Source organism: Sphingopyxis selenitireducens, assembly GCF_051550705.1.
Lineage (GTDB): Bacteria > Pseudomonadota > Alphaproteobacteria > Sphingomonadales > Sphingomonadaceae > Sphingopyxis.
Genome location: NZ_JBPULG010000004.1, coordinates 281343 through 507380, shown reverse-complemented (window position 1 = coordinate 507380; position 226038 = coordinate 281343). Strand labels below are relative to the sequence as shown.

Genomic DNA, 226038 nt, shown 5'->3' with positions numbered 1-226038 from the left:
CGAGACCGCGCGCGAAATGGCCGATGAGGTGGAGCAGGGCCTGCCGGTCGATGCCGCGATCATGGTCGCGGCCGTCGCCGACTGGCGCGCTGCCGACACAGCGGTGCAGAAGATCAAGAAGGACGGGTCGGGCGCCGTTCCGCCGCTGGCGCTCGCCGAAAATCCCGACATTCTGGCAGGTCTCGCCAAAAGCCCGAAGCGGCCGCCGCTGCTGATCGGCTTTGCCGCCGAGACCAACGATGTTCTCGTCCATGCGCAGGCCAAGCTCGCGCGCAAAGGCTGCGACTGGATCGTCGCCAATGACGTCGCCTCCGACCCGATGGGCGGCGAATTGAACCGCGTACATATTGTCACCCCCGACGGCGTCGACAGCTGGGACCGGCTGCCGAAAGACGCCGTCGCCCGTAAATTGATGGAAAAAATTGCCGATGACCTCGATAGCCGCACACCCCTTTCCCGCGATTGAAATCGCCATCCAGCGCCTGCCCAACGGCGGCGGCCTGCCCCTGCCCGCCTATGCGTCGGATGGCGCAGCGGGAATGGACGTCGTTGCGGCCGAGACGCTGACGATCCGCCCCGGCACGCGCCACGCGGTCGCAACCGGCTTCGCAATGGCGATCCCGGCGGGTTACGAGGTGCAGGTTCGCCCGCGCTCCGGCCTCGCGCTCAAACATGGCATCACCTGCCTCAACACCCCCGGCACGATCGACAGCGATTATCGGGGCGAAGTGAAGGTGATCCTCGCCAATCTGGGTGACGAGAATTTCGACATCAAGCGCGGCGACCGGATCGCGCAGCTCGTCCCCGCACCCGTCCAGCGCGCGACCTTCGCCGAAGTGGCGACACTCGACGAAACGATGCGCGGTGCCGGCGGCTTCGGATCGACCGGCGTAGCAAGCGAGAGCCCCGACAAGAATGCCGAGCCTGCGGGGCTTGCTTCGCTGGCTGCCATAAGCATGCGGCGATCGGGCGAATAGGCGTTGCTGAGCGACGCCGAACTCGACCGTTACGCCCGCCAGATCATCCTGCCGGCCTTTGGTGGTGCCGGACAGGCCAAGTTGAAGTCTAGCCATGTCGCGGTGATCGGCGCGGGCGGGATCGGCTGTCCGGCGATCACCTATCTCGCCGCCGCCGGAGTAGGAAAGCTGACGATCATCGACGACGACCAGGTCGAGCTTTCGAACCTTCACCGCCAGCCGCTGTTCACCGACGCCGACATTGGCGCACCCAAGGCCGAGATCGCGGCGGCGGCGGCGCAGCGGATAAACCCGCATGTCGAGGCGATCGCGATTGTCAGCCGGCTCGACCAGGCCAATGCCGAAACGCTGCTGGCCGGGGCGAGCCTGATCCTCGATGGTTGCGACAATTTCGCCACGCGGCTGACGGTTAATCGCGCCTCGGTCGCGCAGCATATCCCGCTGCTCAGCGCCGCAATCGGCGCGTTCGATGGACAGGTCGCGCTCTATGAAGGCTGGCGCACGGACCGTCCCTGCTATGCCTGCCTTGTCGGCAGCGATCCCGACCGCGAGGGCATCAACTGCGCCGAAGCAGGCGTCATGGGCGCGCTCGCCGGGATGATCGGGACGATGGCCGCACTTGAGACAGTCCGCGCGCTGTCCGGCTGGGGCCAGTCGCTTTCCGGCCGCCTTGCGATCATCGACATGCTCGAGCGGCGCTGGCGCGAAATGGGCGTCGCCAAGGATCCGGGGTGCGCGATATGCCGGGGCTGAGCATCATTGTTGCAGGCGCAGAGGGTGGGCGGCTTTACGCCGCGCTGGAGGCGGCGATGGCGGCGACGGCCCTCGGTCGCCCGGCACGCATCTTTCTGCAGGGCGAAGCGGCGGAGCTGCTGCGCGATCCCGTCGGCTTCGCCGGGGACGCGGTGCGGCGCGCAGTGGGGCAGCCCGACCTTGCCGGGCTGGTCGCGGAGGCCATTACGATGGAGGTACGCCTGTTCGTGTGCCAGTCGGGGATGGCGCTGGCCGGCATCGACGCGGCGGAACTGGTGTCGCAGGTCCGCGCCGGAGGGCTGGTGAGTTTCATGGCCGAGATAGGGCCAGAAGACCGATTGCTGGTTTATTGAATCCCGTCGCCCCCGCGAAAGCGGGGGCCGCTGTCGGTTTACGCAACGCCGCCGAGCAAGGCAGCTAGCGGCCCCCGCCTTCGCGGGGGCGACGTGTTTCTACGGATTGTCGCACACCGTAATCTCTTCGGGGGCAGGCCGTTTCCCGGTCGGCACGAAACGGGCAAGATAGCCGCCAGCATGCTGCTTGTCGTCATAGGACACGAGTTTGTAGCCGACCGCCTGAAATTCGCAGACGAGCAGCCGGAAGGGCGTGCCATGCTCGGCAATCGGCCGGTCGCCGTCGACGACAATCACCTGCCCGCCCTTGCGGAGCGCCGGGCGGAGGCGCCACAGGAAAGCGTAAGGTTCGCCAATCTCGTGATACATATGGACCATGAAGACGCGGTCGAAGCTGGCCGCAGGCAGACGCGGATCATCGACCGCGCCGAGCTTGAGCGAGACATTGTCGAGCCGTTCGCGCGCGACGCGATCGGCCAGCCGTTCGATCACCTCGGGCATGATGTCCTGTGCCAGGACGCGGCCGCGCGCGCCGACGCGCGGCGCGAGGCGGATGGTGTAATAGCCGTCGCCCGCGCCCAGATCGGCGACGGTCATGCCGGGACGGACATCGGCCGAGTCCATGACGTCTTCGGCCTCGTTGACCCGGTCACGCGCTTCTTCGGTCGACCATTTGGTCGAGACGGTCGGTGCGACCGGACGGTCGGCGGGCGGGAACTCACGCGCGGTTTCGAGGCGGTCGCTGCTATCGTCCCACGGCGCATCGCAGCCGCCGAGCAGCAGCAACGACGCGAGGACGACCGCGCGCTTCATCAGTCGATATCTTCCACTTCGACCTTTTCGCCGGTGACCTTCTGCGACAATGCCGCCGCCATGAAGGGATCGAGCGCGCCATCGAGCACGTCGCCCGGCGCCGTCGACGTGACGCCGGTGCGCAGGTCCTTCACCAACTGATAGGGCTGAAGGACATAAGAACGGATCTGATGGCCCCAGCCGATTTCGGTCTTGGCCTGATATTCACCCGACGCCGCGGCTTCGCGCTTCTGAAGCTCGGCCTCGTACATCCGCGCTTTCAGCATCCCCATCGCGGTCGCGCGGTTCTTGTGCTGCGACCGGTCGTTCTGGGACGCGACGACGATGCCGGTCGGAATATGCGTGATACGCACGGCCGAATCGGTCGTGTTGACGTGCTGACCGCCCGCGCCCGAGGCACGATAGGTATCGATCTTGAGGTCGCCTTCGTTGATCTCGATGTCGATATTATCGTCGATCACCGGATAGACCCACACGCTTGAGAAGCTGGTGTGGCGCCGCGCCGAGCTGTCATAGGGCGAGATGCGGACGAGGCGATGGACGCCGCTTTCGGTCTTCGCATAGCCATAGGCGTTCTCGCCCTTCACCAGCATCGTCGCCGATTTGATGCCCGCCTGTTCGCCCGCCTGATATTCGACCAGTTCGACCTTGAACCCGCGCTTTTCGGCCCAGCGGCTGTACATGCGCTGCAGCATCTCGGCCCAGTCCTGGCTTTCGGTGCCGCCGGCGCCCGCATGGACTTCTATATAGGCGTCGTTCGCATCGGCCTCACCCGCGAGCAGCGCCTTGATCTTGTCCTCTTCCGCGCGTGCCGCGAGAACGCCCAGCGAAGCCACGGCTTCGTTCGCCAGCGCCTCGTCGCCTTCCATCTCGGCCAGCTCGATCAGTTCGGCGGTGTCGGCGCATTCCTTTTCAATCGCGCGTGTCGCGTTGATCGCTTCGTCGAGCCGACGGCGTTCGCGCATGACTTCCTGCGCCGCCCGGGGATCGTTCCACAGCGTCGGGTCCTCGACCTTTGCGTTCAGTTCGTCGAGCCGCCGCACCGCACGGTCCCAGTCGAGAAAGCGGCGCAGCAGCGCCAGCGCGGCACCGATCTTGTCGATATGATCCTGCGCTTCGGCGCGCATGTCTTTGCTCCTGAAAAAATGTTGGTCATGCCCTTAGGGCTTGTCGGCCCCCAAGGAAAGAAATGTGGAAAGAAGAATGCGCCGGCGGGTCAGATGATACCGCCACGATCCTCCAGAAATTCACTGTCCGTGCGCCGCGCGGGGCCCTGCTGAACCGGTCCGTCCTGCCGCCTGGTCGGCTTGATCGGCTTGATTTCCTCTTCGCGGATCGTCCGGCGCGGCTCGCTTTCGGGCTTGAAAGCCTCCCAGATGATCGACGCTTTCGGATCGCTGCCCGGCCAGCTGCCATAGACGCGGCGGCCCGACTGGCGATCGATCCGCACCATCCGCACACCCTTGGGCGCGACGAAGGGAACCGGCTGGCTGTCGGCGAGCGCTTCTTCGAAGAATTGCTTGAAGATCGGCGCAGCCATGCTGCCGCCCTGCGCATAGCCGCCCATGTTCCGCGGCTGGTCGAAGCCGACATAGACGCCGGCGACGACATTGGGGGTCCCGCCAACGAACCAGACATCGTTCGGGCCCGTCGTCGTACCGGTCTTGCCGAACAGCGGCACCCCAAGGTCGCGCAGGCGCACCGCGGTGCCGCGCTGGACGACGCCTTCGAGCATATGGACGACCTGATAGGCGGTCATCGGGTCCATCAGCTGTTTGCCCGACTTGGCGAAGCGCGGCATCGGCCGGCCGTCCCAATCCTTTTTGTTGCAGCCGTCGCAGGGCTTCCAATTCTTTGGAAAGATCACTTTGCCGCGGCGGTCCTGCGCATAATCGATCACGCGCGGTTTCAGTTCGCGGCCGTGGTTGGCGAGCATCGCATAGGCATTGGTGATTTTCTCGACCGTCGTCGATCCAGCCCCGAGCGCGGTCGAAAGATAAGGTTCGTGTTTGCCCATTCCCATGGCCTGGATCGTTTCCACGACCGGTTCCATGCCGATCTGGCTTGCGGTCTTGACCGTCATCAGGTTGCGCGACTGTTCGAGGCCCCAGCGCATCGTATGTTCGCCCGCCCCACCCGCGCCGCCGAAGTTGCGGAAGCATTTGTTGCCGAGGTTGGCGCCCTGATAGACGCAGAAGGGCCCGTCGACGATCAGGGTCGCGGGGGTCATGCCATTGTCGAGCGCGGTCGCATAGACGAAGGGCTTGATCGTCGAGCCCGGTTGCCGTTCGGCCTGCGTCGCGCGGTTGAAGGGCGAGAGGCGAACGTCGAAGCCGCCCTGCATCGCGAAGATGCGGCCCGAATGCGGGCTTTCGGCCATGAAGCCGCCCGATACTTCGGGAATATTCCGGAGCGCATAGGAATTGCCGCCGGTCGCCTTCACCGCGATCAGGTCGCCCGGGCGCATCGCCGAAAAGGCGGTCCCGCCGGTCTTGCGATAGGCGAGCGTCGCGGCACCTGAAGGCAGCGTACCGGTCGTGCCGTCGGCAAAGCCGATCTGCGCCGCGCCGGCCGATTTGGAAACGACAGCAGCGATTCGCCAGCCGTCATAGTCGATCCCGATGAAGCTGGAGGCGAGGCGGCTCGCCCATTTATCGTCGGCCTCGATCGTCGCGATCGGCCCCGACCAGCCCTTGCCCGTATCATAGCGGATCAGGCCGCGGCGCAGCGCGTTGGTCGCCGCCGCCTGCATCTTGCCGTCATAAGGGGTCCGCACCCAAAGGCCGCCGGCATAGACGCTGAGCGGCCCATCCTCGGCCGTTTCGCCGAATTGGGCGATCAGCTGGCGCCGCACCTCTTCCATATAATAGCCGCCGACCTGCGCGACCGCGCGGTTGCCGCTGTCGGTGAGCCCGAGCGGCATCGCCCGCGCCGCGTCGCGCTGCGCCGTGGTGATCGCGCCGTTGGTGGCCATCGAACCGAGAACGAAGTTGCGCCGCGCCACCGCCTCGCGCTCGAAACGCGAACGGCCATATTTTTCCGGCGCCTTGGGCAGGATGGCGAGGAAGGCCATTTCGTGCAGCGCAAGCTGATCGACATCCTTGTCGAAATAGGCGCGCGCCGCCGCCTGCACACCGAAGCTGCGGCGGCCGAGCGGAATTTCGTTGAGATAGAGTTCGAGAATCTGTTCCTTGGTCAGCGCATCCTCGATACGCATCGCCAGGATCGCCTCGCGCACCTTGCGGCGATAGCTGAGTTCGTTGGTAAGCAGCAGGTTTTTCGCCACCTGCTGGGTGATCGTCGAGGCGCCGATCGGCCGGCCGCTGCTCGTCAAATTGGTGATGATCGCGCTCGCGATACCGGGATAGTCGATCCCGCCATGGCTGAAGAAGGTCTTGTCCTCTGCCGCGAGGAAGGCGTTGACGAGCGTTTTGGGATATTCGTTATAGTCGAGCTGAACGCGGCGTTCGCGGGCATAGGCGTGCACCGGCTTGCCCTCCGCATCGCGGACCATCGTCGGCAACGGCGGTTCATAATCGCGCAGCTGATCGACCGACGGCAGGTCGCGCGCGAAAATCACCCAGATCAGGAAAAGGCCGATCAGCCCCGAAAGCGCCAGATAGCCGAGCCATCGAAACCAGCGCCGGTTCCACATATCGCGGAACCAGCCAAGAACGGCATTGCTGTCGCGGCGCAGGCGCAAGCGGAAATCGGGCGGACTGTCGGCGACCATAAGCCCATGCCTCTATCGTCTGTATCGCCGAAAGGGAAGATGGTTGCGGCAGGCGGCGGATCCCCCCTTGCCCAAGCGGTCAGCGCGAACGGCCGCGCGCACCGACCGGCCAGATCGCGACCAGCGTGTCATCCGCAACGACATGATAATGATCGTAGAGATTCACCGTCGGGTCGCAGTGCGGCACGGTCAGGCTGACCGGATCGCCGGGTTGCATCCGGGTGCCGATGTCGGGCGCGATCAGCGCGGCATGTTCGTCGCCCATGAAGGCGAAAAAGGCGGTTTCCGGGGCTCCGTGCCGAACCACCGCCACCCCGCCGTCGGTCGACAGCGACTTGAAACCGGCGTCGATGGTGACGAGCCCCGAATGATTGGCGCTGACGACGCGCGCATCGACCGCGAGCGACACTTCGAACGGCGGATCGCCGCCGCCGGTCAGGTCGCAGTCGAGATATTGCTTGTCCATAAACACGTAGGAACCCGCCTGAAGTTCGGTGAAAGTTCCGAGTTCGAGGTCGATATGATGCGTTCCGGTGCCCGATCCGGTGACGATCGACGGCGCGAAACCGGCGTCGGCGAGCGCCGCGATCACCTCGTTCAAATAGGCGGTGCGTTCGACGATCGCGGCGCGGCGTTCGGCATAATCCTCGATATGCTGCTGCGACCCGCAGTAAAACTGAACGCCCTGATAGCGAAGACGCGGCGCGGCCGCGATCGCCCGCGCGAGCGCGACCGCAGCCTCGGCCGAGGCGACCCCGGTGCGCGCAATGCCGGGATCGATGTCGATGATGACGTCGAGCCGGGCGTCGGCCGCCGCGAGTTCCGCATCGATTCGCGCCGCGACCCCGGGATGATCGACCACCGCCATCAGCCCGCGCGCGCTCTGTGCCAGCAGGACGAGCCGTTCGATCGCGCGCGGCGCGGCGACGGGCGAGGTAATCAATATCCCCGCGATCCCGCCATCGGCCAGCACCTCTGCCTCGCCGATCTTGGCGCAGCAGACGCCGATCGCGCCCGCCGCGACCTGACGGACCGCGATATCGACGCTTTTGTGCGTCTTCGCATGCGGGCGCAGCCGGACGCCGCGCGCCGCCACAAGCCCCGCCATGCAGGCGATATTGCGGTCGAGCGCGTCGATATCGAGAATCAGCGCCGGGGTATTGAGGTCGGCGCGGCTTCCCTGTCGTCCGACAAGATGGTTATGCAACGTCAGGTCATCGCTCATGAAAACAGCGCCTCGAGATGGGGATTGAGAAATTTGCCGGCCGGGTCGGCGGCGCGGCGGACCGCGCGATAGCGTTCGGCCATCGGATAAAGGCTGTCGACGTCGGTGCGGGTCAGCGTGTGGCGCTTGGCCCAATGGGGGCGCCCGCCATGGGCGCGGAAAATCACCTCTGCATCGGCGAACAGCCCGGCCCACGGCATCTTGTTATACTGGTGCATCGAAATGGAGGCGACCGGCCCCGCGTTCATCGGGCTCATCCAGATATCGTCCGCCGCGACGGTGCGATATTCGAAGGGAAAGGTCACCGGCAATCGCCCGCGCCGTATCCAGCCTATCACCTCGTCGAGCGCCGCGAGCCCGGCGGCGCGCGGCACTTCATATTCCATCTCCTCGAATCGCGCGGTGCGTTCGGAGGGAAAGACATTATGTGCGGGGCCGCGCCGTTCACCCTCTATCCGGGTGCGCATCATGGCACGCTGGAGCCAGGGCGTGAGCGCGGGCGCCTTTGCCGCAATATCGAGCACGCGGCGAAACGCCGTTTCCTCGATATCGGTCGTCGTCGGCGGCGGATCGCAGGGGTCGGTCGGCGTGAGCGTCTTTAAAATCACCTGATCGCTGTGCGGAAAAAACCAGAATTCGATATGCCGTTGCCCGTCGGCGAGTTCGTCATAGGATTCGCGAATTTCGGCCCATGCGCGCCTTTCGAGCCGTTCGGCCAGATAATAGGCGGGGACGACCGTGATCTCGATCTCGGTCGCGATGCCGAACAGGCCGAGCGAGAGGCGCTGGGCCTCGAACAAATCGGGGTGGGTCCGGGCATCGCACCAGCGCGCCTCGCCATCGGCGCCGATCAACCTGTACCCCCGGGCAAATGTGGCGAGCGACCCGAGCGCCGCCCCCGTGCCATGGGTACCGGTCGCCATGGCGCCGGCCAGCGACTGCGGATTGACGTCGCCCTGATTGGCGAGCGCCAGCCCCTCCTCCCATAAGGCCGCGGTCAGCCGCTTGATGCTCCAGCCGGCTGGAACGCGCGCGGTGCAGCGGTCGGCAGCGATGGTCAAAACGCCGGGAAGATCGTCGAGACTGACGATGGTATCGTCCGATTCGCACAACGGCATGAAACTATGTCCTGCCCCGGTCGCGCGCACCTTTTGCGCGCCGCGGATCAGCCCCGCCAATTCCTCTTCACTTTGCGGACGGGCGACACGTGCTGTGGTCTCGACACTGCCCGACCAGTTGCTCCAACGCATATAATTCACTCTCCTTCATCGCCCACCGGATGACGCGTGGGTGGATGTGGAAAGATAGTCAAGACTATATAATGTCAGACCGTCGCAAACCATGAGCGACTGAACCATGTCGGCAGGGGAGCGACGCCCCGAAGCCCGCCGTTTCCCGGCAGAATTGCGGGGGTGGGCTAAGGCGCGGCGATCCGCTTTGCAAAATGGACTTGTACCGCTTCGCGCACCCCGCGCGCCACCTTTTTCTGCCCTTCTTGCGACGCCAGAAATTCGCCATCATCCTTGTTCGAAATAAAGCCGGTTTCGAAGAGGATAGACGGGGTGTCGGGCGCCTTGAGCACGACGAACGAGGCGAAGCGATGCGCGGTGGTGCGAAATTTGACCGCGTCCGCTGACTCGCGCTGAAGCAGCCGGGCGAAGTCGGCAGCCCGATTCATCGTCTCGCGCTGGGTCAGGTCGAGGAGGATCGACGACACGTCGCGGTTGTGGCCGCCAAGGTCGACGCCGTTGATGATATTGGCCCTGTTTTCACGCGCCGCGAGCCGCGCCGCTTCGCGGTCGGAAGCGGTTTCGGACAGGGTATAGATGGATGCGCCGCGCGCCTGTTCATTTTCCGCCGCGTCAGCATGCACCGAAATGAACAGATCGGCCTGGAGCCGCCGGGCGATGCCCGAGCGCTCCTCCAGCAACAGATAGCGGTCATCCGAACGGGTGAGCGCGACGCGGATGCGGCCCGATGCGATCAGATCGTCGCGAATCGCGCGGGCAAGCGCCAGCGTAATATCCTTTTCGCGCTTGCCGCTGTGCGGCGACAATGCGCCCGGGTCGTGCCCGCCATGGCCGGCATCGATCACCACCAGCGGCAGTCGCGCGTCATCCGGCCCCTCGATCGGTGGCAGCGGCAGCGCGGGCTTTGCCCGGCCGATCGGGACGCTGACGCTATAGCGTTTTTCGGGCGGCTTGGCGCGAAACCGGGCAGATGGTGCCGATTCGACGTGCGGGATGCGCGCGATCGCCGTCATCCCGGCAGAGCCGCCCGGGGGCGCTGCGGGGTTGAGGATCATCGCCATCAGGACAGGCAGCACGCTCATCGCGCCTCTATGCCGCCGCCGCCGCGCGATGGTCCAGCGCATAATCGAAACGGGGGCCCGGCGACGGCGGAAGGACAGGAAGGCGATGCCCGCCCTTGCGCGTAAAAACCGCAGAAACAGCGAAGAAATGCGGACGACGGAACGGGTCCGGCGGTGCGCGCTTCTTGCAACACTTATGTCACAACCCATCTTTGTACGGTGGTTGTGGTTGCCGTCGGGACATGCCGATGCTAGCACGGCCTCCACTGACGGTGTCGTTCCCGGCGCCGTCCGGCCTTTTGAGGGGAAGGCCTGACCCGCGAATCTGCGGATCATGGCTGCCCTGGTGCCGGACACGCGGGGAATGGCGATGTGCCGCCAGTCCACCCGGTTGACCGGACAGTCGGGGCGTTCGCCTTACGCCCGCCCTGCCCGCCCGCTCATCCCGTAACAGGTTGATGCCGCATGTGGCTTGCCATGCTCTCTTCACTCCGCGACGCGGGCGCTTTCGCCTCGGCCGTCGCTGGACGTGAAGACCGTATGCGCGGACCGGACCATCACGCAGATTTGCGTGGCCGGACGCAGCCAATGCGCGGCAATAACGTCTTTTTTCGTTTCACCCTTTTCCGCCGCGACCGCCGTTCAAAGGCGATTGCGGGACTTTTAACTGGCGCGCCACTGCGCGCCTGGAGTGTTTACAATGACCACGCGCATGTTGATCGACGCGCGGCACCGGGAAGAAACCCGGGTCGCCGTCACCAAGGGAAACCGCATCGAGGAGTTTGATTTCGAGTCCGCCGAGCATAAGCAGCTCAAGGGCAATATCTATCTGGCCAAGGTTACCCGCGTCGAACCGTCTTTGCAGGCGGCGTTCGTCGAATATGGCGGCAATCGCCACGGTTTCCTCGCGTTCAGCGAAATCCATCCCGATTATTACCAGATTCCGAAGGAAGACCGCGAAGCGTTGCTGCGCGAAGAGGCCGAGCATGCCGCCGCCGCCGCGCAGCGCGCCGAGGAAGACCTCGACGAGCTGGAAGGCGATGTCGCCGACGTCGAATATCATGACGAAGACGACAATGGCGACGCGCGCGCCGATCGCGATGACGATCATGACGACCAGCATGACGGCGACGATCATGATTCCGAAAATGGCGATGCCGAAGAGGGCGCCGAAGGATCCGAAGAAGGCCGCGAAGGCAATGGCGGCGACCGCCGGGGCCGGGGCCGTGGGCGCGGCAACAACCGCAAGGGCGGACGCGGGCGCGGGCGCCGCGACGATGATGACGGCGAAAACCGCATGTCGCTCCGCCGCCGCTACAAGATTCAGGACGTTATCCGTCGCCGTCAGGTGATGCTGGTCCAGGTCGTCAAGGAAGAGCGCGGCAACAAGGGCGCGGCGCTCACCACCTATTTGTCGCTCGCCGGCCGCTATTGCGTGCTGATGCCGAACACGATGCATGGCGGCGGCATCAGCCGCAAGATTTCAAACGGCGCCGACCGCCGCAAGCTGAAGGCGATGGTCGACGAACTCAACCTGCCGCCGACGATGGGCTGCATCGTCCGCACCGCGGGCATGGCGCGCACCAAGGTCGAGATCAAACGCGACTTCGACTATCTCGCCCGCGTCTGGGACGAGATTCGCGAAAAGACGCTCGAATCGAGCGCCCCGGCGCTGATCCACTCGGACAGCGATCTAGTGAAGCGCGCGATCCGCGATATTTATCACAAGGATATCGAGGAAGTTCTCGTCGAGGGCGACGAGGGTTACAAGGCGGCGAAGCAGTTCATGAAATTGCTGATGCCCAGCCATGCCCGGCGGGTGAAGCAATATGCCGACCCGGTCTCGCTCTATCAGCGATATGGCGTCGAGGATCAGCTGGCGGGGATGCTCAATCCGGTCGTCCAGCTGAAATCGGGCGGCTATCTGGTGATCAATCCGACCGAGGCTTTGGTGTCGATCGACATCAACTCGGGCCGGTCGACCCGCGAACATAATATCGAGCAGACCGCAGTCAGCACCAATCTGGAAGCGGCGCATGAAATCGCCCGCCAGCTGCGCCTGCGCGACATGGCCGGGCTGGTCGTGATCGACTTCATCGACATGGATCATGGTTCGAACGTCCGTAAGGTCGAACGCGCGATGAAGGATGCGCTGAAGAACGACCGCGCGCGCATCCAGGTCGGCCGCATTTCGGGCTTTGGCCTGATGGAAATGAGCCGCCAGCGTCTGCGTACCGGCGTACTCGAAGCCTCGACGCGCCCGTGCCCGCATTGCGAAGGCACCGGGCTGGTCCGCACCGCCTCGTCGGCGGGGCTCAGCGCGCTGCGCCTGATCGAAGAAGAAGCCGCACGCGGCAAGGGCAGCCGGATCACGCTGCGCGCGAGCCAGGAAGCGACCTTCTACCTCCTCAACGAAAAGCGCCGCGAACTGCGTGAGATCGAAGAGCTTTACGGCGTCACCGTCGAAATCCTGCCGGACGGCGAGACCGAGGGTGCGCGCATGGCGGTCGAGGTCAGCGGCCCGCCGCCGGTCGCGCGCCGCAGCTTCGCCCCGATCGCTCCCATCGAGGATGATGAGGACGAGGAGTATTTCGACGAGGAAGAAGAAACCGAAGCCGAAGCCGAAGAAGCGGCCGAACGCCCCGCGCGCCAGCCGCGCGAGGAAAGCGATGCCGATGGTGAAGGCCGCAAGCGCCGCCGCCGTCGCCGCCGTGGCCGCCGCGGCCGCCGCGACGAGGATGGCAATGAAATCGCCGAAGGCAGCGATGCCGAAGGTGAAGGCGACGCCGAAACCGGTGGTGAGAGCGAAGCCGAGGCCGAAACCGCAGAGGCTGCACCGGCCGAGGGCGACGCCGAAGTGGTGGAGGCTGAGGTCGAAGCGGAAGCCAAGCCGCGCCGCCGCCGTGGCGGTCGTGGCCGCAAGCCGAAGGCCGAAGCCGGTGAAGCCGGTGAAGCCGAGGCCGTCGAGGCCGAAGCCGAAGCTCCGGTAGAGGTGGCTCCGGTCGAGGTCGAAGCCGCCGAGCCGGTCGCCGAGGAAGCGCCTGCCGAAAAGCCGAAGCGCAAGCGCGCACCGCGCAAGACCAAGGCCGACGTGGCGAAGGCCGAAGCGGAAGCGGTCGCAGAGGAAGCGCCCGTCGCGACCGAAGCGGTTGCCGTCGAAGCGGCGCCCGAAGCTGTCGAAGCCGCACCCGAAGAGGCCCCCGCCAAGCCCGCGCCCAAAAAGCGTGCGAGCCGCGCCAAAAAGGCCGTAGCCGCCGAAGCGGCGCCCGAAGCCGCCGTCGAGCGCGAAGCCGAGCCGGCAACCCCCGAAACGGTCAGCGCCGAGGGTGAAGGCGAAGGCGAAGGCGTCGGCCCCGACGGCGAGCCGCGCCGCGGCTGGTGGCAGCGTACTTTCGGAAATTAAGCCAAAACTTGCTTCCGCGCGTTCTGGACCCCACAAAGCCCCTATGGCTTCAGTCGGGGTTCAGGCGCGCGGCGCAAGACAGCGGGAGATGAATTCTCTCCCAAGACATATGGCGCCCCGGGCGAATAGCCTGGGCCCACTTTTCCGTATCGTCCTGACTTTGCTGGCGATGTTCGCGGTCGCGATGCGCCCCGCGCTGGCGCAATCGATCCTGCGCGACGCCGAAACCGAAGTCCTGCTCCAGAATATGATGGACCCGCTGACCGAGGCGGCGGGGCTCCAGCGCGGCCAGGTTCGCGTCCACCTGCTCGGCGACCGCAGCATCAATGCCTTTGTCGCCGGCAGTCAGGATATCTATGTTTTCAGCGGGCTGATCGAAGCCGCCGACAGCGCCGAAGAGGTGCAGGGCGTGCTCGCGCACGAACTGGGCCATGTGATGGGCGGCCACGCAATTCGCGTCAACGAAGGCGCCAAGGCCGCAACCGGCATCTCGCTGCTCAGCCTGTTGCTCGGCGCCGCAGCGATCGCGGCGGGCGCGGGCGAAGCCGGCATGGGCGTGATGATGGCGGGGCAGCAAGCCGCGCTCGGCAAATTTCTGGCCTTTACGCGCGTGCAGGAATCGACCGCCGACGCGGCAGGCGCGCAATATCTGTCGACAGCCGGAATCAGCGGCCGCGGCAGCCTGGCCTTTTTCAAGAAGCTGCAGAATCTCGAGTTCCGCTATGGGGTCAAGCAGGACGACGATCAGGCCTATGGCCGCACCCACCCGATGTCGGGCGACCGCATTCAGGCGCTGCGCGAGGTCTATGTGATCGATCCGGCGTGGACCAAGCCCGCCGACCCCGACATCGAAAAGCGGTTCCAGCGCGTGAAGGCCAAACTCAGCGGCTTTATTGCCGAACCCGAACGCACGCTGCGCAAATTCCCCGAGAGCAACAACAGCATCCCGGCGCGCTATGCCCGCGCCTATGCCTGGCACAAAAGCGCCTATCCGCAAAAGGCGCTGACCGAGGTCGAGGGCCTGATTCAGGCCGATCCGAATGATCCCTATTTCCTGGAGCTTGAGGGGCAGATCCTGCTCGAATCAGGGCGCCCGAAGGAGGCGATCCCGGCGCTACGCAAGGCGGTCACGATTTCGCGGTCGCAGCCGCTGATCAGCGCGACGCTGGGCCATGCGCTGATCGCGACCGAAGACCCCGCCAACTATGCCGAGGCCGAAGAGGTGCTGAAAACCGCCGTCGCGCTCGACAACCAGAACCCCTTTGCCTGGTATCAGCTGGGCATCGTCTATGCGAACAAGGGCGATCAGGCGCGCGCCGCCCTCGCCTCGGCCGAACGCTATCAACTCATGGGTGGACAGGCATCGCTGGCGCTGCGTAATGCCGACACTGCGATGCAGGGCCTGCCTCAGGGATCGCCCGACTGGATTCGTGCACAGGATATTTCGCTGGTCGCTCGCGCCGAAGTGGAACGCGAGCGCAAACGGCGTTAGATTCAAGCGGAATACGAAACAGGCATCGCAAATCCAAGATGCGCAAGGGCGACAAGTGAACAACAACAAAGACGACGAATATTACCAGCCATGGCTGCGCGAGGAGCCGGCGGAAACGCCGCTGCCGCGCGACGCGCAGCGTCCAATGGCCACCGAAGGCCTCGCCAAACCGAAGGACGCGCCGCCGGTCGGTATCGATCTGACGCGCTATCCCGCGCGCGATGAAGCCCCGCGTCCGCCGCTGGTGAAACCCGAAGCGTTGAAGGCGGGCGCCGCGAACATCTGGCAGGCCGTCCGCACCGGCAGCGCCGCCTTTGCCGACTGGACGATCCGCGTCGGCGAGCGCGCCGACATCCCCGCACGCGTCGAAGCGATGGAAATTCCGCGCCGGTCGCGCGAGCTGGCGCAGCGCAGCGGCATCCTTGCCGCACGCACCGCCCGCACGATCGGCAGCAATTCGGCCCGCGCCGGGCGCGCCGCCGCCGCCGCGAGCGGTGAGGCGTGGGAGAAAATGGCGCTGGGCGACAAGGTCGCCAAAATATCGAGCGAGGCCGGCCGCGGGCTGGGCGAAGTCGCCGGAAAGACCAAGGCCGGGATCGGTCAGGCCGCACGCGCGGGCACCGAAACCCTGCGCGACAGCATCGGCGACGCCGCGACCAAATTGCTGCCGACCCCGCAAGAGGATTTGCCGCCGCCCCCGTCGGGGCTCGAACAATTGCTGGCGCGCGAGGAAGCCGCGGCACAGGCCGCCGAACGCTCGGTCGCGCCCGACCTGCCGCTGTTCGCGGGTGAGCCGCCCATGGCGGCACCGCCGCCGCCCCGCGCGGGGATCGAAAGCGACGACCGGACGCCGCATGTGCCGCCGGCCGCAACCAGAAAGCCGACAAGTGCGAAGGCGATGGCCGCCCCGCGCCTGCCGCAGATCAAGGGAACAGGAATGGACGGCGGAGCTTCGCGAACATGGCTGGTCGGGATCGCCGGCCTGGCCCTGCTCGGCATGGTCTTCTGGCTCGGCGGGCGCCTTGGCGGCGGAATGAGCAAGAGCGAGGTCGAGACCGTCGTCGCCGACTATATCCGCGCCAATCCCCAGATCATTCCCGAGGCACTGGAAGCCCAGCGCGATAAGGAAATGGCAAAGGCGATCGACGCAATTCGCCCGGCGCTGGAAAAACCCTATGCCGGGGCGTGGGCAGGCAATGCCGACGGCGATGTGACCTTGGTCGTCTTCACCGATTACGCCTGCGGCTTCTGCCGCGCCAGCGTTCCCGACGTCGACCGGCTGATCCGTGAGGACAAGCGCGTCAAGGTGGTGTTCCGCGAACTTCCGATCATCGCCCCGCAAAGCCGCGACGCCGCGCTGATGGCCCTCGCTGCCGCGCGTCAGGGCAAATATGACGCCTTTCACCACGCGATGTTCGCCGCGGGTTCGCTCGACAAGGCGGCGATCGCCGCCGCCGCGGAAAAAGTCGGCGTCGTCACCGACGGCAGCGCCGATGCGACCGCGAACGAGGCCCTGTTCCAGCGCGAACTCGACAGCAACCTTGCCATCGCCACCCAGTTGCAGCTGAACGCGACCCCAACCTGGATCATCGGCGATCAGTTGATGCAGGGGCAGATCGGCTATGCCGGGCTGCGCGAAGCGGTCGCCAAGGCGCGGGCGGCAAAGAGCTGAACCCCCGCACATGGCGACCGTCACCCATGATGAAGCGATCGCCAATGCCCGCCGCCTGCTGACGGGCGAACCCGGCGCCGCGTTGGCGCAGGCGCGCGCGATCTTGGAGGCAGTCCCGACATCGGCGGCGGCGCACCGCATCGCCGCCCATGCGCTGCGCGCGCTGGGCCGTGAGGAGGAAGCGCAGGCGGCCTCGCTCGCTGCGGTCGGCGCGACGATCCATGATGCGGCGATGGTCGACGCGGCGCTCGCGCTGGCCGACGACCGCCTGCCCGACGCCGAAGCCGCGCTGCGCGCGCGGCTGAAAGAGGATGCGACCGATGTTGCGGCGATCCGCATGCTGGCCGAGGTCGCAGGCCGCATCGGCCGTTATGGCGACGCCGAAAAATTGCTGACCCGCGCGCTCGAGCTTGCGCCGGGTTTCGGGGCGGCACGCGCCAACCTTGCGACCGTCTATTACAAGCAGAACCGCTTTCCCGAGGCGGTGGAAACACTCGACGCCGTGCTGGCCGCCGACCCCGCCAACCCCGCCCACGCCAATCTGAAAGCCGCCGCGCTCGGCCGTGTCGGCGGCTATGACGAGGCCATTGCCCTTTATGAAGAACTGACCGCGCGCTTCCCCGACCATGCCAAGCTGTGGATGAGCTATGGCCATATATTGAAGACCGTGGGCCGGCAGGACGACAGTATCGCCGCCTATCGCGCCGCGCTCGCCGCCGATCCCGGGCTGGGCGAAACATGGTGGAGCCTCGCCAATCTGAAGACGATCCGCTTCGATACCGCCGATCATGACGCGATGGAGGCCGCGCTCGAGGGCATAGGCGTTGGGGCCGACTCCGCAGACGACGCGCGCGCCGACGACCGGCTGCACCTGCATTTCGCACTCGGCAAAGCCTATGACGATGCCGGCGCGCATGCCGATGCCTTTCGGCACTACGTGGCGGGCAATGCGATCCGCGCCGGCCAGCTCGATTACCGTGCCGAAGAAACGCGCGCGGCGGTCGATGCGGTGATCGCCGCCTGTCCCGCCGACCTGTTCGCAGCGCGCGCCGGTGCGGGCGATTCCGCCCCCGATCCGGTCTTCATCCTGGGCATGCCCCGCGCCGGATCGACGCTGATCGAGCAAATCCTCGCGAGCCATTCGGCGATCGAGGGAACGATGGAATTGCCCGATATCCCGGCGCTCGCGCTGGGCCTTGGCCGCGACGACAAGGGCGATGCCCGGCGCTGGGCCGAAGCGCTGATCGAAGCGCCGCCCGAACGGCTCGCCGAGCTGGGCGCCGATTATCTGCGGCGGACCGCGGTGCAGCGCAAGACGGGCAAGCCATTTTATATCGACAAACTGCCGAACAACTGGCTGTACGCGCCCTTCATCCGCCTGATCCTGCCGAATGCGAAGATCATCGACGCGCGTCGTCATCCGCTCGATTGCTGTTTTTCCAACTATCGCCAGCATTATGCGAAGGGTCAGGCGTTCAGCTATGGCCTCGCCGATATCGGCGCCTATTACCGCGATTATGTGCGGTTGATGGCGCATATCGACGCCGTCCAGCCGGGGCGGATCCACCGCGTGATCCACGAGGCGCTCCTCGACGATCCCGAGCGGGAAATTCGCGCCATGCTGGACTATCTGGGTCTGCCGTTCGAGCCAGGCTGCATGGCGTTTCACGCCAATGCGCGCGCGGTGCGCACCGCGTCGAGCGAACAGGTGCGCCGCCCGATCAACCGCGACGGGGTCGGCCAATGGCAACCCTATGACGCATGGCTGGCGCCGCTCAGGGACGCGCTCGGTCCCGTGCTCGATGCCTATCCGGGGGTCCCTGCTTCCCTCGCCTGATTCGTTGCCTTTGGGCAACAGCACCCGACAATTTCGACCAACCGCCGACGCGCGCGCACGACAGGACTTGCGCTTGCTCTGCCGCGCGTCATGCTCTGTCACATAGCTGTCATTTGAGAAGGGGGTCTCATGCGCAAGGTCGGCTTTTACGCGGTACGCGGCGGTGCATTGCTGTTGGGCGGTACCATTTTATCGACATCGGGAACGGCTCTTGCCCAGCAATCGGGCATCAACGACGACCGCGACATCGTCGTCACCGCGTCGAAGCGCGAAGAAAATCTGCAAGACGTGCCGATGGCGATCACGGCGATCGGGACCGAACGGCTTGACGAATTGCAGGTCAAGGAATTTCAGGACGTCGTCAAATTCCTGCCATCGGTGACGATCCAGACGCTCGCGCCCGGGTTCAGCCAGGTCTATTTCCGCGGCGTCGCCTCGGGCGAAAATGCCAATCACTCGACCTCGCTACCGACCGTCGGCACCTATCTCGACGAAATGCCGATCACGACGATTCAGGGCGCGCTCGACATTCATGCCTATGATCTCGCGCGGGTCGAGGCGCTCGCCGGGCCGCAGGGCACATTATATGGCGCCAGCTCGATGGCGGGCACGATCCGCATGATCACCAACAAGCCCGACACCAGCGGCACCTATGGGTCGATGGGGCTGGAACTCAACAGCGTCGCCCACGGCGACGTCGGCGGGGTCGCCGAAGGTTTCGTCAACGTCGCGCTGAGCGAACGCGCCGCGCTGCGCCTCGTCGGCTGGTATCGCCACGACGCGGGCTATATCGACAATATCGCGGGCAGCCGCTCCTATCCCACCAGCGGCATCACCCAGACCAACGACGATCTCGTCGAGAAAAATTATAATGACGTCGACACCTATGGTGCGCGCCTCGCGCTTGGAATCGAACTCGACGACAATTGGACGGTGCGGCCGACGGTCATGGGCCAGATCCAGAAAGCGCACGGCAGCTTTGCGCAGGAGCGGTCAAAGGCGGTGACCGGCGATTTGCAAACGGTGCAATATAATCCCGAACGCAGCGACGATAAATGGATCCAGGCCGCGCTGACGATCGAGGGCAAGATCGGCAATTGGGATTTGACCGTCACCGGCGGGCATTTGCGCCGCAAGACACTGACCGACAGCGATTATTCGGACTATGCCTATTTCTATGATGCGCTCTATGGTTCCGGCGCGGCGCTCAAAGACAATGATGGCAACCTCATCAGCCCGAACCAGTATATTCAGGGCATCGACCGCTATAAGCGCAGCTTTGGCGAAATCCGCGTCGCATCGCCCGCCGATGCCCGTATCCGCTTTATCGGGGGGCTGTTCTGGCAGCGCCAGTCGCACAATATCGAACAAAATTACCGCATCGACGATCTTGCCGACAATCTGCAGGTGCCTGGCACCACCGACAACATCTGGTTCACCAAGCAGCTGCGTGTCGACCGCGACTATGCCGCCTTCGGCGAGGTCAGTTTCGATATCACCGACAGGCTGACGCTGACCGGCGGCGGCCGCGTGTACAAGTTCGACAACAGTCTGGTCGGCTTTTTTGGCTACAGCAATCCCGGCTACAGCGACAATCCGATTTATCTGTGCCAGGGTCCTGCCATCGTCGCGGGGTCGCCATGCACCAATCTCGACAAGCGGACGAAGAAAACCGACTTCATCCACAAGCTCAACCTGACCTATAAATTCACCGACGATGTCATGGTCTATGCGACCTGGTCGCGCGGATTCCGTCCTGGCGGGATCAACCGTCGCGGGTCCTTGCCGCCCTATGGCCCCGACCGGCTCGACAATTATGAGCTGGGGTGGAAAAGCAGCTTTGGTCCGGTGCGCTTCAACGGCGCGGTCTATCAGGAGGATTGGAACAATATCCAGCTGTCCTTCCTCGGCGACAACGGGCTGACCGAGGTTCGCAACGCCGGCATCGCGCGCATCCGCGGGGTCGAGGCCGATTTGAGCTATCGGTCGGGCGGTTTTTCGCTGACTCTGGGCGGCGCCTATAATGATGCGAAGATCCGGCGCGATTTCTGCGCCATCGCCAATGACGCCTTCGATTGCACGACCCCCGGGAACGAAGAGCTGGCGCCCGCAGGATCGCGCCTGCCCGTCACCTCGAAGTTCAAAGGCAATGCCGTCGCGCGTTATGATTTTCCGGTCAGCGGGCTCGACGGCCATGTCCAGTTCGCGGTCAATCATATCGGCAAGCGGCGATCCGACCTCCGGCCATTCCAGAACGGCATCGTCGGCAATTTCGGCGCCTATACGACCGCCGATTTCAGCATCGGGGTGAAGAGCGAAGACTGGAGCGCCGAATTGTTCGCGACCAACCTGTTCGACAGCCGCGGGGTGATCAACAGCGCGGTGCAGTGCGACGAGGCGGTCTGCGGCGATGCCGATAACGGTACGCCGAATGGCGGTATCTTTTACGACAATGTCATCCGGCCGCGGCTGATCGGCATCAAGGTCAGCAAGGATTTCTGACCGGGTGACGTCCGCGGCGACGCGCGAAGCCGGATCGGGCCAGAAACTCGGCCTGTTGATGTGCGTCGCGCTGGGCATGGGCAATATGATCGGGTCGGGGGTGTTCCTGCTCCCGCGCGATCTTGCCCCGCTCGGCTGGAATGCGGTGATCGGCTGGGGCGTGTCGATCACCGGGACGCTGTGCTTGGCGGCGGTGCTGGCGCGGCTCGCCCGAAAGCTGCCCGGCGGCAGCGCGACCTTTACCTATGCCGCCGCGGCCTTTGGACCGGGCGCCGGGTTCATCGTTGCATGGAGTTACTGGATCAGTTGCTGGACCGTCGTCGCGACGCTCGCGGTCGCGGCCATCTCCAATTTGTCGATCCTCTTTCCGGCGCTCGGCGCGGGCGGCGCGGGACCCGCGCTGATCGCGATCGGGTGCATCTGGTTCTTCACCCTCGTCAATCTGCTCGGCGTCCGGCGCGCGGGCAGCGCGCAGTTGCTGACGCTGGGGCTCAAGCTGATCCCGGTCGTCGGCGCAGTGATCGTCGCACTGTGGCTGTGGGGAGCCGGCGACGCGCCGGCGGCGTCGATGGCGGGAACGCAGCCGGTCAGCCTGTCGGGCATCGGCAGCGCGGCGACGCTGACCCTGTTCGCGCTGCTGGGGTTCGAGAGCAGCTGCGTCGTCGGCGACCGGGTGCGCGATCCCGAAACGACGATCCCGCGCGCAACGATGATTGCGGCGGCAGCGACCGGGCTGCTCTATCTGCTGTCGTGCACCACGGTGACCTTGCTGCTGCCGCTCGACACGCTCGAACATTCGAACGCATCCTATGCGACCTATTTTTCCACGCTGGTCAGCCCGTCGGCGGGGCAAGGCGTCGCGCTGTTCGCCGCGATCGCCGCGCTGGGTGCGCTCAACGGCTTTGTCCTGTTGCAGGGCGAAATCCCGCGCGACCTTGCGCACCGCCGCCTGCTGCCCCCGATATTCGCGCGCGACAATCGTTTCGCTTCTCCCTGGGTGACCCAGATCGTATCGAGCGGGCTTGCGAGCATCATCGTCTATGCCAATTATGCGCGCGGGCTGGCCGAGCTTTTCAGCTTCATGGTGCTGATCACCACATCGACCGCGATCATTTTCTATATCGCGGGCGCGCTCGCGGCGCTGAAACTTGAATATGACGGCGCACTCAAGACGTCGTCGGCCTTCATCGCGCTGACGCTGGTCGCCTTCGCCTATAGCTGCTGGGCCTTTTACGGCGCGGGGTGGGAGGCGAGCCTGTGGAGCGTCGCGATGACCGCCGCGGGCCTGCCCATCTATCTGATAATGCGGCGCCGGATGGCAATCCTGTCCTGATCCCCCGCGACAGCGCGGCCCGAAATGCTTTCGCTTTCGGGACGGCACGATTGGCTATTGCCATTCCGAAGATCGGGTTTCAGACTTGCCCATGTTCGATCAATGCAGGGGCAAAATTATGGAATGGATGTTGATGCCGTTGAAGCGCTACGCCGATTTCACCGGGCGGTCGCGGCGCAAGGAATATTGGATGTTCGCGCTGTTCCAGCTGATCGTCGCGTTGGTTCCGATGTTCCTTATTATCTCGATCAGCGATTTGACCGCCGGCGTTCCGGTCCTGCTTTGGGTCTTCCTGCTCGCCTACCTTGCGGTCTTCCTGATCCCCACCATCGCGGTGACGGTCCGCCGTTTCCACGATCAGGACAAGAGCGGCTGGTTCTATCTGCTGAGCTTCATCCCCTATGTCGGCGGCATCGCGGTGTTCGTTTTCATGTGCCTTGAAGGCACCAGCGGCGCGAACCGCTTTGGCGACGATCCGAAGGGCCGCGGCGCGCAGGACGTCTTCGGCTGATCAGGCCTCGCGCCACCGGGGTGCGAAAAAGCCTCGGTCGCGCAGGATGATCTGCGCGGCATTATGCCCCGGCGCGCCGGTAACGCCGCCGCCGGGGTGGGTGCCCGCACCGCACATGTAGAGGCCCTTGAGCGGCCCGCGATAGGCGCCATTGCCCAGCACCGGGCGCGCCGACCAGAGCTGGTCGAGGCTCATATTGCCGTGCATGATGTCGCCGCCGACGAGGCCGAATTTGCGCTCTAACCCCTTGGGGCTGAGAATCTGACGGCCGAGGATCGATGCGCGGAAACCCGGCGCATGCGCCTCGACGGTGTCGATGATGCAGTCGGCCGCGGCGCCTTCTTCGGCATCCCAATCCCTGCCATCGGGAAGCTCTGGGGCGAATTGCTGGCAGAAGAGGCTGGCGACGTGCTGGCCGGGAGGCGCGAGGCTGTCGTCGACGGTCGAGGGGATGAGCATTTCGACGATCGGCTTTTTCGACCAGCCGAACTGCTTCGCATCGAGGAAGGCGCGGTCCATATAATCGAGGGTCGGGGCGAGGATGATCCCCGACTGGTGATGTTCGCCGGGTTCTGGAAGGCAGGTGAAGCGCGGCAGCTCCGACAGCGCGACATTCATGCGGAAGGTACCGCTGCCCGCCTTGAACGCCTTGATCCGGCGCCGGAATTCGGGGGCAATATCGCCTTCGTCCATCAGACGTTCGTAGAGAAGCTTCGGCCCGACGTTGGCGATGACGCGGGTCGCGGCGATCTCCTCACCGCTGACCAGCTTGACCCCGACCGCCTTGCCGCCGTCGACCAGCACGCGCGAAACGGGGGCTTCGAGGCTGATTTCGACACCGAGCTGGGTGCAGACCTTCGCCATCATCTGGGTGATCGCGCCCATGCCGCCGACGCTGTGGCCCCATGCACCCTTTTTGCCATTCACTTCGCCGAAGACGTGGTGAAGGAGGACGTATGCGCTGCCCGGAGTATCGGGGCTGGCATAATTGCCGACCACCGCATCGAAGCCGAAGGCGGCCTTGACGGCTTCGCTTTCGAACCAGCTGTCGAGGAAGGTGCGCGCCGATTTGGTGAAGAGTTCGAGCACATCGCGCTGCTGCGACAGGCTGAGCCTGGTGAGCCCCCGCCCCTGCCGCGCGGCGTCGATCAGCGTCTTGAAGCCGTCGCCGACATTGGGCGGCGATTTGAGCGCGAGGTCGCGCAGCACATCGGCGACGCCTTCGAGCATGTCATAATATTCGGGAAGGCGCGCGGCATCGTGGGCGGAGAAACGCGCAAATTCCTTTTGCGTGCGTTCAAGCCCGCCGCCGAGCTTGAGGTAACTGCCATCCTCCTGCGGGAGAAAATTGCTGATCGGGCGTTCGATCACGCGATAGCCATGATCGGCGAGCTTCATGTCCGCGATCACCTTGGGCTGGAGCAGGCTGACGGTGTAGCTGGCGACCGAATTCTTGAATCCCGGGTGAAATTCCTCGGTCACCGCGGCGCCGCCGACGACATCGCGCGCTTCGACGATCCGAACCTTGAGGCCCGCCCGCGCGAGATAGAAAGCGCAGACGAGGCCGTTATGGCCGGCGCCGATGATGAGGGCGTCATAGGCTTTGGTCATGGAAATTCTTTCGCAAGCGGGGATGTGACATGTTGGCGGCCGAAGCCGAGGCCGAGAATGCGGCCGGGGATGCGGCGAAGCAGCGGGAAGCGGTCGAGCAGGCGGACGGCGAACGGCACGCGCGTGATTTCGCCGCGCAGCATGGGTTCGATGACCTTATGGTGTGCGAAACGCTGGATCGCCTGCATCCGCACCGTCGGTTTCCAGCGCCGTCGCTGCACGCTGGCAAGCAGCGGATCGGGATCGGCGCGTGCGGCAAGCGGGGCAGCGAGAATATTGGCGGCGGCGACGGCATCCTGCACGGCAAGGTTGATGCCGACCCCGCCCACCGGCGACATCGCATGCGCGGCGTCGCCGATCGCGAGCAGTCCGGGCCGCGACCAGCGCGTCAGCCGGTCGAGCGCGACCGTGAGCAGTTTCACATCATCAAAGCTGGCGATCGCATCGATCCCGGCGGCAAGACCCGGGGCGATCGCGACGACATCCTGACGAAAGGCCGCAATGCCGCGGGCTTCGATCGCGGGGAACATCCCCTTTTCGATGATCCGCGCGCACTGCCAATAATCGCCGCGCGGGATGGCGACGACCATGCCGCCCCGGTCGATCGTGCCGAGCGCAACCTCCGACGCGGTCATGCCCGTGGGAACGGGGATGCGAAACCACAGCACATCCATCGGCGCGCCAAGGTCTTCGAGCGGCAGTTCGGCAGCGTCGCGCAAGATCGAGCGCCGCCCGTCGGCGGCGATGACGAGCCGCGCGGACAGCGTCGCACCGCCCGCCAGCGTCACGCCGCTGACGCGGCCTGCGGCGTCATAGGTCAGGTCGGTCGCCTCGGTCGACATACGAAGGTCGAAGGTCGGATATTTCCTGCCCTGCCCCGCGATGAAATCGAGCAGATCCCATTGCGGCATCATCGCGACGAAAGGCGCGGCGACGGGCAGATGCTTCATCGTCGCGATCGTATAGGGCGCGCCGAGCAGATTGAGGGTCATCGTGTCGATCGCCGCATGCGGTTCCCTGAGCAATTCTTCGAGCAGGCCGATCTCGTGGAACAGTTCGAGCGTTGAAGGGTGCACCGTGTCGCCGCGAAAATCGCGGAGGAAATCGGCGTGCTTTTCAAGGATGGTGACGGGCACCCCGGCGCGCGCGAAGAGCAGGCCCGCGACCATCCCGGCGGGGCCGCCGCCGACGATGAGGACAGGCAGAGTGTCAGCCACAACGGCCTTCGCTCGATGCGAATGGGGTTTTCTGGATCATTTGCGGCTCCACCCCGGCGGCGGGGCATGTTCCAGCCGCGCTTCGGGGATGATGTCGCGCATCCGCGAGCAGAAATGATTGAGGCAGACTTCCTTGTCGCTGAGCGGCCCCATGGTGAAGCTTTGTGACGCCATCCCCTGCTGGACGCGGTTGATCAGCGCGGTGTCCTCGGCATTGACCTGACGGTTGATGCGCCAGTTGAGATAGCGCGCCGCCTTCATTTCGCGGCGCTCATCGGGGAGGACATAGGATATTTCGCGGATCAGGCAGCGGGTCGGGCTGACCGGAAGCCATTGCATGAAATCGACCTGATCGGGATAAATGTCGAAGGCGACATTGGGCCAAAGCTTGAAATAGAGCCAGTGGCGCTGGTTTTGCTCAGGCAGATGCGGGACCGGCGGCAACAGTTTCTGATACATGCGTTCGGACCAGTTGACCGACGGCCGGTCGATCAGGTCGCCCCACATGCGGTCGACATTATCCTCTGCCTCAACGCCATAGCTTTTGCCGAACAGGCGTGTCAGCCCGGGGTGCGCGACGGGGATGTGGAGGCCGTCCGAATAATTATCGCCGACATTCTTCCAGTTGACGTCGCGCGGGCGGAGCGTGACGCGGCCGAGCGCGCCAAGCTCTTCGAAGCGATAGGGAGCGATCTGCGCTTCATAGGGCGCCATCATGGCGGCGACCGAGGGCCCGCCATCGTCGGCGAGGCGGACGAACCAGAAGCCGCGCCAGCTTTCGATATCGACCGGCACCAGCCCTGCCTTGCCCCTGTCGAGCGTCGGATAGCTTGCCGAATCGGGAACGCCGGTCAGCCGGCCGTCGAGGTCATAGGTCCAGGCGTGATAGGGGCAGACGAGCTTTTTGGCACAGCCCGTCGCGCCATCGACCAACCGCGATCCGCGATGACGGCAGACATTGGTGAAGGCGCGCACGACGCGGTCAGCGCCGCGCACGACGATGACGCTTTCGCCGATATAGTCGATGCTGTGCCAGTCGCCCGGATTCGGAATGTCGCTGTCGTGGCAGACGACCTGCCAGCTCGGGCGAAAGATGCGTTCGATTTCAACGTCATGAAATTCGGGGTCGCTATAGGTCCATGCGGGCAGCGACCAGCCGCTTTGCGGGTCGATGTCGGGTGTGAGAATCGGTGCGGTTGCCATATGCCTGTCCTTGTTGTACACATGTATAACAATATGCAGCCCGCTCGCCAAGCCTTTACGCGCGAAAGCGCCGACGCCCGCCGCGCCGACCTGATCGAGGCGACCGCAGCATGTCTTGCCGAGCATGGACTTGCGGGGACGAACGTCCGCGCGATCTGTGCCAAGGCGGGCGTTTCGCCGGGACTGCTGCGCCATTATTTCGGCGGCATCGACGATCTGGTGGCGGCAACTTATGGCGCGACGAGCGACCGGATGGACGCGATTTTCGCCGATGCGGTCGCGAGAGCCGGCAGCGATCCGCGGGCGCGGCTGAACGCTTATCTCACGGCAAGCTTTCGCCCGCCGGTGACCGATCCCGAGTTGCTGGGCGCATGGACCGCTTTCTGGGCGCTCGCGCGGAGCGATGCGCAGATGGCGGCCATCCACGCGACAAGCTATGCCGGCTATCGCGAACGGCTGGGCGAATTGCTGGCCGCCTGTGACGCGGCAGACGCCGGGCGGCTGGCGATCATGCTGACCGCGATGGTCGACGGGCTGTGGCTGGAGCTGTCACTCGATGCGGAAAGCTTTGGCGCCGAGGCGGCGGTGGCGATGATCGAGCAGGCAGTTGGGGCGCTGCTTCCCGCCTAGAGCGGCCGGTGTTCGGTGGTGTCGCCGGGCGTCATGAACAGGAGTTCGCCGGGCGTATTGATGACCATGCGGTGCCACACGCCCTGCGGTATGAGCGCGCTCTTCCCCGGCGTGAGCGCGACGATGGTTTCAACCCCGTTCTCGTCCAATATGATATCGCACTGCCCCGACAGCAGAGTCAGCACCTCATCGCCCGCCGGATGCATTTCCCAGCCCGTGCTTTCCCGCATCGCGATGCCGCCGATATAGATGCCGCGATACAGCCCGAAGCTATGGAACAGTGGCTGGCCGGGCATCCCGCCGCGGCCCAGCAGCTTGCGCACGAGACGGGTCAGTGCGGTCACGACAAACACGGCGGTGCGGCGCAGGTACACGGGCATGGCGTTTCTCCCCATGCCCGCATATCAAATTGCGAACGATTCTCAAAAAGAATCGAGAAGCCGGCGCAGTCCTATTTCGACAGATCGCGCAGCAAGCTGTCCCAATGCGCGAGCGCGCCCGGAATCGCATCGACCGGGGCGCGTTCGTTGAGGCCGTGGGCGAAGCTGTCGCTCGCCTTGCTGAACAGTCCGGCGACGCCATAGCTGGGGACGCCGACGGCGCGGAAATAGAGGCTGTCGGTCGCGCCCGCGCTCATCGACGGGATGATCGGCAGGCCGGGGAAGCGCGCGTGGACCGCCCTGGTCACTGCCGCCACGACGTCGGGACGCAGCGGCGAGGCGTCGCTGGCGGTGGCGTCGGGGTCAGTGTTCACCTTGATCGCGGGATCGGCGATGAGCTTTTCGAGTTCGGCGCGCACCGCCTCGATCCCGACGCCGGGGAAGATGCGGCAATTGATGTTCGCGGTGGCGCGCTGGGGCAACGCATTTTCGGCGTGACCACCCTTGACCAGCGTGGGAACGCAAGTGGTGCCGATCTGGCCGACATATTCGGGGTCGGCGCGGATTTTCGCGACCGCCGCCGCGTCGTCCGGATTGGCGGCAAAGGCTTTGAGCGCCGCGCCGATGTCGCCGCCGACCTGATCGGCGACGATCGGCATCCCGACTTTGGTCAGCTCATTCTGCTGCGGCGCGAAGCGATAGGCGCCGACCTTTGCGAGTGCGTCGGAAAGCTGGGCGATCGCATTGACTGCGCCGGGACGCGAGCTGTGGCCGCCGGGGTTGGTCACCTCGAGGACATAGTCGGCGTAGGTTTTCTCGCCCGCCTGCAGACCATAATATTTGGCCTTGCCGTCCTCGCCGATCGTCCCGCCGCCCCCGTCGCCGTTGAGCGCCATTTCGGCGCCCTTATAGGTCTGCGCGAGCGCGCGGGTCGTCAGCATCTCGGTCTCTTCGTCGCCCGATAGCGCGAGGATGATCGAGCGTTTGGGCTTGAAGCCGTCTTTCTTGAGCTGGGCCATGGTCGCGACCATCATCGCGACGTCAAACTTGTTATCCTCTGACCCGCGGCCGAAAATATAGCCATTTTCCTCCACGGGCACGAAGGGATCGCGCGTCCAGTCCTTTGCATCGGCTTCGACCACATCCATATGGCCGAGCAGGACGATCGGCTTGCCCTTCCCCGTTCCGGCGAGCGTGACGGCCAGCGTTGCGGTCTCGCCCAGCGGGGTGATGACGATATCGCTGTCGGCATAGCCCGCCGCCTTCAGCACCCCGGCATAATAGGCGGCGAGCTGGGGCACCTTGCCGCGCCCCGCGACGGTCGGGATCGCGATGCTGTCCTTGAGGATCGTCTTTGCCGCATCGGTGTCGGCGGGCCTGGCATGAACCGGCGCGGCGGCGAGCAGGGCAGCGGAAGCAAGAAAAGCGGAAACAAGGCGCATATCGTCGACCCCTTTTATGGAAGGGTCCGTTCAATCGGTTCGCGGTGCGCTTGTCGAGCGGAATTTCAGGCCGCGGCCCTCTTCGCTTTCGGCATCGGCGTCTTCGGCTTGTACCGGCACAGATCCTCGACCGGGCAGCGCCAGCATTCGGGGGTGCGCGCCTTGCAGATATAGCGGCCGTGGAGGATCAGCCAGTGGTGCGCGCCGACGCGGAACGGCGCCGGGGTGTTTTTCTCCATCGCCTTTTCGACCGCGAGCACCGTCTTGCCCGGCGCGAGACCCGTGCGGTTGCCAACGCGGAAGATATGGGTGTCGACGGCAAAGGTTTCGGCGCCGAAAGCGCAGTTCATCACGACATTGGCGGTCTTGCGCCCGACGCCCGGCAGTTCGACGAGCGCGTCGCGGTCGGCGGGGACTTCGCCGTCATAGTCGCGGACGAGGATTTCGGAGAGCGCGATGACATTCTTCGCCTTGGCGTTGAACAGCCCGATTGTCTTGATATGCTCTTTCAATCCCGCTTCGCCGAGATCGACCATCTGCTGCGGGGTCGTCACCTCCTGGAACAGCCGCCGCGTCGCCTTGTTCACCCCGACGTCGGTCGCCTGCGCCGAAAGCACGACCGCGACGAGCAGCTGATAATGATTGCCGAACTCCAGCTCGGTCTCCGGATCGGGGTTCAGCTCGGCAAGCCGCCGGTAAAATTCAAAGATATCCGCTTTCTTCATGGCTTCGGCGTCGGCGTCCCGCCGTCATGCTTGGCCTTCCAGTCCATCGCGGCGCGGACGCGGCGTTCGACCGAGGGGTGCGAATAGAAGATGAACTCCTCGACCGCGCCCGGGCGCGGATTGCGATATTCGGCGGTCTTGACGAGCGCGCTCGCCAGCGCGTCGGGCAGTCCTGCGTTGCGCAGCGAATAGGCGTCGGCCTCGCTCTCACCCGTCCGCACGAGGAAATTCTGAACCGGCAGCGCGACAAGCACGAACAGCGACAGAATGAACATCATCACCGGCAGGCCGCGCGGATCGGCGAGGTTCGCGCTGCTCCCGAACAGCCGCGCGACACGCGGGAACAGGCGATCGGCGAGGAAGAAGAGCAGGATGGCGAGAAGCGAGAAGGTAACGACCATGCGCCAGATATGACCGAGGACATAATGGCCGATCTCATGCCCGGTGACCGCCTTGACCTCGTCGAGCGAGGCCCCCTTCATCGCGACATCCGAAATGGCGATGCGCGCGGAGGAGCCGAGACCCGAGACATTGGCGGTAAAATTGTTCGACTGACGCGATCCGTCGAACAGGAAGATGCGGTCGGGTGCGATGCCCGCTTCCCGGGCCTGAACGGTCAAGGCGTCGCGAACCGCCCCCTCGGGCACCGGCTTATATTCGTTGAACAAGGGCTCGATCAGGATCGGAGAAACGAGCAGCACTGCCGTAATCGCAGCGGCAGCCAGCCCGCCCGACCATATCCACCAGCGCTTCCCCGCACGGCGGATCAGCGCATAGACGGCGAGGAAAAACAGGCCGCCGAATAACGTCATGATGGGCAGCCCGATCACCGACTGGCCGAGATAGTCGCCCAGCGGCTGGCTGCTGTGGCCATAGGCCACCTCGCGCCACCAGCCGGAATAGAGATCCCATGGCAATGTCATCAGCGCCGACACCAGCATGAAAACCGCGCAAAGCAGGAAGGTACGCAGCGCCCAGCCGCGCCGCGCCAGCCGCGCGTCGAGCCGATCGAGGATGCCCAGCTTTACGAACAGCAAGGTCACGACCGCCGACACGAGGAGCCCCCACAAAAGGAGCCAGTGGTTGCCGGTCGTATAGGCGGCGGCTGTCGCCAGCGCCTCCGCGCCAAGGCCATCGATATAGCGCGCGGTTGCCGCAGCGGGATCGAAACTCATGCTATTCCCCCGTATATTCTGTCCGTCCAGCAAGGGCGGATCCCGATGGACAAATCGGTCCTAGAGCCCCAGCACCTGCGGCATCGTGTAGCGTCCCGGCTTTTGGTGAACCAGCCACAGCGCCGCGCGGACCGCTCCGCGCGCGAAGATCATGCGGTTTTCGGCGCGGTGCGACAGGGTGATCATTTCTTCGGGCCCGGCAAAGATGACGTCATGGTCGCCCGCGACGGTGCCGCCGCGCAGGCTCGCGAATCCGATCGTACCATGGCCCCGCGCGCCGGTGACGCCGTCGCGGCCGCGTTCGGAGGAAGTGTTCAGATCGATTGCGCGTCCCTCTGCAGCCGCCTCTCCGAGGAGGAGCGCGGTGCCGCTCGGCGCGTCGACCTTGTGGCGGTGGTGCATTTCCAGCACTTCAATATCCCAGTCGGCGTCGAGCCGCGACGCGGCCTCGCGCACCAGATGCGCGAGCAGGGTGACGCCGAGCGAGGTGTTGCCCGTCTGGAGCACCGCAATGTCGCGCGCGGCATCGTCGATCAGATAATGATGCCGTTCCTCCAGCCCGGTCGTGCCGATGACGATCGGGGTTTTTGCGGCGATGCAGGCGTCGAGCGTCGCTTCGAGCGCGGCGGGCGAGGAAAAATCGACGATTGCGGCGGCGTCGGCCGCGAGCCCGGCGACATTGCCGCCCTTGTCGATGCCGATGCTTTGCTGCCCTGCCTCGGCAATGGCCGCAGCGAGTGCGACGCCCATCCGTCCTTCGCTGCCGATAATACCGATGCTCGTCATAATGCGTCCCCTATATGCTGGGCCTCCCTTAGCCGTTTGCATCGAGCGAAGTCGAGATGCCCATCGGCCGTTCACATCCTCGCGGTGTCTCGACTTCGCTCGACACGAACGGATAAGAGGGCGCATGTCAAAGATTCAGAATATCGTCATCCTGACCGGCGCGGGGGTTTCGGCCGAAAGCGGCATCGACACGTTTCGCGACGGCGGGGGATTGTGGGAACAGCATCGCGTCGAGGATGTCGCGACGCCCGAAGCCTTCGCGCGCGATCCCGACCTGGTGCTGCGCTTTTACGACATGCGGCGCGAGGCGATCCAGACCAAGGCGCCGAATGCGGCGCATGAGGCGCTGGCGCGGCTCGACGCCGAGTGGACGGGCGAATTGCTGATCGTCACCCAGAATATCGACGATCTGCACGAACGCGCGGGGGCGAAGCGGCTGATCCATATGCATGGCGAGCATCTGAACGCCTGGTGCACCGCATGCGACACGCGCAGCCTGTGGGCCGGATCGCTGATCGACCGCCCCGCCTGCCCCGCATGCGGCATGGTGGGGTATCTGCGTCCCGACATCGTGTGGTTCGGCGAGATGCCGTACCAGATGGACGCGATTTATCATGCGCTGAACCGCGCCGACCTGTTCGTGTCGGTCGGCACATCGGGCGCGGTCTATCCCGCCGCTGGCTTCGTCCGCGAGGCGCGCGCGAGCGGTGCGCGGACGCTGGAGCTGAATATGGAGCCGAGCCAGGGGAGCCACTGGTTCGACGAAGCGCGGCAAGGGCCGGCGACTAGGCTGGTCCCGGCGTGGGTCGAGGAAATGCTGGGTTGAACCCCGATCGTCGCCCCCGCAAAGGCGGGGGCCGTTATCGGCGTGGCGTAAGGTTGCCAGCGGCCCCCGCCTTTGCGGGGGCGACGATATATTGCTGCCGATGCCTTTCTAACGCCGCGTCGCGAAGAAATCCTTGAGCAGCGCCGCCGCCTCGCCCGCGCCGATATCGTCGTAGATTTCGGGCCGGTGGTGGATCGTCGGCTGGGTGAAGGTGCGCGGGCCATGGACGACCGCACCGCCCTTGGGATCGTCGGCGCCATAATAGAGCCGCGCGATTCGGGCGTGGGCGATCGCGCCCGCGCACATCGCGCAGGGTTCGAGGGTCACATAGAGATCGCAGCCGTCCAGCCGTTCATTGCCGAGCGCAGCCGCCGCAGCGCGAATCGCAACGACCTCGGCATGCGCGGTCGGGTCGTGCGATTCGCGCGGACGATTATGTCCTTCGCCGATTATCTGTCCGTCCTTGACGACGACCGCGCCAACGGGCACTTCGCCCCGCTCCGCCGCGGTTTTGGCGAGGTTGAGCGCGCGGCGCATCGGGTCGGGCAGGGGAAATTGCGACATGGCTTTTCCCGCTAGTCCCTTGACGAATCTGCGGCAAGCCGATAAGCGCGCGCCTTTCCCGGCTCATCCGGTCCCGCCATGTCCCGTTTCACGGGAAGCGCCCGGACGCCGACCCGAAATTTTTTTGACCCAGTTTTTTAGACGAGGACGAAGACCATGTCGCGCATCTGCGAACTGACCGGCAAGGGCCGCCAGGTTGGCCACAATGTGAGCCACGCCAACAACAAGACCAAGCGCACCTTCCTGCCGAACCTGCAGAATGTGACGTTGCTGTCGGACGCGCTCGGCAAGGGCGTCAAGATGCGCGTGTCGACCCACGGCCTGCGCACCGTTGAACATAATGGCGGTCTCGACAACTGGCTGCTGAAGGCCGGCGACGACAAGCTGTCGGCATCGGCGCGCAAGGTGAAGAAGGAAGTGGTGAAGAAGCTGGCCGAAAAGGCCGCTTAATCCCCTTCACATTCGAATCGCATCAAGGCGGGCCGGAAACGGCACCGCCTTTTTGCTGTGCGCGGCGCGGCGGCAGATCGACCAGTTCGAACTGCAACAACAGGCTGCGCTGCCAGACGTTGAAATTATTGTCCGAGACGAGCCACAGGAAGGTGCGCGCACCCTCGACCGAGACCGCCGCGCCTTCATAATTGTCGGCAAGGGCGCGCGGCACGCGGCCGATCGGCTGCGAGCGCACCACGCCGTCCGGGCCGATGTCGGCCGGATCGAGAATCGCGATGATCGTCGTAAAGACGGGATCGAAGCCGAGCCGGCGGTGGACAAGCAACACGCGGCCGTCGGGCAGTGGCGCGGCGTCGCTGACCAGGCCCTTGCCCGCCGAATCATAGAAGAAGCGCAGCGGCGGCTGGCCCGGAACCGCCGGATCGTCGGCATAGACCAACGCCTCACGCCCCCGCGGATCGCCATCGGCATCTTCGGAGAAAATGATCGTTCGGCCGTCGGCGAGCCGTACCATCCCCTCTGGCCCGCGATTCGCAGGCCAGCGCGGGGCGGGCAGGCGGCGGCGCGTTTCGATATGGCGAAGATCGGCGTCGAGCCGCCAGACCTGATTGAGCCCTTCGAGCGCGATCCAGCTTTTGCCGCTGGCGGGATCGACGAACATCGCCTCCATATCGGCCATCGATTTGCGGCGCGGCTGCCCCTTTGGCACCGGTATCGCGAGGATGCGGACATCGCGCACGCCCTTGGCAGGATTCAATGTCAGACGCGCGCCATAGCCATTGTCCCCGACAAGCTGAAAGCGATCGGGCCCGATCAGGGCGAGCGCGGAAAAGCCGCCGAATTTGCTGTGCGGGCTTTCAAGTTGCCAGCCGCGGACGAAGCGCATCATGCCCCCATCGGACGCGGAAAGCCGCAGCGGCCGCGCCGATATGCTCTGGGTCAGATCGTCAACGGGCACGCGCTGATGCGTGCCGGCGACCGGCCCCAGCGCGAGGAAAATCAGGGCGGCGAGGAGGGGACGGCGCATCGGCGCGGGGATAGGCCCGCCACAGGGGAGCGTGCAAGCGCGAACCGCCTTGCTGCACCCGGCACGCGCAAGCGGAAGGCAGACGAAGCTGAACCCCAGCCAACAAGCATGTTCAGACTTGGGTCAAACCGAATCGGGCAAAACCGCTTTATCGACCCCCCGCCCCGCCCAAGGGCAGTCCGACGAAATAGGAGACAGACGATGAAAAAAATGACGACCCTCTCCATCGCCGCCCTGATGTCCGCAGCGACGCTGGGCCTGGCAACCCCGGCCGCGGCACAGAATGGCTATTATGACCGCGACGGATATTCGAGTTATTACAGCGGCTATGACCGCGACGACCGCCGCTATGACCGTCGTTCGGATCGCCGCTATGACCGCAACGACCGTCGTTACGACCGTCGCAACGACCAGCGCCGTTACAATCAGCGCTATCGCGGCAACCGCTGCGACAATGGCACCGGCGGCACCGTAATCGGTGCGATCGCGGGCGGCCTGGCCGGCCATGAAATCGCTGGCCGCGGCGACCGCACGGTCGGCACGATCCTCGGCGGCGCCGTCGGCGCGATCGCCGGCCGCGCAATCGACAAGGGGAATGACGGCTGCCGTTAAGAGGCAGTCCCGACCCCCAATAACTCCCCTCTCCCCTTCACCCCGTCCGGCTTTCCGCCGGGCGGGGTTTTCTTTGCCGCCCGGCGCCCCGGTGGCGGCCCGGCGATGCGCCTTGCCATCGCGGGCAGCCAAGCCTAAGTTCCTGCCCAAGTGCACGCTCGCGGTCTTGTGAGCGCGTGAATTGAACAGGTTATAATAGCCATGCGCCAAATGGCAGCGCCTTCAGGGCGGACGCCGCGGCCCGGGCCGGCGGTGAAAGGACGAAACAGGGCGGGCGACGATCCCCGCCCGATGTTCGCAGCGCGGCCGCGTAGCTATGCCGCGATCGACCTCGGCACCAACAATTGCCGCTTGCTGATCGCGCGTCCGCAGGACGGCGAACTGGTCGTCATCGACGCATTTTCACGCATCGTCCGGCTGGGCGAAGGGTTGCACGGCAGCGGAAAGATCAGCCAGGCCGCGATGGACCGCACCGTCGCCGCGCTGGCGATCTGCGCCGACAAGCTGCGGCGACGCCATGTCACCCTGTCGCGCGCGGTCGCGACCGAGGCGTGCCGTCGCGCCGCCAATGGCGGCGAACTCGCCGCACGGGTCCGGCAGGAAACCGGGATCGTGCTCGACATCATTTCCGCCGCCGAAGAAGCGCGGCTGGCTGTATTGGGATGCCATAATCTGATGGAACCGGGTGACGGACCCGCGCTGATTTTCGATATCGGCGGCGGATCGACCGAATTAATGCATGTCGATGTGTCTAACCATGACGTCACCATCCACGACTGGATCAGCGTGCCATGGGGGGTCGTTTCGCTGACCGAACATTCCCCGCTGCCCGAAGACAGTCTGGCCGGGCGGCAGGCAAGCTATGCCCATATGCGCGAGGTGACGCGCACCGCCTTTGCCGAATTCGCGGCGCGTGCAACCCGCTTCGCCGGTCAGAAACTGCGCCTGCTTGGCACCAGCGGCACGGTCACGACGCTCGCCAGCGTCTTCCTCGACCTGCCCCGTTACGACCGGCGCGCGGTCGACGGGCTGGTCGTCCCCGCCGACGCGATGCGCGACATCAGCCGCCGTCTCGCCAACGCGAGCCTGGCCGATCGCGCCGAAATCGCGTGCATCGGGCGCGAGCGTGCCGATCTGGTCGTTGCAGGCTGCGCGATCCTTGAAAGCATTATCGACCTGTGGCCCGCAGCGCGGGTCGGGGTCGCCGATCGCGGTATCCGGGAGGGGATATTGCGGTCCTTGGCGATGCAGGGCCGCGATGTCCCCGTCACCCGCCGGGAGCATCGCAAATGAGCAGCACGAAGAGCGGCGGCGGCAGCAAGGGCGGCAGTGGCCGGGGCGGATTGCATGTCCGCGTGAAGACCGCGAAAAAGCGGAGCGTTTCGTCGACCCGCTGGCTGCAGCGCCAGTTGAACGACCCCTATGTTCGCCGCGCGCAGGCCGAAGGATATCGATCGCGCGCCGCGTACAAGCTGATCGAGCTCGACGAAAAATTCGCCTTCCTGAAAAAGGCGCGCGCGGTCGTCGATCTCGGAATCACGCCGGGCGGCTGGTCGCAGGTCACGCGCAAGGTCAATCCGCGCGCGCGCGTCGTCGGGATCGACCTGCTGGCGTGCGAGCCGATCGAAGGCGTCGAGATCCTCGAGATGGACTTCATGGACGATGCCGCCCCCGATGCGCTGATCGAGGCGCTGGGCAGCGCGCCCGATCTGGTGATTTCGGACATGGCGGCGAACACCGTCGGCCACCCGCAGACCGACCATTTGCGCACGATCGGGCTCGCCGAGACCGCCGCCGATTTCGCCATCCAGACGCTGGTACCCGGCGGCGCCTTTATCGCCAAAGTGTTCGCGGGCGGCGCCGATCGCGAATTATTAACCATGCTTAAACATAACTTTACTACGGTGAAGCACGCCAAACCGCCCGCGAGCCGCAAAGGATCGCCCGAGCTATATGTCATCGCGCAGGGCTTTAAGGGGCGCCGCAGGACGGAAGAGGCCGAAGAGGAATAATCATCGTCCGGGGGGCTCCGGTCGAAGGGGGAGGACAGGAATGAGGGATATCAAGCGGAGATCGGTCGCCTCGATAACATTGGCGGCGCTGACGCTGGCATCGTGCGGCAGCGAAGGTCAAAATATCAGCACCGCTCCGGTCACCGTCACCCCGACCCCCACGCCGACATCGGGATGCGGCCTGCCCGAGCGCAAGGCCTTTGCCAAAGCGGTGATCGACGAATGGTATCTCTTCCCCAATGACGTCGCGAGCGGGGTCAATCCGGCCAGCCACGCGACCGTCGACGACTATATCGATGCGCTGGTCGCCCCCGCACGCGCACTCGGCAAGGATCGCTATTTCACCTATCGAACCTCGATCGCCGAGGAAAAAGCCTTTTACGCCAGCGGATCGAGCGCAGGTTTTGGCATGCTGATGGCCTATGACGCCGCCGCGCAGCAGATCGTCATCACCGAAGCCTATGAAGGCGCGCCGGCGCTGACGGCGGGCATCGACCGCGGGACGCGGATATCGGCGATCGGCACCAACAGCGGCAATGTGCGCACCATCGGGGCGATCGTCGCGGCCGAAGGTCTGGGCGGCGTCAGCAATGCACTGGGTCCGAGCGATCCGGGCGTCACCCGCATATTGCGGATCAGCGATGCTGCGGGAACGCGCGACGTCACCGTCGCCAAGGCCAATTACGCGCTCGATCCGATTTCCGATCGCTATGGCGCAAAGATCATCAGCGAGGGCGGCCGCAATTACGGCTATCTGAATCTGCGCAGCTTCATCTCGTCAGCCGATTCGCAGCTCCGCACCGCCTTTGCCAATTTCCGCGCCCAAGGCGTCACCGACGTCGTCATCGATTTCCGCTATAATGGCGGCGGGCTGGTTTCGACCGCCGAATTGATGGGCGATCTGCTGGGGCGGAATCGCAGCACATCCGAAATTTTTTCGCGGACCAATTTCCGGCCGTCGAAATCGGTCGAGAATGAGGAGCGCCTTTTCGCCGCTGAACCCGAATCGATCGCGCCGACGCGCATCGCGTTCATCGGCACCGATTCCACCGCTTCGGCGAGCGAGCTCGTGATCAATTCGATGCTGCCCTATCTGGGTACCAACATGACGCTGGTCGGCAGCAACACCTATGGCAAGCCGGTCGGCCAGATCGGGGTCGACAAGGTGGCATGCGACGAGCGCATACGCGTCGTCGCCTTTGCCACCGCCAACGCCAGCGGCCAGGCCGATTATTATTCCGGGCTTGCATCCCGGATTACGAATAGCTGCGCGGCAAGCGACGATTTGACGATGCCGCTGGGCGACCCGCGCGAGGCGTCGGTGCGCGCCGCGATCGATTTTCTTGCTGGCCGCGCGTGCACGACGCGTATCGGCGCGGCTACGATTGGCGCGACGGCGAGCCGCGGTGCCACGGGCGCACCCGTCGCGCCGGACATGCTGATGTCCGGGCGACCGAGCGCCGCGCAGCGCGAACTGCCGGGCTTGTTCTGAATTTCATTCCGAACGAGCGGGAATCGCGAACAAACTTCCAGCGGCAGCGCGCACGCGGGCCGGAAACGGGAAGCCCGCGTTCCGGCCTTTGCGCGCGTCACCTTCTAAAAATAGGGATAGTTCAGGCCATAATAGCCATAGACGCTGCGCCCATATTCATCGGTATAATCGGGCGCCTTGTCGGTGCCATACCGCGGCGCATCAACGAGCTGTTCCTTGGCGATATTGACGACATAGCCGCCCTTTTCGGGATCATAGTTCAGCATGTCCCAAGGGAGCGGATATTGGTCGCTGCCCAATCCGAATAGTCCGCCGAACTCCAGCACGGCATATTCGCTTTTGCCCGATTTCTTGTCGATCATGACATTGGCTATCGACCCAAGCTTTTCGCCTTCAGTGTTGTAGACCCGGGTCCCTTCGACCTTGTCCGAAGCGATAAGATGATGTGCTTCCGGTCTTTGGAGCGTGTCGGCCATGATGGTCTCTCCTTGATTCATTGATGTTGCGCGAACGGCCGACGGGGTTGGACCTGTCGGCCTTCCCTCCCCATTCCCTATCAACCGGGAGCAAGCCGGTATGTTCCGCCATTGGCCGCAAATCGCCCACGCTCTTTCGCAGGCGCGCCATCCTCCTCAGATCGACGGAAGCGTCTGCCGCGCAAAGCCCCACCCTTTGAGTTCAGGGCTGGCGGCGCGTTCGAGCAGCTCGTCGCTATCCTCGATCGTCCACTGGCCGGCTTTGGCGACATCGGCGAGCGCATCCCAGCCGATCGGGACCGCGACCGGCGCCTGTTCGCGCGCTCGCGCCGAATAGGGCAGGATCGCGGTGCTACCGCGCTGGTTGCGGAGGTAATCGATGAAGATCTTGCCCTTGCGCTTTGCCTTGCTCATCGTCGCGACGAAGCGGTCGGGCTCGGCGAGGCTCAGCGCCTCGGCAAAGCGTTTCGAGAAATCCTTGTGCTGGTCCCAGCTGTGCCCCGGGTCGAGCGGGACGACCACATGCACGCCCTTGCCGCCCGACAGCATGGCGAAGCTGACGAGGCCGATGTCGGCGAGCTGGCGGCGGATGTCGAACGCGGCTTTTTTGACATCGCCGAAATCGAGCCCCTCGTCGGGGTCGAGGTCGAACACCATGCGGTCGGGCTGTTCGAGCGCGTCCACATGGCTGCCCCAGCCGTGGAATTCGATCGTCCCCATCTGGACGCAGGCGAGCAGGCCGTCGGCGTCCTCGACATAGAGATAATCCTCATGCCCGCCGTCCTTTTCCTTGATGGGCACGTGGAGGACATGGTCGCCGAAGCTGCCCGAATCATGTTTCTGGAAGAAGCATTTCTTGCCGCGCCCCTGCGGACAGCGGACGAGGCTGATCGGGCGGCGCGCCGTGTGGGGGAGCATGATGGGGGCGATCGCGGCGTAATAGTCGGCGAGGTCGCCTTTCGTCGCCTTGGCCTCGGGGAAGATCACGCGGTCGCGGCTGCTGATCGTCACGTCGCTTGTCCGCGCGGGGGTGGGCTGTTTATTTTCGGGGGTCACGTCCTTGGCCTCCTTGTCGTGGCGCAGCCCGAGAAAGCTCGCGTGGCGCACCGATCCGCCAGCGGTGAATTCGGCGAAGGCGATCTCGGCGACGAGATCGGGTTTGAGCCAATGGACCTTGCGCGCCGATGCGGCATCAACGTCTAGCGGGGCGGTCTTCCGTTCGAGCCGCGCAAATGTCTTCGCGAGGTCGGCCATCGTGTTGGTATCGAAGCCGGTGCCAACATTGCCTTTGTAGACGAGCTTATCGCCCTCGCGCTGCGCGAGGAGCAAAGAGGCGAAGGGGCGGGCCTTGGTTGCTGACGGGTTCCAGCCGACGACGATGAACTCCTGACGACGGGTGCATTTGACCTTCACCCAGCTTTTCGAGCGGCGGCCCGAATAAGCGGCGTCGGCGCGTTTCGAGATGATGCCTTCCTGCCCGGCGTTGCACATGGCGGCATAGAGTTTTTCGCCTGCGCCGATGACATGGTCGGCGACCGCGATCGGCGCCTTGGCATCGCGGAGCAGCGCTTCGAGGCGTTCCTTGCGTTCGAGATTGCCGAGCTTGGCGAGCGATTTTCCGTCCGCTTCGAGGAGGTCGAAGGCGAAGAAATGGAGCGTGGTTTCCTCATCCTGCGCACCATGTCCGCGTTTGAGCACCGCTTGAAGCGACGAGAAGTCGGGGTTGCCGTCCTTGCCGTAGGCGATAATCTCGCCATCGATCAGGCAGGACGGCAGATCGAGCGCGGCGATGTGGCGGACCAGCGGCGCGAACTTGTCGGTCCAGTCGAGGCCATTGCGCGTGTAGACGCGGACGTCGGATCCTGCGGCGGCGATTTCGGCGCGGTAGCCGTCATATTTAATCTCGTGAAACCAGCCGTTGCCGCCGGGCACCGCATCGACGAGCGTTGCGAGCTGGAGCGGGCGGAATTTGGGCAGCTTGCCCTTTGCGACCGGCCTGGCGATCTTTTTGTTGTGCGCGGCGGCGTCGGCCATCTTTTTGGTAAAGGCTGCGCCCTTGGCGCCCTTCAGCGACTGTTCGCCGCCCTCATCGCCCGCGATTTCGGACATGGTGCGGCCAGTCAGGACGCTGGTGAGCTGGCGCCCGACCAGATCGTCAGTGCCTCCCGCAAAGGCATCGTCGATCTTGCGCAGCAGCCAATTCTCGCGCTTCTCGCCCGGGCGCGGCTTCATGCGGACGAGCAGCCATTCGCCCTTCATCCGCTCGCCATCGAGCGTGAAATGGAGATGGCCCTTGTCGATATCTTTCGCGCTCTTGCCTGCAATCGGCGCCCATGTGCCGCGGTCCCACAACATCACGGTGCCGCCGCCATATTCGCCCTTGGGGATGCCGCCCTCGAAATCGGCGTAGCTCATCGGATGGTCTTCGGTCCGGACCGCGAGGCGCTTGTCGGCGGGATCGGCGCTCGGGCCTTTGGTCACCGCCCAGCTTTTGAGCACACCGTCGACCTCAAGGCGGAAGTCGTAGTGGAGGCGGGTGGCGTCGTGTTTCTGGACGATGAAGCGGTTGCCGGCCCCCTTCTCCACCTTGCCCGCGGGTTCGGGGGTCAGCGCGAAGTCGCGCTTGGCGTTATATTGCGCGAGCGGGTCGGCGCGCCTGGCCATGTCAGGCGCGCTTGCGTGCCGGGGGCTTTTTGGCGGGAGCCTTCTTTGCCGCCGCCGCCTTCGCAGGCGCGGTCTTCTTACCGTCGACCGAGGCCTTGAGCGCGGCCATCAGGTCGATGACGTTCGAGCCGCGGCCGGTGCTGGCGGGCTCCTCGACATCTTCCAACACGCGCTTGCCCTTGGCTTTCGCCTTCTTGGCGATCACGCGCTTCAGCGCATCGATATAATGGTTGTGATAGTCGCTCGCGTCGAACTCTCCGCTCTTCTTGGCGATCAGCGTTTCGGCGAGATCGAGCAGGTCGGTGTCGGGTTTCGCATTGCCCACGTCGCGGAAATAATTGGCCGCCTTGTTCACCTCATCGGCATAGCGCAGCACTTCGAGGACAAGCCCGCGTCCGCACGGGCGCAGCGCGACAAGCTGTTCCTGACCGCGCAACGAAAGCTGGCCAAGCCCGACCTTCTTCGTGCGCCTGAGCGCCTCGCGCAGCACGACATAGGCCTCTTCGGCAAGCTCGTCGGCGGGGACGACATAATAGGGTTTGGTGTAATAGAGGACGTCGATCGCGTCGGTGTCGACGAACTGGACGAGTTCGAGCGTGCGCTTGCTCTCCAGCTTGACCGCCTCGATTTCCTCTTCGTCGAGCAGGACATAATTGCCCTTCGACAGTTCGAAGCCTTTGACGATGTCGTCATGGTCGATCGCGCCAATGCCGGGCACGATTTTTTCATATTTGACCGGCTTGCCGCTCGGTTCGTGGATCTGGCGAAAGGTGACCGCGGCGCCCGATTTGGTCGCCGAATAGATTTCGACCGGGATCGACACCAGCGCGAGCCGGATCTGACCTTTCCAATAGGCGCGTGCCGCCATCAAAAATCCTTTCCTGTCCGAAGGCCAAAGAGCCGGAAATCCTAGACCAAAGAGTCCTCGGCATCATGCTGGGGCGACGCGCCCGCTTCCTTCTTGATAAAGCTGATCTTGCCCTGCGGCTCGAGGATGGCCCAGGCGACGCTCGACAATCGGCCGATTCCCGCGAGCCGCATCTCCGACAATATCTCGTCGCGGGTCAGCCGGTCGCGTCGCAGCGCCGAGGTGACAATCTCTCCGTCGCGCACGATCACCCGCGCCGCGCCATCGAGCAAGTCCTTGGCGCGCGGAAACAGATAGACGGTCCAGCTGAGAACGAGCGCCCAGAAAGCGAAAGTGCAGATCGCAAGCATCGCCCCGGTCAGGCTGAAGTCATTGTGCGTCACACCCTGTTGAATGAGATCGCCCATCACCACGAGCAGGACGAGTTCGAACGGCGTCATCTGGCCAAGCTCGCGCTTTCCGAGCAGCCGGATCAGCAGATAGAGCATGGCGAACATTACCGAGGCGCGCAGCACGATATCCATCAGGGCAACACCTTGATCCGGAGCGGTTGCCGTCCGACGAGCCGCTTGCCGTCATAGAGCGAAATTTCGCCTTGGGTTCCGGCGAACAGCGGCGGATTGATTTGACCATCGACCTTGATCCGCAAGGCCTGTCCCGCCTCCAGCGGCCCGTAAGCGAAACGATAACTCCCCTCCTCGAACCTCTCTTCGCCCGCGGCGGGGATCATCGTATTGACCGTCATGTCGCGCCAGAGATCGGCGCTGATCGCAACCGTGGCGTCGCCGAGCGCGGCCACGGACGATATCTCGATTTCGGTTTCGAAAAACTCGCCGTTGCGGATGACGAGGGGGGTTTTGACCGTGAGGGTGGCGCGCCCGAAATCGGCGACCGTCTTCGGGCTCGGCTGCCCGCCCGTGAAACCGGCGAAGGCGCACGCCAATATTCCACCCAGAAGGACGATCGATACAGGGCTGGCGTGGCGATTCCAGAGGCTGTTTCCGGCCGGTTGTTCCGATATCCCGTCGGGCGCTGCCATATTCAACCTCCCTCAACGAACTCTCCCAACAGAGGCTCAGGACTCCGAAATCGTCTCATCCTCAATCGCGGCGAGAATCATGCGGTCCCAGATCGCCCCGTCACCCACCGCCAGCATCCGGCCGCTGGGTTCGCGCAGGGTTTTCAAAGCGGCGAGCGCCGCACTGGTGTATTCGGGCCACAGAGCATCGACCGCAGCGCCCGCAGATTCCAGATCGCCCTCGGCATTTTTGCTGAGAGAATGACCGGCGAGCGCCCGCGCCACCCGTTCGACCGGCGATGTGACGGCGCGGTCGAACTCACTTGTCATTGAAGTCACTGGCCATCAGCCAAGCTTTCGGGCGGCGGACGCACCGAGGATGAGGAACAGCACCACCAGCGCGAGGCCGATGAAGAAGAGGATTTTGGCGATGCCAGCTGCCGCTCCGGCGACGCCGCCGAAACCGAGGACAGCGGCGACCAACGCGATGACCGCAAAAATGAGCGCCCATTTGAACATATTCATTCTCCTGTTCGCCGTGCCGCGCCGGACAAGCGTCAGCCTCGCGCGAATCGCGCGGCGAACACTCACTTGTCGGAACCGGAAGGTCCGGCCGAACGTCCGGCGACGACACGGCAATCGGTTGCACATGGGTGCGGCAGACTGAAAATCTCCGCGTGGCCCGTGCATCCATTCAACGTCGGCGCCGGATTAAAGTTCCCGCGTGCGGCGACCTCCGGTTTGTGGGGAGGCGATCCCCGCATCCCCAAATCTCAGGATAGGGATTGCTCACCTGCGAGCGTGTCACGGAACCGGGCGAGCCTTTCCACCGCTTCGCCAAGGATCGCCGGATCCTTTGCGAAACAGAGGCGGACGATGTGCCTTGGCCCTTCGCCATCGAACAGCGCCGAGACGGGAATGGAAGCCACGCCGGCCTCGCGCACCGCGCATTCGCTGAACTGGCGGTCGTCAATTCCGATTCCCGAAGCAGCCAGATCGATGCACAGGAACCAGGTCGCGGCGCCCGGCAGGACGACAAATCCGGCGCGTTCGAGATCCGCCGCGAGCCGCGCGCGCGATGCCGCCCATCGCTCGTTTCGGGAAGCGAACCAGCTGTCGGGCCGGTCCAGCCCCTCGGCGACCGCCCATTGCAAGGCGGGCGGCGTGGTGAAGGTCAGAAACTGATGCGCCCGGCCGAGCGCGGCGGCGGTGTCAGGCGCCGCGCACAGCCAGCCGACCTTCCATCCGGTCAGCCCGAAAATCTTGCCGGCAGAGCCGATCTTCACCGCCCGGTCCTCCATGCCGGGGAAAGACAGGAGCGAGCGGTGCGGAATGGCGTCGAAGCGCACATCCTCCCAGACCTCGTCGCAAATGGCGATCAGGTCGTGGCGAACGCATGCCGCGGCGATCATCGCAAGCTCGTCCGCGCTGGCCACCTTGCCGGCCGGGTTGAGCGGGTCGTTGAACATCATGACGCGCGTGCGCGGCGTGATCGCCCCCGCAAGCGCCGAGGCGTCGTAGCGCCACTGCGGGGGCGCGAGAGGGACCGAGACCGGAACGCCGCCAGCGCGCCATATCATCGGGGCATAGGCATCATAGGCCGGCTGGAACAGGATCACCTCGTCGCCCGGCCGGACAAGCGCCAGCAGCGCCGCGGCGAGCGCTTCGGTGGCGCCCGACGTCACGATCACCTGATCGCGCACAAGCGAAAGCCCCTGCCGCCGCCGGTAAAAGTCGCAAATGGCGTCGCGTAGTTCGGGCAGGCCGAACGCCGGGGGATATTGGTTCGACCTTTCGGCGAGCGCCCGTGCCGCCGCCTCGATCATTTCGGGACGCGCCGGCTCGTCGGGAAAACCCTGCCCGAGATTGATCGCACCATGCGCGATCGCCAATCGGGACATATGTTCGAAGATGGTGGGTTCCATCGCGGCGTAAAGGGGATGTATCCGGCTCATCCTTCCACCTTATCGCATCCCTGCGAGCCCGCCAACGCTGGCCCCTGAACGCGCGGCCTGAAAGCCCGGCCTAAAAGCCCGGAAACGACGGCACCGGATCGAACATCAGCGCCAGAAGGCCATAGCCGCTTGCGACGAGCAGGAGCGCACCGGCAGCCGTGACGATCAGTTCGGCGCGCAGTCGGCGCACCAGCCACGCCCCGATCGGAGCGCCGATGACGCCGCCGATCAGCAAACCCACCGCGACAACACCGAAGGTCTGCCAGCCCAAAGCGCCGATGAAGCCCGCCGCGATGGTAACCGTGACGAAAAACTCTGCCGCATTGACCGTCCCGATGACACGCCGGGGCTCGCCCCCCTGCGCGAGCAGATTGGCGGTGACGACAGGCCCCCATCCCCCGCCGCCCGATCCGTCGAGAACGCCGCCGACGAGACCGAGGGTGCCGACGAATTTGAGATCGCGATAGGCCTGCGGTCGCCGCGCGCCGCGCCAGAGAAGATAGATGCCCACCGCGCCGAGATAGGTCAGCACCACGGGCCGGGCGACGGCGTCGGTCAGATTGGCGAGGATGAACACGCCGATCGCGCCCCCGACGATGCCGGGAATGACAAGGCGGCGAAACAACCGCCAGTCCACATTGCGTTGCAGCGCATGGCTGACCCCCGACACCCCGCTGGTAAAGCTTTCCGCCGCGTGGATCGCCGCCGACGCCGATGCCGGCGGCAACCCGAGCAGGAGGAGCAAGGCCGTCCCGACGACGCCGAAGGCCATACCCAGCGCGCTATCGATCAACTGGGCCGTGAAGCCGATGAGGATGAAGGGAAGCAGGGTCCAGAGCGAAAGTTCGGCCCAAGGAATCATTGCCCCCTCTCCGCGGGGCGCACCCGTGTCTTCTTTCGGTGCGTCAGGAGGAAGACGGCCGGGAAACAGAGTGCGATCAACGACAGCGCACCGGCGAACACGGGCTCGGCTCCCGCCAGCCACGGCAGAACGGCAGCCCAGATCGAAACCGCAAGCAGCGTCAGCAATGCCTGTTCCTGTTCGATGTCCGCGCCGAGCGTCAGCGGCATCCCGCGTGCATCGGCACGCAGCTGTTCGAGGTGATTTGCGACGAGACTATGCCTCTCGACGCGATTCGAGGGAGCGAGCGAGGTAAATATCGACGCCATCCCGGCTCCGATCAGCCGCACGCCGACCGCCCGTGCGAACAGGCGCCGTTCGCGCACGCGATCGCTGACCGCGCGCAGGCGCAGGCGCCCGCCGAAAACCAGATCGATCAGCGCATCGCCCGTCACCGCCTTGATCGGCCGATCCCGGGTTTCGCGGCTTGCTTCGATCCAGTCGAAGATCGCGTTGGGGACATCAATTCCGCAGGCGCGCTCCAGTCCCTGGAAGCCGGGCGCCGAATTGGCTTCGCAGATGCGGTAGCCATCCTCGTCGAACAAGATATCGATTCCGGCTATCTCCAGCCCCAGCGCATCGGCGGCCCGGGCGGCCAGTTCGGCCATTTCTCCGGTGGGCGTATGCGCAACACCGACACCGCCCAGCGACACATTGGATTTGAAATGCCCCGGTGGCGCGCGGCGCTCCATCGCCGCGACCACGCGCCCGCCGATCACAAGCACCCGCACATCCCGTCCATGACTGGATCGCACATAATGCTGAAACAGGAAGTCGGCTTTGGCTTCCGCGCTTTCGAGCAGGCCGGCCAGATCCTCGAACTGATTGCGGTCCTCGCACTTGAGCACCCCGGTGCCGCGCGTCCCGCGCAGCGTTTTCACGATCACCGGAAAGCCAAGCTCTTCCTCGATGATGTCGGCGTCGATCGGGAATTTTCCCAGCATCGTTGCGGGAATAGCGAGGCCGGCACGCGCCAGCCGCTGCATCGTGTGGAGTTTGTCGGCGACGAGGTCGATCGTCTCCGGACCATTGATCAGACGGACGCCGCGGCGCTCGAAATGGCGGAGAACCGCGAGGGTGAAATAGTCCGTCTCCGCACCCGTGCGGCACAAAATATAGTCCGGACGCTCCAGCGAATGACCTTCATAATGGACCGCCCATTCCTCGAGCGGCGCCGCGACGATGTCGAAATTGTGCGGATTGAGGATGAGAAGCTCAAGGCCGCGCTCGGCCGCCGCTTCCTGAAAGCGCAGGATTTCGGGTACTTCGGGCAATGCCGGATCGAGGTCTCGATGGAAGAATATCCAGCCGCGCAAAACAAATCTCCGTCAACAGGGGGCTCTATTGCATCCGGGAACGTGCGGGTCGAGCCATCGTTCAACGGATCGGGACAGTTGGATGTATGGACTGGATGTATCGACGAGGCGCGTCGGCCGGATCGTGCGTCGCGCTTTCCCATGAAAGAAAGCGCCCTGCCGTGGCATGTTGGAGGCGCCGGGCGCGATCCACAAATGCAAAAGGGCCGCGCTAGCGGCCCCATCACAAGTCTCTCAACTATTTTGAAAAACTGGAGCGGGCGAAGGGATTCGAACCCTCGACCCCAACCTTGGCAAAATATTACTATAGGTACGCCACAGCTTCTTTCTATACGCCAAAGTACGATAAATCAATCATTTATTGACTTCTCCCTACGCCATAATATCCTCGACCTACCCTGCGAAACGGTCGATTTCTATTACGCCATTATTACTTTTTGTTCCGGCCACCCTCGCGTAATATGATGGAGGAACTTGTGGCGCTTGCAAAGCTCAACAAGCGAACGGTCGATGCACTGGCTGCGCCAGCTACTGGCCAGGAATTTCTTTGGGACACTGAGATCAAGGGTTTCGGTGTCCGCGTTGGCGCAACTGGGATCAAGACGTTCGTCATCCAATATATGAATGAGGAAGGCCGGGTTCGACGGGTGAAGATCGGACGCTTCGGAGTTATGACTGTCGAGCAAGCCCGAGAGCTCGCTAAGATTCAGATGGGAAAAGTGGCCTCAGGCGAAGACCCGGCAGAGGAGTCGCGCCGGGTCCGAAAGGAACTCAATGTAGCCGAAATGTGCGAATGGTATCTGGTCGAGGCACGGGCGGGTCGCATCCTCGGTCGCAAGAACCGCCCGATCAAGGAATCCTCGCTCGACATGGACGAGAGCCGCATCCGGACGCATGTCATCCCGCTCGTCGGCAAACGCCTCGTTCGGAAGCTGACGATCGCGGACGTCGAGGCGATGCAAAATGATATCGCCACCGGTCAGACCCGAAAGCCGCCGTCGGGCGGGCGCGGTGGTCGACCAACGGGCGGCATCGGCGTCGCCGGAAGGAGCCTCGGCACCCTCCAAGCCATTCTCGGCCATGCAAAGCATAAGGGATTGATTGCGGAGCATCCGACGAAGGGCGCGAAGAAGCTCGCGACCAAGAAGAAAACCCGCCGCCTCAGCATTGCAGAGATCGAACTTCTTGGTCGCGCAATTGGCCGGGCTGAACTGGGTTCCGAGAACCCTGTTGCGCTCGCAATCGTCAGAACGCTTCTTCTGACCGGCTATCGGCGGGAAGAAGCACAGGCGATGCAGCGGCAATGGGTCAACCCGATGGGCGGCTATGTCGCTTTCCCCGACACGAAGAGTGACGCGCAATATCGCGCGATCGGACCCGAGGCGATCAAGATCGTCGTCGCGCAACCCGAAATTGCGGGCTGTCCTTTCGTCTTCCCCGCATCGAACGGCGAAGGCCCATTCACGGCTGTCAGCGACTGCTTGTCCCGCCTATGCCGCTCGGCAGGCATCGTGGGCGTAACTCCGCATACTTTGCGCCACACCTTCGGGAGCATGGCGGGCGAACTCGGCTTCTCCGAGCTCACGATCCGCGCGATGCTCGGCCATGCGTCGCAGAATGTGACCCAGGATTATGTCCATATCGACGAAGCCGTGAAGCTGGCGGTCAGCCGAACCTCGGACGAGATTGCGAAACATATCGAGACCGGCGTGCGGAAGGCGGCGCAGATGAAGTTCGCTGCGTGATCAGGGCAGCGAAGCATCGCGCGTTTCCATTGCCTCCAAAATCTGCACGCCGATGATTTCCAGGCTGGAGTTGTCAATGTCGGCGACTTTGCGGATCGAAAGGTCATGCTTCAGGATGGCGAGGTCCTTCATGAGTTCCAGCTCGCCGCTCTCCTTCACATGGCTGGGCACCAGAATATAGGAGCCGCCCGCTGGATAATTCTCGAGAAAGAAACGCAGGTTGGTGTCGACCGCCGGCTCAAGCAATTTGAGGCGGCTGGGCATGCTCATCAGCGTGCCTTCCTCCGGCTCCACGCCCGGCATCAGCAGCACGGCATAGTGGGACGGAGGCCGTCCGGGCAGTTCGCGCAGGATCGCGACATGTATCGCCCCCTCCGCGTCACGCGCGCCAAATCGTTCGCGCCACCGCTCGAAAATCTCGCGGCCCACCTCGCGGTTTTCGAAGTGCAGGCCGATGATCGGGAGGTCGTACTCCAGCCCGAGCATCACGCCGATCCACCCCGCGCGCTCCCATTGCGGAATGTCCAATATCGACCGGACTTCCACGCTGCGATGGTCGCCCGCCGCGTATCGCACGCTCACCTTTTCCTCTTCGGGGTCGCTATCGGGGACGCGCACGATCACGGGCCGTTCGGGTTTCGGGGGAAAACGCTCGAGCGAAAGCGCCTCCCACTCCGCCAAGCGAGACGCTTGACTGTTCATCGCGCGGATACGGCTGTTGGAGCTCGCCACTGCGGCGCTGACCCGCTCCAACAAGGACTCTTGGCGGAATAGCTTCTCGAGCGAAATCTTCTGCCCGTCGGCGGTCGAGGTTGCGACGAGCATCAATGTCGACAGCAGCAGAAACTGACTGTGGGTGCCATTTTCGCCCAGATGGTCGGCGGGCGTCGATCCGGACGGCCAGTGCAGCTTGGCCCGCATCCTCTTTTGATCAAAATCGACGCTCGGTGCCGTGACGTCCGTGCTCTCGACCAGATCGATATCGAAGCGCTCGACAAATGCTCCGATCCGTCGGCCGATTGTCGTCGCGAACAGAGTATCGATCACGGCGAGGAGCGTCTGACCGGCGAGGATCGAACTGTCGCTGCCCGGCACATGTACGACCACGCGCATGCCGATGACACGGGTTTCGATGCTATGCGGCTCCAGAGAACCAGTGAGCAGCGGCCGCCCTCGCAGGTCGCCAGCCGGCTGGTTGGCTACCCGCGCGAACATCTCTTCCAGCCCGCCTTCCGGTTCCTCCTCCGTCTGCCGCTCGCCAAGCCGCTCCACATAGCCAAGGACATACAGAAGCGCGCCGCAGCACATGGGCAGACCCAGCTGCTCCAGGACCGAAGGTAATGCCGCCATTACGTCGAGGTCTTCAGTCGAGCTATTCAAGAATTGGCTGGCGAGGACCCCATCCATCTGTTTGAGCCGGTCGTCCACGCGCGCTTTCGACTCATCATCGAGCGGCAGCACTTTCCGGCAGCCGTTGATCATCCGGATCGCATCGAGCGTTTCCGGAATTAGCCGCAGCTCAATATCGATCCAGGTCAGCAGCATGAAGGCGGGAACCAAGGTAACCGACGGATGGGTATCGTGTTCCGAATCTGCGATGATTGACGCGACCGCGAACAGAGCAGCGGCGCGGGCAGCCCAGAGCATCCCGATCCCCTGATAGGCGACGGCGAGCATGTAGCTCGCCTCGATCAGCTCTTCGGCATATTCGCGCTTGGTCAGCTGGTGCGTTGCCCGCCCGAGCAGGCGGATACGTTCGAGGCGATCGGCACTCGCATCGAGGCGGCTTGCCCGCCGGAGCAGGATCCGGCCGCTCTCGCCTTCGCCCACTCGCTTACCCATGAATTCGGCGAGTTGGTCGACGAGTTCTCCATAGGCCGGGTCCTTCGCGCCCAGCGGTCCGACGCCGTCGACCAATTGCGACAGCCGGTCCGCGTCATATTCGGCGAGGCCAGCAGCGGCTTCGAGAATTGATCCCGCTTCCTGCCAAAGGGGCGCCCGATCTTCACTGCGGTCGAAAGCGGTCGTTGTGACATCGAGCATCAGCAACGTTGTGCGCGCTTCGAGAGCATTGTTCGGCCGGTCCTTCTCCCCTGCAAAGAATTCGAGCCGGTCGACAAGCGGTCCCCGCCGTTCATCAAGGCGCACGACCTTGGCCCGCCGATAGCCCTGCGCGACGGCACTGATCAGGCACTGCAGGAGGTTTGCGACACGTTCCGCGTGACGCGCCGCCGGCGAACCGAGAGCGAGCTCTGCAAACGCATCGAACTCCCGCTCGAGAAGATCGAAATCATCGAACCAGTAGAAGCCGGTCCAGAGCCGCTGATAGCGTGCTTCGATACGCTGGCTGAGCGATCCCGACTGATCGGCAAGACGGATGGCCCGGTCAAGCCGTCCGTCGGTCTCGAACCGCGGCCGCTCCAATTCCTTTGAAAGCGTCGCAGCGAGCAGCGCGTCGGTCGCGCGCTGGGCCTCGACGCCCTCATAAGCGGCGGGGTCCTGAATCGCCTTCTCAAGATCCTCGAGCTGCTGCGATCGCGCATAGTCTGCCGGACCGACCCGCGCCTTCTCGTTGCGCTTTCCGACACCGAGGTAATCGACCGCCAGATCCTGATGCCCCTCGTTCAACAGCCGATCAATGATCCAGCTTCGATCCAATATCTCGACGCGAAAGCCGAATTTCTCGGACAGCTCATCCTGAATTTTGGCGACGTCTTTGGAGCGGCCGTAACGCGAGGTGACGACGAACACCTTCGTATAGGGACGCCCCGTCCCGGCGATGCCCTCGATGTCCGAGCGCGCCTTTTGCTGCCACTGCTTCTTGGCACTGAAAGCAAAGGCCCAGCGCTCGCTTCCCGAATTTGCCTCGCCTACATAGTGCAGCGTTGCGATCTCATCGGCGACGGCGAAGGTCTCGCTGTCGGCCTTGCTGTCACCGCCACCTTCGGGGCCGGTGGCCAGCTTCAGATTGGGGCAGATGATCCGCTCGCAGAGTTTGCGGCAGAAGATCTCGAAATCATGGGTCTCATTGCGCGCCGTGACATATTCGAGGCGCTGCTCCAGCTCATAGGCTTCGAGGATGAAGGCCGGTTCGGACCCGCTATCGGAAAACTCGTCGGGTCTCAGCTGGCGCATGAATTCCGAAGGAAGAATAGCGCCCATGGCCTCGGGCAGCTCGGCCGAATCGTCGGGATGGTCCATAGAACAAGTCTAGAACATCGTAATTTCACACGCGAGCGGGAATTGCCTCCGACATGCTCCGCTACGCTTTCGGAAGAAGGGCCAGCGCCACCCTCAAATCAGCATCGGTCTCGCACGCCTCGATCGGGCGGCGACCGGCAAGCTTGGGATGCGCGCTGTTGAGGAAGAGGTGCGCGCGGTCGGGATCGCGGAAGGCCTTGTTGGAGGCGGTCGTGAGCCGCTTGCGCAGTTCCTCAGCCGCTTCCGCCGCCAAAACCCGGCGCTTCCTCACGTCCTCGGCGCGCTCGATATGGCTGAAGGCTCGCCAATAGAGATCATCGCTTCCGCACGCCCACTCGGTGATCGGCACTCCGTCGACCACCGTCGATGCGAGCCAGGTCTCGGCCTCGTCCTTGAGCGCGTTTTTCGCGGCAATGGCAAAGTTCCGCCGCCGGCTCTCCTTGGCGTCTTCGATCCGCTTGCGCTCGGCGGCTTCCTTCGCCTCGCGCTTCTGCCGGATAGCGTCGCGCCACTCCTGAAAGGGCAATCCGCAAAGATCGTCGACGATCGGAAGGTCGCGATAGCTGCGCGACATGTCGAAGATCGCCCTGACCCGCTCGTCCAGCGCGTGAAAATCATCGCCGCCTTCCGCCGCCACCTTCCAAGGATTTCGGCCGTCGACATTATATCGCCGCATCCAGCGCCGGCTGAAACCATCGGGATCGGGATGGCCGGCATCCTTGGCGATGCAGGCAACGGTGCGCTCAAGGTCGTAGCGATTGTGAACGCGGGCATGAAGATCGGGGTCGACATAGAAGCGCTGCTCGTCACGCTCCCACACCACAGCCTGCCGATCGGTGAAGAGATTGAAGAGATATTCGGTCACGGCCTGGCTGGGCGACCCGAAACTCTCCCGCGAGTAGCCGGCCGCCGCGAGTGCCTTCGGTTTGTAATTGCTGAGGTCAGTGCGCAGCATCCATGTAGGCAGCACGCTCTCGAGATTCGCCTCGTTCGGCCACTCGCCATGGATATGGATGTGCGATCCCGCCGAGTATTTGATGCTCGGCGTGTAGATCAGGGCATGCACGAGCGCCGCCTGCCAAAGCTGCGGCCTTACCGTGAACCAATGGCCCATCCGGCTCTTGGCCCCGAGCAGATAGTCCAGTTCGGCATATTGCAGGTCGGCCATGATCTCCGCGACCCATTCGGTATCAACGGGAGGCTTCTGCGGCCGGTCCCGGATATGCCATCGGAGCGCCTCGCCCTTGCGCGTCGCTTCCGCCGTGACCCGCTCGGACAGGCGCTGCGCGGAACGCTCGCGATCCGGATGATGGATCCAGTGCCGCGGTGCGTCGTGCAAAATCTGCTCGTCGAGCTCGGCGCCATCAAGCTGGCGCCAACGCACTCCGGAAAGATCGATCTCGATCATCGGGCAGCCTGCGCGCGCCACCTTCTGCTGCTTCTCCTCATCGACCGCGTGCGACACTTTGAATTCCACCGCGCGGCGATCGGACCCGATCCACACCATGGCATCGGGCTGGAAATCGCCCTCCGATGTCTCCAGCCTCACCTCGTCGAGCGCAAATTGCCCGCCTTCGAAAACCACCTCCTCCAATCGCTCCTCGCGCAGGACAAGGCTCGGCAGGGTGACCTGTCGGACAGCAGCCAGCAGCAGCTTGGCGTAGAGATGCAGGGCCGTCTCGCCTGAGCATCGGCTGTCGGACTGGTGCGCGAAATGTTTCCGCATCTTCTTCGGGAGCCGAAGGGTCAGTCGTTCCTTGCATCCAAGGCAGGTAAAGGGGCCGTCGCGGTGCGATACGATCTGTTCGACGTGCCGAACCACGCCATCGCCGCATGCAGCGAAAGGCACCCGCAAGCCCGAGGGATCGGGCTTCGTTGTGCAAGGCCGCGGAGGTTGGGTCGGCCGCTCAGGAGCAAAATGCTCGTCCACCGGGCGATCATAATCGACCCTGTGTGCGCATACAAAATACTCTTTACCGCCTAACGCCGCGCCTTCGCAAAACCGCGATCGGTCGCGACGAACCGTTCCAGCATCGGCGGTATGAGCCGTTCGATCGACAACGGTTCCGACAGGCCATTTTCCTTCGCATGTGCCGCGGCATAGTCGGCGAGATCGCGCGCAAGCTTGCCCGTGAGTTCGACAGTAGCCTTGACCAGCTTCTCCTCGACGATCGGCCCAAGGCGCAGCCGACTCATCTCCAATCCGCCTGCGGCTCGAGAATAAGGTCGCGGGTGACGATTACGCGGAGCGCGAAACCCGGTCGGATGGTGAGCGTCGGACGCACCGCCAGTTCGCGCTCGACGATGCGGCGCCCGGCCTGGCTCGTGCTGTCCTGCATCCCGTAGCGGAGCGCCCGGGCGAGTTCGTCGTCGCCGCCGACGCTGAGCTCGCCCCCGACCCCGAGCAGGGTCGAGACGAGCGCGGCGCGGACCATCCGGCCCCAATGATTGTTCACCCGATCCTCCAGCCCCGACATGCCTGCGGCGTCGGAACCGGGCTGCCGTTCGAGGCGGATCGATCGTCCGCCGGGCAAGATGAGGCGATCCCATGCGAGGAGCACCCGGCTCTGTCCCGCCGCGATCTCGCTGTCATATTCGCCGATCAACCGCGAGCCTTGCGGGATGAGCAGGATACGCCCGGTCGGACTGTCATAGATATTCTGCGTCACCTGCGCGCTGATCTGGCCCGGCAGGTCGGAGCGAATGCCTGTGATGAGCGCTGCCGGAATGACAGTCCCGGCCTGGACGATCATCGCGGAACTCGGGGCGATCAGCCGCTCGCCACTTTCGAGAGGCCTTTTCGAACCCGACGCCAGAAACTGACGCCGCCCCTCATTGGCCGTGCGAGGCTCCGCCGCCTGTTCGGGCGCGGCCGCCTCGGCGGACACAATGTCTGTTGCTGCGGAACTTGCGGTTCCGCCCCCCAGAAAGAGCCGGCTCGTCTGGGCGCTCTCGCGCTCCTGCAGTGCCCGCTGCCGCGCCTGTTCGGCGGCCGCCTCGCGCGGATCGGGAGGATTGCCCCCTTCCGCGCCGATCGGCGGGACGGGGATTGCTTCGCCGCTGCCCTGCGCCGCAACGATCGGCCGGCCGAGGTCGCCGGGGAGCGGCGGACCGAGCTTCGGCACAGCGCCATAATCGGCGGGGGCTCCGGTGACCGCGTCGGGCCTCGCACTGTTGCTCGCTTCATAGAGTTCCTGCCGCTCGGACGGGGCCGGCGTGCGCAGCGCCCACATGAGCGATGCCGCGATCGCGAGACCGCCGGCCCCGCCGATGACCGCGAGTGTTTTCCGCGACAGACGCATGACCCGCGGCGTCTCACCCGCAAGGCGGAACGCATCGGGACTCGCAGGCGCGATCGGCGTCACCTCTGGCTCGGCGGGCACGGCTTCGGCGCCCGGCTGTTCGGCCGCCGTCACGACCGGCCTCGCGGGCGCGGCGTTTCGCGTTCGATGCGCACGGCCTTGGCACCGCGCCCGCTCCCGAGGCGAAGTTCGGCGCGATCGAAGAGACGGTCGACGATCATGTAACGGCCGTCGACGCGGTAGTTGAGAAGCTCCGCCGCACCTTTCTCCCCGATCGCGAAGAGCGGGGGCATGTCCGCGGTTGCGATCGCAGCGCCGAACTCGACGAAGAGCTGGCGCCCATCGTCAAAAACGCGCACCGGCCGCCAGGGCACCTTCGCGCCAGAGATGCGATAGGCAAAGCTCAAGGCGGCAAAATCGATGCCACCCGCAACCGGGGCAAGCCGCGCCTGTTCGGTTTCGGCGGCGCGAAGCGCGATCAGCTCGTCCTGCGGATAGGACCAGGAAACCGCCGCCATATAGGTCGCAGGCGTCGCGCGCAGTTCGATGTGGTAGGTCCGATGGCTGGTGTTGATGACCAGATTCGTCATGATGTCGGGGCGCGTGGGCTTCACCAAAATATGCACGCGGCGCGACGCGCCCGTGCCGCTCAGCGTGTCGCCGATGACCCAGCGCACCGTGTCGCCGGCCGCGACAGGCCCCGGACCGACAAGCTCCTCCCCTTCCTGCAATGCGATGTCGGTGACCTGTCCGGGGGCGGTGTAGACCTGGAAAAGCGCGCCATCGGCCCAGGCATATTTCTGGATAGCGTTGAGGAAGGTCGCGCGCTCGGGCTGGACACGCGCCGCGTCGTTCGCACGGCCGACCTGCGCGCGCGGATCGGCGGGTGCCGCCTGCGCCGACAGCGCGAGCATGGAAGCGCCGAGAAGAAGGGTAAGACGGATCATTGGCTGAGCTCCTTCGACCAAGAAATAGCAGTGACAAAAACGCCGAGCGGGTTCCGTCGCAGGGCGTCCGGCGTGCGGGGCGGCTGGATCGAGGTGGTCAGGATCGCCGACCAGCGCGACGTCTCGACGAGGCTGCCGTCTTGATAGCGGCGCTCGGTCCAGGCGATGCGGAAGCTGTCGCGCGAGGCGCGGATCACGCTCGACACGTCGACGGCGACCTGCATCTTGCCGACCTCGGCAAAGGGATCATTTGCGCGGGCGTGATCGCTCAGTGCCTGTGCGCCCTTGGGGGTGGTGAAGTCATAGGCGCTGAGCCAGTCCTTGCGCAGCACCACCGGATCGGCCGGGATCGAGCGGACATGCTCGATGAAGCGGGCGAGGTGGAATGCGATCTGCGGGTCCGTCGGCGAATAGTCGGCATCGGCGGGCGCCACCGACCTCGCTTCGCCAAGCTTGTCGACCTCGACCACCCAAGGCGTGATCGTGCCGCGGAGCGACTGCCACACGAGCGCCGAGGCAAGTCCGCCCGAAAGTGCGAGGCAGCCGAAGAAGGCGAGACGCCAGCTCCTCGCCTGGACGCGGGCCGAACCGATGCGGTCGTCCCAGACCTGCGCCGCGCGCTGGTAGGGCGTAACCGGGACCGGGGACTTGCCATAATGTTGGGACGGGCGTCGAAACATGGGTTCAATCCTTCTGGCTGATGTCGGGAGCGGAGCCGGCGCCGTGGCTGTCGCCGGCCTTGAGGGTCTGCGAGGCGATAGTGGCGCCGGAGGTGACGGCCTGCCGCCGTTTCATGGCTGCCGCCCAGGTTGGGGGCGACGCCGCGCCGTCGCTGGCGGTGGCAGCGCCGCCCGCGGACTTGCCCGCCTGCCCCGAGGCATAGCTTTGACGCAGACGTTCGGCCGCGGCGCGGAGCGGCGAACCCGCCCCGCGGGTCGCGTCGCGCGCCACATTGGCGAGCCCCGCACCGAACGCCCGCATCCCGCTCTTCCCGGCCGCGCCGCGGGCATAGGATGCCGAAGCGCTGCCGGACGCGCGCGAGGCTCCGAGCGCGGTTCGACCGACGGCGCTGCTCGCGGCACCGGCCGCCAGCGTCGCGCCAGCCGCCCCGGCGGCGATCGTCGCACCGGCCGCAAGCGTGGTGCCGGCCGCCGCGCCAGCGCCGAGCTGCGGGCCGCCCGCCACGATGCCGTTGGCGACGCTCGGACCGAAGATGCCGAGACCGAGCAGGGTCAAGGCGCCAAGCGCGATTGCCATCACCTCGCGGATGTCGGGCTCAGTCCCGAGCCCCGCGTCCATGAAGCGCTGGAAGAGGGTCGTGCCGATGCCCGTGATGACCGCGAGCACGAGCAGCTTAATGCCTGAGGAGATGATATGGCCGAGGACGCGCTCGGCCATGAAGGCGGTGCGTCCGAAGAAGGCGAAGGGCAGCAGGACGAAGCCCGCGAGCGTCACCAATTTAAACTCGAGGATCGTGACGAAGACCTGCACCGCAAGAATGAAGAAGGCGATCACGACGATGACCCAGGCGATCAGCAGGATCAGGATCTGGACGAAGTTAGTGAAGAGCCCGACCGGGCCGACAAGGTCGGCGGTCGCATCGAGCAACGGCTCTGCGGCGTCGAGCCCCGTGGAAGCGATCATGCCGGGGCGCATGAAATCGCCGATCGCCATCGCGCTTCCCGCCGCTTTCAGACCCAGACCGGCGAAGCTCTCCAGCAATATCGTGGCCAGCGTCTGGAAATTGCCGATGATGAAGGCGAAGACGCCGATATAGAGCGTCTTCTTCACCAGCCGCTGCAATACATCCTCGTCGGTGCCCCACGCCCAGAAGAGCGCCGCGATCGTCACGTCGATCACGATCAGCGTCGAGGACAGGAAGCCGACCTCGCCGCCAAGCAATCCGAATCCGCTGTCGATATAGGTCGAGAAGACCGACAGGAAATTGTCGATAACGCCGGTGTCGTTCATGGCTTGCTCTTTTCGGTCCGGAAGAAATGGCGCCGCTTCGCCTCCCAGGCCGCCTCGCATTCGGGATCGGCCTCGGTGGCGGTTCGGCAGCGACGAAGCGTGTCGCCATAATCGGGGGGTGCGTCCGCCCCGGAGATCGCGGGGGCGGACGCACGGGGCGCGGGCGGATCGAGCGCCGCGACAAGGGCAAGGGTCAGCGCAAGACCCAGGACGATTGCCCCCATCACCAGCCCGCCCACCCGGCCCATCTCAATTGCCCTTGCGGAAGCGGCGGAAGCGCTCGCGGCCTTCGGCCTCGGCGGCCGCCGCGCGCGCGGCATCGAGCATCTCGGCGCGGCCCTGCGCACTCATGACCGCGGCGAGATCGGCGATCTGCTGCGACTGGATGGCGAGCAGCTGGTTGCCCGCCTGCGCGGCCTGAAGCGCGCCGGTCGCCGACTGGCTGGCGCCGACGATCGTCGAGATCGACCTCCGCGTTCCGCCCATATTCGTGACGATGCCGGCCTGCACCTTCATCGCATCCTCGAAGGCGCCGACGCTGTCCTTCCAGCGCGCTTCGGCATTGGCGACCATCTCGGCAGCCGACCCCGTCAGCGCTCCGCCCTTGTAGCGTGCCTCGAACCCCTTCTGAATGTCCGACACGTTGAACGCGATACCCTCGGCCTGCGCGAGGAGCTGGCGCGTCTGGTCGACCTGCGCCTCCAGCGTGCCCAGCGTCGATGTCGGCAGGCTGTTGAGGTTCTTCGCCTCGTTCATCAGCGAGGTTGCCTGATTCTGCAGCTGCTTGATCTGGTTGTTGATCTGCTCGAGCGTGCGCGCGGCAGTCAGGATATTCTGCGAATAGTTGCGCGGATCGTGGACGATGCCGCCGAGCTGCGCGCTCGCCGGGACCGCCAGCATTGGACCCGACACGGTCAGGGACACAAGCACCGCGGGAGCGACGGCGCGGACGATATTCTTCTTCATCGGGGGAACTCCTCATTGGGGACGGCGATGGTGGGGAGCAGCTCGGCCGCCCATTCGAGCTTGCGGTGAGAGAGCCAGGCGGCCGCGAACCCTTCGCGGCCGTGCGCTGCGAACAGCTCGGCGATGCGCGTCTGATCGGTCTTCGAGGATGCCGCGGTGAAGGCGAGCGCGACCTCGCCGAGGCCGAGGTCAAAGAGGCGATTGCCGCGCCGCGACTGGCAATAATAATCGCGCTTCGGCGTCGCCCGGCTCAATATCTCGACCTGCCGGTCGTTGAGGCCGAAGCGCTCGTAGATGCAGGCAATCTGCGGCTCGAGCGCGCGCTCGTTCGGCAGAAACATGCGGGTGGGGCAGCTCTCGATGATCGCGGGCGCGATACTCGACGTTTCGATGTCGGCAAGGCTCTGCGTCGCGAAGACCACGCTCGCATTTTTCTTGCGCAGCGTCTTCAGCCATTCGCGGAGCTGCGCCGCGAACGCCGGGCTGTCGAGCACGAGCCAGCCTTCGTCGATGATGATGAGCGTAGGCGAGCCGTCGAGACGTCCGGCGATCCGGTGAAACAGATAGGACAGGACGGGTCCCGCCGACGCGGCGCCGACAAGTCCCTCGGTCTCGAAGGCCTGCACGCGGGCGGCTCCGATCCGCTCCTCGTCTGCATCGAGCAGCCGCCCCCAGGGCCCGCCGACCAAATAGGGCGCGAGCGCCTGCTTGAGCTCGCGCGACTGGAGGAGCACGGCGAGTCCCGTCAGCGTTCGTTCGGCCGCCGGGGCCGTCGCGAGCGAGGTGAGCGCCGACCAGAGATGCTCCTTCGCCGCCGGGTCGATCGTTATTCCTTCGCCTGCGAACAGCGCGGCGAGCCATTCGGCCGCCCAGCTCCGCTCGGCCGCCTCGTCGATCCGGGCGAGCGGCTGCAACGCCACCCCGTCTTCGCCGTCGTGAAGCGCCCCGCCAAGATCCTGCCAGTCGCCGCCCATCGCGAGCGCCGCGGCGCGGATCGAGCCGCCGAAATCGAACGCGAAGAGTTGCGAGCCCGGATAGCGGCGAAACTGCATGGCCATCGTCGCAAGCAGCACCGACTTGCCCGCCCCCGTCGGACCGACGACGAGGCAATGACCGACGTCGCCGACATGGAGGGAAAGGCGGAACGGGGTCGAGCCTTCGGTCTTGCCGTAAAGCAAGGGGGCGTCACCGAAATGCTCGTCCCGTTCCGCTCCCGCCCACACGGCGGACAGGGGGATCATGTGGGCGAGGTTGAGGGTGGAGATCGGCGGCTGGCGGACATTGGCGTAAGCGTGACCGGGCAAGCTCCCGAGCCAGGCCTCGATCGCGTTCATGCCCTCGATCGTGCAGGTGAAGTCGCGGCCCTGGATGACCTTCTCGACCAGCCGTAGCTTCTCCGAGGCGAGCGCCGCGTCGGTGTCCCACACGGTGACGGTCGCGGTCACATACGCGATGCCGGCATGGTCGGCGCCAAGCTCCTGCAAGGCCATGTCGGCATCGGCGGCCTTGTTCGACGCATCGCTGTCGACAAGCGCCGATTGTTCGTTGGTCATCACCTCCTTGAGGATCGCCGCGATCGACTTGCGCTTGGCGAACCATTGCCGCCGGATTTTCGTCAGCAGTTTTGTCGCGTCGGTCTTGTCGAGCATGATCGCGCGGGTCGACCAGCGATAGGCGAAGGCCAGCCGGTTGAGATCGTCGAGCAGGCCGGGCCAGGTCGCGGTCGGAAAGCCCGTGATCGTCAGGGTCCGCAGATGCTGCTCGCCGAGCCGCGGCTCAAGCCCGCCGATGAGCGGCTGGTCCGTCAGCAGCGCGTCGAGATAGACGGGCGTTTCGGGGACCCGGACACGCTGACGCTTGGTCGATACGGTCGAATGCAAATAGGTCAGCGTTTCGCCGTCATCGAGCCATTCGGCCTCGGGCATGAAGCCTTCGACGAGATGGAGGATGCGGTTCGACCGGTCGATGAAGCTCGCGAGATGCTCCTTCGGATCGACCCTCGAGCGCTCCATGCCCTCATAAAGCCAGCCTTCCGCCCGCGAGGCATCCTCTGCCGGCGGCATCCACAGGAGGGTCAGATAATAGCGGCTCTCGAAATGCGCCCCTTCCTCCCGGAACTGCTCGCGGCGCTCCATGTCAACGAGAGCGGAAGCCGGATCGGGAAAATGCGATTCGGGATAATCGCTCGACGGCATCCGCTGCGCCTCCACGAATAGCGCCCAGCCGGAGCCTAGGCGCCGGATCGCGTTGTTGAGCCGAGCCGTGACCGCGACGAGTTCGGCGGGGGTGGCGCTGTCGAGATCGGGACCGCGGAAGGAGGCGGTTCGCTGGAACGAGCCATCCTTGTTCAGCACGGCGCCCTCATCGGCGAGCGCAACCCAGGGAAGATAGTCGGCCAGGCATGCCGACTTCGAGCGATATTCGGCGAGGTTCATCATGGCCGCATCCAGACAGGATATTTGAGGTGACGTTTGGCGACATCGACAAACTGCGGGTCGCGGCGCGCGGCCCAGACCGAGAGCGCATGGCCCACGATCCAGAGGACGAGCCCCGCGATCCAGAGGCGGAGGCCGAGGCCGATGCCGGCGGCGAGCGTGCCATTGGCGATCGCGAGGGCCCGCGGCGCGCCGCCGAGCAGGATCGGCTCGGCGAGCGCACGGTGCACGGGCGCGAAAAAGCCGGTGACTTCGCCCTGCGCCTCCATCAGACGACTGCTCCGCCGCCGAAAGAGAAGAAGGTCAGGAAGAAGCTCGACGCTGCGAAGGCAATCGACAGTCCGAACACGATCTGCACCATGCGGCGGAAGCCGCCCGACGTGTCGCCGAACGAGATGGTCAGCCCGGTGATGATGATGATGATCAGCGAGATCACTTTCGCGACCGGCCCCTCGACGCTTTCGAGGATCGACTGCAGCGGTGCTTCCCACGGCATCGACGAGCCACCCGCACGAGCGGGCAAGGCGGTGACGAGCGCGACATAGAGGGCGGTCGAGGCGAGCAGGAAGCGCGGCGCTTCCCGCCGGGCGGCGTGGGTCATGGTCAGTCTCCTTCGGGGTTGAGGGGGGTGATGCGATAGTCGCCCGTCGATGCATCGAGACCGTCGACGCGGGCCAGTTCGGCAAGGCGCCGCCCGGCGCCGACGCGCACGAGGACCGCAACGAGATCGATCGTCTCCGCGAGAAGGGCCCGCGGGACCGTGATCACGGCTTCCTGGATGAGCTGCTCCATGCGGCGGAGCGCGCCGATTGCGCTGCCTGCGTGGATCGTGCCGATTCCACCGGGATGTCCGGTGCCCCAGGCCTTCAGGAGATCGAGCGCCTCGGCTCCGCGAACCTCCCCGATCGGGATGCGGTCCGGCCGAAGGCGAAGCGAGGAGCGGACGAGATCGGACAGCGACGCGACCCCATCCTTGGTGCGCATCGCGACGAGATTCGGAGCGGCGCATTGCAGTTCGCGGGTGTCTTCGATCAGGACGACACGCTCGCTCGTCTTGGCGACCTCGGCGAGCAGGGCATTGGTGAGGGTGGTCTTGCCGGTCCCGGTGCCGCCGGCGACGAGAATGTTGAGGCGCTCGGCAACCCCGGAGCGTAGCGCTTCAGCCGCCGGCGCTGACATGATGCCGGCTGCGACATAATCGCCGAGCGAGAAGACCGCGACTGCGGGCTTGCGGATCGCGAAGGTCGGCGCCGCGACCACCGGCGGCAGCAGACCCTCGAAGCGCTCGCCGCTTTCGGGAAGCTCAGCCGAAACGCGCGGCGACCCGGCATGGACCTCGGCGCCGACATGATGCGCCACGAGGCGGATGATGCGTTCGCCATCGCTGGCCGCGAGCAGGATACCGCTATCGGTGATCCCTGCTTCGAGGCGATCGACCCAGAGTCGACCGTCAGGATTGAGCATGATTTCGATGACCGCGGGGTCGGCAAGCCACTCGGCGATCGCGCCGCCAAGCGCTGTCCGCAGCATGCGCGCACCACGTCCTTGTGCCTCGAAACGGACCGCTTCTGCGCCCATGATATTCCCCGTTGGATGGTCCGGGCAAAAGCGCCCGGCTCGACGGGGACAAGTAAGAGACGCAGAAAATCTCTACTTTCAACAGAGATTTGCGCGCGTCGTACTGTGGGTAAGAAAGACAGGGAATGGCGTAGGCTGCGATGCGATCAATTCCATTTCAGCAACGATTAAATGAAGTCCGGCGGGTTGTGCTGCGCGCGATTTTGACAACAGTGTCAGCATGAGTGATTCGGGGTTGCAGCATTCGGACGAGTTCTCGAGGTGGACGCGCTTGACAGAAAAGCAGCGGGCCTGTCTCGATTTGCTGCTCGAGCGGAAAACCTCAAAGCAGATCGCCCGCGACCTCGACATATCGAAGCAGGCGGTGGATTTGCGGCTCACCACTGCGCGCGACACGCTGGGCGCGGCCAACCGCGACGAGACCGCGATCATTTATGCGCGGCTTCGGCAGACCTATGATCGGATACCATGTGATCCGGTCATACTACCGGCAACTCCCGAACTGGTGCCATCCAACTTTCCAGACGGAGGTCCGCCCAATCTAATGGAATTGCACGACAGTTCCCAAGCCTTGGGTCGGCCATCGGGCAACCGCTCTCCGTTCGGGGATTTGTTGAGGCACGATTATAGTTCGGCAGTACGCGTCTGGATTACGCTGGCAGTCGTTGGCACCATCGTCCTGATCGGAATTGGCGGGCTGTCCATCGGGCAGACGCTCACCGCGTTACTTACTCGCTGACCCCCTTCCTTTGTCGCCAACCATAGCCGGAGCGGACGCCGCCTCCGGAACAGGAGAAGTCATGTCCAATGAAATCGCACCAACCGCCGCACGCCTTCAGCACGACGTCACGGCAGCCGAAACGAGCGTGGACGATACACTCATCACAATTTCTACTCTCATGAGCAGCGTCGTTGCGGCTCGGCGCGACACGTCGGGCGTTCCCGTGGTCAAGGGGCATGCAACCATCCGCCGGCTCGCCACAGCGCAACTCGCGCTCGTCGACGTCAGCGGCGACATCCACCGCGTGCATGGCGATCTCGTCGAAATTGGCCGAGAGACCGCTGGATATGATCTGCACCAGGAATGCCCGAAGGCATCCGCCTCGAATGTGGTGCCGCTGACGGCAGCAGCCTGAGCCGATTTGACCGGGAGCCATGAGCATGAAAAGAAAGGAGGATGCGCGTAGCGGTCTTCCTCCTGATCATGCTCGTGGCCATCGGTTACGCTCTTCGCAAGGGGGGCGGTCCGGAGCGGGCGATGGCGGCGATAGCGGCCGTTATGATCGCGTCGGATCAGGCCTTGCACCTTTTGATCGCACCGGAATATGCGGCCCTCGACGTCGGCCATCTGACGATCGACATTTTCGGTGCGAGTGCGACGATGTTTCTGGCGATGATAGCCTATCGCTTCTGGCCGATGATTGCGGCAGCGCTCCACATTTTGCCGTTACTCGCGCATCTCAGCCGATACTTCGATATCTCTCTGCACCCGGCTGCCTACATGATTATGCAGGTAGCCTCATCCTGGCCGGTGGCCCCACTCCTCATCGTTGCAACCTGGCGCCACCAGCGACGGGTGAAGCAGCACGGCAGCGAGCCATCCTGGCGAGGCTCATCGCCGCTGTCGAACCCGCCAACAGCGAACTGATTGCCAACAAACTTCTCGACGAATTTCGGAGCATCGGCAGAATTTGGGCCGCATCGCCCGAAGCAATCTACCGCATTTTGGGCCGCGGTTCCCCTGTGCCTTCGCTCATAATTGGAGCGCGCGAAGCGGCCTTGGAGTCGATGGCAGGCGATCTGCGTGGGATCGCTATCGATCCGTTCAGTCCCGCGCTGCGTCGGTATCTGATCGCATCGATGGGATCTCTCAGCGAGGAAGTGCTGCGCGTCCTATTTCTCGACCAGTCTCGGCGGCTGATAGCAGACGAGCAGCTTCAGCACGGGACACTGGCGCAGATGGCGGTTTACCCACGGACTATCTTTCGCCGCGCCCTCGAGCACAATGCAGCCGGGATCATTCTAGTCCACAACCACCCCAGCGGCGACCCGACGCCGAGCGACGAGGATATCGAGGCTACCCGGCGCCTGGATCAGATCGGGAGGTCGCTCGATATCGAGGTCATCGACCATGTCGTCGTGACTTCGGCCTACGCGCATCACATCGTAAATCGCGATGCGATCGCGGGAGCACCGCCCGAAACCTCATCCTATGTCTTCCGGAGTAGGCCTTCTGCTTCGCCCGACGCGCCAGTCGATATGGCTTATCAAAACGCCAAAACAGCGATGCGGCGCCGGCTTCTCCGACAACAGCTACTTGGTGTGCCTGAACTGTTCGGCGATCCCGCTTGGGAAATGCTGGTCGATCTCTTCGTTCACGAATGCGAGCGCAAGCGCCTGTCCATCAGCGCGCTTTGCGTCACATCCTCAATTCCGATGAGCAGCGCGCTACGGCTGGCGCAGCGCCTCTGCGATGCCGGCATCACCCGCCGCGTGCCCGATCCGATCGACGGGCGCCGGACCTTCATCCGGCTCGATACCGTCATCGCTCACCGGATGCGCGCCTATTTCGAAGCCGGTGCCGAATGAGCGATGCCGAACCCGCTTCAATGTTCGCGCGCGCTGCCCGAATGTTCGGCGGCAGCGCGCACCATCTGCGCCCAGCTCCCGATATAGCCAGCACGGTTCTTATACTCATCCCCGGACTCGGCGGTCATCAACGCCACGCTGCCCAGCGTTTCGGCAAATTCGGTGGTCGTGCAGACGCCCTTCCGTTCGAGCAGGCCGCCGATCGCCGCCAGGACTGTTCCAACCGCGAACAAAGCGTCTTCGTCCATTTTTCTCTCCTAATGTGCTTCAAGAACGGGGATATACGCAGCGCCTTAGTGATGCATCGTCGTGTAGCCGAAATTCTGCGCATAATTGTCGGCGAAGCCATAGGCCTCGAAAAGATTGGCGTCAGTGACGAGCCTGCCGCCGTCTCCTGAGGCAGACGCGGGCTTTAGCGTCCACCTCTCAAAAGCAGCCGATTCCAGTTTCGGAAACGCGAAGCAAAAATGATCTTCGCGCCTCCCCAACAGGCCGGCCGGCCCACAGTATTAAAATGAAACCACCGCAGCGCACGGGGAGAGCGCGGCGGCGGCCATGCTTTGCCGGGGGATAGATCAGCGCAGCAATTTTCCGTCCGAGTTGATCACGCGCACCTCGCCGAGGTTCAGCGCACGGATCGAGACTTCGATCCGCGAAAGATCGCCCGCGACGATCCAAGTGAACGGCTTGCCCGCCAATATCTCCGCGCCTCCAGCATTCGCTGAATCTAGCGTCACCGCCGCAACTGCCTGCGGGTAGATCGCATAATAATCTTCTGGCAGCTCGTAGGAAATCTGATCTATTACCGCGGCGGCAATGCCATCCGTCTTCGACCAGTCGCTCGATAGCCCAAGCGACATCTTGCCCTTCGCATCGGCAAGCTCGGCAGCCGTTAGCTTGCTGTCCGTGGTCGCGCCATTAAGCAGATTTGCGATCTCGGTCATCGACTCCGACGTCTTGTCGGCTTGGACCGAAGCCCGGGCGGTGTAGATGCGGCTGCCGCGGCCGCCCGTGATGCCCGCACTCGCGCCATAGGCCCAGCCTTTCTCCTCGCGCAGTTTCATGTTAATCCGCGAGGTGAAGCCACCCCCGATCGCCGAGATAAATGCACCGCGCGAGGCATTGTCTCCCTCGACACGCCGCGGCGCAATGACGCTCGCGGTGATGACCGACTGCGGTGCCCCCGGTTTGTCGAGCAGATAGACGACCGGCTTCGCGGCCGGCGGCGTCAGCGGCACGATGCGCTCGGGCAACGGACCGCGCGCCCAGTTGCCAAATACCGCCTCGACCAGCGGGCGCATTTCGGCGAGCGAGGTATCACCCGAGACGACCAGCGTCGCATTGTTCGGCTTGAACCAGCGATAATGAAACGCGCCGAGCTTCGCAGGATCGATCGCCTGGATATCGACCTCGGCCTCGAGCACAGCGTAAGGCGAAGTCGGACCATAGATCAACGACGGAGCGAGACGGGCGGCAGCCTTGGCACCATCCTGCCTCGCCGCTTCCAATCCGGCTAGCGCGCTCGACTTGGCCCGCTCGACATCTGCATCGCGATAGGCCGGATTGAGGACGACATCGGCATAGATGTCCAGGGCGCGCGCGAGCGTCGGCTTCACCGCCGACAGCGACACGACTGAATTCTCCCCGCCGCCGTCGGATAAGACGCTGGCCCCGAGCGCGCCGAGCTGATCGGAGAGCTGCGCGCCAGTCCGCGTTGTTGTGCCTTCGTCCATCAGCCGCGCTGCAAAAGCACCGGTGCCAGGCGTCTCACTTATCCAGTCGGCTGCGATACCCGAATTCACGAGCAGCGACATGTCGACCACCGGAACACCTGTCCGCCGCGCGACGACGAGCTTCAGCCCGTTCGGCAGCTCCGCACGCTCGATCGACGGGAACACCGCCGGGACTGCAGCGGCTGGCTCGGGCATCTTCGAACGATCCGCCCCGACAGGCGCCGGCGACAACTGTCCGAAGGGCAGCATATGTAAGATGTAATCTCCATCGGTCAGCCAGCGCTTGGCCGCGCCCTGCAAATCGGCAGGTGTCGCGGCACGGAAGCGATCCCAGGCCTGCTTCCAACCGTCAGGCGATCGAAGGTAAGTCTCGCTCTCCGCAAGAAGCCCTGCTTTTTCAGCGATGCCCTCATAGCTACGTACGAAACCGACGATGTTCTGCGTACGAACCTTCGCCATCTCCGACGTACTCGGCCCCGACGCGATAACCTTCTTCAATTCCTCGTCGACGATCAACTCAATCCGCGCAAGATCGACGCCGGGTTTGGCCACCACCTCGATCGAAAACTGCCCCCCGATCTCGCGATTATCGACCGATGCCTCGGCCGAAGTCGCAATCTCCTCGTCAATCACGAGACGCTTCATCAACGGACTGGTACGGCTGCCGGCGATGGTCTGCGCGAGAAACTGAAGATAATCGGTGTCCACCGAAGCATGGTCCGAGATATTCCAGACGCGCAGAAACACCGGCAGCGCTGCGCGGACGTAGGCGGTCTCGCGGATCGTCCCGCTCTTTTTCACGACCCAGCTCTGCGGCTGCGACACAGGTGAGCCCGGAGCGATATCCCCGAAATATTTCTCGGCTTTAGCCAGCGCCTCCTCAGACGAAATGTCGCCTGCAAGCACCAGAACCGCATTCGACGGGCCATAATAGTCACGAAACCATTGTTTCACGTCGTCCAACGACGCTGCGTCGAGATCGTCCATAGAGCCGATTACCGAATGACCATAAGGATGATCGGGCGATGCAGTCGCTGCAATCACCAGATCCTGGGCGGCCGAGTAAGGATTATTCTGCCCCTGGCGCTTTTCGTTTTTCACCACCGCGCGCTGCTCGTCGAGCTTCGCTTGGTTGATAGCGCCCAGCAGATGACCCATGCGATCCGATTCAAGCCACAGGATCGAGTCCAGCGCGCCCTTCGGCACCGTCTGATAATAATTGGTACGATCAACGTTTGTCGAGCCATTCTGGTCGGAGGCCCCCAGCTTCTGCGTGGCCTTGAAAAAGTCATCGTTGAAATGCTCGGAGCCGTTGAACATAAGGTGTTCGAACAGATGCGCAAAACCCGACTTACCCCGCGGTTCATTCTTTGAACCCACATGGTACCAGATGTTCACCGCAACGAGCGGAGCCGACTTGTCCTCATGAACGATCAGCGTCAGCCCGTTCTTCAGCACGAACTTCTTGGCTGGCACATCGAAATTCAGCTCAAGAAGCGGATCGGCAGACGCAGCGGCGGCCGGCTTTGACATCGCGGGAAGCGCAAAAACAGACGCCGAGGACAGTAGCCCGACGGCAAACATTTTATAGAACTTCATTTGTGCCCTCCCTGAATTATTCGGTCAAAGACTTGGACGCGCGTGGCCGCCAGATCAGGAACCGATTTCCCAGCGCCTCGACGAGCGGTCGACAAGACACGACGAACGGTCACTAGGCGGCTTGGACAAATTCCGACGCGCTATTGGAGCGGCAACATCGAGTCTGGATAAGAGCGCATCATCCCACTCCAATGCATGGATTATTTCAGGGGGAGATAGAGATCGGTGTTCCGCTGCTGGCCGCATACTTTCGCTCTGGCCGATAATGCGCAGCGTTGCGAGCCGGCGTGCCGAAACCTGGCCCGCTTCGATACCCTCGTCTGCGGGTGCTTTGGCACGATTGGTGGCGGCAGCGAGATCGATCGGGTAGCCTTCGGCCGCAACGCTATCGGGATCGGTGGAGAAGACCGGACAATTCACGTTGGCTGCGACACGTACCCCGCTCGCCTTTCGCCAAGCAAGGAATTGACGGCTTCAACGGCATCAGCAGCAATTTGCGGCAATCACGTTGTTGGGCGTAGCAAAGCGTCGCTCATTCTCCAGCAACGTTTTTTGCCGAAAGCTCATCGACCGTAGCTTTGTACGCGCAAGCGCTTGCTCCGCTCTTGCCTTCGGCAATTCTCTTTGCGCGGTCCGCATGAGCAAAAAACTGGAACAGCTCCTTGCGCTCGGCATCAAGCATCTGTTTCAGCGCCTCACTTTGTTCAAAATCAGCGGATGCGATAAGCCACGATGGCGGCGCGGCGAGATGGAACTTCGCAAAGGCAAGAGCGCGCCGCTGAAGAGCGGATGGCAACGGAAAGGTTACGAGTGGGCCATCCGCACCATAATAGGCACGGAACCCGCCGATCACGGCGATCGGATGCCGCAGCAAATCGCCCCAATGCCGGATTGCGGCGGCGCGCAGGGCTTTTCGCTCCTCGCCGCTCAGCTCGACCGTGAGGTTTTCAGCCAATTCTACAGCGCGCTGCAAATTTTTGAGGCCGAGGAGTGAGGCAGACACCGGATCGTCAGTTCCGATGTTCTCCCACTGCGCCTGTGGCATGACCGGGCTCAACACTGCCGGCGAATAGCGCAGCCAAGGGGAAGTCTTGAGCGCCCGCGCGATGTCAGCGTCGTCCATGCCGCGGCCATAGGCCCAACGGATTTGAAAATAGTCGCTCGGCCCGATAGCCGGAAGCAGCTGCACGGCCTGCACCCGGTCCCTCGGTTGCGCGATATAATTGGCACGGTTGTAGTTCATGATGCTGGGCGAGAAGCCGAACCGATCGAGCCAAAGCTTTGAACGCATGCGCGCGAATGGGTAGTCGATCTTCCCGTAGTTGCCATCGCGAAGGCCGAGCAGATGGCCCATTTCATGCGATGCTAGGACCCGGAACAAATCCTTCTCAATCTCGCGCCGTCCCGCGACGGTGAGTGCGCGGGTATCGTTCGCAGCTGTATAGAGAAAATAATCATACCATTGTGCGCCGTTGGGACCAATGACCACGGCCGCTCTGACGATCTCACCAGATCGCGGATCGACCACCATTTGCCGGACATTACCCGCAGCCCTTGGCCACCACTGAATCGAGCTGTGGGTTTGCGAAAACACCAACCAGTCGACGCCCACCGGCGGATCTGAAACCTCGATCGGTGAGCCTGCACCCGCAGCTTTTAGAGGCCCATTCCAAGCAAGTGTGCCTTCGCGAACCGCCGCCTTGAACGCGGCCGGAATGGCGGGGTCGAGATACAACTTTATCGGCTTGGGTGCCGGCATCGCTCCCGATTGCCCTCCCCGATCCACGTTCCAGATGGTCACCGGTCCCGCATCGGGAAAATCATAGGTGGTGCTCAGCATAGCGGTCTTGAAATAGCCGAAGCGCGGATCGAACGGGTGCGCGCGCATCGGGTCAGCCGGCAGCACTGTGATGAAGACCGGCTCCGCATCTGCGGCCCCGTCGAAGTTGACGGGGACCATGACCGAACGGTCTCCGGACTGCTGAAGCGCCGGTGTCCTCCAATCAGATGAGACCGGCGTGCGGTGACGCGCTGGCGGCACGCTGCGTAGAAGATCGGTGGCGTCGAACCAGCGAGCGGCTGGACCGGGCTTTTCAGCGATGTTGCCGATATAGCCCTCTTGTACCGCCGAAAGCTCGCGCCGATCGCTTCCGATAGCATTTCCAGGATCCAGCCGGCTCGCGAAGAGCCTCCCCTTGTCCGTCGACAATGCAAAATAGGATGTTTCGAAAGCTCCCTCTCGCATGACAGCGATGGCAAGCGGCTCACGTCCCGTAGCGAGCCAGGCTTTCCCCTCGGCTGAAACGCCAATGCAAAGCTGCTGCCCTATGCAGGAAACGCCGGTTGCCCCGCCCGTCTGCGCGCCGGCAGGTACCCCCGCGAGTCCGAGAACAACCATGACCGCCGCCAGCCACTCCGACACGCGGGCGAAGCCTCCGCCGTAACGCCACGCCAGAGCGCCGAGATCGCCGACCCCGGAGCTCTTCCTCAATCTGTTCATGTCAGAAGGAGACCGATGCACCGACGCTGATCATGCGCCCGCCGTAGAAATTCCCGCCGCCGCCATAGACTTTTACGCCGCTTCCACTGCCGAAGGATTGCTCGACGTCGGGCGAACGCTTGCCCTTCAGAAGATCCGATCCCTCGAGCCAAACGCGCGCGGTCCCGCCGGCAATGTCGAATTGATATTGAGCCCGGAAGTCCAAGGTGCTGTCCGCTTCGTCATAGCGGCTCAAATCGAAGGCCGACGTTTGGTTGAGTCGACGCCCCTGCTGCGTAAACGCGAGCGTCGCATCGACCCCATGCTTCGTGTAAGTGAGCGCCGCCGTGCCTGAGTGGCGCGGGTCTCCCGAGAAGGATATGCCGCGAAGGGGAGTGTTGATCCTCTCACCTGTGACGGGATCGAAGTAGTAAAAGCCTGAGATGGTCCGCGAGCTATTGGTGTAGGTGTAGTTGGCATAGACGCCGAGGCCCGATAGCAATCCCGGCAGAAAGCCGAGCTTCTTTTCAAACGCAACTTCGACCCCGTATATTTTGGCCGTTTCATCCGAATTGGAGGGCTGGGTCAGCTCAATATAGGTATTGCCCGGAAGCGGATTGAGGCGTGGGTCGTCCGGCAGGTTCAATTGGTCGGCGTCGGCGATCGACACGATCGTGACCGCAGAATCAGGCGGATTGTTGATATCCTTGTAAAAGCCGGAGACCTTGAATTGCCCGACGTCTTCGAAATACCATTCGGCACCAACATCGAAGGCCCGCGTAAATGACGACTTGAGCGCTGGATTGCCGAGATAGACCGAGACCGTGGGCTGGTTTTGCAGAGGCCCTCCGGTAGGCGCCAGAAATATGTTCAAGATCTGTTGCGACGACAGATTGGCGATCACCGGACGCGCAACGGCCGTTGTGTAGGCTGCACGGAAGAGGAGGTTTTCCTTCGCGCGGTAGGTCAGCGCGAGGCGCGGCAGAAATTTGCTCTGCGTAGCGCCATCGTCATAAAGCGTGCTGAACCGCTCGCCGATATCGGTGATGAAGTTCCCGTCCTCATCGAAGACCTGCGGCGTGTAGAGGTTGCGGGACCCGAGTTTGACCCGGTCGAAACGGACGCCGGCCACTGCAGTCAGTTTTCCGATTTCGAAATTTGCCTGCACATACGCCGCCAAATTCTCTTCCGTCGTAAAGGTCTGCTGGAGCCGAGGATCCTGTGCGCCAAACTTACGAAGGCTCAGACCATTGGGATTGAGGCCTTCCATAAGCGACGGGATGGAAGCCAGGAATGCGCGGGCACTTGCGCTGTCTATCGTGTTGAAGCCTTTCGCAATGCCGAGCGGCGCCAATGCGTTATCGGCGAAATTCAACCCAAGGTCAGCGAGATTGGCGCCGGTGCCCAAGACTTCATATCGATCTGGAGTAACGGATGGCCGCGACTGAAACTTTGCGCGCTCGAAGAAGACGCCTGCGCTGACCGATCGAAGCGGCCCAGTGGAAAATTCATAAGTTGCGTCGAACTTACCGGAATATCGCCGGTTCATCCCTGAATCGCCCGCAAGTGCATAAACATTGAGATAGGGATAGTTCGCAAGATTATTAAAATAGGCAAAGCCTGCATCGTTGAGGAGCGGCAGAGGAAGTCCGCGCCCCTTCATCGGCGCGTAGAGATGAACGACGCGTCCATCGCTTGTCACATTCACCAGCGCTTCCGGAGACAACATTGAGCGAGGCAAACCGTTGAAGTATTCTGTGTCAAGATTCATCGAGCTCGTGAACGGGCTGCGCAGTGAACCGGTCGACATGCCTGCCGAATAGTCGAGTGAAAGGCCGCCAAACTTCGAAGTCCCGCGAAAAGAATATGATGTCGTGAGTTCCTCGACGTCGTCTGCGAAATTGTAAGTTTGCCTTGCAGCCAGAATCGAGCCGGGCGCGAAGTCGGCCAGCAAGTCCTCGGACACCAGCGCGTAGCGCAGTTCGCCGCCGAACTCGTCGATCGGCATCAACTCATAACTGGCCCATGTAGAGGTCGACAGAAAGCTGGAAAACACGTCCCGCTTGTCCGATGCGCGGATGTAATCGAACTTCAGATCCGTATGATCGCCGAGCTTCGCCTGCGCCGACAGGGTGATCGTCAGATTACGGGTCTTGGCTCCATTGTAGGAAGTGGAAACGCTGCCTGGATAAATATCGGATGCCTCCGGTTCGAACGGGAACATCGTCGTTGGCGGAATGAAGGATGTGCGGGGGATTGGTTGGCCGTTAGCATCCAGGGGGAGATATTGGGTCAAATAATCCGCATTCGCCGTATAGCTGAAGCGTTCGATGTCTTGCTTGCGGTATTGTACCGAAGCACTGAGGCCGAATTGCTCGGATGCGCCGAACTTCGCAGAGGCGGTTCCCGACAGAAGGACGCCATCGCGGAAGTCGTTGGCCAAAGCTTCCTTCTGAACCGTGACATTGAAATATCTGCGCGGCCGATCCAGCGGGCCCTTCGTTTCAATCTCTACAAGGCCTCCCGTCCCGGTGCTGTCCTGGCTAGCGAGCAGCGTCTTGTTAATCGTGATCTTCGAGATCGAGTCCGTCAGGATATTTCCGAGACTTGCCGAACGCCCGGTACCCGAGCCTTCCGGTAGCCTCAGGCCGTTAATGGTGACCGTATTGAGATCCGGCGCCATGCCGCGCACGATCACGTTGGCACCATTGCCGGTTATCGGATCCTGGGTGAAGGCGACGCCGGGCGCGCGGCGAAGCGATTCCGAAACGGTGGTGCCGTTAAACTGGCCGAGCAAGTCGGCAGAGAGGACTGTCCGCGTATTGTCAGCAGCGCGTTCTTGATTGAGCGATTGGGCGCGAGCCGAGGTTTGCCCATAAACGACAATCTCGGTAGTCGCACCGCCGCCGAGATAGATATCAGCCGCGTTTGTAACGCCGCTCACAATGGCCACTGTCTCGGACTGTTCCGGAAAACCCAGGTAAGAAATGCGCAGCATCACAACCCCCGCGGGTACGCGCGAAAACCGAAAGTCGCCCAGATCGCCTGTCGAGGTTTTCTCACCGGTCTCGACGATCTCTACAAGGGCCCCTTTCAGCGCGCTTCCGGTGCCATGATCGCGAACGGCGCCGACGAGGATGCCGTTACCCACCGCCTCGGCCGCCTTTGCTCCGCCGTTTCCCGCCTGCACTACAAGACCGCCGCCCGAGCCGCGCGCCATCTTCAAGCCAGAATCCCGAAGCATCTGCTCCAGAGCCTCATCCGCACGCAACCGCCCGCGAACCGCAGCACTGCGTTTGCCCTTCACAAGCGAACCGTTAAATACGATATTCTGCTTGGTCGCCTTCCCCAGTGCCAGCAGTGCATTGCCCATCGATTGCGCCGGGATATCGATCTGAAACTTCGCTTCTTGCGCATAGGCGGCGGTCGGGGCGGCAGTCGCCACCATCGCCACGCTTGCCGTCGCCAGAAGCATTGCCCGCATCAAACTGGTATCCATGCCAACCCCCTTTATGGTGCAAGGCCGATTGTTGACCTTCCAACCTTCCGACGCAGCAGGGGATGGTTTCAGGAGTTGGCGAACGAAAAAATTACCGTTTCGTTACGAACACCACCTCATCGCCGCGCCGCACGGTGCGAAGCGGGAAAATATTGGTCACGTCGGTCACGAAACCTTCGACATTGTCCGAGTTGAAGACTCCGCTGATCTCGACACGGCCAGCTGTGGCATCGCCGATCGCGAACTTGGTTTGCGAATACCGATTCATCCGCTCGACCGCCTGCGCCAGCGGTTCATCGGCGAAGCTGAGCTGCCCCGACTCCCAGCTCCTCGCCGCGGCGGGATCAATTGCCTCAAGCTTGCCAATCCCGTTCGCCGGCAGCGACAGTTCCTGGCCAGGCCGCAAAAGCTGGTCGGCGGCATCAAGCTTCCCGTTCGCGGGTATCACGGCGGGCTTTCGCGTGGCACGGTTGAGGACCGCGACATGCCCTTCGAACAAGGTGACGTTGATCTCGCCATTGAGGATTTCGACGCTGAACGATGTGCCCGTAGCGACGATGAGCTTATCCCGCGCCGCCACGGTGAAGGGCTTCAGCGGATCCTTGGCGACATCGAATTTGGCGCGGCCGGATTTGAGCTCGAGTTCGCGCCGGTCCTTCGAATAGGCGACCGACACCTCAGAAGCCGCATCCATCGACAGCCGCGACCCGTCGTCGAGCATGACGACACGCCGCTCGCCGAGCGCGGTTGCATAAACGACCGCCTGCGCCTGCTGCGCCGGCTGGAAAAAAGCGAAGGTGAAGGCCACGATGATCGAGGCCGCCAGCGCGCCCATTGCGGTTCGTAGCACAAACGGCCGCTGCCACCAAGACAGCACCGGCGCGTCATCCTGACCCGAGAGCGCCGACAGCGCATCCATCCGCATCGCGACCAACTCGGGCGGAGCCGCGCGCCCGTCGAGCGCCCGCCAAATGAAGGTGGCGCGCTCGAAGGCCGCGCGATGCTCGGCATCGGCATCCATCCACCTCTCGAACGCGTCCGCTTCGGCGGGCGACAAGGCGCGCTCGGCGATGATCCGGCACCATTCGCCAGCCTCCTCCGCGATCGGCGAACAGATTTGATCCAGTTCGTTCACGACCGCGTCCCCAGCCGCTCAACCAAAAAGCCCATCGCGCGCCTGACATGCTTCTCGATGGCATTCTCGGAGATACCAAGTCCGACGGCAATCGTCTTCTTCTCCACATTTTCGATGCGATAAAGGATGAAGATGCGACGCGTACGTTCGGGTAGCTCGGCGAGCGCGGCATATAGCTCGCGCAGCATGTCATGCCCTTCGGCCACACGGTGTGGATCGAGAAATTCGATACCAAGCCCTGGCTGCTGCGCGTATTCGATCTTGATGTTCGTCTGCACACGGTGGCGCCGCGACCGATCCCGGAGCAGGTTGGTGGCGACGGAAAAAAGATAGGCTTCGGGCCGCTCGATTTTTTTGAGATCGGCGTCGGCGAGACGCATAAAAACCTCCTGCGTCAAATCTTCCGCTTCGACAGTCGAGTGAACACGGCGCACGAAGAAGGCCACCAACGCCGGCCGGTAAGCCGTGTTGAAAGCATCCAGATCTGTGCGGTTTGCACTCACCGTCTTCGCTTGAACCCCCTCTTCCTGAATTAATAGACGCAGCACCTCCGAGATACAGGAGTGAAGCCGCGAATAAATATTCTGTCCGATCCGGATTTATCCGCGAACAATTTGTCCAAGGAGGACGTGCCCCATGAAAATGATCTGACAAGCGACGGAGCTTCGCGCCGAACGCACACCCTAGTCTAGCCGTTGATTGCCTCCGGCACGACTGCTTTAAAAGCTGTTGCGACCGGTCCCTATTGTCAATTTGCACGGTCTCCGACGGAACCGGGTACGAGCCGTGGCCCCACCGAAAACTAGAGGCGAAGCCCCTAACATCTCAAACCTGCGAAGCGACCTTGGTCACGCAATTGCCAAATAGCTCGGCGATCCTACCACCGCCGAGGTCCGACGCGGTCAGCCCGATCGAGCATAGTCGACGATGAAGGAAGACGGGGAGCTGCAGCCTGAGATGTATTTACCAGACAGCGGGCGGCGAATTCGAGAGCGGTATTGCTGAGTTCCATATGATAGGAAAATCTCGTACTTCTCGAAGTTCAATCGCGATCGTTGGAGGTTCGAGCAGAACCGGATCGAGCTGGCCCGGACTCCTTGCGCAAAATGTCTGGCTCTCGCGCTCCTGCTGCTCGCAGCCGCCCTTTACCATGTACCGTCCAAGGCCTTAAGTGCACTCCCAAACCAGCGTCTTGGGTGAGCCAACTAGGTGTGTCTATCAAGGTCGCTGACGTCGCGCATAAGCTCCGCCGCTAGCTTGGGGCCGCCCTCCATCCGGCGTGACAGAGCATCGACGAAGGCCTCCCATCGCCGCTTCCCGCTGGCCTGCGCGGCCGGCAACGCATCATCAGGCAAGGGCGCTGTGCTCGTGAGCCAGTGCCGGACGAACAGGGCCAGCGCTTCGCCCGACATTTCGCCATGCCATTCGATGCGGTCGAGCTGGCGGCCGATGCGGTCGAGGCGCCGGGTCAGAAGGGCTTCGATCCTTTCCTCCTGATCGGGCGAGAGAAATGAGCGTAATGCAGCCTCCAGCACTTCGGTCCGCGTCAGGCCGCGTCGACGGGCCAAGTCCGTCAGGTCGCGCGAGAGGCCGGCTTCGATCCTGAATGTCTGTTTGACATGCGATCGGATCATAGCTGGATCCCGTCATCGGGATCAAGAGCTGCAGCCCGGGCACCACGCGCCATCCGCCGATCGGCCGCAGCACGGAGCCGGGCTGCATCGGCCTGTGCTCCATCATCGCTGAAATCAAACTCGCCGTTGACGCTGCGCTGCGGCGGCGGCGCGATATCCTCATGGACGGGAAGTTCGGGTTCCTGCCGAATGCCGCCATTGGCCGCGTCATCGCCCTCCGCCGCCTTCGCCTTCGCCTCCACCGGTTGCTGGACCCGGTCGGCCATCCAGTCGTGGGCGGCGGGAAGACCGCGACCGGGTGCGGGCGGCGGAATGACGCGGTCGGCCATGCGCCGGTCGCTATAGTAGCGCGCCTTCTTGGCCCTGATCGGCGCGAGGCCGGCGGCCATGACGATCTCGTCGTCCGGTGGGAACTGCATCACTTCCCCGGGGGTGAGGAGCGGCCGGGCGGTTTCGGTGCGCGACACCATCAAATGGCCGAGCCAGGGAGAAAGCCGATGGCCGGCATAATTCTTCATCGCACGCTGTTCGGTTGCCGTACCGAGCGCATCGGAAATCCGTTTGGCGGTTCGCTCATCGTTCGTCGCGAAACTGACCCGGACGTGGCAATTGTCGAGGATCGCATTGCTCTGGCCATAGGCCTTCTCGATCTGGTTGAGCGACTGGGCGATCAGGAAAGCCTTGATGCCATAGCCCGCCATAAAGGCGAGCGCGCTTTCGAAGAAATCGAGGCGTCCGAGCGCGGGAAATTCGTCGAGCATGAACAGCAGCCGTTGCGATCGCGCCTTGGGATTTAGCTCCTCGGTCAGGCGCCGCCCGATCTGGTTGAGGATCAGGCGCATGAGCGGCTTGGTCCGGCTGATATCGCCGGGCGGCACGACGAGGTATAGCGAGACCGGGCGCTCGCTCCCGATCAGGTCGGCGATGCGCCACTCGGAATGTCCCGTGACCTTGGCAATCACGGGATCGCGGTAGAGACCTAGAAAGGACATGGCGGTCGACAGTACGCCCGACCGCTCATTCTCGCTCTTGTTGAGCAGCTCCTGCGCCGCCGCTGCGACCACCGGGTGAACGCGGTCTCCCAAATGGAGCGTGGTCTTCATCCGGTGCAGCGTGGCCTCGATCTTGCGCTCGGGGTTGGACAGGAAGGCCGCAACGCCGGCGAGGCTCTTTTCCTCCTCGGCGTAGAGGACATGAAGAATGGCACCCACGAGCAGCGCGTGGCTGGTCTTTTCCCAGTGGTTTCGACGCTCGAGGCTTCCTTCGGGATCGACCAGCACGTCGGCGACATTCTGCACGTCGCGCACCTCCCATGCGCCGCGCCGGACTTCGAGGAGCGGATTATAGGCGGCCGATGCGGGATTCGTCGGATCGAAAAGCAGCACCCGGCCATGTAGCGCGCGAAAGCCCGCGGTGAGATGCCAGTTCTCGCCCTTGATGTCGTGAACGATGCAGCTCCCCGGCCAGGTCAGCAGGGTCGGCACCACGAGGCCGACGCCCTTTCCTGATCGGGTCGGCGCGAAGCAGAGGACATGCTCGGCGCCATCGTGGCGCAGATAGGTTCCGGCCATGCGCCCGAGAATGACGCCATCAGGCCCGAGCATGTTCGCGGCCCGTATCTCTCGCTCTTGCGCCCAGCGCGCCGATCCGTAGGTCTCGGCCCGTTGGCGCTCGCGCGCACGCCACACCGACATGCTGATCGCGACGACAACCGACAGCAGCCCGCCCGACGCGGCGATCGCGGCACCACGGTAGAAGATCGGCGGCGCATAGGCGTCGAAGGCAAACCACCACCAGAAGAAGGCGGGCGGCGGATAGACGGGATAATCACCGATGCGGAACCAGGGGGCGCCGAGCGCCGCCTGAAATCCGAGCGCTTCCGCAGTCGATTGAGTCGCGGTCCAGACTGCCGCGAGGACGATCAGCAGCACCGCGAAGATCTGACCCCATAATATCCTGTCGCTCATCGTTCATCCTTTCTCAGATTGCGATCCCGCGATTTCGGCCAAGGCTCCAGTCGATGCCGCCCGCGGTGGCGGTGCCGGTGACATGCTGCCCGAGGTGTCGGTCGAGCGCCGGGCGCCAGGGCACGAGCTGAAAGCCTAGCCCGTCGTCGATCATCGCAAAGCGCCCAGAGGCGAGCGGCACGCGCTCGCGGTAGGTCCCGCTCACCGCGTCGCCGCTGGCCGGCGGGCGATGCGCGAGCCCGGTGCGTGCCGCGATGGCTTCGCAAGCCGCCTCGAGGTCGCGCCGCTTCAGCGTTTCGATGAGATCGGGCGCCAGTACGAGCTTGCCGTTCTGACGGCTCGCGAGGCCTTCGCTGGCGAGAAACTCGGCGCGCGCGGCCATGGCGCGGCGAACATCGATCCCGAAGCCAGTAGTTGCTGCCGTGGGCCTCGCCGCGACCAGTTCGCGGTCGAGCCAGGTTGCACCGCGCGCGGATATCTGGTCGGCGACCCCAAGGTCCGATCGCAGGGCGAGCGAGAGATGCTCGCCGCCGTCGCGTCCTTCCCAGCGGCGCAGCTCAACGATCGCGCCCGGCTTCGCGTCCCCGGTCCATTGGAGATCGGAGAATTTGATGCGATGGGTCCGTCCATCAGTCCCGTCGACAATGGCGAAGGCCGAGCCAGCAAGCTCGTCGTCGAGGCCGCGTGCGACCAGCCGCCCGACGAGGCCCGATCGCTCCCCCTCGCCGTGAAGGGCGAGCGTGGAGACGTCGAAGGACAGGCCCTGCATGCGCATGGCGCGGTGGACGCCCTTGATGATGTCGCCGCGTTCGCCGAGGTCGCGCAATATGGTTTCGGCGCGCGGATCGAGTTCGAATATGCCGGGTCCAAGGCGCGTCGCGAGCCCAAGCGCCTCAAGCTTCGCCGCACGTCCGATAAGATGCCGGTCGCGGCCGGACGGCGCGTTCGGGTCTGGGCGAAGATCGACGATCCCGGTTTCGCCGCCACGTTCGCGCAGCCGCTTGTCGAGCCCGGTCCAACGCTCCGCGCCCGCCTCCCGCGCCAAACTGGCGTCGATCTCCCGTTCGTTTCGCGGACCGAGTTCGAGAGTGGCGATCTCCGACGCCCGTCCGCGCACGCCTTCCGACATATAGGCGCGGTCGACGACCAGGTCGCTTCCGTCCTCGGCGACGCCGCGCACGAGTATATGGATATGCGGATTGTCGGTGTTCCAGTGATCGACGGCCACCCAGTCGAGCCGGGTCTCGAGATCCTTCTCCATCTGGCTCATGAGATCGCGGGTGAAGGTACGAAGATCCTGTAGCTGCTCGGCGTCCTCGGGGCTGACGATGAAGCGGAAATGATGGCGGTCGTCGGCGCAGCGATCGGCGAAGGCCTCGCGGTCGGCGGCGTCTCCAGACGCATCGAACATCATGGCATCGCGTCCATTGCGGGTGACGCCGTCGCGTTCGAGATAAGCGATATGCCGTGCGAGAGGAGCGGAGCGAAACTGCGCGCCCTTGTGCCGGACGATGCGCGCCATGACCGTCACGCGGCGCTGCGCGGGACCCCGCCGCATCGTCGCAAGCGCGGCACGGCCGCGGCCATGCCGACCGGTCCCGCTGCGACCGCCGCCGCCCCGACGGGAGCGGGTGTAACCCGAGCGAGCGGCTGCCTTGCGCACCTGCGCCGCGAGCCTCTTCCCGCGCCGCGCCGATCCCGAACCAGCGTCGCGTCCTCTTCCCGGCCGCGCCCGAAAATCATGCTCGTCGCCGCTCACGGCGCCGGTGCCATATCGTAAGCGCTTGTTCTGCCTCGGAAATCCCGAGATCGATATGGCAGCCGGAGGGGGGTGCCATACGCATAAAGCGCTGTAATCCAACCACAATCTTCCAGCGAGCTGGCAGGTCTTTTATCTTGCCGTCCTATTTGGCTCCCGTTTTCTGCAAGATTTCGCCATTTCCATCTCTCCTTCATAGCAAGTAATCGGGCACTATTCGACGCGGGCTTTCGAACGTCTGCGAAGTGGTTGAGGTTTGATACGCCGTGCAGTCCTCCGGGCTCATCGACGGCGTGTTCGATCCGCATCTGAGCGGCGCGCGAACCGTCGCGGCACATGTCGCTATCGGATTTACGGGGCAACTTCACAGGCAATCGCGCGTGGTCCGCTGTGCGCGGCCACAGGCAAGATATCGTGCTTCCCGTTTCCTTGGTCTGTATCATTCCTCTGCCGCTCGCGCGGACCTCCTTGAGCTCGTGAGCCGTCAACCGGCTGTCGATATGGCCGTGTTTGTCATGAGTTCGCGCGACTTAGCCGCCGCCGTTTCGCCGCATTCATGGTATCGATATCGTCCGCCGACGCGTTCGGATCGCCGACATAGAAGGTGCCGTCGCGCCACATCGCGTGCATGACGACGGCGAGCTTGCGGGCAACGGCGACACGCGCTTTCGCGTGACACTTCGTCTTCGCGAGCTTCAGACCCCAGGTCTTGATCATGTCGCTGCCCTTGAACCGGGTGAGCATCGCCGACGCCGCCTCGTAGAGCGCGCGGCGCACATCGGGATCGCCCGCCTTGCTGATGCGACCGTGCACATCGATCGACGTGCCCGACTGCCACCGCTTTGCCGTCAACCCGAAGTAGGCCGCGACATTGCGCGATCGACGGAAGCGATGCGGGTCGTCGATCGCACTGCTGAAGCTCAGCGCCGTCACCGGACCGACGCCGGGGATCGCCATGAAGCGCCGGCAAAGCTCGTCGCGCATGGCGAGCTGCACGACGAGCTTGTGCAGCGTCAGATACTCAGCCCACAGCGCAGCGCGCGCCCGAAGCATGCAGTCCATCAGCCCAGCGGTCATCGCGTCGTCCGCGACGGCCTGGCGCACGGCCTTCTCCATGGCGCCGCGACCGACCTTGCCGAGCCGGATCCCGAACACCTTCAGCGAGTGGCGGATCGCATTTTCGAGGTCGAGGAACTTGCGTTTGAGATTCCGCCGCTGAACAAGCAGCAGCCTGATCCGGTAGCAGCCATCCGTCTTGATATGCGCCTGACGGAACCAGCCGGTCCGCATGATATGAGCGATGCCGAGTGCATCATTCGCGTCGGTCTTGTTGCGCTGCGCCGCCAGCGCCGCGCGTACATGACGCGTTTCGAGGCAGACCGCTGGAACACCTTCCGCCAGTAGCTCGGTGTGCAGCCACGGCGACAGCGATCCCGCCTCATGGCCGACGCGGCGCATGCGATCCGCATAGGGTCGCAGCGCCTCAGCGATCGCAGCCGGATCGGTTTCCACAGCGGTTTCGAACGCGACTTTCCCGTCGTCGCCGACAACGCAGATTGCCGTTTCGTCGACCGAGACATCAAGGCCGGTAAAATATTCCATCACACGACTCCTTCGCTTCCGTTTGACCGGAGCGAGGGTCGCGCCGCTGGCGTCCGCAGCGCAAGGTTTCTCATCGGGCGCAGCCGCCGTGCTGATCGGAAGCAACGCCAAGTCCTCGCCAAATACGGCGGCAATCCCCCCGAACCCCTTCTGAACGCCAAGCAGTGCCTATCCATGGACCCGCGCACTCCAGCAAATATCGCGAGGACGACCATCACCGATTGTCCCCGGAAAGCGGGACGAAGAGGGGCGAGGGAGCAGGCGCGGAATGCGACGGCCCAGCAGCCGCGGCGTCGCCGCGCTGCACCGAAGTTGCAGCCGGCGTGTCCGTTCGCTGCTCGGCGAAGAGCGACGCGCTGCGCCAGCTCGGCGGTTCGGCCGTCCGCGCCATCGCAGCTGACGGAGCAGCCGGCGCACCGAGCGCGGGCGCGATGGCTGCCACATAGGCGACCGTCTCGGCGGGCAAGCCGCGCCGCCCCGCTGCATAGGCGTCGGCGCGGCCGGGGCCCGCATTGTAAGCAGCCAACATGAGGCGAACGTCGCGATATCGGTCCCACATCGCGCGCAGATAGGCCGCGCCCGCGAGGATGTTGGCGCGCACGTCGAAGGGGTCGGACCCGAGACGGTGCTGCGCCGTCAGCATCGCCCAGGTTGCGGGCATGATCTGCATCAGCCCCATTGCACCGGCATGCGAGAGCGCCCGCGGCTTGCCGCGGCTCTCGACATGCATCACGCGCCATATCCAGACCTCCGGAACGCCGAAGCGTTGCGACGCCTCCGCCACATGGGCGGCATAGGGGTGGGCCGCGGCCGTCGGCGCTTCCGCCGGTGCCGCGCCCCATGCCCGGTCCGGGGCGGCGCTCGCCGAGCAGAGCAGCAGCAAGGCGAGGCGCACGGCGCGGACGCGCGCCGAGCGAGCCGGATGCATGATGCTCACGCTTGTTCGCGTGGGACGGGACGCGTCCAGAGGAGATGATATTCATCCTCGTTCTGCGTCGACCGGAGCAGATTGGCGCGCAGCGGAACCGCGAGCGCCGGATCGTCTATCTGCAGGGCGATATAAGATCCGGCGCGCTCGCTGCGGCGTTCCCATCCGGCGCCGATCTCGACGCCGGTGTCGGCTTCAACGAGCAGGACGCGCCAGGCCGGTGCATTTTCCGCGTCGTTCGGCTTCGCCGGAACGATCGCGATCATCGCATCGAGGAGCAGCGTCCGGATCTGTCCGGCATAGCCGTCGCCAGCGGTTTGAAAGCTTCCGATAATCATGAGGACATATCCTTTCCTTCGGGGGTTAATGCGGAGCGATCGGCGTCACGGCGCCAGCGCAGCGGCGCGCCGGGCGCATCGCGCACGAGCAGCGGGTGCGCGACGCCGACGACGCCGGTGTCGGGGAGCGGTCCGAAATATCGGCCGTCGAGACTGTCGGGCGCGGGGTTGAGGAGGAACAGTTCGCCGACGCGCAGGCGGTAGCAGCCGAACCAGCGCGGCAGCGGCCGCCCGAAGCGGTCGGCGTCCCGCGCGCGTGCTGCCGGCGCGCCGTCGATCGTCACGAAGGTGCCGCTGCGGCAGACGAGCGCGCCTTCGCCGGCAGCGACATGCTTCAGGAGCGGCACGCCGCGCGGCACATAGCCGCGCACCGCGAGACGCGCCGCGACCGCCTCGGGCGGGTGGAAGAGGATGAGGTCGCCGACTGCGGGCTCGGCGCCGACATCGACGCGGTAGAAGCCGATCGGGACGCTCGGGCTCGCGTTCCAGATGAGGCGCGGTTGCGGCGCGAGCGCTGCCGCCGCGACGAACAGCGCCGCGAAGAGCGTAGCGCTCGCCGCGGTCGCGCGCAGCCAGCGGCGGTTCATGGCGCGATCGCCTTGCGCTGGAGCCAGGCCCGGTGCCGCTCCGGACCATAGGGCCGGAACGGCAGGCCGGCAGCGATATGGCTGCCGATGTGGCGCCAATGATCCGGCGCCGTCTCGCACGGATCGAGCCCCGCGGCCTCGATCGCATCGATCGCCGAGAGCACCTGCTGAACCCTCGGCCAACCGTCGACGCGGAGCAGGATGTCGCCGCCGGGGCGCACGTAAGGATGCGTCGCGAAGGGGGCGCGCGCCGCGGGCGCCGCGATGACCGAGATGCTTGAGAAGATGGTGCCGAAGTCGTTCGCGCTCCAGCGGACGAAGCCGAAGACGGCCTCGGGCCGGAAGGAGACGATCCGCGTCCGGCGGCTGACGATGCGCTCGGCGGCGACGCGGCCGAAGCGCAGCCAATGCTCGAGCCGCTGCTCGATCCAGGTCAGTTCAAGGTCGGTGAGACCGCTCGCGGTCGCCGCGACCGGCTGCACGCCGAGAGCGGGCGGGATGCTGGGGGCGGGGCGCATCAGCGGCGGACCGGGCGCGCGGGATGGACGACGCCCTTGCCGGGATCGGACGTCGACTTCTTGCGGCCGATCTCGGCCCAGGCGTCGAGATCAGCGATCGCGTAGACGATCCGCCCGCCGAGCTTGCGGTATTCGGGACCCGTTCCGAAGCAGCGATGTTTTTCGAGCGTCCGGCTCGACAGGCCGAGGTGCAGCGCAGCGTCGGGCGTCTTGAGGTAGCGCGGCGAAATGGGGGTATGCATGTCGCTCAAAAGGGGCCTCCGTTCGCAGCGCCGGGTCCCGTGGCGGGCTCCGGCGGAGAGGCGGCGACATTCGGAAATCGGGATGCGGTTTAGGAACGGACAAAGTGACGACGCGCGGAATGTCCCGATCAGGCGGAGCCGAGCAGCTGCTGATAGCCGCCGTCGCGCATCGCGACCGCGGCGCGGTGCCAGCGCGCGATGCGACGGCGCTCGCTCGATCCGTCCCAGTCGGCGGCCGAGAAATCCTGGGCGTCGTCGAGGATGAGGGCGGCGGCGATGTCACGCGCCGAACGCCCCTCGGCGGAGGCGTCGAGGAGCCGCAGCCACTGGATGAGACGCCAGCGCTCGGATGGTCCGGGGGCGCCTCCCCGCAGGAAGCGGTGCGTCGTGACGCCCGCCGAGAAGCGGCGCTGTACGGCGAGGCTCACGGCCATCCGCAGCTCGCTGTGCGGGTCGGCCGGGTTTACATAGGCGAGCCGTTCATCGGCGAGGAAGCGGCGAAGCCAGAGGCGGAAGCGCCGTCCGTCGGCCACGAACACGAGATGCCACTCGCCTGGCAGGATGATCTCGGAGGCGATTTCCGCAGAGGCGATGAGCTCGGCGAGCCGCGGCGCGGCAAAGCCGTCGGGAGCCGGTTCGGCGATGGCGACATGCGCGCAGGCCTCGGGCTGCCAGAGCGCGGGGGATTCAGTGACGGATCGGTCAGGGTCCAGGGCGAAAGACCAACCCCCATCGTCGTGCGAGCCCAGCGAGGCGCGCGGTGCGCCGCCGCGTCGGCGCCAACGCCGCCGAACGATAGGCGCGGCGATAGGCCGGGCTTCGGCGCAGGAACTCCTGCGCGAAATCGGCGCGATCATATGTTTCGAATATTCTCGGAAAATATGGCGATTGCCAATCGACGACCTGATCCATTCGCACCTCCGGCTGATCTTCAGGAATGAAAGCAAAGCCTATCAGCAGCTTGCCCGCATCTGCTGGAACATGGTTAGCGGCATGCAAAGGATCATCGTAACGCATTGCGGCGGAGAATCCCCGCGTGAAAAGCCTCAAAATGAGAGTATCGCCGCCCGGCTTGCGGCCGGGCGGCGTGCTCGATCAGTCCCGCCGCTGGGGACGGGTCCAGACGAGGTCATAGTCGCCGTCGCTTCCTTCGAAGAGCTGCGCGAAGAAGGGCGCGGTGAAGCTCGGGTCGTCGAACTTGGTCGAGAGATAGGTGCGGTCGTCCTGGCTGGTCTTCTCCCAGGCTGCGCCCACCTCGACGTCGCCGACATAGATGCGGTGGGTCGGAGCACTGGGTTTGGGATTGTCCTCGGGGACGATGCGAACCGCGTCGACCGAGAGGGCGAGGCTCGCGATTGCGCCCCGATATTCGCCCTTCGCTTTCTTGAAGGTTCCGATCTTGGCCATCTTGAAGTCCTTTCCTTGCTTTCGAGCCGCAGGATCGCGGTCTCGATGCGCATCGGTGGCCGGAAAGGAGGCCGCGCCGCAGCCGCAGGCCCGGAGCGCATGCGGAGGACGGCAGCGCAGCGATTTTCTTGGTCCGCGAGGAACGGCGGCACGCCGGGGGAAGAAAATCAGGGAGCGCCGTTGCGGCCAGCGGGCTCAGCGCAGCGGCTTGCCGGCAGATCGCGCAGGGAAGAGACCGTGTTCCTGCGGCGGGAGCGAGGGACTCAGAGGCGGTCGGAAGCGGGCGAAGCGGAGGCCGGGATCGCGGGTGCGCGATCGTCGCATTCCCGGTCACCGACGCCGATTGCATCCACCGAAGATCCATCAAGTCCCCGGACCGCCGCCAGGGCGGCGGCGACGGCAGCGAGCACAGGCAGGATCGCCACCAGCATGCCCTCCGTAGCAAAGAGCCGCACGATCCCCGTCATGCCGTAATAGCCTGCCACCCCCGCCGGGAGGAGGAAGACCATTGCGATACAGGCTCGCAGCAATGTCGATCCACCGTGGGCATAGAGGTGCCGTCCAGCAAGATGGAGCAGGAGCCCCGCCAAAAATGCCATCGCAAGGGCAGCGCCAATGCCATAGCCGCGGTCCTGAAGTTCGAAGGCGAGAGCGATGCCGGTGCCAAGCGGCAGCGCGAGGGCCGCCAGCCGGAACAGAAGCCAGATGAGATAGAGGCCTGCGGCAGCGCCGAGGATAAGCATGAAAGTCACGAGCGTCCTCCTTGGGGACGCGCTCTCCACCACCACCACAGCGCGGTCTGCACTATCAATCTAGCAGACGGCCGCCCGCGACGGAACCGGAACTGGAACCATCGCGGGGCAAATTTTGCGGGCTCAGCGGTTGAACGGGTCATATTCGCACACGATGTGTTCGGGGTCGCCGTCGAACTCTTCGATGGGCATCACCGCATAGCCTTTTGTCGTTTCGATAAGGACGATGATCGTCATCATCGTGCGGGCGAGGCTCCAGCCGAGCGATTGAGCGGTGGAAAGCGGCATGGGTTCGGCTCCTGTCCTTTCGGAGCGGGACCGTTCCCGCTCGACAGTCGCCCCGCCGGCCGGGGGCGGGCCGCAATCACCGCAGCAAGGCTGCGGCCGCACGCGAAGCGTAGCGGACCCTTCACGGGTTGATTGAAGGAGGCCCGGCTCCGCGCCCAGGGATCAGCGGCTATCGAGAGCGGGTACGGTTTCGCGGGGGACGAGAGGCCCTTACGCCTTCCGCCCGGACCACAATCGGTGTGCCCCGTCGTCCCGGCGTGCGCAAAGAACAGGGAGAATGACGTAATGGCGGGTCAGCACAGCGAGTTCGGATACTATCCGCGGCCGCTCGATATGACGGTCGGACCGGTGTCGATTGCGACCCGCGACGGACTCGAAGAGCGGATGAAGGATGTCGGGGAGGACGATTGGCGCGACGGTAGATGGATTTATGCGCCGCTTCAGCCTGTGGATCATCTCGGCGGTGGGACCAGCATCCGTCCCTATCCCGCGCGCGTCTTCGGCCTGCCGAAAACGCACGACATCGTCCATGCCACCGCGCCGGATCTCGATCCGGTCAACTTCCATGTATGGAGTCTGTCCTTCTTCAGCGGGATGCGGTTCACGATCACCGAGGCAGGATTTCTCGATTCGACCCCCATCGAGCCCGGCGTCCTCGTCGATTTTGTTCTGCTGGGCGGCAGCCTGCCAAAATCGATCGAACTCGCCGAGGCCTTCTGGATCGACAACCTGGCCTTCCCCGAGAGAGCGCGCATTTGGGCCGCGGCCGTCCATGCCCTCTTCCTGAGCCAAAATCCGCGCCATCTTCAGCATGAGCGCTTCCTGCTTCTCTATACCGCTCTCGACGCCTGCTTCGCCCTCGCCAAATCGCTGAACCCGCCAGCCAGAAACCTCACGCATTCGCAGCGCATCGCTTGGATGTGCGACTGGCTCGGCATGCCGATTCCGGCGTGGGCCGATCCAGGAGCCGGGGGCGGCGCACCGGTAGCGGCGATGCGCAATCCCGCGATCCATGAGGCTCTTTTCATGGGCGAGCCGCTCGGCTTCGCGCTTCACGGGGTCGGGGAACGGGGAAACCTGACGCTTGAGATGAGCGGGCTGGTGTCGCGGCTTCTCGTCGCCCTCCTCGGCGCGCGAAACAATCGCTATATAAATAGCTCCACCGGCACCCGCCAACGACAGGGACTCGACCTTGGCTAAACCCGCAAAGACAAAAGCGCCTGCCTATGAGCAGCGGCTGATCCTGTTCCTCGACTTCCTCGCCTTCAAGGAGGTTGTGGCCGAGACCGAGCGCGACGCGGTGGCGCTCGAACGCCTCGTCGCGGCGCTCGACGAGGTGGGCCAGACGGTCGAGCCAGGGCTTTCAAAGAGCGAGCGCGTTACGCAATTCTCGGACTCGCTCGTGCTGTCCTATAAGGTCGAAGAGACCTCGGCCGTGTTCTGGATGATCGATGCGATCGCCCGCACCGTCGTGCTGCTCGCCGATCGGGGATTTCTCCTGCGCGGCGCCGTGACCGTGGGGAAATTGCTTCACGACAAGGGACACATCGTCGGACCGGCAATGGTCAAGGCCTACGAGCTGGAATCGCGCACCGCGTGCTTTCCCCGCGTGATCGTTGATCGTGAGGTGCTGAAGATGGCTCGGACTTACCGCCAGCCGGGACATACAGGCCCGCAGGAAGAGAATTATGTCCGGGCCTTCCTCGACGAGGACAAGGACGGCTGGCTGTTCATCGACTATCTGTCTTTTGACCAGGTGGTTGTAGCAATGGGCTGTGAACAGGACGCTTATCCCGACTATCTCGCCCGGATCGCGCGGCTGATCCGGAAAGGCCTCAAACATGCCGATCCACGCGTGGCGCGCAAATATCTTTGGCTACGCAAGCGTTATCTGAAGGCCGCGAAGCCATATCGCAGCCCTGCGCCCGACAAGGTGGTGAACGATCCGGACTTTTGTGGGGCGATCGCGGCGCTTCCGCTGATGCGCAAGGGCGCCCGCAAGGCGCGCAAGCGCGTAAAGGCTTTCGACGCAAAGGCAGCTGCGTGATGGCGCCACGGGGTGTCGCGGGAAGCGACGACAAGGCGGCGGCGCCAGTCGCCAAGGCGGCACCGGCGGTCCCCGAACGCCAGCATCCGTCAATCTTCCGCTATCCGATCGACGCCTGCGACGTCAGCGAGAAGCCCTCGCTCGAAGCGTTTCGTGAGAAACTCCAGCACTGGTCCGAGCTGTTCGAGCGCGATCCCGACGCATCCCTCGCCGGGCAGTTCGCCGACATGATGTGGTTCGACATAGCTTGGCGCACGGCGAACGAGGCACGGCAATTCGCCGATGACGACGGCACCCGCGGCTCGACCGCGCCGCTCATCGCGATGATGCTGGACCGCGGCTATCTTGCCGGACAGGTGATCGCCATCACGCGGCTGCTTGAGAAAGCGCCGGCGAACCAGCCGAAGAAGGCCGTGATCTCACTCCCACGGATGGTCGACGAGATGCGCGCTGCGCGTGACCTCATCACGCGCGAGAATTTCGTGTGCCGCGATGCGCTGCCCTATGATTATGCGGCCTTGCAGGCGGCCGAGCTCGCGCGGCTGGCCGCCGAAATGGCGGCCAATCCGGGCAAGGCACGGCGCGCGAGCCTCAGCCTGTCGGGACCCGAAGGGTTCGACCAGGCGCGGATGGAACATGAGTTGTTCGACCAATTGTCGGGGGTTGCCCCCGAGAACCGGGCGCGCGGCGATCTGATTGGCGAGGCCTTTTTCGATAGCCTCGACGAGCTGATGGCAAGGCCGCCGCTTCCCGACATCAAGGCGCTGCGCAACAAGAGCATCGCGCATGCCGCCGATGCCTTTTCGCGCGCGCAAGCGGCCAGGCTTCGGTCGGGTCTCACCATCCACGATCTCGACCGTGCCCACTTCCTGCTGTTTGCGGTGTTCCAGACGCTGTCGGTCGTGCTGTTCGGCGTCTGGCGCGCATCGCCCGTACCCGTTCCCCAGCACAATATGTTCGAACATCTCACCGAGCCCTATCTCGCCGAGAAGCGGCTCAAGGCGATGCGCGCCTTCTGGGACAAGCATATCGGTGAGCGCGAGGGCTGGATGACCGATGCCTTCCACGAGGTCTTGCCCGACAAGAAAGCGGCGAAAAAGGCCCCGCCCGAAGGCGGGGCCTGATCGATCCGTCAGCTCGGCGGGTTCCAGATAAGCACCTTCTTCATCGGATCGTCGCCGGGCGCGTTCGCGATGTTCGCGTAGATCGTGCCGAATTCGGGGGCCGAGAGGGTGACCGAGACATATTCGGTGCCGTTCGACTGCGAGGTGCGGGTCCAGCCGGCGCCGACCTCATAACCATTCTTGCGCGCGATCACGCGGAAGTCGGGCTCATTGTCCTTCACTTTGCGGCCGTTCGGGACGATCGCGATCGGCGCGGTGACCAGAAGGGTCGTCAGCGTGCCTTCGAAGCTGCCGTCGGCCTTGACGGTGAGATTTGTGATGGTGGCCATGTCGTGTCTCCTTGGGTTGCTCGGGACCATCCCCGATGGCGCCAACCGAAGGGCCCGCGAGCCGCCGTCACCGAGCGGTACGCGAGGGCGAACCCCCGCAGGGGGTTGACGGCATGAGGCGAGCCGAGGCCCGCAGTCAGGCAGCCAAGGAGGGAGTGGTCCTGCAACCGGAGCATTTGGCCACCATCAGTGAAAGTCATGGCTCCGGACGCGCAGCGCGGGCTCGCGCGAGTCCGGCCCCCCTCCGTTTCGCGCCCCGTCGCCGCGCCCGGGCGCTATGGAAAGGTCGCTCCGTCCGACCGTCCGCAACATCGCATCATGATCGATGACCCGGTCGCAGATGATATGGATCACCTCGCCTTCCTTCTGGAGCCGGCCTCGCAGCGCGATCATCGACGCCGACATGACGGCTCGCCGGTAGATATCGAAGCGGTCGGGCCAGAGGATGCCGTTGGCGATGCCCGTTTCGTCCTCGATCGTCACGAACAGCACGCCCTTCGCGGAGCCCGGCCGCTGCCGGACCAGGATCACCCCGGCGACCTCGATGTTGCGGCCGTCGCGAATATGCGGAAGATCGGCGCAGCGGACGATCCCCATCGCGTCGAGCTCGTCGCGCAAGAAACGCAACGGATGTGCGCGCAGCGATAGCTGCAGCGTGCGATAATCCTCGACCACTTCGCGGCCCTCGGTCATCGGCCGAAGCGCGGTCACGGGCTCGAGCCCTTCGGGCGAGAAGCTGATATCCCGCGCGTCCGCCGCCGCGAACAGCGGCAGCGGCGCTTCCCCCAGCCCTCGCACCTTCCAAAGCCCCTGCCGCCTATCCTCCGACAGGCAGGCAAAGCCATCGGCCTCGGCAATCCGCTCGATCGCGGCGCGCGGCACGCCCGCGCGCCGCCACACATCCTCCACACAGTCATAGGGCAAGTCGCCGCGCGCGCCGACGATCGCGGCGCCATGGACATTCGCAAGCGAACGCACCTGGCGAAATCCAAGGCGCACCGCGAAATAGCGCCCGCCGCTCGCCTCCAGCGTACAATCCCAATGGCTCTCATTGATCGAGACGGGCCGCACTTCGACGCCATGGTTCCGCGCATCGCGCACGATCTGCGCGGGCGCATAAAAGCCCATCGGCTGCGCGTTGAGCAAAGCCGCGCAAAAGACGTCGGGATGATGATGCTTCATCCAGCAGGAGGCATAGGCGATCTTGGCGAAGGACGCGGCATGACTTTCGGGAAAGCCGTAGCTCCCGAATCCCTCGATCTGCTTGAAGGTCCGCTCGGCGAAATCTTTCGGATAACCGCGCTCGACCATTCCGCCGACGAGCTTGTCGTAGAAATGCGACACGCCGCCCGTCAGCTTGAAGGTCGCCATCGCCCGGCGAAGCTGGTCGGCCTCGGCCGGCGTGAAGCCCGCGCCGACGATCGCGACCTTCATCGCCTGCTCCTGAAACAGCGGGACGCCCAAGGTCTTCTCGAGGACAGCGCGCAGTTCAGGCCTCGGATATTCGGGTTTCTCCTTGCCCTCGCGGCGGCGAAGATAGGGATGCACCATGTCGCCCTGGATCGGGCCAGGGCGCACGATCGCGACCTCGATCACAAGATCGTAGAAGCATTTGGGCTTGATGCGCGGCAGCATCGACATTTGCGCCCGGCTCTCGATCTGAAAGACGCCGAGCGTGTCGGCCTTCTGGATCATGCCATAGACCGCGGGATCGTCATCCTGCAGGTCGGCCATGCCGACATCGACGCCCTTATGCTCGCGGAGCAGGTTGAACGCCCGGTTCATGCACCCGAGCATGCCGAGCCCGAGGACATCGACCTTCATGAACTTGAGGACGTCGATATCGTCCTTGTCCCATTCGATGATCTGCCGGTCTTCCATGCGCGCGGGTTCGATCGGCACGAGATCGTCCAACCTTTCCTCGGTCAGCACGAAGCCGCCGGGATGCTGCGAGAGATGGCGCGGCGTACCGATCAGCTGGCGCGCGAGGTCGAGCGTCAACCGCAGCCGGTGATCGTCGGCGTTAAGGTTGAGTTCGGCGATCCGTTCTTCGGGGATGCCGTCCATCGACCAGCCCCAGACGAGGCCGGTCAGCATCTTGGTCAAATCGCGCGGCAGGCCGAGCGCCTTGCCGACCTCGGCGACCGCGCCGCGGGTGCGGTAGCGCGTGACCACGGCGGTCAGCGCCGAGCGATGGCGCCCATAGGTCTCGTAGATCCACTGGATGATTTCCTCGCGCCGCTCATGCTCGAAGTCGACATCGATATCGGGCGGCTCCTTGCGCTCGCCCGAGACGAAACGCTCGAAGAGCAGCTCATGCTTGATCGGGTCGATCGACGTGACGCCGAGCAGGAAGCAGACGCAGCTGTTCGCCGCCGAGCCGCGGCCTTGGCACAGGATGCCGCGACGCCGGCTTTCGGCGACGATGGAGTTCACGGTCAGAAAATAGGGCGCATAGCCGAGCTGGCCGATCAGGCGCAGCTCATGATCGATCTGTTTGCGATAGGCAGGCGGCACGCCGTCCGGGAACATGCGCGCGGCGCCCTCTTCGGTCAGTGCAGCCAAGGCCTCCTGTGCGGTGCGGCCGGCCATGACTTCCTCATAGGGATATTGATATTTGATCTCGGCGAGATCGAAGCGGCACGCCGCCGCGATGTCGGCGGTCGCCGCGATCGCGTCGGGAAAGAGCGCGAAGCGCCTTTCCATTTCCACGGGCGAGAGCAAGGCGCGGTCCATGAAGCGCTCACGCTTGAAGCCGAGCGCATCGATCGTGGTCTTCTCGCGGATGGCGGTCAGCACGTCCTGCAGCGGGCGGCGCTCGGGTGCATGATAGAGGATGTCGCCGCATGCGACACTGCGCACGCCGACGCCCCGCGCCAAGGCATCGAGCGCGCGCAGCCGCGCAAAGTCGCCGGGGCGGCGCCGCAGCGACAATGCCAGATGGGCGTCTTGGCCGAAGGCCTCCCGCAGTTCGCCCAGATCGAGGCGCGTCCGCTCGTCGGCTTCGCCCGGGACCAATATGGCCACCAGCCCCTCGGCCCATGCCGCAAGGTCGGGCCAGTCGAGCCAGCATTGGCCCTTGCCGCCGCGCGCCTTGCCGAGGGAGAGCAAGCGCGTCATCCGCGACCAGGCCGCGCGGTCCTTCGGATAGAGCAAGAGCGACCGGCCATCGCGCAGATCGACGCGCGATCCCGCGATCATCCGGACCCCGGTCGCCTCCTGTCCCGAGAGGCCGCGCACCATGCCGGCGACGCTGCCGCGATCGCAGAGCCCGAGGGCCGAATGGCCGAGGAGCGAAGCGGCCGCGAACAGTTCTTCGGGCGAAGACGCCCCCCGCAGAAAGGAGAAATGGCTCGTGACCTGCAGTTCGACATAGGTTGCCCGCGGAGCCGTCATCCAAAGACGCCGTGCATATACCAGCTGAGGTCGCCAGTATTCTGCTCTTGCGCGTCGCCGCGGCGGAACAGCCAGAAGCGCTCGCCGCCTTCCGCCTCGACCCGGAAATAGTCGCGCACCGCCCACATCTCGCCGACGCGCCGCCACCATTCGCCATGGATACGTTCGGGCCCGTCACCCGCGACGACACGATAGATCCGCCCGCGCCATGCGAAGCGGCGCGGCGGATGATCGGGGAGCAGGGCGACGACGCCCGACAGGGCTTCGGGCCGCGCCAGCATCCGAACGGGCCGCGCCCAGATCGGCCATCCGGCGGGCTTCGCCAAGGGGTCGGCGCGGCCAATCGCGCGTTCCGGAACATCGCTTTCGATGGCCGACAGGCGGAACAGGGCCGCTTCGCCGGCCCGGCCCGCCAGCGCATCGACGAGCGGCGCGAGGTCGGGCGCTTGGCGTGCGGTGTCGAATCCCGTGCCGATCGTTTCGGGCGCGAGCGCCTCAACCTGCGGCGCCGCAAGCGCCATCGCTTCGATCCCGAGCCCGGGTTCGATCCGGTCGATCCGGAGCTTGAAGAGGCGAAGCAGATGCTTCGCATCGCGCGTCGCCCGCGCGGTCCCTATGGTGATGAGCTGCTGCGCCATGTCGACGCGGTCGCAGCGCAGAACGAGGCTCCGGATGCCAAGGCTGCGCCCGCGGAGCTGAGGCACGAGATCGCCGAGAAGATCGGAGATCACCTGTTCGATCGCCTCGGCCGTCCCGATCGGCTCGAGGAGCGAGCGCCGCGCCTCGGGCATTTCGAACGGGACGACCGGCACGATGGGCTCGGGTACATGCCCGCGTGCCTGGTCGAGCCGCTCGACCGCAGCACGCCCGAGGCGCCGCGCGAGCGGCGCGCGGGGCATCGGATAAAGGTCGGCGACCCGCTCGATCCCGAACCGCGCCGCGGCGGCGAGCGCGTCCGGCGTCAGCCGGAGCGCCGCGAGCGGCAATGGCGCGAGCGCCTCGCCCTCGCCCCCTTCCGGCAAGATCCGCACGCCCGCGCCGCCATAGCGCGCGAGCGCGTGCGCGGCGCCCGGCGTGCCGGCGATCGCGACACGCGCGGTGAAACCGAGGCGCCGCAGAAAGCCGAGCAGCCGCGCTGCAAACCGTTCTTCGCCGCCAAACAGATGCGTGGTGCCGGAAAGGTCGAGCCAGAGGCCGTCGCTGCCCGATACCGCAGCGCTCGGCGTCCAGTAACGGGCAGCGTGAAGGGCGAGACGATCGAGCCAGGCGCGATCCGCCTCGGAGTTCGCGTCGCAAATCTCGAGGTCGGAAACGAGCGCCCGCGCATGCGCCGCCGCCATCCCGGGCGAAAGACCGAGGTCGAGCGCGGCTGGACAGGCGGCAGCGACGAGGTCGCGCTGCCCGGTCCGCACGACCAGAATCGTGGGGCGCGGTCCCCAGAGCACCGGCCGCAGCGGAATCGCGGCGCCGGTGGCGGCCCCGTCATCGCTCCGCAGGGTGCGGAAAACCGGCGCCGCCGCTTCGCTGCGCCGCCCAAGCTCACGCATTGCCGGCTGCCGGTGCGCGGGCAGCGCTGACGTTTCCTGCGCCCAGCGGGCGCCCGGTCGCCAGCCGCCGCCGCGCGGCACCGAGCAGGCACCGGGGTTGTCGTCAACGGGTTCCGGGAAACGCGGACCGGCCCGCGCGACGTCAGGCGGCGTATTGGACCGCTCTGCCCGTCGCAACCGCTCGATCGGCAGTTGCGGAAGGTAGAGCGAGGCGACCCTGGTCATCGCACGCCTCCAGTTCGAGGGAGAAAGGCGGCCCGCCGCGCTGGCGAACGAGCTCGACCGACCAGCGCCCGCGCCCCACACCCGGCGCATCGAGACGCGACGACGACAGCGCACCGATACGCCAGCGCGTGCAGGCGAGCGAAAGGTCGACGAGCGGGCATTGGCCGTAGCGGCGGTAGCGGCGGTACAGCAGCATCGGGGTCTTGCCTTCCGTCGCCGCGAGTTGCAGCCGCCGTGTCGCGGTCTGGTCCGCCGCCTTCACCTCGGCGACGACGCACGCCAGCGAGCCGTCGCGCAGCGCGTCCTCGCACATGGCGAGCAACTCCTTATCGGTCTTGCCTTGCGCATAGAGGATATGCCCGGGGCCCAGACCCGCCTGCTCCAGCCCCGGGGCGTAAAGATCGAAGCGCGTCAGCGCCCAGAGTGCCGAAACGCCGGGCGCCGCCGCGAAGCGCGCGGCGATCCCGGCGGCGAACAATGTTGCCGCGGCATCGTCGCTCCAGTTCGCCGACGCGCCCGCGACCTCGTGCAGGCCGGCCCCGTCGAGCCCGCCGCCGGCGAGGAGATGATCGAGCGGACCGACCCCGAACGGCAGCACCGGCCCGCGCGCCGACTGGGCGCGCGTCACCGCATCGCGAAGCGCGGCAAGTTCCTCGGCACATGGCCGGGACGAAGAAAAAGGCGGTGCGGTCATAGGGTTCATCGACTCAAATGTTCCCTATATGTTCCACCCTGCGGCAACGCGCGTCAAGCGACCTGCGGCGGGCCGCTGTGGATCATTCAGCACCGCGACACCTTCCCCCCTGTAATGCGGGACCTATTTTATGCCGATGACCACCAACCTTCCCTGGAACGAGCTTGCGATTTATGCCGTCGGCGCGGCTTTGATCCTGATCATCCTGTTCAAGATTCCCTATGTCGGCCGAGCCCTTCGCGCGCTCTTCTCCTTCGCGCTGCTCGCCTTCGGCATCTTCCTCGTCCTTCAGCAAGCGCCCTTCGATCCCAATCTTTCGCGCATCACCGCGAGCCTCGGTCTCGACAAACAGGAGGTCGTCGGCGGCGAAGTGCGCATTCCGATGAGTCGCGACGGGCATTTCTGGGCCGAGGTTGAACTGAACGGAACGAAGCGCCGCATGCTCGTCGACAGCGGCGCGACCATCACCGCGCTCTCGCAGGGCACGGCCCAAGCCGCGGGCGTCGAAGCAGACGCGACGCTCTTACCCTTGTTGATGAAGACGGCGAACGGCACCGTGCGTGCCGATGCCGGCACGGTCGAGCGCCTGGCGATCGGCGCCATCGAGGCGCGAAAGCTCAAGGTCGTGATCTCGCCGGGACTTGGCGATACCGACGTGCTCGGCATGAATTTCCTGTCGGCGCTTCAATCGTGGCGTGTCGAAGATCGCACGCTCATTCTCACACCGGAAGCGTTACCTAAGACCCGCTGAAGAGGCTTGCGGTTGGTATCGAAGAGAACGCTTTCGTGCGCCGCGGAAAGGAGCCTGAAGGGCGCCCCGCGGCGGCACGATAGACATTACACATGGCAGCGGCAGACCGAAGATCTCAGCATGTCCCGTGCGTGCGAGAAACCCCGTTAAATCGCAAAAGTTGCGCGGCTTAGCGGAGATAAATTAGCGGCCCAATGCGCAACCTCGGTGCCGCTCGTCCGTTTCTCCAGCATCAAGAGATGGAGATGAAAATGAGCGTCAAGGGACAGATCAAGGAAGCTGCCGGTTATGTGAAGGAAGAAGCCTTCGAGAATGGCGACAGCCCCGAATCCAAGCGCAAGGCGCAGGAAGGCCGCGACCTTCGCAACGAAGGCCGTATCGAAGACGGCAAGCCGCCGAAGACGGGTACTCCCGGCACCGAAAACTAACCCACCCCTCGCCAGATACCTGGCAGACTGGACCCGCTTCGGCGGGTCCTTTTATTTGGCATGATCCGCCAACATATCGAGCGTCCGGGCATCGCGTTCACCGCCAAACCAGCGCAAGATCGCCGCCGCGAAGAGCGGCCGGTTGCTCACCGCTTCAAAAAGCGTCAGCGAAGACCGCAGCTTTGCCGCATCGACCTCACCGAAAACTGCGACCGGATCGCTGGACGCAAGGTCCTGCAGGGCTTCGACGCATTCGACATAGCGACCACCGAGACGCGAGTGAGCCAGATAGGCCCGCGCCTCTTCGGGTCCAGCTATCCCGTAGAGCTGCGCCGTCGGGCTTCGGCCAAGGCCTGTGAGCTGCGGGAATATGAACCACATCCAGTGCGAAGATTTCTTGCCACGGCGGATCTCGCCGAGCGCGCGGGCGTACACCTGCTGCTGCGCCGTCACGAACAGATCGAGCCCCTCTTGGTTCGTCATAAGGCGAGCGCTCCTTGCGCGGGCGGCTTGCCATACACCTGCGTCACCTCGAGGCTGCCCTCGGGAAGCGATTTCAAGACTTCCTCGGCCGGAACGCGCGGATCGAGCCAGGCAGCCCATCGATCGCGTGGCAGCGGAATGATCTGGCGGTGGTGATAGGGGGCGATGTCGGGACCAGCGTCCATCGTCAGAAGACTGAATGCCTCGCCGACATGGCTGTCGCGCCAGACGCTAGCCATGCAGAACCAGCGATGGTCCTTCATCGTGAAGAGCCACTTGTCGAGGCGCTTCTGCGCCGTGTCGGTGGGATCGGTGAATTCGTAGAAGCCGTCGCACAGGACAAGGCAGCGCTGCATTCCGAGATCGCGGCGTTCCGAGCGCACATTATAGACCGGCTTGCCGGCTTGACCTGGCCAGCTCCAGCGCCGGTTGACGAGCGAACCGGTTGCGGCTCCGTCGCTGCTCTTCACGATCGGCGCGGTATCGGTGATCCGGACATCTTCGCGCGCCGGCACGTTCGGCGCGCCTTCGGGCATATCGATCTTGATCTGGAGGTTCTCGAAGTCTTCGGCGATCGACGCGATGTCGACTTCGAGCCGATAATCATTGCACATCCGCGGCTGTCCCCTGGCCCTTGCGACTCATCCTCGTTCCCATTATGTTCCATATATGGGAATCGCGCCAACCCCTTTCGATCCCGACGCCCCGAGCGGAGGCGTTCAGGCGCTCGTGCGGCGCAATCCCGACAATATGGCCGAGATCGAAATGGTCAAAGCGGTTTGGGGTTCCGACCCGCGGTTCAGCGACGGAATCAACTACCGCTTCGTGCGCGCCGAGGGCCGCGCCTTCCCGGCACGGCGTTGTTTGATCCCGGCCTCCGAATTTCGCATGGGCACCGGCGACCATCGCTACCGGGTGACGCTCGACAGCAGCAATTTCTTCTATCTCGCCGCGGTATGGGACCCGCCGCTCGCCGACTGGCCGCTGTCCTACCGCATCCTCACCATCCCGGCAGGCGCCGACGTCATTTCCTATCAGTCGCGCCACGGCGTGATCATCCAGCGCCGCGATGCGAACCATTGGCTCGACGGCAGTCTGCCGAACGAAGTGCTGTTCGAAGAACCGCCACGTCACACGCTGTTCGTTGAGCCATTGCGCAAACAGGCGGAGCTTCCTCTCTAGATCATATGTCGCTGGCCCGCAGGGCCCGCACAGCCGCACTCTTGGCGAGCCCGCAGCGGGGCGGCGTGCGATGCGCGTCCGTGCCTAGCCGCCGCCCCGCCAGGATAGCGAGCCGAGTGTGCCGCGCGGCCAAAACAAAAGTGCGACCCCGGGCCGAGCCTGCGAGGCCCGAGCGCGCTCATCAGATGCCGCGCTCCGCTCGCCGCCTCGCGGCTGTCCCGCCGGCGGCGCCGGCGGGACACACCGGCTCAGCCGTTCAGGCGATCCTTGACCGCCTTGGCCGCACCGAAGGTCAGCTTTTTCGAGGCAGCGATCTGGATCGTCGCGCCGGTCGAGGGGTTACGACCTTCGCGCGCGGCCGATTCCTTGACCTTGAACTTGCCGAAGCCGTTCACCGAGACTTCGTCGCCCTTGGCGGCGGCGTCGGTGATCGCGGCGAAAACGGCATCGACAGCCATCTTCGCGTCCGCCTTGCTCAGACCAAGTGCGGTTGCGACGCTGTCCGACAGTTCGGCGTGGTTCATAAATCATCTCCTTGAGCGGCCGGAAGGATGCCGGCCGGGCGGGCGATATAACGCCGGTTACGGCATGACGCCATCCGCGCGGCCCCATAGGCGAGAGTGAGTTGAACTTGGCTTCGGCGTGCGGCACTAGCGAGCCATGCTTCCCAACCGCCTCATCGCATCCGCGCTTCTTCTTCTCGCTACAGCCTGTTCGACCGCAAGCATCGCTCCCGCGAACACGCTCGCGCCGTCGGGCTCCCTGAAGATTGCGAGCTGGAACCTCGAATTTTTGGCTGAGCGGAACGGCATCGGCTGCAACCCCAGGGACGAAAGCGACTATGCGGCGATGCGCCGCATAGTCGATGACCTCGACGCCGATGTGATCGCCTTTCAGGAAGCCGAGAATGAAGCGGCCGCGGCGCGGGTCTTCGACCCCGCCAAATATGTCGTGATCATGGAAGCGCGGAAGGGCTCGCCGGGCGGCACCTGCGGCGGCAAGGCCACGGCACAAACGGTAATCCGCCAGGCGGTCGGTTTCGCTATCCGCAAGGACATAGCCTTCGATCGCCATGTGGATGTAACCTCGCTGATGCGCGGGAACGAGCAGCTTCGCTCGGGCGTCGACATCACGCTTCGGCCCAGAAATCGGGCGCCCATCCGCCTTCTCGGCATTCACCTGAAGTCAGGTTGCTTTGCCGGGAAAGAAGCCAAGGCCTGCCCGATATTCCAGGATCAGATTCCGGCGCTCGAAGCCTGGATCGACGCCGCCGCCGCCGGGCCCGACCGCTTCGCGGTGCTGGGCGACTGGAATCGCCGGCTCGCGCTTCCCGGCGACGCGATCTGGACCGAAATCGACGACAGCGATCCGGCCAACGCCGATCTGACGCTCGCCGATGCCGGAGAGCCGCCGGCCTGCGATCCACGCTATGACAGTTTCATCGATCATATCGTGCTCGACCGGCGCGCCGCAGCCGACCGGACGGGATTCAGCGAAACGCTCTATGCCCCCGGTGAGAAGCATTATTCGGACCATTGTCCGATCGCGGTCAGGCTGCGGCGATAGAAAAATTCCGGGCATCGAAGAAGGCCACGGAACCAGCGCGCTACCGGCACGTTTCGCTTACCTGTCCAGACGAAAGAATGGCAGAATTTGATCGCATCTTCGGATGCAATCGAAGGAAGCCCCGCTGCAGAGATGTAGCGGGGCTTACCATTTGCGCTCCATAGATCAGAACAGCGCGATGCCCCGCCACGCGGCCCGCCAATCATTCCGCTTCGGGTACGTCCTCGACGCTCTCACGACCGTTGTCATCTGGAAGGGGGACCTGCTCTGGAATTTGCTCTAGGCCGGTCGGCAGAGAATCGGGATGGAAATCGGGCGCCGCGCTTGCCGAGGTGCTTCCCTTGTAATCGGTGTCATCAAAGGCACCGGGCCGCACAACTTTCGGCTCCGCCGGTTACCTCTTCCCGACAATATTCAGGGAAACCCCATTATTTGCTGCACAGCAAATTTGATCGAGTGGGAGTAGCGAGCCCCAATTTTCGACAGGACGCCCGCGTTTGCTCGCACCACTTTTTCGGCTGCTTTCAGCCGTCACTCGATTTGGGGATGCACGCGCTTCATAAACTGATCGAACAGGGGCACGGTAAAACACACTAAACCCGGAGACTGCGCGAAGATCATCGTCTTCTTGATTAGCTGCGCGCGGGCCGGGGAGATCTGATCTACGGTCTTACCGAGGACCTGTGCGACGTCGGCGCTGCGCTTATGTCCCGGACCGAGTTCTGCGAGCGCTCGCATATAGATTTTTTCGTTGGTCGAGCAGCGCGCATAGCGCACACGAAAAAAGCTTCTATCCAGCGCCGCAGTCGAATCCGGCGTTGCGTCGATCACATCGCGCCAGGTGATTTCTTCGCCTTCGGCAATGTTCCAAGCGTCATGGGCCCACTGCTGAAGATAGTATGGATAGCGTTCTGTGACCCGTAGGATCTCGGAGATCGCCTCGGGCTCGAACTTTACTCCCTCGGCCAACGCGGGATTGACGATCGCATCGACGGCATCCTCTTCGCTGAGCGCATCGATCGGGGAGAAATTGAAAAGCCGCTCGGAATAGGATTTGGCATTTCCCGCTAACGCGAGCACCTGCGGAAGTCCGGCACCAATGAACAGGATCGGCAGCTGGCGCTGGTTAACCTTGTGAACCGCCATGATCAGCGCGCTGAATTCGTCCTGCTTCAACGATTGCAGTTCGTCGATAAAGATCGCAACGGGGCGCTTCGCGGCGGCCGCAGCGGCGCCGAGTTCCTCGAAGAGAGCGGGAAGATCTGCCTTCAGCTGGCCCGAGTCCGCAACACCGACGGTAGGGTCGAAGGTGATCGTGAAGTCGCCGAGCGCGAGACCCAACCCTCCGAGAAACGCTTTGAGGACTCCAAGACCCCGTTTCGCGGTATCTTTCGCCGATTCAACAAGGCTGAGTTTCAAAAATATTTCCCGCAGCTTCGGTGCGAGAAGCTTGGGAAGCGATTGTTCGTCGCACGCCTCCATTTCTGCGACCAGAAACCCCTGTTCGGCAGCCATTTCCTGCATGCGGTTAAGCAAGACTGTCTTGCCGACGCCGCGAAGGCCAACCAGGATCGGTGGCCGCGCAGTCTTTCCCGCTTCGATACGCAGCAAAGCGGTATAGGTCTCGGTTATGAGATCGTCGCGGCCGGCGAGTTCAGGCGGCCGCGTCCCGGCTCCTGGCACAAATGGATTTCTGACCTCGTCCAAGCGCTCCCCCTCCGCCTCGCCGGTTATTAGGCTCTCAACAGGCCTTCAACTTTCTCGCTCAAATAATCGAGTGCGGTATCCCCAGATCGGCCTTCAAGGATTGCCAGAAGCTCGGGTAAACCGGCGATGGCGTAACCGTTGGCGATCCGAAGCATCTCTCCGGGGCGGTTGACGATAGTAGCATCGTCCGCATCGGCTATCGCCAGAAGAGTCAATGAGGTCGGCCTCCATGGATCGGAGCTCAGCACGACCCCTTCGGCCGCCTTGTAGGCTTTTGCGGAGCTGGAGGCGGGTTTGAGCCCTTTTCTCACCGCCAGACAGATCGCCGCAAACCACATATCGATGTTGCGCGCGAACGGCTGGTGGACGGGACGAGCCCCCTTTCCTTCGCGCCGCTGAACATAAGTGTCGAAATGCTCCCGATAATCTTCAGGGACCATGATATCCAGACCGGCAAAGGGATTAGTCGCCATTATACAGCCTCTTCGCTGTTGCCAGAGGTCTCGGACGCCTTGCGCTCGCAAATCTCACAGGAGCCGCGATGATCGCAGGCACACAGGATAACCTTAGCCTCCTTTGTACCCGGATCATTCTTCAAAATCTTTGGATAGTGGGCGGGGTTCGTCATCGTGACGATGATCCCGGCCTTCTCGTCCAAGATCGCTTCGCAACCTCTTATCTCGTCGTGCGTCAGGAAAAGAATAAGTTGTGAGCTGGCTTCGGCCGCGACGCGGACTACCTGCGTCTTCACATATCCGCTCATCATTCCAAGTGGCGTATCAATGACATTTGGAGCATCGACGCCGCTGATCTCTGTCAGCGCGAGAATAAAGGCAATAGTGAGGGCCCTGCGCGACGCGCCATTCAAATCTTGCGACGGATCTAGAACGTGATCGTTGCGGCCGAGCACGATTATCCGGAAGTCCGAAGTGATCGTCGCGTTGCGAATCAGCGCCGTCGATGAATCGGCACCGATCATTTCGAGAAAATAATCGTTCATACGCCGTGAAACCGCCTCGACTTCACGGGTCTTCATAATCTGAAGCGTCTGTTCGACAACGCTGCGCAAGTCCTGTGCAGCGCGCAGTTCGGCGGCAAAGCGGCGCCCTTTTTCGCCGCGAGCCATGAGCGTCGTGACCTTTTTCTCTAGCTCGTTGCGCTGATCACGCCGGTTACGCAGGGACACATCGAGCCGCGTGGCGTAATCGCGTTTCTCTCCCAGCTGCTGCAGATAGGTGTCGCGCATCTCGCGCGCCTGCTGGACATCGTCGTCGCGCACCTTGGCAAGTTTTGCATCAAGTTCTGCCGCAGCGCTACCGAGCTTCTCAAACAAGGTCTTCTCGTTCGACCGGGCCATGAAGGCAGCCGCATATTTGTCGGCCCAGACCGGGTCTCGCGCATCGAATAGCTCGCGACCCTCAAAATAAAGGTCCGATATCTTGGATTTGAGTGCGTCCGTCTCGCGGCTTCGTTCGATCAGATCGGTGATCGCTTCACGGCGGCGGGCACCATCGCCGCTTTCGGGGTCCAGTGACTCGCCGCAAATGCAGTCGCTGTGGGTCAACCGATCCTCGAGGACAGGGATCGTTGCGTTCGGTATTTCGCCCTTAACGCGCAATTCGTCGAGCATGGCGCCAGCCTTGCGCAATTTGGACGCCATCATTTCGCGCGCAAAATCCTTGCCAGCCAGAAGACCCGCTTGGACAAAGTCCGCTGCACGCATCCGTTTCTCCGATGCGTCTTGCTGCTCTTGGATGCTCTTGAGTTCCTTGCCAATCTCTTCGCGATTGCCGCGCTTCAGCGCCTCTTGAAGCTCGCGGTCCGCCTTAGCGAAGAGATCGCTGAGGTTGGCAATCTCGTCGTTGGTAGTCGCGAGCTTTTCTTCAAGCTCCGGCATCGACGAATCGAGCGCTTCGAGGGCGACCCGCGCTTCGCTAAGCTCTTCGTTCCCCGCGGCGGCATCTGCCTTCGTCCGCACTTCCTTTTCAGACTGGCGGACATGATCGACGGCGACCTCTAGCAGCGGCAAGCCCATCATCTGTTCGATGGCGCGCTTGACCCGCTTCTGCTGTTCGGCGGTTCGGCCCTCGATAAAACTGAGCGCCCGGTCTCCGTCGGTGAAGAACACTTCGCGAAGTTCGGGCGGGATATGGATCGCAAGATGCGCAGCGACATTCGGAATTTCAACCGATCCGCGCGGCGTAACCTCGTACAGCTCCGCTGTGGATTTGGCTCTGACCGGAGCTCCAGTCCGATCGACCAGCGAACGGATCAGGCGAAAACGCTGCGTCCCGTTCTTTCCGGGCACTTCATATGTGATTTCTGCGGACGTCTCTGCGATCGTTCCGCTCGGGAGGTCCATGTTGAAAGTCGTGTAGCCACTAGGCAGAACCTCGTCGCCAAACAGGCCCCATTGCAATGCGGTCAGGAGCGTCGTCTTTCCACTTTCGTTTGCGGCGCGCACCACGGTGATATTTTTCGATGGGTCGAGTGAAAACTCGAATTCGATGTCATCGAGAAGACGAAAGCCGTCGAAGCGTGCCTTTACGAGACGCACCGGTCAGGCCTTGTCGCCGGTGTGGCTGTAGAGGAATGTGCCGACTCGCCCGACAATATCTCCGACTTTCACCGCTATGTTTGTGCGCGAAAATTTATGCTGGCGCTCTTCAGCCATGATGTCGCCGATCGCCTCGGCAAGCTCTTCGCGATAACCGGGGCAGCGATCCTCGATGGTCTCGACTTGTTCGAGCAAGATGCCGATGACCTTCTCGTCCTTGTACGGCACCTAATCTCGCCCCCTCAACATCGCCCGAAGTTCTTCGACTCTCGCGAAGGGGCCATCTTTACGCGCAGAATTTCGGCTAAGTCGAGCAAATTCCCAGACTCGGTCAAGCTCAGCACTCACGATCTTCTTCGCATCCGGATCAAGATCACCGCCTTCATAAGCTGCAGGAGGCAGGGCTACGAGATCGTGAATCACGGCATGCGTCTTGCCGATCTCCTTGCAAATGCGGAGCAGCCGCCCTCGCCGCTGCACCCATTGACGACGAACGGTCGTGCTGGCGAGCAGATAGGCGCGCTCGATCTCCGGGATGTTCACGCCTTCGTCGAGCACCCGCTTTGCGGTCAGCACTTGCAGATCCCCCGCCTTGAAGCGGGCGAGGATGCGCTCTGCAAGACCGGTATCGCCGGTTTCTTCGGCGGTGAGCTGATGAAAAAGAATGTGACGTTCGTTCAAAAGTCTGTTGACGTCGTCGATCTGCTCAGGATCCTTGTCGGTGGCATAAATGAGTGTATGCCGCAGTGATCGGGGGCCTGCGTCGTCGATCAGGGCTTCGAGCTTCACAATTTTTGAGGCCGCCGTTTCGAGAACGCGTCGGCGCTTGAGCAGTAGGCTGTTTAGATAGTCGTCGGCATGGCCAGCCTCGATCTTCCACGCTAGCCGCGCAATCTTGTCGCTGAGCTCGCGCCACTCGGCCATTTCATCCGCTGACAGCGGCACGAAATGCGCAAAATAATCGTATGGCGTCAGACAGCGTCCGATTGCATCCTCAAGGCGAAAGCTGAAGCAAACCGCGCCGAAATAGCGGACGAGCCCCGCGCTCCCCTCGGCATCATATTGGCGCATCGGTGTCGCGGAGAGACCGAGCCGGCTATCGAAACACTCCGGCGGATCATTGATGAACGCGGCCGAGCCGAGATTGTGGCATTCGTCCGCAATCAGTAGCTTGAGACAGTCGAACCTTCGGATCTGCTCGATGAACTCGGGCGTCGTCAGCGTATCCATCGAGACGACGAGTATTTCGACCGGCGTCACCTTCATTCGCAGCCGCCGCCGCGCATCGGCGATCGCCCGCTCACGACCCGCAGGTCCGCCCTCGATCGAGAGATTGACTGGCTCGATGCCAAAAAGGCGAACCTCGTTGCACCACTGCTGGAGCAACACCTTGTAGGGCGCAGTTAGAACGATAAGATAAGAGCCAATCTCCTGATAAAGGCGCTGCGCCGCGATCAGCGCAGTCAGCGTCTTGCCGGAGCCCGTACACATTTCGAGAATGCCGCAGCGACCTGCCGCCTCCCACGCATCAATCGCGGCACCCTGATGCGCATAGTCGCCCGACCGATAGTCGAGCCATTCAGGGATAGCGAATATAGGCTTGGTGCCGGCAGCGAGCGTCTCGGCGACCGGAAGCCCCTGCGCCTTGCGCCAGAGTTTCCTGAAGTCATCCTCGGTCGGCATATGGTCGGACTTGTAATCGCTTACTATGCGTTCGCGAATTGCGCGCGGCAGATCTACTACCAGACAATGCTCGTCGCCGCCGCTCCACAGTAGAGCGAACTCGTCCTGGAGTCTGCGACAGATGCGCCTGGCGTCGGCGCCGCCCCAGCTCCGTGACAGGCTCAGCTGCTCACGGTTTCGCGCGAGCCCTGCACCCGTCATATTCGCAGAGCCATGAAGCACGGCGCTGTCCTTCCCGTCCTCGAAGAGCCAAGCCTTGGGATGGAAGAGGCCTTCGCGCGTCAGCGCAATCTTCAGTTCGAGACGCCCCGCCGAAATAAGCCAAGCAAGACATTCGAGCGAGTGCCGCGCGAGATCATCGGCGTTGGGAAGCCCGTCGACAAAGCGCGCGACCGCCATGTCTTCGCTGACACCGAGGCCGCTCCTAAGCGCCTCTTGATCCTCGGCAGACAGATAGGGGCTGACGATAAGGCGAAACGGACTTCGCGACGAACGAAGATAGCGTGCAAGGCCAGGCGCGATCTCTGCGAGGGCGTGGCTGTTAAAATAGCCGATCATGACATCAGCCCGTTCGCACGACTGAAGCGCTGGAGAGATCACGGTTTCGGCGACATCATCTTTGGGCAGAAGATAGAAAGGTTCGGCCGCGGCAAGGCTGTCGACGAGAGATGGCGGGGCCGGGGACGCCTCGTCTCCGGGCAGCGTTCCCGTCATTTGTGGCAGACGACGCAGCTGCTTGAGGCTTCGTCGATTCCGTAGATGTCGTCGATGCTTTCTGGAACCCTAGCGGACAAAGGATTGACCCTGCGATTACGAAACAGGCGTTCGCGCCGTTTTTCATAATCGCTCTTGATCTGAGCGACGCGGTCGGGCTCGATCAGCTCGGTCAGGCTCTCGCCCTGGCTCCAGGTGAAGGGCGAGCCGCCGTCGAGCGCAGTCTTTTCATAGGCGACGGCCTCTTCGAAGCGCTTGGGATGGTTCTCGGCGAGACGAACCCACTCGATCTTCTGCTGGAAAAAGCAGAAGGTGCAACCCGAGCGCGAGCGCCATTTATAATAGGCCGGTTCGCCGACATCGGCGCGCTGCAAGAGTTCGATAACCCCCGCGCGGTCGATACCAGCGGTGCGCAGGGGCAAATGGACGCGCATATTCGTGTGGGTTGCCTGATAGCCCTCCCGGGTTGGTTCGTCTGCACGGATGGCGACATAGGAATGGATCACCGCTCCTTCGTCAAGATCAGCGCGAAGCCATTGCTCTAGCGGCCTCAGCTTGAGCTGCCGTGTACACCAGCGCGTGCGCGGCGAGGGAAGGAAATTGCCATATTCCTCGAGCCAGAAATCGAAACCGCGATCGGGATTGAGGCGCAGGATCGGACGTCCTAGGAAGCCTTCGAGCTTGTCGAGGAAGGTGTAAACCTCAGGCAATTCCTTGCCTGTGTCGGTAAAGAAATATTCGAGCGGGAGTTCGGGATGATGCTGGCGCATATAGACTGCGAGCGCTGCGCTGTCGCGCCCCCCCGAGAGCCCAAGAATATGCCGCTCACGGCTCATGCCACGTTCCTTTCCCTTTCGGCCCCGTCCGCGGCGAGGCTGGCGACTGCGCGCGCGAGCGCCGCGAGACGCAAATGCCCCATGTCGGCATCGCCGCCAAGCACCTCTAGAACGCGATCAGCCAAGGCGGCAGCCGCGACCTTCTCTTGTTCGGTCAGAACGAAGCTCTGTAGCAGAGGCGGTATCGACGGATCGACGCCAACGACGAGGGCAAGCGCTTCGGTCTGCGATCTCCGGTCGCGGACCACCGCCAGAGCTTCTAGTTCGCGGAATCGTCGGCCGAATTGGGCGAGATCGCTTAGCGCTTGTTCGCGGTCGCGATCGGACCAGGCGGTGGCCGGCTTGTGAACAAGCAGACTGATAAGCCCCTCAACGTCGCCCCCGCCATTTTCGAATGCCGCTGCGCGCATCGCGAAGGCTTCCAGATTATAATCATTCGTGAGATCGCGGATCGACGCGGCGCGTTCGGCGACACCGCTGAATGTAATCGCATCAACGCCGAGAGCGCGAGCCAGTGACAGCCGCATCCGCTCGAGCAGCGAGGGATAACTCGCTTCGGCCTCCTGGAGGCCCGCGAAGACGAGCTCGGCCGAAAGCCGATCGCCAAAGGCGTCGGGCAAATCGTCAAACAACAGGCGCTCGGGATCGGATGCCCTGAGCACCACCGACCGCAAAGACAACGCATCCTCGCCGAGCGTCTGGGTGCGCTGCGCATAGTCGGTCAGCCGTTCGAAGCGCTGGAAGAGCGCCTGCGCGACGGGCATCGATCCGCCGACGTCCGCCACTTCGAAGAGCCTCGCGAGGCCGCTTAAGAAAGCGGTCTCGCGCACAGACCGGTCGATGTGACGCAATCGGAAGAGGTCCGGCTTCTGAAGCAGCTTATCGACCAAAAAATCGTCGAGCGAGGTCTGGAAGACGTCGTCGATATAGACGGCGACGCGGTCCCGGTTTGCCATCAGATAGGAGAGAATCAGCGCTGGCATGACGCCGCTCTTGATCCCGAACGGCGGCGAGGCCCAGCGCGCATAGATCGCGTCCAGCGCGAGGTCGCCGTCCGTTTCAAGCGTGACCCAAGCGGGCAGCAGCGACCGACCGGCTTCGCTGTCGTCTGGGGCGAAAAAGTCGAACGAGCCGTCCGCCGTCGGGCGGTGGAGACCGAAGGGTTTGAGCACCGTCAGATAGAGGCCCAGTTCGGCCGGAAAGCCGGACATGCCCAGATCCGCTTCGCCGGGACGGCGCACCATCGCGTGACACAGATCGCGAAGCGCTGCGTTGGCATTAGACGAAGGCCGGTCGCGTTGCAGCAGCTCGCTCTTGAGGATCGGCGCCTTCGGAAATCCCTCGTCGGCGAGCGCGCTGGCAACGACCGCAAGCGGCTCGATGATATGTCGCGACGGCTCGGGCGCCAGAAACCAGCGCGCGCTGTCGAGTGTTTGCTCCAGAGTACGGTGGAGTTGATCGATGCACGCCGATTGCCGGGCGGCGATCTCGCGCCGCGCGATCCGGTCGCCTTCGAGCTGGGGATGGTCGCGAAGGACACGCTCGACCGCGAGCAGTTCGGCGGTGATCGAGCGAAGCGCGAAACTGTCGCCGCTACCGGCGATCGCCGCGATGACTTCGGCGCGGTTGAGGGCCTTTGCCACGGATTTGGCGAGGGCGTCGACCGCCTTGCGGTCGACGTGCCCATCGCCGAGAAGCAGCACGAGCTGGCCGCTGCCCTTGATCTGACGGGCGGCAATGCGGGCGGCTATGCCGCCGGCGTCGTCGTCGGGGCCGACGAGCTGGAGCACGACATCGAAGGTGCGCAGAGCGCCGGTGCTGAAATAATGGCGCTTGGCAGTCGCGAACCCGAAGCCGGCCCTCTGCGGAATGGTCGCGACCGACGCCGCATCGACAGGCGCTGTTGCACGTCCAATCGCGTCTTCGAGATCGAAATCGCTTCCCGCGAATAAGGCATACCCGCCTAGCCGTGGCTGCCGGATCAGGACCGCCCATTCGAGCAGGTCGCCGATTGCCTTGCGGATAGCTGCGGAATCCGCATCGGGTACCGCTTCCTCGATAAAGTCGTCGGCGACGGCCAGACCCGAGCCGTTCCGGAAGAATTCGATGACCGCCGCGGCCTTGGTGATCGCCACATGGACGGGCCCGCCCTTTGCGCCTGCGCGCTCAATCGCCTCGAAAGCCAGGCTGAAACGGCTGCCGTCGGCGCCCGCAGCGAGCGCCATCCCGAAATTGGATGCGAGATAGTCCCAGAGCCGGGCGGGGTCATAAGTCGCGCCCAGTTCGTTCGATGATAAGAACTCTTGGAACCCCGAGGGCTCTGCCGAGCTCAGAAAGCCGAAGACGCTTCGTTCGTTCTGGGCAAAACGTTGGCGCGAGACTGGGCCGAGGAGCAGCGCGGTGACCGGGTTGAGCGGCCAGGCATCGGCGAGCGCCTGAGCAAGGAGCGCGGTCTCTGTGGGACGCCGACGTGCGACGGCTTCGGCTACTGCGGCAGCCCGCACATGCGCAGAAGGCGGCAGAAAGTCGGTTGCAACCGCCCGCCCGAGCAACGCGACCGTTTCATCGGCGCCGCTCAGAAACGCGATGTCCTGAAACCGCCCCTGGACTTTCGCCCATTCCTGACGTGCATCGCGGGCAGCACGCGCAGCATATTGATCGAAAGACTGGTGAAGGATGCCAACGACGACGAGCCGGCCGTCGCTGCGCGAGGCACGCTCGGCCAGATCCTGCAGCAGATGGACATCCCCACCCTCGAGCGCCTCATGTTCGAGCATCTTACCGAGTTCGTCGAGGATTAGGAAAACACCGCTTTTCGCCGCGGCCGCGCCCAGCAACGCCGTGATGAGCATTTCGTCCGCAGCCTTGGCGGCCTCGATTGCCCCGTCACTCCAACCAAATGCTGCCGCAGCCGCATCGGCAAGCGCGTCGCGCAGGCGCACCCGGCTACCCGTGACCGCCACGATTCCCCAGCCGCCGCGCGTTTCCGGGAACGCTTCAGCAAACAGGCCGGTCAGCGCCTCGCCGGCAATGTCGCGCGCTATTCTCCGGTTCACCTTGCCGCCGGCGACAAGATTGGCGACGAGCAGAGCAGCCGAGGATTTCCCACCGCCATAGGGGCCAGTCCAAGTGAACGCGCCCTGCCGACTGTCGATTTGGCTCGACGCCATTGTCTCAAGAGACTTTGCTACGCTTGCCTGCAACACGTAGCCAACTAGCGGCGGGGTGCCTTTTAGATCGGCATCGATACGCGCCGACCGCGCAAAGCGCCGGTTAATTTCGACGATGTCGGAGAGCCGCGTCATACGGCCTCCGCCACGACCGGCTTGCGACCAAAGGCGGTAGGCAGAAGTGTCGTCGCATCAAAGTCGCGGCGGCGCTGGATCTGGCGCAGGCCGGCGGTGTCATTCCATGTCCACGCATCACCCGTTAGCGCGTCCAGCGCCATGAGCCGCGTAATGATGCTATCCTCGTCAAGCTTGAATACGCGTCCGGGCGAGCCAGGCGCGTAACAAATCTGCTCAACCGCAAGCGCCGTCGAACTTCGCTGCGCATCCCAAAAACATCCAAGCGCGTAGGCAAATACCTCGTTCGGCAAGCTCGGCTTCGGGCCGCGCACGAACTCGTACCAGCCGCCGAGGCGGGCCTCGCGTATCAGACCAAGTTCGGCAAGTAGCGGCTCTGCCGCATCCTCACTCTGTCCATCATTCCGGCGCACATAACCGCGCAAAAAAACCTCGACATCGCGCTTCAAGGTCCCGCGAGTGGCGCGCCATCCATTTGTCTCAACCGCCCGCATCAGCTCATCGACCAAAAGCGCGGGGTCGAACTCCAGACCCGACAGCCCGTTGAAAGCATAATAGGCGGTCGTTGTCATGTCCTGACTAGCCGCAACATGCCAATGGACCAGCCAAACCGTAGCGGCGCGCTCCAGATAAGGATCGGCGCCATCGTCAGGCAGTATCATATTTCCCAGGAAGGTCGGCCGGATGACCCTGTCCTGTTCGGCAAAGAAGCCGGACGCCAGTGCCCAATAGCGGATGGATGCCGCCATATTGCGTCCGACGCCGAAACGCGCAATCGCAGCCTGTTCTTGAAATGTTCCAGATGATGTGCCATCGCGCACCGCATTATAAGCCTTTTTGAGCCATAAGAGGCGGAGCGGAAACGTCTCGTGTCCCGCGAATTGAACTTTTGAGCTGTCGAATATCCCGCGCGTCATGCGAAGTGTCTACTGGCGAACGTCGCCAGCTGCAAGATGAGACCGGGCAAGCGCTGCTGAAATCGCATCTGCCGCACGGGTCATGGCATTGCCGTCGAGATAGCGATGACAGAAAATACGCACGACCTGCCGAGCGTCGTCCAAAGAATATCCCATAGATTCAAGTACATGGGAAATTTTTATCTGCCCAGAACTGCACGCCGACCCCGTCGAGATCTGCACGGAAGTGCCGAGCACGGTGCATAGCGCGTCAGCATCGACGCCTTCAATTAAGATCGCAAGGCTCCCGGGAACGACCGAGTGGGCATTTGTTATGTTTCGGAGGCGCACCTGACGCGCCGCCAGCTCGTTGTTCAATTGTTCCGCGAGCGCTCGCGCATGAGCAGCATCGGCATCGAGCCGTGAAACCGCCAGCGCAGCGGCGGCGCCAAAACCAGCGAGGAGCGCGACGGGCTCGGTTCCTGGACGTAGCCCGCCTTGCTGGCCTCCGCCAGCCACGAGTGGCTGGGGCCGCGTCGTCCCTGCCGCCAGGTAAAGCGCGCCGACACCCATGGGGCCATAGCATTTATGGGCCGAAAGGCTGAGATAATCGACGTCGAGATCGACCACATCGATCGCTATTTTCCCGAGCGCCTGCGCCGCGTCGGAATGGACAAGCGCGCCCGCCGCTCGCGCTATCCGGGCGACCTCGGCCACAGGCTGTATGACGCCTGTCTCATTGTTCACGAGCATCACCGACACAAGAAGGGTTTCGGCATCGACGAGATTGCGCAGCGCCGGGAGATCGACAGCGCCGAAACGGTCGACAGGCGCGCGAACGCATTCGAAGCCTTCGGCTTCGAGCAATAAAGCGGGCTCCAGCACAGCCTTGTGCTCGACCGCGGATATGACGATACGGCGGCGCCTGACCCCGGCAGAAGCCGCCGCGCGCGCGACACCGACGATCGCAAGATTGTCGGCTTCGGTTGCCCCCGATGTGAAGATGATTTCGCCCGGCGCCGCCCCGATCGCATCGGCAACCGCTCGCCGGGCTTTCGCGATGAGAGCCGCCGCCCGCTCGCCCGCAGCATGTGGCGAGGCGGCGTTCCCTGGAATGCCCCAGGCATCGAGCATCGCATCGCGCGCTTCGGGCGCGAGAGGTAGCGAAGCGAAACCGTCGAGGTAAATCGGAGCTGGAGCGCGAGACATTGGCTCTTCATACATGATTTCGATAATCGCGCCGCGCCAATTTTCCGCCGCGCGCAGCGGCGAGTTGAACAGATTTCAAAATAATTCGAAGGCTTGTGCGGTGATTAAGATGCGCAAACGACCATAAATCTTGAACGAACTGAAAGCGCCGCGCACAATATCCCGATGGGGCACAAAAAACGTATATTGGAGCATCTGGGCTGATACCCCGGCCTTGACGACGGCGAGATTGCGCGCGCTCTCGGCATCAGCCCGCGACAGACCGTCAACAATGTTTGCAGAGCGCTGGTGGAGATCGGCGGGCTCCGGCGTCATCGCCGAGCCGATGGAAAGATGGGCAATTTTCCTCTGCCTAACGAAGCAGAACCGGAAGCAGACGGAATCCCCCGGAGGGCATCGAAACCCAATGCCACTGTTCCCACGGACTGGTTTTGGGAGGGTCATGTCGTCGCCACGCTTGTCGCCTTTCTTGTCGGCGATGGTTGGACCATCATTCGCTGCGCTGACACGGCGTCACGCGAACGGGGGCCGGATATTCACGCCGAGCGATCGGGCGAGACATTGTTCGTGGAAGTCAAAGGCTACCCCTCGAAGCATTATCGGGATGCGAAACGCGCAGGGGAAAAGAAGCGAACGAGCCCGTCGTTGCAAGCGCAACATTGGTTTTCGCACGCCATCCTCAAAGGAATGAGATTGCAGAATGAATTCCCTTACGCAACCGTGGCGCTAGGCTTTCCAAATTTCCCGAGATACGAAGGCTTAGCCCAGGAAATCGGCGACAGCTTAGCGAAGCTCGGGCTGAAGATACTATTCGTGAACGAAGCAGGCGCGATATCTCGGCTCCGTGACGAAGAGAAATAGCCATGCCAACATCTTGTAACCACAGGCCGATATCGGTAGCCGACCTTAAAAAAAACCGCGAACTGACGAGGAGCTTGTGGCTTAGCAGGAGCCGCTTGATCTGAAGACGCGGATGCGCGAACGAGAAGGTCCATGCGATTATCGTCGAGCCGCAGATTTTGTCGGCGCAAACCTACGCCAAGGAGAATGAAATGGGCCTTCCTCCTCTTGATGAGCGCGCGCTCGCGGTGCTAAAGGAAGAGCTCGAGCGGCTTGAGGCGACTTATCAGAAATGCGCCGAAATCTTCGGACCGAATCCAAGCGGCGACGCGGCCGAAGCGCTTCAGCGCATCAATGATGCCAGGGAAGCCATTGGCAAGGAAGTTGCGGCGCGTTCGGGCGGCTGAAGCTTCGCAGTGCTCCGTCGGTCCCGACCGGCACCAGGCGAAAGAGTCGGCGGCTCGGCACGAAATAAGCGGATGGAGCCTGCAGCTCCAGCCAATGACAGCGCCAAGGGCTACCGCGCTCCGGCAGAAAACTTGCCATTCCGGCGATTTGCGACTATTTAAGGGTTGTGCCCCACAAGGAGGGCAGTCAGTTTTGGCGTTATCCTAATTCGAGCTTCAACCTCCATAAGGCAGAAAGCTCACTGATCTCCGGTCGAAACCGGAGATCATGTTGTCGGGGAGCCTTTGCTCCGTGGAAACCGGGTAGCTGCAGCTTCGAGCTGCGGGACTTTGGGGACCGTGCAGTTGGGAAACCAACGGGTCGATGGAAAATGAAGGTAACGTGTCCATGTATTGGGCGGGTCCGAAAGGCCCGCCCCTTACTATTTTGGGCCCAGCATTTCAGGGAATGACATCGCCGGGATAGATGTTGGCGTGCGTACCGCTCACGGTCACCGCGCCCCTGATCGTGCAATCGAACGGCTCATCCTTGAGCGGCCGATCCTTCTCATATTGGGCATCGTGCTGGAAACCCGCAGGCCGGAGCGGCGTTCCGAAACGGTAGCGGCTCTCGAGAATGCGCTGCAGGATGGCCTCGGTCAGCCGCACGTCGGCGTTGACCTGCCGATGATCGCCATGCTGCCCTCGCTCACTCTTCGCGAAGACGATATCGCGGCGATCGAGAGCGAAGCTTTTGTTGCGGCCACCGACGCGCGCGTAGAAGCCTTGGAGCCGCTCATAGGGGAAGCGTTCGATGCGGATCCCCTGACCGATTTCATCGGCGCCGATCTGCCCCGCGACGAAGGCGCGAAAGCGGCTGATGAGACGCCCGCCATCATCGAGATGGAAATTTCGCCCAGGTAGAAGTAGGACCTCTTCCGGCCGTCGGGCCTCAATCCGGATTTGCAGGTCGCTGGCCGGCCCGGTTTCCATGCTGGCCATCGCGCGCCTGAGCAGTAGGTTTACCGTTTCGATATGGTGCCGCCAATGCCGCCCCTTGGGAAAGTTCCAGTCGGGGTGCGCGATGGGAAGCGGCCAGACCGCGTGGCCAAACACGTCCCACAGTCGCTCGTCGTCCTGCTGCGGGATATAAGCGAGCGCAATCCGGCTCGGCGCCGGAATCCCCTCACCATCTGTCTTGTCCTTGACCGCAAAGCCGCAGGCGCGTTCGCCAAGCCGCCGGATCGCCTCGATATCGGCATAGATCCGGTCGTCTGAGTCCCGGAACTGTGTCGCCACAGCCCGCCAGCGCGAGTGCGGAGCATTATTGATGGTCGCGGCGGCCACCAGCGCGGTCTCTTTCGGAAATCCGGCGATAACGAGCAATGGTGAGGGGCCGGGCGGCCCGCGCCGCTCGGGCCGCGACAGTTCGGCGACCGACTTCTTCTTCGCCACGCGGCTCAGGCGTGCTTGAGCAAAATCGCCGCGATATCGGCGGGAATAATCAGTCGATTGACGATCTCTGCGGGCTGCGCGGAAATGAGCCGCCCTAGTGCTGTCGTCGCTTCGCCCTGCTGGAACTGGGCGGGATCAGCCTCGATATTTTCGCACCATGCCAGGAAAAGATGCCAGAGCTTCTCCCGGTCCTGCACCGAGGCCGAGCGAAGCGCGAGACCGGGGCGGCGATATTCATCGGGGAGGAGCCGCTGGGTGGGGCGAAGCAGATCGGGGGTCGTGACCTTGGAAAAGCGGAACGGGCGGACCATCTCCACCGCGATTGTTTGCCCCGCCTCGATGCGCGCGACCAAGGCGATGCGCAGCGCATAGGGCAAATTGTCGAATGACCCCGCCGCCTGGCGCTGGGCGGCGGTTTCGCGCTCGAGCTTTTGCCCGACGTCAACAGCAACGTCTGTCGGGGCGACCGCCTCCTGCCCGGCGGTCAGGTCGACGAAGCGAAGCCGGTCCTCGCCCGCCGCCTTGATCGCGGCCTTGAGCGAGCCAAAGGCCTGCTTGACTTGCCCCAGGAGGTTCTTGTGCTTCTGCCCGAAATAGGAAAGCAGCAGCGGCGGCGGATCGGGCTGGTCGTAATGCGCGCGGATCGTTGCCACGAGATTGTCCAAAATTTCGTCTGACACCCGCTGTTCTCCGCATCCAACGCCCCGCCGTGTCCGGTAAGGGCATTGCTTCTATTCTTCTGGTCAACCCATCTCGCGAACCGGCGATGGGCGCAATCGCTATCTCAGCAATGGCAGCAAGTCCGTGATCGGCAGCAGCCTGTCCCCCGCGACCTTCAATATCTAATCCCGCCGCCCCGGGCGCGAGCGATGCCAAGGATATTTCAGACCCCCTCCAAGGCACTGTCCGAGACATTTAGCCTCAATCTGGTTCTATCTGCCGGCATGCCCCTGCATCGACCTGATTGTCGGTGCTAGGATCGTTCATCGGAGGTAGTGATGATCGATTTCAAGATGCTGGCGATCGCCAGCTTGGCGACGCTGACAGCATGTTCCCAGCCCGAGACGCGCAGTGTCCAATATTTCGAGGCCAATCTCGATGAGGCACGCGACGTCGTCCGAAGCTGCACGGCGGGCGATATGCGCGGCGATGAATGCAGCAATGCCAATGTCGCGGTCAAGACTGCCGAGGGCAAGGCTCGCTTCGAGCGCTTTCGCGGAAATAAGTAGCGGGCCTTACCCCGCCTGACGTGCCGTCGCCTCAAGTTCAGCGATGCGGTCACGGCAGATAATCTCGACGATCTCCGCGAGGCGCTGGACCCGCGCGCCGAGCCAATCCAGCTCCTCCGCGGTAATGGCGTAATGCTTCGAGTAGCGCGCCTTGATGTACGCTTCCTTCAACTTTTCGAACCGCGACCGATCGGCCTTCACCTCGCGCGGCCATGCCTCGAAAAGTCGCTGCTCGATCCGCTCCGCCTGTGTTCGCAGAAAGGCAAGATTATGAATGTGCGGAGTGTGGAATGTGCAGACGAGCAATATGCAATGATAATAGCTCTCGACCGATTGGTGGAGCAGAAAGGCAGCCTTCTTACTCCAACCACGCTGCCGCGCGAACTTTGCCGTCTCAAAAAATTCTGACGCTCCGGCCGACCACTCCTCGAAATATTCCCGCGCCATCTCGAGCGCCGCATGCGGGGTCATCGGCTTGGGCTCCGCAAGCTCCCGGCCATCGGCCTCGTATAGCGCGATCCCGTCACGCGCGACGTCGATGAAGAAATAGCGACCCTGCGTCAGTCCGGCATTCACTTCGTCGAGGCTGTGAACGATGAAGTTCACCGGCGTGCGGAGCCGCTTTGTCACCGACAGTTCGCGAATGAGCCGATCGTCGAGCTTCGACCAATAGTCCGCCCGATCGGTCAGCCTTTTGTCGTTGACGATGATCAGCAGGTCATAATCCGACTGATAGCCCTTTGCCGTGTGCGGCTCGTCGACCCAGCCGCCCCGCGCATAGCTCCCATAGAGGATGATCTTGGAAATCCGGCCCTTGCGCTTCCAGTCCTGCGTCGCGAGCGCCAGCGCATCCTCGAATTCCTCGAAGATGATCTCGACGACGCGCTCGATCTCGCGTTGCTTGTGCGGGGGAAGATGTTCGAGGCTGCTCTGCATTGGGGTCACCCTAACAAGGTGGCGGCACCCTTGCACCCGGAAGATTGTTCCGATGCGCAAGGATGCCGCGAGATGAATGCCTTTCAGTCCGCGGGTGTCCAGATGATCGCGAAGACATCGTCGCGATCCTGTCCTGCAGCGCGGCCAAGATTGGCGTAGATGCGCCGCGGCCCAAACTCGGGCGTCGCGAGCGAGAGCGAGACATAGGGCCGCCCCGATTGCTCGGCAACGCGGATCCAGCCGGCTCCGATCTCGACGCCATCGGACCAAACGCGATAGTCGGGCTGCACGTCGCTCGCTTTGCTGCGGTTGGGTCGTATCTCGATCGGTGCCTTGATGGACAGGGTGATGAGCTGGCCCACAAAGCCCTTCTCGATGCTGCCGCTGACGATGCCGATACTCGCCATGTCGATACTCCTGCTGATTTGCCCGGGACCATCCCGGGCGTGCAGCCGGGCAGGTCGGCGGCCCGAGGCGGGCGCGCACCCGCATGGCCGAAGCGAAGCAGAGGAGTGAGGCTTCGCCTCGCTTGCGCGGGCGCCGCCGCCGACCAGATTGGCGGAGCGCTCTTGGGTGGGACCGGACGAATATCGAGAACGGAAGATCGATTGCGAGAGATCGTAGCGGCAATCTGACAAAGCGAAGAGCGGAGCTGCGTCGCCGCGGTTCTTCCCGGTCTCATCGCGGCAAGGGTGTGAAATAGCGCCACGTTCGTATGAATTAGACTCGATCTGAACCTATCTCCGCACTGCCAGCTTGCAAGCAACATAGGCAAAGCTATGCTTGGCCTCGCATCGGGCAAGGCGCACGGTGCCAGGCGTGAGAACCTGCCTAGCTTAGTTTTCTATTCCATCCTGCCGGGTGGCCGCTGCGCATGTCCAAGCCCTCGGGCCAAAGGCGGCGGCGCTTGTTCGCTAAGCAAGTTCTCAACGCCCGGCTTGCCGCCTTCGTCCCGAATGGGAAGGCGGCAGGTATGGACTTCGAGGACAAGGACAGCGAGCGACCGGGTGTTTCCGGCGGCGATCCCTTGCCGCCAGAGGATTGGGAGCGGGTCGGGCGCTCGGCGCGCATCGAGGCGATCTACTCCGAACACCGGCCGCAAATCACCCGCTTTTTCCGCAGCCGGGCCCCGAACCAGGATGTCGGCGACCTTGTGCAGGAAGTCTTCAGCCGCTTTGCGAGCGCGCGCGGCGGCCTCGCGGCGCTGGTCGACGGCCCGGGCGCTTATCTGAAGAAGAGCGCGCGGATGCTGCTCGCCGAATATGCCCGCGCCGACGGGCGGCGGCATCGCTCGCAGCACGACAGTTTCGGCGACGAGCATGAGGGCGCCAGCGATCCGCATGACGCGCTTGAAGCGCGCGATGTTCTGCGCCGGGCAGAAAGAGCCATTTCGAGGCTATCTCCGCTCACGCGGGAGATTTTCCTGATGCATCGCTTCGAAGGACTGCGCTATCCCGAGATCGCTCGAATCAAGGGAATTAGCGTGAAGACGGTCGAAAGCCACATGACCAAAGCCCTTGCCGCCATCAAGCGTGCGCGGGGTAAGCAGTGAGCCGCGCCGATAGCGAAGCCACCGCCTGGCTCGACAAGATGATGGGGCCCGATGCCGATATGCACCGGGAAGCGTTCGACGAGTGGCTGGCCAAGCCGGGCCATGCCAAGGCCTATGACGAAGCGCGCGACAATTGGAACTGGGCTGGCGACATGTCGACCGCGCGGATCGCGGCCGATGTGCGGGCCGATGCTCCGGAGCGTGAACTCGGCGGGCGGCGATGGGCTTTCGCCACGATACTCGCTGCGGTGATGGCAGTCGGATTCGCCTGGTATCTGGTCGGTCGCGACAACGACCAGCCGATTGTCGCCACCAATTCGGCGCAAGGCGAGAACAGGCTTGCCGACGGTACGCGCGTGACGCTGATGGACGGCGCCCGCATCGAGACACGCTTCACGGACGGCGAACGCCGCGTCATTCTGCATGACGGCCGCGCCAGGTTCGAGGTCGCACACGACGCCTCGCGTCCCTTTTTCGTCGAGGCCGGAGATTCCGTCACCCGCGCACTCGGCACCATCTTCGAGGTCGATCTGCGTGCGGATGTACCGCGCATCGCACTGGTCGAAGGTTCAGTCGAGGTGCGGCGCCTCGAGGGCGGTAAGACGCTTCGCCTCCGTCCTGGCGAACGCGCCGAGGTCAGGTCGACCGGCCCGGAGCCGATAACCAACGAGGAAGCGAAGGCCCCTGCAAAGTCACTGTGGGCCGACAATCTCCCGCTTGGTGCGATCCTCGACCGCGCGGGCCGCGACAATGGCGTCAAGATCAGCTTGGCTGATCCAGCGCTGGCGTCACTTCGGGTGACGGGACGTTTCGACATGACCGATGCCCGGAAACTTGCACTGAAGCTCGGCGCAGCGCTCGATCTCAAGGTCGAGTTCGGTGCGAACGGACCAATTCTCGGCACGAAATCTCAGTAGGACGACCAAGAAAAACCCATAGGGTGTTCGGAGTACCCGTCATTTTTTCCCTGCAGACGGCCAAAATCGGCCGCACGGGAGGGATGAATGACGATGAAATTTTTCGCGGCTGTTCTGGCTTCGGGCGTATCGGCGGCTGCACTCTATGCACCCAGCGCGTGCGCGCAGACGGGCGAACAGGCGTACAATATCGAGGCCCAGCGTCTTAGCGACGCGCTTCGCAAATATTCCCACATATCCGGCCGCGAGGTCATCGCGGCCTCGAGCTTGTTGGAAAGTCGGCGCAGCACCCGAGTTCGCGGACGCCTCTCCCCCGACGCCGCCCTCGCGCGCCTCCTTTCCGGGACTGGTTTGACGATCGAGCTCATCGAAGGCGCGTGGGTGCTTCGATCGGGAAACGGAGATGCGGAGGAGTCCAGCTCGACTGAGGCCTCTTCGAGCGAAGCAATCATCGTAACCGGCTCGCGCATCCGGGGGAGCGGGCCTGCCGGATCGCCGCTCATCGCGGTCGACCGCGACGCGCTCGATCGCAGCGGCCGGACGACGCTTGCCGACTTCATCCAGACGATTCCACAGAATTTCTCGGGCGGTCCGGCCGAAGCGAATGTCGGGACCTCGGCGCGTGGCAACGCCGCGAGCAATATCGGCTATGGCACCGGCATCAATCTTCGCGGTCTCGGGACTGGATCGACGCTGACCCTGATCGACGGCGCGCGTCCCGCGCTCGGCGGCGCGTCGGGCGCGTTCGCCGATATCTCGATGCTGCCCTCGCTTGCGGTCGACCGTCTCGAAATCCTCACCGACGGCGCCTCGGCAATCTACGGGTCGGACGCCGTCGCCGGCGTCGTCAATGTCCGCCTTCGTGGCCGCTTCGACGGGGCCGAGACCCGGCTTCGTGTGGGCACCGCCGATGGCGAATTTGGGGAGTATCAGCTCGGACAGATCGTCGGCACCGGCTGGGCGACGGGTCACCTCGTTATCGCTGGCGAATATTATCGGCGAGGCCACCTCGGATCGGAAGAGCGGGCCTTCGCAACCGAGGATCTGCGGCCCTTCGGCGGCCCCGACCTCCGATCCAATTTCAGCAACCCCGGCACGATCGTCGCGGCAAACGGCCAACGCTTCCTGATTCCGCGTGGTCAGGACGGCACCGCGCTCACGCCCGCGCAGCTAACCCCGAGCAGCGATTTCCGGCGCGGCGATGCACGGCGCAACGTCGACATCCTTCCGAAACAGGAAAGCATCAGCTTCTACGCGAGCGGTGAGCAGCAACTCGGCGATCATGTCAGCCTGTTCGCGCGTGGCCTCTATGCCAAGCGCGACTTTGAAGCACGGCGGCGAGTGATCGGCCTATCGCAGCAGTTCGTGACGCCCGACAATCCTTATTACGTCGACCCGATCGGCACCGGCGAGGAGATCATGGTCTATTATGATCCGACCGCAGACTTCGGTCCGGAAGGTGTCCGGGGCACTGTCAAGGCGCTCAACACCAGCTTCGGAGCGCGCGCCGATATCGGCAGCTGGAATGTCGAGCTCTCCGGCGGCTACGGGCAGCAACGCGAGGGCTATGACGGGGTCAATATCGTCCACCTGCTCCGTCTCGCCCGCGCGGTCGCCGCAAGCGATCCGGCACAGGCGATCAACCTGTTCGGTGACGGCGCAGTCAACGACCCGGCGCTGATAGACGGTCTGCGCGGCAGCATCACGGTCCGCACGCGCTACAAGAACTGGAACGCGGCCGTGCGCGCCGACGGCGTGCTCTTCGCGATGCCTGCTGGGGATGTTAAACTGGCGATCGGCGCCGAATATCGCCGCGACAGCCTCGACTATCTGCAAAGCTTCGACCTCGTCACCGACGGGCCCCTCCGCTTCGGCATCGACGGTCTGCCCGACAAGCGAATCGTGAAGGCCATCTATGGCGAACTTGCTATCCCGGTCTTCGGTGCGGGCGACAGCTTCCCGGGCTCGCTCAACATCTCGGCGGCCGGCCGATATGAGGATTATTCGGACGTCGGCGACACCGCCAATCCGAAGTTCGGCGCGCGCTGGGAGCCGCTACCGGGTCTCGCGCTTCGCGCCTCCTACGGACGATCGTTCCGAGCCCCCTTCTTCGACGAGCTCGTCGGGACCGCGAACGCGCTCTATCAGACGTTCCGGCTGAACGATCCATCCTCGCCGACTGGCCAGACAGCGGTTCTCCTGCTCCTCGGATATCGCCCCGACCTCGGGCCCGAGAAAGCGACGAGCTGGACGGCGGGCGTCGATTTCGAACCGCGATTCCTGCCTGGCGTGAAGGTCAATCTCACCTGGTTCGATATCCGCTATCGCGACCGCATCGCCACGGCGACCAGCTTCCTCCAACAATTCCTCGTCCGCCGCGATATCTATGGCGGACTGATCGACGACACTCCGGATCCGGCGGTCGTCGCGTCATACTTCGCCGACCCGAGCTTCTCCAACCCGATCGGGATCGGCCAAGGCGAAGTGATGGCGATCGTGGACGCGCGAACGCGGAACCTTTCGCGCTCGACGGTACAGGGGCTTGATTTCGATCTGGCCTATGCGAAGCCACTCGCAGACGGCAGCATCAACCTGTCGATCGGAGGCACGCGTCTATTTACGATCGACAACCGGATTACCGACACGGCACCACGTAACAATGTCGCGGGCACGCTCGGCGCGCCGGTCAAGCTTCGCCTGCGCGGTCGCGCAGGGCTGATACTCGGCGATTTCGACGGCGGAGTCGCGGTCAATCACGTCGCGAGCTATCACAATCTCGGGGTGACGCCCGCCGAACGCGTCAAGAGCTGGACGACGGTCGACCTGCAGCTTGGCGTCCGTATTGGAGATCCGTCGGCGGCGAAGGACGGACGATCGTTCCGCCTCTCCTTCAGCGTGAACAATCTGTTCGACAAGGATCCGCCCTACGCGCAGTTCCGCTCGACAGGCGTCACCATCGGCTACGACCCTGAGCAGGCCAGCGCGATCGGGCGCAGCTTCGCGCTCCAGGCGATCATCGGATGGTGATGCTCGCATCGCTGCTCGTGTCGGCAGTGCCTGCGGCGGGGGCGCGGGATCAAATCCGCGCCCCCATCACTGCCCGCGACCTCGCCGAAGTCGCCGACATCATGGGCCCGGCCCTGTCGCCCGATGGCGAGCGCGTGGTTTTCCGCGTGTCGCGCCCTTCGGTTAGCGCCAACGATACGCGCCTCGACTGGTATGTGGCCGAGGTCGGAGGCGGGACGCCGGTTCATGCGGGGAGCGCCGGCGCTGTCCGGCATGACGGCGCGGGATCGGTCGCCGAGCAGACGCCGGTCTGGGACCCAGATTCCCGTGGCTTTCGCTTCCTCGCGCTCGCCGAGGGCGCAGTCGCGATCTGGCACTGGCGCGCGGACACCGGCCTCCAACGCGAGATCGTCGATCCCGCCGACATCATAGACTTTGGTCTATCACCTGGCGGAAGGACGCTGCGGTACACGACGGGGGCTTCCCGCGCCGAGGTCGCGGCCGCGGAGGAGAACGCCTATGAGGAAGGCGTTCTCGTCGACGACGGCGTGGATCTCGGCCAGGCAGTTGCCGGCGGCAAGATCGAAGACGGTCGCCGCATATCGCAGCGATGGAACCGCAATTGGTTCGACCGGGCACGCATCCTTTGGGATGCGCCAAAAAAGGAGACCGTCGTCGACCTTGGTGGCGTCGGAGCAGCGGCCGCTCCTGAAGTGCCTGTTCCGGCCCGTGCCGGGCAAGACCAGACGATAAGCCTCGAAGACGGCGGGACGGCATCGATCGTTGCGAATGACGGCGCGCGCCACCTGACGGTTACGCGCGCCGATGGCAGTCAGATTCAATGCCAGGCAGCGGTTTGCCGGTCGCCGAACCTCGCGGCGATCGCCGCGCGCCCGGGCCACGACATGCTCATCCTGTTCGAGAGCGAGGCCGGCGCGCGCGAGAAAATATGGCTGTGGCGCATCGGCGATCGTGCCGCACGATTCCTCACGACGACCGATGGCGCCGAACGCACGCCGATCTGGCAACCACGCTGTGCCATCGCGCGCGCTGCGCTTATTTGTGCCGAATCCGATCCCATCGCACCGCCCCGTCTCGTCCATATCGCCTTCTCCGAAGGACGGCGCCAGACCATCGCCGATCCCAATGCAGACCTCAGGGCACGCATTGAGGCAGTCGCGATCCCGATGCGCTGGAAGAATGGGCATGACGGGGTTTTGCTTCGACCGGCCAAGGCCAAAGGCCCCTCGCCGCTCGTGATCCAATATTATCGCTGCGCCGGATTCCTCAAAGGCGGGGTCGGCGACGAGATTCCGATGCTCCCGCTCGTCGAGCAAGGGATTGCGGTGCTGTGCATCAATGCCAGACAGCCGCCCGAAGGCGCGCCGATGGAAGCCGGATATGAGCTGGCGCTGAAAGCAATCGAAGAGGCTATCGACGACCTTGCGGCCCGCCAGCATATCGATCGCGCGAAGGTCGGGATCGGCGGGCTCAGCTTCGGATCGAGCGTGGCGCTTTGGGCCATCCGCAAGAGCAAGCGCTTCGCGGCCGCGACGATCTCGTCGGGGCAAGTCGGGGCACATTATTATTGGTCGAACGCCCTCCCCGGCCGCGGTTTCGAGGAGACGTTCCGGCAATTCTGGCAGGCTGGCGATCCCGACATCGACGCCAAACGCTGGCGCATCCTGTCGCCGGCCGCAGATACCAAGGCGATCGACACACCGCTCCTGATGCAGGCGCCCGAGTCCGAGGTTCGAAACCTCGTCGAGCTCAACACGAAGCTGAGGCTCGCGGGCAAACCCGCCGAACTGTTCGCCTTCGCCGACGAGATTCACATCAAATATCAGCCGGTCCACAAGCGCGCCGTCTATGAACGCAACCTCGATTGGTATCGATACTGGCTGAAGGGTGACGTGGATCCCGATCCGGCCAAGCGGGCACAATATGTCCGCTGGCAACGACTTCGCGCGGGGCAGTCCTTGCAAGCTCCGGCGCGCTAGGTTCGTGCCGGGCGCCGTTCCCCGGCGCGCGCCCGGCACGGCCTTTGGCCGATCGCCGTCCTCATGGTGACGTGGACGATCACCCCGCGAACCTTCCTTCGCCAGCAACCGATCTGGCCCACACCTCGATGTCCGCAAATTGTAGGATGCGTAGCATATCCGTCGTGTCGGCCCGCTCGCGTCCAGACAATTTTGCTCCGATCGCATCGACATCGAGCAGCCCTGCGCCCGCCAGCCAGCCATCGAGCAGATGACCGGCCAATCGGCTCCGGTTCTGCTCGAAGGCGGGCAGGAACATCGACAGGATCCGGCCCTTGCTTCGTCTGTTCAAAACAATCTCGGGCAGTTCGGCTCGAAACGCCTCGCGCGCGAGGGACCGATTGACGCCCCCCTCGCCCCACTGCCAGCTCGGCACGCCAAGGCCATATTCGATAAGCGGCTGCGCGAGCAGCGGGGCGATCTTCGGCAGATGCTGCGATCGGCGATATCCGTCGAGGAATGGCTGGATCGGCAATATTCCGAGGCCATAGCGCCGGATGCCCGGCGGAAAACGCTTGGCATCGTCGAACCAGGGATGGCCGGGCCTCGTCGAAGCGTGGCGCCGCGACAGTAAATGCTCATCGACCGGCCAAAGCCGGATTCCGCGAATATATCCGCGTAGTCCGTGGCGAAGTGCACTCCAGATATTGTCATCCATGATGCGCGCCTGGTCGCGCGCAGCGCCATAGGCGGCCCGCAGGCCCCGATAATGAAAGGCATCGAGCGCCGGCGCGATCGAGGTCTGGTAGCCGAAGGCTCCATCGCCTGCCGTCCCGGAGAATATGGCCTCGGCGCCGAATTCGCGCGCCGAGGCGAGAAGAGCGAGATCGGTCGGAGCGATGAGCCCAAAGCCGCCCGGCCGCACGCGCGGCGCAGCGGCCGCAGGGATCGGATCCGCCGGCTCTGGCGATAGCATCAGCTCGGCTAGCGGCGCCCCTATCCGATCGGTTACAGCTCGGGCGTAAGGCCGCTCGTCGCCATCAGGTTCAGCGGTGACCATCGTGATCGCCCGCCAGGGGTCCGCGCGATCGGCTAAGCAGGCAGCGACGATGCTGCTGTCGATCCCGCCGGAGAGTTCGAGCTGGACGCGTGCAAAGCGACCGCTCCATGCCCGAACGCAATTCCGGACGATGCCGGCGAGTTCGGCGGAATCGGCGCGGACCGGGGGCTCGGTCGCATAGTCCCAGGGAAGCCAGCTCTGAGGCCGGCGACCCGGATGATCGAGCCTCGATATTTCTCCGGGCAGGATTTCGATCACGCCTTCGATGCCGGCGCGCGGTGCGCGAAGCAGCGGGTAACGCAGATAGGCGTCGATCGCTCCGGCATCGGGGCGGTCAAGCGCAAAACCGAGAGCGCGGGCCAAGCCAAGGTTCGTAAAGGCGCAATGCGCTGTGCCGGGAGCGACAGCGCTCACCTTGCTTGCGCAGAAAATGGCCGGCCCCGTGAGCGGGGCGCGAAGGATAAACACCTGCTGTTCGGCATTGACCCACGCCAGGACATAGTTGCCCCACAGGTTCCGGATCGCCCATCCGCCTTCGCTTTCGACGATCTTCCGGGCCGCTTCGGCGTCAAGAACGGAGCATGGTGCAAATGTCTCGCGGCGAAACGCATAGCCGACGAGTATCGCGCGGCCCGAGTTCGACAGGATCGTGGTCTGCTTGCCGAAGACCCGTGCTGGCCCGATCCGCGCAAGTTCCACGATGCCGCCGGGAAGAGGCGGCGTCGGACCATCGAACTGAAGGAAGGCGACGGCGAGGGTCACAGACGGAACACCGGCGTATATTCGCCGACCGTGTTGAGCGTGTCGGACAGAAGCATGTCGCCGCGCTGCACCCAGGCATGCGCAAGGAAGGGCGCGAGCCGGACCCCGAAATAGACATCGGCATCGATTCCGCGGCGCCAAAGAATGCAAGCCAGTGTAAGGCTGTCGGGTACGCACAAAGTCTTGGCCGGCAGGAGGAGTCGAGCGTCGGCGAAGCCCTGCGCGATTTGCATCGCAGCGAGCTCGACATCTTGCGGAGGCTTCCGGCTCCGATAGCGCAGGCGCAGCCGCTGCCACCTCGCCAGCGTCCTTCGCAGCCTGAGAAAGCGCAAGCTGAGACTCGCTTGCGCACGAATAAGGGCGATTTCAGGCAAAGCGATCCGGCGGCTAGTTGCTTCCATCTCGATCGCGGATCGAGTGAGTGGCTCGGCGACGACCGGCGCGATTGCAGGCCCCGCGCCCGTGCCGACCAAGCAGCGTCGCACCAATGCGTTGATGCCCGCCCCGTTGATCGGTCCCCCGGCCGCGTTACCGGCTGTGCGCAGAGCCGAGGCCTCCACCGCGGCAATCAGGAAATAGCGATCATTGCGGAGATCGAGCGCAACGGCGCGATCGTCCACAAACCCGAAGCTGACATGAGGCAGGAGATGATAGTCCATCGGCAAAAGAGGGCGCGGCGCTGGCGCGGCGCGCCCTCCGGTCCGTCATTCGGCGGAGATGCCGCCGCCCAGTCCGAACTGGACGCCATCGGCTTCCGGCCGACGGGGGATCTGGCCGAGCGTTTCGACGCTCGCGACGCCCAGTTCTTCGATGCCGTCTTCGACGATGTCATTGCGGTCCATGGGACCCTCCTTGGTTGATGCCGCGAAATTGCGGCTCCTTCGAAGCTAGGGAGGCCCCGCCGTATAGGAATTTAATACGACTCATATTCTCCGAATATTATCCAGTGGCTCGGACCGCCGCCGGATCTCGGCCGCGACGCGGCCGGCATAGGAGGCGCGGCGACGATGGAAGCGCGTGATTTTGCTGCGCAATGCGCTCCACCGACCGAAGCGGTAATCGTCCGCCATCGCCGTGAGCGCGTCGCCCACAGACCCGTCGACCCGAGCCTCCAACGTGCGGATTGTCATGCTTCGCTCCACACAATTGATGATGGAAGCACGAAGTTCGCCATTGATGCTGCCGATTGCGATGGTCCGGAACAGGGAGTCGACGCCGTCAGGGTAGGCCTGGTGATTCGCGAGCGAGATCAGACCGCCCGCCAAATCGGGCCTCGGCGTCCTCCCTTTCAGCGCCAGGGAAAGGAGAGCCCCGGTCCACCAATAAAGCTCGACCAAATCCGCCTCATTGAGGAGAGGTTGCCGAAACCCCTCCTGATGCCAGCTCTCGATAATCCGCTCCCCCGACAGCCGATACAGGGCATCGCGAACGGGCGTCGCGCTGGCCGCCAGCGACTTTGCGAGTTGCGCGGCCTCGAGGCGCGTACCGGGCGGGTAGGTGCCCGAGAGGATACGCGCCTTGAGGTCGAGATAGACCCGCTCCATCGTGGTGCCCGGGCTCATGCCGCGAGCGTCCCGTCTCCGCCCGCCGATCGTTGGTCGCCGATATAGTCGGCAAGAAGCGCCTGCTGGTCAGGCCGGAGCGCGTCCACGGCGGCGATCGGGTCGGGGGGATAACCGCGGAACAGGATCGAAGGACACTGACCCTCGAAGTTGCCGAGGTTGGGGCGATGCTGGACATAGCCGGTCAAGGCCGCGAGCTCGGGCGGAAAATCCTTCGCGACCTCAGGCGGATAGGCGAGCCACTGATTCTCATAAGGTTTCAGCCAGCCGAGGCAGTAGCTGATGATGATTCCGCGCCGCACCGACGGGCTATAATTGCCGCCGGCGCCGTGGAGAGTCGAACCCAGGAAGACGATAGCATCGCCCGGCACTGTCTCGGCAATGATGGGCTCTTCCGCCGGCTCCTCGACGAGCGCTTCGAGCCCATGGCTTTTCGGCCAAATGATCGTGGCCCCATTCTCCGCAGTGAAGGGCGTCAGCGGCCACATAACATTCACGAGATATTCGACCTCGCCAAGCGTGCCCTGCCACATATCCTGATCGCGGTGCGGGAACTGGGGAAGGGCTCCTGGATGCAGCTCGATCGCCTGGGCGAGATTGAGCTGGATGCGCTCGCACCAGTCGCCGAGCGCCGCCTCGGCAAGAGCGAGGATTGCCGGGTTCATGACCAGCGCGCCGACGTGCGGCGAGCGGATGAGCAGGCGGCCGAAGCGCTTGGTGCGCTCGCCGTAGAAGCCGCCCTCGCAAAAGGGCGTCGCGGCGTAACGCGGTTCGAGGTCATGATCGATCGCCGCGATCAGTTCGGCGGGCGCCGCTGCGCGGACGATTGCATAACCGTCTTCCTTGAGCGCGTGCATCGTAGCGGAGGATGGCTGATGGCTATCTGCCATAGCGATATTGGTGATCATGGCTCGCTCCTTTCACGCTGCATCGGCCGCGAACGCTGTCGCAGCATGGCCTGAAACAATCCCCGCCGCTTTGAGCCTTGCGGGGGTATCGGCGTCGATCTCGATCCGCAGCGAGGTCAGCGCGCGGCCGTCGTAAATGCCGGGTTCGCCGAGCGCCTTGCAGTCCCAGCCGAAGGTCCGGATCTGAGCGAACCAGTCGAGCTCGGCGACGCCGGTGTAGGAGCGGATGCCGTTGGCGAGCGCATAGTCGACGAGCCCGACAAGAAGCGTGTCGCGCGCGGTGCGGCGCTGGCGCGCACCGATCCCCGGCGACAGACAAAAGCGGGTAATCTCGTAGATGTCAGGAGCGGACGGTGGCATGCCGTCGACGAGGCCGGGGAAGAGACCATCGAGAAGCGCCGGGCGCGTGGTGGGGAGGAGGCGCGCCGAAGCGAGATGCCCACCGTCCTGATCGCCGACGATCAGATAGGTCGCATGGGGGTCGTCGAAATGATCGATCTCGAACCGGTCGGCGAGCACCGGCAGGTCCCATTTCAGAAGATCGATGAAGACGCGCTTGCGCGCCTCGAACATCGCGCGAAGCAATTGATGCTCGTGCGCGCGGTTGGAATGGTCGATTACGGAAAGCATGGATGTGTCTCCTTTGAAAAGAGACCGTCCAATTGAACCGCTTTCGGGATCCGCACCATAGCATGATCGGGGGGTGTCGGACAAAAAAGCTCAGCGCTCGGTGATATCCTCGTAGCTGAGGTCGCCAGCATAAAGTGCTCGCACTGTCAGCGTGATACCGCCATTCGCGTCGTAACGCTGCCGCGCGTTGCGAAGGTGCTCGCGAACCGTGTCCGGACTGAGATCGAGGATACGTCCGACCTTCGGCGCGCTGTTGCCCTTGGCCGACAAGATCAGGCATTCGCGCTGGCGGTCGGTCAGTCGCGGCCCGACCTGCGCGAGTTCGGGATTGGCGAGCAGGCGGGCGGCCTCGAAGGCGGGGCCGCCGATCATGCGGGCGAAGAGCAGCGCCCGGTCGTTCGCGGATATGCCCGGCCTCCAGGCGAAAGATACCGAACCATGGGCCTCGCCCGGGATATGTGCCGGGATGGTGAGGCCGTCCCCTATGCCGTGGCGCTGCGCCTCGCTGAGGATCAGATCGTCCCCGGGCCGTTCGCCGGCGAGCGGCTTCATGTTGCGCCAGAGGAAGCCTTCCAGGCTGCGATGGCTCGCGCGGTGCACAGGGTCGGTCAGGCCAAGGCGGCGGCCATCGAACCAGCGCGCCCAATCCTCGGGATAATTATGGACCCGCACGCCGCGGTCGGGCGCGGCAAGGAAATCCACATGGTGACTCAGCGCGAACCAGGAACAGCCCATGCGCGCACAGGCTTCCGCCAGCAGATCGGCCAGACCCGCCGCATCCTTCACCCGCGTGATGTCGAGCGCGAAAGCATGCGCAGCATCCATCGTCGGCATTGCGACCCTTGGCAGCCGACGGCAGTCGTCGCCAAGTCGGCCGACCGTCGCTGCTCCTCGTCATGGCCTGCGAGCTATGCCCTCTCAATGGGCCGTCCCGCCGGCGACGGGTGATCGCCGCTGGTCATAGCGATCTACAAGGATCCAAATTTGCGGATGTTACGAATATATTTCAAACATATTCGGGAGATAGAACCAGATTGAGGCCATTTTTTGCCGACAACCTCAGGAAGCGGCGGGCACCTCATCGTCTGCGCCCGCGGAAATCCCAGACAGGCAGGCCCATTTTCGCGGCCTTGTCGGCGAGATTGTCCTGGATGCCGGTGCCGGGGAAGATAATGACCCCGACCGGCAGCGCTTCGAGCATCCGGTCGTTGCGCTTGAAAGGCGCGGACTTGCCGTGGCGGTTCCAGTCGGGACGAAAGGCCACCTGGGTCACGCTGCGGGTTTCAGCCCAGCAGGCGGCGATGCGCTCGGCCCCCGTCGGCGTCGCGCCATGGAGCAGAATCATGTCGGGATGGCGGTCGCGCGTGCGATCGAGCGCGTCCCAGATCGCCCGGTGATCATCGACGTCGGCGCCGCCGGTGAACAATATGCGCGTACCCTCGGGAAGAAGTGCGGCCGCTTTCTGGCGCAGCCGCGCGTCGAGGAAGTCGCGGCTATCGATCATCGCCGCGGTCATCGACCGGTGATGCGCGCGCGATCCGGTGCGCGGTGACCAGGCCTTGCGGCAATGGACCCGGAATTGTTCGGCGGCGCTTTCGCGGAAGAATTCCATGGCGTCGCGGCGTTCGATCAGGCTGATGCCCTGTTGCACAAGACGTTCAAGCTCGACCGACCGGATCTCGCTCCCGTCCTGTTCGCGCTGCGCCCGGCGCTGCGCCTGTTCATTGTCGTCGAGGCTGCGTTCGACCCGTTCTCCTGCGCGGTGGAACAGGTTGACGACATTCCAGAGGAGGTCTTCGAGGTCGGGTTCGATCCGCGTGTCGTCGAGACAGCTGGCAAGAGCATCGAAGATGTCAGCGACAGCGCCTGCCGCGATGCGGGCGTCGGGCAGCGGGCGCGGGTCGGGTTCGTCTTCGAAGGGGCGATGTCCGAAGAGCTGCATCTCCTGAAGGAGAAGATGGGTGGCGCCGGCTTCGGCAGGATCTTCGGCGGGTTCAGTGAGGCTCGACATGATCGTCTCCAGTCGGTTTGTGCCGCGCTCGCGCGGCCTTCGCGGCGACCCCTCGCGGCGCGCCGTACCGAACTGCACCGCGGCCTTGGCCGCGGCCGAAGCCGAAGGCGGAGGATAGCGGGCGAAGGCTATTTTGTTTCGCGATGCAAAGGGGCGCCGCGCGCCCCGGCGGAAAATAGTCGCCCGCCCGCCATTGCGGGCCCGGTGCGGTTCGCCGCAGTCGCCCTCCTGCGAAGGCCGGAGCGCGGCCACCCGGTGGTACTTGCATCAGCGCCAGTCCCCTCCCTCGCCCGCCTTCCTTCCGGCCGATGCAGAGCCGTCAGAGCAGGAGTGATAGATCCGCAGACCGTAGCTGGGATCGAAGCGAGCCGACCATCCTCTGCCGACCGAGCGTCATGAGATCGGCGTTGAAGTCGCCCAGATCCGCCTCGAGCCCGATGACCTCGATGCCGACCGGATGACCACGTTCGCAAAGCGTTGCGAAGGCGGCTGCACCCGCCGGATCGTCGTCGCGCGCGACATACAGGCGTTTCAGGTTGGCGGGAAAAGCGAGCGCTCCCAGATGCGCGGCCGATAGGGCGGCGATCATCGGCAAGGCCGGCGTGATCTGCCGCAAAGACAGGATGGTTTCGATGCCTTCGCCCGCCGCCATGATTGGAGCCGCCGCGCCGAACCGGACGCCATGGCCGAGCAGCTGGCCCATGGCGCGCCGCGGATAAGCGACCGGTGCCTTGTCGCAAGCGGCCGCGTCGAGCCAGGTGCGATGGACCCCGGTGACATTCCCCAAAATGTCGGTGACCGCCGCGATCAGGGCGGGCCATGACCGGCGGACATTGAGGGCGTCGTCCTCGGACGGGTGATAGAAGCAACGAGGATGGAAGCGGAGCCAGTCGGCATCGCGAAGGTCGCCGATTGCGCGGGCAGCGAGATAGGCGCGGGCGAGGGTGCCGGTGAGCGGCTTCGATCCCGCCCATAGCCTGCGGGCCGCTTCGGGGGTTCCACGCGGCGCTTTGCGCGGAGCGGGGTTTCGCTCGCCGGGCATGACCGCAGGCAGGCTCAGAAAGCGGCGCGCCTCGTCGAGCGTTTCGCGAAAGGATGTGTGGCCGCAGCTCGCGGCGATGATGTCGAGGAGATCGCCATGATCGCCGCTGGCGGCATCGGTCCACTTGCCAGCCGGCCGAAGGCCGTCGGCAGTGCCAGCGAGGCGAACATAGAGGCTGCGGCCCGGCGAATTCCGGACGTCGCCGACCATCCAATAATGGCCTTCGCGGCGTCCATGGGAGAGATATCGGCGGCAGACCGCCTCGGCATCGTCGGCAAGGCGGCGCGCAACTTCTGCTGCAGGACTCGACATGAGGGGGCTCCTTCCAAGACAGGCAGCGCGCGTTCCCGCCCGGTCGAGCGGTTCAGGAAGGCACGCGTCGGTCTGGCAGCCCCTGCCGGACACTCCCGATGTTCGCGCGGAGCGTCCTGATTTCAAGGGCCAGCGAAAAAATGGGGAGTCCGGCTCGGCGCCGAACTCCCCACATGGTGGCTGGTGACGCTATTCGGCGGCGATCGCGGCGATGTCGTCGTCGCCCAGCTCGTCATGGCCCGCTTCGATTGCAGGGCCATCGTCATTGGCCGCAGCCAGGTCGCCCTCGCCGTCGGGCTCATCGATGACCGGCGTCCGCAAGGGATGCGCGAGCCAATCGGTCCCCTTGAGCAGTTCCTCGGCCGCACTCGCCATCTCGGGTTTCTTGAGCCCAGCGAGACGCCCCGCCGCTTCGGCCCCGCACGCCTCTCCGACGGCATCGAGAATGGCCGGCTTCGTCACCCGGCCGAGGTAATTGGCCGTGGTGGCAACCCAGCCCGCCCGGACCATGTCGAGGCCCGACGCCCGCGCGAGGATGTGCGAATGCTCGATCCGGCTCGCCACCGCGCGGGCCGACACCCGTCCTTCATTATAGCGGGTGGCCGGCTCCCACACCGCATTGACGCCGAAGGAGACGCAATGCGCGAACAGTGCCGCCTGGTCGTCGGCGTCGAGACCGGCAAGCATGTCCCACAGATCGCCGGTCGCATCGGGAAGGCGCGCCGACCAGCCCTCGTGCCGCTCGCGAATGGCCCGCGCGGACGCTGTGTCATTGAGCGCCGCGTCATAGCCGACCATCGAATGATTGCGCACCGCGATGCCGACGCAGCTGGCCGAGGAGGCGTAAGTGTAGAAGCATTCGAGGACGATCGCGTGGAGCATCGCCGCGAACGCCACCAGCGGGCTTGAGGCCAGCGCGTCGCGCAGCGCGAGGGTGCGGTGCGCGGTGAGGTCGGTCACGAGTTTGTCGGGAAGCGGGCGGACAAGATCGTCCGGATCTTCTTCCTCGCCGGTACCGGTTTCCTCCGCCGTCTCGCCGGCCCCATCTTCCTGCATTTCGCCGCTGATCGCATCTCCGGCAGCACCCGCGCCGTCCGTGGCTTCCTCGTCGGCGGGCGCTTGCGGCTCGTCCTCGGGACGAACGAAGCCGCGTTCGATATGCAGCGACCCGTCGACATCGATGCTGACGAAGGTACCGGCAATCGCCATTTCCTCCGGATCATAGATCAGCGGCTTCGAGACGAGCGGCGCGATCTCCTCGTCGATCGCTTCGATCCGGGCACTGATCTCATCGGGGATGTCCCCGGCGCCCGCCCATTCGTCTTCGAGCCGGTCGGCTTCCTCGCGCAGTGCTTCGATCCGTGCCTCATCCTCGGCGCTCGTCGCGGCCGCCACGCCAGCGAGAGGGCGGTGACCGAAGGTGTGGCCATAAGGAAAGTCGACCGCGGTATCGACCCACTTCCAGCCTTCCGCCGCGATGCGGGCCACCTCGGCTTCGAGCTTCTCGGCCTGCAGCCGATCGAGCAGCGCGACGTCCTCGAGCCAGCCGCCGTCATCGCTTTCGAAGAGATCGCGAAGAATATGACCGCCGGCGTCACGATAGGCGTCGAGCGTGACGAACAGGACGCGCTTGTCCGACGCCCGCACCTTGTCCTCGGTCAGGCGCGCGCGGATATACCAGGGCTGCTGTGTGTGGCTCGAGGCGAGCATGTCCCAGACCTGTTCCTGCCGTGCGTGATCGCTCGAGACCGAAAAGGCCATCAATTGTTCGAGCGTCATGCCATCCTCGGCGTAGATGTCGTGCAGCCTGGGCGAAACCTCGGCGAGCTTGAGGCGCTGTTTCACGACCGCCGGCGTGACCATGAAAGTGGCCGCGATCGTTTCGACGTCGCTGCCCTGTTCGACGAGCTTCTGCATCGACCGGAACTGGTCGAGCGGATGCAGCGGCTCGCGGTGGACATTCTCGGCGAGCGAATCCTCTTCGGCCGACACGGCATCATCTTCGCGGACGATGCAGGGGACGGGTTCGCTCTTCGCCAGACGCCGCTGCTTCACGAGCATCTGGAGCGCGCGGAAGCGGCGGCCGCCCGCCGGGACTTCGAAGCGCCCGGTTTCCTGGCCCTCCTCGTCACGCTGCGCGCGAACGGTCAGGCTCTGGAGGAGGCCGCGCCGGGCGATGTCCGCCGCGAGACTGTCGATCGACACCCCGGCTTTGACGCGCCGCACATTGGCCTGGCTCAGCACGAGCGCGCTGAAGGGGATTTCCCTCGCGCCGCTGAGGGTGATTTTTGCCTGTTTCGTCATGATGCTTCTCCTTGACAGGCCGCCGCGAGACTCTCTCCCGGCTCCCAGCCCGTCATGGCTCCGGCGCAGCCCTCTCCCTCTGCAGGGAAAGGACCGCGCCGGCGGCGAACGCGAGGGGAGATCAGTGCACCGAGGCCAGAAGCCTGGCGCCCTTGGCTTCCAGCTCGAGCCGTCCGTCCTGATGCGGCCGCTCGCGGGCCAGTGCGGTGATCCCCTGCACGAAGTCGAAGATCGATGCGGGCGGGTGCCCTTCTTCCTGCAAAACACTGCGAATGATCCGCTCGCTGTCGCCCTTCGAGAAGCCACGTCTGCGCAGGAAGGTCTGCCGGTCGTCGTCATCGCGCGCGACGATCGCCGCGCGAGCGGCCTTGATCCCCTTCATGAAGGAGCCCGGCGACGACGATGCGAAGCGTTCGAGCGCGGGCGCCGCTTCCTGCGCGAAGCGACCGGCCGCGAACTTGCTGTGGCGGATGCTGATTTCTTCGAAGCCCTTGGCGCCCCAGATGTTGCGGTTCATGCAGACGGCGCGAAGATAGAAGGTCGCCATGCCGAGGGCTTTCGAGCCGACCTCGCTGTTCCAGCAGTAGAAGCCGCGAAAGAAGAGATCGGGATCACCATTGGGCAGGCGGCCGGCTTCGATCGGGTTTGCGTCGTCGACCAAGAAGAGGAAGATGTCGCGGTCGCTGGCGTAGAGCGTCGTCGTATCCTTCGTAACCTCGACGAAGGGATTGTGGACCATCGTCGACCAGTCGAGGAGGCCAGGCACCTTCCACCGCGTGTCGCCGGTGCCATTGCCCGCAATCTTCATGACCGCAGCGACAAGCTCATGATCCCAGATCCGGCCATAGTCGGAACCCGTCACGGCGCGCAGCTCGGTGCGCCCGTCTCCGGTCTCGAGCGTCTTCACCAGTTCCCCGCGATGGGCGAGCAGCCCGTGCTGCATGTTGATTCCCGCAAGCGCGGCGGGAAGCTGACGCAGATAGCCGGAGGGCGCCCCGACAAGGCTGCAGATTTGCCCGAACGACCAGTGCGTGGGCGCGACCGGCGCCTCGCGATCGGGCAGGAGCAAGCTCAGCCGCTCGGGTTCATCGGCCGCGGCGACGACGCGAATGGCGCGGGTCTCGACGGTGCGCGCGGTCGCGGTCTCGGTCCGCGCGCGGACCGCATCATAGAGCTCGGAAAGGGAAAGATAGCGCTCGTCGTCGGGTCGCGAAAACCATTCGGACGAGACGCGGCCGATGCGCTGGCCGCGTGAAATGTCGACCTTGTAGCCCGGGGACGAATCGCGGGCGAGAGTGGTGGGTAGAAGGGTCATGGCAAGTCTCCGCGACGGGTCCGGGAGACTCTCTCCCGGTTTCAACCCGCCACCTTGCCACTCCCTCCTCTCCCTCTGCGGCCACCAAGGGTGGTCGCGCTGCTCTTGACGATCGTCGCGATGTTCAGCCTCAAGGGCGGCGAGATCGTCACCATTCCGGGCGATGTCGTCCGGATCGCTATTCCGCTCACCAACTGGTCCGCCAGGTTCAAATCAGCGCAGCAGGCCGATCAGCGGCGCTTCGATCAGCGGCTCCCACAATAGCGCGATCACCGTCAGCAAGGTCGAATTGCCGAGCAGGATGAGGGTCAACGGGGCGGCTTTTCGCCCGGTTGTGCTCGACTGCCGCCAAATCATGAACCACGCTGCCGCGACGATAATCACCGAGAGCGCCCGTAACCATGGCGCGGCGCCTTCAAGCCAACTGAGCGTTGCTCCCGCGCCCGCGAGCGCTGCCGCAGGCAAGGCCAGGGGAAGCACGCAACATGCAGCGCAGCTCAGCACCGCCGCCGTAGAGGTCATTGTCGCGGCGACGCCAGCGCCCGTTTCGGCCGCGCCGCCATGCTCCGGCGTTTCCATGCGCGTCGCCATCAATAGGATCCTTCCGGCTTGCAGCCGCACGACCCGTCGATGTTGCAGGCCGTCATCAACGCCCGCCGGCGGCGACGCTGCACGAGATAGGCAGCGGCGGTCGCCGCAAGCAAGAGACCGCCGATCAGCATGGCCGTGCCGTTACCGCTCGCAACGCCGAGTGCACCCAAAGCGCCCGCACCGAACAGGAGCGGGAAGGCGCAGCACGCCGCGCAGGCGACACCCAATCCCAGGGCCATTTTCCATTTCATCACATTTTCCTTCCCAGATATCCGGCTCAGGATTATGCCTATGCGGCCTCAAGTAACTTGAGGTGCAAGCGCTAAATGAATGGCCTCTTCGATGACGATTGAAATGATGATCGGCGATGCGGCGAAGGCGGCAGGCTGTTCGGTTCCGACAATCCGCTACTATGAAAGTGTGGGCTTGCTTGCCGAAGCCGCCCGTACCGCCGGGGGGCATCGCTCCTACCGGCGACAGGATGTCGAACGCCTCACCCTAATTCGTCGCTGCCGCGACTTCGGCATGTCGATCAATCAGGTCAAGGCGCTGATCGCGATCCGGGAGAGCCCGTCGTCGTGCGACAATGCGCTTGAAGCGGTGACCCATCACCGCGCGCAGCTGAACGCCAGGATCGCCGAACTCAAAGCCCTCGACCGTGCGCTCGCCCTGATCGTCGCGCGCTGCGAGACCGACTGTGCGGGCGGCGCGTCATCCTGCTGCACGATCTACGACGACCTCACGGAACATTAGGTCCAGTCTAGTCGATCGGACCGGTCGGACGTCCTGTGCATTTGGAAAACAGCTCGATGGCCTTGTCGCAAACAGCGCAATGTCCTTCGCAGCAATCACGCATCAGGAAGGCGACGAGGTCAGAGAGCGCCGGAAAGATAGCACTATAGATGATCGATCGACCCTCGCGTCGGCTCACAATCAGCCCGGACCGCTCTAGCTGTCCGAGATGAAAGGATAGTCGCGAGGCTGGCGCGCCGCCCAAGGCTTCTCCGATAGCTCCAGCCGAACGGCCGTCAGCGCCTGCGACGACCAGCATCCGCACGATCCTGAGCCGTGTCTGATTTGAGATGGCGGCGAACGCAACCAGAGCTTGATCTTCTTGCATAATGATTCAATAGTTCAACATAATTTGAAATATCGCCGTTTTCGGGAAACGGCCTAACAGGGCGAGCGTATGACCCATAACCGGATCGCCACGCAGGGGCCAGCGATTGGCGCTTCGTGGCAGAGCATGACAAAATTCGCGAACCAATCGCTATTGCGCCGCAGTCGCGAAACTTTTCGGGTCATTCTTGGTCCGATTTCGCCGCTTCTGGTTCTGGCAGCTCTCATCGTGGCCGCTCCCGCGTCCGCCCAAACCGTCCCAGCCCAGACGATTTGGCGCCTTCTCGACTATATTGCGGTCGACTATCGCGAGGCGGTCGCGAATGGGACCATCATCAACCAGACCGAATATGGCGAGATGCAGGAATTTTCGGCGACGGCAAACAGGCTGATACGCGAACTGCCCGCCTCATCGGCAAAGGCCGGGCTCGCAAAGCGAGCGGGTGACCTTGAACGGATCATTGCCGCAAAGGCGCCTGCGCCTGCCATCGCGGCGGCGGCGCGCGGACTCGCTGCGGATCTCATCAAAGCTTACCCGGTCCCGCTTGCGCCGACCGCGGCCCCTGACCTGAAGCGCGGTGAGGCTCTCTACCTCCAGCAATGCTCCAGTTGCCACGGTGTAACGGGGAATGGCGATGGCCCTCAGGCGGTTGGCCTTGATCCGCCACCTATCGCCTTTACCGACCGGACAAGGGCACGCGAACGCAGCATCTTCGCGCTTTATCAGGTGATCGAACAGGGTCTCGACGGCACGAGCATGATGAGCTTCGCCGACTTGCCGCCGCAAGACCGATGGGCGCTCGCATTCTACGCCGGTTCGCTCGCCTTCCCTGAGGAGGAGGCGGCGCGCGGGAAAGCGCTGTGGGCCAGGGAATCGACGTTTCGCGAGCGCGTAAATCTGGAGAAGCTGGTCGGCGTAACGCCCGCCGCTCTTGGCGCCGAAGTCGGCACGGACAAGGCGGATGCGCTGTCGGCTTATCTCCGCCGACATCCTGAAGCTACGGCGGCGGCGGCGGCGGCCGGCACGCTGACATTCGCGCGGACGCGGCTCGACGAGGCGTTGACAGCCTATGCCCGCGGCGACGCCAAGCAGGCGACCGATCTCGCTCTGTCGGCCTATCTGGACGGATTTGAGCCCGTGGAGGCGGTTTTGTCCGTGCGGGACAATGGGCTGATGATCCGCATCGAAGGTGCAATGGCGGACCTTCGTGGCGGCATCGCCAGAAAGGAGGCAACGGATGTCGTGAGCGCACGCGTCGCAGCGCTCGACGGACTATTTGCCGAGGCGGAAGCCGTGCTCGCACCCGGTCAGGATTCGGCGACGTCGAGTTTTGTGGCTGCCTTCACGATCCTCCTGCGCGAAGGACTGGAAGCGATTTTGATCGTGATCGCGATGATCACCTTCCTCGGCAAAGCGAACCGGCGCGACGTGCTGCCATATGTGCATGGCGGTTGGATAGCGGCGCTCGTCGCTGGAGCCGCAACCTGGGCCGCAGCTACCTGGCTCATCACGATCGGCGGCGCGAGCCGCGAACTCACCGAAGGCTTTGGCGGCGTGTTTGCGGCACTTGTCCTCCTGTGGGTCGGCATATGGATGCATAACAAGAGCCAAGCCGATGCATGGCAGCGTTATATCCGCGACAAACTGGGAGCAGCGCTCAACCGCCGTTCAGCCTGGTTCCTGTTCGCGCTCGCGTTTGTCGTCGTCTATCGCGAAGTGTTTGAGACGATCCTCTTCTACGCTGCGATTTGGGGGCAGGGGAACGGCAATGCGGTGATCGCCGGCGCTGCGTCGGCAGCGGCGGCCCTCACCCTGATTGCGGTTGCCATGATGCGCTACAGCCGCACGCTCCCGATCGGCAAATTCTTCGCATATAGTTCGGCGTTGATCGCAGTTCTCGCGGTCGTGTTGATCGGCAAAGGCAGCGCAGCCCTCCAGGAAGCAGGATATCTTCCGGTTACGCCATGGCCGGGTTTCCCGCGAAGCGAGTTTCTGGGGATTTACCCGACGCTGCAGACCATCATCGCACAAATTGCAATGATGGTCCTGCTCCTGCTCGGCTTCTGGTGGAACGCGCGTGCCGCATCACGAGGCGTCGCGGCATGACGCAAGACGAGATACGCAATCTCCTCGAAATGCGGCAGATCGCGATTTATTTCGGAGCTGTCGTGATCGGGGGGATCGCAGGCATCGGTATCCCAGGTGCCCACATGCTCGAACCCGCGATCAACCCGGCGCTCGCGTTCATGCTGTTCGTGACATTTCTGCAAGTGCCGATCGCGGCGCTCGGGCAAGCTCTTCGCGATCTTCGCTTCCTCGCGGCGCTGCTCGGCGTCAATTTCATCGTCGTGCCGTTGCTGGTCGCGGGATTGATACAATTTGCGCCCGCCGATCCGCTCATCCGGCTCGGCGTCCTCATCGTTCTTCTGTGCCCCTGCATCGATTATGTCGTGACCTTCGCGCATCTCGGCCGCGCCGACGCACGGCTCCTCCTCGCCTCGACGCCGGCTCTTTTGATCGTCCAGATGCTGTTGCTGCCCTTCTACCTTGCCGCGTTCCTCGGCGATGAAGCTGCCGGGCTCGTCCAGGCCGGGCCGTTCGTCCACGCATTTCTGTGGCTGATCGCGCTGCCGCTGGTCCTGGCGATGCTATGTCAGCTGTGGGCCGGGCGGAGCCCGGCGGGCGAGCGCATGACCGCGACGCTCGCCCTCCTTCCCGTTCCGGCGACCGCGCTGGTGCTCTTCATCGTGATTGCCGCCGTCGTGCCGCAACTGGGTGCAGCGATCCCCGCCGCGCTTAGCGTCCTGCCGCTCTATATCGCCTTCGCCGTGATCGCGCCGATCGCGGGTTGGCTGGTAGCGCGCGGCGCGGGGCTCGGCGCGCCCGGCGGGCGGGCGGTGGCGTTTAGCGCGGCCACACGCAATTCCCTGGTTGTGCTGCCACTCGCTTTGGCCGTTCCCGGCGCGATACCGGTGTTGCCCGCCATTGTCGTGACCCAGACGCTTGTCGAACTCGTGTTCGAGCTTGTGTACGTCCGCACGATTGCGCGGTGGGGACACCGAGCAAAGTGACGTCAGCGAGACAATAGCGGACGGCGCCGGGACACGCGCTCCTGGGCCCGAGCCGCAGCGAGTCGCCGACCAGATGCGCGCACCGCGCCGTCACGGCTTGGATAAGATGGAAGCGCGCGCCTTGCGAGCCAAGGCCGTGCAATATGCGTTTCGGGCGTTGGGGTCTCGCCGGTTTGGTCACGCGGGATTGCAATGGCGGGAGCTTTGGGGGTGCAGGACAGCGTCTTCATTGCCTTGGGCCAGCGCCACGATCCTTGCCGAAAGCCAGCGGCGCTGTCGGATCGATGCCACCGAGGCCGGACTTCGCTCTTTCGGCATCCCGACGGGGCGGCGCGCCGAAAAGACGCTTATATTCGCGGCTAAACTGCGACGCGCTTTCGTAACCCACCGCGAACGCAACCTCGGCTGCCCCTGCCTGGTTTGCGATCATGCGACGGCGGGCCTCGTGGAGCCGGATATATTTCTGATACTGAAGCGGGCTCACGGCAGCCACGGCTTTGAAGCGATCGTAGAAGACCGACACGCTCATACCCGCCAAGCCAGCGACCGTCTTGAAGTTGAGGCGTTCGGTATAATGATCGCGGATCCAGGCCATGGCCCTTCTGATATGCATCAGCCGCGATCCAGACCCTGCAATCTGCCGGAGCAGGCCGCCATGTGGTCCCATCAGCAGCCGGAACATGAGCTCATGTTCCAAGGGCCGAGCGACCAATGGGATCTCGGCGGGACGATCGAGCAACTCCAATAGCCTCCGCCAAGCACCGAGAAGCGACGTGCTTGCGATACTTATTCCGTATCCCGACTCAATCGGTAACTCCGGTATCGCCGCCATTTCGAGGACGAGGTCCGACAGCAGGGCCGGGTCGATATACAGGCCGATCGCGAGAAATGGCTCATCCTGTGATGCCTCGCAGATCTGGCCCAACGCGGCGATCTCGGCCGCTGCGATCATGCTCTGGCCAGGGCCAAATTCGAACATCCGGTCACCGATAAACATGCGTTGCGTGCCCTGGATCACCAACGATACGGCCGGATCGTAAATCAACGGGTCCACCTCGGTGGTATGGTCGAGGGTGTAGGTGAACAGTCTTGGCAATTGGGGGTTCGGTTGCCCGGCATGCCGCATCGCCATCTCGCGGATTTCATCAAGTTCACCCATCGAGCCAGCTAATCTCTATTGCTCACTCTTATCAAGCCTTTCGGAAGATCAGGCAATTATCGCGGAACATCCTGCATCGTGGCGACCCGCAGAAATCCCTAAGTTGGACTCGACACGGAGGCCATTGTGGTCCTTCCGCATCAGCCAAGAGGATATACAATGCCCACCCCTATCGAAACTGTTTCGGCCTTTTGCGCCGCGATGTCCGAGGACGGCGGCAGACCGGCGGTCCGTCGCTGGTTCACTCCCGATACGCGCTGGGTCAACGAAGGCGTTGCCGCTACCACCGGGGTCGAAGAGGCCATTGCCCTGATCGATGGACTGGAAGAGTCGATGGGCATTGCGACAGTTCATATCGACATGCTCACAATCGCCGCCGACGGACCTCGCGTCCTCACCGAGCGGCTTGACCGGTTCGAGCGTGCGGACGGGACGGAGATCGGACGCGTGATGATCATGGGCATCTTCGAGCTCGAAGGCGACAAGATCGTCAATTGGCGGGATTATTTCGACGTCAATGCCATGCAGAATTTTGCTGCCAGCTGAAGCCTCGACCTGGAACCAAGCCGGACGCGGAGGCTCTCGTCGCCGCGTCCATCGGCCAGCGGCTTAGATGTACGCTGTGGCACGGAGCAAGCGCGCGTCGCAGCCTCGTCTAAGCCAGCGCCGCGGCCCCAATCACCTGTCGGATCTGGCGGACGTCGCGCGCCGGCGGAGCGCCGAACTGCCGGAGATATTCGCGGCTGAACTGCGAGGCGCTTTCGTAGCCAACCGCAAACGCTACATCGGAGGCGCTATGGTCACCCGCGAGCAACAATTGCCGCGCTTCCTGCAGCCGCAGCTGCTTTTGATACTGGAGCGGGCTGAGACCCGTCATCGCGACAAAATGGCGATGCAGGCTGGCGCGGCTCATACCGCTTGCATCGCACAGCGCCTCGATGCGGAGCCGCCTATTCTGATTGTCCCTGATCCACCCCACGGCCCGTCGGATGCGGCCTAGCGCGCCCTCGGGCTGCGCAATCTGTCGTAGCAGACGTCCTTGCGGCCCTTGCAAGAGACGATAGAGCAATTCTCGTTCCACCATGGGAGCAAGGACGGGGATATCGGCAGGCGTGTCGAGCAGCGCCAGGAGGCGGTGCAAGGTGTCGCGCACGGGCGCCATCATCGGGTTGATCGCGATGCCGATATCATGGCGATCGACATCGCGCACTTGCGGCATGGTCGACGCGATATCGGCCAGCAGAGCAGCATCCAGCGTCAACGATACCGCGACATAAGGTTTGCCATCATCGCCATCGAAAATCTGCCCGATCAGGGGCAGATCGAGGGCGCTGATGAGATAATGCGCGGGATCATAATCCAGTAGCTCATCGTTGATCGCTACATGCTTCGACCCTTGAAGAATGAAGCAGATCATCGACCGGTACAAGCAGGGCGCCTTGGCTGTCGTGGCTTGTCCGACGCTGATTTCCAGCCGCGGGATCGGCGTGACGGTCAGCCCTGATGGGGCGTGGCGCAGGGCGATAGCAAGATGCGGGTCAAGATGGTCGGTCATCGCCACGCTATGGCACGATCCTGCGTCCAGGCAAAGAGCTTGAGACAATCAGGCAAGATGTTGAGCGTATCGGGCGGGCGCGGCAGCGCGGTCTCGACTATCTTGAGGACATCGCAAAAGCGCCGGCCCGTATCATCGCCCGCGCGACCATCCGAAGGAAAGACCATGACCAACCAGATCGCCCTCATCACCGGCGCCAGCCGCGGCCTCGGCCGTAACATGGCGCTTCATCTCGCCAAACGCGGTGTGCACATCGTCGGCACCTACCGCAGCGGCGTGACGGAAGCCGATGCCGTTCGCGAGGAGATCGAAGCGCGGGGCGGTCAGGCCGTCATGCTCGCGCTTGACGTCACCGATACGGCGAGCTTCGCGGCATTTGCCGATACACTGGCTGACACGCTGAACGCGAAGTTTGGCCGTGATAGGTTCGACTGTCTCGTCAACAATGCCGGCAACGGTCTTTTCGCCAACTTCGCCGACGCAACCGAAGAACAGTTTGAATCGCTCGTCACGACGCACCTGCGCGGACCGGTCTTCCTGACCCAGAAGCTGCTGCCGCGCATCGAGGATGGTGGTCGCATCCTGAATGTCTCATCGGGCTTCGTGCGCTTCACCCTTCCAGGCTACAGCCTCTATGCGGCGATGAAGGCGGCGGTCGAAGTATTGACCCGCTATATAGCGGTCGAGCTGGGCGCGCGCGAGATCCGGGTGAATGCGATCGCGCCCGGCGCCATCGCAACCGATTTTGGGGGCGGTGCTGTCCGCGACAATGACGATGTGAACGCCTTCGTCGCGCAAGGCATCACCTTGGGCCGTGTCGGGGAACCAGACGATATCGGCGGTGCGGTCGCCGCCATCCTGTCTGACGACATGGGCTGGGCGAACGGCACGACCTTCGACATTTCGGGCGGCCAATTGCTCTAGTAGCGACCTGCGAACCCTTCCTCTCGGAATTATGAAAGACGACCATGCCCGATATCCATCTTACGCTCGTCAGCCATCCGCTCTGCCCGTTCGTACAGCGGGCAGCGATCGTCCTGTTAGAGAAGGGAGTCGCCTTCGAACGGATAGATGCGAATCTCGCAGATAAGCCGGATTGGTTCCTCGCGCTTTCGCCAACCGGAAAGGTCCCGCTGCTCATCGTGAAGCGACCCGGGGAACCGGACGCGATCCTGTTCGAAAGCATGGTGATTTGCGAGTATCTCGACGAGAGCTTGAACGGCGCGAGGATGTATTCGGAGAACGCCCTCGCGCGGGCGCGACAGCGCAGCTAGGTTGAGTTCGGGACGGCCACCCTTGCAGACACTTGGCAATTTCTTAATGCCACGGATCACTCGACAGCAGATACGAAGCGGACAATGGTTCGGGACAAGCTTGAGCGATTGGAAGCCATGCTCAAGACCCCTCCCTATTTCGATGGGGTGGTCTTCGGCATGGTAGATGCGGTGTTTGCGCCCATCTTCCGCTATTTCGACGTTATCGAACCAACGATAAGCAACCCGATTTTTACCGGCCTGCCTCGTGTTTCGTCTTGGCGAGCGGCGCTGGCAACGCGGTTAAGCGTATCGTCCGCAGTGGCGGATGACTATGCCGATCACTTACAACGGCACTTTCGCCAGCATGAGGCGCTGCTTGCGAACGGATCGCCGATCATCCCATGTTCAAAGGTCGATAGATCGAGCGATCGCCCACAGGCCGAGCGAGCCTAACTGCACGGCACCTTTCATCGCGGAGCATGCGATGTTCAGCTCTCCAACTGGAAAGATGCAGGCCGAATAGACCCGGCGTCCGTCATCGATGAAGATTTCTACAAGTGAACCATCGAACAGTAACCGAATATCGGAGCTCGCTGCACGCGGCAGATGCGTAACGATCTTGCGACCGTATTCAGCAGACGAAACATTCGTCGCCTGATGTCGCTCGAAGGTGAGCTGGCCGCTAGCCGAGTCCAGCAGAAGAGTAAGAAGCGGAGTTTCTCCATCGGCGAGGATTATCGAGATCGCCCCACCCTCTTCATAGTCAAGGTGCGCGGACCATTCAAACGCCGTCGACGGCGGCACGATGTCCAATCGTTCACCGGTGAGAAGCTTGCGCGCCGCGACAGCCGTGCTCGACCGGCGCAAGCTGTCCAAGGCGGCGACAGGCCGCTGCCCTAAGCGTAACCTGTCCTCTTCTTCGAACAAGAACAATTGGCGAGGGAGCGATTGCGAACCGAGCCACGGATGCGTGGGGTAATGCCTGCCGCACTGATGGTTCGACATCCAACCGATCCAGATCGGCAATTGTTGATCCGACGGCAGATCGGACCAGCTGATCGCAGCGTAAAAATCGGGTCCAAAATCGGCAAGCTCGCCGGTGGGCGACGCTTTCTCCTTATCGATTCTGAAATGAAAGCCATCGAAGTCACCCACGAAATATTGCGCACCGGAGCCACCGGCGACAAAATCCTTGTCGACGTCGACCTTGAGCACCCAGCGCGTGTCGCCGGCGCTTTCCTCGACGGGGACCGGGATCAGATCGGGGCATTCCCATTGGCCAGCGGTCGAACCCGCAGGGCCGAATTCGCTGGCGAGTTCCCATTCGAGCAAATTGGCCGAGCGGTAGAATTGCAGCCGGTGCCGCTGCGCCAAGGCAACCACCATGATCCAGGCCTCACTGGCCGAATGATAAAAAACATTGGGGTCGCGGAAATGCTCGATGCCGAGGTCGATGAGCGGATTTCCGTCGTAATGCGTCCAGCTGCGGCCACGGTCGTGGCTATACGCCAGATGCTGGCTCTGATTGAGCCGCGCCTCGTCGAACGCGGTGTAGAATGCAAGCAAGGGGGGCGCCTTGCCATCGCCGAGCCCGCTCACATTTCCCCAGTCGACGAGCGCACAACCCGAGAAGATCATGAACTCGCGCTCGGGCATCGCGATCGGCAGCTCGGTCCAATGCACGAGGTCGCTGCTGACGGCATGCCCCCAACTCATATGGCCCCACTGGATCCCGTGCGGATTGTACTGGAAGAACAAATGATACTCGCCTTCGAAATAGACGAGGCCATTGGGGTCGTTCATCCAGTTCTGGCGCGGTGTGAAATGAAACTGCGGGCGGAAGGGCTCGTCCCCGACATTCGCGGAGAGTTGATCGTTCAAGGAGAGGGCAGTTTTATGCATGATTTTCCGCTCGATTGTGGTTCGGGATGAACCCGGTCATGGTTGAATTTTCGCGACGGCCTGGCCATCGGCCGCGAACAGATGACAATGTTGAGGTTCAAAGGTCAGACCAAGACGTGTTCCTGGAGCGATCGCCTCATGATCGTGGGGAAGCCTTACCGCGACCGTGTCTTCGGCGCCCTCGACGTCGAGAAAGGCAAAGGTGTCGGCCCCGAGGCGCTCAAGCATGATGACATCGCCAAACATAAGCGCCTGATCGGCAGGGCAGATACGGCCATGTTCGGGGCGGATGCCGAGCGTCAGCGGCGCATCCTCTGATTGCTTCGGAGCAACGAACGGCAGCCGAACGACTTTGGTCGCTGCGCCCTGACCAATAGTCACCGACACTCCGGTGTCGTCCGCTGCGGCAAGTCGCGTGTCGAGAAAGCCCATTGTCGGCGTCCCGATAAACCCCGCGACAAAGCGATTGGACGGCCGCTCATACAGATCCATCGGAGTCCCGACCTGGCGGATCACGCCGCCTTCCAGAACGACAATGCGGTCAGCCAGCGTCATCGCTTCCACCTGATCGTGGGTAACGTACACCACGGTATTTTTGAGACGCTGGTGCAGCCGCCCGATTTCCATTCGCATCTGGCCGCGAAGCGCGGCGTCGAGGTTGGATAGCGGCTCATCGAACAGGAAGGCGTTGGGCTTGCGCACGATCGCCCGCCCGATCGCCACGCGCTGGCGCTGGCCGCCGGAAAGCTGGCTCGGCTTGTGATGGCGCAAGTCCGTCAGCTGGAGTACGCGCAGCGCTTCTTCCACGCGCTGTTCTCGCTCGGCCCGCGGCTTTTTCGCCAGCTTGAGGCCGAACCCGATATTCTGCTCGACGGTCATGTGCGGATAAAGCGCATAGGATTGGAACACCATGCCGATGCGCCGCCTGGCCGGATCCCAGTCGTTGACCAGTTGATCGTCGAAATAGAGTTCGCCCGAGGTGATTTCCTCGAGGCCGGCGATCATCCGGAGCAGCGTCGACTTGCCGCACCCCGATGGGCCGACCAGCACCAGGAATTCAGACGGAGCGACCGTAAGGCTGACTCCCTTGATGATCTCGGTGCCGCCATATTCCTTGCGGATGTCTCTCAGTTCCAATGTTGCTGGCATGATGCTCCCTCAGCCCTTGACGCCGCTGCCGACCACGCTGCGGACGAACCAGCGCTGGAAGAAGATGAAGGCGAGCAGGATGGGAACGGTGATCACCGACGCGTAGGCCATGACCTCGCCCCACTCGACCCGCCGCGCGGAGAAAAATTGCTGCATACCGATCATCAACGGGCGGGCTTCCTCGCCCGGAACAGTGATGACCGGCCAAAGATACTGGTTCCACATCGCGAGCCCCTGCAGGATCGTCACGGTAGCGAAGACCTGCATCGAGGATGGCACGATGACGTGGCGGTAAACCTGGAAGGGGGTCGCGCCGTCGATATAGGCCGCCTCGTCGAAGTCTTTCGGAATGTCGCGGAAGAACTGGTAGAACAGGAATATCGAAAAGGCGTTGGCGATGAAGGGAATGATCTGGACATAGATCGTATCGAGCCACGAGCGGGTGAGAGCGATCCCGTCGCTGAAATCAAGGCCCGGCAGCTTGGTTACGAGCAGCATCATCGGGACGCTGATGGCCTCCAATGGCACCGCCAGGAGTACGACCAGCACGACCAGGACCGCCTGCTTTCCGCGCCATTCCAGCCGTGCCAGCGCGTAGGCTGCGAGGCTGTTGACAAACAGTCCAAGCGCTACGGTCACAACCGTTATGATCACGGAATTGAGCAGGAAATGGCCAATATTGCCCCGCTGAAAGACGGCGTTGTAATTGGCCCAGGTCAGGTCACCAACCGGCAGCACGGCGCGCAGCGATTCAACGTCGGCGAAGATCGCGTCATTCCCTTTAAGCGACGACGCGAGCATGAACAGGAACGGAAAAATGAAAAGCGCCGAGAGCAACGCCAGCAGCGCATAGAGGGCAAAACGGACCGGCAGATTTTTGCGCTGGGCAGGCGTCATGACTTCATTCTCGCGCGCCGGCGCTGCACAGCCTGTTGCAACAGGATCAGGATCGTGATGATCCCGAAATAGACAATCGAGATCGTCGAACCATAGGCGATATTCTCTTCGCGGACGCCCCGTTGGATCGCCTGGAACATCACGGTGGAGGTCGCGTTCTGCGGCCCACCCTGGGTCATCACGTCGACCTGTGTGAACAGGCCGAGCGCCGCAATTGTCGTCACGATCAAAACAAAGGTGATGGTCTGGCGCAGGCCGGGAATGGTGATATTCCAGAACCGCTGCCATGCATTGGCGCCATCGATCTTCGCGGCATCATAAAGCTCCTGCGAGATGCCCTGAAGGCCGGCGAGAAGGATCAGCATCTGGAAACCGGCGCCCTGCCAGGCCGACATGATCGCGAGCGCCGGCATCGCGGTGTGAGCATTGCCCAGCCAGTCGACGGGCTGAAAAGCGCCGAAACTGACGAAGGACAGGAGCGCGTTGAACAGGCCCAGATCCTTGTCGAACAAGAAGGCCCAGACGACGGAGACAATCACCATCGACATCACGACCGGCGAGAAGAATATCCCGCGAAACACCACCTGCCCCTTCAGCCCGGAATTGACCAGCAACGCCATCACCAGCGCGGCGGTGCATTGGAGCGGGACGACCAGGAGCGCGAACAGGAAGGTATTGAGCAGCGACTGAAGAAACTCGGGATCCTTGGCGAGGATCGAAACACGTTTGTCACCCCAGCGATATTCGGTCATCGGGCGATACCCCGCATAGGCCGGATCGCTGCGCGTGATCGACCGCGCCCGGGCATATTGCGGCTCGCCTCGGCTGTCGGTCATGATGTGCCCAGCTGAGTCCCGCTCGGGCGATTGCACCAGATAGCTTATGGAAAGCAGCCGCTGGTAGTTCTCGGTCCCGACGAATTCTCCGGGATCGGGCGACACGAGCCGCTGATTGGTGAAGGTAAGCGCAAACGACATCAGCACCGGGATGAGAACGAACATGACGAGCCCGATGAAAGCAGGCGCTCCGAACCACATCGCGGCACGGCGGGTGCCACCGCCCCTGGCAACGGACCCGCTCATGGTCTGGCCCTTTGGTGCGGACGGGTGAGGCCGCTGTCATTGTCAGCCAGCGCATTGTCGATTTCATCGGCCGCATCGTCGAGCGAGTCCTGCACGTCCTTGCCGTCCATGATGTTCCGCGTCCCCTTGTAAAAGGCGTTGGAAATCTCGGTGAAGGCGGGTGTCGACGGCCGTTGCCGGGCAAAGCGCTGGAGCATGTCGAAGAAGATGCGGTTGCGTCCGCCGGGGCGGTATTCCTTCGACAGGGCCGCGCCTTCGGCGGTCACAGGAACGAGGCCGATCGCATCGGACATGCGCGCGACTTCGCGCGGCTGCATAAGAAAGCTGATGAACGCGCCGGCTCCATCGGGATGAGGGCAAGCCTTGCTGATCGCCCATTGCCAGCTCCCCCCGCCGATCACCACCCCGTTGCCGAAATCGGGAGGCGGCAGGATCAACAGATCGTCCTTCGCATGTTCGCGGTACGCGGGCGTCCACCAATTGCCGGTATAGACGAGGGCCGCGCGGCCTTTGATGAAGGCGCTCTGGTCGGGCTCCATGCGATTGACCAGGCCTCTGGAAAAGAGCGATTGGAACCAGTTGCCGAAGCGCTGGCCACTCGCTCCGTTAAGGACACCCTCTGCCGTACTCATCGACGCGGGCTTGATCAGGTCGCCGCCAAAGCTCTGCAGGATCGGACTATAGCCATAGGTCCACCAATCGGCCTTGGGATCGCTGTTCGAAAAATCGAGCGGGTAGCGATACGCTCCGGTTGCTTTCAGTTTTTCGAGAACGCCATCGAATTCCTTGAGCGACCAGGGCTGATCCAGCGTCGGGACGCGCGCGCCGATTTTAGCAAGCGTCGTGCGTCTGGTGAAGATGGCCAGCGCGGCATCGAACTGGCCCACCGAATAGACCCGCCCTTCGAAGCGTCCGATGGCGGCGGGGCTGACAGTTTTGAGCAAGGCCTCGGGAACATGGCCTTGCAATCGCTGCAGATGTCCTGCCCAGACGAAGCGCGCCACTTGCGGATTGTCGACCGTCATGATGCACGGCATCCGGCCGGACAGCGAAGCGGACACCACCGATTGCGAATAGGCGCCCTGCGGCAGGGACTGGGCGCGCACATGCCATTTGGTCTGCGACGCGTTGAACCGGTCGATCGCGGCCTTGGTGGCGGCTTCCTCGTCGAGGCCGGCCAGATTTTTCCACAAGGTCAGCTCGGTGCGCCCGTCCGCAACGGGCGCTTCTCCGCATCCGGAGAGGCAAAACGCGAGGGCGCAAAAGATGGACTTCGCCTTACCCGGCATGATCTATCGTTTGCGCAAGCTGGAGGGCGCCGACCAAACCGGGCGACGGATCGACCAGCTGCGGCCGGGCGATATAGGTCTCGGCATCGCGGCTGAACTGATCGAGGGCATAGCCGCGCGTCAGTTCCTCGAAATGCACGCGAATGCGGTTGTAGAGAGTCGAGCGTTCGAGCACCCCACCGCCGATGATGATCCGCTCGGGCCGCTGGCTGTAGGTCAAATTGGCGCAGATCGCGGCGATGTAATGGGCTTCGATTTCCCAGGCCGGATGACCGATCTCAAGATCCTCCGCGCTCTTTTCCCAGCGCGCCTTCATCGCCGGGCCGCTCGCGAGGCCTTCCGCGCAGTCACCATGATAGGGGCATATGCCGGCAAAATCATCGCCTCGTGCCCGCGAGAGGCGGATATGGCCGACCTCGGGATGGCCTGTCCCTTGGCTGGTCTTGCCGCCCTCAACGATGCCGACACCGATGCCGGTGCCGACAGTCATGTAGCAGTAGCGCGACAAACCGGCCGCCGCGCCCGCTGCTCCTTCCGCCAAGGCTGCGCAATTTACGTCGGTATCGATCGCGGTTGGAACCCCGAGACTGGTCTGTATGGCACCGAGGAGGTCGAAATCGGACCATCCTGCTTTTGGCGTGGTGGTGAGCCGCCCATAGCCCGGCGATGTCCGGTCAAGGTCGATCGGTCCGAAGCTTGCGATGCCAGCCGAGATAGGATGACCGAATACCTCGGTCTGTTCCTCATAGAAGGCCTTGATCGCGTCCAATGTTTCCGCCGGGCCTCGGGTCGGAATTCTGGTCTGTGACAAGATGCTGCCATCGGCGGCCGCAAGCGCGCAAAGAACCTTGGTTCCGCCAGCCTCAATCGCAGCAAAAATCTTGTTCGACCTGGACACTTGTTGCGTACCTAATTCTGCTCATCGAAGATTGGCGAAATCCGGAGGGGCTGCGAAGGGCTATACCGCCGAAAGCGGGCGGGCGCAGCGATGGAGATAACTAGAAGAGAATCTCCATCGCTGCGCTGCGATCAGAAGCGATAATTGACCATCATTCGAAACGTGCGCCCGAACAAGGGCCGGGCGACGCCGCGATTGCTCGTTCCATTCGGCGCCTTGAGATCGAAGAACAAGGGATCGCCCTCGGTGAACGAAAGCTGATTGGTCAGGTTTGCGGCATGAACCTGAAGCGAGAGCCGATCGGTCACATCCCATAAGGCGCCGGCGTCGACGATATAGTAGGACGGATAGACCGTGACGTTCAGATCCTGCGAGTTCGAATAGCGCGACGAACGATGTTCATAGCTGCCGTATAATTTGACCGGAAGGCCAGTCATCGGTTTCAGATCCAGGCGCGGGCGAATGAACACCGTGGACACCGCCTGCCGGCCTTCGCGCCTGCCATCCTGGCTCACCGTTGCGAAGGCATAGCTGTTCGGGCCGGTCTGATTGACGATGGTGAAGCTGGAGCCATTGACCTTCGGGTCCTGCAAGGTGACATTTGCAGACAGGTCGAAGCCCGGGATGAACGGGGGACGGACGACGAGTTCCAGCTCCGCACCATAGTTGGTGGTGCCGTAGGAATAAGCCTCACTGACGATCGGACAGGCGGTGATAGACGTCCCGAGCCCCGAGTTGCACGAGGGATCCGCGATGTCGGCATATTGGTTGATCAACGTGCGCGGCGTGAACTTGTTGTAGAAGCCCGTGGCGCTTGCATCGACGAAGCGGGAGCGGAAACGGATGCCGCCTTCGAACTGGGTGATTTTCTCCACCGGGTCGCCTTGCGGCGCCGACTGGGCAAAGGCCACCCCGTCGTTGAAGCTCGGGAGGCGGAAGGATTTGGCGGCCAGCCCATAGACCGCCAGATTGTCCTTCAGCGAGTAATTCGCACCGATCGCCCAGCCCGTCCCCGTGTAGCTTTCATTCAGATATTGCGGAGGTCCGAGCGTCTGGATGGACGCCAGTGCCCGGTTGCCGCTCTGCGCGCCGCCCGGAAACTGCGCGACAGGGACGTTGCGGTTCTGAAACTTGATGTTGAGCTTTTCGCGCTCCCAGCGAAATCCTGCATCGATCCGCAGCTTGCCGTCGAGCGTTTCCCAATGATCCTGGATATAGCCGGCGAAATTTTCCGCGTCGCCGGTTGCTGCGTTGCCGTAAATGCTCGGAAGATAGCTGCCATTGAGCGACAGCGGCGCGACCTTGTTGCCGTTTGCGTCGACCAGAAAAATGTCCACCAGTTCGGACGGCGACGCGAGAGTCGAGATCGTCAGGCTGGCCTGGAAATTATAGCTGTCGCTATTGGTGCTGTGATAGCCGCCGAAGGTCAGGTTATGACGCCCGAGGAACTGAAACTCCTTCTGGATCGTCAAATTCTGCGTGGCACTTTCCAGCTTCGACTGGACGATCCACGGGATCTGGAAACTCAGATTGCTGCCGGCGGCGATAGGCTGCCCGTCGCTGACGTTGAAGGCGGCCAGTCTGCCGCCCGCTCCGGCGATCGTCTGATTCTGGCCATAGAGGGCCCGGATCTCGTTGAAGTTGGCAAAGCCTGCATTGAGGATCGGGTTCTTGTAATTGTTGTTGAAGTCGGCGGGATTCGCGGCGTTGAAATAGGCCGCCAGGACATTGCGGTTATAGAAGGGCGCGTTGTTCGGCGTGCCTTCCGATAGCTGCCAGTTGGCGTCAAATGCCGGCTGCAGGAAGTCGTTGACGTAACGATCGTTCAGGAAATTTCCGGCCGTCGCGGCATCGTTACCAGCGAAAAGCGCATTGAACCCCGACGTTCCGTCAACATAATTTGCATTGAAATTGAAGCGCCATCCGGAATCGAGTTCCTTCGAGAATGTGACGGCCAAGGTGGTGAATTTCGGATGGATGCCATCGGCCAGATCGGCGACGGTCGTCTGGCCGTTGCCGTCGACCTGCGTGACATAGCGGTTCGCGGGCGAAAGCAGGGTCCCGTCGCGGAAGCCGATACCAATGGGCTCGACCGTCTTCGGATCGATATAGATCGGATCGTCGGCTGTGCCCGGCTGCGAGAAGCCGGGAACCTGGAACGGGATGTTGTTGTAGACCGCGGCACGGTCATTGAGGAATGTCGCGTAGAAGCCGAGATTGGTCGACCCATCATCGCTTTGATAGGTCAGGTTGCCGCGGATCTGGCCCCCTTTGTCGGCGGTGTAGCCGGTGTCGCGCAGGCCGCCCGACGTCCGGTAAAAGCCTCCGATCGCGAAGTGGAGATTCTTGCTGATCGGCCCTGAGAAAAACAGGTCGTTGCGAATGAAGTCGTAATCCGCAAGTTCGAGCTTGTAGGCCCCTTCGAAAGAGTCCCCGCCGGTCTTCGTGATGTAGTTCACGACGCCGCCCAGGCCGTTCGAATAGATGATGCCGCCCGGGCCGCCCTTGATGGCCTCGACGCGATCGGTCATCAGGTCGTTGCTGAAGAAGACGTCGCTGTTGGCGAACGGCACATCGGAATCCTGATACACCGGCATGCCGTCGACAAGCTGCGGCGCATAGCGATAGCCGCTGCTCGGCAATCCGCGCACCGTGACATTGTTGCTGCGCTCGCCCGCGGTGCTGCCTTCGGCGAAGAAGCCGGGGATGTTGTTGAGCAGATCGGCGGTGCTGATCGGCGCCAGCTGCTGAATCTGCTTCTGGTCGAGCGTGTCGATCGTGAAGGTCGTGTCGACCTTGCGCGTCTTGTTGACCACGCCGGTCACGATGATTTCATCGTCCTTCTTCGCTGCGTCCGAGGCATCGGCGGATCTGGCCGTTGCGTTTGCGTCATCGGCCGTCTGCGCGAACGCCGTCGTGCCCAGCGACAGCGCGAGGATCGACGCGCCGCACAATCCGATCGAGCGAATGAAAGAGATTTTCATCTTGTCCTCCCCAAGGCCGCCACAGGGCCCCTTTTCGTTAGTTTCGACCGATTCGCTGACCGGCTGGCGGGCAATAAGCATAAAATTGTCGACGTCGTCAATTTGTTTTGTCGACGTCGACAACCGGATGGCCAGCACGTCGGGCTCATGGTAGTAAATTATCCTGGCCTTCTCTGGAGAAGGGTGACGAGCGACGAAGAATCTGGAGAGGGACCTTCTTGCAAACAATCAAAGACGTTGCGGCGCGGGCGGGAGTATCGGATCGGACTGTGTCGCGTGTGGTCAATGGCGAGCCGAATATCAGCAAGAAGACCCGGGTCCGCGTTGAAGAGGCGATTGCCGAGCTGAATTATATTCCCAATCTGGCAGCACGCATGGTTCGCACCAACCGATCGGGCGTGCTCGGGGTCATTACCGACGTAGTCTCCACCACGCCCAATTCCGTCGATCTCATTCGCGGCATCCAGGACCGCATCTCGACCTCGGGACAAAGCATCTTGATCGCCAACACCTCGGGTACGCTCGAGGAGGAAAACAAGGTCTGGCGGACCTTCAGAGAACATCGGATCGACGGGGTCCTGTACGCGACGATGTACCATCGCGGCATCGCGTTCGATCCTGAGGCGCATGCGATCCCGACCGTGCTGGTCAATTGCTTTGCTGAAGGCCGCGACGATGTGCCGGCCGTATTGCCCGACGATTATGGCGGCGAGGAAGGCGCGACCTCCTATCTCATCGCCTCGGGCCATAGCCGGATCGGCTATATAACGCTGAACCCCGCGATCATAGCCGCGCGGCTGCGGCGGCAAGCGTTTGAGGATGTGATGCGCAACCACGACTTCGCGGTCAACCCGAAGTGGGTCACGTCGGGATATGAAGGGCCTGAAGGCGGCGAAACCATCTGCGCCTATGAAGTTGTCCGGGAGATTTTGTCAGCTCCGCCCGGCGAGCGGCCCACCGCGCTGCTTTCGGGCGATGACGAAATCGCGATGCAATCGATCTTTGCCGCCATGTCTCTGGGGCTCGCCGTCCCCGAAGACATCGCGATCGTCGGCTTCGACGATTTCCAGATGATCTCTACCCGCACCGTTCCGCAGCTCACCACGGTCGCGCTGCCTTATTATGAGATCGGGATGCGCGCCGCCGACAAATTGCTCGCGATGCTGGGTGGTGAAGCCGACAATGAGGTCGTTGAGCGACTACCCTGTCCTCTCATTCGGCGCGCAAGCGCCTGACATTCACTCTCCCGCTGTACCGGCAGGCTGAAGATCCAGCGCCCAGGCCTGGATATTGGCTTTTGCCGGCCCCTCGGACATCAAGCCCAAAGCCCCGCTTTCAGGATTTGCCGGATAGACGCGAAACGAAAAAGCGGCAGCGTCATTGACGAACACGTCAACAACCGAATGGTCGACAAAAACATGGAAGCTTCTGGGTTCGCCGAAAGCCGCAACATCATAATCGCCGGTCAGCAACAAAGGCCCTTCACTCTCCCCGCCAGTCGAGGATTTACGCTTATCGAGAACGATCTGGCGCGCTTCCCGGTCATAGTAGATCCGCGTGACTTCGGGTCCGTCCGCCGAAGCGTGAATGTAGACGCCATATTTGCCGGTCGGCGGCACGTCCGAGAAGTCGGCGATCAGCTCATAAGCGCTGCCAAAATCCGCAATCTTCCGGTCTCCCGTCACCGATAACGCCTTGCCCTCGGCATGCGCGCTTTGGCGCAGGCCCTGAAGCGCGGGAAGCGGGGCCTGGCCCAGCGTCTTGCCGTCGGGCATGAGACGATAAACCCGTGGCAGCGCGAAGGTGTGCGCCCAGCCGGCCTTCAACTGCGCCTCGGTCGTCCGCCGTTCGTCGACAATGCCGATACCGACAAGCTCTCCCGAGGCCATGCGGCTGACGGTCGGGCTTAGATGCCCGGGAATGAGATCAAGCATTTTCGGGGAGACATCGTCAGGCTGGAACCTGCTCCCGTCCCACCGGCCGATCCAATAGACCCCGCGCGTGGCCTTCTTGCCATATTTGCTGACGCTCCCGCCGATCGGATTGGCGACCAGGAGATATTTGTCCCCCGCGAGCTTTTCGAACACGGGCATTTCCCAGATGTCCGATCCGATATCCATCTTGCCGAAAGGAGCGAAGTCGGGCTGCTTCTTCCAGCATTTGGTATCCGACAGGGCGCCATCGCAGCGATAGTAAGCGAGACCGCCGCCTTGCCCGAGCATCGCGGCGCCGACGATCATATGCCAGGCGCCATTGTCTTTCCACAGATAGGGATCGCGGAAATCGCGCAGTCCGGTGCGATCGAGAACTGGACCCAGCTTGCTCCAGCCGCGAAGATATTCGTCGTCGCTCACCGCGACCGATATGCCCGGATTGTAGATGTCGGGAGAATGATTGACGCTCGTGTAGAACGCATAGGCCTTGCCGTCGTCACCGGTCACCACATCGCCCGACCAGATGCCCTTCATGTCGAAGCCGAAGTGATCGTTCTGTAATTGCGGGCGCAGCGCATCCTGCAGGTTCACCCAGTGGATCAGATCCTTGCTGACCATATGGCCCCACACCATTTGCGTTTTGTAGGGACCGTTCGGCGTGCGCTGATAGAAGAGGTGCCACATATCCCCCCGTCGGATCAGGCCATGCGGCTCGTTGGTCCAGTTTGCCGGCGGCATGGCGTGATAGCGCGGCCGCTGCCGGTCCGCCGCAAACCGCGACGGCGGAACAGCCAGCGCCGCGGTTGCGATCGGCGGCGGCCCCGCCGCGTCGGCGATCTGGCTTGCGGGTATGGCGCGGTCGTAGATCTCGACATTGTCGAACGCACCATTGAGCCCGTTGACGTTGAAGACCAGCATCGGCGCATCCCGCCAGCTCTTGGCGATTTCGAGATTGGCCCGCGCCGGCTTGAAGGCGGCCGGACCGCCTTTCGCATCCTGGCCGACAGCCGTACCGTTCAAGTAGAGCGTTGCCGTGCCACTGGCAGGGTCGTAGCTCGCCCCGACCTGTGCCCAGGCGTATAGCGGGAATGGCTTTGCCGCTCGAACTTCTCGAATACCCCGCGCGGTCGACACGCGCAGACCCCAGCGGCCGTAGGTATCGATGAAGACGTCGAACCCCGCATCGCGGCTCGCCTGCTGGATGATCGATGCCGCCGTCTGCTGATCGGTCGGCGCCTCGATCGCCGAAGGATAGCTTTCCAGCGCGACCCAGGCTTTGACCGTGAAGCCGCCCGCAGGCGAAAGCGCGAGTGGCACGGTCGCCGAGCTGGAGAAACCGTCGCTTCGCCATGCCTGGCCGGTGACGCCCGGCACGAAATCGGGTTCGGGAAACTGGGTCGCGATCCGGACGCCGGACGCAGCGGTGGCGGCGGCGCCTTCGAACTCGAGGCGCAGGAGGGGCTGATCCGGAACAGCCTGAGCCGCAGCGTTCGCTGGCGCCAGAAGCGCCAAGGCGAAACCACAGCGCAGCATGCGCTTTAGCTGAACCCGTCGATATTTTCTTGGTTGCCTCATGATGCAGTCTGTGCGCGACAAGCACGCCCCTTTCTTGCTGCTGATCGATCTCCCTCGGCATGGGTATGAACCCCCCGCGCGATCGTCAACCAAAATTTGTCGACGTCGACAATAAGTGCGGGCGTTCGCCTCGGTGGAGGACGGAATCCCCACTGCCCTCGCTGGTTGTAAGACCTACAAAGGAGAACCCATGGCCGAAGTTGACGAGTCCACCCAGTTGCTGTGCCAATCGAGCAAGGGCGATGCGATGGCCGTAAAGACCCGCGATGGCGACAAGCTCGGCCATATTCACGCTTTCATGATGAGCAAGCGGAGCGGCCGAGCCGACCCTGCAATCCGCCCCATCGGCGGATTCCTGCGCACGAGAAGCGTCTATAGCCCGCTTGCCTTCCGGCTCCTGTCTTTGGAACCGACAAGCGATTCCTATATCGTTACGATCGACTGCCGCCTGCTTGGAGGCGGGCCGAGCTGGGTCGCCAACGCGCCCTTGTTCGATCAAGCCTATTGAGGACGCCGATCGACGTGTGAGCGCCGACGTAAGGGCCGACCAATAACAGCTCCGACTGAGGCACCGCCGGGATTTATGTCAGAGCCATAATTGGCTGCCCGGAGTCCCCATCTCGCAGGCTATCTTGCATATGCGCTGCGACGCGGTCGATTCCGTCCCGTTCGATCATCTGGCGGATGTCGAGCGCAAGATCGCCGACCTCGCTGTGTTCCGGCGCGAACTTGAGCAGATGGTCGCACAGTCCAGACAAGGCAGGGTCGCCGAATGCAGGATCATGGAAGCCTTGGCAATTGCAGTCGGATCGCGACCAGAATGTCAGCGTCGCCGTGACCCGCCAGGCAGGCGTGGGCGTCCGACGGATCGGCCGCCGAGACTGTCAGGCGCAAGACGCAGCCGACCGGAGCCATGGCGTTCGCTCGCGCCCGGGTGCGTTGGTGACAGAACGCGCGCTTTCGCCTATGCGCCCCGACATGCACGGGGTTCGCGCCATGTTAGATCGCCATCGCGGGCTGGCCCTGTGGCTGGTGAGTCTTGCGCTGCTGATCAAGGCGCTCGTCCCTGCAGGTTATATGATTGGCCCGAGCCACTCGCGCACGTTCGATGTGATCGTCTGCGCGGACGGCATGGGCGCACCCATTGCCCGCCAGATCGCCATCGAGTTCGATGACAGCGGGAAGCAGGCTGGCAAGCATGTCGGCGGAGGCGAATGTGCCTTCACCGCGCTCGGCCATGGTTCGATTGCTGTAGCCGACCCCGCGCTGCTCGTGCTCGCGCTGCTTTTCATCCTGCTCCTGGGCTCCACGGCCCGGCCTTCGGCGCGTGCCGCGCGCGCGCCCCGCTTACGCCCGCCGCTCCGCGGCCCGCCAGCAAGAGCCTGAAGCTCAAGCCGGAGCAGCGACCACCGCCTTCGGCAACCCCGAGCCGGCGGCGCTTGCGTAAGAAGCAAAAAACCGACTCGCCGCCGTGCGACCGGTCTTGTCGACCCCTGTGAAGGGCGCTCGCCTGCCCGGCCTTCGTAGCCATCACGGCCCAGACCGCATTCCATTCGGAGATTCCCGATGAAGATCTCATTCCGCCTCGCAGCGCTTGCGCTGCTCACGGCAGCGGCAACGCCGCTGCTCGCCGCCAGCCTCACCGCGGGCGCGCTCGTCATAGACACGCCCTGGTCGCGCCAGACGCTGCCGACCCAGAAGGTCGGCGGCGGCTATCTCAGCGTCACGAACAAGGGAAAAGTCGACGATCGCCTTCTCTCCGCAACCAGCACCGCCGCGCGCGAAGTGCAGATTCACACCATGTCGATGGACGGCGGCGTGATGCGCATGCGGCCGCTAAAGAATGGCGTTCCCCTTCCCGCCGGCAAGCGGATCGATCTCAAGCCGGGCGGGGCGCATCTCATGTTCATCGATCTCAAGCGCCCGCTTGCGCTCGGGTCGACGGTGCCGGTCACGCTGCGCTTTCAACGGCAGGGCGCCGTTACCGTGCGCTTCAAGATCGAAGCTGTCGGTGCCACCGGACCGTCGGAGAAGCGTCATGGCAACTGAACCGAGCGCAACGCCGCCGCTGGTCATCGTCCGCCGGGTCCTTTGGGGACTCGTTGCCCTCGCCGCTATCGTCGGGCTTGTCCTGGTCTTCGCCCCCAAGAACCGGTCGACCGCGACGGCGGCGGCCTATGAGGATAGTTTCGGCGGCCCCTTCACCTTGCAGGGAACCGACGGCAAGGCGGTTACGGAAAAAACGCTTGCGGGCAAGCCGTTCGCGCTCTTCTTCGGTTTCACCCGATGCCCCGAAGTCTGCCCGACGACGCTCGCCCGCTTGGCGAGCCTCCGCACGCAGCTCGGCGAGGACGGCGACAAGTTCAACATCGTTTTCGTCTCGGTCGATCCCGAGCATGACAAGCCGGCCGACATCGGGAGCTATATCTCCCTGTTCAAGACGCCGATCTATGGCCTGACGGGCACAGCGCAGCAGCTGGCGAAAATCCAGAAAGGCTATGGGGTCTATGTGAAGAAGGTCCCGATCGAGGGCGGCGATTACACGATGGACCATACGGCCGCGATCTTCCTGATGGACAGGCGCGGCAAGTTCGTCACGACGATCGATTATCACGAGAATGACAAGGTCGCGCTCGAAAAGCTCAAGCGCATCATTGGCTGACCCGCAGCGCCCCCGGAGCGATCCAGACGAGATCGCCCGGGGCTTCGATTGAAGGAAACGCGATGGGCCGGAAACCGACCGGACGGTTCATTGCAAATATTGGGCGATTGCCCATGTCTGATGCGCGGGCCGGGCCCCCTGGCGATCCCATGGATCGCGATGACGGACCGCATCGGGGATTTATCCGATGCCGGCTCTACCATCATGCCCTGCACGCGCATCGCATCCCCGGTCGATCATGAATGGAGACCATGTAATGAAGCATTATACACCCCGGCTTGCTGCCGAGCCAAACCGACCCGAGCCGCGCCAATGCTGCGTGCCGGACGGGATAAACGCGCGATGACCGGGCCGGCTGTCGGCATGCCCTGCCCGGCATGCAAAACCCCGCTCGCGATGTCCGACCGACAGGGCGTCGAAATCGACTATTGTCCGCAATGCCGCGGCGTATGGCTCGACCGCGGCGAGCTCGACAAAATCATCGAGCGAAGTAGCGCAGCTACGCCCGCACCGCCGGCGGGTCCCGCCGCAACGCAGCAGTCCTATCCCACCGCCTCCCATGGTTGGGATCCGCGCTACGGCGGTCATAACAAGGGCTATCCGAAGCGCCGCAAATCCTTCCTCGAGGACTTGTTCGACTGAGGGCGAGTGACGGGGCCGGAAGACCGGTCCCGCTCCACCGCGGCCTTTCCGGCGCCGACGTGGCGGCGTATGAAGCATCAAATCGACGCGGCTTTTGACAGGGTCCGGTGCCGATGGCGCGCAACTTTCTCCCAGACAGGAATTCAGCGATGACATGGCCCAAAGGTACGCGCGCGCTGTTGCTGCATAATGCCAGGGCGCGGCAGGGCCAGCAAGCGCTGGCCCCCGTCCGCGAACGACTGATTGCTGGCGGGCTGCTGGTCACGGTCGAGCCGTTCGAAAGCCTGCCCGAAATCGCCCGCGACGTAACGCGGCTGCATCGCACCACCGATATCGTCGTGGTCTGCGGCGGCGACGGTTCGATTTCCTCAGCCGCACCGGCCGTGATCGAAAGCGGTCTGCCGCTTGGTATCATTCCCGCCGGGACCGCCAATGATCTTGCGCGCACTCTTTCGATCCCTCTCGACTTCGCCGCCGCGGCGGACGTGATCGTCGAGGGTCACAGCCGCAGGATCGACGTCGGCACAGTCAACGGCCACGCCTTCTTCAACGTCGCCAGCATTGGGCTCAGCAGCGAACTGGCGCAGAAACTCGACCCGGCGATCAAAAAGAGATTCGGGCGACTCGGCTATGCGGTTGCAGCGCTGCGTATCCTCGCGGGTGCCAAGCGCTTCCGGGCGCGCATCTCGGAGAAGGGCGAGGCCAGGGTGGTCGGAACCTACCAGATCGCGATCGGTAACGGCCGTCTCTACGGGGGCGGGAACGTCGTCGAGGAGAATGCCGCGATCGACGATGGTACGCTCGATCTGTACAGTCTTGAGGTGAAAAATGTCTGGAAACTCGCGCTGATGGTTCGCGCATTTCGGTCCGGCACCCATGGCGCGTGGAAGGAAGTTCGCACCGCCAAATGCGTCGAGTTCGATATCGAGACGCGCAAACCGATGCCGGTGAACACCGATGGCGAGATCGTCACCGCAACGCCGGCCCATTTTCGGGTGCTGCCGCAGGCAATTTCGGTTCTCTCGCCCTGCGACTGCCCGGTCACTTCGCGCACAGTCCCGCTCTACCACCACTAGTCTCGCCCTTTTAACTTGCGCTTGTCTGGTCCGACGGAGTGACGTAAATCGCTCGTGCGGGCCGGGCCCCTCTGGCGGTCGAGACAGCGACGATCGTGATGTCGGACCGCATCGAGCAAGGCTCGGTGCAACGTCTGCGTCTTGGTTTTCTGCACCCCTCGCTATATTCTCCTCGCTGGCGGACAGGAGCGGACGTGGAAGGCCTCATCACTTTATTCGAAGACCCGGCTGTATGGGCCGCCCTGGCCACGCTCGTCGTGATGGAGATCGTCCTCGGGATCGACAATCTGATCTTCATCTCGATCATCTCGAACAAGCTTCCCGAAGCGCAGCGACAGAAGGCACGGCGAACCGGGATCGCTCTCGCCCTGATCATGCGGCTCGCGTTGCTTGCCGCGATCGCCTGGCTCGTCGGACTGACCGCCGTCGTGATCGATCTCGGACTGCAGGGCTCACCCGATGCTTATGGCAAGCCGAGTTTCGAAACGGCCTTCTCCTGGCGAGACATCATCCTTGTCGCGGGCGGCCTGTTCCTCATCTGGAAAGCAACGAGCGAGATTCACCATAATGTCGATCCGAACCCGAACGACGGCGTCCTCGGCGCAGGGAAAAAGGCGCTGACCTTCGGATCGGCGATCGTCCAGATCCTGCTCCTCGATCTCGTCTTCTCGGTCGATTCCATCCTGACCGCGGTTGGTATGACCGAGCATTTGCCGGTCATGGTGATCGCCGTGGTTGCCGCGGTGCTCGTCATGCTGCTCGCAGCTGATCCGCTCGCCAACTTCATTCGCGACAACCCGACCGTCGTCATGCTGGCGCTCGGTTTCTTGCTCATGATCGGGGTGGTGCTGATCGCCGATGGCTTTGGCGCGAAGGTGCCTAAGGGCTATATCTACACGGCCATGGCCTTCTCTGCCGGTGTCGAAGCGCTCAATATTTGGGCGAGGAAGCGGCGCGAACGCATGGCGCGCGTCGAGGAGGGTTCAGGCCCGTCCCCTTCGCCCGGGCGCTAATCGACTTTGGACCTGTCCCGGAAAAGGCTGGTTTCGCCGGAGGCGATCGCAAGTGAATAGACTGGTTCTCGATCTATTTCCGGCACGCCGTCTTGCATGCGCCTGAGCCATAGCTGTGCATTGTCCTGCATCGGGCGAGGCGGTGCCAGGCGTGAGAACCTGCTTCTCCGCCCTCGACTCGCCGCCCGGCCCGGGCCCTTTTCCTTTCGGAAGCGCGCTGTAATCGTGCCCAAAAAGCTGGGACACGGGGAGGCTTAGGCTTCGCCAGTGAAGATCGCTGTATATGACGCTCAACTGCAATGGCGGACTGCATCTCGGCGATTTGCCGCATGGTGGCGATGGGGCCGCCTTACCCGGCGCTGGCGACAGCATCCATCGCCCTCCAGTTGCAGCTGGATGAGGGATGGGGGGTCAGGTCGGGCCCTGGAAGACACTCATCGATCGTTCCCGAGCGGACCGGAGCTGGCGCATTTTACCCGGCATCGCGCACCGTTCGCCAAGCGAGGATGATAGCCTCTGCCAAGCGATCAACGGTCGCGGCGTCCGTAGCCGGGGAAATGATGGATATCCTCAGCACACGGCGTCCCTTCCAGTCCGCGCCCAGCGCAAGGAAACGACCATCCATGCGAAGTTGGCCGATGACCGCAGTGGTTTGGTGATCGCACCGGTCGGCGTTGGCGGGATCTCCAAAGGCGAGGATGATCTGGTTCAACACCACATCATTTGCGATTGTGATACCAGCTTCATCCGACAGGGCGGCGGCAAGCCGTCGGGCGAGATCGCAATGGGTGCGAACGATGTTCGCAAGGCCTTGCCGACCCAAGGCGCGCAACATCGCCCATAAGGGAAATCCCCGTGCGCGCCGCGACAGCTCGGGCACAAACTGGCTGGGATCGTGCTCAACGCCTTTGGCCGGCACGAGATAGCTGGCCTGGATCGACATTGCGCGAGCGTGGGCAGTCCTGTCGCGGACGATCGCGAACCCGCTATCATAGGGTAGTTGCAGCCATTTATGCCCATCTACAGACCAAGAATCCGCCTCGCCCACCCCGACGAGGAGTTCCGCCTTCTCAGGCAGCAGCTGTGCCCAGAGGCCGAAGGCGCCGTCGATATGAAGCCAGGCGTTATGCTTCCGGCAGACCAGGGCAATTTCAGCGAACCGATCGAACGCGCCCGTGTTGATCTGCCCTGCCGTCGCAATGACGATCGCCGGGCCGTCGTGCTGACTCAGTTCGCTTGCAAGGCTTTCGACATTCATGCGCCCTTGCGCATCGGTTGCGATTTCGCCGATGCGGCTGCCCAGCCCAAGATAACGCAGCGCCGAAATATCCGTCGCATGGACACTGTCCCCTGCAAAGGTACGGATGCGCGGGGCGCCGGCGAGTCCTTCGCGTTCCACATCCCAACCCGCGCGCCTCAGCAGTTCGCCGCGCGCTGCCGCCAGGCAAGTGAACGCCGCCATAGTCGCGCCGCTGACGAACCCCACGGAGCACTCTTCGGGCAGACCCAGCAAGTCGAGGAGCCAGCGCCCGCCGATCTTCTCGGCTGTGGCGCCTGCCGGCGAGCACGCATAGCTTGCGACGTTCTGGCCCCAGGCGCTGGTCATCATATCGGCCGCTACGCCGAGCGGGTGTGATCCGCCCATGACCCAGCCGAAGAAGCCGCTACTGGCCGGCGATGTAATTCCGGCTTCCGCTGCCGCAGCTAGCGCGTCGAGAACCATTGCCCCGTCTTCGGGATGCTCGGGCGTCGGCCCGTCGAACAGCTTTTCGAGATCTTCCGGGCCAACCGCCGCGCCGGGCGCCCGGGCGCCCAGGCTATCGCGGTAGCGGCAGGCGTGCTCCATCGCCCGCTGGAATAGGTCGCGGTGGTCGATCGCAGGCGTGTCTGTCACATTCCTATTCCCATAATTTCTAGCGTCGGCCTTCGATCTGGCCCGGTTCCGACACATATTCAGTTCCGACGGAAGGTGCTGAACTGGAATTTCTGAATGGAGCCTGCGGGCGTCCGGTGCGCGTGCCGTTCTTCCGAGAGCAGCGCGAACCCGTCCCCCAATATCGCGGCGAGGCTTGCTCCATCGTGGCGAACGACAGGCAGACCCGAGCAGTGTTCGGGCCCATCGGGCGCGAACGTGCCGATGACCGCGACGCCGCCCGGCGCCAGCGCCTCATCAAGTGTAGCGGCGTAACGGGCTTGCTCGGTGGGTTCGATCAGGAAATGGAACGCCGCCCGATCATGCCACACGTCATAGCGCCGGTCGGGTATCCAGCGGACGACATTGGCGACGATCCAGCGGACCCGATTGCCCCGTTCGCCAAGTCGGCCGCGGGCAATCCGCTGCCCTTCAGCCGACAAATCGAGGCACGCCACATCGGCAAAGCCGAGATCGAGCAGCGCTTCCGGCAGGCGTGAGGCGCCGCCGCCGACGTCGATCACCGGGCCACGCGCGTCGGTTGCTTGCTCGATCAGCCTGAGCGACAGGGCGGGCGCCTCCTCGAACCAGCTTACGCTGTTGTCGGGCTTGGTGGCATATATGGTGTTCCAATAATCTGACCTGTCGGTCATGGTCCTTCTCCCGTCCGCAGTGCCGTCGATCCCGGCGAATGAATTTTGCAGAGAGGTCCAGTGTCATAAGGCGCGTCGTTCGCAATCAGCCGGATTTTCATTAACCCGGCTCCAGATCGACGATCAGGGGCTCGCGATTGCACGAGCGGACGAAGGCGATAAGCGCGTCCGGCGAAAGCCCGATGCTTTCCTGCTGGACGAGCGGGTGGAAATTGACCTGCTGCGCATTGAGCAACACACGGTCGATAACGACCGTCACCTCGCCCGCTTCGTCATTGATGATGCCGAGCGGGGTAAGCGCACCGGGCGCTACGCCAAGAAGGGCTTCCATCCGCTCGGCCGTCGCGAAGCCGAGGCGGCCATTTGCGCCGATCCGTGTGTGCAGGCTCTTAAGGTGCAACTCGCGGTCTTCGTGAATGGCAAGCAGGAACAAGCGTCCCTTCTTGTCCTTGAGCAGCAGGTTCTTGGTGAAGGTGCCCGCCATGTCGCCGCGCAGGCGCTTGCCTTCCTCGACCGTCTCATGCGCCGGATAAGGCACGATCGCCCTTGTGGCCCCAAGTTCGGCGAGACGGTCGAACAGCCGCGCGCGATCCTTGGCTATTCCCAGGGAAATGGTGATGTCTCGGGTCAACGGGGGGCGCTCTCTTCATCGTTCGTATGGATTGCACGCAGGATCATCCATTGCCCGACGATGATCGCGAGCGCCGCCCCCGAGAGCAGAAAGCCGTTGCCGTAGATCGGCAGAAAGCCCTTGAACTCGCCCTTGGCAATTGCCGACCAGCCATTGAAATGCTGGGTCGCCGCTGTGACGGCGCCGAGCGCACCAAGCAGGCTGGCGAGATACAAGGTCGTCCATGACCGGCGCGCCGGCACCAGCATCAGTATCCCCAGGAGACCGATCACCGTGCGCTGGACCTCGCAATAGGGGCACATTTCGACCGCGCCCGACCATTCCATTGTCCAGGTGGCCAGAGAGACAACAAGCGCGACGATGCCCAGCGGGCGGATATTGCGCGCGAGGGCGGGCGGCAGTTCGGGCATGATCTTTCTTCCTCTCTGATTCATGTGGCCAGCGCCCCCGTCCGGCGCGCGCGCAGTTCCTGCCAAATCAGGACAAGCGCCGCAGCCGCGAGCCAGGGCAGCAGGATGAGATTAAGGCGCTGCCAGCCGAGCAGGTCCAGCAGCGCGCCCGCGCCGAAGGAGCAGGCGAGACCCACCGCGAAGATGGTCACGTCGTTGGTCGCCTGCGCGCGGCCCCGCTCGGCGTGCGTATAGGTCGTCATCAGCAGGGTCGTGCCGCCGACATAAAGGAAGTTCCACCCCACCCCCAGCAGGATCAACGCGCTGGCGAAAGATGTGAAGCCGGTGCCGGTCATGGTCGCCAACACGTGGCCGGTAAGGATGACAATGCCCGCCAGCATCACGGGACGTGCGCCGAACCGCGCGATCAGGCTTCCCGAAAAGAAGCTCGGCACGAACATGCCCAGCACATGAAGTTGGATGACGGTCGCGGCGTCGGATAGCGGATGACGGTGCTCAACCATCGCAAGGGGCGTAGCCGCCATCGCCAGGATCATGATGCCATAGCCCGTCACCGCGCCGAACAGCGCCGCGAGATAAGCTGGTTGCGACACGATCGCGCGCCAAGGTCGTCCGCCGCCCGTCTCCGCTTCCACGACGGGCGGCGGGGCGTGGAGCGTCAGCAGGGCACCCGCGCCGAACAGCGATACGAGCGCGAGCAGCAGGAAGGAGCCGACATAAACAGGTTCGACCAGCGGGCCGCCGACCCGCGCCAGCCATGGGCCGGCGAACGCGGCGACTATTCCCCCGGCGAGCACCAGAGCGATCGCCTGCGGACGAAAGGCGTCGTTCGAGACCTCGCTGGCCGCGAAGCGATAAAATTGCGCAAACGCCTGGTACGCCCCGACGAGGAACGTGCCTAGCGACAGGAATATGATCGAATCGGTCCAGACGCCGAAAGCCGCAATCAACCCACCCATGACGCCGAACAGCGCGCCCACCACGAAACCCGGCCGCCGGCCTGCACGCGCCATCCACATCGAAGCCGGGAACGTGATCAGCGCGGTGCCGAGGAACATGGCCGCGATCGGCAAGGTCGCGAGCGCCGGGGAGGTCGCGAGGCGCGCACCGGCGAGGCCACCGATCGTCATCACGAGCGTCGAGGCGGTCTGGAAGATCGCCTGAGCGATAGCGAGGATCAGCACCTGACGATGCATGGTGGCAAGTGGCACTGGGTTTCCTCGACTCAATCAAACAATCAAGATATTGATTGATTGATGAGAGATATGCTATGGGCTTGTCAATGACAAATCCCAAACTGGCGATCTTCGAGCAGTTGGCGGAAGTGGCCCGCGTGCTAGGCCATGCCCATCGTCTGGACCTGCTGGAGCATATCTCGCAGGGCGAGCGATCGGTGGAAGCGCTGGCGAAGCTCACCGGACTGTCGCTTGCCAATAGTTCGCAGCATCTTCAGCAGCTTCGCCGTGCGGGATTTGTGGCCTCGCGGCGCGATGGCAAGCATGTCCTCTACCGGATTGGCGACGGCCCGGTCCAGCCGCTGCTCGCCGCGCTGCGCGCCTATGGCGAAGTCTGTCGTGCTGAGGTGCGCACGATCATCAGCGACTATTTCGAGCGCGTCGACACTATGGAGCCCGTCTCGCGCGCGGTGCTGTTGGAGCGGCTTTCGGCAGGCGAGGTGATGCTGCTCGATGTGCGGCCCGAGGACGAGTTTGCGCTCGGCCATCTTCCCGGGGCGCTCAACGTCCCGCTGAGCGAACTCGAAGCGCGGCTCGCCGAACTACCGGCGGACAAGGAGATCGTCGCTTATTGCCGAGGCCCCTACTGCGTTCTGTCGGTCGAGGCCGTAGCCATGCTGCGGTCCAAGGGCTACCGAGTGCGTCGCCTGGAGGATGGATTACCCGAATGGAAGGCGGCCGGGCTGGAAGTCGAAACGACAGAGAGCGCGACGGCAATTCAGCAATAAGCGGCATTAATATCATTAGCCGGTTGAACACATCGGTGACCGATAAAGGGCAATTCATCCACCCGTGCCGATCTCGCTCTGGCAGCGCCAATCGACCGCCCCAAGACGCATGCGCCGAACTCAGCGCCGGGCATTCATCACATGCCCGTCGGTTTCGCGTAGCCAATTGTGCAGGCGGGTCGCCGCCATGGCGCCATGTCCGGTCGCGACGCTGATCTGATCCAGCCCCTCGATGACGTCGCCTGCGGCATATACGCCGGGCGTCAGACCATCGAGATAGGCAGAGGCCGGAAGGCATCCGCTTGGATCCGTCACCGGACCGAGCATCGCGGCCAGCTCGCTTCGCGGCGTTGAACCGAAAGCGGGATAAATCACATCGAACCGGCGCTTGCGCGTTTCACCGGCGAGGCTCACGAAAATCGCGTCTTTCGTCGCTTCGAGCCGTGACAATTTTCCTTCGAGAATCTTCACATCGCTATCAGCGAGTTCCCTTCGCTGCGCATCGGAGAGTTCGACATAGGCCTTGGGGATCAGGGTGACATCGCTCGTATATTGCCGCAGGAACATCGCCTCGGCGGCGCCATGTTTGTCCGAACCGAGAACCGCTATTTTCTCTCGTCGATGTTCGTATCCGTCGCAGATTGGGCAATAGCGGAGAATGCCAGACTGTACCGCCGAATCATGATCGCCCTTGTCGAGCGTCGCACGTGCCGTTTCGACCCCGGTCGCGAGTATGACCCCGCGTGCCTCGACGAGTTCGCCAGACGTCAACCGGGCTGCGAAGCCGCCTCGTTCGCCTAACTCGGCCAGGGCGACCACGCGTCCTTCCTCGATTTCCGCACCATATAGTTCGGCATGCTCGCTCATCTTCGCGACAAGGTCCCGCCCGATGATGCCGTCGGGAAAGCCCGGGACGTTGCGTGAGCGGGGCACCCATAGCAATCGGGAGCTTCCGTCATGGATAACGCGGACATGCCGTCTGTACCGTGCGAGATAGAGGGCCGCGGCGAGGCCCGCCGGTCCCGCGCCAATTACCAGTGCATCAAGCATTGCAGCTCCGTTTCGCGGTGAAAGTGGAAAAGTCGCGCCAGCGTCGGCACGCTCAGATAGTCGGCTCATATATGTGGGACTTGGCCGTCCTCCGGCTCCGCGCCGCAATGCCGGTTGGCCGGCACCGCGATATCGATCAGCTTCGGGTAGGGCAGGTCGAGATTTTCCATGATTTCGATGAATTCCTGCAGCGTTCGGCTGCCTCCCAGCCTCGGGTTTCGCTCGCGCTCCTGTGAGACCGTACTCAGATGCCGGTGTTCATAATCATGCGCGGGGCAAACGATCGTCTCGTCGGGCAGCGAGAAGATTTTCTCGTGGATCGAGCGGTACAGAGCGACAGCGCTACCGCCCTGGAAGTCGGTCCGGCCGCAGCCGTCAATCAGGAGCGCATCGCCCGTGAAGATATGAGGCGTGCCCGGGACGTCGACGAGATAGGCATGATGCGCATCGGTATGGCCAGGCGTAAACAGGGGCTGGAGTCTGATCCCGCCGACGTTGAGGGGCGAGATTTCGCTCACCGCGACGTCGGCGCAGGCGAGGCCGTCCATCTCCGGATAGGCGACCTTGCAACCGGTAAGGCTGCGCAGGCGGGCGGCCGACGTGATATGGTCCGCGTGAATGTGGGTCTCGAGCGTATATTGGAGCGTCAGGTCAAGCTCCCTGAGAGCGGCAAGGTCGCGATCGACGGTCTCCCGGACAGGGTCGATCAGCACGGCCTGCCCGGTCTCCCGGCAGCCGATAAGATAAGTGTAGGTGGAGGATTCAGGCTCGAACAACTGCTTGAAAATCATAGCCTCCGTCCTTTTTTCATGGGCCACGGCGCCCTCGATCCGATGGACCCCGCCGGGCCGGGATGACCGCGGTCGGTGCGCCCTCAAGCTTTAGACGCCAGGCAGATTTTGCCGCGCGGCTGTGCGCAAGTGCTTCTCTGCAGAGCCGCGCGGCGAACGTCAGTCTTTCGGCTGCGCGGTCAGGCGCAGATAGGGCTTCACAGCGCGCCAACCGCCCGGAAACTTCGCGCGCGCCTGTTCGTCACTGAGCGACGGAACGATGATGACGTCCTCGCCTTGCCGCCAGTTCACCGGCGTCGCGACGCTGTGCTTGGCGGTCAATTGCAGCGAATCGATGACGCGCAGGATCTCTTCGAAATTTCGCCCGGTGCTGGCCGGGTAGGTGATGCTGAGCTTGATCTTCTTGTCCGGCCCGACCACGAACACCGAGCGGACCGTAAAGGTGTCGTCGGCCTGCGGATGGATCATTCCATAGAGCCCGGAAATTTGCCGGTCGGCGTCTGCGATCAGCGGAAAATTCAACGCATGGCCCTGCGTCTCCGCGATGTCGCCGGCCCAGGCGTGATGATCGTCGAGCGGATCGACGCTGAGGCCGATGACCTTGACATTGCGCTTATCGAATTCAGGCTTGAGGCGAGCGACTTCGCCAAGTTCCGTGGTGCAAACGGGTGTAAAATCCTTGGGATGTGAGAACAGGACGCCCCAGCCTTCTCCGAGCCATTGATGGAAGCTGATATGTCCATCCGTGGTTTCTGCCTCGAAGTCCGGTGCGATGTCGCCAAGCTGTAATGTCATTTCGGATTCTCCTGCCACGGCAGCGGCAAGCCGGCGTGTTCGAACCCCAGATACCACCTATAGTAACTATAGGTTCAAGCGGCAGAGCAGAGTATTGATCGGCTTACGCGACGATCGGACTGATTTCAGCGACCGATCGAGTGCGATGCGCGGGGCATGGGCGCCGAAGCGGCGGATCGGGAGGAAGACGCTCGCGCACCGCTCGTGCCGACCAGTTTGGCTAAGAGCATCAAGATGCCCGCCATCGCCGCGCAGTTTATCGGGATCGCTCGTTTCGGGGGCTAAACGCCAACGCGAACGCGGGAAACGAGCAGCTATCGACCTATCGAGAAATCGGGGCTTCTCCGCCAAGATCAGTCCCGCAGCGCGTCGAGGACCCGGCATTGTTCCACGGTCGTGTGGCTGCAAATATCGAGTAGCCCTTCGAGCGTTCCCTCAAGCGATTTCAGGGCCGCGATCTTGTCGCGCACTTCGACAAGGTGCCGCGAGGCGATGTGATCGACATCGGCGCAGGGCGTGCCTTCGGGCGTTTCCGACAGCGACAGGAGGCTTCGCACGGTGTCGAGCGAAAATCCCAGCTCGCGCGCCTTTCGAACGAAGGTCAACCGGTCACGATGCTCAGCGCTGTAGATGCGGTGTCCACCGGAACTTCGCCCTGTCTTGGGGAGGATTCCGATCTTCTCATAATAGCGGATGGTGACAACCTGGCAGCCGGTCAGCCGGCCAAGATCGCCGATCGAAAAATTTTCCTGCATAAAGTGCTTGAACCTATAGTTGCTATAGGTCGTATAAGCTTTCGCGAACCAATTGCCAACCACGGAACGCGATCATGGATAAATGCTGCGGCGACGGCGGAGCCGCCTCGAAGGCTGTCACCGAAACGAGCGGATGCTGCGGCGAATCGTCTGTCAAACCGGCAGTCGTCGATAGCGGTTGCACGCCCGCGTCGGGCTGCTCCAGCGAGGCGGCGAAGGCTCCGCTGCTCGTAGCAGCTCCAGCCGAAGTTCCCCGTCATTTCGCGGGGGACGATTGCTGCTCGGCGAAAGAAGACGAGATCGCAGCGCTAGGTGCCCATGCCGATATTCGCCGGGTGCTGCAGATCGTCCTCGTCATCAATCTGGTGATGTTCGTCGCCGAGTTCACGGCCGGGGTCTTCGCCCGGTCGACTGCGCTGATGGCCGACTCGGTCGATATGCTCGGCGATGCGCTCGTCTATATTCTCAGCCTCTATGCGCTAGAGCGAAGCTTGCGCTGGCGCGCGGGTGCGGCGCTGTTCAAGGGCGGCATCATCGCGGCCTTCGGCATCTGGGTCGCGGTCGAGGTCGTCCTCAAACTCACCGGGGACATCGTGCCGACGGCAGGGACGATGGGCATATTCGGCTTCATCGCACTGGCGGCCAACCTCACCTGCCTCGCTCTGCTCTATCAGCATCGTCATCGCGATGTGAATATGTCGAGCACGTTCGAATGCTCGCGCAACGACGTCATCGCCAACACCGGTGTGATTGTCGCGGCCGCGGGCGTCTATCTGACCGGGTCGGGATGGCCGGATATCCTCGTCGGGGGCATCATCGCGATACTCTTCCTGCGGTCGGCGATCCGCGTTCTCAGCCAGGCCTGGCCGCAGTTTCGCGCGGAGCGCCCGGCGGCGACGGCACTCGATTGACTAAAGATCTCGGTCCAGCCGGGCGGCGGGCCGGGAATGGCTTCGAAGGGCCAAAGGGGGGAAATGTGAGTGGTATCAACCGTAAGCTGGCGCAGCCATTGATCGTGACCGAGCTTGGCCGCTACCGCTCGGCACGCGGCGCGGGCGACATACGGTCGGCATGGGAAGCGCTGGAACGCGCGCATATCGTCGCGCAGCCCTTTTTCGCTCTGCACCTTGCCTCGCACTGGCACATGCTGCGCTTCGCGGTCGCCTTGGGCGATCGCCGCGAGGCGGCGGGGCAATTGTTCCGTCTCGCGCTGGTGCCGCTCGGATCGCTGAGTGGCCGCCTGCCGGCCGGCAATACCGGCAGAGCAAGCGTCAGTGCCTTCAAGCCGATGGCGATACCGGGTGATCTCGAGGCTCTGATGTCGCAGCGCGATGGCGGATTGCGGGATTGAGCAGGTGTGCAGACTTGCGAGAGCGTCGATGCGACTGCTGATCATCATCGCAGTGCTGTTTTGCAGCCTTCACCTTCCCGCGAGGGCGGACGCCTATGCGCCGGCGAGCCAAGCCTCCCTTCATATGGCCGCGGCCCATGGCGATGGTCTTGAGCTTGGATCGACGTCACCGGCTGCGGGCAAGCATGTCTGCCCCGCCGCGCCAGACTTGGTGGCAACGGTCGTTCCGGTCCTGACGGCCGATCATGGCGGTCCGTTGTTCGTCGGACGCGGCATGCCGCTTCCTTCGCTCACAATCCCACCCTTGCTGGATCCACCGCTGGCAGTCTGAGCGCAGCCGCCGCGCGCGCGGCGATGTTCCAGATCGACAGAGGATGGATTTATGTTCAGGTTCGTCGCTGCCCTGGTGGCAGCCACATCGTGTGTTGCAATCGCGCACGCTCAGGAGTCCCGCAGCGAGAGCGGGCAGGTATCCGGCCCCCTGCTGACACTCGACGAGGCGGTGGTTCTCGCGGGTGGCAGCGCCCCTGCGGCGGAGGTCGCAACCGCAAATGTCGATGCCGCGAGCGCCGCCAGGCGCGTGGCGGGGCTCCGGCCGAACCCCGCGCTCTCGGTCGAAGTCGAGAATTTCGTCGGCACCGGCCCCTATAATGGCGTGAACGGCGCCGATATCACAGCAAGCCTCGCGATACCGCTCGAACTCGGCGGCAAGCGGCAGGCCCGGATCGCGGTCGCCGATGCGGCGGCGCACCGCGCGCAAATAGCCCAGGCGATCGCCAAGGCCGACATCCGGCTGCAGGTGACCGAGCTGTATGTCCAGGCGTCGGCCGCCGAGGTGCGCGTCGCGATCGCCGAGGATCAGTTCCGCATCGCCGGCGACACAGCGCGCGCAGCCACCATCAGGGTACAAGCCGGGCGCGCCTCGCCGCTCGAGCAGGAACGCGCCGAAGTCGCGCGCCTGACCGCGGAAGCCGAGGCAGAGAAGACGCGCCGCCTCGCCGATGCCGCCCGCAATAATCTCGCGCGCCGCATTGGCCGCCCGATCACCGGCCCACTCGATATCGCGGTGCTCGGCGGACCGGGAAGCGGCGCAATGGGTCCGCCCCGCCCCGTCTCGGCGGCGGGGACGCTCGTGCTGGCCGCGGCCGATGCCGATCTCGCCACCGCCGATGCCGGCGTGCAGCTCGCGCGGTCGCAGCGGGTGCCCGATCTCACCGTCGGTCCGGGCGTTCGCCGGCTCGAGGCCACCAACGATGTCGCCGCTGTGTTCAGCGTCTCGGTGCCGCTGCCGCTGTTCAATAATGGTCGCGCTGCGGTCGACCAGGCGAGTGCCGAGCGCCGGCGCGCGGATGCGCAGCGCCGCGTCACCGCGCTCGATGTCGAGCAACAGATCAGCGATGCCGAAGTCGAAGCCGCCAATGCCGCAGCGGCAGCCCGCGTCGCGAGCGGCCCCGCGCTGTCGGCGGCAATGGAAGCCGCTCGCATCGCCCGCATCGGCTACCGCGAGGGCAAGTTCGGGCAGCTCGAACTGCTCGATGCCGAACGGACGCTGACCGAGATGCGTGTCGCGTCGATAGAAGCGCTCGAATCCTATCAACTCGCCAAGGCCCGGTTGGAACGCCTCACGGCTCCCGCGCCGCTCGAAGGAAATTAACCCCATGACCATCAAGATCGATCGAAAATTGTTGCTCGCCGCGGCGCTGCCCCTGTTCCTCGCGGCTTGTGGCGGCAGCGAAAGCGCCAAACCCGCCGATGAGCATGGCGAAGAAGAAGCCGGCCATGCCGACGAGGGTCACATCACACTGACCACCGAACAGATCAAGGTCGCCGGGATCGCGCTCGGCCGCCCGACGGTCGGAAGCGCCGGCGCGCTGCAATTGCCCGCAACGATCGAAGGCGACCCGCAAGGCACGCAGGCGGTCTCGGCAGCGATCGGCGGACGCATCGTCGCCCTCAATCGCAATCTCGGCCAAAGCATCGGGCGCGGGCAGACGCTCGCGATCATCGAAAGCCGCGAGGCCGCTCAGCTCCAGGGCGAGGTGCAGGCCACCCGTGCCCGGCTCGCGCTCGCCAGTTCCAATCTTGCGCGCGAGGAGCGATTGTTCGCGCAGCGGGTCTCGCCCGAACAGGATGTCATCGCGGCGCGGACAGCTGCGACCGAGGCGCGCATCGCGTATCAGCTCGCGCAGCAGCAGGTATCAGCCGCCGGCGGTGGCGGCGGTCAGCTCAACCGGATCGCGATTGCCGCACCGATCTCGGGGCAGGTGATCGCACGCAGCGTCGTGCTCGGCCAGACGGTCGCGGCCGATGCCGAGCTTTATCGCATCGCCAATCTGTCGAGTGTCTCGCTGTCGCTGAATCTCCAGCCCGCCGACGCTGGGCGCATCCGCCCCGGCGCCATCGTCTCGGTCAGCGCGCCGGGCCGTCAGGCCAGTGGAAAGATCAGCTTCATTTCCCCGGCACTCGATCCAGCGACCCGGCTCGTTCCGGCGATCGCCATCCTCGACAATCGCGCCGGTCAATGGCGGGTCGGCGAAGCGGTCACCGCTTCGATCGCGCTGTCGGATGGTAGCGGAGATGCCTCGATCAGCGTCCCGTCGACTGCGATCCAGACCGTCGAGGGCAAGAGCGTCGTCTTCGTTCGCACCAAGGATGGTTTCGAAGCGGTTCCCGTCGTCCTCGGCGACCGGGCGGGCGCCAATGTGATCGTCCGCTCAGGCCTTAAGGGCACCGAACAGATCGCCATCACCAACAGTTTCTCGCTCAAGTCGGAAATCGGCAAGGGCGAAGCAGGCCATGAGGATTAAGCCATGATCGCCCGCATCGTCACCTGGGCGGTCGAGAAGCGCTGGCTTGTCGTCCTGCTCACCGTCCTTGCCGCCATCATCGGAGCTGCCGCTTTGTCGCGTCTGCCGATCGATGCGGTTCCCGACATCACCAACAATCAGATCCAGATCAACGTCCGGGCGCCTGCCCTCTCGCCCGAACTGATTGAGAAGCAGGTCGCTTTCCCGATCGAGACCGCGCTCGCGGGAATTCCCGGTCTCGACTACACACGCTCGCTGAGCCGCAACGGCTTCGCGCAAGTCACCGCCGTATTCGATGATTCGACCGATATCTATTTCGCCCGCCAACAGGTCGGCGAACGGCTCACCGAAGCCTCGGAGCGACTGCCTGCGGGCGTCCGCCCCGAAATGGGGCCGATCGCGACCGGCCTCGGCGACGTCTATATGTGGACCGTGCGGATCGCGAAACGGAAGGACGATGCGCACAAGGCCGGAGAGGCCGGGCTGCAACCGGATGGCAGCTATCTGACGCCCGAAGGCGAGAAGCTCGTAACCCAAGCCGACAAGGCGACCTACTTGCGCACGACGCAAGACTGGATCGTTACCCCGCTGCTCCGGACCGTCCCTGGCGTCGCCGGCATCGATTCGATCGGCGGCTATTCGAAGCAATATATGGTCGTCCCCGACGTCCAGCGCCTCGCCGCGCTCGAACTCAGCCTTACCGATCTCGCCGAAGCGCTCGAACGCAACAACACCGCCGTCGGCGGCGGGGTGGTCGAGCGCAACGGCGAAGGGCTCGCGGTTCGCTCCGATGCCTTGGTCCGCGACACGGCCGAGCTTTCGCGCATCGTCGTCGCGACCCGCGCTGGCGTGCCGATCACGCTCGACCAGGTGGCGACGGTTCGGACCGGCCAAGCTGTCCGCATGGGCTCGGCCTCGGAAAATGGAACCGAAGTCATCGTCGGCGCCGCTGTCATGCGCATCGGCGAGAACAGCCGCACGGTCGCGACCGCGGTCGCCGACCGGTTGAAAGAGGTCAATGCCTCGCTGCCGCCCGACATCGTCATCGAGCCCGCACTCGACCGAACCAAGCTCGTCAACGCGACGATCTGGACGGTCGGCAAGAACCTGACCGAAGGCGCGCTGCTCGTCATCGTCGTGCTCTTCCTGCTGCTCGGCAACTTCCGCGCGGCGCTGATCGCGGCGCTGGTCATCCCGATCACGATGCTGCTCACCAGCTTCGGCATGCTCCGTGCCGGCGTATCCGCAAACCTGATGAGCCTTGGCGCGCTCGACTTCGGCCTGATCGTCGACGGGGCGGTCATCATCGTCGAGAATGCGCTGCGGCGCATGGCGGATTTCCAGCACCGCGAAGGCCGAACCCTCACGCTTCAGGAGCGGCTGGCAACGGTTGCCTCCGCCGCGCGCGAGATGGTGCGGCCGTCGGTGTACGGACAAGCGATCATCATCCTCGTCTATGTGCCGTTGCTCACCTTGAGCGGGGTCGAAGGCAAGACCTTTATCCCGATGGCCTTGACGGTGATCATCGCGCTCGCCTTCGCCTTTGTCCTTTCGCTGACTTTCGTTCCCGCGGCGATCGCCATCTGGCTGTCGAAGCGCGTCGAGGAGAAGGAGGGCCGGATCATGACCTGGCTCAAGCAGCGCTATGAACCTGGCCTCGACCGGGCGATGGCCAAACCCAAGATCACGCTCGGCGCCGGGATCGGCGGGTTTGTTCTTGCGATCCTAGCCTTCTTCTCGCTCGGGCAAGTGTTCTTGCCGCAGCTCGACGAAGGCGACTTGCTCATCCAGGCATTCCGCGTCCCCTCGACGTCGGTCGAACAGAGCCAGGCGATGCAGGTCCCCATCGAAAAGATGCTTTCGAGGCAACCCGAGGTCGCGATCGCCTTTTCCCGGACCGGGACAGCGGATCTCGCCTCCGATCCCATGCCGCCCAATGCGACCGACAATTTCGTGATCCTCAAACCCCGCAAGGAATGGCCCGATCCGAGCCTGACCAAGGCCGAACTTGTCGAGCGGCTGGAGAAGGAGCTGAACAAGTTTCCGGGCAACGCCTATGAAATCACCCAGCCGATCCAGATGCGTTTTAACGAGCTCATCGCCGGCGTGCGCGGCGACATCGCGATCAAGGTCTTTGGCGACGACTTCGACGCCATGAACGCCACCGCGCAGGAAATCGCAACAATCCTGCGAAAGACCGAAGGCGCGAGCGACGTGCGCGTCGAGGAGACCGAAGGCCTCTCGATGCTCGACATTCGCGTGAACCGCGACGCCATGGCGCGGCTCGGCGTCACGGCGCAGGATGTGCAGGATGTCGTCACCGCAACGATCGGCGGCCGTGAGGCCGGCACGATCTATGAGGGCGACCGGCGCTTCCCGGTGGTCATTCGCCTGTCGGATGCACAACGCGCAGACCTGTCGGTGCTCGAACAGGTGCAGGTCCCGGTCGCGGGCGGGGCTTTCGTGCCGCTGGCGAGCGTCGCCGACATCCGCGTCGTCGATGGCCCGAACCAGATCAGCCGCGAAAATGGCAAAAGGCGCGTCGTCGTCCAGGCCAATGTCCGCGACCGTGCGATTTCGAGCGTGGTCGGGGACGCCCGCGCCGCGATCGCAAAGGATGTGCGGCTTCCTGCCGGCAGCTACCTCGAGTGGGGCGGCCAGTTCGAAAATCTGGCGTCGGCACGCGAGCGGCTCCAGCTCGTTATCCCGGCCTGCTTCGTGCTGATCCTGTTGCTGCTTTATGGCGCGCTGCGCTCTTCGCGCGACGCGGCGATCGTGTTCACCGGCGTGCCGCTCGCGCTGATCGGCGGCGTGCTCGCGCTGTTCCTGCGCGGCATGGACTTCTCCATTTCGGCGGCCGTCGGGTTCATCGCTTTGTCGGGCATCGCGGTGCTCAACGGCCTCGTGATGGTGTCGTCGATCCAGGAGCTGATCCGGTCGGGCGTGGCAAGAGCCGAAGCGGCGCGGCAGGGCGCGCTCATGCGTCTGCGCCCGGTGGTGATGACCGCGCTGGTTGCCAGCCTCGGGTTCGTGCCGATGGCGCTCGCGACCGGTGCAGGCGCCGAGGTGCAGAAGCCGTTGGCAACGGTGGTCATTGGCGGCCTGATATCCGCCACCCTGTTGACGCTCTTCGTGCTTCCCACCCTTTACGCCCGCTATGGCAGCCGGGAAGCGGACTTGCGGGAGGATCATTTGTCAGGTGACGATGGCGTTCCGGCGAGCGCACCTTCATGAGCGGTGAGGAGAAAAGCGCGGACCGCGAGGCTGCGTTTCCTGCAAGGCAGCGAGCGGTGGTCGTGCTCGCTGCCGCCGCAGCGCTGACGCTTGGAGGCTGCATGTCCGGACCATCGGCTATGCCGACGGTCCACACCATGAAGGATCGGCAACTCGAAATATTCTGGGTCCGGGCCCATCCTCGATCGAACGGGATTCTCGTTACCGGCAATGTCCGGCGCGCGGGCATGAACCGGACCACATATCGCGGACATCTTCATGTTTCCGCCGACCTCATCGGCGCCGCGAAGCCGGTCAGCGTGGACACAAGGTGGACCGGCTCCCTTTCCACGCGCGTCCGCCGCTCTGCGCGCTTCAGTGTTATGATCCCGGACGTGAGGATCGATGCCATCCGGTCTATCGACGTCCTGTATCGCCGCGAGCCCGACTCCGTGGGTCCATCTCGCCCCGATGAGGCAGTCGATATAACGCGTGTCGGCGGAGACCGTTGATATAGGCGCATGATCGCAGTAGCTTTCAGGCGAACGTCCGGTGGCGCGATGCGCGACCAAGCCCCCAATTTCCGCGGAGCCGCCGCAAGATCCGGTTGCGGAGAGCGAAGGATGATTGATGAGAATCGGTGAGCTTGCTCAGGCGACCGCCACGCGCGCCGAGACGATCCGTTTCTACGAAAAGATCGGCATGCTTCCCGCGCCGGCGCGGACGGAAGGCAATTACCGCAACTATGATAAATCGCATTTGGCGCGGCTGTTCTTCATACGCAGAGCGCGCAACCTGGGGTTCACGATCGAGCAGATACGCACGCTGCTCGGGCTTGCCGACGACAAGGACATGACCTGCGATGCAGTCGATGCGATCGCACGCGATCATCTGGCGGAGGTCGAGCGCAAGATCGCGGACCTCGATGTGCTCCGGCGCGAACTTGAGCAGATGATCGCACAATGCAGACAAGGCAGCGTCGCCGAATGCGGGATCATGGAAGCCTTCGCATTGCAGTCGGATCGCTACTAGAGAATCGGCTGCAATGCGAAGGGCAAGTTCAACATCGTTTTCGTCTCGGTCGATCCCGAGCATGACCAGCCGGCCGACATCGGTAGCTATATCTCCCTGCTCAAGACGCCGATCTACGGGCTGACGGGCACAGCGCAGCAGCTGGCGAAAATCCAGAAAGGCTATGGGGTCTATGTGAAGAAGGTCCCGATCGAGGGCTGCGATTACACGATGGACCATACGGCCGCGATCTTCCTGATGGACAGGCGCGACAAGTTCGTCACGACGATCGATTATCACGAAAATGACAAGGTCGCGCGATGACCGGCGGCCGTCCTTTGAGTGCATCATCCGCGGTAGCGGCTTTGTTGAGATTGTCGATGTAGGCCTGTTGGTGCTTGCCGTGATGGATCGTCATCGTCTGAGCATCGATCGCGGGTTCAGCTTGTCCAAGGCATGAGGCAGAGCCGGAAGCATGAACGTCCCATCGTTCGCGCCCCGGTCTGCTGCAATGCCAGCACGGGTGCCGCCGCCACACCCGACACGCCAAGGATCGATGCGCCGACAGGGGAGAGCCACTTCATATTTCCTCTCCCGATTGCAAAATGGTCGTCAGGATGGCGCCATAACCGCAGTATTCTTCCACCAGACGGCGATATGACATTTTGTCCTAGGGCGCTCTGATGACATTCCCGAACGACTAGCTTATTGGGGCCATCATGCACGGGGTTCGGGCCATGATCCATCGCCATCGCGCACTGGCCCTGTGGCTGGTGGCGTTCGCGCTGCTCGCCAAGGCGATCATACCCGCCGGCTATATGGTCGGGCAGAGCAGCACGCGTACCTTCGACATTATCGTATGCTCCGATCCGACTGGCGGCACGATGCCGCAAAAGCTTGTCATACCCTTCGAAAAGAAGATAGATCATGAGGGCGGTCAGGCAGCGAAAGCCGATTGCGCCTTCACCGCGCTAGCACATGGCGCTGCGGCCGCCACCGATCCGGCGCTGCTGATCGTGGCAATCGCCTTCATCCTCGCGCTCGGCTTCACGGGCATGCCGGCGCCACTCCTGCGCCAAATTCCCAACATCCGTCCGCCTCTGCGGGGCCCACCGGCAACCTCCTGACACCTTAGACTGACGTGTCGGATGGCCGACGCGCGACTGCGCGGGATCGGCATTGCCGGAGTATCGATACATGTTCGAAATTGTGAACCGTCCCGAGGGGCGGGCCGAAGCGCATGAAATCGCGCGGGCGGCGCGCGGAGCGGAGGTGGCGCTGGATCATCTGGTTCTCCACATGCGCGAGAACCGCTCGCATCTCTCTCAACACGCCCGCGAGACTTTCACCGTCCTGATCTTGCTGTTCATGGCCGTGACGATCCTTCCCGCCCTGCAAGGGCGGATCCTCGTACCGCTGTTCGCGGTCGGCACAATGGCGATGCTCGTGCTGGCGCTCGAATGGCATCAGCGCCACCCGCCGGGTGAGGAATGGCTCGAAATCGGTGACGGTCAGTGGCGATATAACGGACGGACCGGAGAGACATTCGATATTCCGACCTATTGGCTCCGCTTCGAATTCGAGAAGCGCACGCCCGCCGATTGCCGGCTCGTCTTTCATCATCGAACGCAGCGGTTCGAAGTCGGGCAATGCCTGAACCTCGAGGAGCGGCGCGAGGTTGCACCGATCCTCGCCCATGCGCTCGCGGCCAGCAACAAGAGGTAGGCATGGCCCGTCATCCGCCTCGCCGCATTGCCGCGCTGCGCCGGTTCCGTCGCCGCTGCTGGGCGGCTGTCGGCGTCTGTCTGCTTGGACAGGCCGGCGCCGCAGCCGCCCAATCCTGGACCGTGCCCGGCCCCCTCGACGCTGATCACCATTTCCATCTGGAGCCCGATTCATGAACCCGATATCACGCCTTGCAGCCTTCGCGTTGCTCTCAGCGGCCGCCGCGCCGTTGCTCGCCGCCGGCCTTACCGCCGGCAACCTCGTCATCGACCATCCCTGGTCTCGCCAGACCGCACCAACCCAGAAGGTCGGCAGCGGCTTCCTTGCGATCACCAACAAGGGGCCGGTCGACGATCGCCTTGTATCGGCGACAAGCCCGGTCGCGGCCGAAGTCCAGCTTCACACCATGTCGATGGACGGGGGCGTCATGCGCATGCGCCAGCTTGAAGACGGCATCGGGATTCCCGCCGGCAAACGCGTCGAGCTCAAGCCCGGCAGTTTCCACATGATGTTCGTCGGCCTGAAACGGCCCTTCGCACTCGGCGAGACAGTTCCGGTAACTCTGCGCTTCCTGCGCCAAGGCTCCGTGAAAGTGAACTTCCAGATCAATCCCGTCGGCGCCGCCGGCCCGTCGGAAGTCCGCCATGACCACTGATCCTCTAAGGACGCCGACGGTCGTCATCATCCGCCGCTGGCTTTGGGGCCTCGTCGCGCTCGCGGCGGCCGTGGGCATCATCATCGCACTCGCGCCGGCGGATCAGCCGTCGACGGCAAGGGCCTATGGCGACACCTTCGGCGGCGCCTTCTCGCTGACCGCCCCGGACGGCAAGCCGGTCACCGACAAGACGCTCGCGGGCAAACCGTTCGCGATCTTCTTCGGCTTCACCCGCTGCCCCGAGGTTTGCCCGACAACGCTCGCGCGGATGGCGAGTCTACGCGAGCAGCTTGGCGCGGACGGGATGAAGTTCAACATCGTCTTCGTCTCGGTCGATCCCGAGCACGACAAACCTGCAGACATCGGCAGCTATATCTCGCTGTTGAAGACGCCGCTCTACGGCCTCACCGGAACACCCGAACAGCTCGCTCAAATCCAGAAGGGCTATGGCATCTATGTGAAGAAGGTGCCGATCGAAGGCGGCGACTACACCATCGACCACACGGCCGCGATCTTCCTCATGGATGCCCGCGGCAAGTTCGTGACCACGATCGATTATCACGAGCAGGACAAGGTCGCGCTCGAAAAACTGAAGCGCATCGTCGCTTGATCGTCCCCCATTCGTTCCGTTTCGACAAGGCCGGAACTCCGGCCCCGGAGGTAAAATGACTTCGACACTGACTAACCGGCTCTGCGTTTCCTCAGCCATTCTGACATCGCTTTGCACCGCACATACCGCCAGCGCGCGATCGGCGCAGAACGAACGCGACACCAGCTGGACGGCGGACACCATCGTCGTCACCGGCGAGCGCCACGGCTATTCGGCCCCGACATCTTCCTCGGCAGCACGAACCGATACGCCGCTGATCGAAGTGCCGCAGTCGGTTCAGGTCATCACCCGCTCGCTGCTGCAAGACCAGGATCGCCGCACGCTTGGAGATGCGCTCGTCAACGTTTCGGGTGTCACGCCGACGCGATCGGAGGAGAATCTGTTCATTCCCCCGATCCTTCGCGGGTTTCCGGCCGAGGTCTATCTCGACGGCCTGCCGGTCTTTGCCGGCAATCAGCAGGCTTATGACCCGAGCAGCCTAGCGGGCGTCGAGCGGATCGAGGTTCTTAAGGGTCCGAGCGCAACGCTTTATGGCGGGGGCCTTGGCACCCCGCTTGGCGGTATCATCAACATCCAGACCGTGCGACCGTCGGGCGATGCGGGCGGATATATGGCGATGCGCGCCGGCAGTTTTTCGACGTGGAACCCCTATGGCGACATCGATGTACCGCTAGCGCCGGGCGTCTCCGCACGCGTCGTCGCCGAATATCAGAACAACGAGAGCTGGATCGACGAGGTCGGCGGCGAGCGCTGGTCTGTGCAGCCGAGCGTCGCCTTCCAACTCGGCGCCGATACCGACCTGCTCCTGCAAGGTCAGCTAAACCGCCGCAGCACCCTCGAATATTCGGGTCTGCCTGCAGACGAAGCGCTGGCCGACCGCCTCGATCGTACTGCCTTCCCCGGATCGCCTATCGGTCAGCCCCGGACCATAAGCGAAAACAACATGGGCACGGGGACGTTGCGCCACAGTTTTTCAGATCGACTAAAGCTGACCGTGACCGGCCGTTATTATGACAGCAAGATCGACGAGAGCGGGAGCTTCGTCTTTCCGGGTCTGTTCCCGAGCGGCTCGACGCCCCCCGTCTATGACGTCTTTCCCATCACGATGATCACGCGCACAAAAGAGGCGACTTTCGACGCTAATCTCGCTGCTCAGTTCGACAGTCTTGGCGGCCGTCACAATCTGCTCGCCGGTGTCAACTATGACTGGACCAGCTTCTACAGCGGAATGGGCCTGTTCGTGAGCGACAGCCCCTCGGGCACGATCGACCTTTCCAACCCGGTCTATGATCTAGGCTATACGCCGCAAGCACCGGTCAATAGCTACACCGACGATCGCTTCGAGACTTTCGCCGTCTACGTCCAGGATCAGGCGACCTATGGTAGCCTGCATCTGACTGGCGGCGTGCGTATCACTTCGCTGAAATTCATCGAAAACAGCAATTTCGGCGTGGCTAATGACAAGACTTATACGCGCCTGTCACCGCGGATCGGCGCGACGCTGGATGTGGTTCCCGGCCTGGTGCTATTTGCAGGCTATGCCACCGCCTTCCGCGCGCCGTTCGGCTTCATCGGCAAGGAGGCGGCGCGGCCGGAGACGTCGAGCAATATCGAAGGAGGCGTAAAGCTTGCACTACCCGGGACTGGTCTGTCGGGGACAATCGCCCTGTTCCGGCAGACCCACGACAATGTCGTCACTTCCGATCCGGACAATGTCGGCTTCTATCTGCAGAGCGGACGCCAGCGCGCGATCGGCGCCGAGTTCGATATTGTGTGGGAACCCACCCCGGCTTTCTCGCTGCTCGCCAACTTTGCCTACACCGACACGCGCGATGACGGTGTTGCACCCGGTGACAGGATTGCGCGGGTGCCTAAAAACAGCGGACGCATCGCTGCACGGTACCGGCTGCTCCATGGCCCTGCCAAGGGCCTTGCGTTCGGGGCGGGCATCACCGCCTTCACGGCGCGCGAACTGACATTGCCGAACAGCCTGTCCGTCCCCGGCTATGCCGTCATCGATGCGCAGGCGTCCTATGACATCGACCGCTTCTCGCTCGGGATTTCCCTGGTCAATCTCGGTGGACGCCGCATCTGGGATCCGCACAGCTACATGGGCTATCCGGTCGTATCGCCGGGTCAACCGCGCTCGGCCTATGTCACGCTCAAGGTCGCACTGTAAGATGTTCAACTTTGCAAAGGCGCTGGCCCGAGTGGCCATGCTGACTCTCGCCACCATGCTCCTGCCAGGAACCACCCTTGCGCAGTCGCCCGCAGACGGCGAGGCCGTCATCTCGCTCTATCCGGAAGGGACGATCACGCCGCTCGGCATTGCAGAGAGCCGCGATACTATCCCGGAGACCGGCGAGACCATGATCTTCAATGTCAGCCATCCTACGCTGGAGCTGTTCCGGCCGGCACAAGGCGCGGCAAACGGCACGGCGGTGATCATCGCACCAGGCGGCGGTTTCGTCGGACTGGGGTATGAGGCCGGCGGGACCGCCGTCGCACGCGAACTGGCGAAGCATGGGGTGACCGCGCTTGTTCTCAAATATCGCACGATCGAAAGTCCGGACGATGGAATGCACATGCCGGAGGTCCATCTAAAGGAAATGGAGGCGATCATGGCGCGGGCCAAAAGCGGCGTTCCCGCCGAATTGCCTGTCTTCGCCGGTGAACAACATGCGGTCGAAGATGGCGCACGCGCCATGGCCATTGTTCGGCAGCGCGCAGCCGAATGGAGCATCGATCCAGAGCGCGTCGGCTTTCTTGGCTTTTCCTCCGGCGCTGTCCTCGTCGCCGATCTCGCGATCGGCCCCAAGGCGAGCCGGCCAGACTTCGTCGGAATGATCTATGGCGGACTGCGAAGCCCGGTCCCTACCGATGCTGCGCCCGCCTTCATCGCCGCCGCGGCCGACGACGACTATCTGGCCGGGGACAGCGTGCAGCTTTTTAACGCCTGGCGCATGGTCGGCGCGCCCGCCGAACTCCATATCTACGAGCGCGGGGGGCACGGATTCGACCTGAAACCCAAGGGTGTAACGAGCGACTACTGGTTTGAGGGGTTTATCCGGTGGATCAGGTCGCGCGGTCTTTTGGAGCCGGCGCGGTAGGCGACCGTATAGGCCGCAGCCTAGCTAAATGAGCCGCAGCCGGCCGGGCTTCGTATCTCATCCGTCAACAGGCTTCGGCGCAGGGAAGGACAGCGTAATCAATGCTGTCGAGAGACGCCCCAAATCTGCCCTTCGCTTTACGGAGGGTGCGTTGATCCCCGTGTTGAGCGATAAGAGCATGGGCCGATTGGAGACGCGTGGGTATAATGATATACTTGTCGGATATAGCTGGTTCGAGAAGTATTGCCCGCCGTGAGGGCGATCAACATCGGCAGCGATTTGCGCTTTATTGTATCCACGCAATTCGGTCCAAACGAGCAGGCCGGGAGAGCTAATCGGTTTTCCCGCCAAGTCGGGCGCTTCAAACATTTTTCGTCAACCTTACTCTGGCCTCCAGGGGTCTCGGGATACGACGGTCAGTCGCCCGATGCCGATTGACCCGGCGGCCAGCGGATAAGGCCGTCGACATTCGCCTCCGTCGCCCGGTCGAGACGGCGCAACAATTGCGGTGTATTTCCAAAGCTTCGCTGAAAGGCGCGCCGCATCCGCTCAGGGGCTTCGAAGCCGACCGCCCGGGCGACGGCTTCGACCGATTCCAGCCCGGCTCGCAAGCGGATCCGTGCCGCTTCGGCGCGCATGCGCTCGACCGCTTTTGCCGGTGTTTCTCCCGTTTCTTTTCGGAACGTGCGGGCGAACTGCCGCTCACTCAAATTTGCCGCCTCCGCGAGACGCTCGATCGGCAACGCCTCTGACAAATGCTCGCGCGCGAACGACAGAGCGCGCCGGATGCGATCGGTCTCTGGCTCCAGCAGCGCGGGGGCCGCATATTGCGATTGTCCACCGGGTCTTTTTAGATAAACCACGAGTTCGCGCGAAACCGCTTTTGCGAGGTCATGCCCATGATCCGCCTCGACTAACGCGAGCATGAGATCAATGCCGGCGGTCATCCCGGCCGACGTCCATATCGGACCGTCGTTCACGAAGATGAGATCCGAATCGACGAGGACATGCGGATACCGGGCCTTCAGCGACCCGGCGAAGCTCCAGTGGGTCGTCGCGCGGCGCCCGTCGAGAAGTCCCGCCTCGGCGAGCAGGAAGGCGCCGGTGCAGATACTGACGATGCGGGTGCTTCCCAGCGAAAGTCGCTGCACGCTTTCGACGTCGGCGCGCTCCGCAAGCGGCTCGATCTCGCCGCCGACGACAACAAGCGTATCCGCGCCCTGTCCTGCCGCTCGGTCGGTTTCTATCCGCATGTGGCTGCTGCTGCGGACCGCGCCGCCTTCGTTCGAAAGGATGGCAAGGTGATAAAGGTCGTTCCCCGACAGGCGGTTCGCGGCCTCGACGACCGCCATCGGACCGGCGACATCGAGCAACTGGTGCCCCGGACACACGTAGAAGTACATATTTGAAGGCATCTTGATCCCTTGCGCCACATTTCGGGCTCCAGTCCGCCCCAAGGGCCGAGGCACAGCGCGCAACAGCGGCGCCATCAGCTTATGTCTGAAAACGAGGGAACAATGCCTTAAAAGCCATACAGGAGCAAGGCCAAGCTACGGGAGGATCAATGGAAGCTTCAGGTGACCAACGACCAGAATCATATGCGCATAACATCGTATGACGCCATGCTCGCTGCGCTGGCACCCAAAGACGTGCCGCCCGTCCGGATCGGAATCTTGATCGGTCCGGGTTTTGTCCCGAAGGATATTATCGGAATTCACACCGTGCTGGCGATGATGCCGGGGTCGGAGGTCCACTTCATCTGGAAAAATCACGATGTGGTCGAAGGCTTTCGGTCGTGGCCGACGGTACCGACCACGACCTTCGCCAGTTGCCCGACCTCGACGTATTTGCCGTCGGCATGAATCCAACCGAAGTGCAGAATGATCCTGAGGTCATCTAGTTCACAAGGACAGCCGCCCAGAGCGCAAACTATGTCATCGGCGTTTCAGCGGGGTCGCGTTACTTGGCGCAGCGGGCCTGATCAAGGGCAAGACCGTGGCGAGCAATTTCGCCGCCGAAAATCTCCTCAGAGAACTGGGCGCCGCGACCGTCCTCGGGTCAGGCGACGGAGCAGCGGTCGACGGAAACCTTTACACCGCGGACCCAGGCAGCGGCAGCTTTGAAGTCGCACTTCTCGTAGCCGCGGATGCGTTTGGGCAGGGTGCGGCAGAACTGGCAGAGTTTGCGATCGAATATGATCCGCACCCGCCCTTCCGCACTGGCACGATTGCAAATGCCTTCGAAGAAATGGTGGCGGGCGCCCGCGCTCTGATTAGCCCGATTATCGCGCAATATCAGCGCCGCCCGAGTCCGGCAGACCCCACGCTGCGCGATTGAGCCTATGCGTCTCTGGGCCAACGACCGTCTTCGCGTGTGCCGAACTTCATCGCTGGAGCGGTGTCGGCCGCGTCTCGCGCGCGTTCCTTTCAAGCTTCGCGCAGGCGCTCGCTGCCCAATGGCGTTGCGCGGCTTTCACTCTATCAATCCAGGATATTCCATGAAATGCGCCACTTTACTGGCGGCCTGCCGACCATAGGTTTTGGAGATGTCCGCCAATGAGATGTCGAGGGCGCGCGTCGCCAGGCTATTGTCGAGGGGTGCCAGCATCCGGTCAACCGGATCGGACCCTCCTGCTATTCGGTCGGGCAGAAGGACGAGCCCCTGCGCCAATCGCAGGGGATCTTTGGTAGCCGCAACGGCGAAGGCCATAGTCACTTCGGTCCGACTGTAAGTCTCGGCAGTCAGTGCCAACGCGATCTCGTCGTCGCCGGCCCTGACCGGGATACCGAGGGTGATCTGCGGCTGCGGATTCGCGGACGGCGTTGTCATGTCGCCCGGCTCGGCCAGAAATTTGTCGCTATCATGCTTAGAACTCCAGTTGTCGATGCCGACGTTGCGCGCGACCTCCGCCGCCTTGTCCGCACCGGCAATCGCTTCAACTAGGGCAATCGAGGTCGGCATGGACGCGCTAACCCCGGCACTTGACACCAACTTGCCTTCGGCGACGTAGCGGATGTTCTTTTGCCATTTCACGTTCGGGAACAGCTGGGCCCGCATCGTTTCGTTGCTGTAATGAGAGGTTGCCCGGTGACCATCAAAAAGTCCCGTACCGGCGACGACCAGCGCGCCGTAGCAGATGCTGATCACCGTGCCGCCCTTATCGCCCTGCGCCTTCACCCATCTCAAAAGGCTCGGGTCGCGAAAGTTTTCGACGGCGGGGACGAAGAGATAGTCAGCGCCCTCGGGGTGGCGTTTGTCGAACTCGTTGATCGTCGATTGCAGCTCAAAGGTCAGCGGCTGCATCTTCACGGGCCCCGGCCTGACGGCCACCGACACGACATCGGCCACGCCCGATCGCGCCATCACGCCGAACGGAATGACGAAGTCGGAGATGATGGTTCCTTCGTTAAGACCAACCACCACGACAAGCGGCCGCGCCCGGCCAAAGCGCGCGCGATAAGGCGCGATCTTTTCCGGCTCCAGATTGCGGGAGGCGTCAAACGCCGAGGATGATGGCGTCAAGGTCTGTTGAGCGGTCGCCGCTCTGCCGGCGAGCGCAAGCCCGGCAAGCGCGACGACGGCCGAAGAGACCATATTCCGCCGAGTCATATTTTGCATGTGGGCACCTCATCTGCGGTTGAAGGCCTAGCGTGTCGCCCAGGCGGCCAAAGGCGTAAAGGACGTAGATCACTCGATTCCCGACATCCCAGCTTGCTCCAGAGGCCGCAGGGCGGCCCATTGCCATTACAGCGATCACCGCAACCGATGCCGATCGGGCGCTGCTCCGTACGGCCGCAGCACGTTGCCCGCGCGCGCGGCGCGCGCACGCCACTCCTATGACGTGCCGCCACGCATCCTGTTCGGGCAACCCCTCACTTTTCCAGCGCGACTATCTGGGCAGTCCGGACCGCCTAAGCTCGCGACGCGGAAGCTAATCGCTGAAAATCTGCGGCGCGCACCGCTGTGACTAGCGATCTTCGTTCGCGAGAACGAAGATCCGCATTCGCAAGAGTATCGCCACGCGGTGCTGTTTGGCGAGGCCACCGCGGTGTTCGCTACGGCGACCAACTAGGCACGGCGGCTTCTCAAATCGGCTAGCATTCGCGACAAGCCTCGGCGATGCTCTTCAAAATTGCTGACCGTGCTTACACCAGAAAGACATTAGCGCCGCGTCTTTGCAATGACGATGTGCTGATCCTCGCTCCACGCGGCTACCCCCAGGGTGATCGCAGCGGTGCGGGCGAAGCCCTCAGGATCGTCAAGCCGGAAAGAGCCGTATAGCCGTTTTTGAGCCACATCGGGATCGCGTATCAGTATCTGGGTCGGACTGTAGCGATTGAATTCCGCCGCCGCCTCGCCCAGCGTCTCGCCGTCGAGACTCATCTTGCCGGCTCTCCAGGCCAGTTTGCGCTCGATCGTTGGCGCGGCTGGCGCGCCAGGCTGGACCTGAGCGGCTCCCGTGACAAACGCGGACGAACCGCCCGACAGGCTGATGGCTTCGGCCTTCCGTCCCTCGACCCAAACCCGCACCGTCCCTTCCGTCACCATGACATCGGCCCCGCCATCGCATCTCCGGACCGAGAAGGCGGTCCCGACCGCCTCGACCTGGACCGCGCCCGCCGACACGACGAACGGACGCGCCTTGTCCTTCATCACCTGAAACCAGGCCTCGCCCTTCTCGATCGACACCCAAGAGTCTGGATCTTGCCGAGAGCCTGATCCGCCGCGCCGAAGCGGCGGGATAACAAGGCGCTCGTCATCACGCTGGACACATGGGTTACGGGATGGCGGCCGCGTGATCTCAATGCCGCCAATTTTCCGCAGCTGCGCGGAAAGGTTCTGGAGAATTATTTTTCGGACCCTGTCTTTCGTTCTTTGCTGGCGCGTCCACCAGAAGAAGACCTGGGCGCCGCGGTCCAGGCATGGGCGACGACATTCGGCAAGGTCCTGACATGGAGCGACATTGGCTGGTTCAGATCGATCACCCGTTTGCCGATCGTCCTGAAAGGCATCTGCCATCCTGACGACGCCCGCAGGGCCATCGACTGTGGCGTCGACGCCATTTATTGTTCAAACCACGGCGGGCGCCAGGCAAATGGGGGGATCGCCGCGATCGACATGCTCCCCGACGTCGTGAAGGCATCTGGAGACACGCCCATATTGTTCGACAGCGGGGTCCGTTCCGGCAGCGACGTGATCAAGGCGCTTGCGCTCGGAGCGAAAGCCGTTGGGATCGGGCGCCCCTATGCCTATGGCTTGGCAATTGGCGGGGCGAATGGCGGTGCTCATGTATTGCGGTCGCTACTTGCCGAAGCGGACCTGTTGATGGCGGTGAACGGCTATCCGACAATCGACGCTGTGGTGGACGCAGGCGCGCAAAGGAGTCGGTGAGAAGGTTCGTTATTGGCCGGCGATGGCGGGTTGAAGACGGTCCGCATTCCGTGAATGAGCAGAGAAAGCCGACGTCTAGGCGCGTCTGGCTTGCGTTCAACTTCCAGAAGTTGGTTGCGACAGGCGATCAGCTAAAATCAGGACGGCCGAGATTGAGACGCAACTCTCGGGTTTCTCAGTTGCCCGCTTTAGAAGATTCTCCTCTGAGGCGCCGAAGATTGTCTGCATGTTGCGCCTCATCGAGACGAAAGGTAAGCAGGCTGAGGATGGCGCAAATATATATGATCCAGATTGCCGGGACGTAAGCGAGCCCCATCTTCGCCATATTAGCGTCTGAAACTTGGTCCGGAGAAATTCGGTCCGACAAGCCGGCGGCGGCCAACACGAGGCTTGCGGCGAACACACCCACCCCCGCAGTCGTTTTTTTCAGAACATTGTCGACCGAAACGAGAAGACCTTCGGAGCGACGACCGGTCTTCAACTCGCTGTCTTCGGCCATGTCAACGATCATCGATGTAATCGCCATGGAGCCCATCAGCGTCAGTGCGCCTACCGCAAGAGCCTCCACTATCAGGATCGGGAAGAGGTCCGGGGATCCGTTCGGTGGGAGCACACCCAACAGTCGCAGCGAGACTGTGACGGTCGACGTCAACGCCAAAGCAGCGAAAATCACGATAGCCCCGCGCCTTTTGCCCAAGCGCCTTGTGATCTGGGGGCCGATCAGGATCCCCAGAAGTGCGGCGACGATTCCAATGATCGGCAGGTAGGAAAGTTGCTTGGGCGTCAGACCCCAGAAATAAATCTGAAAATAGGTCGACAATCCGCCAACGAGCCCGGTGGCAACCGCCACGAACAGACCCGCCGCATTGACCGTCCAGAGTGATCGGTTCGACAGGGTCTCGATGACCTCACGGAGGATAACTTTAGGCGTTGCCTTGCGGATCGGGGGCTGACGGAGGGTCGGGATGCGGCTGTGGGTACCGATTGCACATATCAGGATGGAAGTGGCAATCACGACCGCAGCTACGATGCCATAATTGCCATAAGACGAGCGGATGAAGAGACCGCCGGACTTTTCGTCGAGGAAGAAACTATAGGCCGCCCATATGAGCAACAGCCCGCCAGCGAAGGTGAAAAAGTAGCGATAGGCGACGAGTATCGTGCGTTGATGATAATCTGTCGTCAATTCTGCTGCCATCGCCGAGGCCGGGACTTCAAAGAAGGTATCAACGAAGCGGAGCACAACGACACAGGTGATCATATAGCCCAGCGTGGCTTCGGGGGACCAGCCGACAGGTGGCATCCACAGCATGGCAAAGACAACGGCGTAGGGAATTGCCGCTGCGTACATGAAGGGATGGCGGCGGCCCCATCGGCTGCGAAAATTATCCGAGATCTGTCCGATCACGGGATCGAGCAGCCCGTCGATCACCAGTGTGATCGCGAGCGCGCTTCCGATCCACATCGCTGGCAAGCCGATGACCTGACCATAGAATATAAGCAGAAAAGTCGCGATACTCCGGTTCTTGATCCCGTTGGATGCGGAACCGATGCCATAGAGCAGCATCGTCGACCGTTTGAGGGGCGGACCGTCTGCCTCAGAAGAAATCGGGGTCATGCGGCGCTTCCCTAATCGACTTTGACGGAAAGCAAGGGCACGAAATACTGGCCAGCATGCGAATCCGCGTCTCCGGGAGATCCCTGGACATGCGGACGCGGGAAGCTGATCTTGAGAACATGGATCGATGGCAGCTGGAACTGGCAAACCATGCTCTCCGACACGCCAAACAGCGCCGCGATCTCGCGCGCGGCCAAGGCAGGCGACCGCGCAACTCTCTCGAAGCTCGCGTTATCCTCACAGAAGATATCGATCGTCACCCAGAAGGGGCCTGCACTCTTCGAGCGGATGTATTTGGCGATACTGCCCAGCTCAGCCATGGGCCGCCTCCCCTATCGTTTCAAACACGGTTCGAGCGAATGCGTCGGCGCGGTCAACCGAAACGACATGATTTAATTTGAACTCATATTGGCGCCCGAGTTCGACCTCGGCGGGCGAGAATGGAAAGGCGAAGCTCGGCAACGGGTCGTCAGGGTTGAGTGGAAAGTGAAGCAGCATCGGATTGCAATATTTTGCGATCTGTGTCGCCAGTTCCTGGGTGGGCGCCCAGACAAGGGTCATCAACCCGACCTCGTGCGGCGGATACACCGTCGGCACGGGGTTCAGCGCATTCTTTCCATAAGGTCTGAAGTCGAGCCGATAGTCGGTGTCGGCCAGCCCGAAGACGCGCGCGATGCCGGCACGCAGCCATGCGTCCATGTTGGCGAGCCATTCATCGAAGCGCGCCAGAAGTTTGGGATCGGCGATCGCGCTGAAGATCATCGTGCGATATCCGTGCCCCCCCGCACCTTCCAGCTTGATCGTATAGGGCATGACCTCGGCCTGCGAGCCGGTTACGCGTACGCGCCGGTCGTCGAGCGCTTCGTAACGCGCGTTGCTGGCATCGAGCACGACACCCGGCTCCTTCAGCCGAAATGGATCGCTATTCTCGTACAGGAGGTGCGCCGACACCGTGTAGGGTGTGCAACGATTCTCGCTGTCGAGCGGTTCGATTTCGAAACCTTCGGCGTCGATAGCGAAGATCACGCCACCGCGCCGCGTCTCGACCGTGCAGAGCCCGCCGCATTCCGCAGTCTTGGCAGCATGCCAGGATGCGCCTGCCGGCAAGCCCCGCATCAGCGGTACGGCGGACAGGACAGCAGTATCGGTCGTCCGCCCGGACAGTACGATATCTGCGCCACCTGCGATCGCGTCGGCGAGCGGCTCGTAGCCAAGCAGGCCGACAATATGCTCACATTCCCCAACCCGCTCTGCCGTCAAAGGCAGTGCGGGATCGAGTGGGCTCGTGCGCCCGGTTTCGATATAGGGCAGAAGCGCGTCGGGCATGATCTCGGAGTAAACGAGAGCGAGCCGCGCCGAGAGACCTTCTTCGCGTGCGATTTCGCGGGCGATGTCCGCCATCCAGTCGACCCCGGAATCAGTCCCCGAGGTTCCGCAGGATCCGACGAGCAGCGGGACATCGAGCCGGTCGCGAGCCAGCATCAGCTGCCTCAGATCATGCTTGGTTGCCTGGCGGGTCATCTTGGAGGTCCCCTTACCAAGATAATAGGGGCCGCTATCGGTTGAGCCGCCGTCGACCGCGATACAGTCCGGCAACAAGGACACGCCGCGTTCGAAGGCTGCGTCGGGACAGCCGGCACCGAGTACCCCCGAGGGCACAAGCACTTTGCATGGAGTTCCGGACGTCACGGCGTCCCTCACTGGAATTTCGCCCGCAGTGTGACGCCGAGCTGACGCGGCGCGCCATATTGGACATATTGGTACACGCCGCCGTTGGTCTGCCAGATCCGGTAGACCTTGTTCGTCAGATTATGGCCCCAGAGCTGCAGCGAATAGCGATCGTCGAAATTGTAAGTCAGGCTCGCGTCCCAAAGGGTCCGCGGTTTGCGATACTCCCGAAACTCGTTGATGTTATTCTCGAACGCGTCGCTCTGATAATCTGCGGACACCTCGGCGCGCAGCCATCCCCATGAGGCGTCGCGCGAACTCTGCAAGCCCAGCGTCGCGTTAACTGCGTGCTTGGGACTGCGGCTCATCCGGTTGCCGGCACCATCGACGAAGGTCGCAGTGCCATCCGCCAAATAGGCGGACGTCTGAATGAAGCGGGTGAAATAGGGGTGAAGATAGGTGTAGCGCACATTGGCGTCGATCCAGTCGGTCGGCTGGTAAATGAACTCAGTCTCGACCCCCTTAATCGTGGCATCGGCAGAGTCGATTGCCACGCGCGTTCCGACCGGTGCCTGCGCCGCGTCCGGAACATATTTGATCGTCTGGAAATCGCGATAATCCATCCAGAAGGCGGAAATATTCGCGCGAAACGTCCGACCGAACCAGTCGGTCTTGAGACCGATTTCATAGTTGGTCAGGCGCTCGGGATCGGTCGGAAGCCGGGCGAGCGTGGCATCACCCGGCTGCTCCTGGAATGCGCCCGACTTGAACCCTGTCGACACCGTACCAAATGCGAAGACATTGTTGCTGAGGCGATAGTCCGCGCCAACGCGATAGGTGAAGACGCCCTTGTCGAAGATGCCAGGGGTCGTCTCGGTATCATACCTCGTGACGGGAGCAGCGATCGGCCCCTGCAAACGCCGGGCCCGATAGACTTTCCGTTCCTTGGTGAAGCGTCCACCCGCGAACAACCGCAGCCCGAAGTCGAACTTGTACTGGCCCTCGCCGAACACGGCATAGCTGTCATTGGTCGACCGGCCGAAAAAGCGGTTGATCGTCGTGGGCGTTATCGACTGCTGGGACTCGCGCTCCCGAGAGACTTCGTCGCGGTTATAAAAAACGCCCGCCACCCAGCTGAAGGGGCTGTTGCCAAGCGACGATAGCCGGCTTTCGAACGAATAGGAGTTTGCTTGCTCCTGCGCGAGCACCTGAATACCGCTGACGGGAAGTCCATTCGCAGCGTTCGTAGCGGCGTCCGTGCCATCAAGATCGTTCGCGAAATCATAATCCAGGCTGCGCCACGCGGCCACCGTTGTCCAGTTTGCGAAACCGAGCGCGTCAGTCGAAAGCTCGGCGCGCAGGCCACCTGTTTTCGACTTGGTGAAGCCATAACGATCGGGATTGGCACGGCGCGGATCGTCGTAATCGGCGTACCCCTCGCCGGGCGTGAACGGATTGACAATCACGTTGAAGCGCGAGCTTTCCCCCAAGTCCTGTTTGGCGATGTCGCCGGTAAGGAGCAGCCAGGTGTCCGGAGACATTTCGGCCCGAACGTGGAGGCGAGCGCTCAGCTTGTTTTCATCGTCGAGCGCGCGTCCATCGAACGTCTTGCGGAACCCGTCGTTCGTCACCGCGCCGAGGGTCAATCGGGCCGCAACGCCGTCGGCGATCGGCGCGTTCAGCATGAGGTTTCCGTTCATCTGACCATATTCGCCGAACGTAAGCTGGGCATTGGCTTCGGTATAATCCACCGGTTTGGCAGTCACGAAATTGACCGAACCGGCGACGACATTCTTGCCCCACAGCGTGCCTTGCGGACCTTTCAGAACCTCGACCCGATCCATGTCGTAGAAATCGATTCCGAGCATGGCGGCTCGGCCGAGATACACGCCGTCGAGGAACGCAACGGAGGATGGGTCACCGCCTGCCCCCTGATTGCTGCTGCCGACGCCGCGAAAGAAGGGCCGCGGTGCGGCTTTCGGGAAGGCATCGAAATTGATGCCCGGCGTCGCCTGCGCAAGCCGGCTGAAATCGGTGATGCCTTTTTGCTCGAGCTGGTCGCCCGAAAAGGCTGTGACCGTGATCGGAGCGCTTTGCAGCGATTCTTCGCGCCGACGGGCGGTCACAATGATTTCGCCGATGCCGCCTTCGCTCGCACTTGCCTCTTCCGCCGTATCGACTTCAGTGGGTGCGTCTTGCGCAATCGCGGGGCGCGCAAACGCAAAGATGAATGCGCTGGATGCGAAAAGCAGGTGCCGCTTGGTGGGTGTCATGTCGCCTCTCCTGTTCGTGAGCCGACTGCCGCCGGTCTCCTGATTCGGGCGTTATGTGCATCCAAGCCGCGCGCTGAGCATGACACCTATGTTACACACCGCAATAAAGGTGACGTGCTAGGCATATATTTCGGGAGAAGGTAAAACGATCATGCAAAGGTTCATTAACCACGGAAACTGGATCGGCGATTTGCCCGAGACGGTCCGCGACGCTCTGCTAGCGCGGATGGAGGAAGTGACAGTCGAGCCTGGGAAGATCATTGCGCAGGCCGGCCGGGAGGCAAGCCGCATCTTCCAGGTCGTCGAAGGCTATGTCCGTCTGGTGGGCATCCACGAGGATGGTAGCGAAGCACTGATCACCATTTACATCGCCGGTAACTGTTACGCCGAGACCGCGATGGTGTCGCGGCGGCGCTACAATCACACGTCGATCGCTATGGTGCGAAGCCGCATAAGGATATTGCACGAGAGCGACTTCTGGGAGCTCTATCACCTGCATGCCGCCATCCCGGAAGCGTTGTGCCGAAAGTTCGCCGATGCCATCAGCTGGCAGTTTGCCGCAAGGGAGATGCGGGCGACGATGCGGCTACGTCAGCAGATCGCCAACATGTTTGCCGACTTTGCCGAGAGATGTTCCGGCCGCACGATCAATGGTCCGATAGAACTCGACTTCCCGTTTACCCAGAGCGATATTGCCAGCATCTTCGACGTGACGCGTCAGAGCGTCCAACGCGAGGTCACCCACTTCAAGGATCAGGGTCTCGTCGAAAAGCGCGACGGAAAATGGGTCGTCGACGATCTTGCCCGGCTACGCCGAACCAGTTGAAACGCCTCGCTGGAACAGCGCCGACTCGAAAAGGGCGTGCTGCTGAAAAGATAGGGCGCGTCGTCAGATAGCGTTTTCGACACCTGCGGATCTCAAGGCTCCATAAGGCGACTCTTGGCCGGTTGAAGACTGTCGTCTGTGGATGGCTCCCGCGTTGCAAGCATAAATTGACGTTCAGCGTTTTGGTCGGTTGCAGTCGTCTGTCCGGCCTGTTGATGCAGTCGGTAGGGACTGCTGGCCCTGATGGAGTCCGCGAACCAGGTCCCGATCGGCTTATCAGGCTCTGACGCCTTTGACAGTCCATGGGTTGTCCCGGCTCCCGGTCTGACCGGTATCGCCATCACATCGCATCGCGCTTACAACATCGTAAAGCTGATCTCCTCAGCCAAGCTCCTTCTATTATCCTGCCAGCATCGGGGCGTGATGGGCCTGATAGACCTGCCCGCGCGTCATGAGCGCCCAGGCGATCCGGGCCATCTTGTTCGCCATGGCAACCGTCGCGACCCTGACGGGCTTGCGGGCCAGCAGGGCAACGAGGCGTGGATCTGCCGTCTCAGGTTTGTATTTCGCGCGGCGGACCAATGAGGTCGCGCCGATGACCAGCAGCCGGCGCAGATATTTATCCCCCATCTTGCTGATCCGCCCAAGCCGCTCCTTCCCGCCGCTCGACTTTTGCAGCGGCGTGAGCCCGAGCCAGGCGGCAAACTGCCGGCCCGAACGGAACTGGTGGGGATCGTTGACCGACGCCGCCAAAGCCGTTGCGCCGACCGGGCCGATACCCGGGATCGTCGAGAGGCGCCGCGCAACCTCATCGCTGCGCTGAAGCGCTGCCAGCCGAAGTTCGATCGCGTGAAGCCGCGCATGGATGTCGAGGGCTTGCTGCGAGAGCATCGCTACGATCATCGCTGCATCATCTGGCACGTCCGGCGTGCGCTCCCTATCGACGATTTGCCGTGCCATGATCAGGGCGCGATCCCGCCCTTCCGGGATGACGATCCCAAACTCGGCGAGCAGACTTCGGATCATGTTTATCAGCTGCGTTCGCTGCCCGACGAGCAGACTGCGACTACGATGCAGCGTCAGCGCTGCCTGCTGCTCGCGCGATTTCACCGCGACATAGCGCATCGTCGGCCGCGTCACCGCTTCGCAGATCGCTTCCGCATCGACGGCATCGTTCTTCCCGCGCTTCACGTAAGGCTTCACATAAACAGGCGGCATCAGCCGCACCTCGTGCCCCAGAGCGGTCAGCTCGCGCGCCCAATGGTGCGACGTCCCGCAGGCCTCGATGCCGACAAGGCACGGCCTCACCTTCGCGAAAAAGGGCAGAAGCTGAGCACGGCGAAGCGTCTTTCGCACAACGACATCGCCCGCCGCATCAACTGCGTGAACCTGAAAAACATTCTTGGCCAGATCGAGGCCGATCGTGGTAATCTCCATGGCGGATGGCTCCTCTGCTCGGGTTTGCATGACAGCAACCCATCTTGGCACCTGGATGCCGTGAGCGGGAGCCATCCACCTCATCCGCTTTCGGGATCAGCGAAGGAAAAGCTGCCCTCCCCTGCCGATCACTGCTTCTTGGCAGCCGCCAAGGGGAAGTCTGCTAAATTCTGACCCACGACCCACGCTGCAATGTCAGCCGCCGCCCGATTATCGACAGGCTCTCCCAAAATTAGAATACGATAGAACAGTGGGGCCGCTCCAAGCTCCAGGGCTGCGCGAGCCGAGACCCCTTCCCCGACTTCGCCCCTCGCGATTGCACGCGTCACTATCTGGCCGCTTGCTGCAAATCGCTCGCTCCAGAACTCCTCCCGCGCTCTCGCAGCCTGATCGTCGCCATCCGCGCGCATGCCCATGACATGGAAGAGGCCACGCATGGCGGGATCGGCGAGTACCCGTGCGATGCTCATCAGCAGCTCCGCCAGATCACCCTCGAACGACCCGGTATTAGGGGTTGGCACCTTCGCCTGCATATCTTCCAGCATGATATCGAGCAGGAGCTCGGACTTAGTCGGCCATCGACGATAAATGGTCGTCCGGTTCACTCCGGCGCGCGACGCGATGTCGGGTATCTCGACGGCCTCATATCCGCGTTCGGCCAAGAGCTCCAACGCGGCTGTCCTGACCGCAGCAACAACCGCGGCTGCACGCCCGCCCGGCCGCGCGCGAGGCAGCTGCTCGCTTTCGGACAGCGATTCCTTCGGCTTCTTGTGGGTCCCTGCCATACGCCTTGCCAATCCCTTTTAATGCAACTATAGTTGCTTTTATAGCATAGAGGCGGGAGGGGCTACAGGCAAATAACGATCGACCTAGAAATCTTCATCGAAGGGCAGCGGATCGCATCCGACGAAGTCGCGAATTGGGAAGGGCGCAGTGCGGCCAAGGCGCTCCGACGACTGGGCGCCCAGTCCGATAGCCAAGACCTTCACCGGCTCAGGCAGCAGTTGCTTGAGCGCAAACACGCGCTCGGCCACGGCGGCATCCGTTCGCGCCTGCAGCACGAACTCGTGCTGTCCGACATGGTAGCGCGTCTTGTCGCGTGGATGTCGCGCGGGCGGCGCGTCTACAGCATGATCGAGATTGCATCGCCGGTCGGAACTGCGGAGGCGTTTGCAAACTGGTTCGAGGAGGTCGCGCGGCTGAACCGCGAAGATGTGATGATCGCGGCCCTCCCCGAGCATTATCTGATAGCGACCGACGCCGCGGGCCGCCAGGAAGTCATCGAGACCAATGGCGGCGCACCGATGGCAGCGCGGTTCTTCGTCGATTATGCTGATCTATCAAGCCTGACGTCAGACGCCGATCGCGACTATCCTGTGCAGGTTGCCGGCGTGGCGCGGGCACCGAACGGCGCCGCGATCGGCGGTGTCCGCCATCAATTTCGAAATGAAGGCACGGGCTTCCGCGCAAAGCTGACGGTCGAGTTCCCGTCGCTCATCATGCCGTCGGTTGTGACCGGCCATCGCTGGCACCTCGCATGCGAGTTTTCGAACTGGATTCGTGCGGCGATCGCGGAGCTTCACCCGGAATAGTCTGGTAGCTCCTGGCCGATCGCCGTCAGGCGGCTTTCGGACAAAAATCGTCAAAAGCGGACGCTAGCCAAAACACCGACGAACAGGACTGCCGCAGACGAGGAAATCGCCGCGACAAAGGGGGTAGGCGTCTCAACGCATCGCTCGCAATGATGCGACGCAATGGATGGGAAGAACAGCCGTCCTGCCCTCTCCACATCAGTCGCCGATTGCGGGTCGACGCATCGGCTGTCCCGTAAGATGTCGCCTGACTTCGTCGGCCGCAAGCGACTGCAAGCGCTCGATCGAACTGGTCGAATACCACGCCGCGTGCGGGGTCAAGATCAGGTTCGGGCAATTGCGCAACGATGAATCCCGCGGCAGCGGTTCGACCTCGAACACGTCCAGCGCAGCCGCGCGCAGCTGGCCGGATCCGAGCGCATCGGCAAGTGCATCTGGATCGATCAGCCCGCCGCGGGCGGTATTGACCAAAGCAGCCCGGTCCGGTTTCCGCGCCAGCCGCGCGGCGTTCACCACATGCCGCATCTCGGGCGTAAGCGGACAATGCAGCGTAACGACGTCGGCACAGTCGAACAGCGTGTCGAGATCCACGGCCTCGACGCCCAGCCCGGCCAGCATCTCCGGATCGGCGAAGGGGTCCGCGACGATAGCCTTGAAACCGAATGGCTTGAGACGAGCGAACACCTCCTGCCCGATGCGCCCGAACCCGACAAAGCCGACGATGGTTTCCGGAAAGGCCCGCAGCGCGCCGGCAACTCCGACCGCGTCCCATTTTCCGTCGCGTACGGACTGGTCCAGCGGCACCACAGAACGCAACATGGTGAGTATCAATGCAGTCGTATGATCGGCAACCTCTCCAGTGGCATAGTCAGGCACATAGGCGACCTTCACACCGTGCGCCCTCGCCGCGGCAAGATCGATATTGTCGAGTCCGATGCCATAGCGGACGATCAGCGAACCCGGCGCCAGCTTGGCAATCGCATCCGCCGTGACCTGCGCAAACTGGACGATCAGCACGTCGGTGCCGTCCGCTGCCGCAGTGACCTCGTCGACGCTCGCGCATTTCGCTTCCTCGAACACGGCGCCAAATTCTTCCGCAACCGCGCGCTCGTGCGTCAGAGTTGGAAAGGTCGCGTCGGTCACTGTGATTTTCATGTTTGTTCCTTGAAAAGATAGAGAGGGCGTCGAGGATATGAAGAGCAGCGGGCCGAACCGATCCGTGCATCGTCCCTAGTCCGTCCGACGCACCACCTGTTGCTGGGTGCCGAGCCCCTCGATGCCGAGCGTCACATGATCGCCCGGTTTCAGATAGACAGGCGGCCGCTGCCCCATTCCCACGCCCGGCGGCGTGCCGGTGGAAATGAGATCGCCAGGCTCGAGCGTCATGAAACGGCTGATATAGGAAACGAGAAAGGCCACCTTGAAAACCATCGTCCGCGTCGAGCCGTCCTGCATGCGCTGGCCGTTCACATCGAGATACATCTCAAGATTCTCCGGATCGCCAGCATCGTCGCGCGTAACGACCCAGGGGCCAACCGGGCAGAAGCTGTCGAGACTCTTGCCCTTCAGCCATTGCCCGGTTCCTTCCAACTGGAAACCGCGCTCGGAAACATCGTGGACTACCGCGTATCCGGCGACATGACCCAGCGCCTCCGCTTCGCTCACGCGCGTCGTCCGCTTGCCAATGACGACGCCAAGCTCCACCTCCCAGTCCACTTTCGTGGCGTCGGCCGGAATGCGGATATCGTCATTCGGTCCGCAAACAGACGTATTCGCTTTCATGAACAGGACCGGTTCGACCGGCACCGCCATGTTGGTTTCGGCCGCATGATCCGAATAATTCAGTCCGACGCAGACGACCTTGCCGACGCGCGCAACGGGGCATCCAAGCCGGACGCCTTCCGACACCGCAGGTAGATCGGAGGGATTTACGCGGCCCAGGGTTTCAACCACCCGGCCGAAATCGCCAGCCTCATCGCCGAGAGCCGGCGACGCGTCCCGGATAACGCCGGCATCATCCAGCAGGCCATAACGCTCCGCTCCTTCCGGACCAAACCTTACAATACGCATATCTATTCCTTCTGATTGTGTCGCCTGTCGGCAAGTCGCCGTTCAATAAGTCGCCCGGCCGCCCGACAGATCGAAGACGGCTGCCGTGGTGAACGAGTTTTCCTCGGTCGCGAGCCAGCAGATCATCGACGTCGCTTCCGCGATATCGAGCATGCGGCCCCGCGGAATCTTCGAGAGTATATATTCGATATGCTGCGGCGACTGGGTCATGGCGAGAGCAGTTTTTGCAAACGCCGGAGTCACCGCGTTGACCGCAATGTCATGGCCGGCCAGTTCCTTGCCGAGCGATTTGGTCAACGCAAGCAGGCCAGCCTTTGCGGAGCTATAGGCGACGGCGTTGGGATTGCCCTCCTTGCCCGCGATCGAGCTGACATTGACGATCCGGCCATATCCGTTCTGGATCATGTGCGGCACCATCGCGCGGCAGCAGTAAAATGCGCCGGTCAGGCCCACATGGACGACATCGCGAAAGGCATCGGGCGGATATTCCCAGGTCGGAACATTCGGTCCGACCAGCGCCGCATTATTGATCAGGATATCGATCCGGCCGAAATGATCGACCGCCTCTTGCGCAGCTGCCTCGATGGCGCCGAGATCGCCTATGTCGACGCGCTGACAAAGTATGCGCGCGCTGCTGCCGAACCGCGCGCCTGCATCATCGAGCATCTTGCCATCGCGATCCCACAGCGCGACCGCCCCGCCCCCGGCGACGATCCGCTGGGCGACACCGAAACCGATCCCCTGCGCCCCCCCCGTGACGACAGCCACCCGACCTTCAAAATCATAGTGGTTCCCCCCGGCATGACCTTGGCCTTCAACTGGGGTGGAACTTTGGCTCGTCATCGCAATCTCATTCTATTAATTACCTTTGATACGGATAATAAGTATGATTATATGATCTCTGTCAAGCCAATATTGAAGGTGTAGGAATGTTTCCGGGTATGAGGGTTGCAGCATCGATATCCGACTATCGCGAACTGGCGCGGCGCCGGCTGCCGAAATTCCTTTTCGAATATGTCGATGGCGGATCCTATGACGAAGTGACGCTCCATCGGAACCGCGCCGACCTGCAGCGCATAGCGCTGCGCCAGCGCGTGCTTCGCGATGTTTCCGACATCGATCTGGGCATCGAGATTTTCGGGCAACGCCAGTCCATGCCTATCGCACTGGGGCCGATCGGTCTCGCCGGCATGCTTGCCCGCCGCGGCGAACGGCAGGCGATCGCTGCGGCGGAAAAGGCGGGCATTCCTTTCTGCCTGTCGACTGTATCAGCCTGTTCGCTGGCGGAGGTGGCGGCGGCTGCACGCGCGCCTTTCTGGTTCCAGCTTTACATGATGCGCGATCGCGGCTTCGTGCGCGATCTGCTGGCACAGGCACGCGCGCATAGTTGCGCGGTGCTCGTCTTCACCGTCGACATGCCGGTGCCCGGCACACGCTATCGCGACTACCGGTCCGGCCTTGCCGGTGCGCCCGGCCTGAAAGGCGCTCTTCGCCGCGCATCTCAGGCCTTGCGACATCCGGGCTGGGCCCTCGACGTCGGACTGCTAGGCAGGCCGCACAGCCTTGGCAATGTCGCGCCATTGCTAGGGAAAAGAAGCGGCCTCGACGATTTTCTGAGTTGGATGCGGGGCAATTTCGATCCCGGCGTCACCTGGCGTGATCTGGAATTTATTCGTAGCGAATGGGCGGGTCCGCTGGTCATCAAAGGGATACTCGACCCGGAAGATGCGAGCACCGCCGCAGCGATGGGCGCCGACGGGATCATCGTCTCGAACCACGGAGGCCGGCAACTCGACGGCGTGCCATCGACCGCACAAGCGCTTCCCGCAATTGCCGACGCGGTGGCGGGGAAGCTGAAAATCCTTGCCGATGGCGGGGTTCGCTCTGGACTGGACGTCGCACGGCTGCTTTGCCTCGGTGCCGATTGCGTGCTGCTCGGCCGAGCTTGGGCCTATGCGCTCGGCGCCGGCGGCGAGGCCACGGTGCGCCACATGCTGTCGCTGTTCGAGGCGGAGTTGCGCGTTGCCCTCAGCCTCACCGGCGTCGATCGCGTAACCGGCCTTGATCGTGAGATGCTCGTTCAGCAATAGCAGAGCCGGGACAGCCCGCTATATATTCGATCATATTTATGTGCCATAAATCCTGTGTTTCATATGTTAACGGATGAACCACAAGCTGATGAAAGCTGTTGAAAACAAAGGACTGCATGGCCGCGTCATCCAGGACCTGGGTCAGGCCATAATGTCCGGCGAATTCGCCCCGGGGGCGACGTTGCCGGGACAAGAGGAATGCTGCGCCCGGCTGGGCGTAAGCCGCACCGTGCTGCGCGAAGCCTTGCGCGTGCTCGCAGACAAGGGACTTGTCGATGCCCGGCCGAAAGCAGGCACCTTCGTGCTCCCGCGCGAAAACTGGAACTTCCTCGACCCGGATATTCTCGAATGGCGGCTCCGTTCGGAAGATCGCGATGCCGTCCTTGAGCAATTGTACGAGCTTCGGCATATGGTCGAGCCGACCGCCGCCTTTCTGGCAGCCTCGCGCGCCAAGCTTCACGACTTCCGGCGCATGGGCGAAGCCTTCGACGCGATGGCCGCAGCGGGGCGCTCGCACGACAGCATCGAATCCGATCTCGCATTCCACCGAGCCATCATCGAGGCTTCAGGCAACGACATGTTCGCGTCGCTGGGGCGGGTCGTGGAATCGGCTCTGGTCATCAGCTTCCGGATCGGGGCGGACAATCCCGACGGCACAGAACATTCGCTGGCAATGCACAAAGCCATCCTCGATGCGATTGTCGATCGCAACGGCACCGAGGCGCGCGTCGCGATGCGCAAGCTGATCGACTATTCAAAGGGCACCGTCGCGCGCGTATCGGCAAAGGGAAGCGAAGCGCGCCGCCAGTCGAAATCCTAACGCGCTGTCAGAGCATGTCTGGTGCGCAGCCGCTTCGCGATCAGAAGAAGCGCGGCGAGCGCGATCGGCGTCCATATGACCATCACGAAAACCAGCGACAGGCCGATTCTTGATTTGTCCTGCAAGACACCCTCGGTGAACCAGCTGACCAAGGTTGGCCCAATGAACAGGCCCATCACGGACAGGAAGGTCACATAGACCGCACCGACACTGGCCCGCAAAGACGCCGGTGTTCCCAGCTGTAAAGCGGCCGGCGCATATCCCGCATAAGTATAGGTCACACCCCAGAAAAGGGTCGAGCCGAGCAGGAAAGCTGTCGGGCTACCCGACAGGATGCCTGCGATCATCGCCGGGATCGAGAGGCACAAGCCGATCGCCGGAACCTTGGCATGCGCATCGGTCATGCCGCGATTGTAGAGGCGCTCGACCAGCCAGCCCATGCCAAGCAGTCCGATCACCCCTGCAATCCCCTGTGTCGCACCATAAGCAATGCCGACTTTTTCGATGTTCCAGCCATAGGTGCGTGCCATGAAGGTCGGCGTCCATACGTGGAACGCCGTCACGATGACATTCACCGATCCGAACGCGAAAGGGTAACCGAGGTAGAACAGCGGATCGGTACGGATCAAAGCCCACAGGCCGGGCGCCTGCCCGTCACCTGCAGACATTTCGGACGCCGTCGGACGCAGGTTCTCCCGCAACAGCAGCGCCAGCGGCGCGACCATTATTGTCATGCCCCCGACGAGCAGAAAGGTCAGTTGCCACGGATAGAACTGCCCCAGAAGGGGCACCCTGATCGTACCCGCGTGCGCCAGCTTGTGGACAAGCCAGCCACCGCCCACGATCGCGAGGCCGCCTCCGGCAAAAGCGCCGACAGTGTAGAAGGAATAGGCGGTGGCAAGGCGGCGGCGGGGCACCTGCTCCGCCATGAGCGAATAGGCGGCGGGCGACAGGCCCGCTTCCCCGGCACCGAGGCCAAGCCGGCTGATAAAGAATAACAAGAAATTGGTCGCCATGCCGGAAACCGCCGTCGAAAGGCCCCAAAAGGCCACGACGCCCATGCATAGCCAGCGCTTGGAATAGCGGTCCATCAGCCGGCCAAGGGGGATACCGGCAGCGGCATAGAAAATACCGAAAGCCGGCCCGAGCAACAGGCCCATCTCTACGTCGGTGAAATTGAGGTCGCGCTGGATCGGTTCGACCATCAGCGAGATCAGGGCGCGATCGACGAACGACAGGAAGTAGAAGAGCATCAGGATGGCGACGAGCGGCCATCCCGAGAGGAGGCCCCTCGTTTTGGGCGCCGGGCCGGTCGCGTCATTCATTCACTTGCTCCTCGCCACCCGTTCCGACTGCTATGCGCACCTGATCCGCGGCCGGTCTACCGATTGATCGCAACCGGTTTGGGGCCAACGGCCAGGTGCACATTTGCTCAGAGCTTCATCGAGAGTGTAAGGTAGAACGCCCTAGGCTGGTTCGGCAGCACCGAAAACAGCTGGTTTGGATCGGCTTGCACCTGTGCCGGCGTCAACGTCTGCCGGTCGAGAGCAGTCAGCAGACTGCCGCCCTTCGCCCAGCCCATGATGCCGACGGTGTTGAAAAGGTTGGTGACATTGCCCTGGACACTGAAGTTGCTGTTCACGTCCCATGCAACGCCGACGTCGACCGTGCTGAACGCAGGCAGATACCAAGCATTGCGGCGGTTCGCGGCGCGCTTGCCCAGATAGGAATAGGTGGCGAACAGCGAAACCGCCTCGACAGGCCGATAGGTTGCCGTCGCGCGAGCGATGACTTTCGGATTATTGTCGGCCGTCCCTGCCGGAACCGTGCTGACGATGTCGTCGGTGCCGTCACCCTTGGGTCCCTGCGTATAGGTGCTGAACCCGCTCGCCTTCGGGTCTTGTAGCGTCAGATCGGCGTGAAGATTCAACTGGTCGGTAACGTCAAAATCGCCGGAAATCTCGATACCAAAAGTTTCAACCTCGCCGAACGCCGGCGGAGGCGAATAGCCCGTTCCCGCATTCGGCGTGCCCGGCTTGTATGTGAAGGTCTGGTTGTCCGCGATATTCGAATTCTTGCTCCAGAACGGGAAGGCCTGGATGAACATGCCGTTGTCGCGATATTTCAGCCCCATCTCGATCTGCTGGATTTTCTCCGCAGAAGGGAAGATCGTCGCGATCGCCGCTACCGTCGTGATCCCCGACAGGATGCCAAAGTCGGGAGCCTTCTTGCCGCTTGTATACCGGACATATGCCTGGAACGCGTCAGAGAATTGGTAAGCGGCCGAACCCGAGAAGGCGAAATAGTCGTACTTGCGCTTGAACGGCAGCCTCGTCCCGCGTGCCGTGGTTGCATTGTCGTACAGCGTGAGCGGGTTGCCATCCCTTCCGCCGGTCGTCAGCTTGTTGCCGGTGAATGCCACGGGCAAGTAAGTGAATGAGTCGTAGTTCAGGCTTTCATAGCGACCACCGACATCGATCGTGAGCTTGTCTGTTACCTCCCAGGTATCGCCGCCATAGACGGCGATGTCGGTCACCTTCGTTCCGCTCTCGCGAATGGCGAGGCCTTGCCCGATCCCCGCCCAGCCCGACGAATCCGTGACGAGATAGACCGAACCATCGGGTCGCGTCAGCGTCGTGCTCAAAAGCACCGGCCGCGGCGTGAGGGTCATGACACCGCCGCCAGCCCCCGAGAAACGCTGATGAAAGGTGGACTGGTCAAAATAGGCGCCGAGCGAAAGACGGTGGCGCCCGAAGGTCCCCGATATCGTCAGCTGATCCTGGAATGTCTGCGACCGGAAATCCGGCTGATAGGCGAGGCCGGCCATAATCCCGCCGGCAAGGATGTTCTGGTTGGGCAGATTGTTGACGACCAGCGTGCGCGTCGCGCCCACTTGCGACACCACCGCGGCGACCGAACCGTCCGGCAGGCGATAGGTATAGGTACCATCGATCCCGTTGGTCCCCTGAATGGTACGGATACCGGCATCGGCGTCCGTTAGCGGCGTCGCGAAGTTGACCGCGACCGTGTTCCAGTGCGCCTTGTTGCGCGAAAAGCGGAAGCTGTTGCTGATCTGGATATTGTCGGTGAGGTCGTGACGCCAGTCCACGTCGAAAGCGACCGCCGTGCTGTTGACGAGGTTTGAGCCGTCCCAGTCGCGCAGTTCGCCCGTGCCAAAAACGGGATAGCTATGCGGCGATGCGGGCGGAAGAACCGACGACAAATTGGTGTAAGGTGCGAGAATCTTCGGGTCCTTGAAGTCGCGCGCCGGCAACGTCTCGAACCAGCCGTTGTGGTCATTGAGATATTTCGCACGGACCGTCAGCGATCCGCCTCCATAATCCCACAACAGGTTGCCGCGGATCTGACCGCCCTTGTTGAGCTTGTAACCGGGATAGCGGGCGCCGTCGCTGATGCGATAAAAGCCGCCAATCGCATAATAAAGGTCGCTGTCGGCAATCTGCCCACCGGTGTAGCCGTCGAAGCGATAAAGCGGAGATTTGCCATCGCCCTCAAGACCGAGCTTGAACTGGAACTGCGTGCCGGGTGCGGATTTCCCGGTCTTCGAGATATAGTTGAAGATACCGCCCGGGGCGTTCGCCCCTGTCACCACCGCGGTGCCGCCACGCAGCGCCTCGATGCGGTTGTTCATCAGGTCGAGACGGCTGAAATAGTCGGGACCGAAGTTCGTCGCGGTCACTGGCTCGACGGGCAGGCCATCCTCCTGCAACGATATGTAGAAATAGCCGCCAGCAGCCTCGAGCGAGCGCGCCGAGACGCCGCGCGAAAAGACGATGTTGCGAATTTCGCCCAGCGACGAATTGACGAACACGCCGGGGACACTCTTCAAGGCGTCGGCCGAACTGATCGGTGACTGACGCCGGAGCGTATCTTCGGTTATGGCGGTGATCGAAATCGGTGCACGTTCAATCGAAGTGGCACTGAAGACGCCGGTGACGATGATCTCCTGATCGCCGGCCCCCGAAGCCTCGCCCTGCGCCGGCGCTGCCGGTACAACCTGCTCTTGGGCATTCACCACGCCCGCCAGCGACGTCATCGCCATTGCGGACACGGATACGAATAGTGCTTTACGCAACATGCTTTCCTCCCATTTTGGCCGGCCTGCGATTCCGGCCGATTTATCGTTATCTTAAGACCGCGCAATCCTAGCGATGGCAGTCAAAATACCATATTGTTTGTCTCAGTACATGTCATTTAATATGCCTAATTATTTTTGGCGTCAAGCGACTCTGCTACGTGCTTTGTCAATTGCGATGCGTGCAGGACTAGCGGGGCAACGAGGCTTCAGGACTGCAACCGGCCTCGAACCAAGCCAGGGCTTTACTCCACATCCACGGCGTGAACCGGTGTGCGATTCCAGCTTGGCGCGCGATCGCTACATGCTCCGCACCATCCGGATATAGCTTGCCCATCGTCGAGATGAACGCTTCCGCCCCCTCGGGAGGCACCTGTCGATCTGCCGCACCGCAGACGAACAACGTGGCAGGGCAATGCCGATAATGCGCAACATTGGTCAGTGGATCGAGTCGGCGATACAACGCCCATTGCTCTTCCTCAGCCACGCCCTGCAGCTCCTGAGAGCCTGGGCGCAACCAGTCCGGCGTAGCCAGAACTGGCGCCACACGCTTGATGCGGCGATCAATCCCCGCTGACACGACCGCGATATCTCCCCCCATCGATATGCCACCGATACCCACGTCCCCGAGACCCTCGAAATGCGCAAACGCCCAGTCGATGATCGCGGGCACCTCGTCGGCCCCCTGCGCCAGAATAGGCCAGAAATAACGACGCAGATTGCTGCGGACGCGCAGCCTGATCTCATCGGGCGCCTCGCTGCTTCGCTCGCCATGTTGCGGCAGATCCCAGCTCACTGCCACAAAGCCACGCGCTGCAAGGTCGACCAGGTGCGATGCCACATCCTCCTTCGACCAGCTAAAGGCGTGCAACCAGAGCACCAGTGGCCGCGTGCCCGCGCCTGCCGGTTCGGCCCAGAGGATTGGAATCTCGCCCAAGCGCGCGGTTTGCAGAGCGGTTGTCACTGTCCCAGTGCGGCGCGGTCCTCAGCGATCCACCTGTCCCACATCTCTTCATCCGGCCTGAGGAACAGACTGTTCGCGCGCGCTTCGATCAGGTCGTCGACACCGAAAAGCCTCATCAACCTCCGGTCGTTGCGCGCACGCGCCGCTTCGACGATTCGCTGAACGGCTGGTCCGTTGTGGTTGTCGCGCGTCGGCAGCCCCACGCGGTTATAATAGGCGCTGAAGAAATAGCGCGGCTTGCCCGAGGTATTGGGCGTACCAGTGTGCAGCAATGAGCAATGCGTGAAGACCACGTCGCCCGCCTTGACGTTCAGCACCGTTTCTTCGGGATGCGGAAGCGTGCGATGCCCATCGGATTCGATCGTGACCGGCCGCCGATGCGATCCTTCGACGATACGCAACGGACCATATTCATCGGTGAGATCCTGCAGGTAACATATCGCATTACAGGCGATAGGCCGGATATATTGCGGCCCCTCGGGCATCCAGCCCCAGCGATCGCGATGCCAGAAACTGACCTTACCCTCTGCCTCTTCCTTGGGTTCGGACGGGAAAGCCATGAAGGTGAGATTGTCGAGCTGGGCGAAGGGGCCCATCACCCGCTCGGCAAAATCAAGTACGGCCTGATTATTGACGGCCGGCAACATCAGGCCGGGCTCCTGTTCCAGCGCGCTGGTCACCCGCAGGCGCGGCTCGGATGCACCTGGCGGCGTATTGCGCCGAACCATATCGTCGTAACGGTCCTTCCACGCCTGCATCTGCGCTGCATCATAGGCACCTTCGAAAATCGTATAGCCGCGCTCGCGAAATTCGACGAGACGCTGTTCCAGAGCCTTCACTGACATTCGCCACCTCTCCTGCATGGGTCGCCCGAAGCGATATTCTTTATATGATTATTATCAAGAACAATTGATATATAGTATGATTATATTTTGCCCCGAGTCAATCCGCGAGCGCCTGCGGAACAAGCGCGAAGCGTAGCTTCGCCTGTGGACCGTCATCCGCACGATAATCCACGCTCCCTCGCCGGTGAACTCGAACCTAGGAGAGCGGCCGTCGAGATCACTTGTTCCGATCAATGCATGCGGAAGTGAACGACAGCTATCGGGAGACAGAAGAAGTTTTGGAAATGACTATAACCGGGCGCATTGCTGACCAAGTTATATTCGACAGCCGCTGCCAGAAACCGACCCACAGCGCTCCGAAACGGCGCATTGTGATAGCACCAATATGAACGCAATTGCTGTCAGCCCCGTCAAAATCTGAGCGGAATGTCGTGCCTTTATGGAACGTGCATACGAGCAGTATGCAAATGATAATATCGCTCGGTGGCTTGATGGAGCGCAAACGCGGCCTTCTTTAGACGTCTACGCTGAAAGTTCGATGTAAAGTCGTCGACAAATTCCCCAGCGCTCGGATACCACTCTTCGAAATACTCGCGCGCCATCTCAAGCGCAGCATGCGGCGTCATCGGCTTGGGCTCGGCAAGTTCTCTGCCGTCGGCCTCGTACAGCGCGATCCCATCACGCGCGACATCGACGAAGAAATAGCGCCCCTGCGTAAGTCCGGCATTCACCTCATCAAGACTGTGAACGATGAAGTTCACCGGCGTGCGGAGCCGCTTTGTCACCGACAGTTCGCGAATGAGCCGGTCGTCGAGCTTCGACCAATAGTCCGCCCGATCGGTCAGCCGTTTGTCGTTGACGATGATCAGCAGGTCGTAGTCCGACTGGTAGCCCTTCACGGTGTGAGGCTCGTCGACCCAACCGCCGCGCGCAGGCGGCCAAACGCGTAAAGGACGTAGATCGCTCGATTACCGACATGCAGCCTGTTCCAGTCGGCGGGTGGCGGTCCAATGCCGTTGGAACGATCGGCCGCAACCGATGCCGATCAGGCGCTGGCCTGTCCGACCGGCGCACATTGCCGGCGCGCAGAGGGATCGCGGGCTAGGCTCGGAAGCGTTGACGATACTCAGTTGGCGAGAGGCCAACGATCCGAACAAAGGCTTTGCGCAGCGCACTGGCATCGGCGTAGCCCACGTCCCAGGCGATGCGTTCGAGCGACCCGGCGCTGAACTGAAGCATCTCTTGGGCTTTGCCGATTCGGATGCGCTGGCAGTAGGCGGTCGATGTGAGCCCGGTGGCCTTCTGGAAACGACGCAGGAATGTGCGCGTTTCCAACCCGGCCTGGCTTGCCAGTAAGGATAGACTCATATCTTTCGCTCCGGTCTTTTGCAGCCAGTGCTGAACCTTCAATACGGCCTGGTCGCCATGATCGATGCGCGGTGAGAACGGACTGTAGTACCGCTGTTCGCGCCCCGGAGAGTCGACGAGAAGTTGGCGTGCGGTGTCGATCATGACGGTGGGGCCAAGGAAACGGCTTACAAGCGTCAGCCCGAGATCTGTCCATGCCATCACACCGCCCACTGTGATAATATCGCCGTCGTCGATGAGCAGGCGATCCGTTTCCACGTGCGCGATCTCGGGAAACCGCGACTGCAGCAGATGGCCATAGCCCCAATGTGTCGTCACCGTCCGCCCCGCCAGCGCGCCGGCTTCGCCAAGGACGAGCGCCCCCGCGCATATCGACGCGAGGATCACGCCGGCCGCATGCTGATTTTTCAGCCATCCGGCATATCGCGCCGCCGACGCGGGCTCGATAGGCGCACCCAATGCGGGCGGCAAAATCAGCACGCGCGGCATTCCGTAGGCGCCCTCCAGGCTGTCATAAACCCGGCTGGGCACATGGGTTCGCTCGTCGACCTTCCAGTGGCTGATACGAAGCTGGGGGCCGCTACGGTTTTCGCGCCGGGTCCGCGCAAGACCGTCCGCAACCATGAACAAGTCGCTCAGCCCGAGGATCGCTGCCATCTGCGCGCCCGCATAATCGACGATGCCGATTTCAATCACGTCTGTCGCACTCATGTCGTTATCGGCCCCGATTTTGTCGCTTGTGGCCGTTCAAATATGCGCCCGGCATCGCCAGTTTGAAAGGGTCTCGAAACTCGAATGAAGGTGAACCGTCATGAGCACTTCCGCAATTATCGTGATCGATCTGCAGAATGAATATTGGCCCGGAGGCAATGTTCCGCTCGAAGGCGTCGGTGCTGCCGCCGCGAATGCGGCGCGCGTGCTTGAAAAGGCGCGCGCATCGGGCGGGTTCATCGTCCACGTCCAGCATCTTTCGGCCGATCCAAGCGTGCCGATCTTCCAGCCCGGCAGTCATGGAGCCGAAATCAACGCCGCCGTGCGGCCGGCCGGGGACGAATTGCTGGTGCAGAAATATTATCCCAATGCGTTCCGCGACACCGGGCTCAAGCAGATTCTCGACGACAAGGCCGTGAAAAACGTCGTGATAGTAGGAGCGATGAGCCACATGTGCATCGCCGCAACCGCGCGCGCTGCCGCCGACTTCGGCTACGGCGTCACGGTCCTGCATGACGCCTGCGCAACGCGCGAGGTCGACTTCGACGGTGTCACGGTTCCGGCCGCGCACGTGCATGCCGCCAACATGTCCGCGCTCGCCTACGCTTATGGCGCCGTCATCCCGACCGACGCCTATCTTTCGCCGTAACCTGCCCGCAAGGCTGCAGTACGGCGGGGATCGCACGGTCGGATACGTCTCGCCCTCTTTCGTTGCGGCAAATCCGGATCGCCGCTCGGGATCGCGCTAAGGAGGCGGCCGCAGCGCCGCGGTTCCTAGCCGCTGGCTAGATCGGTAACCGGGTCGTATATTTGATCTGTTCCATGGCGAAGGATGAGCTGACGTCGTAGATGGCAGTACGTTTGATCAGCGAGCGGTAGATACGATCATAATCCGCGATATCCTTACAGACGATCTTGAGTAGATAATCGACATCCCCGCTCATCCGGTAAAATTCGACGACTTCTGGGATATCCGACACCGTGCGGGCGAAGTCCGCTAGCCAGACATCCTGATGCTGATTTGTCTTGACCGCAGCGAACACTGTGACGCCCAGATCGAGCTTCTCCCGATCGAGAAGAGCGACCCGTTCGCGAATATAGCCCGCTGCCTCGAGTCGCTTGATCCGCTTCCAGCATGGGCTTGATGACAAGCCCGCCTCGTCCGCAACCTCCGCGAGCGGTCGCGAGGCGTCAGCCTGAAGCGAACGCAATATCCGAGTGTCGATTGGGTCGAGCATGAATTTTCTCTTTTCTTAGGAAATGGGAAATGTGCTTTCTTATAAAGGCAATAACTCAGAAATCTTTGAAAAAACATTCTTGAACACAGCGCGTATAAGTTTCGGCAGGAGAAAACACATGCTTAAACGAATATTCGTGGCTCACCCGGCGTCAGTCGGCGAAAGCTATGGGCAGCATTTCTGCCACGCGCTGGGCTTTTCGGTCGCGATGTTCGCGGGCGCGATCGCCTGCCTGCTCCATGCTTTCATACCGGCGATGTACACGCAGACGGGCAGTCGGATCGTCATTCGGCTCCATGACAAGATGACAGTCAACCGGGTGTCTCGGTAACCAGATCGTCCGGTTCAAGCGTGCGGACATGATCTGCCCCCTTCTGAGTGGTCCAAATGTGATGATATTTTGGATTACGAAGGAGACAAGGAATGCCGAGCAAGAAGCATCGCCCGGAAGAGATTATCGGCAAGCTGCGTGAAGCGGAGGTTGTTCTGGCGCAGGGTGCTACGACCGCAGAGGCGTGTCGGCGGATCGCGGTCAGCGAGCACACCTATTATCGATGGCGCAAGGAATATGGCGGCCTGAAAACCGATCAGGCGCGGCGGATGAAGGACCTGGAGCAAGAGAATGCGCGGCTTCGTCGTGCGATCTCTGACCTGACGCTGGACAAGCTGATCCTGCAGGAAGCTGCTCGGGGAAACTTCTGAGCCCGCGCGCCGAAGGCGCTGTATCGACCACATCAGAATGATGATGCCGGTGTCCGAGCGACGGCTCTGCCGCGTGCTCGGGCAATACCGATCGACACAGCGCAAGGCGCCTCGCGGGGCAGATGACGAAGCGGCTCTCACCGAGGACATCATTGCACTGGCGCAGCAATATGGTCGTTATGGCTATCGCCAGGTGACGGCGTTGCTGCGCGATGCGGGCTGGCACGTGAACCGCAAGCGGGTCGAGCGCATCTGGCGCCGCGAGGGGCTGAAGGTGCCGCAAAGGCAGCCGAAGCCCGGTCGGCTCTGGCTGAACGACGGATCATGCATCCGGCTTCGGCCCGAGTATCCTGGGCATGTCTGGTCCTACGATTTCGTCGAAGGTCGCACCCACGATGGCCGCAAGTACCGGATACTGTCGATCATCGACGAGGCGAGCCGGGACTGCCTGGCGTTGCCAGTAGCGCGCAAGCTCAAGAGCGACGACGTGCTCGCAGCACTGGCCGAGCTGTTCGTCACGCGCGGGCCGCCAGCGCATATCCGGTCGGACAATGGCCCGGAGTTTATCGCGACGGCGGTGCAGGAATGGCTGGCGAAGATCGGAGTGAAGACGCTCTACATCACGCCCGGATCGCCATGGGAGAATGGCTATTGCGAAAGCTTCAACGGGTCGCTGCGTGATGAACTGCTCAACGGCGAGATCTTCTACTCGCTCGCCGAGGCCCGGATACTGATCGAGACCTGGCGACGATATTACAACACCGTCCGGCCGCACAACTCGCTGGGATATCGACCGCCGGCGCCGGAAGCCGTTCCATCGCCAGTGTCGCCCTCCGGTTCCGCTTCGCTCCACCTACGGCCAACACTGGCGATGGAGGCGCGAATGCACTAACAATCCCCACGGCCACTCGGTGGGGGCCGGTCAGAGGCGATCCGAGTCCCTTAGTAGGGCGCCAAGAAGGGTGGGACGATAGACCGGAGAGACTTGCTGCCGCCGAAGTCATCGGGTTCCGACAGGAGCGGTCATGGTATCATGCTCCATTTGCCTTTCGACGGCGAACCCGCCGGAACGAGTCAGCCCGGGCTAAAATGCGGTGGATCGGCTGGATTGGCTGACTGCCGCTTGACTCGTTACCGTCAAGATTGTGGAATAGAGCCATGGGCAAATATGATGCGCTTGGCGTCTTTCTGCGACGGTGGAAAATCCGTAACGATGCCGCTGGTGTCGAACTGAGTTTTGCGCAGATCGAGGGCATCATCCGCGGCGTGCTGCCGCGCGCGGCAGACGAAGCGCAATGGTGGTGCATGAACGAACAAGCCGACCCTCCGCACCGGCGCGCCTGGCGCGAAGCGGGTTTCGACGCGACTGCGGACATCGCGGCGGAGCGTGTCTATTTCCTGCGGCGACAAGCGCCCGATCAGGGAAGATATATCTGAGACGCTATGCGAGTGTAGCCGCGTATGTTTTCCACAGCATATAGGCCGCCACCACGAAGATCAGGCCAGCAAAGACTGTGGAGAGGCTGCCCTTGCCCGAAAGGCGCCGCGCGGCGCGCGCTCCTAGGACACCACCCGCGACGCCTCCCGCGATGAAGATGGCGGCCAGAGGCCAATCGACGAGGCCCGATGCCGCGTAGTTAAGCGCCGTGGTCAGCCCGAAAGCGGTCACCGCGACGAGGCTCGTTCCCACCGCATTGAGGATCGGCATGCGCGTCGAGGCGATCAGCCCCGGAACAATGAGGAACCCTCCACCGATACCGAAAAACCCTGAGAAGGCACCGGTGCCGAGCCCGAAGCCGAGCACCTTGGGCGCATTGTTGCGATTGCAGGCGGCGCCTTCGATCCCGAGATTGTTCCGCCCACGCAGCATCAGCACGCCGACACCCAGCATCAGCAAGGCGAAGAGGAACAGCAGCCTCTCGCCATCGAACGCTTTACCCGCGCTCGACCCGGCCAGCGCGCCGAAGACGCCGCTGCCCGCATAGAGGAAGCCGCAGCGCCACTTCACCGTGCCCGCACGGGCGTGATGGAAGAGGCCAGACGCGGCATTGGCTGCGACCGCGAGCGCGCTCGTCCCGATCGCGACATGCGGGTTCGCAACGCCGACGAGATAGACCATCAGCGGCACCGCGAGTATCGACCCGCCGCCGCCGACGAGTCCGAGGGTGAAGCCGACAACGCCGCCCGACAGGGCGCCCAGCAAATACTGGACCGTGTCGAGCGTCACCCACCCTCGCCGATCGGCCGAGGCGCCGCGAGCCATTCACGACCGCGGAGCATGCCGTGCCAATAGAGCGGCGGCAGGATTCTCGCCTTGAGCAGCCAAGAGAGTCGCGAAGGCCGCGTGCCATCAATCAGCCATTTGGGGAAGGTCGGCAGCAATTTACCGCCGTAGCCGAATTCGGCCAGCACGATCCGCCCCGCCTCAACGGTGAGCGGGCAACTGCCATAGCCGTCATAGGCCGCCACCGGCGGCGCGCCGTCGAGCGCCGCAAGCGCGTTGAGCGCGACGACGGGCGCCTGCTTGCGCGCCGCCGCCGCGGTCTTGGCGTTGGTGGTCGCCGCGACATCGCCCAGCGCGAAGACATTGGCGTAGACGGAATGCCGCAGCGTCGCCTCATCGACCGCGACGAAACCCGAGGGCGCCGCGAGCGGGCTCGATGCGATGACATCGGGCGCGACCTGTGGCGGCACGACATGGATCATGTCGAAGCGTTCCTCGACGCGGCGAACCGTGTCGCCCCGCCGCTGCTCGAACAGCGCGACCTTTGCGGCTCCATCGATCGAGACAAGGCGCGATTCGAGCTGCAGGTCGATGCCGTAGCGCGCGATATAGGCCTCAAGCGCCGGGACATAGGCTGCGACGCCGAACAGTGACGGCGTCGCCGTATGAAATTGAACATCGGCCTGTCCAAGCACCCCCGCGCGCTCCCAGCGGTGGCACGACAGATACATCGCCTTTTGCGGCGCACCCGCGCATTTGATCGGCATCGGCGGCTGGGTGAACAGCGCCCGCCCGCCGCGGAAGCGGCGTACGAGCCGGTCGGTATTGGGCGCGAGGTCGTAGCGATAGTTGGACGTGACGCCGTCCGAGCCGAGCGCCGCAGCGAGCCCTGGAATCGCGTCCCAGTCGAGCTTGAGCCCCGGACAGACGACCAGCGCGCGGTAACCGATCACGCGCCCGTCGGCGAGCATCACCCGGTCGCTAGCGGGGTCGAAGGACGCAGCCGCGCCGCGGACCCACTCTGCACCGTCGGGGATCAGACCCGCCTCGCCGCGCCGCGTCTCCTCGGCCGCGAAGATGCCGCCGCCGACCATCGTCCATCCGGGCTGGTAATAATGATCCTCGCTCGGTTCGACGATCGCGAGCGACACGCCCGGACGACGGCGCAATATGCTCGCGGCGGTCGCAATCCCCGCGCTGCCGCCGCCGATCACGACGATGTCGTAGCGCGCGACGGCGCCATCGGCACCGCGCGCGGCGGCCATTTGGGCCAGTTGCTCGGAGCGGGCGCCCGACCGGCAATAGGCAAGCACAGGTGCCGGAAGGTCGGCAAGCGCACGCGCCATAGCGGCGGCATCGCCTTCGTCGATCGTTCCCGATACGATCGGAATATGCACGAAACGGAGGCCATGCGCCTCGGCCGCTGCCGCGACCGTGGAAGCCGGTGGCTGGCCCGGCTCCTCGCCATCGGGGCGATTACAGATGATCGTGCGAAAACCCGAAGCGGCGAGCGCGGCAACGTCCGCCGGAGCGATCTGCGGCGACACGCTAAGGGCCGGGGTCAGGGTTCTGATGGTCATAATCTCTCCGTTCGTAAGGGTCGCCGGCGCTTAAAGCCGGTCGATCGGGATCTTCAGATAAGCGACACCATTGTCCTCCGCGGGCGGTAGCCGCCCGGCGCGCATGTTGATCTGCACAGCGGGCAGCAGCAGCGCGGGCATAGAAAGCTCGGCGTCGCGCTCGCGGCGGCGCGCAACGAACTCATCCTCCGAAATGCCGTCGCGCGCGTGGACATTTGCGGCGCGCTGGTCGGCAACCGTGGTTTCCCAGCAATGCGCCTTCCGATCGACGGTCAGATAATCGTGGCACAGAAAGAGCGGCGTATCGCCGGGAAGCTCGAGAATGCGGCGCAGCGAGCGGAAGAGCTGGGCCGCGTCGCCGCCCGGAAAATCGGCGCGCGCCGAGCCGTAATCGGGCATGAACATCGTATCGCCGACGAAGACGACGTCGCCGATCGCATAAGCGACGCACGCCGGTGTATGGCCCGGGACGTGGAGGACCGCGACCGGGAGGCTTCCGATTGCGAAACGCTCGCCATCGGCCCAGAGCCTGTCGAAGTCCGAACCGTCGCGGCGGAACGCGGGGCCGGCGTTGAAGATGTCCCCGAACACCGCCTGGACGTCGCGGATATGCTCGCCGATCGCGATCGTACCGCCGAGGATTTTCGCGAGCCAGGGCGCCGCCGAGAGATGGTCGGCATGCGCATGGGTTTCGAGCAGCCAGTCGATCGCAATGCCGGCCTCGCGCACATGCGCGACGATCGCTTCGGCCGACGCGGTCGATGTCCGCCCCGAGGCCGCATCATAGTCGAGCACGCTGTCGATGACCGCGCCGCGCATCGTCGCCGGGTCGTGGACGACATAGGAAATGGTCGAGGTAGCGGGATCGAAGAAG

211 protein-coding genes and 3 pseudogenes (2 of these 214 running past the window's edge) are annotated in these 226038 nt (G+C 63.3%); 78 read left to right on the top strand and 136 right to left on the bottom strand.

From position 1 onward, the window contains the following. The 4 genes and pseudogenes from coaBC to ACSYDV_RS15670 form a co-directional block, all read left to right on the top strand. On the top strand, positions 1 to 466 hold the 3' end of the coding sequence (gene coaBC, locus ACSYDV_RS15685) for a bifunctional phosphopantothenoylcysteine decarboxylase/phosphopantothenate--cysteine ligase CoaBC (protein WP_438324821.1). 788 nt of this gene lie to the left of the window's left edge; 466 of the gene's 1254 nt are visible here — the last part of the coding sequence; its start codon lies off the left edge, out of view; it ends in the stop codon at positions 464 to 466. Continuing rightward, positions 429 to 890: pseudogene (gene dut / locus ACSYDV_RS15680) on the top strand (dUTP diphosphatase); the annotation flags it as partial. The gene coaBC and the pseudogene dut, both read left to right, overlap by 38 nt. A gap of 90 nt (positions 891 to 980) precedes the next feature. Continuing rightward, positions 981 to 1730 (top strand): HesA/MoeB/ThiF family protein, encoded by a 750-nt coding sequence (locus tag ACSYDV_RS15675; RefSeq protein ID WP_438324734.1) that lies wholly within the window; start codon positions 981 to 983, stop codon positions 1728 to 1730. Continuing rightward, complete coding sequence (locus tag ACSYDV_RS15670) at positions 1718 to 2083, top strand: DsrE family protein (protein WP_438324820.1); 366 nt, start codon at positions 1718 to 1720, stop codon at positions 2081 to 2083. The genes ACSYDV_RS15675 and ACSYDV_RS15670 overlap by 13 nt, the downstream gene beginning before the upstream one ends. 99 nt (positions 2084 to 2182) lie before the next feature. Here the strand turns inward: ACSYDV_RS15670 and ACSYDV_RS15665 are convergent, their stop codons facing one another. The 6 genes from ACSYDV_RS15665 to ACSYDV_RS15640 form a co-directional block, all read right to left on the bottom strand. Beyond that, entirely contained in the window at positions 2183 to 2896 is a 714-nt protein-coding gene (locus ACSYDV_RS15665; RefSeq protein ID WP_438324733.1) for a class I SAM-dependent methyltransferase, read from the bottom strand. Then, complete coding sequence (prfB, locus tag ACSYDV_RS15660; RefSeq protein ID WP_438324732.1) at positions 2896 to 4023, bottom strand: peptide chain release factor 2; 1128 nt, start codon at positions 4021 to 4023, stop codon at positions 2896 to 2898. Before prfB ends, ACSYDV_RS15665 begins: the two co-directional genes overlap by 1 nt. Before the next feature lie 89 nt (positions 4024 to 4112). Then, the gene (locus tag ACSYDV_RS15655) at positions 4113 to 6629 is read right to left on the bottom strand and encodes a penicillin-binding protein 1A (protein WP_438324731.1); all 2517 of its coding nucleotides are present in this window, start codon (positions 6627 to 6629) and stop codon (positions 4113 to 4115) included. 79 nt (positions 6630 to 6708) lie between these two features. Continuing rightward, positions 6709 to 7854: a DSD1 family PLP-dependent enzyme gene (locus ACSYDV_RS15650; RefSeq protein ID WP_438324730.1), complete on the bottom strand. Its 1146-nt coding sequence runs from the start codon at positions 7852 to 7854 to the stop codon at positions 6709 to 6711. Further along, on the bottom strand, positions 7851 to 9104 hold the full coding sequence (locus tag ACSYDV_RS15645; RefSeq protein ID WP_438324729.1) for a D-arabinono-1,4-lactone oxidase: 1254 nt from the start codon (positions 9102 to 9104) through the stop codon (positions 7851 to 7853). The genes ACSYDV_RS15650 and ACSYDV_RS15645 overlap by 4 nt, the downstream gene beginning before the upstream one ends. 167 nt (positions 9105 to 9271) lie before the next feature. After that, on the bottom strand, positions 9272 to 10186 hold the full coding sequence (locus tag ACSYDV_RS15640) for an N-acetylmuramoyl-L-alanine amidase family protein (RefSeq protein WP_438324728.1): 915 nt from the start codon (positions 10184 to 10186) through the stop codon (positions 9272 to 9274). A gap of 679 nt (positions 10187 to 10865) precedes the next feature. Here ACSYDV_RS15640 and ACSYDV_RS15635 point away from each other — a divergent pair. The 7 genes from ACSYDV_RS15635 to ACSYDV_RS15605 all read left to right on the top strand — a co-directional run bounded on the left by ACSYDV_RS15635 (position 10866) and on the right by ACSYDV_RS15605 (position 22915). After that, positions 10866 to 13568: an Rne/Rng family ribonuclease gene (locus ACSYDV_RS15635; RefSeq protein ID WP_438324727.1), complete on the top strand. Its 2703-nt coding sequence runs from the start codon at positions 10866 to 10868 to the stop codon at positions 13566 to 13568. Positions 13569 to 13656: 88 nt separating this feature from the next. Beyond that, on the top strand, positions 13657 to 15060 hold the full coding sequence (locus tag ACSYDV_RS15630) for a M48 family metalloprotease (protein ID WP_438324726.1): 1404 nt from the start codon (positions 13657 to 13659) through the stop codon (positions 15058 to 15060). Positions 15061 to 15115: 55 nt separating this feature from the next. Continuing rightward, complete coding sequence (locus ACSYDV_RS15625; protein ID WP_438324725.1) at positions 15116 to 16732, top strand: thioredoxin domain-containing protein; 1617 nt, start codon at positions 15116 to 15118, stop codon at positions 16730 to 16732. A gap of 10 nt (positions 16733 to 16742) precedes the next feature. Continuing rightward, the gene (locus tag ACSYDV_RS15620) at positions 16743 to 18569 is read left to right on the top strand and encodes a tetratricopeptide repeat-containing sulfotransferase family protein (protein WP_438324724.1); all 1827 of its coding nucleotides are present in this window, start codon (positions 16743 to 16745) and stop codon (positions 18567 to 18569) included. Between the two features lie 129 nt (positions 18570 to 18698). After that, complete coding sequence (locus tag ACSYDV_RS15615) at positions 18699 to 21071, top strand: TonB-dependent receptor (protein ID WP_438324723.1); 2373 nt, start codon at positions 18699 to 18701, stop codon at positions 21069 to 21071. 4 nt (positions 21072 to 21075) lie between these two features. After that, positions 21076 to 22404 (top strand): APC family permease, encoded by a 1329-nt coding sequence (locus tag ACSYDV_RS15610; RefSeq protein ID WP_438324722.1) that lies wholly within the window; start codon positions 21076 to 21078, stop codon positions 22402 to 22404. 118 nt (positions 22405 to 22522) lie between these two features. Then, the gene (locus ACSYDV_RS15605; RefSeq protein WP_438324721.1) at positions 22523 to 22915 is read left to right on the top strand and encodes a DUF805 domain-containing protein; all 393 of its coding nucleotides are present in this window, start codon (positions 22523 to 22525) and stop codon (positions 22913 to 22915) included. Here the strand turns inward: ACSYDV_RS15605 and ACSYDV_RS15600 are convergent, their stop codons facing one another. From ACSYDV_RS15600 to ACSYDV_RS15590, 3 genes are read right to left on the bottom strand one after another with little or no spacing between them, the layout of a single operon-like run. Continuing rightward, positions 22916 to 24526, bottom strand: a complete 1611-nt coding sequence (locus ACSYDV_RS15600; RefSeq protein ID WP_438324720.1) for a phytoene desaturase family protein — start codon at positions 24524 to 24526, stop codon at positions 22916 to 22918. Then, on the bottom strand, positions 24523 to 25743 hold the full coding sequence (locus tag ACSYDV_RS15595) for an FAD-dependent oxidoreductase (RefSeq protein ID WP_438324719.1): 1221 nt from the start codon (positions 25741 to 25743) through the stop codon (positions 24523 to 24525). Before ACSYDV_RS15595 ends, ACSYDV_RS15600 begins: the two co-directional genes overlap by 4 nt. Before the next feature lie 36 nt (positions 25744 to 25779). Next, the gene (locus ACSYDV_RS15590) at positions 25780 to 26946 is read right to left on the bottom strand and encodes an aromatic ring-hydroxylating oxygenase subunit alpha (protein WP_438324718.1); all 1167 of its coding nucleotides are present in this window, start codon (positions 26944 to 26946) and stop codon (positions 25780 to 25782) included. A gap of 33 nt (positions 26947 to 26979) precedes the next feature. Here ACSYDV_RS15590 and ACSYDV_RS15585 point away from each other — a divergent pair, with 33 nt between their 5' ends. Then, a complete protein-coding gene (locus ACSYDV_RS15585) occupies positions 26980 to 27576 on the top strand; it encodes a TetR/AcrR family transcriptional regulator (protein ID WP_438324717.1) in 597 nt (198 codons plus the stop codon). On the opposite strand, the gene ACSYDV_RS15580 is transcribed toward ACSYDV_RS15585, so the two are convergent. The 5 genes from ACSYDV_RS15580 to dapB all read right to left on the bottom strand — a co-directional run bounded on the left by ACSYDV_RS15580 (position 27573) and on the right by dapB (position 32084). Next, positions 27573 to 27956 carry a cupin domain-containing protein gene (locus tag ACSYDV_RS15580; protein WP_438324716.1) on the bottom strand — a complete coding sequence of 128 codons (384 nt, stop codon included), beginning with the start codon at positions 27954 to 27956 and terminating at the stop codon, positions 27573 to 27575. The two genes, ACSYDV_RS15585 and ACSYDV_RS15580, sit on opposite strands and share 4 nt — an antisense overlap. A 71-nt stretch (positions 27957 to 28027) precedes the next feature. Beyond that, complete coding sequence (locus tag ACSYDV_RS15575; protein ID WP_438324715.1) at positions 28028 to 29398, bottom strand: M20/M25/M40 family metallo-hydrolase; 1371 nt, start codon at positions 29396 to 29398, stop codon at positions 28028 to 28030. Between the two features lie 65 nt (positions 29399 to 29463). After that, positions 29464 to 30123 (bottom strand): endonuclease III, encoded by a 660-nt coding sequence (nth, locus tag ACSYDV_RS15570; protein ID WP_438324714.1) that lies wholly within the window; start codon positions 30121 to 30123, stop codon positions 29464 to 29466. Beyond that, complete coding sequence (locus tag ACSYDV_RS15565) at positions 30120 to 31298, bottom strand: M48 family metalloprotease (protein WP_438324713.1); 1179 nt, start codon at positions 31296 to 31298, stop codon at positions 30120 to 30122. The genes nth and ACSYDV_RS15565 overlap by 4 nt, the downstream gene beginning before the upstream one ends. 60 nt (positions 31299 to 31358) lie before the next feature. Beyond that, on the bottom strand, positions 31359 to 32084 hold the full coding sequence (dapB, locus tag ACSYDV_RS15560; RefSeq protein WP_438324712.1) for a 4-hydroxy-tetrahydrodipicolinate reductase: 726 nt from the start codon (positions 32082 to 32084) through the stop codon (positions 31359 to 31361). Positions 32085 to 32208: 124 nt separating this feature from the next. Here dapB and ACSYDV_RS15555 point away from each other — a divergent pair, with 124 nt between their 5' ends. Further along, positions 32209 to 32910, top strand: coding sequence for an NAD-dependent deacylase (locus ACSYDV_RS15555; RefSeq protein ID WP_438324711.1), 702 nt, complete (start codon positions 32209 to 32211; stop codon positions 32908 to 32910). A gap of 108 nt (positions 32911 to 33018) precedes the next feature. Here the strand turns inward: ACSYDV_RS15555 and tadA are convergent, their stop codons facing one another. Beyond that, complete coding sequence (tadA, locus tag ACSYDV_RS15550; protein ID WP_438324710.1) at positions 33019 to 33474, bottom strand: tRNA adenosine(34) deaminase TadA; 456 nt, start codon at positions 33472 to 33474, stop codon at positions 33019 to 33021. A gap of 156 nt (positions 33475 to 33630) precedes the next feature. Between tadA and rpmB the strand changes: the two genes are divergently transcribed. Further along, positions 33631 to 33924, top strand: coding sequence for a 50S ribosomal protein L28 (gene rpmB / locus ACSYDV_RS15545; RefSeq protein WP_438324709.1), 294 nt, complete (start codon positions 33631 to 33633; stop codon positions 33922 to 33924). A gap of 22 nt (positions 33925 to 33946) precedes the next feature. Here rpmB and ACSYDV_RS15540 read toward each other — a convergent pair whose 3' ends face one another. After that, a complete protein-coding gene (locus ACSYDV_RS15540; protein ID WP_438324708.1) occupies positions 33947 to 34954 on the bottom strand; it encodes an esterase-like activity of phytase family protein in 1008 nt (335 codons plus the stop codon). 201 nt (positions 34955 to 35155) lie between these two features. On the opposite strand from ACSYDV_RS15540, the gene ACSYDV_RS15535 reads away from it, so the two are divergent. From ACSYDV_RS15535 to ACSYDV_RS15520, 4 genes are all read left to right on the top strand, one after another. Then, the gene (locus tag ACSYDV_RS15535) at positions 35156 to 35566 is read left to right on the top strand and encodes a glycine zipper 2TM domain-containing protein (protein WP_438324707.1); all 411 of its coding nucleotides are present in this window, start codon (positions 35156 to 35158) and stop codon (positions 35564 to 35566) included. Between the two features lie 201 nt (positions 35567 to 35767). After that, complete coding sequence (locus ACSYDV_RS15530; protein ID WP_438324706.1) at positions 35768 to 36859, top strand: Ppx/GppA phosphatase family protein; 1092 nt, start codon at positions 35768 to 35770, stop codon at positions 36857 to 36859. Beyond that, entirely contained in the window at positions 36856 to 37578 is a 723-nt protein-coding gene (locus ACSYDV_RS15525; RefSeq protein ID WP_438324705.1) for an RlmE family RNA methyltransferase, read from the top strand. Before ACSYDV_RS15530 ends, ACSYDV_RS15525 begins: the two co-directional genes overlap by 4 nt. Positions 37579 to 37618: 40 nt before the next feature. Continuing rightward, positions 37619 to 39070 carry a S41 family peptidase gene (locus ACSYDV_RS15520; RefSeq protein ID WP_438324704.1) on the top strand — a complete coding sequence of 484 codons (1452 nt, stop codon included), beginning with the start codon at positions 37619 to 37621 and terminating at the stop codon, positions 39068 to 39070. Between the two features lie 104 nt (positions 39071 to 39174). On the opposite strand, the gene ACSYDV_RS15515 is transcribed toward ACSYDV_RS15520, so the two are convergent. The 10 genes from ACSYDV_RS15515 to ACSYDV_RS15470 all read right to left on the bottom strand — a co-directional run bounded on the left by ACSYDV_RS15515 (position 39175) and on the right by ACSYDV_RS15470 (position 48268). After that, on the bottom strand, positions 39175 to 39546 hold the full coding sequence (locus tag ACSYDV_RS15515) for a PRC-barrel domain-containing protein (protein WP_438324703.1): 372 nt from the start codon (positions 39544 to 39546) through the stop codon (positions 39175 to 39177). Between the two features lie 156 nt (positions 39547 to 39702). After that, the gene (ligD, locus tag ACSYDV_RS15510) at positions 39703 to 42210 is read right to left on the bottom strand and encodes a DNA ligase D (protein WP_438324702.1); all 2508 of its coding nucleotides are present in this window, start codon (positions 42208 to 42210) and stop codon (positions 39703 to 39705) included. Between the two features lies 1 nt (position 42211). Further along, complete coding sequence (gene ku, locus ACSYDV_RS15505) at positions 42212 to 43078, bottom strand: non-homologous end joining protein Ku (protein ID WP_438324701.1); 867 nt, start codon at positions 43076 to 43078, stop codon at positions 42212 to 42214. A gap of 41 nt (positions 43079 to 43119) precedes the next feature. Continuing rightward, the gene (locus ACSYDV_RS15500) at positions 43120 to 43602 is read right to left on the bottom strand and encodes a DUF421 domain-containing protein (protein WP_438324700.1); all 483 of its coding nucleotides are present in this window, start codon (positions 43600 to 43602) and stop codon (positions 43120 to 43122) included. Beyond that, positions 43602 to 44117: a hypothetical protein gene (locus tag ACSYDV_RS15495; RefSeq protein WP_438324699.1), complete on the bottom strand. Its 516-nt coding sequence runs from the start codon at positions 44115 to 44117 to the stop codon at positions 43602 to 43604. Before ACSYDV_RS15495 ends, ACSYDV_RS15500 begins: the two co-directional genes overlap by 1 nt. A 36-nt stretch (positions 44118 to 44153) precedes the next feature. After that, positions 44154 to 44426 carry a hypothetical protein gene (locus tag ACSYDV_RS15490; RefSeq protein WP_438324698.1) on the bottom strand — a complete coding sequence of 91 codons (273 nt, stop codon included), beginning with the start codon at positions 44424 to 44426 and terminating at the stop codon, positions 44154 to 44156. A 15-nt stretch (positions 44427 to 44441) separates the two neighbouring features. Beyond that, positions 44442 to 44615, bottom strand: coding sequence for a DUF1328 domain-containing protein (locus tag ACSYDV_RS15485; protein ID WP_438324697.1), 174 nt, complete (start codon positions 44613 to 44615; stop codon positions 44442 to 44444). 254 nt (positions 44616 to 44869) lie between these two features. Continuing rightward, on the bottom strand, positions 44870 to 46051 hold the full coding sequence (locus ACSYDV_RS15480) for an aminotransferase (protein WP_438324696.1): 1182 nt from the start codon (positions 46049 to 46051) through the stop codon (positions 44870 to 44872). Between the two features lie 70 nt (positions 46052 to 46121). Beyond that, positions 46122 to 46913 (bottom strand): sulfite exporter TauE/SafE family protein, encoded by a 792-nt coding sequence (locus ACSYDV_RS15475; RefSeq protein WP_438324695.1) that lies wholly within the window; start codon positions 46911 to 46913, stop codon positions 46122 to 46124. Further along, positions 46910 to 48268, bottom strand: coding sequence for an ATP-grasp domain-containing protein (locus tag ACSYDV_RS15470; RefSeq protein WP_438324694.1), 1359 nt, complete (start codon positions 48266 to 48268; stop codon positions 46910 to 46912). Before ACSYDV_RS15470 ends, ACSYDV_RS15475 begins: the two co-directional genes overlap by 4 nt. A gap of 476 nt (positions 48269 to 48744) precedes the next feature. On the opposite strand from ACSYDV_RS15470, the gene ACSYDV_RS15465 reads away from it, so the two are divergent. Beyond that, positions 48745 to 50013 (top strand): site-specific integrase, encoded by a 1269-nt coding sequence (locus tag ACSYDV_RS15465; protein WP_438324693.1) that lies wholly within the window; start codon positions 48745 to 48747, stop codon positions 50011 to 50013. On the opposite strand, the gene ACSYDV_RS15460 is transcribed toward ACSYDV_RS15465, so the two are convergent. The 13 genes from ACSYDV_RS15460 to trbB form a co-directional block, all read right to left on the bottom strand. Next, positions 50014 to 53214 carry a hypothetical protein gene (locus tag ACSYDV_RS15460; RefSeq protein ID WP_438324692.1) on the bottom strand — a complete coding sequence of 1067 codons (3201 nt, stop codon included), beginning with the start codon at positions 53212 to 53214 and terminating at the stop codon, positions 50014 to 50016. A gap of 61 nt (positions 53215 to 53275) precedes the next feature. Continuing rightward, positions 53276 to 55063: a competence protein CoiA family protein gene (locus ACSYDV_RS15455; protein WP_438324691.1), complete on the bottom strand. Its 1788-nt coding sequence runs from the start codon at positions 55061 to 55063 to the stop codon at positions 53276 to 53278. A gap of 131 nt (positions 55064 to 55194) precedes the next feature. Next, a complete protein-coding gene (locus ACSYDV_RS15450) occupies positions 55195 to 55410 on the bottom strand; it encodes a DUF2274 domain-containing protein (RefSeq protein ID WP_438324690.1) in 216 nt (71 codons plus the stop codon). Next, a complete protein-coding gene (locus ACSYDV_RS15445) occupies positions 55407 to 56630 on the bottom strand; it encodes a TraB/TrbI/VirB10 family type IV secretion system protein (RefSeq protein WP_438324689.1) in 1224 nt (407 codons plus the stop codon). Before ACSYDV_RS15445 ends, ACSYDV_RS15450 begins: the two co-directional genes overlap by 4 nt. Continuing rightward, positions 56627 to 57430, bottom strand: a complete 804-nt coding sequence (gene trbG / locus ACSYDV_RS15440; protein ID WP_438324819.1) for a P-type conjugative transfer protein TrbG — start codon at positions 57428 to 57430, stop codon at positions 56627 to 56629. Before trbG ends, ACSYDV_RS15445 begins: the two co-directional genes overlap by 4 nt. A gap of 29 nt (positions 57431 to 57459) precedes the next feature. After that, entirely contained in the window at positions 57460 to 58143 is a 684-nt protein-coding gene (gene trbF / locus ACSYDV_RS15435; protein WP_438324688.1) for a conjugal transfer protein TrbF, read from the bottom strand. 4 nt (positions 58144 to 58147) lie between these two features. After that, a complete protein-coding gene (gene trbL, locus ACSYDV_RS15430; RefSeq protein WP_438324687.1) occupies positions 58148 to 59434 on the bottom strand; it encodes a P-type conjugative transfer protein TrbL in 1287 nt (428 codons plus the stop codon). Beyond that, complete coding sequence (trbK-alt, locus tag ACSYDV_RS15425) at positions 59431 to 59682, bottom strand: putative entry exclusion protein TrbK-alt (RefSeq protein WP_438324686.1); 252 nt, start codon at positions 59680 to 59682, stop codon at positions 59431 to 59433. The genes trbL and trbK-alt overlap by 4 nt, the downstream gene beginning before the upstream one ends. Before the next feature lies 1 nt (position 59683). Next, positions 59684 to 60400 (bottom strand): P-type conjugative transfer protein TrbJ, encoded by a 717-nt coding sequence (gene trbJ / locus ACSYDV_RS15420; protein ID WP_438324685.1) that lies wholly within the window; start codon positions 60398 to 60400, stop codon positions 59684 to 59686. Then, entirely contained in the window at positions 60397 to 62838 is a 2442-nt protein-coding gene (trbE, locus tag ACSYDV_RS15415; protein ID WP_438324684.1) for a conjugal transfer protein TrbE, read from the bottom strand. Before trbE ends, trbJ begins: the two co-directional genes overlap by 4 nt. Next, a complete protein-coding gene (locus ACSYDV_RS15410) occupies positions 62835 to 63104 on the bottom strand; it encodes a VirB3 family type IV secretion system protein (protein ID WP_438324683.1) in 270 nt (89 codons plus the stop codon). The genes trbE and ACSYDV_RS15410 overlap by 4 nt, the downstream gene beginning before the upstream one ends. Then, positions 63104 to 63436: a TrbC/VirB2 family type IV secretion system protein gene (locus ACSYDV_RS15405; RefSeq protein WP_037553363.1), complete on the bottom strand. Its 333-nt coding sequence runs from the start codon at positions 63434 to 63436 to the stop codon at positions 63104 to 63106. The genes ACSYDV_RS15410 and ACSYDV_RS15405 overlap by 1 nt, the downstream gene beginning before the upstream one ends. A 2-nt stretch (positions 63437 to 63438) precedes the next feature. Further along, positions 63439 to 64413, bottom strand: coding sequence for a P-type conjugative transfer ATPase TrbB (gene trbB / locus ACSYDV_RS15400; RefSeq protein WP_438324682.1), 975 nt, complete (start codon positions 64411 to 64413; stop codon positions 63439 to 63441). A gap of 271 nt (positions 64414 to 64684) precedes the next feature. Here trbB and ACSYDV_RS15395 point away from each other — a divergent pair, with 271 nt between their 5' ends. The 4 genes from ACSYDV_RS15395 (at position 64685) to ACSYDV_RS15380 (ending at position 67002) form a co-directional block, all read left to right on the top strand. Beyond that, positions 64685 to 65152, top strand: coding sequence for a LuxR C-terminal-related transcriptional regulator (locus ACSYDV_RS15395; protein ID WP_438324681.1), 468 nt, complete (start codon positions 64685 to 64687; stop codon positions 65150 to 65152). Positions 65153 to 65213: 61 nt separating this feature from the next. After that, positions 65214 to 65549 (top strand): hypothetical protein, encoded by a 336-nt coding sequence (locus ACSYDV_RS15390; RefSeq protein ID WP_438324680.1) that lies wholly within the window; start codon positions 65214 to 65216, stop codon positions 65547 to 65549. 41 nt (positions 65550 to 65590) lie between these two features. Continuing rightward, on the top strand, positions 65591 to 66061 hold the full coding sequence (locus tag ACSYDV_RS15385) for a hypothetical protein (protein WP_438324679.1): 471 nt from the start codon (positions 65591 to 65593) through the stop codon (positions 66059 to 66061). Between the two features lie 140 nt (positions 66062 to 66201). Beyond that, positions 66202 to 67002 (top strand): JAB domain-containing protein, encoded by an 801-nt coding sequence (locus ACSYDV_RS15380; RefSeq protein ID WP_438324678.1) that lies wholly within the window; start codon positions 66202 to 66204, stop codon positions 67000 to 67002. Between the two features lie 17 nt (positions 67003 to 67019). Here ACSYDV_RS15380 and ACSYDV_RS15375 read toward each other — a convergent pair whose 3' ends face one another. From ACSYDV_RS15375 to ACSYDV_RS15280, 20 genes are all read right to left on the bottom strand, one after another. Next, positions 67020 to 67250 carry a hypothetical protein gene (locus tag ACSYDV_RS15375; protein WP_438324677.1) on the bottom strand — a complete coding sequence of 77 codons (231 nt, stop codon included), beginning with the start codon at positions 67248 to 67250 and terminating at the stop codon, positions 67020 to 67022. A 327-nt stretch (positions 67251 to 67577) separates the two neighbouring features. Further along, positions 67578 to 70334, bottom strand: a complete 2757-nt coding sequence (locus ACSYDV_RS15370) for a M16 family metallopeptidase (RefSeq protein ID WP_438324676.1) — start codon at positions 70332 to 70334, stop codon at positions 67578 to 67580. 532 nt (positions 70335 to 70866) lie between these two features. Beyond that, a complete protein-coding gene (locus ACSYDV_RS15365) occupies positions 70867 to 72732 on the bottom strand; it encodes a zinc-dependent metalloprotease (RefSeq protein ID WP_438324675.1) in 1866 nt (621 codons plus the stop codon). A 103-nt stretch (positions 72733 to 72835) separates the two neighbouring features. Further along, entirely contained in the window at positions 72836 to 76312 is a 3477-nt protein-coding gene (locus ACSYDV_RS15360) for a TonB-dependent receptor (RefSeq protein WP_438324674.1), read from the bottom strand. 91 nt (positions 76313 to 76403) lie between these two features. After that, positions 76404 to 77447, bottom strand: a complete 1044-nt coding sequence (locus tag ACSYDV_RS15355; RefSeq protein WP_438324673.1) for a FecR family protein — start codon at positions 77445 to 77447, stop codon at positions 76404 to 76406. Continuing rightward, entirely contained in the window at positions 77444 to 77950 is a 507-nt protein-coding gene (locus tag ACSYDV_RS15350; RefSeq protein ID WP_438324672.1) for an RNA polymerase sigma factor, read from the bottom strand. The genes ACSYDV_RS15355 and ACSYDV_RS15350 overlap by 4 nt, the downstream gene beginning before the upstream one ends. Positions 77951 to 78652: 702 nt before the next feature. Then, complete coding sequence (locus ACSYDV_RS15345) at positions 78653 to 79081, bottom strand: CopG family transcriptional regulator (RefSeq protein ID WP_438324671.1); 429 nt, start codon at positions 79079 to 79081, stop codon at positions 78653 to 78655. Further along, positions 79078 to 81048, bottom strand: a complete 1971-nt coding sequence (locus ACSYDV_RS15340; RefSeq protein WP_438324670.1) for a conjugal transfer protein TraG — start codon at positions 81046 to 81048, stop codon at positions 79078 to 79080. Before ACSYDV_RS15340 ends, ACSYDV_RS15345 begins: the two co-directional genes overlap by 4 nt. A gap of 13 nt (positions 81049 to 81061) precedes the next feature. Next, on the bottom strand, positions 81062 to 82807 hold the full coding sequence (locus ACSYDV_RS15335) for a relaxase/mobilization nuclease domain-containing protein (protein ID WP_438324669.1): 1746 nt from the start codon (positions 82805 to 82807) through the stop codon (positions 81062 to 81064). Between the two features lie 513 nt (positions 82808 to 83320). Continuing rightward, entirely contained in the window at positions 83321 to 84409 is a 1089-nt protein-coding gene (locus ACSYDV_RS15330; RefSeq protein ID WP_438324668.1) for an IS110 family RNA-guided transposase, read from the bottom strand. Between the two features lie 214 nt (positions 84410 to 84623). After that, positions 84624 to 85337 (bottom strand): lytic transglycosylase domain-containing protein, encoded by a 714-nt coding sequence (locus tag ACSYDV_RS15325; RefSeq protein WP_438324818.1) that lies wholly within the window; start codon positions 85335 to 85337, stop codon positions 84624 to 84626. A gap of 5 nt (positions 85338 to 85342) precedes the next feature. After that, positions 85343 to 85675: a DUF736 domain-containing protein gene (locus tag ACSYDV_RS15320; protein ID WP_039579016.1), complete on the bottom strand. Its 333-nt coding sequence runs from the start codon at positions 85673 to 85675 to the stop codon at positions 85343 to 85345. Next, complete coding sequence (locus tag ACSYDV_RS15315) at positions 85672 to 86262, bottom strand: S26 family signal peptidase (RefSeq protein ID WP_438324667.1); 591 nt, start codon at positions 86260 to 86262, stop codon at positions 85672 to 85674. The genes ACSYDV_RS15320 and ACSYDV_RS15315 overlap by 4 nt, the downstream gene beginning before the upstream one ends. Further along, positions 86259 to 86780 carry a DUF2840 domain-containing protein gene (locus ACSYDV_RS15310; RefSeq protein ID WP_438324666.1) on the bottom strand — a complete coding sequence of 174 codons (522 nt, stop codon included), beginning with the start codon at positions 86778 to 86780 and terminating at the stop codon, positions 86259 to 86261. Before ACSYDV_RS15310 ends, ACSYDV_RS15315 begins: the two co-directional genes overlap by 4 nt. Then, entirely contained in the window at positions 86780 to 87022 is a 243-nt protein-coding gene (locus tag ACSYDV_RS15305; RefSeq protein WP_037553423.1) for a helix-turn-helix transcriptional regulator, read from the bottom strand. Before ACSYDV_RS15305 ends, ACSYDV_RS15310 begins: the two co-directional genes overlap by 1 nt. A 128-nt stretch (positions 87023 to 87150) precedes the next feature. Beyond that, a complete protein-coding gene (locus tag ACSYDV_RS15300; RefSeq protein WP_438324817.1) occupies positions 87151 to 87555 on the bottom strand; it encodes a DUF2285 domain-containing protein in 405 nt (134 codons plus the stop codon). Between the two features lie 169 nt (positions 87556 to 87724). Next, complete coding sequence (locus ACSYDV_RS15295) at positions 87725 to 87934, bottom strand: transcriptional regulator domain-containing protein (protein ID WP_082396360.1); 210 nt, start codon at positions 87932 to 87934, stop codon at positions 87725 to 87727. Positions 87935 to 88117: 183 nt separating this feature from the next. Beyond that, complete coding sequence (locus tag ACSYDV_RS15290) at positions 88118 to 88429, bottom strand: DUF736 domain-containing protein (protein WP_058802367.1); 312 nt, start codon at positions 88427 to 88429, stop codon at positions 88118 to 88120. Positions 88430 to 88692: 263 nt separating this feature from the next. Next, on the bottom strand, positions 88693 to 89181 hold the full coding sequence (locus ACSYDV_RS15285; RefSeq protein ID WP_438324665.1) for a hypothetical protein: 489 nt from the start codon (positions 89179 to 89181) through the stop codon (positions 88693 to 88695). Positions 89182 to 89304: 123 nt separating this feature from the next. Continuing rightward, positions 89305 to 89469, bottom strand: a complete 165-nt coding sequence (locus ACSYDV_RS15280; protein ID WP_162928261.1) for a hypothetical protein — start codon at positions 89467 to 89469, stop codon at positions 89305 to 89307. 285 nt (positions 89470 to 89754) lie between these two features. On the opposite strand from ACSYDV_RS15280, the gene ACSYDV_RS15275 reads away from it, so the two are divergent. Genes ACSYDV_RS15275 through ACSYDV_RS15265 form a run of 3 tightly spaced genes read left to right on the top strand, consistent with a single transcriptional unit; the run spans position 89755 to position 92640 of the window. Continuing rightward, on the top strand, positions 89755 to 90669 hold the full coding sequence (locus ACSYDV_RS15275) for a hypothetical protein (RefSeq protein ID WP_438324664.1): 915 nt from the start codon (positions 89755 to 89757) through the stop codon (positions 90667 to 90669). Continuing rightward, positions 90662 to 91516, top strand: coding sequence for a hypothetical protein (locus ACSYDV_RS15270; RefSeq protein WP_438324663.1), 855 nt, complete (start codon positions 90662 to 90664; stop codon positions 91514 to 91516). The genes ACSYDV_RS15275 and ACSYDV_RS15270 overlap by 8 nt, the downstream gene beginning before the upstream one ends. After that, positions 91513 to 92640: a hypothetical protein gene (locus tag ACSYDV_RS15265; protein WP_438324662.1), complete on the top strand. Its 1128-nt coding sequence runs from the start codon at positions 91513 to 91515 to the stop codon at positions 92638 to 92640. The genes ACSYDV_RS15270 and ACSYDV_RS15265 overlap by 4 nt, the downstream gene beginning before the upstream one ends. A gap of 8 nt (positions 92641 to 92648) precedes the next feature. On the opposite strand, the gene ACSYDV_RS15260 is transcribed toward ACSYDV_RS15265, so the two are convergent. The 4 genes from ACSYDV_RS15260 to ACSYDV_RS15245 form a co-directional block, all read right to left on the bottom strand. Further along, positions 92649 to 92969 carry a DUF736 domain-containing protein gene (locus ACSYDV_RS15260; RefSeq protein WP_438324661.1) on the bottom strand — a complete coding sequence of 107 codons (321 nt, stop codon included), beginning with the start codon at positions 92967 to 92969 and terminating at the stop codon, positions 92649 to 92651. 186 nt (positions 92970 to 93155) lie between these two features. After that, positions 93156 to 96365 carry an error-prone DNA polymerase gene (locus ACSYDV_RS15255; protein ID WP_438324660.1) on the bottom strand — a complete coding sequence of 1070 codons (3210 nt, stop codon included), beginning with the start codon at positions 96363 to 96365 and terminating at the stop codon, positions 93156 to 93158. Then, complete coding sequence (locus ACSYDV_RS15250) at positions 96362 to 98137, bottom strand: DUF6504 family protein (protein WP_438324659.1); 1776 nt, start codon at positions 98135 to 98137, stop codon at positions 96362 to 96364. The genes ACSYDV_RS15255 and ACSYDV_RS15250 overlap by 4 nt, the downstream gene beginning before the upstream one ends. Continuing rightward, positions 98055 to 98840 carry an ImuA family protein gene (locus ACSYDV_RS15245; RefSeq protein WP_438324658.1) on the bottom strand — a complete coding sequence of 262 codons (786 nt, stop codon included), beginning with the start codon at positions 98838 to 98840 and terminating at the stop codon, positions 98055 to 98057. The genes ACSYDV_RS15250 and ACSYDV_RS15245 overlap by 83 nt, the downstream gene beginning before the upstream one ends. A 121-nt stretch (positions 98841 to 98961) precedes the next feature. Between ACSYDV_RS15245 and ACSYDV_RS15240 the strand changes: the two genes are divergently transcribed. Both ACSYDV_RS15240 and ACSYDV_RS15235 read left to right on the top strand, forming a co-directional pair. After that, a complete protein-coding gene (locus tag ACSYDV_RS15240; protein WP_438324657.1) occupies positions 98962 to 99582 on the top strand; it encodes a retropepsin-like aspartic protease family protein in 621 nt (206 codons plus the stop codon). Between the two features lie 251 nt (positions 99583 to 99833). Continuing rightward, the gene (locus ACSYDV_RS15235; RefSeq protein WP_438324656.1) at positions 99834 to 100010 is read left to right on the top strand and encodes a hypothetical protein; all 177 of its coding nucleotides are present in this window, start codon (positions 99834 to 99836) and stop codon (positions 100008 to 100010) included. Positions 100011 to 100061: 51 nt separating this feature from the next. Here the strand turns inward: ACSYDV_RS15235 and ACSYDV_RS15230 are convergent, their stop codons facing one another. Together ACSYDV_RS15230 and ACSYDV_RS15225 are read right to left on the bottom strand one after the other, a co-directional pair. Next, the gene (locus ACSYDV_RS15230) at positions 100062 to 100493 is read right to left on the bottom strand and encodes a DUF1810 domain-containing protein (RefSeq protein ID WP_438324655.1); all 432 of its coding nucleotides are present in this window, start codon (positions 100491 to 100493) and stop codon (positions 100062 to 100064) included. Continuing rightward, positions 100490 to 101107, bottom strand: a complete 618-nt coding sequence (locus tag ACSYDV_RS15225) for an SOS response-associated peptidase family protein (RefSeq protein ID WP_438324654.1) — start codon at positions 101105 to 101107, stop codon at positions 100490 to 100492. Before ACSYDV_RS15225 ends, ACSYDV_RS15230 begins: the two co-directional genes overlap by 4 nt. Before the next feature lie 55 nt (positions 101108 to 101162). Here ACSYDV_RS15225 and ACSYDV_RS15220 point away from each other — a divergent pair, with 55 nt between their 5' ends. Then, the gene (locus tag ACSYDV_RS15220; RefSeq protein ID WP_438324653.1) at positions 101163 to 101675 is read left to right on the top strand and encodes an SOS response-associated peptidase family protein; all 513 of its coding nucleotides are present in this window, start codon (positions 101163 to 101165) and stop codon (positions 101673 to 101675) included. A 248-nt stretch (positions 101676 to 101923) separates the two neighbouring features. Here the strand turns inward: ACSYDV_RS15220 and ACSYDV_RS15215 are convergent, their stop codons facing one another. After that, positions 101924 to 102199: an HU family DNA-binding protein gene (locus ACSYDV_RS15215; protein WP_438324652.1), complete on the bottom strand. Its 276-nt coding sequence runs from the start codon at positions 102197 to 102199 to the stop codon at positions 101924 to 101926. A gap of 136 nt (positions 102200 to 102335) precedes the next feature. Between ACSYDV_RS15215 and ACSYDV_RS15210 the strand changes: the two genes are divergently transcribed. After that, positions 102336 to 103241, top strand: a complete 906-nt coding sequence (locus ACSYDV_RS15210; RefSeq protein WP_438324651.1) for an endonuclease/exonuclease/phosphatase family protein — start codon at positions 102336 to 102338, stop codon at positions 103239 to 103241. 531 nt (positions 103242 to 103772) lie between these two features. On the opposite strand, the gene ACSYDV_RS15205 is transcribed toward ACSYDV_RS15210, so the two are convergent. The 10 genes from ACSYDV_RS15205 to ACSYDV_RS15160 all read right to left on the bottom strand — a co-directional run bounded on the left by ACSYDV_RS15205 (position 103773) and on the right by ACSYDV_RS15160 (position 116463). Continuing rightward, a complete protein-coding gene (locus ACSYDV_RS15205) occupies positions 103773 to 104948 on the bottom strand; it encodes a DUF8462 domain-containing protein (protein ID WP_438324650.1) in 1176 nt (391 codons plus the stop codon). A gap of 26 nt (positions 104949 to 104974) precedes the next feature. Further along, positions 104975 to 105421 (bottom strand): hypothetical protein, encoded by a 447-nt coding sequence (locus ACSYDV_RS15200; RefSeq protein WP_438324649.1) that lies wholly within the window; start codon positions 105419 to 105421, stop codon positions 104975 to 104977. Then, the gene (locus ACSYDV_RS15195; protein WP_438324648.1) at positions 105421 to 107505 is read right to left on the bottom strand and encodes an AAA family ATPase; all 2085 of its coding nucleotides are present in this window, start codon (positions 107503 to 107505) and stop codon (positions 105421 to 105423) included. Before ACSYDV_RS15195 ends, ACSYDV_RS15200 begins: the two co-directional genes overlap by 1 nt. A gap of 3 nt (positions 107506 to 107508) precedes the next feature. Beyond that, positions 107509 to 107733, bottom strand: a complete 225-nt coding sequence (locus ACSYDV_RS15190; protein WP_438324647.1) for a hypothetical protein — start codon at positions 107731 to 107733, stop codon at positions 107509 to 107511. Further along, entirely contained in the window at positions 107734 to 109746 is a 2013-nt protein-coding gene (locus ACSYDV_RS15185; RefSeq protein WP_438324646.1) for a DEAD/DEAH box helicase, read from the bottom strand. Between the two features lie 152 nt (positions 109747 to 109898). After that, positions 109899 to 110738 (bottom strand): phosphoadenosine phosphosulfate reductase family protein, encoded by an 840-nt coding sequence (locus ACSYDV_RS15180; protein ID WP_438324645.1) that lies wholly within the window; start codon positions 110736 to 110738, stop codon positions 109899 to 109901. After that, positions 110735 to 114043: a hypothetical protein gene (locus ACSYDV_RS15175; RefSeq protein WP_438324644.1), complete on the bottom strand. Its 3309-nt coding sequence runs from the start codon at positions 114041 to 114043 to the stop codon at positions 110735 to 110737. Before ACSYDV_RS15175 ends, ACSYDV_RS15180 begins: the two co-directional genes overlap by 4 nt. Then, a complete protein-coding gene (locus tag ACSYDV_RS15170) occupies positions 114040 to 114960 on the bottom strand; it encodes a DUF4007 family protein (RefSeq protein ID WP_438324643.1) in 921 nt (306 codons plus the stop codon). The genes ACSYDV_RS15175 and ACSYDV_RS15170 overlap by 4 nt, the downstream gene beginning before the upstream one ends. A gap of 9 nt (positions 114961 to 114969) precedes the next feature. Beyond that, positions 114970 to 116073, bottom strand: coding sequence for a cysteine desulfurase family protein (locus tag ACSYDV_RS15165; RefSeq protein ID WP_438324816.1), 1104 nt, complete (start codon positions 116071 to 116073; stop codon positions 114970 to 114972). Between the two features lie 150 nt (positions 116074 to 116223). Beyond that, positions 116224 to 116463 carry a hypothetical protein gene (locus ACSYDV_RS15160; RefSeq protein ID WP_438324642.1) on the bottom strand — a complete coding sequence of 80 codons (240 nt, stop codon included), beginning with the start codon at positions 116461 to 116463 and terminating at the stop codon, positions 116224 to 116226. A gap of 18 nt (positions 116464 to 116481) precedes the next feature. On the opposite strand from ACSYDV_RS15160, the gene ACSYDV_RS15155 reads away from it, so the two are divergent. Continuing rightward, the gene (locus ACSYDV_RS15155) at positions 116482 to 117009 is read left to right on the top strand and encodes a hypothetical protein (protein WP_438324641.1); all 528 of its coding nucleotides are present in this window, start codon (positions 116482 to 116484) and stop codon (positions 117007 to 117009) included. Between the two features lie 191 nt (positions 117010 to 117200). Beyond that, entirely contained in the window at positions 117201 to 117395 is a 195-nt protein-coding gene (locus ACSYDV_RS15150; RefSeq protein WP_438324640.1) for a hypothetical protein, read from the top strand. A gap of 441 nt (positions 117396 to 117836) precedes the next feature. On the opposite strand, the gene ACSYDV_RS15145 is transcribed toward ACSYDV_RS15150, so the two are convergent. Further along, positions 117837 to 118829 (bottom strand): hypothetical protein, encoded by a 993-nt coding sequence (locus tag ACSYDV_RS15145; protein WP_438324639.1) that lies wholly within the window; start codon positions 118827 to 118829, stop codon positions 117837 to 117839. Between the two features lie 5 nt (positions 118830 to 118834). Then, complete coding sequence (locus tag ACSYDV_RS15140) at positions 118835 to 119509, bottom strand: hypothetical protein (protein WP_438324638.1); 675 nt, start codon at positions 119507 to 119509, stop codon at positions 118835 to 118837. Positions 119510 to 119827: 318 nt separating this feature from the next. On the opposite strand from ACSYDV_RS15140, the gene ACSYDV_RS15135 reads away from it, so the two are divergent. Continuing rightward, positions 119828 to 120058, top strand: coding sequence for an EexN family lipoprotein (locus ACSYDV_RS15135; RefSeq protein WP_438324637.1), 231 nt, complete (start codon positions 119828 to 119830; stop codon positions 120056 to 120058). A 6-nt stretch (positions 120059 to 120064) separates the two neighbouring features. Here the strand turns inward: ACSYDV_RS15135 and ACSYDV_RS15130 are convergent, their stop codons facing one another. Both ACSYDV_RS15130 and ACSYDV_RS15125 read right to left on the bottom strand, forming a co-directional pair. After that, positions 120065 to 120994, bottom strand: coding sequence for a HEPN domain-containing protein (locus tag ACSYDV_RS15130; protein ID WP_438324636.1), 930 nt, complete (start codon positions 120992 to 120994; stop codon positions 120065 to 120067). 83 nt (positions 120995 to 121077) lie between these two features. Continuing rightward, positions 121078 to 121401 carry a DUF736 domain-containing protein gene (locus tag ACSYDV_RS15125; RefSeq protein WP_438324635.1) on the bottom strand — a complete coding sequence of 108 codons (324 nt, stop codon included), beginning with the start codon at positions 121399 to 121401 and terminating at the stop codon, positions 121078 to 121080. Positions 121402 to 121901: 500 nt separating this feature from the next. Here ACSYDV_RS15125 and ACSYDV_RS15120 point away from each other — a divergent pair, with 500 nt between their 5' ends. The 4 genes from ACSYDV_RS15120 (at position 121902) to ACSYDV_RS15105 (ending at position 128469) form a co-directional block, all read left to right on the top strand. Continuing rightward, positions 121902 to 122546, top strand: a complete 645-nt coding sequence (locus ACSYDV_RS15120; RefSeq protein ID WP_438324634.1) for an RNA polymerase sigma factor — start codon at positions 121902 to 121904, stop codon at positions 122544 to 122546. Next, on the top strand, positions 122543 to 123463 hold the full coding sequence (locus ACSYDV_RS15115) for a FecR family protein (protein ID WP_438324633.1): 921 nt from the start codon (positions 122543 to 122545) through the stop codon (positions 123461 to 123463). Before ACSYDV_RS15120 ends, ACSYDV_RS15115 begins: the two co-directional genes overlap by 4 nt. An 87-nt stretch (positions 123464 to 123550) precedes the next feature. Next, positions 123551 to 126490: a TonB-dependent receptor domain-containing protein gene (locus ACSYDV_RS15110; protein ID WP_438324632.1), complete on the top strand. Its 2940-nt coding sequence runs from the start codon at positions 123551 to 123553 to the stop codon at positions 126488 to 126490. Then, positions 126484 to 128469 carry an Atxe2 family lasso peptide isopeptidase gene (locus tag ACSYDV_RS15105; RefSeq protein WP_438324631.1) on the top strand — a complete coding sequence of 662 codons (1986 nt, stop codon included), beginning with the start codon at positions 126484 to 126486 and terminating at the stop codon, positions 128467 to 128469. Before ACSYDV_RS15110 ends, ACSYDV_RS15105 begins: the two co-directional genes overlap by 7 nt. 79 nt (positions 128470 to 128548) lie before the next feature. On the opposite strand, the gene ACSYDV_RS15100 is transcribed toward ACSYDV_RS15105, so the two are convergent. The 13 genes from ACSYDV_RS15100 to merT all read right to left on the bottom strand — a co-directional run bounded on the left by ACSYDV_RS15100 (position 128549) and on the right by merT (position 141196). Then, the gene (locus ACSYDV_RS15100) at positions 128549 to 130270 is read right to left on the bottom strand and encodes an asparagine synthase-related protein (protein WP_438324630.1); all 1722 of its coding nucleotides are present in this window, start codon (positions 130268 to 130270) and stop codon (positions 128549 to 128551) included. Beyond that, complete coding sequence (locus ACSYDV_RS15095) at positions 130267 to 130890, bottom strand: lasso peptide biosynthesis B2 protein (RefSeq protein ID WP_438324629.1); 624 nt, start codon at positions 130888 to 130890, stop codon at positions 130267 to 130269. The genes ACSYDV_RS15100 and ACSYDV_RS15095 overlap by 4 nt, the downstream gene beginning before the upstream one ends. Before the next feature lie 84 nt (positions 130891 to 130974). Next, positions 130975 to 131112 carry a hypothetical protein gene (locus ACSYDV_RS15090; protein ID WP_179499288.1) on the bottom strand — a complete coding sequence of 46 codons (138 nt, stop codon included), beginning with the start codon at positions 131110 to 131112 and terminating at the stop codon, positions 130975 to 130977. 81 nt (positions 131113 to 131193) lie between these two features. After that, entirely contained in the window at positions 131194 to 131832 is a 639-nt protein-coding gene (locus tag ACSYDV_RS15085; protein WP_438324628.1) for a GntR family transcriptional regulator, read from the bottom strand. Then, the gene (locus ACSYDV_RS15080) at positions 131829 to 132740 is read right to left on the bottom strand and encodes a phytanoyl-CoA dioxygenase family protein (RefSeq protein WP_438324627.1); all 912 of its coding nucleotides are present in this window, start codon (positions 132738 to 132740) and stop codon (positions 131829 to 131831) included. The genes ACSYDV_RS15085 and ACSYDV_RS15080 overlap by 4 nt, the downstream gene beginning before the upstream one ends. A gap of 12 nt (positions 132741 to 132752) precedes the next feature. Further along, a complete protein-coding gene (locus ACSYDV_RS15075) occupies positions 132753 to 133370 on the bottom strand; it encodes an acyl-homoserine-lactone synthase (RefSeq protein WP_438324626.1) in 618 nt (205 codons plus the stop codon). Positions 133371 to 133460: 90 nt separating this feature from the next. Further along, positions 133461 to 134204: a helix-turn-helix transcriptional regulator gene (locus tag ACSYDV_RS15070; RefSeq protein WP_438324625.1), complete on the bottom strand. Its 744-nt coding sequence runs from the start codon at positions 134202 to 134204 to the stop codon at positions 133461 to 133463. A 244-nt stretch (positions 134205 to 134448) separates the two neighbouring features. Continuing rightward, a complete protein-coding gene (locus ACSYDV_RS15065; protein WP_438324624.1) occupies positions 134449 to 135381 on the bottom strand; it encodes a DUF2493 domain-containing protein in 933 nt (310 codons plus the stop codon). A 319-nt stretch (positions 135382 to 135700) separates the two neighbouring features. Further along, positions 135701 to 136735 carry a DUF7146 domain-containing protein gene (locus tag ACSYDV_RS15060; RefSeq protein WP_438324623.1) on the bottom strand — a complete coding sequence of 345 codons (1035 nt, stop codon included), beginning with the start codon at positions 136733 to 136735 and terminating at the stop codon, positions 135701 to 135703. Between the two features lie 189 nt (positions 136736 to 136924). After that, positions 136925 to 139039: a ParB/RepB/Spo0J family partition protein gene (locus tag ACSYDV_RS15055; RefSeq protein WP_438324622.1), complete on the bottom strand. Its 2115-nt coding sequence runs from the start codon at positions 139037 to 139039 to the stop codon at positions 136925 to 136927. Positions 139040 to 139160: 121 nt separating this feature from the next. Next, complete coding sequence (locus ACSYDV_RS15050; protein ID WP_438324621.1) at positions 139161 to 140354, bottom strand: DUF932 domain-containing protein; 1194 nt, start codon at positions 140352 to 140354, stop codon at positions 139161 to 139163. Positions 140355 to 140567: 213 nt separating this feature from the next. Further along, positions 140568 to 140945 carry a hypothetical protein gene (locus ACSYDV_RS15045; RefSeq protein WP_438324620.1) on the bottom strand — a complete coding sequence of 126 codons (378 nt, stop codon included), beginning with the start codon at positions 140943 to 140945 and terminating at the stop codon, positions 140568 to 140570. Continuing rightward, positions 140945 to 141196: a mercuric ion transporter MerT gene (merT, locus tag ACSYDV_RS15040; protein WP_438324619.1), complete on the bottom strand. Its 252-nt coding sequence runs from the start codon at positions 141194 to 141196 to the stop codon at positions 140945 to 140947. The genes ACSYDV_RS15045 and merT overlap by 1 nt, the downstream gene beginning before the upstream one ends. A gap of 91 nt (positions 141197 to 141287) precedes the next feature. Between merT and ACSYDV_RS15035 the strand changes: the two genes are divergently transcribed. Next, positions 141288 to 141698, top strand: coding sequence for a MerR family transcriptional regulator (locus ACSYDV_RS15035; protein WP_438324618.1), 411 nt, complete (start codon positions 141288 to 141290; stop codon positions 141696 to 141698). 7 nt (positions 141699 to 141705) lie between these two features. Here the strand turns inward: ACSYDV_RS15035 and ACSYDV_RS15030 are convergent, their stop codons facing one another. Further along, positions 141706 to 142065 carry an ArsR/SmtB family transcription factor gene (locus ACSYDV_RS15030; protein WP_438324617.1) on the bottom strand — a complete coding sequence of 120 codons (360 nt, stop codon included), beginning with the start codon at positions 142063 to 142065 and terminating at the stop codon, positions 141706 to 141708. 126 nt (positions 142066 to 142191) lie between these two features. Between ACSYDV_RS15030 and ACSYDV_RS15025 the strand changes: the two genes are divergently transcribed. Together ACSYDV_RS15025 and ACSYDV_RS15020 are read left to right on the top strand one after the other, a co-directional pair. After that, on the top strand, positions 142192 to 144171 hold the full coding sequence (locus ACSYDV_RS15025; protein WP_438324815.1) for an FTR1 family protein: 1980 nt from the start codon (positions 142192 to 142194) through the stop codon (positions 144169 to 144171). Next, positions 144168 to 145136, top strand: a complete 969-nt coding sequence (locus ACSYDV_RS15020; RefSeq protein WP_438324616.1) for an arsenic resistance protein — start codon at positions 144168 to 144170, stop codon at positions 145134 to 145136. The genes ACSYDV_RS15025 and ACSYDV_RS15020 overlap by 4 nt, the downstream gene beginning before the upstream one ends. Before the next feature lie 226 nt (positions 145137 to 145362). Here the strand turns inward: ACSYDV_RS15020 and ACSYDV_RS15015 are convergent, their stop codons facing one another. Further along, positions 145363 to 146295: an AraC family transcriptional regulator gene (locus ACSYDV_RS15015; protein WP_438324615.1), complete on the bottom strand. Its 933-nt coding sequence runs from the start codon at positions 146293 to 146295 to the stop codon at positions 145363 to 145365. A gap of 159 nt (positions 146296 to 146454) precedes the next feature. Here ACSYDV_RS15015 and ACSYDV_RS15010 point away from each other — a divergent pair, with 159 nt between their 5' ends. Continuing rightward, complete coding sequence (locus ACSYDV_RS15010; RefSeq protein WP_438324614.1) at positions 146455 to 146841, top strand: limonene-1,2-epoxide hydrolase; 387 nt, start codon at positions 146455 to 146457, stop codon at positions 146839 to 146841. Between the two features lie 109 nt (positions 146842 to 146950). On the opposite strand, the gene ACSYDV_RS15005 is transcribed toward ACSYDV_RS15010, so the two are convergent. After that, on the bottom strand, positions 146951 to 147850 hold the full coding sequence (locus ACSYDV_RS15005; RefSeq protein ID WP_438324613.1) for an AraC family transcriptional regulator: 900 nt from the start codon (positions 147848 to 147850) through the stop codon (positions 146951 to 146953). A 165-nt stretch (positions 147851 to 148015) separates the two neighbouring features. Between ACSYDV_RS15005 and ACSYDV_RS15000 the strand changes: the two genes are divergently transcribed. The 3 genes and pseudogenes from ACSYDV_RS15000 to ACSYDV_RS14990 all read left to right on the top strand — a co-directional run. Continuing rightward, positions 148016 to 148774, top strand: a complete 759-nt coding sequence (locus tag ACSYDV_RS15000) for an SDR family NAD(P)-dependent oxidoreductase (RefSeq protein ID WP_438324612.1) — start codon at positions 148016 to 148018, stop codon at positions 148772 to 148774. Positions 148775 to 148818: 44 nt separating this feature from the next. Next, complete coding sequence (locus ACSYDV_RS14995; protein ID WP_438324611.1) at positions 148819 to 149124, top strand: glutathione S-transferase family protein; 306 nt, start codon at positions 148819 to 148821, stop codon at positions 149122 to 149124. A gap of 63 nt (positions 149125 to 149187) precedes the next feature. Beyond that, positions 149188 to 149559 (top strand): annotated as a pseudogene (locus ACSYDV_RS14990) (glutathione S-transferase family protein); the annotation flags it as partial. On the opposite strand, the gene ACSYDV_RS14985 reads toward ACSYDV_RS14990, so the two are convergent. The 7 genes from ACSYDV_RS14985 to ACSYDV_RS14955 all read right to left on the bottom strand — a co-directional run bounded on the left by ACSYDV_RS14985 (position 149512) and on the right by ACSYDV_RS14955 (position 159307). Further along, entirely contained in the window at positions 149512 to 151008 is a 1497-nt protein-coding gene (locus ACSYDV_RS14985) for a glycoside hydrolase family 32 protein (protein ID WP_438324610.1), read from the bottom strand. The pseudogene ACSYDV_RS14990 and the gene ACSYDV_RS14985 overlap by 48 nt on opposite strands. Positions 151009 to 151044: 36 nt before the next feature. Next, on the bottom strand, positions 151045 to 152157 hold the full coding sequence (locus ACSYDV_RS14980) for an ABC transporter ATP-binding protein (protein WP_438324609.1): 1113 nt from the start codon (positions 152155 to 152157) through the stop codon (positions 151045 to 151047). 9 nt (positions 152158 to 152166) lie between these two features. Next, positions 152167 to 153054, bottom strand: coding sequence for a carbohydrate ABC transporter permease (locus ACSYDV_RS14975; protein WP_438324608.1), 888 nt, complete (start codon positions 153052 to 153054; stop codon positions 152167 to 152169). Next, on the bottom strand, positions 153051 to 154136 hold the full coding sequence (locus ACSYDV_RS14970) for a carbohydrate ABC transporter permease (protein ID WP_438324607.1): 1086 nt from the start codon (positions 154134 to 154136) through the stop codon (positions 153051 to 153053). The genes ACSYDV_RS14975 and ACSYDV_RS14970 overlap by 4 nt, the downstream gene beginning before the upstream one ends. Further along, positions 154133 to 155425: an extracellular solute-binding protein gene (locus ACSYDV_RS14965; protein WP_438324606.1), complete on the bottom strand. Its 1293-nt coding sequence runs from the start codon at positions 155423 to 155425 to the stop codon at positions 154133 to 154135. The genes ACSYDV_RS14970 and ACSYDV_RS14965 overlap by 4 nt, the downstream gene beginning before the upstream one ends. Further along, a complete protein-coding gene (locus ACSYDV_RS14960) occupies positions 155415 to 156323 on the bottom strand; it encodes an ROK family protein (RefSeq protein ID WP_438324605.1) in 909 nt (302 codons plus the stop codon). The genes ACSYDV_RS14965 and ACSYDV_RS14960 overlap by 11 nt, the downstream gene beginning before the upstream one ends. A gap of 131 nt (positions 156324 to 156454) precedes the next feature. Beyond that, the gene (locus tag ACSYDV_RS14955; RefSeq protein ID WP_438324604.1) at positions 156455 to 159307 is read right to left on the bottom strand and encodes a TonB-dependent receptor; all 2853 of its coding nucleotides are present in this window, start codon (positions 159305 to 159307) and stop codon (positions 156455 to 156457) included. A 218-nt stretch (positions 159308 to 159525) separates the two neighbouring features. Here ACSYDV_RS14955 and ACSYDV_RS14950 point away from each other — a divergent pair, with 218 nt between their 5' ends. Next, on the top strand, positions 159526 to 160542 hold the full coding sequence (locus ACSYDV_RS14950; RefSeq protein WP_438324603.1) for a LacI family DNA-binding transcriptional regulator: 1017 nt from the start codon (positions 159526 to 159528) through the stop codon (positions 160540 to 160542). A gap of 3 nt (positions 160543 to 160545) precedes the next feature. Here the strand turns inward: ACSYDV_RS14950 and ACSYDV_RS14945 are convergent, their stop codons facing one another. Continuing rightward, entirely contained in the window at positions 160546 to 162753 is a 2208-nt protein-coding gene (locus ACSYDV_RS14945; RefSeq protein ID WP_438324602.1) for a GH32 C-terminal domain-containing protein, read from the bottom strand. A gap of 253 nt (positions 162754 to 163006) precedes the next feature. Between ACSYDV_RS14945 and ACSYDV_RS14940 the strand changes: the two genes are divergently transcribed. The 7 genes from ACSYDV_RS14940 to ACSYDV_RS14910 all read left to right on the top strand — a co-directional run bounded on the left by ACSYDV_RS14940 (position 163007) and on the right by ACSYDV_RS14910 (position 168209). Next, complete coding sequence (locus tag ACSYDV_RS14940; RefSeq protein ID WP_438324601.1) at positions 163007 to 163324, top strand: PRC-barrel domain-containing protein; 318 nt, start codon at positions 163007 to 163009, stop codon at positions 163322 to 163324. 488 nt (positions 163325 to 163812) lie between these two features. Continuing rightward, the gene (locus ACSYDV_RS14935) at positions 163813 to 164202 is read left to right on the top strand and encodes a DUF2946 family protein (RefSeq protein WP_438324600.1); all 390 of its coding nucleotides are present in this window, start codon (positions 163813 to 163815) and stop codon (positions 164200 to 164202) included. Between the two features lie 180 nt (positions 164203 to 164382). After that, positions 164383 to 164865, top strand: coding sequence for a copper chaperone PCu(A)C (locus ACSYDV_RS14930; RefSeq protein WP_438324599.1), 483 nt, complete (start codon positions 164383 to 164385; stop codon positions 164863 to 164865). Continuing rightward, positions 164855 to 165478, top strand: a complete 624-nt coding sequence (locus ACSYDV_RS14925) for an SCO family protein (protein WP_438324598.1) — start codon at positions 164855 to 164857, stop codon at positions 165476 to 165478. Before ACSYDV_RS14930 ends, ACSYDV_RS14925 begins: the two co-directional genes overlap by 11 nt. A 342-nt stretch (positions 165479 to 165820) precedes the next feature. Further along, positions 165821 to 166120, top strand: coding sequence for a TFIIB-type zinc ribbon-containing protein (locus ACSYDV_RS14920; protein ID WP_438324814.1), 300 nt, complete (start codon positions 165821 to 165823; stop codon positions 166118 to 166120). Positions 166121 to 166269: 149 nt separating this feature from the next. Next, positions 166270 to 167196 (top strand): lipid kinase, encoded by a 927-nt coding sequence (locus ACSYDV_RS14915; protein ID WP_438324597.1) that lies wholly within the window; start codon positions 166270 to 166272, stop codon positions 167194 to 167196. Between the two features lie 194 nt (positions 167197 to 167390). Further along, positions 167391 to 168209, top strand: coding sequence for a TerC family protein (locus ACSYDV_RS14910; RefSeq protein ID WP_438324596.1), 819 nt, complete (start codon positions 167391 to 167393; stop codon positions 168207 to 168209). A 472-nt stretch (positions 168210 to 168681) separates the two neighbouring features. Here ACSYDV_RS14910 and ACSYDV_RS14905 read toward each other — a convergent pair whose 3' ends face one another. The 5 genes from ACSYDV_RS14905 to ACSYDV_RS14885 all read right to left on the bottom strand — a co-directional run bounded on the left by ACSYDV_RS14905 (position 168682) and on the right by ACSYDV_RS14885 (position 173026). Then, positions 168682 to 170055 (bottom strand): pyridoxal phosphate-dependent decarboxylase family protein, encoded by a 1374-nt coding sequence (locus ACSYDV_RS14905; RefSeq protein ID WP_438324813.1) that lies wholly within the window; start codon positions 170053 to 170055, stop codon positions 168682 to 168684. Between the two features lie 107 nt (positions 170056 to 170162). Then, complete coding sequence (locus tag ACSYDV_RS14900; RefSeq protein ID WP_438324595.1) at positions 170163 to 170774, bottom strand: class I SAM-dependent methyltransferase; 612 nt, start codon at positions 170772 to 170774, stop codon at positions 170163 to 170165. A 100-nt stretch (positions 170775 to 170874) separates the two neighbouring features. Next, positions 170875 to 171405 (bottom strand): prolyl-tRNA synthetase associated domain-containing protein, encoded by a 531-nt coding sequence (locus ACSYDV_RS14895; protein ID WP_438324594.1) that lies wholly within the window; start codon positions 171403 to 171405, stop codon positions 170875 to 170877. Then, positions 171402 to 171815, bottom strand: a complete 414-nt coding sequence (locus ACSYDV_RS14890; RefSeq protein WP_438324593.1) for a disulfide bond formation protein B — start codon at positions 171813 to 171815, stop codon at positions 171402 to 171404. Before ACSYDV_RS14890 ends, ACSYDV_RS14895 begins: the two co-directional genes overlap by 4 nt. Before the next feature lie 20 nt (positions 171816 to 171835). Next, positions 171836 to 173026: an MFS transporter gene (locus ACSYDV_RS14885; protein ID WP_438324592.1), complete on the bottom strand. Its 1191-nt coding sequence runs from the start codon at positions 173024 to 173026 to the stop codon at positions 171836 to 171838. Positions 173027 to 173097: 71 nt separating this feature from the next. Here ACSYDV_RS14885 and ACSYDV_RS14880 point away from each other — a divergent pair, with 71 nt between their 5' ends. Further along, positions 173098 to 173778 carry an ArsR/SmtB family transcription factor gene (locus ACSYDV_RS14880; protein ID WP_438324591.1) on the top strand — a complete coding sequence of 227 codons (681 nt, stop codon included), beginning with the start codon at positions 173098 to 173100 and terminating at the stop codon, positions 173776 to 173778. A 120-nt stretch (positions 173779 to 173898) separates the two neighbouring features. Here the strand turns inward: ACSYDV_RS14880 and ACSYDV_RS14875 are convergent, their stop codons facing one another. The 4 genes from ACSYDV_RS14875 to ACSYDV_RS14860 form a co-directional block, all read right to left on the bottom strand. Next, positions 173899 to 174828, bottom strand: a complete 930-nt coding sequence (locus ACSYDV_RS14875) for an NAD(P)/FAD-dependent oxidoreductase (protein WP_438324590.1) — start codon at positions 174826 to 174828, stop codon at positions 173899 to 173901. A gap of 65 nt (positions 174829 to 174893) precedes the next feature. After that, positions 174894 to 175619, bottom strand: coding sequence for an MBL fold metallo-hydrolase (locus ACSYDV_RS14870; protein WP_438324589.1), 726 nt, complete (start codon positions 175617 to 175619; stop codon positions 174894 to 174896). A gap of 159 nt (positions 175620 to 175778) precedes the next feature. Beyond that, the gene (locus ACSYDV_RS14865) at positions 175779 to 176414 is read right to left on the bottom strand and encodes a peroxiredoxin (RefSeq protein WP_438324588.1); all 636 of its coding nucleotides are present in this window, start codon (positions 176412 to 176414) and stop codon (positions 175779 to 175781) included. 353 nt (positions 176415 to 176767) lie between these two features. Then, complete coding sequence (locus ACSYDV_RS14860) at positions 176768 to 177169, bottom strand: MerR family transcriptional regulator (RefSeq protein WP_438324587.1); 402 nt, start codon at positions 177167 to 177169, stop codon at positions 176768 to 176770. A 74-nt stretch (positions 177170 to 177243) separates the two neighbouring features. Between ACSYDV_RS14860 and ACSYDV_RS14855 the strand changes: the two genes are divergently transcribed. The 8 genes from ACSYDV_RS14855 (at position 177244) to ACSYDV_RS14820 (ending at position 185875) form a co-directional block, all read left to right on the top strand. Next, the gene (locus ACSYDV_RS14855) at positions 177244 to 178080 is read left to right on the top strand and encodes a cation efflux transmembrane domain-containing protein (RefSeq protein ID WP_438324586.1); all 837 of its coding nucleotides are present in this window, start codon (positions 177244 to 177246) and stop codon (positions 178078 to 178080) included. A gap of 65 nt (positions 178081 to 178145) precedes the next feature. After that, complete coding sequence (locus ACSYDV_RS14850) at positions 178146 to 178520, top strand: DUF3703 domain-containing protein (RefSeq protein ID WP_438324585.1); 375 nt, start codon at positions 178146 to 178148, stop codon at positions 178518 to 178520. Positions 178521 to 178548: 28 nt separating this feature from the next. After that, positions 178549 to 178851, top strand: a complete 303-nt coding sequence (locus tag ACSYDV_RS14845) for a hypothetical protein (protein WP_438324584.1) — start codon at positions 178549 to 178551, stop codon at positions 178849 to 178851. A gap of 51 nt (positions 178852 to 178902) precedes the next feature. Beyond that, the gene (locus tag ACSYDV_RS14840) at positions 178903 to 180174 is read left to right on the top strand and encodes a TolC family protein (protein ID WP_438324583.1); all 1272 of its coding nucleotides are present in this window, start codon (positions 178903 to 178905) and stop codon (positions 180172 to 180174) included. 4 nt (positions 180175 to 180178) lie between these two features. Then, on the top strand, positions 180179 to 181327 hold the full coding sequence (locus ACSYDV_RS14835) for an efflux RND transporter periplasmic adaptor subunit (RefSeq protein ID WP_438324582.1): 1149 nt from the start codon (positions 180179 to 180181) through the stop codon (positions 181325 to 181327). A gap of 3 nt (positions 181328 to 181330) precedes the next feature. After that, entirely contained in the window at positions 181331 to 184561 is a 3231-nt protein-coding gene (locus ACSYDV_RS14830; RefSeq protein ID WP_438324581.1) for an efflux RND transporter permease subunit, read from the top strand. Positions 184562 to 185170: 609 nt separating this feature from the next. Continuing rightward, positions 185171 to 185572: a MerR family transcriptional regulator gene (locus ACSYDV_RS14825; RefSeq protein ID WP_438324580.1), complete on the top strand. Its 402-nt coding sequence runs from the start codon at positions 185171 to 185173 to the stop codon at positions 185570 to 185572. A 3-nt stretch (positions 185573 to 185575) separates the two neighbouring features. Then, positions 185576 to 185875, top strand: a complete 300-nt coding sequence (locus tag ACSYDV_RS14820) for an SCO family protein (protein ID WP_438324812.1) — start codon at positions 185576 to 185578, stop codon at positions 185873 to 185875. Here ACSYDV_RS14820 and ACSYDV_RS14815 read toward each other — a convergent pair. Beyond that, positions 185832 to 185969, bottom strand: coding sequence for a hypothetical protein (locus tag ACSYDV_RS14815; protein ID WP_438324579.1), 138 nt, complete (start codon positions 185967 to 185969; stop codon positions 185832 to 185834). The two genes, ACSYDV_RS14820 and ACSYDV_RS14815, sit on opposite strands and share 44 nt — an antisense overlap. 319 nt (positions 185970 to 186288) lie before the next feature. Here ACSYDV_RS14815 and ACSYDV_RS14810 point away from each other — a divergent pair, with 319 nt between their 5' ends. The 6 genes from ACSYDV_RS14810 (at position 186289) to ACSYDV_RS14785 (ending at position 191651) form a co-directional block, all read left to right on the top strand. After that, a complete protein-coding gene (locus ACSYDV_RS14810; protein WP_438324578.1) occupies positions 186289 to 186678 on the top strand; it encodes a hypothetical protein in 390 nt (129 codons plus the stop codon). Positions 186679 to 186748: 70 nt separating this feature from the next. After that, complete coding sequence (locus ACSYDV_RS14805) at positions 186749 to 187276, top strand: DUF2244 domain-containing protein (RefSeq protein WP_438324577.1); 528 nt, start codon at positions 186749 to 186751, stop codon at positions 187274 to 187276. 172 nt (positions 187277 to 187448) lie between these two features. Continuing rightward, complete coding sequence (locus tag ACSYDV_RS14800; protein ID WP_438324576.1) at positions 187449 to 187931, top strand: copper chaperone PCu(A)C; 483 nt, start codon at positions 187449 to 187451, stop codon at positions 187929 to 187931. After that, on the top strand, positions 187921 to 188541 hold the full coding sequence (locus ACSYDV_RS14795; protein ID WP_438324575.1) for an SCO family protein: 621 nt from the start codon (positions 187921 to 187923) through the stop codon (positions 188539 to 188541). The genes ACSYDV_RS14800 and ACSYDV_RS14795 overlap by 11 nt, the downstream gene beginning before the upstream one ends. A gap of 55 nt (positions 188542 to 188596) precedes the next feature. Continuing rightward, the gene (locus tag ACSYDV_RS14790) at positions 188597 to 190720 is read left to right on the top strand and encodes a TonB-dependent siderophore receptor (protein ID WP_438324574.1); all 2124 of its coding nucleotides are present in this window, start codon (positions 188597 to 188599) and stop codon (positions 190718 to 190720) included. Positions 190721 to 190757: 37 nt separating this feature from the next. Next, positions 190758 to 191651, top strand: a complete 894-nt coding sequence (locus tag ACSYDV_RS14785; protein WP_438324811.1) for an alpha/beta hydrolase — start codon at positions 190758 to 190760, stop codon at positions 191649 to 191651. A gap of 416 nt (positions 191652 to 192067) precedes the next feature. On the opposite strand, the gene ACSYDV_RS14780 is transcribed toward ACSYDV_RS14785, so the two are convergent. Further along, positions 192068 to 193054 carry a GlxA family transcriptional regulator gene (locus ACSYDV_RS14780; RefSeq protein ID WP_438324573.1) on the bottom strand — a complete coding sequence of 329 codons (987 nt, stop codon included), beginning with the start codon at positions 193052 to 193054 and terminating at the stop codon, positions 192068 to 192070. Between the two features lie 174 nt (positions 193055 to 193228). Here ACSYDV_RS14780 and ACSYDV_RS14775 point away from each other — a divergent pair, with 174 nt between their 5' ends. Together ACSYDV_RS14775 and ACSYDV_RS14770 are read left to right on the top strand one after the other, a co-directional pair. After that, entirely contained in the window at positions 193229 to 193513 is a 285-nt protein-coding gene (locus tag ACSYDV_RS14775; protein WP_438324572.1) for a type 1 glutamine amidotransferase family protein, read from the top strand. Positions 193514 to 193646: 133 nt separating this feature from the next. Next, a complete protein-coding gene (locus ACSYDV_RS14770) occupies positions 193647 to 193988 on the top strand; it encodes a type 1 glutamine amidotransferase family protein (protein WP_438324571.1) in 342 nt (113 codons plus the stop codon). 135 nt (positions 193989 to 194123) lie between these two features. On the opposite strand, the gene ACSYDV_RS14765 is transcribed toward ACSYDV_RS14770, so the two are convergent. Together ACSYDV_RS14765 and ACSYDV_RS14760 are read right to left on the bottom strand one after the other, a co-directional pair. After that, positions 194124 to 195269 (bottom strand): DJ-1/PfpI family protein, encoded by a 1146-nt coding sequence (locus tag ACSYDV_RS14765; RefSeq protein ID WP_438324570.1) that lies wholly within the window; start codon positions 195267 to 195269, stop codon positions 194124 to 194126. A 543-nt stretch (positions 195270 to 195812) separates the two neighbouring features. Then, positions 195813 to 196304, bottom strand: coding sequence for a FecR family protein (locus tag ACSYDV_RS14760; RefSeq protein ID WP_438324810.1), 492 nt, complete (start codon positions 196302 to 196304; stop codon positions 195813 to 195815). Positions 196305 to 196409: 105 nt separating this feature from the next. Here ACSYDV_RS14760 and ACSYDV_RS14755 point away from each other — a divergent pair, with 105 nt between their 5' ends. Then, positions 196410 to 197042 (top strand): alpha-hydroxy-acid oxidizing protein, encoded by a 633-nt coding sequence (locus ACSYDV_RS14755; protein WP_438324809.1) that lies wholly within the window; start codon positions 196410 to 196412, stop codon positions 197040 to 197042. A 175-nt stretch (positions 197043 to 197217) separates the two neighbouring features. Here ACSYDV_RS14755 and ACSYDV_RS14750 read toward each other — a convergent pair whose 3' ends face one another. The 4 genes from ACSYDV_RS14750 to ACSYDV_RS14735 form a co-directional block, all read right to left on the bottom strand. Continuing rightward, positions 197218 to 198660, bottom strand: a complete 1443-nt coding sequence (locus ACSYDV_RS14750; RefSeq protein ID WP_438324569.1) for an MFS transporter — start codon at positions 198658 to 198660, stop codon at positions 197218 to 197220. Between the two features lie 11 nt (positions 198661 to 198671). Further along, a complete protein-coding gene (locus tag ACSYDV_RS14745) occupies positions 198672 to 198980 on the bottom strand; it encodes a DUF4387 domain-containing protein (protein ID WP_438324568.1) in 309 nt (102 codons plus the stop codon). Further along, on the bottom strand, positions 198973 to 200181 hold the full coding sequence (locus ACSYDV_RS14740) for an acyclic terpene utilization AtuA family protein (RefSeq protein WP_438324567.1): 1209 nt from the start codon (positions 200179 to 200181) through the stop codon (positions 198973 to 198975). The genes ACSYDV_RS14745 and ACSYDV_RS14740 overlap by 8 nt, the downstream gene beginning before the upstream one ends. A 176-nt stretch (positions 200182 to 200357) precedes the next feature. Beyond that, positions 200358 to 202601, bottom strand: a complete 2244-nt coding sequence (locus ACSYDV_RS14735) for a TonB-dependent receptor (RefSeq protein ID WP_438324566.1) — start codon at positions 202599 to 202601, stop codon at positions 200358 to 200360. A 151-nt stretch (positions 202602 to 202752) separates the two neighbouring features. On the opposite strand from ACSYDV_RS14735, the gene ACSYDV_RS14730 reads away from it, so the two are divergent. Beyond that, entirely contained in the window at positions 202753 to 203427 is a 675-nt protein-coding gene (locus tag ACSYDV_RS14730; protein ID WP_438324565.1) for a Crp/Fnr family transcriptional regulator, read from the top strand. Positions 203428 to 203826: 399 nt separating this feature from the next. On the opposite strand, the gene ACSYDV_RS14725 is transcribed toward ACSYDV_RS14730, so the two are convergent. Together ACSYDV_RS14725 and ACSYDV_RS14720 are read right to left on the bottom strand one after the other, a co-directional pair. Next, positions 203827 to 204864, bottom strand: a complete 1038-nt coding sequence (locus ACSYDV_RS14725; protein WP_438324564.1) for an IS110 family RNA-guided transposase — start codon at positions 204862 to 204864, stop codon at positions 203827 to 203829. A gap of 128 nt (positions 204865 to 204992) precedes the next feature. Then, complete coding sequence (locus tag ACSYDV_RS14720; RefSeq protein WP_438324563.1) at positions 204993 to 205649, bottom strand: TetR/AcrR family transcriptional regulator; 657 nt, start codon at positions 205647 to 205649, stop codon at positions 204993 to 204995. A gap of 219 nt (positions 205650 to 205868) precedes the next feature. Between ACSYDV_RS14720 and ACSYDV_RS14715 the strand changes: the two genes are divergently transcribed. Then, positions 205869 to 206456 carry a hypothetical protein gene (locus ACSYDV_RS14715; protein WP_438324562.1) on the top strand — a complete coding sequence of 196 codons (588 nt, stop codon included), beginning with the start codon at positions 205869 to 205871 and terminating at the stop codon, positions 206454 to 206456. 198 nt (positions 206457 to 206654) lie between these two features. Here the strand turns inward: ACSYDV_RS14715 and ACSYDV_RS14710 are convergent, their stop codons facing one another. From ACSYDV_RS14710 to ACSYDV_RS14700, 3 genes are all read right to left on the bottom strand, one after another. Next, the gene (locus ACSYDV_RS14710) at positions 206655 to 207611 is read right to left on the bottom strand and encodes a C-terminal binding protein (RefSeq protein ID WP_438324561.1); all 957 of its coding nucleotides are present in this window, start codon (positions 207609 to 207611) and stop codon (positions 206655 to 206657) included. A gap of 75 nt (positions 207612 to 207686) precedes the next feature. After that, positions 207687 to 208526 carry a fumarylacetoacetate hydrolase family protein gene (locus ACSYDV_RS14705; RefSeq protein WP_438324560.1) on the bottom strand — a complete coding sequence of 280 codons (840 nt, stop codon included), beginning with the start codon at positions 208524 to 208526 and terminating at the stop codon, positions 207687 to 207689. A gap of 42 nt (positions 208527 to 208568) precedes the next feature. Beyond that, positions 208569 to 209294, bottom strand: a complete 726-nt coding sequence (locus ACSYDV_RS14700; protein WP_438324559.1) for an SDR family NAD(P)-dependent oxidoreductase — start codon at positions 209292 to 209294, stop codon at positions 208569 to 208571. Positions 209295 to 209467: 173 nt separating this feature from the next. Here ACSYDV_RS14700 and lldD point away from each other — a divergent pair, with 173 nt between their 5' ends. Next, positions 209468 to 210616, top strand: a complete 1149-nt coding sequence (gene lldD / locus ACSYDV_RS14695; protein ID WP_438324558.1) for an FMN-dependent L-lactate dehydrogenase LldD — start codon at positions 209468 to 209470, stop codon at positions 210614 to 210616. 88 nt (positions 210617 to 210704) lie between these two features. Beyond that, positions 210705 to 211436: a FadR/GntR family transcriptional regulator gene (locus ACSYDV_RS14690; protein ID WP_438324557.1), complete on the top strand. Its 732-nt coding sequence runs from the start codon at positions 210705 to 210707 to the stop codon at positions 211434 to 211436. Here the strand turns inward: ACSYDV_RS14690 and ACSYDV_RS14685 are convergent. From ACSYDV_RS14685 to ACSYDV_RS14660, 6 genes and pseudogenes are all read right to left on the bottom strand, one after another. Next, complete coding sequence (locus ACSYDV_RS14685) at positions 211433 to 212761, bottom strand: MFS transporter (protein ID WP_438324556.1); 1329 nt, start codon at positions 212759 to 212761, stop codon at positions 211433 to 211435. The genes ACSYDV_RS14690 and ACSYDV_RS14685 overlap by 4 nt on opposite strands. Before the next feature lie 107 nt (positions 212762 to 212868). Next, entirely contained in the window at positions 212869 to 215535 is a 2667-nt protein-coding gene (locus tag ACSYDV_RS14680; protein WP_438324555.1) for a TonB-dependent receptor, read from the bottom strand. A gap of 187 nt (positions 215536 to 215722) precedes the next feature. Then, positions 215723 to 216496, bottom strand: a complete 774-nt coding sequence (locus tag ACSYDV_RS14675) for an alpha/beta hydrolase family protein (protein ID WP_438324554.1) — start codon at positions 216494 to 216496, stop codon at positions 215723 to 215725. After that, positions 216493 to 217341, bottom strand: coding sequence for a phytanoyl-CoA dioxygenase family protein (locus ACSYDV_RS14670; RefSeq protein ID WP_438324553.1), 849 nt, complete (start codon positions 217339 to 217341; stop codon positions 216493 to 216495). The genes ACSYDV_RS14675 and ACSYDV_RS14670 overlap by 4 nt, the downstream gene beginning before the upstream one ends. A 439-nt stretch (positions 217342 to 217780) precedes the next feature. Further along, positions 217781 to 218273: pseudogene (locus ACSYDV_RS14665) on the bottom strand (nucleotidyltransferase domain-containing protein); the annotation flags it as partial. Between the two features lie 169 nt (positions 218274 to 218442). Then, positions 218443 to 219420, bottom strand: a complete 978-nt coding sequence (locus ACSYDV_RS14660; protein WP_438324552.1) for a GlxA family transcriptional regulator — start codon at positions 219418 to 219420, stop codon at positions 218443 to 218445. A gap of 100 nt (positions 219421 to 219520) precedes the next feature. On the opposite strand from ACSYDV_RS14660, the gene ACSYDV_RS14655 reads away from it, so the two are divergent. Further along, a complete protein-coding gene (locus ACSYDV_RS14655) occupies positions 219521 to 220069 on the top strand; it encodes a cysteine hydrolase family protein (RefSeq protein ID WP_438324551.1) in 549 nt (182 codons plus the stop codon). Positions 220070 to 220205: 136 nt separating this feature from the next. Here the strand turns inward: ACSYDV_RS14655 and ACSYDV_RS14650 are convergent, their stop codons facing one another. Then, entirely contained in the window at positions 220206 to 220658 is a 453-nt protein-coding gene (locus tag ACSYDV_RS14650) for an Lrp/AsnC family transcriptional regulator (protein WP_438324550.1), read from the bottom strand. 118 nt (positions 220659 to 220776) lie between these two features. Between ACSYDV_RS14650 and ACSYDV_RS14645 the strand changes: the two genes are divergently transcribed. From ACSYDV_RS14645 to ACSYDV_RS14635, 3 genes are all read left to right on the top strand, one after another. After that, the gene (locus ACSYDV_RS14645) at positions 220777 to 220989 is read left to right on the top strand and encodes a DUF6356 family protein (protein WP_438324549.1); all 213 of its coding nucleotides are present in this window, start codon (positions 220777 to 220779) and stop codon (positions 220987 to 220989) included. Between the two features lie 92 nt (positions 220990 to 221081). After that, positions 221082 to 222252, top strand: a protein-coding gene (locus tag ACSYDV_RS14640; protein ID WP_438324548.1) for an IS3 family transposase whose coding sequence is annotated in 2 segments (ribosomal slippage) — positions 221082 to 221359 and positions 221358 to 222252 — 1173 coding nt in all. Because the reading frame shifts where the segments join, the coding sequence is not laid out codon by codon here. Between the two features lie 266 nt (positions 222253 to 222518). Then, positions 222519 to 222797, top strand: a complete 279-nt coding sequence (locus ACSYDV_RS14635; RefSeq protein WP_438324547.1) for a DUF7662 domain-containing protein — start codon at positions 222519 to 222521, stop codon at positions 222795 to 222797. Positions 222798 to 222801: 4 nt separating this feature from the next. On the opposite strand, the gene ACSYDV_RS14630 is transcribed toward ACSYDV_RS14635, so the two are convergent. The 3 genes in view from ACSYDV_RS14630 to ACSYDV_RS14620 are tightly spaced (at most 30 nt apart) and all read right to left on the bottom strand, a layout consistent with a single transcriptional unit that may run on beyond the window. Next, positions 222802 to 223587 (bottom strand): sulfite exporter TauE/SafE family protein, encoded by a 786-nt coding sequence (locus tag ACSYDV_RS14630; RefSeq protein ID WP_438324546.1) that lies wholly within the window; start codon positions 223585 to 223587, stop codon positions 222802 to 222804. Further along, positions 223584 to 225164: a bifunctional protein tyrosine phosphatase family protein/NAD(P)/FAD-dependent oxidoreductase gene (locus tag ACSYDV_RS14625; protein WP_438324545.1), complete on the bottom strand. Its 1581-nt coding sequence runs from the start codon at positions 225162 to 225164 to the stop codon at positions 223584 to 223586. Before ACSYDV_RS14625 ends, ACSYDV_RS14630 begins: the two co-directional genes overlap by 4 nt. Positions 225165 to 225194: 30 nt before the next feature. Further along, positions 225195 to 226038 carry the 3' portion of an MBL fold metallo-hydrolase gene (locus tag ACSYDV_RS14620; RefSeq protein WP_438324544.1) on the bottom strand. 86 nt of this gene lie beyond the right edge of the window, so only the last 844 of its 930 coding nucleotides appear in the window; its start codon lies off the right edge, out of view; the stop codon is at positions 225195 to 225197.

What these genes read in the sequence shown, in the direction of transcription:
- ACSYDV_RS15670 (WP_438324820.1), top strand. Translation starts at nt 1,718, where the DNA reads ATGCCGGGGCTGAGCATCATTGTTGCAGGCGCAGAGGGTGGGCGGCTT.
- ACSYDV_RS15665 (WP_438324733.1), bottom strand. Translation starts at nt 2,896, where the DNA reads ATGAAGCGCGCGGTCGTCCTCGCGTCGTTGCTGCTGCTCGGCGGCTGC.
- prfB (WP_438324732.1), bottom strand. Translation starts at nt 4,023, where the DNA reads ATGCGCGCCGAAGCGCAGGATCATATCGACAAGATCGGTGCCGCGCTG.
- ACSYDV_RS15655 (WP_438324731.1), bottom strand. Translation starts at nt 6,629, where the DNA reads ATGGTCGCCGACAGTCCGCCCGATTTCCGCTTGCGCCTGCGCCGCGAC.
- ACSYDV_RS15650 (WP_438324730.1), bottom strand. Translation starts at nt 7,854, where the DNA reads ATGAGCGATGACCTGACGTTGCATAACCATCTTGTCGGACGACAGGGA.
- ACSYDV_RS15645 (WP_438324729.1), bottom strand. Translation starts at nt 9,104, where the DNA reads ATGCGTTGGAGCAACTGGTCGGGCAGTGTCGAGACCACAGCACGTGTC.
- ACSYDV_RS15640 (WP_438324728.1), bottom strand. Translation starts at nt 10,186, where the DNA reads ATGAGCGTGCTGCCTGTCCTGATGGCGATGATCCTCAACCCCGCAGCG.
- ACSYDV_RS15635 (WP_438324727.1), top strand. Translation starts at nt 10,866, where the DNA reads ATGACCACGCGCATGTTGATCGACGCGCGGCACCGGGAAGAAACCCGG.
- ACSYDV_RS15630 (WP_438324726.1), top strand. Translation starts at nt 13,657, where the DNA reads ATGAATTCTCTCCCAAGACATATGGCGCCCCGGGCGAATAGCCTGGGC.
- ACSYDV_RS15620 (WP_438324724.1), top strand. Translation starts at nt 16,743, where the DNA reads ATGGCGACCGTCACCCATGATGAAGCGATCGCCAATGCCCGCCGCCTG.
- ACSYDV_RS15615 (WP_438324723.1), top strand. Translation starts at nt 18,699, where the DNA reads ATGCGCAAGGTCGGCTTTTACGCGGTACGCGGCGGTGCATTGCTGTTG.
- ACSYDV_RS15605 (WP_438324721.1), top strand. Translation starts at nt 22,523, where the DNA reads ATGGAATGGATGTTGATGCCGTTGAAGCGCTACGCCGATTTCACCGGG.
- ACSYDV_RS15600 (WP_438324720.1), bottom strand. Translation starts at nt 24,526, where the DNA reads ATGACCAAAGCCTATGACGCCCTCATCATCGGCGCCGGCCATAACGGC.
- ACSYDV_RS15590 (WP_438324718.1), bottom strand. Translation starts at nt 26,946, where the DNA reads ATGGCAACCGCACCGATTCTCACACCCGACATCGACCCGCAAAGCGGC.
- ACSYDV_RS15585 (WP_438324717.1), top strand. Translation starts at nt 26,980, where the DNA reads ATGCAGCCCGCTCGCCAAGCCTTTACGCGCGAAAGCGCCGACGCCCGC.
- ACSYDV_RS15580 (WP_438324716.1), bottom strand. Translation starts at nt 27,956, where the DNA reads ATGCCCGTGTACCTGCGCCGCACCGCCGTGTTTGTCGTGACCGCACTG.
- ACSYDV_RS15575 (WP_438324715.1), bottom strand. Translation starts at nt 29,398, where the DNA reads ATGCGCCTTGTTTCCGCTTTTCTTGCTTCCGCTGCCCTGCTCGCCGCC.
- nth (WP_438324714.1), bottom strand. Translation starts at nt 30,123, where the DNA reads ATGAAGAAAGCGGATATCTTTGAATTTTACCGGCGGCTTGCCGAGCTG.
- ACSYDV_RS15565 (WP_438324713.1), bottom strand. Translation starts at nt 31,298, where the DNA reads ATGAGTTTCGATCCCGCTGCGGCAACCGCGCGCTATATCGATGGCCTT.
- dapB (WP_438324712.1), bottom strand. Translation starts at nt 32,084, where the DNA reads ATGACGAGCATCGGTATTATCGGCAGCGAAGGACGGATGGGCGTCGCA.
- ACSYDV_RS15555 (WP_438324711.1), top strand. Translation starts at nt 32,209, where the DNA reads ATGTCAAAGATTCAGAATATCGTCATCCTGACCGGCGCGGGGGTTTCG.
- tadA (WP_438324710.1), bottom strand. Translation starts at nt 33,474, where the DNA reads ATGTCGCAATTTCCCCTGCCCGACCCGATGCGCCGCGCGCTCAACCTC.
- rpmB (WP_438324709.1), top strand. Translation starts at nt 33,631, where the DNA reads ATGTCGCGCATCTGCGAACTGACCGGCAAGGGCCGCCAGGTTGGCCAC.
- ACSYDV_RS15540 (WP_438324708.1), bottom strand. Translation starts at nt 34,954, where the DNA reads ATGCGCCGTCCCCTCCTCGCCGCCCTGATTTTCCTCGCGCTGGGGCCG.
- ACSYDV_RS15535 (WP_438324707.1), top strand. Translation starts at nt 35,156, where the DNA reads ATGAAAAAAATGACGACCCTCTCCATCGCCGCCCTGATGTCCGCAGCG.
- ACSYDV_RS15530 (WP_438324706.1), top strand. Translation starts at nt 35,768, where the DNA reads ATGCGCCAAATGGCAGCGCCTTCAGGGCGGACGCCGCGGCCCGGGCCG.
- ACSYDV_RS15525 (WP_438324705.1), top strand. Translation starts at nt 36,856, where the DNA reads ATGAGCAGCACGAAGAGCGGCGGCGGCAGCAAGGGCGGCAGTGGCCGG.
- ACSYDV_RS15520 (WP_438324704.1), top strand. Translation starts at nt 37,619, where the DNA reads ATGAGGGATATCAAGCGGAGATCGGTCGCCTCGATAACATTGGCGGCG.
- ACSYDV_RS15515 (WP_438324703.1), bottom strand. Translation starts at nt 39,546, where the DNA reads ATGGCCGACACGCTCCAAAGACCGGAAGCACATCATCTTATCGCTTCG.
- ligD (WP_438324702.1), bottom strand. Translation starts at nt 42,210, where the DNA reads ATGGCCAGGCGCGCCGACCCGCTCGCGCAATATAACGCCAAGCGCGAC.
- ku (WP_438324701.1), bottom strand. Translation starts at nt 43,078, where the DNA reads ATGGCGGCACGCGCCTATTGGAAAGGTCAGATCCGGCTCGCGCTGGTG.
- ACSYDV_RS15500 (WP_438324700.1), bottom strand. Translation starts at nt 43,602, where the DNA reads ATGGATATCGTGCTGCGCGCCTCGGTAATGTTCGCCATGCTCTATCTG.
- ACSYDV_RS15495 (WP_438324699.1), bottom strand. Translation starts at nt 44,117, where the DNA reads ATGGCAGCGCCCGACGGGATATCGGAACAACCGGCCGGAAACAGCCTC.
- ACSYDV_RS15490 (WP_438324698.1), bottom strand. Translation starts at nt 44,426, where the DNA reads ATGACAAGTGAGTTCGACCGCGCCGTCACATCGCCGGTCGAACGGGTG.
- ACSYDV_RS15485 (WP_438324697.1), bottom strand. Translation starts at nt 44,615, where the DNA reads ATGTTCAAATGGGCGCTCATTTTTGCGGTCATCGCGTTGGTCGCCGCT.
- ACSYDV_RS15480 (WP_438324696.1), bottom strand. Translation starts at nt 46,051, where the DNA reads ATGAGCCGGATACATCCCCTTTACGCCGCGATGGAACCCACCATCTTC.
- ACSYDV_RS15475 (WP_438324695.1), bottom strand. Translation starts at nt 46,913, where the DNA reads ATGATTCCTTGGGCCGAACTTTCGCTCTGGACCCTGCTTCCCTTCATC.
- ACSYDV_RS15460 (WP_438324692.1), bottom strand. Translation starts at nt 53,214, where the DNA reads ATGGACCATCCCGACGATTCGGCCGAGCTGCCCGAGGCCATGGGCGCT.
- ACSYDV_RS15450 (WP_438324690.1), bottom strand. Translation starts at nt 55,410, where the DNA reads ATGAGTCGGCTGCGCCTTGGGCCGATCGTCGAGGAGAAGCTGGTCAAG.
- trbG (WP_438324819.1), bottom strand. Translation starts at nt 57,430, where the DNA reads ATGCTCGCGCTGTCGGCGCAGGCGGCACCCGCCGATCCGCGCGCGCAG.
- trbF (WP_438324688.1), bottom strand. Translation starts at nt 58,143, where the DNA reads ATGTTTCGACGCCCGTCCCAACATTATGGCAAGTCCCCGGTCCCGGTT.
- trbL (WP_438324687.1), bottom strand. Translation starts at nt 59,434, where the DNA reads ATGAACGACACCGGCGTTATCGACAATTTCCTGTCGGTCTTCTCGACC.
- trbK-alt (WP_438324686.1), bottom strand. Translation starts at nt 59,682, where the DNA reads ATGGGCCGGGTGGGCGGGCTGGTGATGGGGGCAATCGTCCTGGGTCTT.
- trbJ (WP_438324685.1), bottom strand. Translation starts at nt 60,400, where the DNA reads ATGAAGAAGAATATCGTCCGCGCCGTCGCTCCCGCGGTGCTTGTGTCC.
- trbE (WP_438324684.1), bottom strand. Translation starts at nt 62,838, where the DNA reads ATGATGAACCTCGCCGAATATCGCTCGAAGTCGGCATGCCTGGCCGAC.
- ACSYDV_RS15410 (WP_438324683.1), bottom strand. Translation starts at nt 63,104, where the DNA reads ATGGAGGCGCAGGGCGAAGTCACCGGCTTTTTCGCGCCCGTGCACCGT.
- ACSYDV_RS15405 (WP_037553363.1), bottom strand. Translation starts at nt 63,436, where the DNA reads ATGACCCACGCCGCCCGGCGGGAAGCGCCGCGCTTCCTGCTCGCCTCG.
- trbB (WP_438324682.1), bottom strand. Translation starts at nt 64,413, where the DNA reads ATGGGCGCAGAAGCGGTCCGTTTCGAGGCACAAGGACGTGGTGCGCGC.
- ACSYDV_RS15390 (WP_438324680.1), top strand. Translation starts at nt 65,214, where the DNA reads ATGTCCAATGAAATCGCACCAACCGCCGCACGCCTTCAGCACGACGTC.
- ACSYDV_RS15385 (WP_438324679.1), top strand. Translation starts at nt 65,591, where the DNA reads ATGCGCGTAGCGGTCTTCCTCCTGATCATGCTCGTGGCCATCGGTTAC.
- ACSYDV_RS15380 (WP_438324678.1), top strand. Translation starts at nt 66,202, where the DNA reads ATGGCAGGCGATCTGCGTGGGATCGCTATCGATCCGTTCAGTCCCGCG.
- ACSYDV_RS15375 (WP_438324677.1), bottom strand. Translation starts at nt 67,250, where the DNA reads ATGGACGAAGACGCTTTGTTCGCGGTTGGAACAGTCCTGGCGGCGATC.
- ACSYDV_RS15370 (WP_438324676.1), bottom strand. Translation starts at nt 70,334, where the DNA reads ATGAAGTTCTATAAAATGTTTGCCGTCGGGCTACTGTCCTCGGCGTCT.
- ACSYDV_RS15365 (WP_438324675.1), bottom strand. Translation starts at nt 72,732, where the DNA reads ATGGTTGTTCTCGGACTCGCGGGGGTACCTGCCGGCGCGCAGACGGGC.
- ACSYDV_RS15360 (WP_438324674.1), bottom strand. Translation starts at nt 76,312, where the DNA reads ATGGATACCAGTTTGATGCGGGCAATGCTTCTGGCGACGGCAAGCGTG.
- ACSYDV_RS15345 (WP_438324671.1), bottom strand. Translation starts at nt 79,081, where the DNA reads ATGATCCGATCGCATGTCAAACAGACATTCAGGATCGAAGCCGGCCTC.
- ACSYDV_RS15340 (WP_438324670.1), bottom strand. Translation starts at nt 81,048, where the DNA reads ATGAGCGACAGGATATTATGGGGTCAGATCTTCGCGGTGCTGCTGATC.
- ACSYDV_RS15330 (WP_438324668.1), bottom strand. Translation starts at nt 84,409, where the DNA reads ATGGAATATTTTACCGGCCTTGATGTCTCGGTCGACGAAACGGCAATC.
- ACSYDV_RS15325 (WP_438324818.1), bottom strand. Translation starts at nt 85,337, where the DNA reads ATGCATCCGGCTCGCTCGGCGCGCGTCCGCGCCGTGCGCCTCGCCTTG.
- ACSYDV_RS15320 (WP_039579016.1), bottom strand. Translation starts at nt 85,675, where the DNA reads ATGATTATCGGAAGCTTTCAAACCGCTGGCGACGGCTATGCCGGACAG.
- ACSYDV_RS15315 (WP_438324667.1), bottom strand. Translation starts at nt 86,262, where the DNA reads ATGAACCGCCGCTGGCTGCGCGCGACCGCGGCGAGCGCTACGCTCTTC.
- ACSYDV_RS15310 (WP_438324666.1), bottom strand. Translation starts at nt 86,780, where the DNA reads ATGCGCCCCGCCCCCAGCATCCCGCCCGCTCTCGGCGTGCAGCCGGTC.
- ACSYDV_RS15305 (WP_037553423.1), bottom strand. Translation starts at nt 87,022, where the DNA reads ATGCATACCCCCATTTCGCCGCGCTACCTCAAGACGCCCGACGCTGCG.
- ACSYDV_RS15295 (WP_082396360.1), bottom strand. Translation starts at nt 87,934, where the DNA reads ATGGATCAGGTCGTCGATTGGCAATCGCCATATTTTCCGAGAATATTC.
- ACSYDV_RS15290 (WP_058802367.1), bottom strand. Translation starts at nt 88,429, where the DNA reads ATGGCCAAGATCGGAACCTTCAAGAAAGCGAAGGGCGAATATCGGGGC.
- ACSYDV_RS15280 (WP_162928261.1), bottom strand. Translation starts at nt 89,469, where the DNA reads ATGCCGCTTTCCACCGCTCAATCGCTCGGCTGGAGCCTCGCCCGCACG.
- ACSYDV_RS15275 (WP_438324664.1), top strand. Translation starts at nt 89,755, where the DNA reads ATGGCGGGTCAGCACAGCGAGTTCGGATACTATCCGCGGCCGCTCGAT.
- ACSYDV_RS15260 (WP_438324661.1), bottom strand. Translation starts at nt 92,969, where the DNA reads ATGGCCACCATCACAAATCTCACCGTCAAGGCCGACGGCAGCTTCGAA.
- ACSYDV_RS15255 (WP_438324660.1), bottom strand. Translation starts at nt 96,365, where the DNA reads ATGACGGCTCCGCGGGCAACCTATGTCGAACTGCAGGTCACGAGCCAT.
- ACSYDV_RS15250 (WP_438324659.1), bottom strand. Translation starts at nt 98,137, where the DNA reads ATGACCAGGGTCGCCTCGCTCTACCTTCCGCAACTGCCGATCGAGCGG.
- ACSYDV_RS15245 (WP_438324658.1), bottom strand. Translation starts at nt 98,840, where the DNA reads ATGAACCCTATGACCGCACCGCCTTTTTCTTCGTCCCGGCCATGTGCC.
- ACSYDV_RS15240 (WP_438324657.1), top strand. Translation starts at nt 98,962, where the DNA reads ATGCCGATGACCACCAACCTTCCCTGGAACGAGCTTGCGATTTATGCC.
- ACSYDV_RS15235 (WP_438324656.1), top strand. Translation starts at nt 99,834, where the DNA reads ATGAGCGTCAAGGGACAGATCAAGGAAGCTGCCGGTTATGTGAAGGAA.
- ACSYDV_RS15230 (WP_438324655.1), bottom strand. Translation starts at nt 100,493, where the DNA reads ATGACGAACCAAGAGGGGCTCGATCTGTTCGTGACGGCGCAGCAGCAG.
- ACSYDV_RS15225 (WP_438324654.1), bottom strand. Translation starts at nt 101,107, where the DNA reads ATGTGCAATGATTATCGGCTCGAAGTCGACATCGCGTCGATCGCCGAA.
- ACSYDV_RS15220 (WP_438324653.1), top strand. Translation starts at nt 101,163, where the DNA reads ATGGGAATCGCGCCAACCCCTTTCGATCCCGACGCCCCGAGCGGAGGC.
- ACSYDV_RS15215 (WP_438324652.1), bottom strand. Translation starts at nt 102,199, where the DNA reads ATGAACCACGCCGAACTGTCGGACAGCGTCGCAACCGCACTTGGTCTG.
- ACSYDV_RS15210 (WP_438324651.1), top strand. Translation starts at nt 102,336, where the DNA reads ATGCTTCCCAACCGCCTCATCGCATCCGCGCTTCTTCTTCTCGCTACA.
- ACSYDV_RS15200 (WP_438324649.1), bottom strand. Translation starts at nt 105,421, where the DNA reads ATGGCGACTAATCCCTTTGCCGGTCTGGATATCATGGTCCCTGAAGAT.
- ACSYDV_RS15185 (WP_438324646.1), bottom strand. Translation starts at nt 109,746, where the DNA reads ATGATCGGCTATTTTAACAGCCACGCCCTCGCAGAGATCGCGCCTGGC.
- ACSYDV_RS15180 (WP_438324645.1), bottom strand. Translation starts at nt 110,738, where the DNA reads ATGAGCCGTGAGCGGCATATTCTTGGGCTCTCGGGGGGGCGCGACAGC.
- ACSYDV_RS15175 (WP_438324644.1), bottom strand. Translation starts at nt 114,043, where the DNA reads ATGACGCGGCTCTCCGACATCGTCGAAATTAACCGGCGCTTTGCGCGG.
- ACSYDV_RS15170 (WP_438324643.1), bottom strand. Translation starts at nt 114,960, where the DNA reads ATGACGCGCGGGATATTCGACAGCTCAAAAGTTCAATTCGCGGGACAC.
- ACSYDV_RS15165 (WP_438324816.1), bottom strand. Translation starts at nt 116,073, where the DNA reads ATGCTCGATGCCTGGGGCATTCCAGGGAACGCCGCCTCGCCACATGCT.
- ACSYDV_RS15160 (WP_438324642.1), bottom strand. Translation starts at nt 116,463, where the DNA reads ATGACGCCGGAGCCCGCCGATCTCCACCAGCGCTCTGCAAACATTGTT.
- ACSYDV_RS15155 (WP_438324641.1), top strand. Translation starts at nt 116,482, where the DNA reads ATGGGCAATTTTCCTCTGCCTAACGAAGCAGAACCGGAAGCAGACGGA.
- ACSYDV_RS15150 (WP_438324640.1), top strand. Translation starts at nt 117,201, where the DNA reads ATGGGCCTTCCTCCTCTTGATGAGCGCGCGCTCGCGGTGCTAAAGGAA.
- ACSYDV_RS15135 (WP_438324637.1), top strand. Translation starts at nt 119,828, where the DNA reads ATGATCGATTTCAAGATGCTGGCGATCGCCAGCTTGGCGACGCTGACA.
- ACSYDV_RS15130 (WP_438324636.1), bottom strand. Translation starts at nt 120,994, where the DNA reads ATGCAGAGCAGCCTCGAACATCTTCCCCCGCACAAGCAACGCGAGATC.
- ACSYDV_RS15125 (WP_438324635.1), bottom strand. Translation starts at nt 121,401, where the DNA reads ATGGCGAGTATCGGCATCGTCAGCGGCAGCATCGAGAAGGGCTTTGTG.
- ACSYDV_RS15110 (WP_438324632.1), top strand. Translation starts at nt 123,551, where the DNA reads ATGACGATGAAATTTTTCGCGGCTGTTCTGGCTTCGGGCGTATCGGCG.
- ACSYDV_RS15105 (WP_438324631.1), top strand. Translation starts at nt 126,484, where the DNA reads ATGGTGATGCTCGCATCGCTGCTCGTGTCGGCAGTGCCTGCGGCGGGG.
- ACSYDV_RS15090 (WP_179499288.1), bottom strand. Translation starts at nt 131,112, where the DNA reads ATGGACCGCAATGACATCGTCGAAGACGGCATCGAAGAACTGGGCGTC.
- ACSYDV_RS15085 (WP_438324628.1), bottom strand. Translation starts at nt 131,832, where the DNA reads ATGAGCCCGGGCACCACGATGGAGCGGGTCTATCTCGACCTCAAGGCG.
- ACSYDV_RS15080 (WP_438324627.1), bottom strand. Translation starts at nt 132,740, where the DNA reads ATGATCACCAATATCGCTATGGCAGATAGCCATCAGCCATCCTCCGCT.
- ACSYDV_RS15075 (WP_438324626.1), bottom strand. Translation starts at nt 133,370, where the DNA reads ATGCTTTCCGTAATCGACCATTCCAACCGCGCGCACGAGCATCAATTG.
- ACSYDV_RS15070 (WP_438324625.1), bottom strand. Translation starts at nt 134,204, where the DNA reads ATGCCGACGATGGATGCTGCGCATGCTTTCGCGCTCGACATCACGCGG.
- ACSYDV_RS15065 (WP_438324624.1), bottom strand. Translation starts at nt 135,381, where the DNA reads ATGTCGAGCCTCACTGAACCCGCCGAAGATCCTGCCGAAGCCGGCGCC.
- ACSYDV_RS15060 (WP_438324623.1), bottom strand. Translation starts at nt 136,735, where the DNA reads ATGTCGAGTCCTGCAGCAGAAGTTGCGCGCCGCCTTGCCGACGATGCC.
- ACSYDV_RS15055 (WP_438324622.1), bottom strand. Translation starts at nt 139,039, where the DNA reads ATGACGAAACAGGCAAAAATCACCCTCAGCGGCGCGAGGGAAATCCCC.
- ACSYDV_RS15050 (WP_438324621.1), bottom strand. Translation starts at nt 140,354, where the DNA reads ATGACCCTTCTACCCACCACTCTCGCCCGCGATTCGTCCCCGGGCTAC.
- ACSYDV_RS15045 (WP_438324620.1), bottom strand. Translation starts at nt 140,945, where the DNA reads ATGGCGACGCGCATGGAAACGCCGGAGCATGGCGGCGCGGCCGAAACG.
- merT (WP_438324619.1), bottom strand. Translation starts at nt 141,196, where the DNA reads ATGAAATGGAAAATGGCCCTGGGATTGGGTGTCGCCTGCGCGGCGTGC.
- ACSYDV_RS15035 (WP_438324618.1), top strand. Translation starts at nt 141,288, where the DNA reads ATGACGATTGAAATGATGATCGGCGATGCGGCGAAGGCGGCAGGCTGT.
- ACSYDV_RS15030 (WP_438324617.1), bottom strand. Translation starts at nt 142,065, where the DNA reads ATGCAAGAAGATCAAGCTCTGGTTGCGTTCGCCGCCATCTCAAATCAG.
- ACSYDV_RS15025 (WP_438324815.1), top strand. Translation starts at nt 142,192, where the DNA reads ATGACAAAATTCGCGAACCAATCGCTATTGCGCCGCAGTCGCGAAACT.
- ACSYDV_RS15020 (WP_438324616.1), top strand. Translation starts at nt 144,168, where the DNA reads ATGACGCAAGACGAGATACGCAATCTCCTCGAAATGCGGCAGATCGCG.
- ACSYDV_RS15015 (WP_438324615.1), bottom strand. Translation starts at nt 146,295, where the DNA reads ATGGGTGAACTTGATGAAATCCGCGAGATGGCGATGCGGCATGCCGGG.
- ACSYDV_RS15010 (WP_438324614.1), top strand. Translation starts at nt 146,455, where the DNA reads ATGCCCACCCCTATCGAAACTGTTTCGGCCTTTTGCGCCGCGATGTCC.
- ACSYDV_RS15005 (WP_438324613.1), bottom strand. Translation starts at nt 147,850, where the DNA reads ATGACCGACCATCTTGACCCGCATCTTGCTATCGCCCTGCGCCACGCC.
- ACSYDV_RS15000 (WP_438324612.1), top strand. Translation starts at nt 148,016, where the DNA reads ATGACCAACCAGATCGCCCTCATCACCGGCGCCAGCCGCGGCCTCGGC.
- ACSYDV_RS14995 (WP_438324611.1), top strand. Translation starts at nt 148,819, where the DNA reads ATGCCCGATATCCATCTTACGCTCGTCAGCCATCCGCTCTGCCCGTTC.
- ACSYDV_RS14985 (WP_438324610.1), bottom strand. Translation starts at nt 151,008, where the DNA reads ATGCATAAAACTGCCCTCTCCTTGAACGATCAACTCTCCGCGAATGTC.
- ACSYDV_RS14980 (WP_438324609.1), bottom strand. Translation starts at nt 152,157, where the DNA reads ATGCCAGCAACATTGGAACTGAGAGACATCCGCAAGGAATATGGCGGC.
- ACSYDV_RS14975 (WP_438324608.1), bottom strand. Translation starts at nt 153,054, where the DNA reads ATGACGCCTGCCCAGCGCAAAAATCTGCCGGTCCGTTTTGCCCTCTAT.
- ACSYDV_RS14970 (WP_438324607.1), bottom strand. Translation starts at nt 154,136, where the DNA reads ATGAGCGGGTCCGTTGCCAGGGGCGGTGGCACCCGCCGTGCCGCGATG.
- ACSYDV_RS14965 (WP_438324606.1), bottom strand. Translation starts at nt 155,425, where the DNA reads ATGCCGGGTAAGGCGAAGTCCATCTTTTGCGCCCTCGCGTTTTGCCTC.
- ACSYDV_RS14955 (WP_438324604.1), bottom strand. Translation starts at nt 159,307, where the DNA reads ATGAAAATCTCTTTCATTCGCTCGATCGGATTGTGCGGCGCGTCGATC.
- ACSYDV_RS14940 (WP_438324601.1), top strand. Translation starts at nt 163,007, where the DNA reads ATGGCCGAAGTTGACGAGTCCACCCAGTTGCTGTGCCAATCGAGCAAG.
- ACSYDV_RS14935 (WP_438324600.1), top strand. Translation starts at nt 163,813, where the DNA reads ATGTTAGATCGCCATCGCGGGCTGGCCCTGTGGCTGGTGAGTCTTGCG.
- ACSYDV_RS14930 (WP_438324599.1), top strand. Translation starts at nt 164,383, where the DNA reads ATGAAGATCTCATTCCGCCTCGCAGCGCTTGCGCTGCTCACGGCAGCG.
- ACSYDV_RS14925 (WP_438324598.1), top strand. Translation starts at nt 164,855, where the DNA reads ATGGCAACTGAACCGAGCGCAACGCCGCCGCTGGTCATCGTCCGCCGG.
- ACSYDV_RS14920 (WP_438324814.1), top strand. Translation starts at nt 165,821, where the DNA reads ATGACCGGGCCGGCTGTCGGCATGCCCTGCCCGGCATGCAAAACCCCG.
- ACSYDV_RS14915 (WP_438324597.1), top strand. Translation starts at nt 166,270, where the DNA reads ATGACATGGCCCAAAGGTACGCGCGCGCTGTTGCTGCATAATGCCAGG.
- ACSYDV_RS14905 (WP_438324813.1), bottom strand. Translation starts at nt 170,055, where the DNA reads ATGGAGCACGCCTGCCGCTACCGCGATAGCCTGGGCGCCCGGGCGCCC.
- ACSYDV_RS14900 (WP_438324595.1), bottom strand. Translation starts at nt 170,774, where the DNA reads ATGACCGACAGGTCAGATTATTGGAACACCATATATGCCACCAAGCCC.
- ACSYDV_RS14890 (WP_438324593.1), bottom strand. Translation starts at nt 171,815, where the DNA reads ATGCCCGAACTGCCGCCCGCCCTCGCGCGCAATATCCGCCCGCTGGGC.
- ACSYDV_RS14880 (WP_438324591.1), top strand. Translation starts at nt 173,098, where the DNA reads ATGACAAATCCCAAACTGGCGATCTTCGAGCAGTTGGCGGAAGTGGCC.
- ACSYDV_RS14875 (WP_438324590.1), bottom strand. Translation starts at nt 174,828, where the DNA reads ATGCTTGATGCACTGGTAATTGGCGCGGGACCGGCGGGCCTCGCCGCG.
- ACSYDV_RS14870 (WP_438324589.1), bottom strand. Translation starts at nt 175,619, where the DNA reads ATGATTTTCAAGCAGTTGTTCGAGCCTGAATCCTCCACCTACACTTAT.
- ACSYDV_RS14865 (WP_438324588.1), bottom strand. Translation starts at nt 176,414, where the DNA reads ATGACATTACAGCTTGGCGACATCGCACCGGACTTCGAGGCAGAAACC.
- ACSYDV_RS14860 (WP_438324587.1), bottom strand. Translation starts at nt 177,169, where the DNA reads ATGCAGGAAAATTTTTCGATCGGCGATCTTGGCCGGCTGACCGGCTGC.
- ACSYDV_RS14855 (WP_438324586.1), top strand. Translation starts at nt 177,244, where the DNA reads ATGGATAAATGCTGCGGCGACGGCGGAGCCGCCTCGAAGGCTGTCACC.
- ACSYDV_RS14845 (WP_438324584.1), top strand. Translation starts at nt 178,549, where the DNA reads ATGCGACTGCTGATCATCATCGCAGTGCTGTTTTGCAGCCTTCACCTT.
- ACSYDV_RS14840 (WP_438324583.1), top strand. Translation starts at nt 178,903, where the DNA reads ATGTTCAGGTTCGTCGCTGCCCTGGTGGCAGCCACATCGTGTGTTGCA.
- ACSYDV_RS14835 (WP_438324582.1), top strand. Translation starts at nt 180,179, where the DNA reads ATGACCATCAAGATCGATCGAAAATTGTTGCTCGCCGCGGCGCTGCCC.
- ACSYDV_RS14830 (WP_438324581.1), top strand. Translation starts at nt 181,331, where the DNA reads ATGATCGCCCGCATCGTCACCTGGGCGGTCGAGAAGCGCTGGCTTGTC.
- ACSYDV_RS14825 (WP_438324580.1), top strand. Translation starts at nt 185,171, where the DNA reads ATGAGAATCGGTGAGCTTGCTCAGGCGACCGCCACGCGCGCCGAGACG.
- ACSYDV_RS14815 (WP_438324579.1), bottom strand. Translation starts at nt 185,969, where the DNA reads ATGACGATCCATCACGGCAAGCACCAACAGGCCTACATCGACAATCTC.
- ACSYDV_RS14810 (WP_438324578.1), top strand. Translation starts at nt 186,289, where the DNA reads ATGATCCATCGCCATCGCGCACTGGCCCTGTGGCTGGTGGCGTTCGCG.
- ACSYDV_RS14805 (WP_438324577.1), top strand. Translation starts at nt 186,749, where the DNA reads ATGTTCGAAATTGTGAACCGTCCCGAGGGGCGGGCCGAAGCGCATGAA.
- ACSYDV_RS14800 (WP_438324576.1), top strand. Translation starts at nt 187,449, where the DNA reads ATGAACCCGATATCACGCCTTGCAGCCTTCGCGTTGCTCTCAGCGGCC.
- ACSYDV_RS14795 (WP_438324575.1), top strand. Translation starts at nt 187,921, where the DNA reads ATGACCACTGATCCTCTAAGGACGCCGACGGTCGTCATCATCCGCCGC.
- ACSYDV_RS14790 (WP_438324574.1), top strand. Translation starts at nt 188,597, where the DNA reads ATGACTTCGACACTGACTAACCGGCTCTGCGTTTCCTCAGCCATTCTG.
- ACSYDV_RS14785 (WP_438324811.1), top strand. Translation starts at nt 190,758, where the DNA reads ATGCTGACTCTCGCCACCATGCTCCTGCCAGGAACCACCCTTGCGCAG.
- ACSYDV_RS14780 (WP_438324573.1), bottom strand. Translation starts at nt 193,054, where the DNA reads ATGTACTTCTACGTGTGTCCGGGGCACCAGTTGCTCGATGTCGCCGGT.
- ACSYDV_RS14765 (WP_438324570.1), bottom strand. Translation starts at nt 195,269, where the DNA reads ATGCAAAATATGACTCGGCGGAATATGGTCTCTTCGGCCGTCGTCGCG.
- ACSYDV_RS14760 (WP_438324810.1), bottom strand. Translation starts at nt 196,304, where the DNA reads ATGAAGGACAAGGCGCGTCCGTTCGTCGTGTCGGCGGGCGCGGTCCAG.
- ACSYDV_RS14750 (WP_438324569.1), bottom strand. Translation starts at nt 198,660, where the DNA reads ATGACCCCGATTTCTTCTGAGGCAGACGGTCCGCCCCTCAAACGGTCG.
- ACSYDV_RS14745 (WP_438324568.1), bottom strand. Translation starts at nt 198,980, where the DNA reads ATGGCTGAGCTGGGCAGTATCGCCAAATACATCCGCTCGAAGAGTGCA.
- ACSYDV_RS14740 (WP_438324567.1), bottom strand. Translation starts at nt 200,181, where the DNA reads ATGACCCGCCAGGCAACCAAGCATGATCTGAGGCAGCTGATGCTGGCT.
- ACSYDV_RS14735 (WP_438324566.1), bottom strand. Translation starts at nt 202,601, where the DNA reads ATGACACCCACCAAGCGGCACCTGCTTTTCGCATCCAGCGCATTCATC.
- ACSYDV_RS14730 (WP_438324565.1), top strand. Translation starts at nt 202,753, where the DNA reads ATGCAAAGGTTCATTAACCACGGAAACTGGATCGGCGATTTGCCCGAG.
- ACSYDV_RS14725 (WP_438324564.1), bottom strand. Translation starts at nt 204,864, where the DNA reads ATGGAGATTACCACGATCGGCCTCGATCTGGCCAAGAATGTTTTTCAG.
- ACSYDV_RS14720 (WP_438324563.1), bottom strand. Translation starts at nt 205,649, where the DNA reads ATGGCAGGGACCCACAAGAAGCCGAAGGAATCGCTGTCCGAAAGCGAG.
- ACSYDV_RS14710 (WP_438324561.1), bottom strand. Translation starts at nt 207,611, where the DNA reads ATGAAAATCACAGTGACCGACGCGACCTTTCCAACTCTGACGCACGAG.
- ACSYDV_RS14705 (WP_438324560.1), bottom strand. Translation starts at nt 208,526, where the DNA reads ATGCGTATTGTAAGGTTTGGTCCGGAAGGAGCGGAGCGTTATGGCCTG.
- lldD (WP_438324558.1), top strand. Translation starts at nt 209,468, where the DNA reads ATGAGGGTTGCAGCATCGATATCCGACTATCGCGAACTGGCGCGGCGC.
- ACSYDV_RS14690 (WP_438324557.1), top strand. Translation starts at nt 210,705, where the DNA reads ATGAAAGCTGTTGAAAACAAAGGACTGCATGGCCGCGTCATCCAGGAC.
- ACSYDV_RS14685 (WP_438324556.1), bottom strand. Translation starts at nt 212,761, where the DNA reads ATGAATGACGCGACCGGCCCGGCGCCCAAAACGAGGGGCCTCCTCTCG.
- ACSYDV_RS14680 (WP_438324555.1), bottom strand. Translation starts at nt 215,535, where the DNA reads ATGTTGCGTAAAGCACTATTCGTATCCGTGTCCGCAATGGCGATGACG.
- ACSYDV_RS14670 (WP_438324553.1), bottom strand. Translation starts at nt 217,341, where the DNA reads ATGTCAGTGAAGGCTCTGGAACAGCGTCTCGTCGAATTTCGCGAGCGC.
- ACSYDV_RS14660 (WP_438324552.1), bottom strand. Translation starts at nt 219,420, where the DNA reads ATGAGTGCGACAGACGTGATTGAAATCGGCATCGTCGATTATGCGGGC.
- ACSYDV_RS14655 (WP_438324551.1), top strand. Translation starts at nt 219,521, where the DNA reads ATGAGCACTTCCGCAATTATCGTGATCGATCTGCAGAATGAATATTGG.
- ACSYDV_RS14650 (WP_438324550.1), bottom strand. Translation starts at nt 220,658, where the DNA reads ATGCTCGACCCAATCGACACTCGGATATTGCGTTCGCTTCAGGCTGAC.
- ACSYDV_RS14645 (WP_438324549.1), top strand. Translation starts at nt 220,777, where the DNA reads ATGCTTAAACGAATATTCGTGGCTCACCCGGCGTCAGTCGGCGAAAGC.
- ACSYDV_RS14635 (WP_438324547.1), top strand. Translation starts at nt 222,519, where the DNA reads ATGGGCAAATATGATGCGCTTGGCGTCTTTCTGCGACGGTGGAAAATC.
- ACSYDV_RS14625 (WP_438324545.1), bottom strand. Translation starts at nt 225,164, where the DNA reads ATGACCATCAGAACCCTGACCCCGGCCCTTAGCGTGTCGCCGCAGATC.